Here is a 230686-nt window from a genome sequence, read left to right as displayed (position 1 = left end):
GTCCCGCGGTGGTCGAGCCATCCTGCCATTCGGTGACAGGCGGCTGGCTGCCTGCGAATTCCGGCTGCAGCCGGATCAGCACGCTCATCATGCCGCGATTGACGGCGGCGCGATTGAGCGAGCGCGCAACGGTGTTGCCGCCGGCGCTCTTGCCGACCGACAGCACAAGGGCGACCTTGCAGCCGCGCACCGGCGCACGATCGATCCGTTCAAGCAGCGGGTGCAGGTAAGCGCCGAGATCGAGCTCGGCCGGTCGCTGCCAGACTGTGCCCGCTCCAGATGCCAGATCGGGAATGCGGGCCCAGACAGGAAGATTCGGCATCGCTTCGGGCGGACGCGGGGCGGGCGCAGAAGGCGGAGCTTGCCGATGGGGAACGTTGATCGCTTCCGCGCGTGCGGGCGCTTGAACAGGCGCTTCCACAGGCTCCGACCCGTCAGGCATGCTTCCCATCGCCGCAACGGCGGCGGTCGAGGTCAACAGCGAGCCGATCGCGAGCGCGGCAAGCAGCAAAGCGAGCGGCGGACGGGTCGAACGCAGCGGCGGGATCGCGGGCGACGCGACCTTGGTCTGCGAGCTCTGCAACTGGCGCTGCTCATTGGTGGTCTTGAACCGCGACAGGAACTGCTCGTAGATATTCTTGTTGGCGTCGGCGTCGCGCTGCAGCTCCTGCAGCTTCACCAGCGCCTGGCCGTCCACCAGCATCTGCGTCTCGATGGCCTTGAGCTGCTTCTCCAGCGCCTTCTGCTGCTCCAGCTGCGACTCGTATTCGGACTTCGCGGTATCGATGTTCTTCTTCCGCTCGACCTCGATCTGCCTGTTGATATCAGCCAGCTGGCTGTAGGAGATCGCAAGATCGGGGTGACGGTCGCCATACACCGCCTTCTTCTGCGCGATCTGGTCATTCAGGGTCGAGCGCTGCGCGCGCAGCATGCTCAACAGGTCCTGCTTCACGGGCCCTTCGACATTGGCCTTGAGATCGCGCTGCACCTGCTCGTAGCGCGCCTTGGCCTCCTCGGTGCGCGCGCGCGCGGCGGAGACCTGCTGGTTGATATCCGTCACCCGCAATTGCTGGGTGGTGGAATCCTTGCCGGCATTGAGGATCTTGTGCTCGAGCCGGAAGGCCGCGACGGCATCTTCCGAAGCGCGCAGGCGCTCGTTCAGCGCCTTCAGCCGGTCCTTGAGCCAGTCGGCCGCCTCATCCGTGGCCTCGGTGCGGACACGGCCCTGGCTCGCGGCGAACGCGTCGGCAATGGCGTTGGCGTAATAGGCGGCCCGGTCCGCGCTGTTGGACGTGAACGAGATGGCGATGACGTAAGTAAGTCCGCGGCGGGAGATGTCGAGGCGGCTGCGGAATTTTTCGAGCAGGCGCGTCATGTCGGTATGACCGCCCGCGATATCCTCGTCGTCCGCGATCTTAAGCTTCTCGATCAGGGGCCGGAGAAAGCCGTCCGATTTGGCGATCTCGATCTGGCTCTGAAGCGCCGCGGCATCCTGGCCGATGCCCGGCAATACGTCCTGATCGGACGTCACGCGCAGCTCGCGGGGATCGACGACGACCAGCGCTGTTGCGGCGTAGCGGACCGGAAGAACCATGAGAACAATGACGCCGAGGGCGAACAGCGCCAGCGCCAGCGTCAGGATACGGCGGCCATTGTCGCGCAGGAAAGCGAGCGCGCCGGAGACGGTCATCGATCCCTTGATCAGCGCAGAGCCATTGCCGTCGGGCTTCGCCGTCGCAGCCCGCGGCGCTTCCCACGAAGCCGCAGGCTCCGTCGGGGCGATGCTTCGCGGAGATGCGCTTCGACCGAACGCCATGGGTTTGAACTCAAAATCAACTGACGGCCCCCGTTCAGAGGCTTGCTACACCGTAAATATCCATGGTTAACCGGCGGTTACGGCTGGCGTGCCGTAGTTAGTGAACAGTTTGTTAACGTCACAGCCACTGAGCGATGCGTAATCGGGACGCCGCCCTCAATAGCCCTATTGCACCTCGATGTTCGCGTCCTTGACCAGCTTGCGCCAACGCTCCTCTTCCTGCCCGACATAGCGATCGAGCTGTTCCGGCGAGCCCCCACCATGATGAGGCCTTCGTTGGCCTCGAGCTTCTTGAAACCACCCGACTGAACGGCTTTCGCGACGGCCTGGTTCAGGCGCGCAATCACGGGAGCGGGTGTCCTGGCCGGCGCGTACAAGCCGTACCACGACTCGGCGGCGTAGCCGAGCACCCCGGCCTCCGCGACGGTCGGCAATTGCGGAAACGCGGTCGAACGCTCGGCGGATGTGACCGCCAGCGCCCGGAGCTGGCCCGCGGCCACCAGCGAGGCCGCGCTCGCCACGGTGGTGAACATCACGTCGATCTGCCCGCCCAAGAGATCGCTGATCGCAGGCGCCGCGCCCTTGTAGGGCACGGCCGTCATCTTGACCTTGGCCATCGCATTGAACAGCTCGCCCGCGAGATGGGCCGAGGTGCCGGTGCCGAACGTCCCGAAATTGAGCTTGCCCGGATTGGCCTTGGCCTCAGCGATCAGATCGGAGATCGAGTTGATCTTCGATAAGGGATTCACGACGACGATGTTGAAGGACCGCGCGATCAGCGAGACCGCCGCGAAATCCTTGTGCGGATCGAACGGCAGCTTGTTGTACAGGCTCGGGTTGACCGCGTGCGCGAAGGTCGCCATCAGCAGCGAATAGCCATCGGGCTCGCTGGTGGCGACGGTCTGGGTTCCGATGATGGTCCCGGCGCCCGGCTTGTTCTCGATGATGACGGCTTTGCCGAGGTCCGTCTGGATTTCCTGCGCTGTCGTTCGCGCAATGATGTCGGTGCCGCCACCGGCCGCGAAGGGCACCACAATCTTGACGATCCTGTCGGGATATTCGGCGCGCGCCGGCTCAACTCCCACGCCCGCGACCACCGGCACGACGGCACAGGCGAGTACGGCGAGATTCAGCCAGCGCCGCACGGCGGAACCCCTGTTGCGAGCGCCGTCGTGATCGATGATTCCGCCAATGGCCATCTGGAGCTCCATCCGATTTTGTTCAGTCATTGAGAACAACCAATCCGTCCGCGGCCTTCACGCCCTGGCCCGCCGGCAGCACGAAAACCGGGTTGATCTCGGCTTCAGCGAGGCGGTCACCGAGTTGCGCAACCATGCGCGAGAAAGCGACGATCGCTTCCGCGAGGGCTTCGACATCGCATTTCGGCCGGCCACGAAAGCCGTCCAGCAACGGCCACGTGACGAGATCGCGCGCCATCGCGCGAGCCTCGGACAAGCCGAGGCCGCCTTCCGGTGGAAGCAGACGCATCGTAGTGTCCTTGAACAGTTCGGCGGAGACGCCGCCCATTCCGAGAAGGATCGCTGTCCCCAAGGGATCGCGATGCATCCCGAGAATGATTTCTACGCCGCCTGAGATCATCTCCTGAACCAGGAAACGCTCGGCTCGCTTGCCGGCCCTGGCCTCGACCTCGTCCGCCATCAAGGTCAGGCGGCCGCCAATCGTATCAGGGCTCAGGTTGACCGCGACGCCGCCGACATCGCTCTTGTGCGCGATCTCGCGCGAGAGAATCTTGAGCACGACCCGGCCACCGAGGTCGCGCGCCGCCTGCTCCGCTTCGCTTGACGTTGCGACCACCTTCTCGAGCACGACGGGAACGCCGAAACGGGCGAACAGCGCCTTGGCCTGTGCCTCATCCAGCGATCCCGCCGGGAAGTCGCTGATATCCGCCACCGGCTCGGTCACGCCGGATGTCCGGACCTGTTCCGGCAATCCGGCCTGCAGGAGCCCGTCGAGCGCAGCAGCGCAGCTCTCGGCGGACGTATAGGCCGGAACGCCTCGCCGGGTGAGGACGGAGACCACATCGGGCGCGTAGGGACTGACATAGGCAATGACGGGCTTGTCGCTCATCGGCAGGCAGTCGTGGATGGCATCGGCCATCAAGGTCGGCGATCCCACGGCCGACGAGCCGACAATAATGGTCAGCGCATCGTAGGAGGGACTTGCAAGCAGGATGCGGATTGCGGCGCGGAGCAGATCCGGCTGCAAACCGGCCAGGGTCACGTCGATCGGATTGCGATCGAGCGTGGCGTGCGATCCCGACTGAAGGCTGCGCAATTGCGCGGACGTCTCGGTGTCAGGGGCGGGTGTTGCAAAGCCGGCCACGCCGAGACTGTCGGACACGATCGTGCCGGCGCCGCCGGTCGAGGTGAGAATCGCCACACGCCTGCCGGACAGCTTGCGCCTCGCCGCAAGGGCCGCGGGAATGTCGAGCAGGTCATCGAACGTCTTGGCGCGGATCACGCCGAGTTGCCGGAACAGGGCGTCGTACATGCGGTCGGAACCCGCAAGCGCCCCGGTGTGCGAGACAGCCGCCTTTGCACCCGCCTCCGATCGCCCGATCTTGAAGGCGACAACGGGTTTGCCGGCGCGGCGCGCCCTGAGGACCGCCTGGCGAAAGCGAGCCGGATTGCGGATCGCCTCGATATAGAGCGCAATAACTCCGGTCGCACTGTCGTCGGCGAGAAAGTCGATGAAATCCGCGAGCTCGAGATCGGCTTCGTTGCTGGTCGACACCAGCTTGGACAGCCCGACCCCGCGCGCCGCGGCGCGCGACAACAGGGCGCCGAGAATGCCGCCGCTTTGCGAGACCAGCCCGATCGCGCCTAGCGGGAAGTGATCCATCGCCAGCGCGCCGGATGCCGACAGCACGATATTGTCGGTGAGATTGACGAGGCCGATCGTGTTCGGCCCGAGAAGGCGCATGGATCCGGCGGCTTCCATCAGTTGCTTCTGGCGCTCGGCGCCGTCCGCGCCGGTCTCGGTGTAGCCGCTAGCAAGAACGATCGCCGCCGCGGCGCCCTTCTCGGACAATTGGCGCACCGCGATATGGGCGCGCTCCGCGCCGAGCAGGACAATGCCGACATCAGGCACTTCAGGCAGCGAAGCGATGTCGGGATAGCAGGTGAGACCGCCGATGTCCGCGACCTTCGGATTGACGGGATAGATCTTGCCCGCAAAGCCGTGCTTCCTGAGATAGGAGACCGGCCGCCCCGCCGTCTTGCCCGGGTCTGCCGACGCACCGATGATGGCGACACTGCGCGGCCGGATCAGGCGTTCTATGGGATCCATCGTTCAAGCCTTCGACGCGGATTGCGCGAGGAATGCCGTCACGGCGTCGCGATGCTCCGCGCTGGTGTAGCAGATGGCTTGCGCCTGGCTGCCGAGACTGAAGATGTCATGTGCGGAATGCTCGAAGGTCTCGTTCAGGATCTTCTTGCCCAGCGCCAGCGCGGTGGGAGATCCCTGAGCCAGCTCGGCTGCCCAGACCTGCGCGGCCGGGAGCAGTTCGGCCGAAGCCACCTTGCGATCGACGATGCCGAGCGACAGCGCTTCGTCGGCCTCGACCATGCGCCCGGTGAAGATCAACTCCTTGGCCCTGGGAAGCCCGACACGGCGCGGCAAGAAATACAGGCCGCCGCCATCGGGTATCAGGCCTCGCTTGATATACGACCAGGTGAATTTCGATCGTTCCGTTCCCATGACGAAGTCGCAGGCCAGCGCGGTGTCCGCACCGAGGCCCGCCGCGGCACCGTTGACGGCGGCAATCGTCGGTTTCGGCAGGCCGAGCAGCAACGACTGCACGTGGTGCACGCCCTGCTGACGGCTCCACCCGTTGAATGCGACTTCGCCCTGCGGCGACTCGAGCCGCCGCTTCATCCCGCTGATGTCGCCGCCGGCACAGAAGGCATTGCCGCGCCCGGTCAGGACCAGGGCCTTGATCGCCTTGTCACGGGCGACGGTTTCGAGCGCATCGACGAACTCGGCGCGCATCGCGTCGCTCATGGCGTTGCGCCGTTCCGGCCGGTTGAAGGCAATGATCGCGACACCGGCTTCGGCGGAAAATTCGATGAGCTGATAGGCCATGGCAAGCTCCGTGGTTGGAATCGGCTCCCGAATGCCGTTCAGGCCGTGCCATTTCCTCAATGAGCCGTGCGCGGCCGGGCATTCTTCTTGCCGGTGCCTATATCGGCTTGCGCCATCAGGCACATCCCCCTAATTCCACTTAGTGGAAATTGCTCAGCGGGAATTCCTGGGGAGGCTGGAGATGGCGCAGGCACGCAGATATGCGGGCGGGGTTGATGGCAACCGGTCGCTCGAAAGGGGCGTCGAAATCCTCAGGGCGTTCCGGCCCGGCGTCGACACGCTGGGCAATGGCGAGATTGCGGAGCGAACCGGTTTGCCGCGTTCGACGGTCAGCCGGCTGACGCGAACGCTGGTCAATTCCGGGATGCTCGACGAAGTCCGCGCTGAGCGAACCTACCGCCTTGCCGCATCCGTCATCAGTATCGGCCACGCGATGCGGACGGGATCACCCGTGCTCAACGCGATCGGGGCGATGATGCGTGCGGAATCTGCCAAGCGCCGGCTGAATGTCGGGCTAGCTACCGCTGATCGAACCATGATGGTGTATCTCGAATCGATCCGCTACAGCCCCCGCGCGGCGCTGCGCAACGTGGTTGCCGGGCAGCAGGTGCCGATGGAGTTGACATCGCTCGGTCGCGCCTATCTGGCCGGCATTGCGGAAACCGAGCGCGATCGATTGCTGAAGCTGTTCAAACGACGCAGCGCTGCGGCCACGAAGGCGCTGCTCGCCGACGTCAGGACATCGATCAGCGCCGTCGAACGCGACGGCTATTGCGCGGTGTCGTGGCAGCCGGCCGTTCTTGCCGTCGCAACGCCCATCGTGCTCGACGGGCTTCCGATCTACGCACTCAACATGAGCCTGCAAAATGTCGATCGATCCGATGCGCTGGCGAGCGAGATCGGCTCGTACCTCAACGCCTTCGCGGCCAAGTGCAAGGAGGTGCTGGCGGGCCGTTGATGAAGTGTACGTTATCGGCCGCCGAGCGCCCGCAGCGCATTCACGATCACCGCAACGTCGATCGCCTCCTGGATCAGGGCGCCCTGGACCGGCGTCAGATATCCGAGCGCAGCGGCCACCATTCCGATGACCGAGAGCCCCATTCCGGCAAAGACACCTTCCAGGGCGATGAAGCGGGAGCGCCTGGCGATCTCGATCGCCGGCACGATGCGGTCGAGATGATCCACCAGAATGACGACGTCGGCGGCCTCGGCGGATGCAGCGGCGCCTCTGGCGCCCATGGCGACGCCGACGTCGGCCGCAGCCAACGCGGGCGCGTCGTTGACGCCGTCGCCGATCATCATGACGGGGCCGTTCTTCCGCTCGGAGAGCACGACCAGAACCTTCTGATCCGGCGTCAGCCCCGCACGAACCGAATCGATGCCCAGACCGGCCGTGATCGCCTCGGCCACCTCGCGGCGATCTCCCGTTGCCAGAACGATCCGCTGGACGCCAAGGGTTCTCAAACGCTGAAGAAGAGATCGCGTGCCGGTCCGCAACTCGTCGGCCAGCCTGATCTCGCCCGCCATCCGGCCGTCGATTGCAATGGCAACAGTGGCGGCGCCGGCATCCCTTGATGGCTGGACGAAATTCTCCGCAGCTTGCGTCAATTTCGACATCACGAACCTGACACCACCGACCGTGACGGATCGCCCGTCCACGACGCCCTGAACTCCTTCGCCCGGCGTTTCGGCGACGCTGGTCGGGATGGTGAGCTTGAGCCGACGGCTCTGCGCCTCGGCAACGATGGTCTGGGCGATGATGTGCTTGGATGCCTGATCGAGCGAGGCTGCGAGGCGCAACACATCGTCGGGATCGGCATTGGCCGATACGTTGACGGCCACGACCTTCGCCCTGCCGTCAGTGAGGGTGCCGGTCTTGTCGAGGACCAGCGAATTGACGCGCGCGAGCGCTTCGATCGCCTTGCCTCCCTTGATCAGGATGCCATGTCCCGCCGCCCGGGACAGGCCGGACACGATGGCAACCGGCACCGCGAGAATGAGGGGACACGGCGTCGCAATGACGAGAACGGCGACCGCGCGGACCGGATCGCCGGTGAAGAACCAGGCGGCGGCTGCGATCAACACGGTGACCGCGAGGAACACCATCGCAAAGCGATCGGCGAGCCGCGACATCGGCGCCTTGGAACGCTGCGCACCTTCGACCAGGCGGACGATGCCGGCATAGGTGCTTTCGGCGGCACGGCGCGACACGACGAGATCGAATGCGTCGCCGGCGTTGGTCGATCCGCTCATCGCCTCGTCGCCGGCGTGCTGCTGAACCGGGATCGGTTCTCCCGTGAGCGCGGATTGATCCAGCACCGCAAGCCCGCTTGCCACGACGCCGTCGACCGGGACGACGTCGCCCTGCCGGATCAACAGACGGTCGCCCGGCGCAATCAGGTTCAGCGCAACCTCTTCCAGTCCGCCATCGCGGTGCCGAAGGGTCGTTCGAGGCACCCGCGCCAGCAGCGCCGTCATCTCGCCGCGCGCGTGGCGTTCGGCAAAGGCCTCGAGAAACTGCCCGCCGGCATACATCAAGGCGACAACGACCGCAGCCAACTCTTCGCCTACGACGAGAGCGGCAACCATCGACAAGGCAGCAACGATATCGAGGCCGACTTCACCGCGTCGCAGGCTTGTGACGATGTCGTACACGAGCACGATCAGAACCGGGATCGTGAACGTCGCCCAGACACGATCCTGCCACGCGGCCTGTCCGAGCAGCGGAACGGCAAAGCCAAAAGCGAGACCGAACGCCGGCAACACGACCAGCAGCGCTCGAACCAGGAATCCGGCAAGCATTCAATCGACCTCGCCAGAATTGCGCGACCGAAACCGGGGCAAGCCCCGCGCTATCTGTCGGCGTGAGGCAGCATTCGCACAAGCGTGCGATCGCGAAATACCCAGTGATGGATCAGCGCGGCGCCAGCGTGGAAGGCTGCGAGAATCACCAGTGCATGGGCGAGAATTTCGTGCACCTCTTTTACATTGTGGGCGAAGGCACGATCATTGAGCCACGGCGAGGGAATCTCGGCCAGACCAAACAGCGGCAGGGCGTCGCCGCGCGCAAACTGAAGCACGATGCCGACGACGGGAACCGCGACCAGCAATACATAGAGGCTGTAGTGCGCGATCCGGGCGGCAGGATCCAGCCACTGTCCCATCCAGTCGCCAAATTCGGTCGCTTCCGGCTGTGGAGACGGATCAATTGACCGCCAGGTCAGGCGCGCGACCAGAAGGGCGAGCACGGCCAGTCCCGCAGAAACGTGAACGAACAGTCCGGATTCGCGCGGCCCTCCTTTGGGCAGCACGTCGCCAAAAATCCCGAGCATCCAAGCGAGAGCAACAAGGAACACTGTCAGCCAATGCAGCGCCTGCGCAACCGCACCGTAGTCCTTCGTTGAATTGAATAGCTGCATCTCTAAAGGATATTCGCGCACGGCTGAAATGCATTGAGGTGAATCAAGCTGATCGCTCCGCGGCAGCAAGGCGCGCTTGTTCAGGCAGAGCGGCTCACGCGCGCTGCAAACGGCTTGATGCGCCGCTTGCCCGCGGCAGGGCATGAGATCTCAGCGGGGTTGTCGGTCATCGAGAAATGGCGCGCCCGGAACGATTCGAACGTCCGACCCTCAGATTCGTAGTCTGATGCTCTATCCAGCTGAGCTACGGGCGCGTTTTTCGCGAACAGTGCGAGCCTGGGCCCGCAGGCAGCCTCCGGACAGCGCCGGAGGGGTGCGAAAGAGCGCTCTGACTAACCGCTCTTGCCCCGATTGGCAAGGTCCGGTTTGGGGAGATTTTCGCGTATTTGCCCCCTGGCTCTCATTCCGGACCCGGCTTTCGGCCGTCCCGGAATGACAGAAGTCGTGGAGATCGTCCGGCCCACGCCTCGACTCGGCCCTTGGCCGACTTACGCCCTCTGCCGCTCGTTGCGGATGGAGAGGAGTTCAACGGGGCGGTCGGGGATGACGATCCGGAAGGTGGCGCCAATGGTGCCTTCGACCAAATGGATGTCGCCGCCATGGGCGCGGACGAGCTCGGCGGCGATGGCGAGGCCGAGACCGCTGCCGCCGGGGCGGCCGGAGGTCTGGAACGCCTCGAACAGGTGGTTGCGGGTCCTTTGGGGCACGCCGGGGCCGGTGTCGGAGACTTCCAGAATGGCAACCGCGCCTTCGCGCTTGCCGGTGATGCGGATCTGCTGCGCGCCGCCCTCGCCCGACGAATGGCTCTCGAGCGCCTGCGCGGCGTTGCGGACGAGGTTGAGCAGCACGCGGAACAACTGGTCGGGATCGGCGTCGACCGCGAGCCCGCGCTCGATCGCGGCGACCCAGACGATTCCAGCATCATTGGCGAGGCCCGCCGTCTCGCGCACCTCATGGACCACCGGCTCGATCATGATCAGGCGGCGGTCGGGCGCGGCCTCCTGGGCGCGGCCGTAGGACAGCGTCGACTGGCAGAAGGCGATGGCGCGCTCGAGCGAACGCACGAGCTTCGGTGCAAAGCGTTGCACCCGCGGATCCGGCACGCTGGCGAGCTGATCGGACAGAAGCTGGGCCGAGGCGAGCAGATTGCGCAGATCGTGGTTGATCTTGGATACCGCGAGGCCGAGCGCGGCGAGCCGGCTCTTCTGATGCAGCATCGACATCAGATCGCGCTGCATGTCCGACAATTCGCGCTCGGCGACCCCGATCTCGTCGCTGCGCTGGCTCGGCACGATGATGCCCGCCGAACTCTCCGGATTTTCGTGGAAGCCGACCAGGCTCGCGGTCAGCCGCCGCATCGGCCGCACGAACAGGTAATGCAGCACGAGATAGACGAGGCCCGCGGTCAGCACCGCGATGATCAGCGCGACCACCACGACGTTGCGGGAGAAGCGGTACATCTGTTGCCGCAGCGGCAATTCGTCGGTGACGATCTCGACGAACTGGGCATTGCCGACGCCGGGCCCGACGATACGGATGGCCTGGTTGCCGGTCTCCAGCATCATCTGGAACGAGCCGGTGATCGCCTCCCAGGCGGTCATGTCGCGAAGGTCGACGTCATGCTGGACCGCGACCGGCAGATTGTCGCTGGCGAGCAGCCGGCGCTGCTGACCCATCTTGATCGCGACCGCGCGGGCATTGATGCTCTTGAGGATTTCGCGGGACAGCGAATCGGGAACCATGCCGAGCGGGGCGGCGTCGAGCACGAGGGCGGCCGTGTTGGCCGCCGCGACCCGGTCGTTGAGCCGGTTCACCCAGAAGTTGGCGATCGCCGGCACATAGAGCAGGCTGGCCGCGATCATCACCAGGGGAACGGTGAGCAGCAGCAGCTTGCCGGACAGGCCGAGTCCGGCCGTCCCACGCGGCCGCGTCGCCGGCTGGTCCGGCTGATCCAAATCCTGGACCGGCTGGCGATCTGTCGCTGCCACGAAATTCGCCCCTGTTGGCCTTGGGTGATGGAGGATGCGACCCGCCCGGTGTCCGGTCAAATTACGGATCGCTAATCTGCCGAGGTGGGATGTAAGCGTTGATACGGCGAGTCGCCACCTCATGGGTTAAAAACCCCGAGCGAGCAGCGATATTCACCGGAATAGCGCGCTCTTGCGGCGTTGACGAAAACAAGGCGCTCGCATATAAGCCGCGCAATTGTCCGCGATGACCCGGTGTGATGCCGGGAGCGGCTCTCTTGGGGCCGAAAAAGGCCCGTTTTGGGCAGCATCTTCCGGGCTTTACCATCAATTCTACAGGCAAATTGCCCGGTCAGCGGAGAAAAACCCGTGAAGCGGACTTATCAACCCAGCAAACTGGTGCGCAAGCGCCGTCACGGTTTCCGTGCCCGTCTCGCCACGGCCGGCGGCCGCAAGGTTCTCGCCGCTCGCCGCGCCCGCGGCCGCAAGCGTCTGAGCGCCTGAGCCGGACCCCCTTTTGGGATTTCATCATGGATCGGCTGAGGCAGCGGGCGGACTTCCTCGCCGTTGCCAATGGCGCGCGGGTGAATAGTCCCGCGTTCGTCCTGCAGAGCCTTGACCGAAAAACCTTGGCCGCGACGACAGCGGCCCGATCCGGATCGGCTTCACCGTTACCAAAAAGAACGGCAACGCCCCCCAGCGCAATCGCATCCGGCGCCGGCTTCGCGAACTGGTGAAGCGGCTCGATCCGGTGTCGATGCAGCCCCATCATGATTATGTCCTGGTCGGCCGGAGGGACGCGCTCTCGCGCGACTTCGCCACCATGCTCGACGATCTGCGCATAGCATTTACGAAGCCCGCGCGGCATATGCCCAAAGGATCGGCGAAGGGACGCGGCCAGAGGCCCAGCCCCGCTGCCGCCGCCGGCCGCAAACCCGATTGATGACGAGACACCAGTGATGACCGACAATCGCAATACCATCCTCGCCGTCATTCTATCGGGCCTGGTGCTGATCGCCTGGCAGTATTTCTACAACGTGCCGGCGATGGAGAAGCAGCGCGCCCAGCAGCAGGCGGCCGAACTCCAGAAGGGCACGCCGCAGCCGACGGCGTCGGCGACGCCGGGTGCAGCGCCGCAGCCCGGCAGTCCGGCTCAGCCGTCAGCCACGACGAACCAGCAGGCCCAGCCGGTCGTTGCCCGCGAGACCGCGATTGCCGCCAGCCCGCGCGTGAAGATCGACACCCCGCGGCTGACCGGCAGCGTCTCGCTGAAGGGCGGCCGCATCGACGACCTCGCGCTGGTGCAGTACCGCGAAACGGTCGACCCGAAATCGCCGGCGATCATCCTCTATTCGCCCTCGGGCACCGCAGAGCCTTATTACGCCGAGTTCGGCTGGGTGGCCGCGACCGGCGTGACGGCGAAGATGCCCGATGCCCAGACCGTCTGGCAGCAGGACGGCAGCGGCAGCCTGACGCCGACGACGCCGGCGGTGCTGAAGTGGGACAATGGCGAGGGCCTCAGCTTCCGCCGCACCATCGCGGTCGACGACCACTATCTCTTCACCATCAAGGACGAGGTGAGCAATGTCGGCAACGCGCCGGTCACGCTCTATCCGTTCGCGCTGATCTCCCGCCACGGCACGCCGCAGGTCTCCGGCTACTACATCCTGCATGAAGGCCTGATCGGCTATCTCGATGGCTTGCAGGAATACGCCTACAAGAAGATCGACGAAGCCAAGGCGGTGAACTTCAAGGCCACCAACGGCTGGCTCGGCATGACCGACAAGTACTGGGCCTCGGCGCTGCTGCCGGACACCAGTGCCCCGCTGCAGGCGCGTTTCTCGTCGAACCCCGTCGGCAACGTCCATACCTACCAGACCGACTATCTGCTCGACCCCGTCACCGTCGCAATCGGCGGCAGTGCGACCGCGAATGCGCGGCTGTTCGCGGGCGCCAAGGAAGCCGGCGTCGTCGGCGTGTTCCCGTTCGCCGGCCTCGGCGGCTACAACAAGGAGCTCGGCCTCAACCATTTCGATCTCCTGATCGACTGGGGCTGGTTCTACTTCATCACCAAGCCGATGTTCCTCGGGCTCGACTTCTTCTACCGCTTCTTCGGCAATTTCGGCATCTCGATCCTGCTCGTGACCGTGATCGTGAAGCTGCTGTTCTTCCCGCTGGCAAACAAGTCCTACGCCTCGATGGCGAAGATGAAGTCGGTGCAGCCGCAGCTTGCGGCCCTGAAGGAGCGCTATCCCGACGACAAGGTGAAGCAGCAGCAGGAGATGATGGAGATCTACCGCAAGGAGAAGATCAATCCGGTCGCCGGCTGTCTTCCCGTGGTGATCCAGATCCCGGTGTTCTTCTCGCTCTACAAGGTGCTGTTCGTCACCATCGAGATGCGGCACGCGCCGTTCTTCGGCTGGATCAAGGACCTCTCCGCGCCAGACCCGACCAATCTGTTCACCCTGTTCGGCCTGATCCCGTTCGACCCGACCACGCTGCCGCTGTTCGGCCACTACCTGGCGCTCGGCATCTGGCCGATCATCATGGGCATCACGATGTGGTTCCAGATGAAGCTGAACCCGACGCCGCCGGATCCGACCCAGCAGATGATCTTCAACTGGATGCCGCTGATCTTCACCTTCATGCTGGCGGGCTTCCCGGCGGGTCTGGTGATCTACTGGGCCTGGAACAACACGCTCTCGGTCCTGCAGCAGAGCTTCATCATGCGCCGCAACGGGGTGAAGGTGGAGCTGTTCGACAATCTCAAGGCAACGTTCGCGAAGAAGGCGACGTAGCCGTTCGGCATTATCGGGCCCAATGCCTCCACATCGTCATGCCCGGGCTTGTCCCGGGCATCCACGTTTTGGACGCGCGCTCTGAGGATAGACGTGGATGGCCGGGACAAGCCCGGCCATGACGAAAGGTGAGACCTTCGCATGACCGACGACAAAGATGCGAAGCTGATCGAGGCCGGGCGAAAGCTGTTCACCCGCGACTGGCAGTTCATCTGGGCCTCGCCCTCGGTCCAGACGCTGCCGCCGATGGACGGGCTGGAGATCGCCTTTGCCGGCCGCTCCAATGTCGGCAAGTCCAGCCTGATCAACGCGCTCACGGGGCGCAACGCGCTTGCGCGCACCTCGCATACGCCGGGCCGCACCCAGGAGCTGATCTTCTTCGAGGTTCCCGGAAAAAAGACCTGCGCCTGGTCGACATGCCCGGCTATGGCTACGCCAAGGCGCCCAAGAGCCAGGTCGCATCCTGGACCGAGCTGATCCACAAATTCCTGCTGGGACGCTCCAGCCTCGCGCGCGTCTACGTGCTGATCGACGCGCGGCACGGGCTCAAGGAGGTCGATCTCGAAATCCTCGGGACGCTCGACCGCTCCGCCGTCAGCTACCAGATCGTGCTGACCAAGGCCGACCAGGTGAAGGCGTCCGAGCTTCAGACCTGCATCGCCGAGACGGAGGCCGCACTGGCCAAGCATCCGGCCGCGTTCCCGAACGTGCTTGCGACCTCGTCACGCAGCTCGACCGGCATGGCCGAACTGCGCACCGCGATCGCCAGGCTGCTGGAGGAGCGGAGCTCGTGATGGCGCGCCTGCTGATTGGGCTTGCCGGTTTGATGGGCGCCGCCGGCGTCGCGCTGGCCGCCGCCTCCGCCCACGGCGCCGATGCCAGCCGTCTCGCCTCGGCCAGCGCCATGTTGCTGTTTCATGCAACCGCCATACTCGCCGCGGTCGCGCTGCTCGCGCGCGGACTTCTGCACGGCGGAATTGGCCTCATTGCCGCGTTCGGCTTCGTGATTGGCGCCGTGCTGTTCGCGGGCGACCTCACCTTGCGGCAATATGCCGGCCATTCGCTGTTTCCTTACGCGGCCCCGACCGGCGGAACGGTGATGATTGCGAGCTGGCTGGCGGTGACGCTGGCGGCGGTGGTGGCGAAGCGCTGAAACTGTAGCCCGGATGGAGCGAAGCGCAATCCGGGGCCGGTGGGCGTGGCACGAATCCCGGATTACGCTTCGCTTCATCCGGGCTACGCCGCACCAACGCTTTGCGCAGCGTCCGCCAATCGGATAGAACGCGGCCCGATAGTCCCGCCAGCGAGACCGCGACATGACCGACATCTCCCCGCTCGACCAGGCCCGTATCCTGTCCGAAGCGCTGCCGCACATGCAGCAGTATGACGAGGAAACCATCGTCATCAAATATGGCGGCCATGCCATGGGCGACGAGGAGACCGCGAAGAACTTCGCCCGCGACATCGTGCTGCTGGAGCAGACCGCGATCAATCCGGTGGTGGTGCACGGCGGCGGGCCGCAGATCGCGACCATGCTCAAGCGCCTCGGCATCGTCTCGGAATTCGCAGCCGGCCTGCGCATCACCGACGCCGCGACCATCGAGATCGTCGAGATGGTGCTGGCCGGCTCGGTCAACAAGCAGATCGTCGGCTACATCAACGAAGCCGGCGGCAAGGCCGTGGGCCTGTCGGGCAAGGACGCCAACATGGTGAAGGCGTCGAAGACGACGCGCACCATCATCGATCCGGACTCGCACATCGAGAAGGCGGTCGACCTCGGCTTCGTCGGCGACCCCGAGAAGGTCGACCTCACGCTGCTCAACCAGCTGATCGGCTATGAGCTGATCCCGGTGCTGGCGCCGCTCGCGACCTCGAAGGAAGGCCAGACGCTGAACGTCAACGCCGACACCTTTGCCGGTGCGGTCGCCGGCGCGCTGAAGGCCAAGCGCCTGCTGCTGCTCACCGACGTGCCGGGCGTGCTCGACAAGTCGAAGAAGCTGATCCCGCAACTCTCGGTGAAGGACGCGCGCAAACTGATCGCCGACGGCACCATTTCCGGCGGCATGATCCCGAAGGTCGAGACCTGCATCTACGCGCTCGAACAGGGCGTGGAGGGCGTGGTCATCATCGACGGCAAGATGCAGCACGCGGTGCTGCTCGAGCTCTTCACCAACACGGGCACGGGAACGCTGATCCACAAGTGAGAGACGAGTGGCCAAGGAAACGGGGCGTCATGCCCGGGCTTGTCCCGGGCATCCACGTTCGTTCTTTGCCGAGGCAAGGCGTGGATGGCCGGGACAAGCCCGGCCATGACGAGTTGAGACAGCGTCGCCCCAGCCACTCTCTCCTCACGCGTTTCCTCATGGCCCTCCCGGCCGCGGCCGTCTCGTTCGTCTTTTCTTCCGCGCCCGCCTTCGCCGACCTCAAGATCTGCAACCGCATGTCCTATGTCGTCGAGGCCGCGATCGGTATCGACGACAAGGCGGCGACCGCGACGCGGGGCTGGTTCAGGATCGACCCCGCCACCTGCCGCGTGGTGGTGCAGGGCACGCTCTCCGCCGACCGCATCCTGCTCAACGCCCGTGCGCTCGGCGTCTATGGCGCATCACCGATCCCGCAGAACGGCAGCGACACGCTGTGCGTGGCGCAGGACAATTTCGTCATCGCGGCCGCGCGGCAGTGCCGCAGCGGCCAGACCCAGGCGGCCTTCACGCAGGTGACGCCGACGCAGGGCGACGACGGCAATCTGGTGACGTATCTCGCCGAGGATTCCGAATACGACGACGAGCAGGCGCGGCTCGCCGGCATCCAGCGGCTGCTGGTGATCATCGGCTACGACGTCGGCGCGATCGACGGCGTCGACGGACCGAAGACGCAGGCCGCGCTGGCCGCGTTCCTGAAGAGCCGCGGGCTGCCGTCCGACGCGGTATCGTCGCCGAGTTTCTTCAAGACCATGGTCGATGCGACGCAGACCCCGTCCGCGAGCGGCTTGACCTGGTGCAACGACACGCCGCACAAGGTGATGGCGGCGATCGCCACCGACGACGGTAAGTCCGTGACTAGCCGCGGCTGGTATCGCCTCGATCCCAAGGCCTGCCTGCACCCCGACGTGACGGGCCAGCCGAAACAGATCTTCAGCTTCGCGGAAGCCGTGGACGCCGACAACCGCGTCATCAAGCTGAAGGACAAGCCGCTGAACTGGGGCGGCGACAGGCAGCTCTGCACCCGCGAGACCAAATTCGAGACCGTTGAGCAGACCGATTGCGGCGCGCGCGGTTTCGCGGCGACGGGGTTTGGTGTGGTGGACATGTCGAGCGGCGGCAAGACGCTGCGGTTTGCGATGCCGTGATTGAGAGAGCTTTGATGAAATCCCCGCGCGCCTTCAACCATGTCGACACCTGGGTGTTCGACCTCGACAACACGCTCTACCCGCATCACGTCAATCTGTGGCAGCAGGTCGATGCGCGGATCGGGGAGTTCGTGTGCAACTGGCTGAACGTCACGCCGGCGGAAGCGCGCAATATCCAGAAGGACTATTACCGGCGCTTCGGCACCACCATGCGCGGCATGATGACCCTGCACGGCGTGCGCGCCGACGACTACCTCGCCTATGTCCACAAGATCGACCACTCGCCGCTGGAGCCGAACCCGGCGCTCGGCGAAGCCATCGCGAAATTATCGGGCCGCAAGCTGATCCTGACCAACGGCTCGGTCGACCATGTCGACGCGGTGCTGGCGCGGCTCGGGTTGGCTGCGCATTTCGACGGTGTATTCGACATCATCGCCGCCGGCTTCGAGCCGAAGCCGGCGCCGCAGACCTACCGGAAATTCCTCGAGGACCATGCGGTCGATCCGGCGCGCGCCGCGATGTTCGAGGACCTTGCCCGCAACCTCACCGTCCCGCACGACCTCGGCATGACCACGGTGCTGGTGGTGCCCGACGGCACCAAGGAAGTGGTGCGCGAGGACTGGGAACTGGAGGGCCGCGATGCGGCCCATGTCGACCACGTCACGGACGATCTGACGGGGTTTTTGGCGGGGTTATCCTACCCCAGATAGCGGTCATACCCCGCGAAGGCGGGGTATCCAGTAATCGCCGGCATCTCGATTCATCGCAGCCGCCGCGGCGTACTGGATCACCCGCTTTCGCGGGTGATGACACCGAACCAAGCTTGACTCCGTCGCCTCAAATCCCGAAAAAGCGGCCCAATCCGTCAAAATTCCCATTTCCACGAGGAAATCCCGATGTCCCTGTCCGCCCTCGAATCGACCCTCAACAGCGCCTTCGACGCGCGTGACGGCATCTCGACCACGACCAAGGGCGAGGTGCGCGAGGCCGTGGACCAGGCGCTGGACATTCTGGACAAGGGCGAGGCGCGCGTCGCCGAGCGCGGCGCCGACGGCAAGTGGAAGGTCAATCAATGGCTGAAGAAGGCCGTGCTGCTGTCCTTCCGCCTCAACGACATGGGCGTCATTCCCGGCGGCTCCGGCAAGGCCACCTGGTGGGACAAGGTGCCTTCGAAGTTCGAAGGCTGGGGCGAGAACCGGTTTCGCGATGCCGGCTTCCGCGCGGTGCCGGGTTCGATCGTGCGACGCTCGGCCTTCATCGCCAAGAACGTCGTGCTGATGCCGTCCTTCGTCAATCTCGGCGCCTATGTCGATGAGAGCACCATGGTCGACACCTGGGCGACCGTCGGCTCCTGCGCGCAGATCGGCAAGCGCGTGCACATTTCAGGCGGCGTCGGCATCGGCGGCGTGCTCGAGCCGTTGCAGGCCGAGCCCGTCATCATCGAGGACGATTGCTTCATCGGCGCGCGCTCCGAAGTCGCCGAAGGCGTGATCGTGCGCAAGGGCGCGGTGCTGTCCATGGGCGTGTTCCTGGGCGCCTCGACCAAGATCGTCGACCGCGAGACCGGCGAGATCTTCATGGGCGAAGTCCCTGAGTATTCGGTGGTGGTGCCCGGCGCGCTGCCCGGCAAGCCCATGAAGAACGGCGAGCCCGGCCCGAGCCTGGCTTGCGCCGTCATCGTCAAGCGCGTCGACGAGCGCACGCGCGCGAAGACCAGCATCAACGAGCTGCTGCGGGATTGATCTGCGCCACCGGCGCAAGCTTATCACCGTCACCCTGAGGTGGCCGCCCCTTCGGCGGCCCTCGAAGGGTGACGGCCCGGCTGCATCGCGGCGACATCTCGGCCGCCCATCCTTCGAGGCTGCCCCTGCGATGCTTTGCATCGCAGGCCTCGCACCTCAGGATGACGGGTTCGGTAGAATATCGAACCCTCTCTTCCTCCATCGCGACAAATCCCCGGGCGCCCCCTTCCGCCCGGAGCCGTTCGCATGGACTGGACCTGGTATCTCTTCCGCTTCGACGGGCGCATCAACCGTGCACTGCTGTGGCAGGCGCTGCTGATCGTCGCATTGCTGGCGGGCTTGCTCGGACTGATCGGTCAGGCGATCCACGTCGCGAGCGGCGAGAAAGCGTTTTCCTCCAGATTCACGCTCGAGTTCGACTTCGCCCTCGACAGCCTTTTCAGGCTGGTCGATCCCCGGGCCTATCGCGCGCTGGAATCCTTTGACCGCACGGATCTGATGCTGAAGTCGTCCGGCCTGGCGGTGTTCGCATGGATTTTCCTGGCAACGGCCATCAAGCGGCTGCACGATCGCAACAGGAGCGGCTGGTGGATCGTTCCGTTCATCTTCATGCCCGGCCTGTTCAGCCAGTTCTCGGACCTTTTGCCTGATACCAACTGGACGCTTCAATTCGCCCTCACAGCCTCGACCCTGTGGTTGTGGGGCCTCGCCGAAATGTTCTGCGTGCCCGGCACCTCCGGCCATAACCGGTTCGGTCCCGATCCACTGGCCGAGACCGACGACCGCCCGGCATCCGCTTCGTCCCCTGCAAAAAGCTGGGACCAGCAAAGCGAGCTCGAATTCGTGCCTCCCAGCGCTAGCCCGCCCGGCGGCATGCATGTTAAGCGGGGCGCATGACCGATGCTCTCTCGATTGCCCGCGATCTCATCCGCTGCCCCTCGGTAACGCCGGCCGATGCCGGCGCACTCGGGGTGCTCGAACAAGCGCTCACCGCCGCCGGCTTCACGTGCCACCGTGTGACGTTCTCCGAGCCCAGCACCGCCGACGTCGACAATCTCTATGCGCGCATCGGCACTGAAGCCCCGCACATCACCTTCGCCGGCCACACCGACGTCGTGCCGCCCGGCGACGAGAGCGCCTGGAGCGTCGGCGCATTCTCCGGCGAGGTGAAGGACGGCGTCCTGCACGGCCGCGGCGCAGTCGACATGAAGGGCGGCATCGCCTGTTCGGTCGCCGCTGTGCTAGAGCATCTCGCCGCCCATGACGGCAACCCGCGCGCGGACGGTAAGGGCTCGATCTCCTTCCTGATCACCGGCGATGAGGAAGACGTCTCCATCAACGGCACCATCAAGCTGTTGAAATGGGCCGCCGAGCGCGGCGAGACATTCGACCATTGCGTGCTTGGCGAGCCGTCCAACGTCGAGACGCTCGGCGATACCATCAAGGTCGGCCGCCGCGGCTCGCAATCCGGCACGCTTTATGTCGACGGCGTGCAGGGCCATGTCGCCTATCCGCACCGCGCCGCCAATCCGGTGCCTGATATCTCGCGATTGATCGTTGCGATCAGCGACGAGCCGCTCGACCATGGCAGCGCGCAGTTCCAGCCGTCCAATCTCGAATTCGTCTCGGTCGACGTCGGCAACAAGGCCTTCAACGTCATCCCGGGTGAAGCCCGGGCCCGGTTCAACATCCGCTACAACGACAACCACACCCAAGCGAGCCTGCGCGAACTGGTCGAGACGCGGCTGACGAAAGCCTGCGGCAATCGCATCAAGGCCCGCATCGTCTGGGAGCCGTCGAACTCCAACGTGTTCGTCACCAAGCCCGGCCCGTTCACTGATCTCGCGGTCTCCGCGATCGAGGAGGTGACAGGCCGCAAGCCGGAGCTGTCGACCTCGGGTGGCACCTCGGACGCGCGCTTCATCTCCAGCTATTGCCCGGTGATCGAGTTCGGCCTGGTCGGCCAGACCATGCATCAGGTCGACGAGCGCGTGCCGGTGAAGGATCTGGAGACGCTGACGAAGGTGTATCGGGGGATACTGACGCGGTATTTTGGGTAGGCGCAACTGCCGCCACAAACACGGCTGTCATCGCCCGACTTGATCGGGCGATCCCGCCCTGGATGCCCCGGTCAAGCCGGGGCATGACAGCGGTGGGTGCGGCCAGAGCACGCGCTCTCAGCCCCTCGGCCCCTCAATAATCCACCTTCACCAGGTACAGCCCGTCCGGCGGCGCGACGATGCCGCAGGCGGCGCGGTTGCGGGCGGCGAGCGCTGCCGAGAGATCGTCCGCGGTCCAGCGTCCCTCGCCGACCCACACCAGCGATCCCACCATCGAGCGCACCTGGCTGTGCAGGAACGAACGCGCCGAGGTGACGATGGTGATCTCGCGGCCATCGCGCAGCACGTCGAGCTGGTCGAGCGTCTTCTCCGGCGATTTGGCCTGACACTCGGTATCGCGAAAGGTCGTGAAATCGTGCTTGCCGAGCAGGCGTTGTGCCGCCGCATGCATCGCATCGGCATCGAGACGGCGCGGCACGCGCCAGGCGTGGCCGATGTCGAGGGCGAGATTGGCGCGGGTGTTGACGATGCGGTAGCGATAGTGGCGCTTCACGGCCGAGAAGCGCGCCTCGAAGCTGTCAGGCACGATCTCGGCCTCCAGCACCGCAATCGGATGCGGACGCAGCTGAGCGTTGAGACCGTCGCGAAAACGACCGGGCGGAAACTGCTTCTCGATATCGACATGCGCGACCTGGCCGCGCGCATGCACGCCCGCATCGGTGCGGCCGGCACCGTGCACGCGCAGATCCGCACCGGTCATCGCCTTCACCGCCGCTTCCAGCGCGCCCTGCACCGACGGCAGCGTGTCCTGCACCTGCCAGCCGAAGAACGGCGCGCCGTCATATTCGATGGTGAGCTTGTAGCGGGGCATCAGGCCAGCCGCATCGGCGGCTTCAGCGGCACCCCGCGCAGGAAGTCTGTGGCCTGCATCCGCGCCTTGCCTTCGCGCTGCAGCTCGAGGATGCGGATTGCGCCCTCGCCGCAGGCGATGGTGAGCTGATCATCGAGCACATCGCCCGGCGCGCCCGTGCCCTTCGCCAGCTCGCAGCGCAGGATCTTGATACGCGCATTTTCGCTCACGCCGGTCAGCTCGGCCCAGGCGCCGGGAAACGGCGACAGGCCGTGGATGTGCGCAGCACGGCGTGCGCCGGCCTGGTCCAGTCGATGCGCGCTTCGGCCTTGTCGATCTTGGCGGCATAGGTGATGCCGACTTCGCTCTGCTTGCTGAGCTGAAGGCCGCCGCGTGCGAGCGCGGCCATCGCCCGTATCATCAGATCGGCGCCGAGGCGCGAGAGGCGATCGTGCAGATCGGCCGCCGTCATGGTGTCGGTGATGGCAAGGCGTTCGGCCATGGCGACGTCGCCGGTGTCGAGCCCGACATCCATCTTCATCACCATCACGCCGCTCTCGGCGTCGCCGGCCATGATGGCGCGATTGATGGGCGCGGCCCCGCGCCAGCGCGGCAGCAGCGAGGCGTGCAGATTATAGCAACCGAGTTTTGGCGCATCGAGGATCGCCTGAGGCAGGATCATGCCATAGGCGACGACGACCGCTGCATCGGCATCGAAGGCACGAAATTCGTCGAGCGCTTCCGGCGTCTTCAGCGTCTTCGGCGTCAGCACGGGAATGCCGAGCTTTCGCGCAGCTTCCTCGACCGGGGTCGGCTGCAATTGCAGGCCGCGCCGTCCGCCCGGCTTCGGCGCGCGGGTGTAGACGGCGGCGATCTCGTGGCCATGCGCGACCAGCTCGAGCAGCGTCGGCACGGAAAAATCGGGCGTGCCCATGAAGATCAGGCGGAGGGGCATTGAGCTACACAATCCTCGGAATGAGCAAGGTACTCGTCATGGCCGGGCTTGTCCCGGCCATCCACGTTCTTCGTGCTCACTGCGGCAAAGAACGTGGATGCCCGGCACAAGGCCGGGCATGACGCCGGAGGGTGTGGCTCACTCCGCGCGCTTGGCGGCTTTCTCGAACTTCTTGATGACGCGGTCGCGCTTGAGCTTCGACAGATAGTCGACGAACAGGACGCCGTTGAGATGGTCGATCTCGTGCTGGATGCAGGTGGCGAAGAGGCCTTCGGCGTCCTCCTCCTGGACCTTGCCGTCGAGATCGGTGAAGCGCACGCGCACCTTCGCGGGGCGTTCGACCTCCTCGTAATATTCGGGGATCGACAGGCAGCCTTCCTCGTAAACCGAGAGCTCCTCGGACGAGGCGATGACCTCCGGATTGATGAAGACGCGCGGAAGCGGCTTGGTCTCGCCGTTCTCGTCGCGCTTGGCGAGGTCCATGGTGATCAGCCGCAAAGGCTGCGCGATCTGGATCGCCGCGAGCCCGATACCGGGCGCGTCGTACATGGTCTCGAACATGTCGTCGGCAAGCTTGCGGATCTCGGCCGTGACCTTCTCGATCGGCTTGGAGACCAGACGCAGCTGCTTGTCGGGCAGGATGATGATTTCTCTGAGGGCCATGGCCGCGATTTAAGCCGCGCGCCGGATGCGGTCAATGCGGCTGGGGAACCCCGTTAACCCTTCGCTAACCATAAAACTTCAGGTTTCGTTAACCATGAAAATTAACGGGGCATTTACCCCCAGATGTTCGCTATTCGTTCGTGCACCGCGCCGAATCGGCTAGAAGGACAGGCATGAACGAGATCATTTTCGTGGCTGGCGACTGGCCGGTGCGTGTCGTCGATGCGCTGATCGGCTTCGGCGCCCTTGTCGTCGTCCTGCTGGTGGTGATTGCGGTGGTGATCGCGCGTTCGGGGCGGCGCGGCGCGGAACTCGCCATGGCGCATGCCATCCGCGCCGACGAGCTTGAGGAGCGCATCAGCCAGATGCTGCATGCCCAGAGCGAGGCCTCGGGCCGGGTCGACGCCATGACCCAGGCGCTGGCCGGCCGCCAGGCCGACATGGCGCGGGCGGTCAACGAGCGGCTGGATTCGGTGACCCACCGCGTCGGCCAGTCCATGGAGAACACCACCCGCAACACCATGGAGAGCCTGCGCGCCCTGCACGAGCGGCTCGGCATCATCGATAACGCGCACAAGAATCTCACCGACCTCACCACGCAGGTGACGACCTTGCGCGACGTGCTCGCCAACAAGCAGTCGCGCGGCGCCTTCGGCCAGGCGCGGATGGAGGCGATCGTCCAGGACGGCCTTCCAAAAGGCGCTTACGAATTCCAGTTCACGCTCTCGACGGGAAAGCGTCCGGATTGCGTGGTGTTCCTGCCTGACCAGCGCCCGCTCTGCATCGACGCCAAATTCCCGCTGGAAGCGATGACCGCACTGCACGACGCCCGCACCGACGAAGAGAAGCGGATCGCCACGCAGCGGCTGCGCAGCGACGTGATGAAGCATGTCGGCGACATCGCCGAAAAATATCTCGTCGCCGGCGAGACCCAGGAGATGGCGCTGATGTTCGTGCCGTCGGAATCGGTCTACGCCGAGATCCATGACGGCTTCGACGACATCATCCAGAAAGCCTACCGCGCCCGCGTCGTGCTGGTGTCGCCCTCGCTGCTGATGCTGGCGATCCAGGTGATGCAGCAGATCATGAAGGACGCGCGCATGCGCGACGCCGCCGACCAGATCCGCACCGAGGTGATCAAGCTCGGCGACGATCTCGGACGCCTGCGCGACCGCGTGACGAAGCTGCAGAAGCACTTTGCCGAGGCCAACGAGGACGTCCGCCAGATCCTGATCTCCGCCGACAAGATCGAGAAGCGCGCCGGGCGCATCGAGGAACTCGATTTCAGCAAGACCGACGTGTCCGAAGGCCCGCATCTGGTGGCGACCGGTGCGCCGGAGCTGTTTCCAAGGAAGCTGCAAGCGGGGGAGTGATTTTGTAGTACACTGTCATGCCCCGCGAAGGCGGGGCATCCAGTATGCCGCGGCGGTCGTGATTGAACCGAGACGCTGGTGGGTACTGGATCGTCCGCCTTCGCGGACGATAACAGCGAGAGGGATAGGTAGCAGTTGGGCACACGCTCCTATTACGTTTACATCCTCGCCAGCAAAATCGGCGGAACGCTGTACATCGGCGAGACAAATGACCTCATTCGTCGCGTGGCCGAACATAAGTCGAAGGTCATCGAGAGCTTTACAGAGAAGTACGATGTCGCAAGGCTGGTCTACTTCGAACAGTTCGACGATCCCGAGAACGCGATCAAGCGGGAGAAGCGCCTCAAGAAGTGGAACAGGGCCTGGAAGGTCCGTTTGATTGAGAAAGACAATCCGAACTGGGACGACCTTTATCCTGGGATAGCCGGACCTCCGGGACACTGTCATGCCCCGCGAAGGCGGGGCATCCAGTATGCCGCGGCGGTCGTGATTGAACCGAGACGCTGGTGGGTACTGGATCGTCCGCCTTCGCGGACGATGACAGCGGAGAAGGCCGCGACATCTCCCTTGCGCCCCCAGAATCTGCTAACACCTCCTCATGCCCGCCCCCGACACCACATCGCCCGCCATCACCGACACGCCCGCCACATCCTGGCGCGACAGTCTGGCCGTTTACCTGCAGCCGCGCGGTGCTGATCGTGCTGTTCCTCGGCTTCTCCTCGGGGCTGCCGCTGGCGTTGTCGGGTTCGACGCTGCTGGTGTGGATGCGGGAGGCCGGGGTCGATCTCGGGACCATCGGGCTGTTCGCGCTGGTCGGCACACCCTACACGCTGAAATTCCTCTGGGCGCCGCTGGTGGATGCGCTGCATGTGCCGCTGTTCACGCGTGCGTTCGGACGGCGACGCGGCTGGCTGCTGTTCTCGCAACTGCTGCTGATCATCGCGATCCTGCTGCTGGCGCTGACCGATCCCGCGCGCTCGCCGTTCTACGTCGCGCTCGGCGCGCTGCTGGTGGCGACGACCTCGTCGACGCAGGACATCGTGGTCGACGCCTTCCGCGTCGAAAGCCTCCCCGAGAGCGAGCAGGCCGCCGGCATGGCGTCCTATGTCGCAGCCTACCGCATCGGCATGCTGGTCTCGACCGCGGGCGCGCTGTTCATCGTCTCGGGCTTCGAGGACACCGGCATTCCGCGCAATTCGGCCTGGATGTGGGGTTATGTGGTGATGGCGGGGATGGTGCTGATCGGCACGGTCACTGCGCTGGCCGCGACCGAGCCCGAGCAATCGGCGCGGGCCGAGGCGGCGACCCAAACCGAGACCGCGTTCGCGCGCGTGCTGCACGCCGCGATCGGCGCCTTCTCGGAGTTCCTGGCGCGCAAGGACGCGCTTGCCGCGCTCGCCTTCGTCGTGCTGTTCAAGTTCACCGACGCGTTCTCCGGCACCATGACCGCGCCGTTCGTGATCGACCTCGGCTTCTCCCGCAACGACTATGCGGCGATCGTGAAGGGCGTGGGCCTCGCCGCAACGCTGATCGGCGGTTTTGCCGGCGGCTTCCTGGCCCGGCGCTATCCGCTGGCGACGTGCCTGTGGATCGGCGGCGTGGTGCAGGCCCTCGCGAACCTGTCGTTCTCGTGGCTTGCGTTCGTCGGCACCAGCCAATGGGCGCTCGCCTTCGCCATTACTTGCGAGAACTTCACCAGCGCCATCGGCACCGTGATCTTCGTCGCCTACCTCTCCGCGCTGTGCCAGAACCCGCTGCACACGGCGACGCAATACGCGCTGCTCACCGCGCTTGCGGCTGTGGGGCGCACTTATCTCTCATCCGTGGCCGGCTATGTCGCCAAGGCGACCGGCTGGCCGCTGTTCTTCGTGATCTGCGTACTGGTGGCGATCCCGAGCCTGATCCTGCTGACATGGCTGCAGAAGCGCAGGCATTTTGAAGAGCTGGGGCCGGTGAGGGTTTAGTCGCCGCCGTCTCTCCTCGTCATTGCGAGCGAAGCGAAGCAATCCAGAGTTCTTTCCGCGGCGACAGCCTGGATTGCTACGTCGCAAGTGCTCCTCGCAATGACGGCGGAGAGAGCGCCCCCCTACTGCTTCTTGATGATGCTCCACTTCGTGACCACGGCTTCGCTCATCTGGCCGGGATCGCTGGCGCAGGCAACTTCGTCCACCTTGACCGAGATCGCCTTGCCGACGAAGGATTTCAGCTGCGCGGCCTGCGCGTCGCTGGAGGTGACGAGTTGGAACGTCTCCGGCCCCGTCTCGAGATTGCAGAGCCCGCTCGGCGCGGGCAGGCGCCGCGGCTCGGAGGTGATCTGGTAGGTCGCGATTCGCTTGCCGGCGTTCTTGACGTCGCGCACCTTCATTGCATTCAGCTCGCCCGAGAGCACGTCGCCGGTGTTGATCGGCTTGCCGGGCTTCGACGGCGGCGGGGCATCGTCGCCCTGCGCAGCGAGCGCCGGGGTCGCCAGCATCGTCATCGTCGCGACCAAAGCCAATCGTGTGGCGAATCGTTTCGTCATGTCGTCCGTTCCATAGGTCTGGATGGCTAGAACAAGGTTCGCTGCCGCATCGCGGCCGATAGCGTACCTTCGTCGAGATAATCAAGCTCGCCACCGACCGGCACACCGTGCGCCAGCCGGGTTACTTTTACGTTGGCGTCCTGAAGCAGGTCGGTGATGTAATGCGCCGTGGTCTGGCCGTCGACCGTGGCATTCAGCGCCAGGATGATTTCGTGCACCTCGGCCGCATGTGCACGCGCGACCAGCGCGTCGATGGTGAGGTCCTGCGGACCGACGCCGTCGAGCGGCGACAAGGTCGCGCCCAGCACGTGGTAGCGCCCCTGGGTCGCGTTGGCCCGCTCCAGCGCCCAGAGATCGGCGACGTCGGCGACGACGACGATGATGGCGGGATCGCGCTTGGGATCAGTGCAGACCGTGCAGGGATTCTGCGTGTCGATGTTGCCGCAGGTCTTGCAGACCTGGACCTTGTCGAGCGCGACCTGCAGGGCGGACGTCAGCGGCATCATCAGCGCCTCGCGCTTCTTGATCAGATGCAGCGCCGCACGGCGCGCGGAGCGCGGGCCGAGGCCCGGCAACCGTGCGAGAAGCTGGACCAGCCGCTCGATTTCGGGACCCGCAACAGCGCCCATATTACTGGCCGAACAGCCCCGACAGTCCCGGCGGCAGGCCGAGCCCGCCGGTGAGCGACTGCATCTTCTCCTGCACCGCCGTCTCCGCCTTGCGGCGGGCATCGCCGAGCGCGGTGACAAGCAGATCCTCGAGCACCTCGCGCTCTTCAGCCTTCATCAGCGAGGGATCGATCTTGATGCCCTTCACGTCCATCTTCGCGGTCATGCGCACGGAAACGAGACCGCCGCCGGAGACGCCCTCGACCTCTACGTTGGCGAGCGCATCCTGCATCTCCTGCATCTTGGATTGCAGCTGCTGCGCCTGCTTCATCATGCCGAAAATATCGACCATCGGTGCTGTCCTTAATCGGCTCAGAGATCGTCGCCGTCGGAACCGTCGGGCGGATCGTCACTGCCATAGTCGGCGTTAATATTGGATTCCGGCGTCTCCGGGGCAAGCCTGCGGACCTCGACGACCTTCGCACCGGGGAAGCGCGACAGCACCTCCTGCACGCGCGGATCGGCCTCGGCGGAACGCGCATGTTCCTGCTTGGCCGCCTGGTTCACCGAACGCAGCGTCGGCTGTCCCTGTTCATTCGATACGATCACGGTCCAGCGGCGGCCGGTCCACTGCTCGAACTTGCGCGCAAGCTCGGAGATCATGGTTTTCGAGGCGTTCGAGCTCGAGCGCGACTTCCAGCCGGCCCTCCTCGAAACGGACGAGGCGCATGTCGCCCTCGAGCGCGCCCTTGGTCATGACGTCGCGCTTCTGGCCGGCGAGCGCAACGAGCTGGGTGAAGCTCGTGATGCGCAACTGGGGCGGAAGATTTTGCGGGCTGGCCGCGGGAGCAGGCGCCGCCATCTGCGGCCGGGCGCCGCCGCCGCCGAACGAAGACGACGACGTCGGCATGCGGACCGGCGCTGTGGAAGCCATCGGCGCGGCCGGCGCGTTGCTGCGCGCGGCACTGCCGCCGCTCACGACCGGCGATCCGCCGCCGTTCTGCTCCAGCATTTTGATAGCTTCGTCCGGCGTCGGCAGGTCGGCGACATAGGCGATGCGCACCAGGACCATCTCGGCGGCAGCAGCAGGGCGCGTCGCGGCCTGCACCTCGGTGATGCCCTTGAGCAGCATCTGCCACATCCGCGACAGCACGCGCATCGAGATCTTCGAGGCGAAATCCCGCGCGCGCACGCGCTCGGTCTCGCCATAGGCGACGTTATCCGCGGTCGCCGGCACGATTTTCACGCGGGTGACGAAATTGACGAACTCGGCGAGGTCGGAGAGCACGACGATCGGATCGGCGCCGACATCGTACTGGTCGCGGAACTCCTTGAACGCGGAGGCGATGTCGCCGCGCGCCAGCAGAATCGAACAGGTCGATGACCCGCGTCCGATCGGCGAGCCCCAGCATCTGCCTGACGGCATCGGCCTTCACGGCGCCCGCCGCATGCGCGATCGCCTGGTCGAGCAGCGACAGCGAGTCGCGCACGGAGCCTTCGGCGGCGCGCGCAATGATGCCGAGTGCCTCAGCCTCGATCTCGACGTTTTCCTTGGCTGCGATGTTGGCGAGGTGCTTCATCAGCACGTCGGCCTCGACGCGGCGCAGGTCAAAACGCTGGCAGCGCGACAGCACCGTGACTGGAACCTTGCGGATCTCGGTCGTCGCGAACACGAATTTGGCGTGCTCCGGCGGCTCCTCCAGCGTCTTCAGGAAGGCGTTGAACGCCGCCGTCGACAGCATGTGGACTTCGTCGATGATGTAGACCTTGTAGCGGGCGCTGGCCGGCGCATAGCGCACGCTGTCATTGATCTGGCGGACGTCGTCGACGCCGGTGTGCGAGGCCGCGTCCATCTCCAGCACGTCCATGTGCCGGCTTTCCATGATCGCCTGGCAATGCACGCCGAGCGTCGGCATGTGGATGGTGGGGCCCTTCACAGAGCCGTCCGGCATCTCGTAGTTGAGTGCACGGGCGAGGATGCGCGCGGTGGTGGTCTTGCCGACGCCGCGGACGCCGGTGAGAATCCAGGCCTGCGGAATCCGCCCGGTCTCGAACGCATTGGAGACGGTGCGGACCACGGCCTCCTGGCCGATCAAATCGTCGAAGGAGGATGGGCGGTATTTGCGCGCCAGCACCCGGTACGGCGTGCCAGCCTGGCTGGCGCTGTCAGGATTGGAAGGGGCGCCAGCGTCGGTCATCGGTCGATCCGCAATGGAAGTGTCTCTCGCCGGCTCTTGCGGAAAGGAGCGCGCTGGCGGCTTGAGCCGCCGGCGCAATTCGCTCGGAAAAACAAGTAGGAGACTGACGAGCGACCCGATCCGGACCTCGTTAGGGCTGCTTCCTTCCGGACCTGACCCGGTTGGCGAGTGGCTCGTCCACCGCCAATCTCCCGGTCCCTATTTGGGGCCAAAGGGAGCGGAAAGCAAGCGGGGATCGGCTCTGACGGCTCGGGTTTGCCCAGCATCCGGGCAATTCCCGGCCTGCCCAGCCGATAGGCTGTGCTTTCGCTGGTGAGACCACCTTGCTAAGAACGCGGCCGGAACTCATCCAACCAGAAAAGCGATTGATCCCAATGGTTACACGTCGTGATGTTGCATCGATTGTCGGACTTGGCGCCATTGGCGCGGTGACCGCGAGCGCGCTGGCCTCGCCGGCCGTGGCCCAGGCGGCCGATCCCAACGAATCGACCTTCGCCCGCATCCGTCGCACCAAGAAGATGCGGATCGGCGCGGTCGGCGGCGGCGCGCCCTACTACATGAAGGACCTCTCCAGCGGCCAGTGGAAGGGCTTTTACGTCGACATCGCCAAGGCGCTCGCCGACGACATGGAGGCCGAGCTCGACATCACCGAGACCACCTGGGGCAATTCGGTGCTGGATCTGCAGTCCAACAAGATCGACATCTTCTTCGGCCTCAATCCGACCCCGAAGCGGGCGCTGGTGGTCGACTTCTCGGTGCCGGTCTTCAACAACGCCTTCGGTATTCTCTGCAAGAAGGACTTCAAGCCGAAGAGCTGGGCCGAGCTGAACTCGCCGGACGTCAAGATCGCGGTCGACCAGGGCTCGTCCCACGACCAGGTCGTCAGCCGCCTGACGCCGAAGGCGCAGATCTCGCGTCTCAAGACCGCGGACGACGCCACCGCGGCGCTGCAGACCGGCCGCGTCGATGCGCAGTGCCTGATCACCATGCTGTCGCTGACCGTGCTGAAGAAGAATCCCTCGCTCGGCCAGTTCGTGCTGCCGACGCCGATCTTCGCGACCACGTCGAATGCCGGCTTCCGCCGCGAGACCGACAAGACCTGGCGCGACTACGTCAACACCTGGATCGATTTCAACAAGGGCCTCGGATTCATCCGCAATGCCATCATCACCAACATGGAGCTGGTCGGCGTGACCGAAGCGGACATTCCGCCCGGCGTTTCGCTGTAAGGTCTCGCAAACTTGGGGCAGTCTCGATCCGCGCACGCCGCTGCGCCCCTCCCCGCTTGCGGGGGAGGGTCGAGGAGAGGGTGTTTCCGCCAGGGAGACTCCCCCAGAGGATAGAACCCTCACCCGGCGCTACGCGCCGACCTCTCCCGCAAGCGGGAGAGGTGCACCGAGACCGCGGCTCGAGTTGTCCGTGCCATTTCGCGACTGAGGTCCAGAAAAATATGTATCAGTGGGACTTCGGCATCCTCTGGAGCTATCGCTGGCTCTTTCTCAACGGGCTCGGCGTCACCGTCGGTTTCACCGTGGTCATCGTCGTGCTCGGGCTCGTGTTCGGCCTGTTCGGCGCGTTCGGAACGCTGTCGCGCTTCAAGGCGATCCGCCTCACCGCCCTCACCTTCATCGAGGCGTTCCGCTGCACGCCGATCCTGGTGCAGCTGATCTGGTTCTACTACGCACTGCCGATCCTGGCCGGCGTCGAGATGACGCCGATCACGGCCTCGGCGCTGGCGCTGTCGCTCTATGGCGGCTCGTTCTATTCGGAGATCATCCGCGGCGGCATCATCTCGATCGACAAGGGGCAGTCGGAAGCCGGCGCCGCGCTCGGCATGACGCCGGGACAGAGCATGCGGCGCATCGTGCTGCCTCAGGCAATCAAGCGCATGATCCCGGCGCTGATGAACCAGTCGATCATCCAGTTCAAGAACACCTCGCTGGTCTCGGTGCTGGCGGTGCCCGATCTGGTCTATCAGAGCCAGGTCGCCGCCCATGACAGCTACCGGCCGCTGGAGACCTACACCGCGGTCGCGGTCGCCTATGCGGCGATCCTGATTCCGCTCACCATCCTCGTCCGCCGCGGCGAGAAGCGATTGGCGGTCAGCGAATGAGCGACACGTCCAAGAACACTTCGAAGATCGAGATCCGGGCCCTGCGCAAGAGCTTTGGCAGCAACGAGGTCCTGAAGAACATCAGCCTCGACGTACCCAAGGGCGGCGTCGTGGCGTTGATCGGACCGTCAGGCTCGGGCAAATCGACGCTGCTCCGCTGCATCAATCTGCTGGTCGTGCCGGATGGCGGCAGCGTTCGCGTGGGCGACACGCGCTTTGCGTTCGGCGACGGCTCGAAGCTGCCCGACGTGAGGACGCTGGCGAAATTCCGTGCCACCACCGGCATGGTGTTCCAGCACTTCAACCTGTTCCCGCACATGACGACGCTGCAGAACGTAATGGAAGGGCCCATCACGGTACGGCGCATGGCCAAGGCGGATGCCGAGAAGCTCGCGCGGGCGCAGCTCGCCAAGGTCGGCCTTGCCGAGAAGGCCGACCAATATCCGGCGACGCTCTCCGGCGGCCAGAAGCAGCGCGTCGCGATCGCACGCGCGCTGGCGATGGAGCCTGACGTCATGCTGTTCGACGAGGCGACCTCGGCGCTCGATCCCGAGCTCGTCGGCGAGGTGCTCGCCGTGATCCAGCAACTGGCGGCCGAGGGCATGACCATGGTGATCGTGACCCACGAGATCGCCTTTGCCCGCGAGGTTGCGGACCGCCTGATCTTCATGCGCGACGGTGTCGTGGTCGAGGAAGGCCTGGCGCGGCAGGTGATCGACAATCCGCAGGAAGCCGCGACACGTGCCTTCCTCAGCCATTTCCACCGCACCGGCGCCTTGCCACCGGCCAACGCAGCGACCTGATGCCTGATATCAACCGTGCCTATCTCGTCACCGGTGCCGCCAGCGGCATCGGCCGCGCCACTGCAAAGCTGCTCGCGGCACCCGGCACCGCGCTGCTGCTGCACACCCGCTCGAACGCGGCCGGCCTCGACGCGACTGCGGCAGACGCCGAGGCGAAGGGCGCCGTCATCGCAAAATGCCTCGGCGATCTCGCCGAGGAGGCCGCGGTCACCGATGCCATCGCGGCAACGCAACGCGCCTTCGGCCGGCTCGACGGATTGATCCTGGTCGGCGGCCATGCCCGCCGCGGCAGCGCAATCGGCACGCCGGCGGATCAGTTCCGCCAGGCGATGGACGAATCCGCGCTGGCTTTCACGCGGCTGGTCGATGCCGCGCTGCCGCTGCTGCGCGCCGGGCGTGATGCGCGGATCGTTGCCGTGTCCTCGTTCGTCGCGCACGCGATCCGGCCCGAATTCGCCCCCTTTGCAGCGACGGCTGCCAGCCGTGCCGCACTGGAAGCGCTGGTGCGCCTCACCGCGGTCGAACTCGCGCAAGACGGCATCACCGTCAACGCGGTTGCGCCGGGCCTCATCATCAAGGACAAGCCGAGCGAGAGCCGGCTGTCGCCCGAACAGATCGCCGCGACCGAGGCGCTGATCCCGATGCGCCGCCGCGGGCGGCCGGACGAGGTGGCCGAGATCATCGCCTTCCTCGCCTCACCAAAAGCATCCTACGTCACCGGCCAAGTCTGGCACGTCAATGGAGGCCTGACATGACCGAAGCCACCGTCGAACGTTTCAGGCTGTTCCTGATCGAAAGCCCGATCAAGATGGCCCGCCTCCAGGGCGTCGGCAACGTCAAGGGCACGGTGAAACGCGTTCTGCTCGAGCTCACGTCCAGCGACGGCGTCGTCGGCTGGGGTGAAGCCGCGCCGTGGGAGGTATTCACGGGAACGCCGGAAGCGGCGTTCTCCGCGCTCGACATTTACTTGAGGCCAATCGTGCTCGGCAAGCCGGTGCGCCGCATCCGCGCGCTGATGGCGGAGCTCGACCGTGCAATGGTTGGTCATGCCGAGGCGAAGGTCGCGATCGAGATGGCGCTGCTCGACATCGTCGGCAAATCGTCCGGGCTTTCGGTTGCCGACCTGCTCGGCGGCCGTGTGCGGGACACCATTCCCCTCTCCTTCTCGATCGCCGATCCGGACTTTGCCGCCGATATCGAACGCATGCGGAAAATGATTCCCGACGGGAACGTGATCTACAAGGTCAAGACCGGCGTGAAGCCGCATCGCGAGGACCTCGCGCATCTCGAGGCGATCCGCAACGAGTTCGGCGACAAGGTCGATCTGCGCGTCGACTACAACCAGGCACTGGCTCCGTTCGGCGCCATCAAGATTTTGCGCGACGTCGAGCAGTTCGCGCCGACCTTCATCGAGCAGCCGGTGCCGCGCAAGTTTCTCGACGTGATGGCGCAGCTCACCGCGGCGCTGGAAACGCCCGTGCTGGCCGACGAGAGCTGCTTCGATCGCCGCGACATGATGGAGGTGGTGCGCCGCGAGGCGGCCGATGCCGTCTCGATCAAGCTGATGAAGGCTGGCGGCCTGTTCGAGGCCCAGGCGATCATGGCGATCGCCGACATCGCCGGCCTGCCGGGCTATGGCGGCACGCTGTGGGAGGGCGGCGTTGGGCTGGCCGCCGGGACGCAGCTGATCGCGGCGACGCCGGGCATCTCGCTCGGCTGCGAGTTCTACATGCCGCATCATGTGCTGACCGAGGACGTGCTGGAAAAGCGCATCGCCAACCGGGCCGGTCATGTCGTGGTGCCGGATGGGCCCGGCCTCGGCATCCGCGTCAGCGAAGCTTCGGTCCGCGCCAACGCGCGGGTGCTGGCAGAGGCGTAGGGTAGCCGCCACGACGGCCACAGACTCGCTCGTCGTCCCGGATCGGCGCTCCGCTTCGCTGCGCTTGTCCGGGACGACGAGCGAGTATGCAGAAGCAGCGTGGCCCGATCCTTCCCCTATCCAGCTCCGTATCGTATGGTCCGGCCAAACAGGCCCGAACCCATCGGGCCATCCGGAAACGCATATGTCCGAACCCGCCTGGTCGCTGCACTCCCGCCTGAAAGAGGACACCATCGACATCGGCGATTTGCCGTTGTCGAAGGTACTGGTCATCAAGGACGCAAATTATCCCTGGCTGCTGCTGGTGCCGCGGTGCGCCGATGCCGTCGAGATCATCGATCTCGACGAGGTTCAGCAGGCGCAGCTGATGACTGAGATCTCCCGCGTCTCGCGCGCGCTGAAGGAGATCACGGGTTGCGACAAGCTGAACATCGCGGCGCTCGGCAACCTCGTGCCGCAGCTTCACGTGCACATCATCGCGCGCCGCACCGGTGACGCCGCCTGGCCACGACCGGTCTGGGGCGTGATGCAGCCTCTGGCGCATGATGCCACCGAGGTGCAGAATTTCATCAGCGCGCTTCGCAAGAAAATCTGGTTGGGTTGAAAGAACAACAATGTCAGCATTCGACTCGTTTCCGCTGGGACAGCCGGCCTTCGTCACCAACATCCTCGATCGCGCCGCGCATCTGCGCCGCGACGACGAGAAACTGTTCGCGATGGAGCAGAAGCCGTCGTCGCGCGCCTATGTCGTCTACCGCGATTCGCTGCTGGTGAAGCGCGAGGGCGAAAAGGTGCGCGCGCTGCTGGGAATCGACGAGGCGCTGAAATGCGGCGCCAATCCCGGCACGATCTTCCTGGGGCTGCGCGACGGCGCGGCGATGTTCGGCATGGGCCTGTCGCAGGCCGCTGCCGAGAAGCTGGTCGGGCGGGAGGACTACACCGTCACCGAGCTTCGCGGCATGGCGATGCAGGGCTCGATCCCGCCCGCGGAGCTTTCGGCGATCGCGATGGCAAAGTCGATGGTCGGCTGGCATCAGCGCCACGGCTATTGCGCCAATTGCGGCACCCGCAGCGCGATGAAGGAAGGTGGCTGGAAGCGCGAATGCCCGACCTGCAAGGCCGAGCATTTTCCCCGCACCGATCCGGTGGTGATCATGCATGTCGCATCCGGCGAGAAGTGCCTGCTCGGCCGCCAGAAGCAGTTTCCGCCGGGCATGTATTCCTGTCTCGCCGGCTTCGTCGAGGCGGCCGAGACCATCGAGGACGCGGTGCGCCGCGAGATCCTGGAGGAATCCGGCATCCGCTGCACCGACGTGCAGTACTACATGACCCAGCCTTGGCCCTACCCGTCGTCGCTGATGATCGGCTGCAGCGCGCGGGCGCTGAACGAAGACATCGTCGTCGATCATTCCGAGCTGGAGGATGCGCGCTGGTTCACGCGCGAGGAGGCGGCCCTGATGCTGACGCGGACTCACCCGGACGGGCTCGCCGGCCCGCATCCCTTCGCGATCGCCCATCATCTGCTCGGCCGCTGGGTGCACGACAAGAGCGGCGCCTGAGCTGAGACCGCCGATGGCCGGGATCGCGCCGCGCATCCTCTGCATCGGCATTCCCGTGCGCGACCTCACCTTCCGGGTCGAGGCCGTGCCCGAACGTGGCAGCAAGGCCAACGCCGGCCATTTCGCGGAGATCTGCGGCGGCAATGCGCTCAATGCCGCGATCGCGATCGCCCGGCTCGGCGGCCGCGTCTCGTTTGCTGGACCGATGGGCGACACACGGGAAACATCGAGCGCCTTCATTCTCGATCGGATGGCGCAGGAGGGCATCGAGACCACGCACATCGTGCGCATGCCGGGTCTCGCCACGCCGATCTCTGCCATCATGATCGAGCCTTCCGGCGAGCGGACACTCACGATCTATCGCGATCCCGGCCTGTGGAGCGTGCAGCTGCCCGATGCCGGCGAGTTGCTGGCCGATTGCCAGGCGGTTCTGGTCGAGAGCCGCTGCGCCGCGTTCTGCACCGACCTCTGTGTCGAAGCACGCCGCCGCGGCATTGCCGTCGTCGTCGGCGTCGACCGCGCGATGGCGCTGACCGATGGCCTGCTTACGGTCGCCTCGCACCTGCTGTTCGCCAGCGCGCAGTTGCAGGAGACGACCGGCGTGACCGATGACGGAGAAGCCCTGCGGCATCTGTCGAGGCTGACGCCGGCCTTTCTGGCCGCCACGCGCGGCCCGCACGGCACCATCTGGTTGAACGAAGCGGCCGAGCTGGACGAGACACCGGCGTTTCCGGTCGAAGCCATCGACACACTCGGCGCAGGAGACGTCTTCCACGGCGCTTTCACGCTGCGCCTCTCCGAAGGCGGCGATGTGCGGGAGGCGCTGCGATTCGCCGCGGCGGCCGCAGCGCTGAAATGCACCCGCCATGGCGGCGGTCTCGCCGCCCCGCATCGCTTTGAAATTCAGGAGTTTTTACGTGTGGCTGTGGGTTAACCCCAAACACGCGGCCAACATTATGGACTTGCTATGGAAAATTATTCTATATATGAGGGCTCATCGCCCGAATAATGAAACAAAGTTCTTCAAATGACCGATGCCGCCCTCCCGATTCCTGAGACCAGCCGTCGCCTCGATGCCATCGACCGCAAGATTCTGATGGTCCTCCAGGACGATGCCTCCCTGTCCGTCGCCGAGATCGGCGACCGCGTCGGGCTGTCGTCGACCCCCTGCTGGAAGCGCATCCAGCGGCTCGAGGCGGACGGCGTGATCATCAAACGGGTGGCCCTGGTCGATCAGAACAAGATCGGGCTCGGCATCTCCGTGTTCGTGTCGGTGGAGAGCGCCGACCATTCGGACGCCTGGCTGAAGAAGTTCGCCGAGGCCGTCAGCGCGATGCCGGAAGTGATGGAATTCTACCGCATGGCCGGCGACGTCGACTACATGCTGCGCGTCGTGGTCGCGGACATGCAGGCGTATGACATCTTCTACAAGAAGCTGATCAGCGCGGTGCCGCTGAAGAATGTCACCTCGCGCTTTGCGATGGAGAAGATCAAGTCCGTGACCACGCTGCCGATCCCGGCAGTGGTTACGGCCTGATCCTGGTCTCCTGTTTCGACGCGTTTTCTTCACGCGAACCGGTATCCACTTCGCTCGAAAACGCTCTAAGCCGGCTGAAACACCGGCAGCGCGACGTTGACCCGCGTACCTCCGCCGGGGGCCGCGGCAATGCCGATCGTTCCACCATGCGCCTCGACCAGGCTGCGCACTACGGCGAGGCCGAGGCCGGCGCCGCCGGTCGCACGGTTGCGGGACTTCTCCAGCCGAAGGAACGGTTCCAGCACGGCCTGGCGCTGATCATCGGGAATGCCGGCCCCCTCGTCGTCGATCGACACGACGACGGCACCGTCCTTCAACGCGGTCGTGACATGGGCGGCATGGCCATAGGCGAGCGCGTTGTCGATGATGTTGGCGAGGATGCGCCGCAGTGCCAGCCGGTCGCCGAGCACGACCGCATTCCGCACGCGCTCATCAACGACCAGATCGACCGGTGCCCCCTGAGCGCGCCGGTCGTGCACCTCGACGGCGACCAGCGCGGCCAGCTCCACCATTTCCTGCGACAGGCCGCCGGCGCCGGCACGCGTCGACAACAGCGCGTCGTCGAGCAGCCGGATCATGTCGTCGATATCGGCAACCGCCCGCTGCCGCTCGGGATCATCGGGGATGTGCTCGACCCGCAGCCGCAGCCGTGTCGCATACGTCCTGACGTCATGGGCGATACCGCCGACCAGCGTCATGCGAGCCCGCAGCATCTCCGCGAGCCGCCCCTGCAAGCGGTTGAACGCGGCGATCACGGCGCGGATTTCCGGCGCACTGCGACGCGCATCCGGCAGCGGCGGCGGATCGGCCGTCAGGTCGACGCGATCGACCGCCGCGGCGAGTTGCGCCAGCGGCCGGGTCTCGCGCTGCATGACAAGGAGCGCCAGCAGCGCCACGATCGATCCGAACAGGCCCGCGCCGAAGCCGACCGGCAAGCCGAGCGGCGTGACCGGCAGGCGGGTATAGGCATCGACGATCAGCATCTCGCCGCTGCGCAGGCCGATGCGGAACTCGATCGCGTTAGCCATCAGCCGCGCGATGCGGGGAAACCAGCGGCTGGCGCGATGGTCGGGCGGTGACACGATTTCGACCGGGCGCCCCGCGAGACCCGCGGCATAGGTCTCGCGCAATTGTTGCTGCTGCGGCGGCGTCTCGCCGCGGACCGGCGCGCCATCCGGTGCGATTCGAACCTTGAATTGCGGCGACGACACGGCATCGAGCACGGACCGCCGCTCGCCGGCGGCCGTGCGCTCGACCAGCGTCGCGAGCGCATCGAGGCGCGCCGGCGAAGGCCGCGTCAGCTCGTTCTCCTGCACTGTGGTCCGGTAGAAGATCGCCATGATCACAGTCATCACCACCGTAAACCCGATCAGCCCGATCAGGGCCAGCCGCGCGGCAAGCGTCACCCGCAGCATCACGACACCTGCCTGACGGTCGCGGTGAACAGATAGCCGCCATTGCGCACCGTCGTGATCAGGTTGGAGCCGGGGCTTGCAGCGTCGAGCTTGCGGCGCAGCCGCGAGATCAGCATGTCCACCGTGCGGTCGAACGGCTCCGCCGAACGGCCGCGGGTCCAGTCGAGGATCTGGTCGCGTGTGAGCACCCGGCGCGGGCGCTGCACGAAGCAGCCGAGCAGGTCGAACTCGGCGCTCGTCAGTTGCAGCGCAGCCGTGTCGGCCTCCGGCGTCTCCACACTGCGGGAATCGAGATCGATCACGAACCGATCGAATGCGAAGCGTCTGACCAGCGGCTTTGCGCTGGCGCCGTTGGCGCGACGCAAAATAGCCCGAACCCGCGCCAGCAGCTCGCGAGGTCCGAACGGCTTTGCGAGATAGTCGTCGGCTCCCATCTCGAGGCCGACGACGCGATCGATCTCGTCGCTCTTGGCGGTGAGCATCAGGATCGGGATGGAATCGTCGGCACGCAAGCGGCGGCAGATCGAAAGCCCGTCCTCGCCCGGCAGCATCAAATCGAGGATCACGAGATCGGGCCGCAGGCGCTGGAGCATCGCATCCATCGCCTTGCCGTCGCCGACGCAAGCGACATCGAAGCCCTCGCGTCGCATGAAATCGGCGACGAGGCGACTGATCTCGGGATCGTCCTCCACCATGAGAATCGTGGCCGAAAGCGTGTTCATCGCCGCATTCTGGATGACATCGCGGCGCGCGCAAGGGCGCGGGCATCGTTGTTACACACTGTTACACCCGCCCGACAAAGCCATAACAATCGTTGCCTCCCGGCAAAGCGGCATCGAAGCAGCCGGGCCAGTCTCCTCACATGGCTTCCACACACGGAACGCCCTCACCGTCAAGGAGACGACCATGAACAAGCTCTTCCTCTCCACCCTCGTCATCGGCGCGCTGTCGGTCGCAGCCGCCGCGGACGCCAATGCCTGGACGCGGTCGGCGACCACGAACGGCCCCCGAGGCACCTCAAGCGTTTATGCAACGGGCGGCTGCGCCAACGGAAGCTGCTCGCGCAACGTCACCCGCACCGGTCCGCAAGGCAACACCTACACCCGTACCGGCACGGTCTCGCGCTGACTTCACCACGGCCGTCGTTGCGCCAGCCCCGCGCGACGACGGTCGATCGCACCGTCCTAGAAAGGCCAAATCCCATGCCATCCATCTTCGGCTCAACATCGCTCGCACGAGCCGCAATCGTCATCGCTCTCGGTGTCGCCACCTCGGCACCTTCGCTCGCCCAGTCACAACTGCAAACCCAGATGACCCCACAGATGCGCAGTGAAGCGCGCGCGGTCATGCAGGCTTGTCGCACCGACCATGACCGGCTGTGCAGCGACGTCACGCCAGGTGGCGGGCGCATTCTTGCCTGCCTGCAATCCCATGCCGGCCAGCTCACATCTTCCTGCGCGCAAGCACTGCCCCGCGCGCAGGCGCTCAGGGACAGCGCCGGCGGCGCACCGAAATAGGAGGCCGCCATGGGTTACGCGTCAATCCTGCTCGACCCGACGCTCCGCCGCGTGATCCTGGCCACCGCGATCGGCCTGATGCTGCTCGAATACGGCGTCGGCCGGCTCGCACATCGCGAGACCCACGACTGGCGCGAGAGTGTTGCATCGTTCGGCGTCGCGCTGGGACAAAACGTGCTGCGCGCGATCGAGGCCGGAATTCTCGCGGTGCCGTTCGCGTTCCTCTACGAGCACCGTCTGTTCGACTTCGCGCAGACCGGCCCACTTGCGCTTGCGGGATTATTCCTCGGCAGCGAATTTCTCTATTACTGGCAGCATCGCGCGTCGCACCGCATTCGCTGGATGTGGGCGACGCATGCGGTGCATCACTCGACCACGCGGTTGAACCTCACGGCAGCGATCCGGCTCGGCTGGACCGGCAACATCTCAGGGAATTTCCTGTTCTTCCTGCCGCTTGCACTGATCGGCTTTCATCCCTTCGCGATCGTGACCATGCTCGGGATCAACCTGCTCTACCAGTTCTTCATCCATAGCGACTTCGGGCCGAACCTCGGCGCGCTCGAATGGGTGCTCAACACGCCCGGCCATCATCGCGTACACCATGCATGCAATGCGCCGTGCCTCGACCGGAACTATGGCGGCATCCTGATCGTGTTCGATCGCCTGTTCGGGACCTTTGCGGAGCGTCCTGGAGACCAGCCGCTTCGTTTCGGCCTCGCCGGCGGCACGCCGTCCTTCAATCCGATCCGGATTGCCCTCGGCGAATGGATCGCCATGCTCGGCGATGCCTGGAGAGCGCGCGGCGCCCGCGCAAAGCTGCGCGTGCTGTTCGGGCCGCCGGGCGGCTAGATCTCCCGCGAACCTCCACACGGCGGCACGCAGGCAGTACTTCTACGACCCGGCCGCTAACCGGATATTTACCGGGAATTAGCTCTGATCGCCTAGATTTCGATCATGGAGGGGAAAACGGCGATTCCGTCCCGGCGGTGGCCTGCCTGGGCGAATGCGGCGGCATTGCTGCTCGCAGGCTGGATCGCAGTTGCAATCCTCACCTTACAGGTTCGTCCGGGCGCGACAATTGTCGCAGTTGCGTTTCCGCCATGGTGGAGCACGCAACAGGTTTTTCAGGCTGCGGGATCGGCACAAGCCGCGATCGTTGGGGCAACCGCCCTTCCCACTCTCCTCGTCGTCCGCCCGGATGACCATGACGGACTGGCTCGCCTGCACGAGGCGGGCGCCTGGTTCGTGATCGACGCGCAAGCGGTTTTGGCATGCTTTGGCAGATAGCTCTGGGGATGGCGGCATGATTGTCGAGAACGACGGACTGGAATCGCTGCGGCAGACCACCAGCAAGATCCTCGTTGCGGCGCTTTGGCTTCACGTTCCGATCAGCGTGACGATCGGGCTGGCGCTCGGCAAGCCCTGGCTTGTCCCCGCGATATTCATGGCGATCTTCGCGCTCGCCGCGACCCTGTCCTGGCGCCTGTCCGGCAACGGCCTCTCCACGCGCCTCGTGTTCTCCGTCGCATTGATGAGTGGCGTGTCGATGTTCACCTACCAGTTTGAGGGAAACCCCTGGCAGATCGACATGCATATGTACTTCTTCGCGGCGCTGGCCTGCATCGTTGCTTACTGCGATTATCGTGCAATCGCCGCCGCGACGGTTGCGGTGGCGCTGCATCACATCGCGCTGAACTTCCTGCTGCCCGCAGCGATCTATCCCGGCGGCTCAGATTTCGGCCGCGTCGTGCTGCATGCGGTCATCCTGCTGATCGAGGCGGGCGTGCTGATCGCGCTGTCCCGCAAGCTCCAGGAGTTGTTCGAGACCACAGCCATGAAGACGGCCGAGGCACAGGCCGCGATGGCGGCTGAAGCGCGCGCAAACAACGAGCGTAGCAAGGTCGAGCAGCGCGCCAAGGACGAGCGCGAGGCGGCCAAGCAGCGTCTGGCCAGCAATTTCGAACGCAGCATCGGCAGCATCGTGCAGGCGGTGGCGGTTGCCGCCAGCGAAGTCCAGAAGCTGTCATCCGCGATGAGCAACAACAGCGCCGACACCGCGCGCCAGACCGCCGCCGCGGCCTCAGCGTCGAACCACGCCTCGAGCAACGTCGAGACGGTCGCGGCTGCAACCGAGGAGCTCACCGCATCGGTCGGCAGCATTACCCAGCAGGTCGCCCGTTCCGCGGAAATCGCGGCCAAGGCCGCCGACGAGGCCCGTCGCACCAATGAAGTGGTCGAAGGCCTTGCCAGCGGCACGCAGAAGATCGGCGAGGTAGTCACCCTGATCCAGAACATCGCGAGCCAGACAAATCTGCTTGCGCTGAACGCCACCATCGAGGCCGCCCGCGCTGGCGAACACGGCAGAGGATTTGCGGTGGTCGCGAGCGAAGTCAAGGCGCTGGCGAACCAGACAGCAAAAGCCACTGAAGAGATCTCGACACAGATCCAGAGCATTCAGGGCGCGACCAGCAATGCCGTCAACGCCATCCAGTCGATCGGCGCGACGATCGCCGAGATCGACGAGATTTCCGGCCAGATATCGACCGCGGTCGATCAGCAAGGCCAGGCGACGCGCGAGATTGCCGGCAGCCTGCAACAGGCCGCCACCGGCACGCGGGAAGTGAACGACAACATCGTGGGCGTCAGCAAGGCGTCCGAACAGGCGGGCGCCGCCGCGTCGAAGATGCACCAGGCTGCCGCCGGACTGTCGTCGCAGTCCGAGCGTCTCAAGGCCGAGGTCGACGGATTCCTGGGGTCGCTGCGGACGGCGTAAACTTCCGTTCGGCGCGGTCATCCCAGCCTTCGCGGGTGATGACCGCCTTGGATGCGGCAAGCGCAGGCTCTCCGGCCTGGCTCAGATCTTCTGATTGTACTCGCCTACCTCGGGATGGGTGCGCAGCACGCTGTTCACCATCTCGAACATGTCGTGCATGCGCTGCTCGGAGACCGGGCTCTCGACCACGACCACGAGCTCGGGCTTGTTGGAGGAGGCTCGCACCAGGCCCCAGCTGCCGTCCTCGACCGTGACGCGCACGCCGTTGACGGTAACGAGATCGCGGATCGCCTGGCCGCCGATCTTCGCACCCTTCGCCTGCAAGCCTTCGAAATGCTTCACGACCTGATCGATGACGCCGTATTTGACCTCGTCGGCGCAATGCGGCGACATCGTCGGCGATGACCAGGTTTTTGGCAGCGCGTTCTTCAGATCCGCCATCGACTTGCCGGGCGCACGGTCGAGCATGTCGCAGATCGCGAGCGCCGAGACGAGGCCGTCGTCATAGCCGCGTCCATATGGCTTGTTGAAGAAGAAGTGGCCGGATTTCTCGAAGCCGGCGAGCGCGCCGGTCTCGTGGGTGCGGCGCTTCATGTAGGAATGACCGGTCTTCCAATAGGTGGTTTTCGCACCCTGCTTCTGCAACACCGGATCGGTGATGAACAGGCCGGTCGACTTCACGTCGACGATGAACTGCGCGTCCTTGTGGATCGCCGACATGTCGCGCGCCAGCATCACCCCGACCTTGTCGGCAAAGATTTCCTCGCCGGTGTTGTCGACGACGCCGCAGCGGTCGCCGTCACCGTCGAAGCCGAGACCGACATCGGCCTTGTGCTGCAGCACCGCATCACGGATCGCGTGCAGCATCTCCATGTCTTCAGGGTTCGGATTGTATTTCGGGAAGGTGTAGTCGAGCTCGGTGTCGAGCGGGATCACCTCACAGCCGATCGCTTCCAAAACCTGCGGCGCGAATGCGCCGGCGGTGCCGTTGCCGCAGGCCGCGACGACCTTGAGCTTGCGCGTCAGCTTCGGACGGCTCGTGAGATCGGTGATGTAGCGCGCGGGATAGTTTTCGTGGAACTGATAGGAGCCGCCGGCCTTGTTCTTGAAATCGGCGTTGAGCACGATCTCCTTCAGCCGCGTCATCTCGTCGGGGCCGAAGGTCAGCGGGCGGTTGGCACCCATCTTCACGCCGGTCCAACCATTGTCGTTGTGCGAAGCGGTCACCATGGCGCAGCAGGGCACGTCGAGATCGAACTGCGCGAAATAGGCCATCGGCGTCACCGCAAGCCCGATGTCGTGCACCTTGCAGCCCGCCGCCATCAGGCCGGAGATCAGCGCGTATTTGATCGAGGCCGAATAGCCGCGGAAATCATGCCCGGTGACGATCTCCTGCCTGACGCCGAGTTCGGCGATCAGCGCGCCCAGCCCCATGCCGAGCGCCTGGATTCCCATCAGGTTGATCTCCTTCTGGAACAACCAGCGCGCGTCGTATTCACGGAAACCCGTGGCCTTCACCATCGGCTCGGATTCGAAGGCGTAAGTGTTGGGCAACAAGACGGATTTCGGCTTGGGAAACATTGAGACGGTCTCGTGAAAATGGCAGGAATTGATGCAGCCTTAGCGAATGCCGGGCCACAGCGGAAGGCGGGATTGGCGCCTTATGGATGATAATTGCGGCAGTTTGGTAACGGAAAGAATCCGACCGCGGGAGCCGTCAAACAGAGACATTCTTGAAATATACAGTCGCCGGAGCCTCTGACAGACCCCTACTGCTCCAGCACCATCTGGCCGTTGGCGTATTCGAAGCGCTTGAGGCGGGACAGGAAGGACAGGCCGAGCAGGTTCTCGGACAGCGCCTCGTCGGGCAGCACCATGGCGTCGACGTCCCGCACGATCAGGCCGCCGACGTCAAGCATGGCAATCCGGGTGCGCGCGGCCTTGATGGTGCCGTTGGCGGTGGAGACGGTGGCGTTGTACTCGCTACGCGAGGGCCGCAGGCCGAAGCGGGCGGCGGAGGTCTCGTTCAGCGCCACCACGGACGCGCCGGTGTCGATCATGAAGCCGATGCGCTGGCCGTCGATGCGGCCGTCGGTCTGGAAATGACCGCGACCATCGCGGGGGATATTGAGGCTGCGGCCACCTGCCGGCACCGTAGCCGCGACGGCGACCGTCGTCCGCGGTGCTGACGTCGCGGAGGCGGAACTCATCCTGTCCGCCATCTGCGCCATGTACGTGCCGAGACCGATCAGGACGGCCGCGATGATCATAATGTTACGCATCACACCACTTCCGAGCCGAAAGCCCGACTTCACCACGCGCCGCGCCGGTCCGCGAGCATTGCGGCGGCTTGGCCGGTGTCATTTTGACGAAAAGGATGAGCGAACGGTTAATGCGCGTTCGTGGCTTCTCATGTCCCGCGCGGCTTCACCCGCCGGGTCGGCAGCGCACTTGCCGGATCCTCCGGCCAGGGATGGCGCGGATAGCGGCCACGCAGGTCGGAGCGAACCCCGGCGTAACTGCCGCGCCAGAAACCGGGGAGATCGCGCGTCACCTGCACCGGGCGCTGCGCCGGCGACAGCAATTCCAGCACCAGCGGCACCTTGCCGGCGGCGATCGACGGATGGGTGTTGAGTCCGAACAATTCCTGCAGCCGCACCGCGATCGTCGGCCCCTGCTCGGCCTCGTAGTCGACCGCAAGCACGGTGCCGGTCGGCGCCTCGAAATGTGTCGGCGCCTCGCGGTCGAGCCGCGCGCGCATTTCCCAAGATAGCAGCGACATCAGCGCATCCGAGAGATCGCCGGCAGAGATGTCCTTGAGCGCGATCTTGTCATAGAGCGCCGGCACCAGCCAATCGTCACGCCGCGCGATCAATCCGTCGTCCGACAAGTCAGGCCAGCCGTCACCCTCGGCCTTGCGCAGGAACATGACGCGGTCGCGCCATTGCTTGGCGGCCTTCGACCAGGGCAACCGGTCGAGCCCTGCTGCGATCAGACCGTCGGCAAAGATTCGCGCGGTGTCCTCCGAGGGCGAGACCGCAAGCGTCGCCTCGGAGAGCGTGATCGCGTGCAGCATCCGCTTACGCCGCGCCCGCAGCGCCATCGCGCCGCGATCGAAGAAAATGTCGTCGACGGCTTCGATATGCTCGGCGAAGTGCCGCTCGATCTCGTCCTGCGTGATTTGCGCGGCCAGCAATATGCGGCCGCTCGCCGCCGTTCCCGTCATTTCACCGATCGCGATATAGGGCGCGCGGGCGAGCGATGAGGTCTGTTCGACGGCGGCGCCGCGGCCGTTGGCGAGCACGAAACTGCCGTTGCCGCGGTTGCGCGCGACGCGATCCGGGAAGGCGTAGGCGAGCATCAGGCCGGTGGAGAGATCCTCCTGCGTCCCCGCTTTTTCCGACACCGCGACTTGTGAGGCCCAGCGCCGCACCAGATCGCGCGCACTGGCGGCCCGCGGCGAACGGTCACGGCGGAACTGGTCTCGCCGGTGCTCGAGATCGGCGCTGTCGCCGCCGAGCCCGCGCTCGGTGAGAATGGCGGCGATCTCGGCGGCGGCTTCGCCCTCGCCTGCGCGATGTGAATCCACGATCATGCGCGCCAGCCGCGGCGGCAACGCCAGCGCGCGCAGGCTCTTGCCTTCCGCGGTGATGCGGCCATCGCCGTCGAGCGCGTTGAGTTCGGAAAGCAGGCTTTTCGCCTCCTTCCAGGCCGGCTGCGGCGGCGGATCAAGAAACGACAGCGCGGCAGGATCGGAGACGCCCCATTGGGCGAGATCGAGCACCAGAGAGGACAGGTCGGCGCTGAGGATTTCCGGTTGGGTGTAGGGCGCGAGCGAGGCGGTCTGCGGCTCGTCCCAGAGCCTGTAGCAGATGCCCGGCTCGGTACGGCCGGCACGCCCGCGGCGCTGATCCGCCGCCGCGCGCGAGACGCGTACGGTCTCGAGCCGGGTCAGGCCGATGTCCGGCTCGTAGCGCGGCACACGGGCGAGACCGGAATCGACCACGATGCGGACGCCTTCGATGGTAAGCGAGGTTTCCGCGATCGAGGTCGCCAGCACCACCTTGCGCGTGCCCTTGGGCGGGGGTGAGATGGCACGGTCCTGCACGGCGGCATCGAGCGCGCCGAACAGCGGCACGATCTCGATGCTGGCATCCTGAACGCGCTCGGCCAGAAAATTCTGGGTGCGGCGGATTTCGGCGGCGCCCGGCAGGAACGCCAGCACGGAGCCGCCATCGGCGCGCAGGGCCGAGGTGATCGCATCCGCCATCTGCCGCTCGATCGGCGCGTCGGCCTTGCGGCCGAGATAGCGCGTCTCGACCGGAAACGCGCGGCCTTCGCTCTCGACGACAGGCGCGTCGCCCAGCAGCTTTGCGACGCGCGCACCGTCGAGCGTCGCCGACATCACCAGGATTCGCAGATCCTCGCGCAGGCCGGTTTGCGCATCGCGTGCCAGAGCAAGGCCCATATCCGCATCGAGCGAGCGCTCGTGGAATTCGTCGAACAGGATTGCGGCAATGCCCGAGAGTTCGGGATCGTCGAGAATCTGGCGGGTGAAGATGCCCTCGGTCACCACCTCGATGCGGGTCGCGCGCGAGATTTTCGAGCCGAAGCGGACGCGGTAACCGACTGTTTCGCCGGTGCGTTCTTGAAGCGACTTGGCCATGCGATCGGCGCTGGCGCGCGCGGCGATACGGCGCGGCTCCAGGACGATGATCTTCTTGCCCTTGGCCCAGGGCGCATCGAGCAGCGCCAGCGGCACACGGGTGGTTTTGCCGGCGCCAGGAGGAGCCACCAGCACGGCAGCGTTATGCGCCTCCAGCGTGCGCGAGAGGTCGTCGAGCACGGCATCGATCGGGAGGGGCGTGTCGAAGCTGCGAGGCAAGTAATTGGGTCCCGTCATTCCCGCCTGTGCGCAATTGCGCACTGGGGCGGGGGATCCAGTAAGCAGGGTCCCAATCATCACGAAGATCGGGATTACTGGATACCCCGCCTTCGCGGGGTATGACAATCGTATGTCGCGATCAGCCCTGCGCCGACGGGCGGCCGACGCTTTCGTAGGTGAAGCCGGCCGCACGCATGTCTTCGGGGCTATAGATGTTGCGGAGGTCGACGACGACGGGTTGAGCCATGGTCGCCTTCAGCCGGTCCAGATCGAGGCCGCGGAACTGGACCCATTCGGTGACGACGACGAGCGCGTCGGCGCCTTGCGCGCAGGAATAGGCATCCTCGCAATAGGTGATGCTGGGGAGTTCACCCTTGGCCTGCTCCATGCCGACGGGGTCGAACGCCCTGACCTTCGCGCCCATGTCGATCAGGCCGGTGACCAGCGGGATCGACGGCGCGTCGCGCATGTCGTCGGTGTCGGGCTTGAAGGTGAGGCCGAGCACGGCGACGGTCTTGCCGCGCAAGCTACCGCCGAGCGCCTGGCTCACTTTCCGCGCCATCGCACGCTTGCGGTTCTCGTTGACCGCCAACACGGATTCGACGATGCGCAGGGAGACGTCGTAATCCTGCGCGATCTTGATCAGCGCCTTGGTGTCCTTCGGGAAGCAGGAGCCGCCGAAGCCGGGACCCGCGTGCAGGAACTTGGTGCCGATGCGGTTGTCCAGGCCAATGCCGCGCGCGACCTCCTGCACGTTGGCGCCGACCTTTTCCGACAAGTCCGCGATCTCGTTGATGAAGGTAATCTTGGTCGCGAGGAACGCGTTCGCGGCGTATTTGATCATCTCGGCGGTGCGGCGTTCCGTGAACATCAGCGGCGCCTGGTTCAGCGACAGCGGGCGGTAGATGTCGCCCATGACCTTGCGGCCTCGCTCGTCCGAGGTCCCGACCACGACGCGGTCGGGGAATTTGAAGTCGCGGATCGCGGCGCCTTCGCGCAGGAATTCGGGATTGGAGGCGACGACGACGTCAGCCTTGGGATTGGTTTCGCGGATGATGCGCTCGACCTCGTCGCCGGTGCCCACAGGCACGGTCGACTTCGTCACCACCACGGTGAATCCGGACAGCGACTGCGCGATCTCTTTCGCGGCGGCGTAGACATAAGACAGATCGGCGTGACCATCGCCGCGGCGCGAGGGCGTACCAACCGCGATGAAGACCGCATCGGCATCCGCGACCGGCTTCGACAGATCGGTGGTGAAGTCCAGACGCCTGGCCTTGACGTTGGTCGCGACCAGCTCGTCGAGGCCGGGCTCATAGATCGGGATCTCGCCGCGATGAAGCGCAGCGATCTTCTTCTCGTCCTTGTCGACGCAGGTGACGTCGTGACCGAAATCCGCAAAGCAGGCTCCGGACACCAGTCCCACATAGCCCGTTCCGATCATCGCGATGCGCATGAAAAACCCTGTTCTGGCTTGGTTAACGAAACCCCAATGCGGGGCGGTTTAGCACTTTCCCGGCCTGAGGGAACAGTCGGCACGCAAAAACCGGCATGCGAATTGTGCCGGTAAAGAAATCGTAAACCGCAAGGGCCCACACTGCTTCACGCCCGCACAGAACCGGGCGGAGCACGCCTCGAAAAGGGACACCATGGCATCATCAGGCACAATCGCCGCGAGCGGAGGCGTCAACGCCCCGGCTACCGCGCGTATTGACTGGATCGACTACGCCAAGGGCATCTGCATCGTGATGGTCGTGATGATGCATTCGGTGCTGGGGGTCGAGCTCGCCGCCGGCGAGACCGGCTTCATGCATGTGCTGGTGGCCTTCGCAAAGCCGTTCCGGATGCCGGATTTCTTCCTGATTTCGGGCCTGTTCCTGCCGTTGGTGATCGATCGCGACTGGCGAACCTATCTCGACCGCAAGGTCGTGCATTTCGCCTATTTCTATGTCGTCTGGGTGACAATCCAGTTCGGCTTCAAGGCGCCGGCCTTCGCAGCGGAGACAAGCTGGCGCGACGTCGGCCTGCTGTATCTGCAATCCTTCATCGAGCCGTTCGGCACGCTCTGGTTCATCTATCTGCTGCCGATCTTCTTCGTCGTCACAAAACTGACACGGCGATTCCCGCCGCTGGCGATCTGGCTCATCGCCGCTGCGCTGGAGACGGCGCGCATCTCGACAGGCTGGACCGCAATCGACGAGTTCTGCGCGCGCTTCGTCTACTTCTACTCGGGCTATCTGTTCGCGCCTTACGTGTTCGCCTTGTCGGATCGCGCCCGCAGCCATCCTCCGTCGGCACTGGCCGCGCTCGCGACATGGGCCCTGATCAACGCCGGCCTCGTCGAGGCGGGGGCCAGCGAATGGAAGATCGTCTCGCTCGTGCTCGGCTTCGCCGGCGCCGGCGCCATCATCACCATGGGTACGCTGCTCGCTCGCGCCCAGTGGTTGAACTTTTCCGCTTCTGCGGCGAGCATTCGATCGTGATCTATCTCGCCTTCTTCCTGCCGATGGCAGCGACGCGGACGCTGCTGCTGCGCACGGGCATCATCCCCGATATCGGCACAGTATCGCTGATCGTCACCATTGTCGGCGTGATCGGAGCGCTGACAATCTGGCAGGTCGCGTTGCGGTTCGGTGCCCGTTTCCTGTTCGAGCGCCCGGCTGCATTCTGGATCGCGCCGAAGAAGGCGGGGCCGATGTTGCAGGCGGCCGAGTAGAGCCATTCTCGGTGTCGTCGCCCGGCTTGACCGGCGACCCAGTACGCCGAGACATCGCTGATTGAGCCGAGAAGCCGCAGCGTACTGGATTCCCCGCCTTTCGCGGGGAATGACAGCGGGGGATGCGGGGAACGACAGTGGGGATAGCGGCATCCGCAAGCCAAAAATCACCCTCCCAAGGCTGTCAAAGTCCGCAAAAATTCATACATTGCGGCCATGCCCAAAACCGCACCGAAGACCGCCGCCAAAGCCGACACCAAACCCGCTGCTGACAAGCCTGCTGCCAAACCGGTTGCAGCGAGAGCTGCCGGCAAGGGCGATCACGTCTTCCTGGTGGACGGTTCCGGCTACATCTTCCGCGCCTATCACGCGCTGCCGCCGCTCAACCGCAAGTCCGACGGCTTGCAGGTCAACGCCGTGCTCGGCTTCTGCAACATGCTGTGGAAGCTGCTGCGCGACATGCCTGCCGACAATCGGCCGACGCATCTGGCCATCGTGTTCGACAAGTCCGAGGTCACCTTCCGCAACAAGATCTATCCCGAATACAAGGCGCACCGGCCGCCGGCGCCTGACGATCTGATCCCGCAATTCGCGCTGATCCGCGAGGCCGTGCGCGCCTTCGACCTGCCCTGCCTGGAGCAGAGCGGCTTCGAGGCCGACGATCTGATCGCGACCTATGCGCGGCAGGCCAGCGACCGCGGCGCCTCCACGACCATCGTGTCCTCCGACAAGGATCTGATGCAGCTCGTCAACGACAAGATCACGATGTACGACACCATGAAGGATCGGCGCATCGGCATCCCCGAGGTGATCGAGAAGTTCGGGGTGCCGCCGGAGAAGGTGGTCGAGGTGCAGGCGCTCGCCGGCGATTCCACCGACAACGTGCCGGGCGTGCCCGGCATCGGCATCAAGACCGCGGCGCAGCTGATCGTCGAATATGGCGACCTCGAACAGCTGCTGTTCCGGGCTACGGAGATCAAGCAGCCGAAGCGGCGCGAGGCTCTGATCGAGCATGCCGAGAAGGCGCGGATCTCGCGCCAGCTGGTGCTGCTCGACGACAAGGTCGCGTTGGAGGTACCGCTCGACGATCTCGCCGTTCACGAGCCCGACGCACGGAAGCTGATCGCCTTCCTCAAGGCGATGGAATTCTCGACGCTGACCCGCCGCGTCGCCGACTATTCGCAGATCGATCCGGCCAATGTCGACGCCGACGTGGCGAACAGCAGCGAGGCCCGCGGCGGCGACAGTGCGGCCAAGACGCCATTGTCCGGAACATCAGGCGACCTCTTCGCAACCCCTGCCGCAACGGCCAAAGGCTACGATAAGGGCGGCGACAAGGGCGACAAGGCCGCGAGCCTCAAGGGCGCGCCGATCTCGCTGGCTACAGCGCGCGAGGAAGCGCTGCGCAAGCTTCCGGTCGATCGCGACAAATATCAAACGATCAAGACGCTCGCCGAACTGAACGCCTTCATCGCGCGCATCCACGATGCCGGCCATGTCGCAATCGAGATCCGCGCGAACTCCATCGACCCGATGCAGGCCGATTTCTGCGGCATCGCGCTGGCGCTGGCGCCGAACGAGGCCTGCTACCTGCCGCTGGCGCACAAGCAGTCCGGCGGCGGCGCCGGCCTGTTCGACGCCGGTCTCGCGCCCGATCAGGTCAGGCATGACGACGCCATTGAAGCGTTGCGGCCGGTGCTGGAAGCATCAGGCATCCTCAAGATCGGCTTCGACGTCAAGTTCACTGCCGTGATGCTGGCCCAGCACGGCATAACGCTGCGCAACACCGACGACGCCAAGCTGATCTCCTATGTGCTCGATGCCGGCCGAGGTTCGAACGAACTTGCCTCGCTCGCCGAGCACTGGTTCGGCCACGCCATGCTGAAGGAGAGTGAACTGCTCGGCAGTGGCAAGGGCAAGATCACCTTCGACCAGGTCCCGATCGACAAGGCCGCGCCGCTGTCGGCCGAAGGCGCCGACATGGCCCTGCGCGTCTGGCGCGTGCTGAAGCCGCGTCTCGTCGCCGAGCACATGACAACGGTCTACGAGACGCTGGAGCGGCCGCTGGTGTCGGTGCTCGCACGCATGGAGCGGCGCGGCATCTCGATCGACCGTCAGGTGCTGTCACGGCTGTCCGGCGATTTCGCCCAGACCGCGGCGCGCGTCGAAGCCGAGATCCAGGAGATCGCCGGCGAGCCGGTCAATGTCGGCAGCCCCAAGCAGATCGGCGACATCCTGTTCGGCAAGATGGGATTGTCCGGCGGCACCAAGACCAAGACCGGCGCGTGGTCGACCACCGCGCAGGTGCTGGACGAACTCGCCGAGCAGGGCCACGACCTGCCGCGGAAGATTCTGGAGTGGCGCCAGGTCTCGAAGCTGAAATCGACCTATACCGACGCGCTGCCGACCTACGTCCATCCGCAGACCCATCGCGTGCACACCACCTACGCGCTGGCCGCGACCACGACGGGCCGGCTGTCGTCGAACGAGCCGAACCTGCAGAATATTCCGGTGCGCACCGAGGACGGCCGCAAGATCCGCCGCGCCTTCATCGCGACGCCCGGGCACAAGCTGGTCTCCGCGGACTATTCGCAGATCGAGTTGCGGCTGCTGGCGGAGATCGCCGACATCCCCGTGCTGAAGCAGGCGTTCCAGGACGGCCTCGACATTCACGCCATGACGGCCTCGGAAATGTTCGGCGTGCCGGTCGAGGGCATGCCGAGCGAGATCCGCCGCCGTGCCAAGGCGATCAATTTCGGCATCATCTACGGCATCTCGGCGTTCGGCCTCGCCAACCAGCTCGGCATCGCGCGCGAGGAGGCCTCCGCCTACATCAAGAAGTATTTCGAGCGCTTCCCCGGCATCCGCGCCTATATGGACGAGACGCGCGACTTCTGCCGGAGCCACGGCTACGTCACCACGCTGTTCGGCCGGAAGATGCACTACCCCGACATCAAGGCGTCGAACGCCTCGGTGCGCGCCTTCAACGAGCGCGCCGCGATCAACGCGCGGCTTCAGGGCACCGCCGCCGACATCATCCGCCGCGCCATGACCCGGGTGGAGGACGCGCTCGCCGAGAAGAAGCTCTCGGCGCAGATGCTGCTCCAGGTGCACGACGAACTGATCTTCGAGGTGCCTGACGACGAAGTGGCTGCGACGCTGCCGGTCGTGCAGCACGTGATGCAGGACGCACCGTTCCCGGCAGTGCTGTTGTCCGTGCCGCTGCACGTCGATGCACGCGCGGCGAAGAACTGGGACGAGGCGCATTGATCTCTTCTTGACCTCGCCCCGCTTGCGGGGAGAGGTCGGATTGCCCCCGGCGATGCGAAGCATCGTCCAGCGCGATCCGGGTGAGGGGGTACAAGTGCCACGACCATCTCACGTGTGGAGAGAACCCCTCACCCCAACCCTCCCAGCGCGAGCGAGGCTCGTCGCGCCCCCGTAAGAACGGGGCGAGGGAGCGCACCGCGTTCGCCGGACCATACCGAATTGTCCTCCGAGCAATTGCACGATGGCGACGCGAACCCTGGCATATTAGAATCGAACCATCTCCCGCACCGGTTCGCCCATGCCCCACACCTCCGCTTTGCTCGGCTTCGCCCTCGTCTCTCTCGGTCTCGTGCTCACGCCCGGGCCGAACATGATCTATCTGATCTCGCGCTCGATCACGCAGGGGCCGGCGGCCGGCATCGTCTCACTTGGCGGAGTGGCACTGGGCTTCGTGTTCTACATGCTGTGCGCGGCGTTCGGCATCACGGCGCTGTTGCTCGCCATTCCCTTTGCTTATGACGCGCTGCGCTTTGCCGGCGCGGGCTACATGCTGTGGCTGGCGTGGCAGGCGGTGAAGCCCGGCGGACGCTCGCCGTTCCAGGTGAAGCAGCTCGCGATCGACAGCCCGCACAAATTGTTCACGATGGGCTTCGTCACTAACCTGCTCAATCCTAAGATCGCGATGCTGTATCTGGCGCTGCTGCCGCAGTTCATCGACCCAACAGCCGGCAGCGTGCTGGCGCAGTCGGTGATGCTGGGAGCGATCCAGATCGCGATCAGCGTCAGCGTCAACGCCATGATCGCGCTCGCGGCCGGATCGATCGCGCTGTTCCTGGCGAGCCGGCCGAGCTGGATGCTGGTGCAGCGCTGGCTGATGGGGACGGTGCTGGCCGGGCTTGCGGTCCGGATGGCGGTCGAGGCGCGGAAGGTGTGAGGCACGACGCTGTCATGCCCCGCGCAGGCGGGGCATCCAGTACCCCGCAGGTTTTCGGCTCAATCACTGGCGTCACGGAGTACTGGGTCACCCGCCTCCGCGGGTGACGACAGCGTCCAACCTCAATCCAGCTTCGCGTCCATGCCCCGCTTCACCGCCGGACGCGCCATCAGGGCGTCGTACCAACGCTTGACGTTGGGGAAATCGGCCAGATCAACCTTGTGGCGAGGGTGGCGCCAGGCCCAACCAAGGATCGCGAAATCAGCGACCGAAAGGTCGCCGGCGACGAAGTCGTGGTCCGCGAGCCGGCGGTCCAGCACGCCATAGAGCCGGCGCGTCTCGGCCATGTAGCGCTTGAGGCCATAGGCGCGGTCCTGCTCATTCTCGAGTGCGATGAAATGATGCACCTGGCCGGGCATCGGCCCAAAGCCGCCCATCTGCCACATCAGCCATTCGTAGACGGGAATGCGGCCCGAGAGCGATTTCGGCAGGAATTTGCCGGTCTTTTCGCCGAGATAGAGCAGGATGGCGCCGGATTCGAAGATGCTGACGGGCTTGCCGTCCGGGCCCTCGGGGTCGACGATCGCAGGAATCTTGTTGTTCGGGGACAGCGTCAGGAAGTCCGGCGCCATCTGCTCGCCCTTGGTGATGTTCACCGGGACCACCTTGTAGGGCAGTCCCATTTCCTCCAGCGCGACCGAGATCTTGCGGCCGTTCGGCGTGTTCCAGGTGTGGAGTTCGATGGTCATGCCCTGTTTCCTTGCCCAATAGGATTGGGCCCTCCACTACTCCGGATGGCTGTACCCCACAACCGGCGGACCGGGATGGCCGACCGTCGGCCGATCCCTGTTGACTGGACCTGTCCCCTCTGGAATGTCGCGACCGTCGCGGATAAATTCCGCCACCTTCAGAAAATGCTCCCGAGGGACCGCCGTGTCGAAATCAGCCTCCCGCGCCCGCCTGTTCGAAATCATCCGCCGGCGCTCCTTCGGCCGCGGTGACGTCACACTGGCGTCAGGCCGCAAGAGCGATTTCTACTTCAACCTCAAGCCGACCATGCTCGACCCGGAGGGCGCAACCCTGCTCGCCGAGCTGACCTATGAGACGCTGAAGGACGACAAGCTCGACTTCATCGGCGGCCTCGAGATGGGCGCGGTGCCGCTCGCCGGCGCGCTGGCGCAGATCTCCTGGATCAAGGGCCATCCGATCGCGGCGTTCTTCGTGCGCAAGAAGCCGAAGGAGCATGGCGCCAAGCTCGCGATTGAGGGGCTGCCGAGGGGCGAGACGCTTGCCGGCAAGCGCGTGGTGATCGTCGAGGACGTCACCACCACCGGCGGCTCGGCGATGAAGGCGGTGGAATCCGTGCGCGAGACCGGGGCCGAAGTGGTGCTGGTGCTGACCATGGTCGACCGCGAGGAAGGCGCCACCGACACGTTCGATGCAGCCGGCCTGCCGTTCCGCTCGCTGTACAAGGCGTCTGAATTCTTGAAGGCGTAAACGCAGCAGAGCGTTCTCCTCCGCCGTCGTGCCCGGGCTTGACCCGGGCATCCACGTCTCTGCAGCACCAGAGATCGTGGGTGGCCGGGACAAGCCCGGCCATGACGAGCTTAGTGGTGCAGGCTCCCTCAACCCCTCATTTACCATCCCGCTTTATGGTGAATCATGTGCCAAGGCCGCGCGGGTCGCGGCCTGTTCGGTAGCGTCGGGTGGAGTCAGCGTTGCGTACAATCATGTCCCATGCGCGCCGGCGGCGTCGCGCGATGCTTGTGGCTGCCACCCTGGCAGCCCCGCTGCTTGCGGCTCCCGCCCCGGTGTCGGCCGAAGGCCTGTTCGACTTCTTCTTCGGCGGCGTGCAGCAGAAGCGGCCGCAGCGTGAGGTGCCGCAGCAGGCGAGCTCCTACGCCGATCCCTTCACCGGCCAGCAGAATGCGACCCCGCAATATGTGCCGCCGACCCGTTCGGCTGCCGCCGGCGGCTCCGGCCCGGCCTTCTGCGTGCGCAGCTGCGACGGCAAGTATTTTCCGCTGATGCGCGGCCTCGCCTCGCCCGCGCAGATGTGCCAGGCGTTCTGTCCTGCCAGCACGACCAAGGTCTATTTCGGCTCGTCGATCGACGGCGCCGCCTCACAGACCGGCGAGCGCTACACCGACAGCGAGAACGCGTTCGCCTATCGCAAGGCGCTGCGTTCGGACTGCACCTGCAACGGCCGCGAGCCGGTCGGCCTCGCCCCGGTCGATCTCGCGCTGGATCCCTCGTTGAAGGCCGGCGACGTGATCGCCACCACCGACGGTCTCGTCGCCTATACCGGCATCCGCGTCGGCAACGACCAGGCGCCGGACTTCACCCCGGTCGCCTCCTATCCCGGCCTCACCGCGCAGGTTCGCGCGCGCCTTGGCGAGATGAAGGTGGCGCCGGTGCGGGCAGAGACGGTGTCTGCCGATACACCGGCACAGGCCGAGATCGTCCGCGAGGCGTTGCCTGATGTGACGGTGCCGAAGACGACGGCGCAGAAATCGGCGAAGCGGGCGGGATTGGAGTAAGCCCCGCCTGCAATCGCTCCTCGCAATGACGGAGGCACTATCTCCCGATGATCACCCCGATCACATTCGGTGCCGCCAGATATTTCTCCTCGATCGCCGCGCGCGCGGCGGCGCGGTTGTCCGCCGTCAGCAGGCCACGCTTCTCGGCCAGGATCATCCAGCAGAAGCCCCACCAGTCGGTCAGCATGCCTTGGTCGTCGACGAGGTCATAACCCTGCTCGGCCGCGAAAATGCGCGCCTGCGCTTCGTCCAGCGTGTCCAGGAACAGATGGTCGTCGGGCGAGAACAGATCGTCGCTGACATCGTCGATGGTGTAGCCCCAGATCGACTGGCACACCGCGTTGAACTCGCGGTCGAACTGGTCGTCATCGACCGCGTAGCGCCGCGCCGCCTGGTGCAGCCGCGACAGCGAACGCGCGAAATCGGCGATCCGGGTGAGCGCGAATTGATCGAAGGCAATGGTGGACATGTAGTCCTCGCAGAGTCTGACAGACGCTAGATATTGTGTCGGCAACGCGCCGAATCACAACGATATATCAAAGACTTGCTAAAGTGTTCTTAATTTGTTCCGAGGCGACCAAAGCCTCAGTGGCAGCGCGAGGCCGCGATGGCGTGGACGCGGCGGTCGCCGAGCAGATGAGCCACGAAGCCGTTCTTCGGGAAGATTCTTGCGAAAGCCGCATCGCGGATGCTGAGGCCACCGGCATAAGCGCCGAAAGCAGGCATCACGGCGCGCATCCCGTCGCTGGCGAAGCACCGGCGCTCCATCGACCGCCCGCGCGCGGAGACACGGGCTTTGGGGTGCAGATGGCCGGCGATCTCGCCATGCGCGCCAGTCGGCTCATGGCGGAAGGTGATCGGGCCGATCGCGACTTCGTCGGCGACGGTGCCGCCGAGATCGCGCGGCAGCTCGGGATCGTGATTGCCCGAGATCCATATCCAGTCGCGGCCGGCCTGAAGCGCTGCCACTGCGTCGCGGTCGCCCACCGACAAGCGTCCATGCGCGGTGCGATCGTGAAAGCTGTCACCGAGTGCGATGACCACGCGCGGATCATGGCGGGAAATGACTGCAGCGAGACGGCTGAGCGTCGCGATCGTATCGTATGGCGGCAGCAGCACGCCGCGCTTGGCGAAGCTGGAGCCCTTCTCCAGATGCAGGTCGGAGACGACGAGCAGGCGCTGCTCTTCCCAATAGAGCGCGCCGGAGAGGTCGGCGTGGAGAGATACGCCGGCAATATCCAGCGCAAGTGTTGAGGTGATCGATAGCGCCACTTGCTCCGTCATGGCCGGGCTTGTCCCGGCCATCCACGTTCTTGGCACTGCAAGAAGGACGTGGATGCCCGGGTCAAGCCCGGGCATGACGACGTGGAGAGAGTTGCACTCCGAAAAATCATTGTAACAGCAGCTTATCCCATCGCCTCTTTGACCAGCTCGTCGGCGGCTTCCGCCAGGAGCTCGTCTGCAGCTTCGCCATAGACTGACTCGCGGCCGATTTCCAGCATCACGGGGACGGCGAGCGGGGAGACACGATCGAGTTCCCGGTGGGTGATGCGGCCCTGGATGCGGGTGAGCATGTCGCTGAGACGACGCAGATCGAGCAGGCCTGTGGCCGCATCGGCGCGCGCGGCACGGAGCAGCACGTGATCAGCCTGGTGCTTGCGCAGGACGTCGTAGACGAGATCGGTCGAGAACAGCACCTGGCGGCGGCTCTTCTCTTCGCCAGTGTGACGGCGGGCAATCAGGCCGGAGATGATCGCGCAATTGCGGAACGTCCGCTTCATCAGCGCGGACTCGGCGAGCCATGCCTCGAGGTCGTCGCCGAGCATGTCAGGGTCGAACAGCGCGTTGAGGTCGAGCTTGCCGTTTCGGATCATGAATGACATGTCGCCGAGCGCCCAGATCGCCACCGCATATTCGTTGGCGACGAAGCCGAGCGGCCGCGCGCGGGCCCGCTCCAGCCGGCGCGTCAGGAGCATGCCGAGTGTCTGGTGCGCGAGGCGTCCCTCGAAAGGGTAGAAGACGATGTAATGCTTGTTGGCACGCGGAAAGCTTTCGACCAGCAGCTCGCGCACCGCGGGCACACGCGACACATCCTTTTGCAGCGACAACCAGTCGCGCACCTGCTCCGGCAAGCCGTTCCACGCGCGGCTGTCATCCAGCAGCCGGCGCACCCGCTCGGCGAGATAGGTCGAGAGCGGGAACTTGCCGCCCATATAGGACGGCACCTTCGGGTCCTTGTCATGCGCGCGCGAAACGTAGACCTGATCCTCGACCAGGGTTTCGTAGCGCACCACCTCGCCTGAGAACACGAAGGTGTCGCCGGGCGAGAGGCCCTCGATGAAGGCCTCTTCGATCTCGCCGAGCAACCTGCCGCCGCGCGCGATCACCCCTGTCGAGCCGCCTGTTTTTCCCTGACCGCCACCGCGCGAACGCACCAGCCGCACCTTCAGCATGTCGTCCTCGACGATGGTGCCGACATTCATGCGGTAGCTCTGCCGCACCTTCGGATTGGCGACGCGCCAGCGGCCCCGCTTGTCCTGCTTGATGCGAGCGAAGCGCTCATAGGTTTTCAGCGCGTAGCCGCCGGACGCGACGAAATCGACGACATCGTCGAAATCCTGGCGCGTCAGATCCGCGTAGGGCGCTGCGGTGCGCACCTCGTCGTAGAGCTCATCAGAGAGAAACGGCTCGCCGCAGGCACAGCCGAGCACGTGCTGGGCCAGCACGTCGAGAGCGCCGGTGCGCAGGGGCGGCGTATCCTGCGCATTCTCGGCGATGGCGTCGATGGCAACGCGGCACTCCAGCACCTCGAAACGGTTCGCCGGCACCAGCACCGCGCGAGAGGCTTCGTCGAGACGGTGGTTGGCACGGCCGATCCGCTGCATCAAGCGCGAGGAGCCCTTGGGGGCACCGATATTGACGACGAGATCGACGTCACCCCAGTCGACGCCGAGATCGAGCGAAGAGGTACAGACCACGCCGCGCAGTCGGCCGGCCGACATCGCGTCTTCGACCTTGCGGCGCTGGGCGACGTCGAGCGAACCGTGATGCAGCGCGATGGCCAGATTGTCGTCATTCATGCTCCAGAGATTTTGGAACAGCATTTCGGCCTGGCTGCGGGTGTTGACGAAGACGAGCGTGGTCTTGTTCTGCTTGATCAGCTGGTAGATTTCGGGAAGCGCGTGACGCGCGCTGTGGCCGGCCCAGGGCAGCCGCTCGCGCGTGTCGAGCATCTCGACCAGTGGCGGCGCGGCGCCGCCGGCGATGACGATATCGGCCGATTCCGCCTTATCTTTCGGTTGCGGCACCAGAAAGCGCGCCAGCGATTCCGGCTCGGCCACTGTCGCCGACAGGCCGATCGCGCGCATCTGCGGGGCCAGCCGCCACAGCCGCGCCAGCCCGAGCGACAGCAGATCGCCCCGCTTGGAGGTCACCAGCGCGTGCAGCTCGTCGAGCACGATGCGCTTGAGCGAGGAAAACAGGAACGGCGCATCGTCGGAGGAGAGCAGCAGCGCGAGCTGCTCGGGCGTCGTCAGCAGGACATCCGGCGGATAGCGCCGTTGGCGCTGACGTCGCGACGTCGGTGTGTCACCGGTGCGGGTCTCGATCTTGATCGGCAGCCCCATCTCGGCGACCGGCCGCTCCAGATTGCGGGCGATGTCGACGGCGAGCGCCTTCAGCGGCGAGATGTAGAGCGTGTGGAGGCCGCCGCTGCGTTGGACGTTGCGGCCGGTGGAGATCACGGACTTCACCGCGGCAGGGGGACGGAACTCAGCTCCACCAGCGTCGGCAGAAATCCCGCCAGCGTCTTGCCCGCGCCGGTCGGCGCGATCAGCAGCGCGCTGGCGTCGTCGCGCGCCTTCTCCAGCAGCGCTAGCTGATGCGCTCGCGGCGACCAACCGCGGGCCGCGAACCACGCTCTGAAGCGGTCGGGCAGCAAGGCGGCGGATTCGGCCGGAATTTTGCGGATGCGGGGCGGCACGCATCACAGGTAAGCCGTGGGGCCGGGTTCGTCGAGGGGGAGTGTAAGCTCTGCGAATAGCGGGACGCCGCTCAACCTCTCCCCTTGTGGGAGAGGGTGGATTGCCGCGCTAGGGGCGAGACGGGTGAGGGATTCTCTCCACGCGTTATTCTCTTTCGAGTGCGCGGATGGAACCCCTCATCCGGCGCTTCGCGCCACCTTCTCCCACAAGGGGAGAAGGGAAGAAAGTCGCCTCACTCCGACATCGGCTTGTCGGAGATGTCCCAGTCCTTGCCGGTGAAGGTGGAAATGAAGAGGGTCTTCATCGGCGTGTAGTCGTCGGGCGTGTAGCTGTAATTGACGCCGTCGAGGAAGTAGGGCGAGTGGAAGCCGTTGAGGTTCGACGCCTGCTTTAGCACGTTGGCGCGGGTGAGATCGTCGCCGCAGCGGCGCAGGATCTCGCCCATGGTCACGGCCTGGCCGTAGCCGGCGAACGCGATCGTGTTGTCCTGATCGATCGCCGGCGTATACTTCTTGCGCAGCTCCTCGAACGCCATCACGTCGGGGTCCTTCTCCCATTTGGGCAGGCCGACTTCCTTGTTGTACCGGATGGCGACGATGCCGGTGGCATTTTCGAGACCAGCGGCGTTGAGGATCGAGCGGCCGGTGGAGCCTGCCGACAAGAGTTGCAGCGGCTTCCAGCCGAGCTCGGCGACCTTGCGGATCGACTGCGACGACGCCTTGCCGGTGGAGATGTTGTAGAACACGTCGGCGCCCGACTTCGAGAGGTTGATGAGCTGGGAATCGACCGTCGGATCGGTGAGATCGTAGGTCTGCTCCATGATCACCTTCGCGGTGCCGCCGGCCTCTTCCAGCACTTTCTTGAACGGACCGAGGAAGTCCCGGCCGAAATCGTCGTTCTGGTAGAGGATGCCGACCTTGGCGTTCGGCTTCACGCTCACGACGTGCCGCGCGAGGATGCGCGCCTCGGTCGGATAGAGCGGCAGGCCCGCCATGGTCCATTTGAACTCTTTCGGATTGTTCCACTTCGACGCGCCGGTGTTGAGTAAGAGCTGTGGAACGCCCTTGGAGTTCAGGTATTTGTGCACGGAGGTCTGCGGCGCGGTGCCGAGCGAACCGTAGAGCGCGAGCACCTCTTCCTGCTCGACCAGACGCCGTGTCGCCTCGACGCATTTTGGCGCGCTGTAGGCGTCGTCCATGGTGAGGAATTTGACCTTGCGTCCGTTGATGCCGCCCTTCTCGTTCAGCATCTGGAAATAGGCCTCACCGATGCGGCCGAGCACGCCGTAGAGCGAGCCGGGACCGGAATGCGGCACGGTCTGCCCGATCTTGATCTCGGTGTCGCTGGCACCGGCATCGTATTTCTTCTCGGCGGCCCAGAGGTAAGGCGCGGGCAATGTGGATGCAGCGATGGTTGCGAGCGCGCCGGCGCTGAAATCGCGCCGCGATGGATTCTTCGTCATTGTTTTGCTTCTCCCTAGTGCGCGCATTGTGCTGGCATCGCAGCTCCGCTCGCAAGTGGGAAGTCGTCGCTTTGCGACGCAATGACGCTCAAATTGCAGAGTGTTTAGCGCCTAGACTCAAGTTTTCTCGACGACGACAACGAGACCGCTGACCGGCTCGTTGTTCTCGACGCGCGGCGAGGCCTGCTCCAGTGTCAACAGCTTGAGGCCGGCCATCGCAATCGCAGCGCGTGCATATTCCGCCGAATGGGCATAGCGCAGGCCTCCGCCAAGAACGATCCCGTTGCCACCATGAGTCTCCAGCGTGAAGGCGAGCACGCCACCGGATGCGAGGACTCGCTGTGCTTCGCTCAGCACCGGCGCGAGATCGGAGAGATAGACGAAGGCATCAGCGGCGACGACGAGGTTCACGCTCGCATCGTCCTTGCCGCGCAGGCCTTCGATCATGTCGGCGACTTCGAGCCCGGCATAAAGACCGCTGGCGCGTGCCTGCTTGATCATGCCGGGCGACAGATCGATGCCGACGAAATGATCGACCTGCTTTGCGAATGCGGCGGCCGCGAGCCCGGTGCCGCAGCCGAGATCGATGGCGCGCTTGAACAAGGCGGGCTTCTTCGCAGCGACGCGGGCGGCCACCACCGCCTTGAAAATCAGCGACGGCGCGCGGTAGCCGAGGTCGTTGATGAGCGTGTGCTCGAAGCGCGGTGCGTACTGATCGAACAGCGCCTGCACATAGGCCTTGGGCATCTCGGACAATTGCTCGTCGCCAAGCCGTATCAGATGCAAATGGGCACCGTGCTTGTCGTCGGGATCGCACTCCCGCGATTTTCGAAACGCCGCGATCGCCTTGTCACGCTCGCCAAGCTGGGCGCGGATTTCGCCGAGCGTGAACCAGGCCGAGGTAAAATTCGGCGCGAGCTCGATGGCCTGCTCGATCAGGTCGGCAGCGGCGGGCAGATCGCCCTTGAGCTGGAGATCGCGCGCGAACTCGAAACGACGGTCGGCCATGAGATCGCCGGAGGAGTGGAACAAGCGCAGGGGCATTGGGAACCAGACGAGAAACGGGCGGATGACTCGAAGACGCGGGGTCGCAACCTATATAGCAGGCATGCGTCCGCAAGACATCCTGATGCCAGTGGCAAGCGGCCTGTGCTGCAAGCCCGGCGGCTTCCATATCGACCCTGTCCGCCCGGTGGAGCGGGCCGTGATCACCCACGGCCATTCCGACCATGCCCGCGCCGGCCACGGCGCGGTGCTGGCGACGCAGGAAACGCTGGACATGATGCGGCTGCGCTATGGCGAGAACTTTGCCGGCGCGACGCAGGCGATCGGTTACGGCGAGGAGATCCGGCTCGGCGATACCAGGGTGAAGTTTCACCCGGCCGGCCACGTGCTGGGCTCGGCGCAGGTCGCTGTGACAGCCAAGGACATTTGCATCGTCGCCTCCGGCGACTACAAGGACGCGCCCGACCCGACCTGCACGCCGTTCGAGCTGGTGCCCTGCGACGTCTTCATCACCGAGGCCACGTTTGGACTGCCGGTGTTCCGGCACGGCGATGCCGCGGGCGAGGTCGAGAAGCTGCTCGCCTCCGTCGCGCTGTTTCCCGAGCGCGCGCATCTCGTTGGCGCCTATTCGCTCGGCAAGGCGCAGCGGGTGATCGCGCTGCTGCGGCAGGCCGGCTACGACGCGCCGATCTACCTGCATGGCGCGATGGAGAAGATCACGCACTACTATCAGAGCCGGGGGATTCCGCTCGGCGAGCTCAGGCCGGTGATGGGCGTGAAGAAGGCGGCGCTTGCCGGCACCATCACGCTGGCGCCGCCTTCGGCGACGTCGGACGTCTGGACGCGGCGCTTTCCCGATCCCGTCACGGCCTTCGCATCCGGCTGGATGCGCGTGCGCGCTCGCGCCCGGCAGCGCGGCATTGAGCTGCCGCTGGTGATCTCCGACCATGCCGACTGGGACGGCCTCACCGCTACCATCGCCGCGACCGGCGCCGGCGAGATCTGGGTCACCCACGGCCAGGAAGACGCGCTGGTGCATTGGTGCAAGTCGCAAGGCCTGCGGGCGCAGCCGCTCGACCTGGTCGGTTATGGCGACGAGGAGGAAAGCGGGACGCCGCTTGCCGACGAGGCCGACGCATGAACCGCTTCGCCGAACTTCTGGACCGCCTCGCCTACGAGCCCGGCCGCAACAACAAGCTGCGGCTGATCACCGGCTATTTTCGCGAGGTCGGCGATCCCGACCGCGGCTACGCGCTGGCGGCGCTCACAGGCGCGCTCAGCTTCAAGCACGCCAAGCCTGCGCTGATTCGCGACCTGATCGCATCGCGCACCGATCCGGTGCTGTTCGGATTGAGTTATGACTATGTCGGCGATCTCTCGGAGACGGTGGCGCTGATGTGGCCGAAGAGGAACGTCAAGAATGACGAATCTTTTCCGAGCCACCCTCTCCCTCGCCCTCCCCCGCAAGGGGGAGGGAGCGCAGCGGAGCGCGGCGCTGCCAGCAAGAAAAACGACAGGCGGCGATTCCGAAAGTGATGGACGCACGAACCCCGCCGTTCCCTCCCCCTTGCGGGGGAGGGTCAGGGAGGGGGGTACCGCGGGCGGGAGGCCAGTGAGTCCCCTCACCCCAGCAACCATAACAACCCACCGCCCCCCACCCTCACCGAGGTCGTCACCACGCTGCGCACCCTCGGCAAGACCGAGCTGCCAAAGCAGATCGAACGCTGGCTCGACGAACTCGACGAAACCGGTCGCTGGGCATTGCTGAAACTCGTCACCGGGGCATTGCGCATCGGCATTTCCGCTCGGCTGGCGAAGACCGCGGCCGCAGCACTCGGCGACAAGGATCCCCACGAGGTCGAGCTGATCTGGCCAGGTCTCAGCGCCCCCTATCTCGACCTGTTCGCCTGGCTGGAGGGCCGCGCCGAAAAGCCGATCAACCGCGATCCTGCGCCGTTCCGGCCGGTGATGCTGGCGCATGCGATCGAGGACAGTGATTTCGCGGGTCTCGATCCCGCCGACTACGTCGCCGAATGGAAATGGGATGGCATCCGCGTGCAGGCGGTGGCCGGCCGCGACGAGCGCGGGCAAATCACCGCGCGGCTCTATTCGCGCACCGGCGAGGACATCACGGGAAGCTTTCCGGACCTCGTACCGTCGCTGCGGCTGCCAGGCGCGATCGACGGCGAACTGCTGATCCTGCGCGAAGGCCGCGTGCAGAGCTTCAACGTCCTGCAGCAGCGGCTCAACCGCAAGCTCGTCTCGCCGAAGCTGATCAAGGAGTTTCCGATTCACCTGCGCGCCTACGATCTGCTTGGTGACGACGAGACCGATCTGCGCGAGCTCTCTTTCGCGGGGCGGCGCGAACGGCTGGAGACGTTCGTGGCGAAGCTTGGGGATCCCCGCATTGATCTGTCGCCAACCGTCCCCTTCGCAAGCTGGGACGCATTGACTGCCGCGCGTGCCGATCCTGCGAGTGCAGGCGCGGGCGAGGATGCCGACGCCGTCGAGGGCGTGATGCTGAAACGGCGCGATGCGCCGTACCTGCCCGGGCGGCCGAAGGGGCAATGGTGGAAGTGGAAGCGCGATCCGCACATCATCGATGCCGTCCTGATGTATGCGCAGCGCGGCCACGGCAAGCGCTCGTCCTACTACTCCGACTACACGTTTGGCGTCTGGACCGGCGGCGATGACGTCCAGGAACTGGTGCCGGTCGGAAAAGCCTATTTCGGCTTCACCGACGAGGAACTGCTCCAGATCGACCGCTTCGTCCGCCGCAACACCACGGAGAAGTTCGGCCCCGTGCGCCATGTCGTGCACGAGCCCGACAAGGGGCTGGTGCTGGAGGTCGCCTTCGAGGGCCTGCAGCGCTCGCCACGGCACAAATCCGGCGTCGCCATGCGCTTTCCCCGCATCAGCCGCTTGCGCTGGGACAAGCCGCCGCGCGAGGCGGACCGGCTGGAAACGCTGGAAAAGATGCTGAAGACGGAGGTGGAGGTTGATGCGTGAAAACGTTCGATCTCGCCACGACGGCAGTGCGCCCCCTCGCCCGCACGCGGGGGAGGGTTGGGGAGAGGGTATCGCCGCATTGGGATTCCCCCGGAGGATAGAACCCTCACCCGGCGCTACGCGCCGACCTCTCCCGCACGCGGGTGAGGCTGCAGCCGGCCTGCCGCATGTTCTTGCCTGAATTAAAACGCGGTAAGCCGATTGACGCCCCGTTGCGGGTTCCCCATGTGCCTCGCCGTGCCCTATAATGGGTCGAATCCGCCAAGGAGTTTGAGATGGTCCAAGACGTCAGAGATTTGCCGGCCGGCCGCAGCGATGGGCTGAACCGCTTTCTCGGCGGCTCGCCGCTGGCGGTCGCGTTTCGCCTGGTCCTGCTCTCGATCCTGGTCGGCGTCGTGCTCGCCGCGATCGGATTCGATCCCTGGAACATCCTCACCAGCATCCGCCTGCTGTTCCAGCGCCTGTGGGATCTCGGCTTCGACACGGTGAACTGGCTGTGGCGCTACTTCCTGCTCGGCGCCGTCATCGTGATCCCGGTCTGGCTGCTGATGCGCGTGTTCGGCGCACCGCGCGGCCGGTAAGCCCGACCAGGGGCGATGGGCCGGTAGACACAACTGATGCACGCGCCCGTTCATCCCAGGGTCGGCTCACGCCAGGTCTTCGCCATCGCCGGTCCCGCGATGGTCGCGAACTTGACCACGCCGCTGATCGGCGTGGTCTCGACCACCGCGATCGGAAGGCTGGACGATGCCGCGCTGCTCGGCGGCGTCGCGATGGCGTCGGTGATCTTCGACTGCCTGTTCTGGCTGTTCGGCTTCCTGCGCATGAGCACGCTCGCCTTCACCGCGCAGGCGCTGGGTGCCGGCGAGACCTTTGAGCTGACCGCGATCCTGATGCGCGGCTTCATCGTCGCCGGCCTGATCGGCGCTACGTTGATCGCATTGCAATTGCCGCTGGCCACGGCGCTGTTCGACCTGATGGGCGGCAGCGAAGGCGTCACGCACGCCGCCAAGTCCTATTTCATGATCCGGATCTGGTCGGCGCCACTCGCACTCGCCAACTACGTCATACTCGGCTGGCTGATCGGCCAGGCCCGTGCCAATCCGGCGCTGTTGCTCCAGGTCGCCATCAACCTCGTCAACATGGTGGCGACGATTCTGCTGGTGCTGGTCTACGACACCGGCATCGCAGGCGCGGCGGTCGCCGCGCTGCTGTCGGAGACGATCGGTTTCGTGCTCGGTGTGATCGTGTGCCGGCACTTTGCGGATGGCGGGCTTGCCAGTCCTCGCGCGACGCTGTTCGACCGGGACAAGCTGATGCGGCTGCTGTCGGTGAACTCCGACATCTTGATCCGCACTGCGGCGCTGATCGCCGTCTTCCTGTTCTTCACCGCCAAGGGGGCCCGCGCCGGCGACGTCACGCTGGCCGCAAACTCCGTGCTCAACAATTTCCTGCTGGTCAGCGCCTTCTTCCTCGACGGCCTTGCCAACGCAGCCCAGCAGCTTTGCGGCCGAACTTTTGGCGCGCGCGATGCCAGGGGCTTTGCGGATTCGACCCGGCTGGTGCTGCTGTGGGGACTCGGCTTCGCGCTGGTGGTCGCGGCGCTGTTCGCCCTGTTCGGGCCGGCCCTGATCGATTTCATGACGGCAAGCGAAGCCGTCCGGCGAGCTGCGCGCGAGTTCCTGCCGTTCGTCGTATTCGCGCCCCTGCCCGGCGTTTTCGCCTTCGGCTTCGATGGCATCTATATCGGCGCGACCTGGGCGCGCGAGATGCGCAATCTGATGCTGGCCGCGCTTGCAATCTTCCTGGCCACCTGGTGGGCGCTGCAATCATTCGGCAATGCCGGGCTGTGGTGGGCGTTGATCGCGTCCTACGTCGCGCGCGGCGGCTTGCAGGCGGCCCGCTATCCGGCGCAGTTCAGGGCGACGTTTCCGAAATCGTAGCTCCCGTGTCCCGGACTCGCCGCGACATGAGCGCCGGCTCTGCAGCGCACCGCTGACGGAGCGCTGCGCTGCGTCCGGGGCACGAGAGTCACATCCCCGGCCAGTCTTCCGCCGTCAGCGTCGCCGCATCCGCGCCGACGATCTCCGACAGCGAATCCCGCCCTGTCCGCAGCAGCGTCGAGGTCAGGTCGCGCTTGATCTCGTCGACGAGACCGAGGCCCTTGTAGACCAGCGACGAATAGAGCTGGATCAGGCTCGCGCCCGCACGAATCTTCGTCAACGCAGCGCCGCCGGAATCCACGCCGCCGACGCCGATCAGGGGAATGCGCCTTCGACGCGCACATAGGTTTCGGCAACCATGCGCGTCGACAGGCGGAACAGCGGCCGGCCGGACAGGCCGCCTTGCTCCCTGGCGCGCGTGTCCTCGCGCAGCGTGCTCGGCCGCGCGATGGTCGTGTTGGAGACGATCATGCCGTCGACCCGGCGCGAGCGCGCCACCTGCACGACGTCGTCGAGCTGGGCGAGGCTCAGATCCGGCGCGATCTTGAGCAGCACCGGCGTGTCGCCGGCCTTCTGGCGCACCCGCTCGCGTGCTTCGATCACGCGCCCGAGGAGATCGTCGAGCAGCGCGCCTTCCTGCAGATTGCGCAGGCCCGGCGTGTTCGGCGAGGAGACGTTGACGGTGAAGTAGCTCGCCACCGGCGCAAAGGTCTCGATCAGCTTGACGTAGTCGGCGACACGATCGGCTGAATCCTTGTTGGCGCCGACATTGACGCCGACGATGCCGCCGTGCTGCGCGCGCGCGGCAAGCCGGCGCAGCACCACTTCGGCACCGTCATTGTTGAAGCCCATGCGGTTGATGACGGCCTCGTCGCGCTCGAGGCGAAACAGCCGAGGCCGCGGATTGCCGGCCTGCGGCTTCGGCGTCACCGAGCCGATCTCGACGAAGCCGAAGCCGAGCCGCAGCAGCGCGTCCGGCACCTCCGCGCTCTTGTCGAAACCCGCGGCCATGCCGATTGGATTGGGGAAGTTGAGCCCGAAGGCGCGCACCGCGAGCTTGGGATCGTCGGCGCGCGGCTTGCCCGGCGGCAGGAAGCGCAGGCCCTGGATCGCCAGGCGATGCGCATCCTCCGGATCAAGCCAGCGCAGCACTGGCAGCGAAAAAGCGTCGAAGGCGCGGATCACGGCAGAAGCTCCGGAACGTCGTGGCCGCCATCGGAGCGCATGTTGAGGTTGATCACCGAGAGCACCGCGCCGAGATCGAGCTCGCCATAGAGATGTGGAAACAGCTCCTCGTTGCGCGAGCGCTCCCAACGCAATTCGCCGCCAAGCGCATCGCCGTCGACCTCGACCAGGAACAGCGCCCGCTGGCCGAAATAATGCTTGCGCAAGGTCTCGGGAACCTGAGCGGCGGTCGAGAAGTGGATGAAACCGTCGCGCGAATCGTCCTCGCTGCCGAGGTAAACACCCTGCCGTTCCGCCTCGCGCCAGGCCGAGGCCGGACAGATTTTGTAGATCTTGACCACCGCTTGCGGAGCCCTTTGAATTTCCCGGGTTTTTTCGTCTCTTGCGGGTCTTGAAACCCGGGCGCGACCGTAAAGGCGGCTCCCCCTGAACTCAAGAGTTAGAGCCGCCCCTTGCACGGGAAACGGAAAACCGGTTGATTTGAGGATAGTTTTCCTGAGTTGCGACGGGCTGGACCTTCCATGGTCAGGCAGGCCAAAGCGCAGAGGATACTCTCTCACGACCAGATCTGGGTCGCGCTGGATCGGCTGGCGGAGCGTGCCGGCCTGTCGCCGTCCGGTCTTGCCAAGCGCGCCGGGCTCGATCCCACCACCTTCAACAGGTCCAAGCGCGTCACCGCCGACGGCCGCGAGCGCTGGCCATCCACCGAATCGATCGCCAAGGCGCTGGCGGCGACCGGCGACTCGCTCGACACCTTTGCCAGACTGGTCGGCGACAATTCAGGCGACGGCCGTTCGCTTCCGTTGCTCGACTTCGCGCTGGCCGGCGCGAGCGGCGCCTTTAACGAGCAAGGCCGTCCCTCCGGCAAGGGCTGGACAGAGACTGCGCTTCCCACCAACGAGGACAGCCACATCTTTGCGCTGGAGATCTCCGGCGACGCGCTCGCGCCGGTGTATCGGAGCGGCGACATCATCCTGGTCTCGCCCCGCGCGCCGATCCGCAAAGGCGACCGCGTGGTGGTGAAGACCAAAGCGGGCGAAGTCACGATCGCGACGTTGAAGCGACGCACCGCCAAGGCGCTGGACTTGCAGCCGCTCGAAGCGGCGCAGTCCGAGCGCACAATCGCGGCGAACGACGTCGACTGGATCGCGCGCATCGTGTGGGCAAGCCAGTGATTGCGTTGCGACCGGATCATGACACCGGCGCGCCGCATCTCGCCCCGGCGACCTTGCGACTCAGCGCAGCTCTCGCCTAGGTTCCCCACGCATTGCCGATCCAATTTTTCGCAGGGGGAATATGATGAATCGCCGTCACGCATTGAAGGCTTTGGCTGGTCTCGCGCTCTGTCCGGTATGCAAGCCGGGCTTTGCCGCCGAAGGCGCGCATTGGAGCTACGAGGGCGCTGGCGCCCCGGCCAAATGGGGCGATCTCGACGCCGCCAACAAGGTCTGCGCGGTCGGCTCTCAGCAATCGCCGATCGACATCGAAGCGACGGTCAAATCGCAGTTGCCTGCGCTGAAGGTAAACTGGGGCAAGAGCGCCGACACCATCGTCAACAACGGACATACCATCCAGCTCAACTTCGCCGAAGGCAGCACGCTCACGCTCGGCGACGTCAAGTACAAGCTGCTGCAGGTGCACTTCCACCGGCCGAGCGAGCACATGATCGGCGGCAAGAATTTTCCGATGGAGGCGCATTTCGTCCATCGCAACGATGCCGGCGGTCTCGCCGTGGTCGGCGTACTGATGGCCGAGGGCCGGCCGAATGCTGCCTTCGGCAAGATCGTCAAGACCATGCCGGCGGCCGAAGGGCCCGCGGTGAAAGCCGACACGAGCATCGATCTCCACGGCATGCTGCCCACGAGGCTCAGCTACTTCCGCTATCCCGGCTCGCTGACCACGCCGCCCTGCTCCGAAGTGGTCGAATGGCTGCTGCTGACCACCCCGGTCCAGGTGTCGGCGGCCGACGTTGCGGCGTTCGCAAAACTCTATCCGATGAACGCACGCCCGGTGCAGAAGGACAACCGGCGCTACGTGCTGCGCTCGATCTGAGCGGGGGCGCACACTCCGCGACTTCGCCGTATTACTCGATGTCATTCCCCGCGAAGGCGGGGAATCCAGTACTCCGCAACGTCTCGGCCTAATCAGCTATCTCGGCGTACTGGATCGCCCGGTCAAGCCGGGCGATGACGCCGAGGTTATCCCTCACGCGCTCCGCGCCAGCGCGCCGTCGATCATGTTCACCGCGTTCTGGACGCCGTACACCGCGACGAAGGAGCCAAAGCGCGGCCCCTTCTCCTGGCCGAGCAGCACCTGGTAGAGCATGTTGAACCAATCGAGCGTGACGCCGGGGCGGCCGTCCTTGCCCTTCTTGACCTGGTCGAGGAACGGCTCGCGGCGGCCGATCTCGTAGACCACGTTCTGGATGTCCTCCGGCGTTGCGTCCTGCGGCAACTGCGACAGCGCATCGCGCAGATCCTGCAACGCAGCGCGCTCGACCTCGGTCGGTTCGCGGAACTGCTTCGTCGGCGCGACGAAGTCGCGGTAATAGTTGATGGCGTAGCCGACCATCGCATCGAGCTTGGGATGCGTCTGCGGGCTCACGCCCGGGCGGTAGCGACCGATGAAGCCCCACAGCGTCTCGGCATTCTCCGCGTTCGACGACGACACCAGCGTCAGCAGGAGCTGGAAGGTAACGGGCATATCGCCCTTCGGCGGATGGCCGCTGTGGACGTGCCAGACCGGATTGCCGAGCTGCTGCTTGCCGTCCTGCTTGGCGAAGCCGTCGATGAACTGCTGGTAGTCGTCGACGTTGCGCGGGATGACATCGAAATACAGCCGCTTGGCCGCCTTCGGCTCGCGATACATGAACAGCGACAGCGATTCCGGCGAGGCGTAGCGAAGCCATTCGTCGATGGTGAGGCCATTGCCCTTCGACTTCGAGATCTTCTGGCCCTTCTCGTCGAGGAAGAGCTCGTAGTTGAAGCCCTCGGGCGGCGTGCCACCGAGCGCCCTGGCGATCGCACCGGACAGCTTCACCGAGTCGATCAGATCCTTGCCGGCCATCTCGTAGTCGACGCCGAGCGCGACCCAGCGCATCGCCCAGTCCGCCTTCCACTGGCATTTTACGTTTCCGCCGGTGACGGGAGTTTCGATTTCCTGGTTGGTGTCAGGATCGACATAGGTCACCGTGCCGGCTGCGACGTCGCGGCGGATCATCGGCACCTGGAGCACGACACCCGTCGTCTTGCTGATCGGCAAGAACGGCGAATAGGTCGCGCGGCGATCGGGACCGAGCGTCGGCAGGATGATCGCCATCACCTTGTCGTAGGCAGCCAGCATCTTCAGCAGTGTCGCGTCGAAGCGGCCTGAAGTGTAGTAGTCGGTCGAGCTGGCGAACTCGTAGTCGAAGCCGAAATGATCGAGGAAGGCGCGCAGGCGCGCATTGTTATGCGCGCCGAACGACGGGTACTCGTTGGAGAACGGATCCGGCACGCGCGTCAGCGGTTTGCCGAGATGCGCGGTCAGCATCTCCTTGTTAGGGACGTTGTCGGGCACTTTCCGGAACCCGTCCATGTCGTCGGAAAAGGCGAGCAGGCGCGTCCTGATCTTGTCCTCGGTCAGTACGCGGAAGGCGTGGCGCACCATCGAGGTGCGCGCAACCTCGCCGAACGTGCCGATATGCGGCAGGCCGGACGGACCGTAGCCGGTCTCGAACAGCACCTCGTCCTTCGGGCTTTTCTTAAGCCGCGCGACAATGGCCTTCGCCTGCTCGAACGGCCAGGCGTTGGATTGTTCGGCGAGCGCACGCAGGTCGCTCGGGTTCGCGGCGAGATCGATAACGGACATTGAAGAGCCTCCGGGCTGCGGAAAATAGCGATTTCCGGGCCAAATGCAAAAGTTGGTGGGGCGAAGCAGCCGCCTCAGCCGTCATTGCGAGCGAAGCGAAGCAATCCAAAATCTTTCCGCGGAAACAGTCTGGATTGCTTCGTCGCTGCGCTCCTCGCAATGACGGTGAGGAAGCAGCGAAACTAAAACGGGCTCACCGAGAAATAGCGCAGCCACAGATCGGTGTAGCGGCCTTTTTCCCAGACGCGGAACAGGGCCCAGTTCAGGGCCTGGCGCAGCACGTCGTTGCCCTTGCGGACGGCGATGCCGATGCCTTCGCCGAAGAAGCGGCTCTCGACGAACGGGCCGCCGGAGAAGGCGCAGCAATCGCCGGAATCGGTGCCGTTGATCCAGAACGCCAGCGAGATGGCGTCGCCGAAAATGAAATCGACCTCGCTCTTGCGCAAGGCGCTGCGGAGCGCGTCGTCGTTGGGATAGCCGTGCAGCTCGGCGTCGGTGAACATCGCCTTCAGATAGGCCTCATGCGCGGAGCCGGCGATCACCCCGACTTTCTTGCCTTCCAGATATTCGGGCCGGATCTCGGGCATCACGGCGTCCTTGCGCGAGGCGAAGCGCGCCGGCACGCGGTAATAGGGATCGGTGAAATCGACGCGGGCGCGGAGCTGCGGGCTCACCGCCATCGAGGCGATGATGGCATCGCCCCGGTTGGAGCTGAGCGCATCGACCAGCGTCTCGAAGCGGCGCATCTGCACCGTGCAGGTGACCTTGACCTCCTCACACAGCGCGCGGGCCAGATCGACGTTGAATCCGGCCGGATTGCCGTCGGCGCCGGTGTAGTTGAACGGCGGATAGTCGGTCTCGGTCAGGAAGCGGATCACGGTCAGGCGCGACAGGTCCGGCCGCTCCGGCCGCCGACGTGGATCCCAGAAGCCGGGAACGGCCTGGGGGGCGACCTGAGGCGCTGCCTGAGAGGTCCCTTGGGGTGCTGCCGGAGGCTGCTTGGCCGGAGCCTGGGCCTGGACGGCCGGCAGGCTCGGAAGCAGGCAAATGCCAGCCGCCAGGCCGAGCAGGACGAGGCGCATGGTTCTGGACGATCTTGCCTGTCGCGACGGGGCCATCGGCGGGAAATGAACTGATATCGTTGGGATCGGAGGGCGTTATAGACCATCCGCCCGGGAACGCGAGCGCCGATTGCGGCTAAGGGCGGGGGCCTAGAGATACCGCTTCAGGTCTGCCGCCGCCTCTTCCGGCGTCCGCTTCAGGTTGAACGGCGAGACGAAGCGGCCGTCGCGGTCCATCAGATAGATCAGCGCGGTGTGGTCCATGGTGTAGTCGCCATCCTTGGTCGGGACCTTCTTGGCGTAGACCCGGTAGGACTTGATGACGCCCGCGATCGCATCGGGATCGCCGCTGAGGCCTTCGAGATGCGGGTCGAAGCTGGCGAGATAGTCTTTCATGATCGCCGGTGTATCGCGCTCGGGGTCGACCGAGATGAAGACGGCATTGACCTTGTCCGCGTCCTTGCCCATCGCGCGCAGCACCTCCGAGATCTCGAACAGCGAGGTCGGGCAGACGTCGGGGCAATGGGTGTAGCCGAAGAAGATCAGGGTCGGCTTGCCCTTCAGGTTCTTGTCGGTGACGGCCTTGCCGTGCTGGTCGGTGAGCTGGAACGGCCCCCCGATCGCGGCCGGCTGCGCCACTTTGCTGACCCCGCCCATGGCCCAGAACACGAGCAGCAGCCCGACGATGAGGCTTGCGGCGAAGGCGGTCGCGATCACCAGCGGACGGGCGGCTGAACTCATGAGCGGAAAACTTCCTGTCGCGGGTCAGAAGCAGGCGGCAAAGCCGGTCCTGATCATTTCGAAGAACATCTGGCTGCCATAGTGGAACCACAGCGCCAGTGCGCCGAGCACGACCAGCCCACCGACTCCAGCGCCAGCCGACAGCAGCACGAGCGGCAGCCGGCCGGCAGTGGGCGAATTGTCCTGTACTGGATGGGCGGGGTGCAGTGGTTGAGCCATGACAATCATCGGGGCGAAGGCCGCGGTTCCTGCCCTTCAAATAGGCTTCAGCCCGCCCGCGGGCAAGCGCCACGGACGGACTAGGGATCACGTCGTGCTGACTGTCTCAGCGAAGCAGCTGGCCCCGAGCGGACTCCAGCTCCTCCACTTTCGGAGATGGCCGGGGCGAGGCGGGCTTGCTGGTCGAGGCCTGCGCGTCCAGGTAGCAGGGCTTGTACATGGCCTGGAGCTGCTTGCCCTTCAGGAACAGCATGTGCGGGGTGAGGCCGCCGCGCTGGTTGATCCACCGTTTCACCTGCGATGGATACATCGCATAGAGCATCTGCGTCGCCTCGGTGTTGGTGACGGCGCGGCCGTTGGTGCCGAAGTCCCAGGCGGCGTGGAAGCCCAGCGTCGCGTGCGAGGTCACACAGATGCGGTCGTGCGGGATGGCGCCGAGGACGATGGTACAGGCCGAGGCGCAGAGTCCGTCGATGATGACGGTGTCACCGGACTGGCGCAGGTCCTGGTATTTGTCGACGTAGGTTCCGATCCGGCCGCCGCGGTCATCCGCGATCCGAACCACCGCGTGAGAAGTCCCCATGCCCACGATCAGGAGAACCGCCGCGAGCAACCCCGTCAGAACCTTCATTGTCCCCCGCCCCAGTCGAATTCGAATCTGCGTGTCAGGTGGTGATGCCCAGCTAGGGTCGGTCGTAACCGCGGTTTTGTCTAGGCACGCCGGCTCGCTCAAAACAAATTCAAATCCAGTGTTGCGCCCGCGCTGCACTTCAGGCCCGTCTCGGTCTCAAAGTGGAACAAGTTAACGATGTCTTACCGGACAAGCCCTTGATCTCGGTTGCAACCACTGGCTTCAATCCGGGCAACGACGGGGGAACCTATGGCGGGGAAACAGGTGGCTGAAGAGACAGACGTCATCGTCGTCGGTGCAGGCCTATCGGGACTGGTGGCCGCAACCGAGATTGCGGATGCGGGCAAGCGCGTGATCGTGGTGGACCAGGAAGGTGAGCAGTCGCTGGGCGGCCAGGCCTTCTGGTCGTTCGGCGGATTGTTCCTGGTCAATTCGCCGGAGCAGCGCCGGCTCGGCATCAAGGACTCCTTCGAGCTTGCGATGCAGGACTGGCTCGGCACCGCCGGCTTCGACCGCGACGACGACTTCTGGCCGCGCCAATGGGCCGAGGCCTATGTGGCATTCGCGGCCGGCGAGAAGCGCGACTGGCTGCGCGCAATGGGCCATCGCATCTTCCCCGTGGTCGGCTGGGCCGAGCGCGGCGGCTATGACGCGATGGGCCACGGCAATTCGGTGCCGCGTTTCCACGTCACCTGGGGAACCGGGCCCGGCATCGTCGAGCCGTTCGAGCGCCGTGCGCGCGAGGCTGTGAAGAGCGGTCGGCTGACCTTCAAGTTCCGCCATCGCGTCGATGCCCTCTCCATCACCAATGGCACGGTGGATGGCGTCAGCGGCGCCGTCCTCGCGCCCGACACGATCGAGCGCGGCAAGAGTTCGTCGCGCAACGTCGTCGGCGAATTTGCGCTGAAGGCGCAGGCGGTGATCGTGGCGTCCGGCGGCATCGGCGGCAATCACGAGCTGGTGCGGCAAAACTGGCCGAAGCGGCTCGGTGATCCCCCGAAGTTCATGATCTCCGGTGTGCCCGAGCATGTCGACGGCCGCATGATCGGCATCACCGAAAAATCAGGCGCCCGGCTGATCAACCGCGACCGCATGTGGCATTATGTTGAGGGCATCCAGAACTGGAATCCGATCTGGCCGCGCCACGGCATCCGCATCCTGCCAGGTCCATCCTCGATGTGGTTCGACGCCACGGGCACGCGATTGCCGGCGCCGCTGTTCCCGGGGTCCGACACGCTCGGCCAGCTCCAATACATCATGTCGACCGGCTACGAATACTCCTGGTTCATCCTGACCCAGAGCATCATCAAGAAGGAATTTGCACTGTCGGGATCGGAGCAGAACCCTGATCTGACCGGGAAGAGCTGGCGCATGACATTGCGCCGCGCCACCAACAAGGGCGCGCCGGCGCCGGTGGAGGCGTTCAAGAGCCATGGTGTCGACTTCATCGTGCGCGACAGGCTGGAGGATCTCGTCGCGGAGATGAACAAGCTCGCCGGCAGCGACCTCCTCAAGCTCGAGCACATCAGGATCCAGATCGAGGCGCGCGACCGCGAGATCGCAAACCCCTACGTCAAGGATGCGCAGGTGATGAACATCCACAATGCGCGGCGCTATATCGGCGACAGGCTGATCCGCACCGCCGCGCCGCACCGCATCCTCGATCCCGCGCAGGGACCGTTGATCGCGGTCAAGCTCAACATCCTCACCCGCAAGACGCTGGGCGGCTTCGAGACCGATCTCGACTCGCGCGTGTTCGGCGCCGAGGGCAGCGTCATTCCCGGCCTCTATGCGGTCGGCGAAGCCGCGGGCTTCGGCGGCGGCGGCGTGCACGGCTATCGCTCGCTGGAAGGCACCTTCCTCGGCGGCTGCCTGTTCTCGGGCCGCAATGCGGGCCGCGCGGCGGCGAAAGCTGTGGGGTGAGGCGTGCGGCAATGTGGCCCCTCCAGCCGGTTTCATTAGGCGACGCATGCTTGCCCGGGCACGCATGCGTACCCGGCAACGCATGCGTGCCCGGGGTGGCAGAGCGCGGGGCACTGGGCTAGACAGGGCCGCCATTCCACCAGGAGATCCCAAATGAGCATTCAGCGTTTCGAAACCGGCCCGCGCATGAGCCAGGCCGTCGTGCACGGCAACACCGTCTATCTCGCCGGCGTCGTCGCCAACAAGGCGGCCGGCGAAAGCGTGACGAAGCAGACCCAGGACATCCTGGCGACCATCGACAGCCACCTCGCCAAGGCCGGCACCGACAAGTCGAAGCTGCTCTCGGCCACGATCTACATCACCGACATGAAGACCTTCGGCGAGATGAACGCGGTGTGGGACGCCTGGGTCTCGCCCGGCAACACCCCGGCCCGTGCCACCGTCGAAGCCAAGCTGGCTGCGGCGCAGTACACCGTCGAGATCATGGTCACCGCGGCGAAGTAATTTCTCGCGAAGATAAATTCACGCGCATCTGAAGCGCAATGAAATATCATTGCGCTTCAGATTTCTTGTTGGCGCATGATCTTGTCGGGAAACCGCTGCACACTTTCCCGGATCATGCGCATAACCTCCGAGGTAATCGATCAGCACGCGTGAACCTTCGATAGTGACGGTCAGCCGAACATCACGGCGCCATCGAAGGAGCATCTCATGACCGACCCCATCACCATCGCCCACCGCTACATCGACCTCTGGAACGAGCGTGCAGCCGGCCGCCGACGCCAACTGCTGAGTGAAACCTGGACCGCTGATGCGAGCTACGTCGATCCCCTGATGAAGGGCGACGGCCCTGATGGCATCGACGCGCTGATCGCCGGCGTCCAGCAGCGTTTTCCCGACTTCAGGTTCAAGCTGATCGGCGAGCCCAATGGCTACGGCGACCATGTGCGCTTCAGCTGGGGGCTCGGTCCCGATGGTGTCGACAGCCCGATCAAGGGGACGGATTTCGCCGTGCTGAAGGACGGACGGATCAGGAGCGTCACGGGATTTCTGGATCAGGTACCCGCGGGCGCGTGACGTACTCTCAAGCTCGTCATGCCCGGGCTTGTCTCCAGGCTTGTCCCGGCCATGACGATGCGGAAACGCATGTCGCCTTAATCGGCCGCCAACCGATACGCAGCCTGCGCATTCGTGCCAAACGCCTTCTCGCGCACCCGCGCACCCAGTTTGACCAGACACGCCTCCAGCGCGTCCTTGATCTTGCCGTAGCTTCCCGCCAGCAGGCAAACCGGCCAGTCCGAGCCGAAGATCAGGCGGTCCTCACCGAAACATTCTGCGGCATGCGCGACGAACGGAAACAGCCGCTCGGCATCCCAGTCATTCCATCTCGCTTCCGTCGCGAGCCCCGAGATCTTACACCAGACGTTGCCGCAAGCAGCTAACGCCGTGATGCGATCGGACCATTCGGCGCTGCCGCCATCGGCGATCGGTGGCTTGGCGGCGTGGTCGAGGACGAAACGCGCTTGCGGAAAGGCTTGTGCCGTTGCGATCGCGGCGGGCAGCTCCCGAGAGCGCACGAGGAAATCGCAGGTGAGATCGCGGTCGAACACCGTCGTGAGGCCGCGCTGCACATCCGGACGCAACAGCCAATCGGGATCGGCTTCGTCGTGGACCTGATGACGGATACCGACGAGCTTGTCGCCGCCGGGCGAGGCCCTCAACTGGTCAAGCGTGTCGCCGAGCGCGCCATCGGTCAGGTCGACCCAGCCGACCACGCCGATGACGGTGGGCGTCGCATGCGCGATGCGCAAGAATTGCTCGGTCTCCTCCAGCGCGGAGCGGCACTGCACCACGATGCTGGCGTCGATGCCGTTCGCTTTCAGCAGCGGGGCAAGATCGGCGGGACCGAAGGCACGTCGGATCGGCGCCAGTTCCGGCGCATCCATCCAGGGATAGTCGGCCCGCGTCGGATCCCAGAAATGCTGGTGGCCGTCGATGATCATGGCTTATGCGCCGCCCGGCAGCGGCGCGCGTGCGTCGACGAGGTTTCGCGCGCGCAGTTCCTGCCAGAATGCTTGCGGCACCGTCGTCTGCGACATCGCGATATTGTCGGCGATTTCGGCGGCGTTGCGCGCGCCCATCACGGCGACCGTGACTGCCGGATGGGCCATGCCAAACTGGAGCGCGGCGGCCTTCAGCTCGGTGCCGTGCTTGCGGCAGAGTTCATCGAGCTCCAGCGCCCTCGTGACGAGCGCCGCATCGGCGTCCTGATAGTTGAACTTCGCGTTCGTGCGCGGATTGGCCAGGATGCCGCTGTTGTAGATGCCGCCGAGCAGGATGCCGATGTGCTTCGCCATGCAGACCGGAAACAGCGCATCCAGCGCACCCTGGTCGAGCAGCGTGTAGCGGCCGGCGAGCAGGAAGCAGTCGACCGGCACCGCCTCGGCAAATTGGACCGGCATCTCCGATTGGTTCATGCCGGCGCCGATCGCCTTGACCGTGCCGTCATCGCGCAGGCGCTGCAGCGCGCGGAAGGCGCCGGCAATTGCGTCGTCATAGTGATCGTCGGGATCGTGCACGAGCAGGACGTCGACGCGGTCGAGCCCGAGCCGGCCCAGGCTTTCGTCCACCGAACGCATCACGCCGTCATAGCTGAAGTCGAATACGGGCCGCTCGCGCTGCCCGCTCTTGTAATAATCGTCCTCGGCCACCGCACCATCGGGCGCGCGCAGCAGGCGGCCGACCTTGGTCGAGATGGCATAGGAATCGCGCGGCTGCTGCCGCAGGAAAGTCCCAAGCCGCCGTTCGGCCAGGCCGAAGCCGTAAAGCGGCGCGGTGTCGTAGAAGCGAATGCCCGCCGTCCACGCCCGTTCGATGGTCGCTTCCGCGTCAGCATCGCTGACAGGGGTGAACAATCCGCCGAGCGGGGCGGAGCCGAGGCCGAGCGCTGTGACGTCGAGCCCATTCGCGAGCCGCGCGCGTTTCATTCCCAGGTTCCTTTTTCACGCCATTTCGAGCGAACATAGCACCGTCTCTACGACGAGCGCGAGTTCAGCTGCTCAGGTCGAGCGTCAGGAACAGGCTGTTGGGATCCTCGACATAGCCCTGGAACGGCCCGCAGAGGACGAAGCCATGGGCCTGGTAGAGCGCATGCGCGGGCTTGAAATAGTCCCACGAGCCGGTCTCCAGGCTGAGCCGCGACATGCCGCGCGCGCGAGCGTCAGCGATGATATGATGGAGCATCTGGCCACCGAATCCGCGCCGCCGCGTGGTCTGCAGCGTGTGCATCGACTTCACCTCGCCATGATCGGCCGAAAGCGTCTTCAACGCGCCGGTGGCGACCAGCGTCTCGCCGTCCCATCCGGTCCAGAACGCGATGTCGGGCGCGCGCAGGCCGGCGAGATCAAGCGCATGGGCACTACCCGGCGCCGTCTGCGCCCGCGCCGCCGTGACGTGATGATCGAGCAGCGCAATGACGCGCGGATCGAAGGTATCGCCGGTGCGGATCTGCATCGTCAGGAGCTCGCCTCTCTCACATTTTTCCGTAGGATGCGCCGCGCCGCGTGATGATGACGTAGCGCGCGTCCTGCCGGGCCTCGTTTTCGAAGGTCACGGCGCGCATGACGTCGAAGTCCAGGCAATCGCCCTCGCGCAGGCGCACCGTCTTGGCGTCGATATGCACGCAGACCGCGCCCTCCAGCATCAGCAACTGCTGGGTGAAGGCATTGCGCCCCCAGGGGCTGTAGGAGACGCGCGCGCCGGCCGGCAGATCGACGACGATGATCTCGATGCCGCTGGCCGCGTCCGGCGGCGACGCATGACGCCGCAGATAACCGCTGTCGGGATCGCGCCATTGCGGCTGGTCGGCGACCCGCACAAGTCGCTCCGGGGTTTCTCCGCGAGCGCGACGACGTCGCTGAGGGTGACATCGAGCGCCGCGCAGAGCTTGTTGAGCAGTGCCGCCGTCGCACTGCTCTGCGCCCGCTCCACCCGCCCGATCATGGCCCGGCTGACGCCGGAGCGCGCCGCAAGTTCATTCAGCGTCATGCCGGCCTGCATCCTCAACGTCTTCAAGCGGCGACCAATCGCGCGGTCGAGTTTTTGCTGGTCCATGGGATTCATCCAAGCTTGCCCGGCGCTCGGACCGCGGCCGCCAAGACGAGATGAGCTTAGCGCGGGCAGCGGCGGATGCCGGGAGCGAGAGGCTAATATATGAGAAATTTGGCGCCGGAGCGGTCGGCGCGCTTGCGCCTGTCAGATCAATCAGGTGGACGTCACAATCGGGGAAGCCTTGGAGCGGGCGAAGGGAATCGAACCCTCGTATGCAGCTTGGGAAGCTGCCGTTCTACCATTGAACTACGCCCGCAGATGCGCGGCTCACGCCCGTCCTGATTAGCCGAGACGGCGCCGCGCGCCAAGCGGTTTGGCGCACCCGGCAGGACGGTTGTTAACGTCTCAGTAAGATTCCAGGTGCGCCGGATTGTGGCGGTGTTATGATGGGGTGTCTGGGGAGAAACGTGCACTGAGTGGGGCGTGTGCATGGTGGGGCGGGCTTACGCAATCTTCGACACGGCTATCGGACGCTGCTGCATCATCTGGAGCAGCGGCGGTGTCGTCGCCGTGCAATTGCCGGAGGCGCGGGAGATCGACACCCGCCGGCGGATCTTCGCGGTTCATCCCGAGGCGCGCGAGCAGCGCCCTTCCGAAAATGCCGAGCTTGCGATCGAGGGCATCGCAGGCTTGCTGCAAGGCGGCGATCCCGATTTTTCCGGGGTCAGCCTGGATGCCGGCGCCGTGCCCGGCTTCCACCGGCGCGTCTACGAGGCGGCCTGCGCCATTCCGCGCGGGGAGACGCGCACCTATCACGAGATCGCCAGGACGCTGGGCGCCTCCGGCGCCGCGCATTCGGTGGCGCAGGCAATCTCGAGGAATCCCTACATGCTGATCGTGCCCTGCCACCGGGTGCTGGAGGCCGGCAATTACACCGACCGGCTTTCGCCCTATGGCGGGGTGATCTCGAAGCGGCGGCTGCTCGCGCTCGAAGGCGCCCATCCGATCGCCAGCAAGACGCTGTTCGAAGTGCTGCTGCCCGTTGCCCCGCCGCGGCCATCCACCTAGATAGGTGGCATGGATGCAACCACGCTGCTGACGACGCGATCGATGACCGTCTCCGAGTTTCGCTGCGACGCGGGCCCGGACGACACGCCGTTCGCGGAGTGCCGCACCGGTCATTCCATTGCCTATGTCCGCTCGGGCAGCTTCGGCTGCCGGTGCCGCGCCGGCTTCTTCGAGCTGGTGGCGGGTTCAATGCTGGTCGGCGCGCCCGGTGAGGAATACACCTGCACGCATGAGCATGTCAGCGGCGACGTCTGCCTGTCGTTCTTCCTCGGCGAGGATCTCGTCGATAGCCTCGGCGGACGCCGCGAGGCCTGGCAGGTCGGCGCGACGCCGCCGCTATCCGAGCTGATGGTGCTGGGCGAGCTCGCGCAGACGGCGGCAGATGGCAACAGCGACCTCGGGCTCGACGAGATCGGTCAGATCCTGGCCGGCCGCTTTGTCGAGATCGTCTCGGACAAAGCGCGCAAGCAGACCACGCCGACCGCGCGCGATCGCCGTCGCGCCGTCGAAGCGGCATTGTGGATCGACGAAAACTCACATGCCGAGGTCGATCTCGAACAGGCCGCACGGCAGGCGGGCCTCAGTCCCTTCCATTTCCTGCGACTGTTCTCCGGCGTGCTCGGGGTCACGCCGCATCAATATCTGGTCCGCTCGCGGCTGCGGCGCGCGGCGCGGCTGCTGACAGAGGATGATATCGCGGTCACCGACATCGCCTATGACGTCGGCTTTGGCGACCTCTCCAACTTCGTCCGCACCTTCCACCGCGCCGCCGGCGTATCGCCGACGAAATTCCGGCAGGCGTCTCGCGGACAGCGCAAGATTCTCCAAGAGCCGTTCGCCCTCAACTGACTAGGCTCGTCTCCGCCGCGCGCCACTCGCGGCACGCTTTGCAATGGAGACGACCATGTACGACCATATCGGATTGCGCGTTGCCGACCTCGACGTCGCCACGCGCTTCTACACCGCGGTGCTGGCGCCGCTCGGCCATGTGCTGTGCTCCAGCGGCGACGGCTATGCCGGCTTCGGCCCGAAGGGCGAGCCGGCGCTGTGGCTGCATCTGAACAAGGGGCGCAAGGCCGACGGCGCGCATATCGCGTTTCGCGCCGCGGATCATGACGCGGTCAAGGCGTTTCACAGCGAAGGCCTCAAGAGCGGCGGCCGCGACAATGGCGGCGCCGGCCCGCGCAAGGATTACAGCCCGACCTACTATGCAGCGTTCCTGATCGATCCTGATGGAAACAATGTCGAGGCGGTTTGCGTGTGAGATTTCGTAGGGTGGGCAAAGCGAAGCGTGCCCACCAACTGCTCGCGACAATGCCGTTGAATGGTGGGCACGGCGCTGCGCGCCTTTGCCCACCCTACCCATACTGCATTTCAGGACACCTTTCATGGCCTCCATCCATAACGATGTTTCCCTCAACGTCCCTGCCGATCAAGTCTGGGACGCCGTCCGCGATTTCGGCGCGCTGCCTCAGCGGCTGGCGCCGGGCTTCGTCACGGAATGCACGCTCGACGGCGGCGCACGCATCGTCACCTTCGCCAACGGTTCGGTCGCGCGCGAGGTGCTGGTGGATTGCGACGATGCGCGGCAGCGGCTGGTCTATGCGATCGACAACGAACGGCTGAAGCATTACAGCGCCTCGGTGCAAGTGATCGCCGAGGGCGACAAGGCGTGCCGCCTGGTCTGGATCATCGATATGCTGCCCAACGAGCTTGCGCCCTATGTTCAGGGGCAAACCCGGGACGCAGTTGCTGCGATCCACCGGGCGTTTCCGCCGGCGTGATCTTTCTCACAGAGCTTCTCGCTGCTCGGCCGTAACCATGGCCGCGTGCGTCCGGTAGGCCCCGCTCTCCCGGCGGAGCCACGCACGCGAGGAGCAGGCCATGAGAGGTGCGGACAAGGTGATCTGCCAGGCAGCCGCGGTGCTGTTGCTGTTTTCGATCTCGAGCGTGCCGGCAAGGGCGCAGTTCCTCGGCGGCGGAGGCGCCGGCGGCGAGGACATGATGACCCAGATGGCGCCGATGCTGGAAATGATGAAGGCGAAGATGGGCAAGCGCCGCTTCGCCATGCTGATGCAGACCATGGGCCCGATGATGAGCCGCATGATGGAGAACGGCGGCGGCGGGATCGGCGGCATGATGGGCGGCGGCTTCGGCGGCGGCATGGGTGCCGGCAATTTCGGCGGCGGCTTCGGTGCGCCGAACTACGGCGGCTACACGCCGATGAGCGGAGGCGGCTACATACCGGCCGGGCTCGGCGGCATCGGTGGCGGCGATATCATGGGCATGATGGGCGGTGCCGGCGGCGGCGACATGATGGCGATGATCCCGCAACTGATGCGGCTCGCCAATGTTGGCGGCGGTGGCCATCGCCGGCATAAGCACCGCTGAGGCACACCCTCGCTGCATGGCAGCTTCGGCAAGCAACCACCCTTCGGAGGGCACGAAGGATGGTTGCGCCGCGACTGGCCTGCGATACGTCGCTGTATCAGATCCGGTCGTTGATCAGGACGCCCGACATCGACGGATCGCTTGCCTTGATCTCGTCGCTCGCTTGCTTGGCGCTGTAGGTTGAATCCGCGAGCGAGTTCTTCAGCGACTGCAGAAATTGTTCAAGCAGGTCCGTCGCCGAACTGCTGCTCGACGAACTGTCTGTGGCCGCGGTCGAGGACGACGCGCTTGCATCCGTCGTGTCGCTTGCCCCTGTCGTGCTGGCCGAGGCCTGCTCCGTTAGCAAGCTCTTCAGCGAGATCCAGGAATTGCTGAAGCAGGTCCACCACCGAATTGCCGCTCGACGAACTGTCCGTGCCGCCTGAGGGGGAGGCCCGCCGGGCGGCGGTCCGCCTGCTCCACCGGGGCCGCCCGGTCCCTGGGCGAACGCCGCCTTGAAAATGCCCTGCAACTCGGTGGCTTGCTCGTCGGTCAGCTTGCCGGCCGAAACTTCCTGCTTGATGAGATCGTCGATCTTCGACGTGAAAGCGTCGGACGACGATCCGCTGCTGCCCGACTGATCGCTCGCACTGCTCGACTGCAAGGCGGTGTCGATGTCGCTGAGCGCGGCTGACAGCGCCGATTGATCGGACGCGTTGATCGTGCCGGAACTGACTTCCGCCTGCAGTTCATCCTGGAGTCGCTTCAACGGCGATGTGTGGTGATTGGTGGAGAGCGCCGAAATCGAGGTCATGATGGCTTTCCGTGCTTCTGGTGAACACGCAGCGAAATTGTCCCCAGGAGCTGGCGCGAAGCCTTCGGCAAGGCACCGGAGCGGTTGCTCGATATTGCCAAGTAACTGTTGGACATACTCAGAAACAAAAATCGGCCGCGCGCGCTAATCCACCGCAGCCGACAGAGCCGGCCTGATCGCGCCCCTGCTCTCGCGCGGCCCCCAGCGGGTCAGCACGACGCTGGAGCAGGAGAGCACGCCGAGCACGACCATCGAGCTCGCCGCCAGCCAGAAGAAGCTCTGTGCGGTGGCGTCGTGGGTCGACAGCCACCAGCCGACGCCTGCGATGTAGATCAGCCGCGCGGTCTGCGCCAGCACCGGCCCGATCACCTTGGCCGCGCCCTGCGAGGAGAAGTACATCGTCGAGGCAAGCCCGATGAACGCGTAGAACGGCGCCACCGTCGACAGATATTGGTGGCTGGCGGCGCGCACGGTCGCGCTGTCGGTGAAGATGTTGACCCAGAGATCGGGGAAGGTCGCGACCAGGCAGGCCGGCGCGCCGACGGCGACGAATGCGCTCGCACCTGCGATCCAGGCGATCCGCCGGGCGCGCGCGATGCGCCCCGCCCCGACGGCCATGCCGATCATCGGCACCGAGGCGATGCCGAACGAGAACGCGATCGAGGTCAGCAGGAATTCCAGACGCGCGCCGATGCCGTAGCCGGCGAGGATCGCGGTGCCGAACTTCGCCAGCATGTGGGTGAAGATCGAGATCGTCAGCACCGATTGCAACGGCGAAAAGCAGGCGATGGCGCCGACCTTCAGGATGTCGAAGAACATCGCCCATTGAATGCGAAGGCCGCGCAGTTTTGGAACGACTCGGGCGCGGCCGGAAAACAGGTACCAGCCCATCACGCCGATGTTCATCGAATAGGCGATCAGCGCGCCGGCGGCGACGCCGCGCATGCCGAGTTGCGGCATCGGCCCGAGCCCGAGGCCCAGCGTGCCGCCGAGCACGATCTGCCAGACCGCCGAGTTCAGGATCAGCAGCGACGGCAGCTTCATGTTGCCGGTGCCGCGCAGCACGCCGGCCATGGTATTGAGCAGCCAGGGCAGCACGGCGCCGCCGAAAAACACCTGCGTGTAGGCGATCGCATGCGTCAGCACATCGCCGCGGCCGCCGAGCATCTCGAGCACCCTGGGTCCGAAGATCAGCATGCCCAGCATGAAGACGAGGCCGAAGCTGATGCCGATCAGCAGCGCATGCGCGGCCAGCGTGCCGGCGCGTTCACGATCGCCCGCGCCGAGCGCGCGCGCGATCGCGGAAGCCACCGCGCCGCCCATGGCGCCGCCGGACATCGTCATGGTCAGGATCACGGTCGGAAACACCAGCGCCATCGCGGCCAGCGCTTCCACGCCAAGCCGCCCGATATAGGAGGTCTCCGCGATCACCACGCAGGTGCCGGCCGACAGCGCCACCACGTTGGGCCAGGCCAGGGAGAGCAGCGTGCGCAGGATCGGGCCGTCCGTCAGCGCGCTCTTCACAGGACGCGGAGGCGGCGGCAACGGGCGTTCTTGCTCATCGACCGGGATTTCGGCGATGTCGGACATGTCCTCTCCCGGGCACGAGCGCCTTTTGCGGCGCGGCAATCACTTGGTGTGCCAATGACTTTTCTCGCGCGTAAGGCGCGGCGAGGCTTGTTAGCACGGCGGCCGCCGATTCCTCCTGCGCCTGATGCAGGCGTGCCCTGCGGCAGCGCATTTCAACGGGTGGAATTACCCGATCGTCCAGACCAGCGGCGGGCGACCGCTCGCCGTCGGGCGCAGTTGCACGCCGATATGCCGGCCGCATCCCGCGGCCATTCCTTCGAACAATCCTTCCAGCACCCTGGCGCCTGCGCGGTGATGGTCCGTGACATCATCCATCAGCTTCCAGCTCTGCTGGCGGATCTCGAAGGTGGCTTCGGATTGCGAGGTCTCGGCGACGTCATCCTGCGCGGCGAACAGCGCGTTGAGGAATGACGCAAACTCCTTGGCGCCGCCGCGCTCCATCGCGAGCGCCGCGGCGACCTCGTCGAAATATTGCATGCCGATCAGCTTGCCCGTGAGGTGCAGGAGATAGCCAGCGTCTTCCGGCCCGAACAATTGCACCATCACGGGCGCGGCGGTGCGGACATATTCCATGGCGTAGTTCCGATAGGCCTTTTCGAGCCGCGGCCTTGGCCAGCTTTCGACCGGCAGCGCCGGCGCAGTCTTCGCGTCGAACAGCGGCGCTTCGAGGTGGCGCGCAAACACCAGCCGCTGATCCAGCTCGAGCGGGTGGTCGTACTGGTGATAATAGCCTTCGAGCCCGTCCTGGCCCTCGACGCTCTGCTTGGTGCAGACGAAGCCGAGCCTGAGATCGCCGAGCGCGACGCCGTTGTTGGCGTGCCAGCCGCGCAGCATCGCGCGGCTCACCTCACCCGGCACGCCGCAGATCGCGGTGCCCTTCCAGATCCAGCGCGGCGGCGGATAGCGGATCCAGGCTTTGGTATCGCTCTCATACATGTATTCGACGTGCACGCCGCCGATCCAGTTGGAGAGATAGTGATATTGCGCGGCGGCGACGGCCGGCGGCAGATGGCTGAGGCCGAGCTTCTTGAGGCCAGGCAGGAAGCGCTCCTGCTGCTGGCGGCGGAACACGCGAAATACAAACTCCGCTGCGTCGGAGGTGCCGCGGCGCGTGACGACGGTGAGGATAAGGCCGGTGAAGTAAGCGTGATACAGATCGGCCACCGCGCGCCAGCGTTTCCATTGGGCTTCTTGCGCGGTGTCTGCTTCGGCGGTCATGTTCGCTCCCGGCTTGTTGTTTTGCGGGAGTGTGTCATCGCGGATGGGGCGATGCAACACGCCACAATCTCGATGTCATCGCCCGGCGTAGACCGGGCGATCCAGTATTCCGAGACGATCGTGATTCAATCGAGAGGCCGCGGCGTACTGGATTCCCCGCCTGCGCAGGGAATGACAGCCGAGGGCGGGGCTATAGCTACACCCGAAAATGCTTGCTCAGCTTCAGGCCCTGGGCCTGGTAGTTGGAGCCGATGCGCTGGCCGTACATCGCATCGGGGCGCGCCAGCATCTTCTCGTAGACGAGGCGGCCGACGATCTGGCCGTGCTCAAGGATGAACGGCACTTCGCGCGAGCGCACTTCGAGCACCGCGCGCGATCCCTGCCCGCCGGCGCCGGCATAGCCGAAGCCGGGATCGAAAAATCCGGCATAGTGCACGCGGAATTCGCCGACCAGGGGATCGAACGGCACCATCTCCGCAGCAAAGTCGGGCGGCACCTGCACCGCTTCCTTGGAGGCGAGGATATAGAACTCGCCGGGATCGAGGATCAGGCTGCCGTCGGGCCGCGCCGACATCGGCTCCCAGAAATCCTCGACCGCATAGCCGGAGCGACGATCGACATCGACTACGCCGGTGTGGCGCTTGGCACGGTAGCCGACGAAGCCGCTTCCCTTCTCGCCGGCGAGATCGACGGAGACGGCGACACCGCCGGACAGATCCGCATCGTCGATGTCGACGAGACGCTCCGCGGCATGCAAGCTTTCGAGCGCGTCGGCATTGAGGATGGCGTCACCGGTGCGGAAACGAACCTGCGACAGGCGCGAACCCTCGCGCACCAGCACCGGAAACGTCTTCGGGCTGATCTCGGCATAGAGCGGACCGTGATAGCCGGCGCCGATCATGTCGAAGCGGCGGGTGCCGTCGGCGATCACGCGGGTGAAGACGTCGAGCCGGCCGGTCGAGCTCTTCGGGTTCGCGGCCGCAACGATCTCCGGCGGCAGCGCAAGGCTTTCGAGCAGCGGCACGATGTAGACGCAGTTGGTCTCCAGCACCGCGCCATCGGCGAGGCTGAACTCGTGCAGCTTCAACTCGTCGATGCGTTCGGCGACGGTGGCGCCGGGGCCGGGCAGGAAGCTGGCGCGCACGCGATAGGCGATATCGCCGAGGCGAAGGTCGAGGCTCGCCGGCTGGATCTGGCTTTCGACGAAGTCGTAAGCAGGCCGAATGAGGCCCGCTTCCGCCATCGCCGCGATCATGCGGTCGGGCAGGATACCATTGGCGTCGGCGGCGACCGTGAACGTCAAACCGGGATCCTCGTCAGGGGGCAAATGTATCCGGACATGCGGAAAATACAGCTTTTTACGGCTATCCGATGGACGCCTTGACGAAAAGGGCATTGCGGAATATGAGCATGACTTATCCCGTGGTGATTTGAGCCGGCCGGCTTGCAGCCACGTTAAATAAGTCGCTAAACAGGCCGGGGACCTCTGTGATCCCGGCCCGTGGAGATATCCAGGCCGGTTTTTTTGTGACCGTTTTCGACGAGACGGTCATGTCGGAGGTACCTATGTCGAAGTCGACCGCCAACTACCGTCCCGAAACCCGCCTGGTCCATTCCGGCACGCTGCGCTCGCAATATGGCGAGACGTCGGAGGCGCTGTTTTTGACCCAGGGCTACGTCTACGACAGTGCCGAACAATGCGAGGCGCGGTTCAAGGGCGAAGACCCCGGCTTCATCTATTCGCGCTATTCCAACCCGACCATCGCGATGTTCGAGCGCCGCATGATCGAGCTCGAAGGCGCTGAAGCGGCCCGCTCGGCGGCGACCGGCATGGCCGCTGTGACGACCGCGATCCTGGCGCCGCTGAAGGCCGGCGATCACGTCGTCGCCTCGCGCGCGCTGTTCGGCTCGTGTCTCTACGTCATCCAGGATCTGCTGCCGCGCTACGGCATCGAGACCACGCTGGTCGACGGCTCCGACCTCGACCAGTGGCAGCGCGCCTTGAGGCCGAACACCAAGACGTTCTTCCTGGAGAGCCCGACCAATCCGACACTCGACGTACTCGACATCCCCGGCATCGCCGAGATCGCGCACAGCGGCGGCGCGCGGCTCGTCGTCGACAACGTGTTCGCGACGCCGATCTGGCAGAGCCCGCTCGCATTAGGGGCCGACGTCGTCGTCTACTCCGCGACCAAGCACATCGACGGCCAGGGCCGCTGCCTCGGCGGCATCATCCTGTCGTCGGAAGCGTTCGTCGCCGAGCACCTCCACAATTACATGCGCCAGACCGGCCCCTCGATCTCGCCGTTCAACGCGTGGGTCCTGCTGAAGGGCCTGGAGACCCTCGCCGTGCGCGTGCGCGCGCAGACCGAGTCGGCGGCGCGCGTCGCGGACGTCCTGGCGAGCCATCCCAAGATTTCGCGGCTGGTCTATCCCGGCCGCGCCGATCATCCGCAGGCAGCGCTCGTGAAGAAGCAGATGCGCGGCGGCTCGACGCTGGTCGGCTTCGAGGTGAAGGGTGGCAAGGCCGCTGCGTTCCGCGTGCTCAACGCGCTCAAGCTTGCGAGGATCTCGAACAATCTCGGCGACGCCAAGAGTCTCGTCACGCATCCGGCGACCACGACGCATCAGCGCCTGAAGCCGGAAGACCGCGCCGCGCTCGGCATCAGCGAGGGATTCATCCGCTTCTCCGCAGGGCTCGAGCATGCCGACGATCTGATCGAGGATCTGACCGCGGCGCTGGAGAAGGCGTGAGGCGATCGAGCTCTCGTAGGGTGGGCAAAGCGAAGCGTGCCCACGTCTTCTTCCCTGGTATCAAAGAGCGATGGTGGGCACGGCGCTTTGCGCCTTTGCCCACCCTACGGCATCGAACTACATCGGCCGATACGCGCGCACGTCTCCGGGCACGTTCACGCCAAGCTTGATCTGACCGACCGAGCGGATGATGTCGTCGCCGAGGAGCTGGGCGAAGCAGGCGTAGCCCCAATCGTTCATGTGCAGGCCGTCGGCGATGACGAAGCTCTCGACCGGGATCGATTGGTTCTCGTGCCAGTCGCGCATCACCTCGAAGCGCGGGAAGATGCCGACGTGACGGAGCTCGGCGACCTTGCCGAGCAGCTTGATCATCTTGCCGGCGCTCTCCTTGCGCTGGTTGACGGCCGGCGAATATTGCGGATCGACCAGCACGATGTCGGCATCGCCGGCGGCCTGGATGCGCGAGACACCGTCCTCGACCAGCTTCGCGGTATCGCCGGGATCGAGATTGCGCAGCACGGCGTTGGTGCCGACCTGCCAGATCACGAGATCCGGATGTACGTCGATCACCTGTGTCTGGAGGCGCTTCATCATCTCGGGCGCGTCCTCCCCGCCGACGCCGGCATTGATGACGGTGATGTCGGCGGTCGGATATTGCCGGCGCAGTTGCGCGGCGAGACGGTTCGGATAATTGAAATCGGGCGAACTCGCGCCGTAGCCGGCGGTCGACGACGATCCGAACGCGACGATCACGACAGGCTGCCCGGCGACGAGCTTGTTCGCGACATGCGGCAGCGAGCCCATCGCCTTCGAGCCGACCTTGTTGGTGTCCTTGGGCGCGAGACACGGCACGCGGTTGAAGATGTCGCCGGCGGATTTGGCGACCTGCTTGACCTTGTCGATCGCGCGCCCGGTGATGCTGCGCTGCTCGTTGGGCGACCTGGCAGCGACCGTGGTCTGGGAGGACGAAGGATCAGCTGCCGGCGCGGGCGTCGCCTGCGCGGCCTGAGCCCGAACCGGCGTCTGCGCCACCGGCGTCAGCAACAGCAGAGCCGCGGCGGACACGGCCAGCCATGCCTTCAGGTGAAAAGGGCGGAGAGAACTCATTAACGCTAGACCTCAATTTTGCTGCTGGGTCGGCCCCAGATGGGCTGCGTCGATCACAAACTGTGCCAACGCCCGACCAAGGCAATCGTGGACCTGCTTTGCCAGCTCGGGCCCGCGAGACGGGCTGAACAGATCGAACTGACCCTGATCATTCCACTGCCGCATGATCGCGAAGCGATCGAACAGCGGGATGTCATGCTCCTGCGCCACGACCCGCATATTATCGAGATAGGGCGGCACCGAGATCATGGTCTCGGTACGCGGACTGTACTGCAAGTTCATCAACACGACGTCAGCCCCTGCATTCTGCAGCGCGGCAACCCCTTCGGTCACGGCACTGCGAAAATCCTCGGGATCGATGGCTCGGATAGCATCCACGGTCCCGGTCTGCCAGATGACCAAAGTAGGCTTTTTTGCTTCCATCAGCTTAACGAAGGTGGCAGCCGCCTCCTCCGCCGTTTTCTTGCTCTGTATTTCTACGGAGACGTTCACGGCCTCCGACGGCGGTAGCTTGTCCTTCAAAATGGCCTGCATGCGCGCAGGATATGAGGCGTCCTCGGAGGCCGGAATCGTGGTCGAGCGGCTGCCGATGACGAGGATTTCGAGCGGCTTGCCGGCCTTGAGGGCATCGGCGACCTTGGGAAGCTGGCTCTCGCTCGTGAGCAGATAGGACGGGACTTCGCAGGTCGGCGGCACGGCCGGGGCGGCAGACACAGCATCGCCCGCGCGCGCCAAAGGCGCGGCGAGGTACCCGCACAGCAGGACCAGGCTCAGGAGAACCTTCGCCTTCATCAGCCCCCTCCCGCCATATCGGCGCTGCCGACGGCGTTTTTGGTCTTCGCACCACTCTTGTCAGCCACGCGCTTGTACCACGAAATCACCCACGCCACGCCCCACATGATCAGGATTCCCGAGAGACTAATTAGCGCATGCATGAACGGCCCGCCGGAGACTTCGGCCAGAATGAAATGGCCGGCAAAGGCGAGGAAGACGCCGAGGCAGAAGATCTCCAGGGAATGCGACCCGCACAGGATCAGCGGCCGCAGCCAGGGCGATTTCAGACCCGACCAGTCACGCGGCAGGAAACGCACGGTGAGTGCGGCCAGCGCCAGGAAATGCGTGAAACGCAGCACGTCGAGGTTGGTCTTGTCGATCGGATACATCCATTGCTCGAGCCGCTTCGGCATCAAATGGGGCACCTGCGGCACGTACCAGGTCAGCGTCACGTAGAACGCCGCCACGAGATAGGCGATCGAGATCCACATCGTGACCCGTGACGCCAGAATACGCGACATGCGCCGCGCGCCTCCGAGCGCGCACCAGGCACCGAACACGAACAGCAATTGCCAGGCAAAGGGATTGAACGCCCAGAACCCATTCGGATAGGCCGACAGATAGAGGTCGTACTCCCAGGTCACCGCGTAGAGCACGACCGAAAGGCCGAGCGTGACGTCCGGCTTCCACTTCATCGACCACAGGATCACAGGCAGTGCCAGCATCAGCACGATGTAGAGCGGCAGCACGTCCATGTTGACGGGACGGAAGCGGAGCAGCAGAGCCTGCACGATGGTGACATCGGGCTGCTTGAGGAAATCCATGATGCCCATCTCTTCGGTGTAGAGCGGGTTCTCGAAGCTGGTCGCGACGTAGGAGATCTCGGCGAGGAAGATCGTGAACAGGAAGACGTGGGCGACGTAGATCTGCCAGACGCGCCGCAGGATGCGCGCGGTGGCGATGACGACACCCGACTCCAGCATCGCCCGGCCGTAGACGAAGGCCGCCGTGTAGCCGGAGATGAAGATGAAAATCTCGGTAGCGTCGCTGAAGCCGTAATTGCGGATCGTGAACCAGGTCAGCAGGCTCGGCGGCAGATGGTCGATGAAGATCAGCCACAGCGCGAGACCACGGAACAGGTCGAGCCTGAGCTCGCGCTCGCCGATCGCGGGCAATGTGATGGCCGACGCGGCGGCGCGCGGCCTGCCCCCCGCAGGCTTGGCTTCCACGGCCGTGGCGGTCCCCGCGATCGTCGATCCCGTCACTTGGTCGGCAATGGTCATCGGGGCCCGAAACCCTCACGCAAATCGCGACGTTGGAATGGAGTGTACCGGTCCGGCCGTCGTCTCGCAAAGCGGCCGGATCACATCGGGGTGTACTTCGTCGCAAATTCGGGCGGGACGATGTCGCCAAAGCCGCCTGCGGCGTTTGGTTCCCGAGCGGATTTCGGTATGATGGCAGCTATGTACCGCGCCGTGACCCGCCAGATCGAAGTGACCGTCGAGCCGAACTTTGTTCCGGAGCAGTCGTCGGCCGACCGATCCCGCTTTTTCTGGTCCTACACCATCGTCATCACCAATTCGGGCGAGGAGACCGTGCAGCTCAAGACGCGGCACTGGATCATCACCGACGCCACCGGCCGGCAACAGGAGGTGAAGGGCGAAGGGGTGGTGGGCGAGCAGCCGACGCTGGCCCCCGGCGAGCGCTTCGAATACACCTCCGGCGTCCCGCTCACGACCGCCTCCGGCTTCATGACCGGCCGCTACCAGATGGTCAGCGAAAGCGGCGAACGCTTCGAGATCGACGTGCCGACATTCTCGCTGGACAGCCCGGACAACAAGCGGGTGTTGAACTAGGGCCGCGCCGCAGGGTGGGCGAAGGCGCAAAGCGCCAGCCCACCGACGAGACCTGAGTGTTTGGCACGCTCTCTCCCCACCGTCGTTGCGAGCGCAGCGAAGCAATCCAGAGCCTTTCCGCAGGGGGATTCTGGATTGCTTCGCTCCGCTCGCAATGACGGAGTATGAGGCAGTCGCTGCGTTTGCAAATGCCAGTGTCATTCCCCGCCACCGGGTCTCGCCTTTGGCGAGCCCGATGACAGGCTCCGGCGGGGAATCCAGTACGCCGCAGCTTCTCGATGTGACCATGATCGTCTCCGGGATACGGATCGTCCGGCCAAGCCGGACGATGACAGCGCGTATGGGGTTGCAGACACGCCTTTTCATTCTCGCGGCTGATTTCGCCCGAGCTTTGCCTGGTCTCTCCACCCTCCAATCCAGGAGGGCGCAGGGAAGACCGGGTGCCGACTGGCACCCGCGGTCCGCTGCGCGAAGACGTAGCGCAAGAGAACCGCACAGCAGCATACAGGTGTCGCCGATCACTCGGCCTTCCCTGCGCGATGGTTGGACGGCTTATGCCGCGCTCTCCCGGGAGCCGAACTTTCCTTCTGGCCTCCCTCGCTCTCGCGAATTGACGGTGCTGTCCGCCCGGTTGGGCTCGCACACACCTCCGCGACAGCTTGACCGTAGCAACGACGGCCAGGACCACACGGTTTTGCCGTACGCATCAGCGCCGCTCGTCCGCACGTGGCCTCGGGCTCACAGGGACTACCCGCCCTGCCCGCACCTTTCGCGCACGACGCTGCCGCGTCCACCGCAGGCCCGGCTCGCATATCGTGACGACGTACGATCGCCCCTCAAGGATGAGCCAGGATGGGCGATGCATACGCCATTTCCGAAATTCGGTAAAGTGGGATATTTTTGCGCGAACGGATTGACCGAGAATTTGGGTGTTTTGCCCGTCGGGCAGCGCAATATCTTGTAGCCCGGATGGAGCGCAGCGTAATCCGGGGCTCTCGCCTCGCGGTTAGACCTTCCCGGATTGCGCTGCGCTCCATCCGGGCTACATCACCCCAAGGCTTACGCGTCTTCCACGCCCGCTTCGTCCGGCGTGAACTCGTACACCGACGAGCAGAATTCGCAGGTCACGACGACCTTGTCGTCCTTGACCATGTCGGCGCGGTCTTCGGCCGAGAAGCTCTTCAGCATCGCGCCGACCGCATCGCGCGAGCAGGAGCATTGCGCCCTCAGGACCAGCGGATTGAAAACGCGTACGCCGCGTTCGTGGAACAGGCGGTACAGCAGCCGCTCGCCGGAGAGATCCGGATCAATCAGCTCGACGTCCTCCACCGTCTCGATCAGCGAGCGCGCCTCGACCCAGGCGTCGTCCTCGGCGACAGCGTGCACTTCGACACCTTCGGGCGCATCGCCAGGATGCAGGTCAGCCTGCCGCGCGCGCTCCGGCGCCTTGGGCAGGAACTGCATCAGCATGCCACCAGCGCGCCAGCGATGCTTGCCGCCGTCGTTGGAGCGCCACTCCTCGCCGACCGCAAGACGCACGCGCGTCGGGATCTGCTCGGAGCGCAGGAAATATTCGTGGGCGGCATCTTCCAGGCTGCCGCCGTCGAGCGCGACGAGGCCCTGGTAGCGGCTCATGTCGGGGCCCTGGTCGATGGTCATGGCGAGATGGCCGTGGCCAAGCAGCGCGCCGGAATCCCTGGTATCGCCGAGCCGCTGGGCATCGAAACGCGCATAGGCGCGCAGCCGATCCGGCGCCTGGTAGTCGACGACCAGGAACGACACCGGGCCGTCGGTCTGGGCCTGGAGGATGAAGCGGCCCTCGAATTTCAGCGCCGAGCCGAGCAGCGTCGTCAGCACGATGGCCTCGCCGAGCAGCTTGCCGACGGCAGGGGGATAATCGTGCTTGGTGAGGATCTCGTCGAGCGCCGGGCCGAGCCGGACCAGCCGCCCGCGCACGTCGAGCGCGTCGACCTCATAGGGCAGCACCGCATCGTCGATCGGAACCGCCGATGGTGCGCGAACCGGGCCCTCTGGCCCGGTTTTCATGTCAGGGGATTGGGAAACCATGGCGGATATCTGGGGTCGGAGGGCGGAAATGGAAGGGGCGCAGCCACATTCCGCCGCCCTCGGAACGACGGACTGCGTAGCCCGGATGGAGCGCAGCGCAATCCGAAAGTCTTTCCACGCGTCGAGAACCCCCGGATTTCGCTGCGCTCCATCCGGGCTACAGTAAGGCTACTTCACCGCGTCAAAACACCAGGCCAGAATGCCCTTCTGGGCGTGCAGGCGGTTTTCGGCCTCGTCGAACACGACCGATTGCGGGCCGTCGATCACGTCGTCCGTGACTTCCTCGCCGCGATGGGCGGGCAGGCAGTGCATGAACAGCGCGTCGGGCTTGGCCAGCGACATCAGCTTCGCATTGACCTGGTAGGGCTTGAGCACGTTGTGGCGATGCTCGCCTTCCTTGTCGCCCATCGACACCCAGGTGTCGGTGACGACGCAGTCGGCGCCCTTCACGGCGGCTTCCGGATCGGTGCCGAGCACGATCGGCGCGCCGGTCGCCTTGATGAAGTCGCGCATGACTTTCTTCGGCGCGAGTTCGGGCGGGGTCGCGACGTTGAGCTGGAACTTGAAGCGCTCGGCGGCGTGGGCCCACGAGGCCAGCACGTTGTTGTCGTCCCCGGTCCAGGCCACCGTCCGGCCCTCGATCGGGCCGCGATGTTCCTCAAACGTCATGAGGTCGGCCATCACCTGGCAAGGGTGCGACCGGCGCGTCAGGCCGTTGATGACGGGCACCGTCGCATATTCGGCAAGCTCGAGCAGCGCATCGTGGTTGAGGATGCGGATCATGATGGCATCGACATAGCGCGACAGCACGCGCGCGGTGTCGGCGATGGTCTCGCCGCGGCCGAGCTGCATCTCTGCACCGGTGAGCATGATGGGCTCGCCGCCGAGCTGGCGCATGGCGACATCGAACGACACCCGGGTGCGGGTCGAGGGGCGCTCGAAGATCATCGCCAGGGTCTTGCCTTCGAGCGGCCTGACCGGCTGATGCGCCTTCTGCTTCGCCTTCATGGCGGAAGACGCGGCGAGCATGCTCTTGAGTTCCGCCAGCGGCAACTCGTTGATATCCAGGAAGTGCTTCGGCGTTTTATTGGGCGAGGTGCTCATCAGCTTGCCGCCCGCTTGGTCTGGCTCGACGAGATCGCGGCGCAGGCGCGCTCTAACCGCCCGACGCTGTCCTCGATCTCGGCTTCGGTGACGATCAAAGGCGGCAGGAAGCGCACGACATTGTCGCCGGCGCCGACCGTAAGCAGTTTTTCGCTCCGCAACGCCGCAACAAGGTCGCCGGATGGCACCACGGCCTTGATACCGATCAGCAGGCCTTCGCCGCGCACTTCGCTGACCACGTCGGGATGGCGATCGATCACGGAGGCGAGCTTCTGCTTGAGCAGCAGCGACATCCGCTGCACGTGGTCGAAGAAGCCGGGCTTGAGCATGACGTCGAGCACGGCGTTCGCTGCCGCGATCGCCAGCGGATTGCCGCCGAAGGTCGAGCCGTGCGAGCCAGGGCCCATGCCGGACGCTGCGTCCGCGGTCGCCAGTATCGCGCCGATCGGGAAGCCGCCGCCGAGCGCTTTCGCCAGCGACATCACGTCAGGCGTGACGCCGGTGCGGCGATACGCGAACAGATCGCCGGTGCGACCCATGCCGGTCTGCACCTCATCGAACGCGAGCAGCAGGCCCTTTTCGTCGCAGAGCTGGCGCAAGGCCCGGAGGAAGGCCGGCGTTGCCGAACGCACGCCGCCCTCGCCCTGGATCGGCTCGATCAGGATGCCGGCGGTGTGCGGACCAATCGCTTTCTTGACGGCATCGATATCGCCATGCGGGACCTGGTCGAAACCGTCCATCGGCGGACCGAAGCCTTCGAGATATTTGGCCGATCCCGTCGCAGCCAGCGTTGCCAGCGTGCGGCCGTGGAAGGCGCCCTCGAAGGTGATGATGCGGTAGCGCTCCGGATGCCCCTTGGAGAAGTGATGGTGGCGGACCAGCTTGATCACCCCCTCCAGCGCCTCGGCGCCGGAATTGCAGAAGAACACGAAGTCCGCAAAACTCTCGTTGCACAGGCGCGCGGCGAGCTTCTCGCCGTCCGGGCTCTGGAACAGGTTCGACATGTGCCAGAGCTTGGTCGCCTGCTCCTGCAACGCCTTGACCAGCGCGGGATGGGCATGGCCGAGCGCATTCACCGCCACGCCGGAGGTAAAATCGAGATAGCGCTCGCCATTGGTCGCGATCAGCCAGCAGCCTTCGCCGCGCTCGAAACCGAGGTCGGACCTGGCGAAAACGGGGAGCAAATGCGGCGCTGCGCTGTTAGTCATGACGATCACTTGATGTTGAGGACGATGAGCGTGCATTACGCAACGCACCATTCACCGGCCCGGAAAACGAAACGTGCCGCCTTTTAAGGGCGGCACGCGAGACCATCTTATGCCTGGTGAAACGGGTGTCAATGCCGCCCGGAAAGCCTCGCGAAACGCTGAATCCGTAGTCTTGCGGTGGCGATTTTGCGTGTTTTCGCGACGGAACATGTGGAAGCGAGTCGGCGGACTCTTGCGCGTGAGTCCCGCCATATTGTAGCGTTTGGCTTGTCAGATACGACATCTCGTGCGGCAGTTCTGATCTCTAAGTCCTCATGTACCGGCGTAAACGTTCGGGCGGCTCTCGGTGCCCGGCGAGCCTTAAGGGATTCTGACAGCACGGGTTTTTCGAGGCTTAGGCATTCGCTGTGCAGCCCCAGGATGGCAGGCGCGCGGCGAAGGAAAGGGTGCAATGACGGTTTTGACCTGGTCGGATGATCGCGTCGAGCAACTGAAGAAGCTCTGGGAGGCCGGGTTGTCGGCCAGCCAGATCGCGGCAGAGCTCGGTAATGTCACCCGCAACGCCGTGATCGGCAAGGTGCACAGGCTCGGCCTGTCCGGCCGTGCCAAGAGCCCCTCGTCCGCTGCGCCCCGGCCGCGCAAGGCGCGCCCCGCCCAGCACATGATGCGGGTCACCCGCCCCGTTGCGCGCGGCAACACCGCGCTGGCGCAGGCCTTCGAGGTCGAGGTGGAGGCCGAACCGCTCACCTATGACAACGTGGTGCCGATGAGCCAGCGGCTGTCGCTGCTGGAGCTCAACGAGGCGACCTGCCACTGGCCGGTCGGCGATCCCTCGAGCCCGGATTTCTTCTTCTGCGGCGGCAAGGCGCTCTCCGGCCTGCCCTATTGCGCCCAGCACTCGCGAGTTGCGTATCAGCCGGCAGCGGATCGCCGGCGCGCGCCGGCCAAGCCGGGTCCGCGCTGAGTTCGTCGGAATTCTCTGATCGCCAAGACGGTAGCCGTCACACGGTGACGGCTCCAGATACTCGGTGTCATCCCCGCGGACGCGGGGATCCATACCCACAGGGCGCAATCGTTGCGCGCGATGGTCGCTCCGGGTGTTCGCCAAACCACATCCTGTGGTTATGGATCCCGGGCTCGCGCTGCGCGCGCCCCGGGATGACGATGGAAATTGTTGCCGCAGCTGCCAAGCCAACAGCCTTTAAATCACCTTACGTCTGCTCGGCTTTCGCAAACCGATCGTCGAGCGCGTAGCCGGCGCCGCGGACCGTGCGGATCGGGTCCTGCTCGCGGCCGAGATTGAGCAGCTTGCGCAGGCGGCCGATATGCACATCGACCGTGCGCTCGTCGATATAGATGTCGCGGCCCCAGACGCTGTCGAGCAGCTGCTCGCGCGAGAACACGCGGCCGGGATGCTCCAGGAAGAACTCCAGCAGGCGATATTCGGTCGGGCCGAGGTCGATCGGCCGGCCCGAGCGCGCCACGCGGCGCTTGTCGCGGTCGAGCTCGATGTCGCCGAAAGCGAGCACGGTGGCGAGCCGCTCCGGGCTTGCGCGCCGCAGCAGGCCTTTTACGCGCGCCAGCAGTTCAGGGACCGAGAACGGCTTGACGATGTAGTCGTCGGCACCGGTTGCCAATCCCCGCACTCGCTCGCTCTCCTCGCCGCGCGCGGTGAGCATGATGATCGGAAGCTGCTTGGTGTCCGGACGCGTTCGCAAGCGCCGGCACAATTCGATGCCGGACAGTCCCGGCAGCATCCAGTCGAGCACGATCAGATCGGGAAGGTGCTCCTTGAGACGGGTGTCGGCGTCGTCGCCACGCATCACCGTCTCGACGTCATAGCCGTCGCCTTCGAGGTTGTAGCGAAGCAGCTCGGTGAGAGCTTCCTCGTCTTCAACCACCATAATGCGTGCGCCCATCGGGTCGTGGCTCCTCAGGTATCAGGTATTCGGGACCGTCGTGGCGAAGGTCGTCATATCGCCCTTCGGCCGCTTGTCGGTCATTGCCTGCCCCTCGATCATGTAGAACACGGTCTCGGCGATGTTGGTGGCGTGATCGCCGATGCGCTCGATGTTCTTGGCGCAGAACATCAGGTGGATGCAGAACGAGATGTTGCGCGGATCCTCCATCATGTAGGTGAGGAGCTCGCGGAACAGCGAGGTGCAGATGGCGTCGACTTCCTCGTCGCCCTTCCACACCGCCATCGCCGCCGGCAGATCGTGCGCGGCATAGGCGTCCAGCACCGACTTGACCTGCTGCTGCACGAGGTCCGTCATGTGCTCGAGGCCGCGGAACAGCTTGAGCGGATGGAAATCCGTCTCCAGCGCCGCGACGCGCTTGCCCATGTTCTTGGCGAGATCGCCGATGCGCTCGAGATCGGTCGCAACCCGCATGGCGCCGACGATCTCGCGCAAATCGACCGCCATCGGCTGGCGGCGCGCGATGGTAAGCACGGCGCGCTCCTCGATCTTCTTCTGCAGCGCGTCCAGTTCGGCGTCGATGGTGACGACGCGCTGACCGAGCGCGACGTCGCGGCGGATCAGCGCGTCGACGGAATCGACGATCATGCGCTCGGCGATGCCGCCCATTTCCGCGACCAGCCGGGTGAGTTCCTGCAGGTCGGTGTCGAAGGCCTTTGCGGTATGTTCAGTACCCATGTCCCGTCTCCTCAACCGAACCGGCCGGTGATGTAATCCTGCGTGCGCCGATCAGTCGGCGACGTGAAGATCTTGCTGGTGTCGTCGAACTCGATCAACTCACCGAGATACATGAAGGCGGTCTTGTCGGAGACGCGCGCGGCCTGCTGCATGTTGTGGGTGACGATCGCGATCGTGTAGTTCTCGGACAGCTCCTGGATCAGCTCCTCGACCTTGGCGGTCGAGATTGGATCGAGCGCCGAGCACGGCTCGTCGAACAGGATCACTTCGGGCCGCACCGCGACGGTGCGGGCGATGCAGAGACGCTGCTGCTGGCCGCCCGAGAGCGACAGGCCCGACGCGTTGAGCTTGTCCTTGACCTCGTTCCACAGCGCGCCGCCACGCAGCGCCTTCTCGACGCGGTCGTCCATCTCCGACTTCGAGATCTTCTCGTAGAGACGGATGCCGAAGGCGATGTTCTCGTAGATCGTCATCGGGAACGGCGTCGGCTTCTGGAACACCATGCCGACGCGGGCGCGCAGCAGGTTGAGGTCGAGCCTGGGGTCGAGGATGTTGGTCTGGTCGAGCATCAGCTGACCGGTGGCGCGCTGGCCCGGATAGAGGTCGTACATCCGGTTGAAGATGCGCAGCAGGGTCGACTTGCCGCAGCCCGACGGACCGATGAACGCCGTGACGCGGTTGGCGCCGAGCGTCAGGTTGATGTTCTTCAGCGCGTGGCTCTCGCCATAGTAGAAGTTCAGGTTGCGCACCGTCACCTTGGCCGGGGCCTCGGGCAGCACCGGCGCCTGGGGCAACCCACCGGCCGCGCTCATCGATACGGAAAGCTCACTCATTTTGCGGTCCTCTCGGCGCCAAGGATGCGCGCACCAATATTCAGGGCAAGAACAGTCAGGGTGATGAGCAGGGCCCCGCTCCACGCCAGCTGCTTCCAGTAGGCGTAAGGGCTCTGCACGAAGTTGTTGATGGTGACCGGCAAGTTCGCCATCGTCTTGGACAGGTCCAGGCTGAAGAACTGGTTCGACAGCGCGGTGAACAGCAGCGGCGCGGTCTCGCCGGCGACGCGCGCGGTGGCGAGCAGCACGCCGGTGATGAGACCGGCGCGGGCCGAGCGGTAGGCGATCCGCTTGATCACCAGCGAGCGCGGCAGGCCGAGCGCCGAGGCCGCCTCGCGAAGCGCGTTCGGCACCAGCAGCAGCATGTCCTCGGTCGTGCGCAGCACCACCGGGATGACGATGACCGCGAGCGCGAGGCAGCCGGCGATCGCCGAGAAGCCGCGCATCGGAACCACCACGGCGCCATAGATGAACAGGCCGATGATGATCGAGGGCGCCGAGAGCAGGATGTCGTTGATGAAGCGGATCACCGAGGTCAGCTTGTCGTTGCGGCCGTATTCGGCGAGGTAGGTGCCGGCAAACATGCCGAGCGGCGCGCCGATCCCGACGCCGATCACGGTCATCATCAGCGAGCCGACGATGGCGTTGAGCAGGCCGCCTTCGTTCGAGCCGGGCGGCGGCGTGTTCTCGGTGAACAGCTGAACGTTCAGGCCCGCAAGGCCGTTGTACAGCAGCGTGATCAGGATCAGCGCAAGCCAGGTGACGCCGAAGGCGGCGGCCGCGAAGCAGAGACCGCGGATGACGAAGTCCTTGCGGCGACGGCGTGAATAGATCGGGTTCATGGCGCTAGTTCCCCGCCTTCTTTTCCAGGCGCATCAGCATCAGCCGCGCTGCCGCGAGCACGAAGAACGTCAGCACGAACAGCAGCAGGCCGAGCAGGATCAGGCCGGACTGGTGCAGGCCGTCGCTTTCGGCGAACTCGGAGGCGATCGCCGCCGAGATCGTTGTGCCGGGCGCGAAGATCGAGCCCGAGATGCGGAACGAGTTGCCGATGATGAAGGTCACCGCCATGGTCTCGCCCAGCGCGCGGCCCAGCGCCAGCATGACGCCGCCGATGACGCCGACGCGGGTGTAGGGGATGACCACGCTGCTGACGACTTCCCAGGTGGTGCAGCCGACGCCGTAGGCCGCCTCCTTGAGGACCGGGGGCACCGTCTTGAACACGTCGACCGAGATCGAGGTGATGAACGGCAGCACCATGATCGCCAGGATCAGCGCGGCGTTGAACAGGCTGAGGTAGGACGGCGGTCCCGCGAAGATCGAACCCAGCACGGGAACGCCGTCGAAGATCTTGATCATGAAAGGCTGGAAGCTGTTGGCCAAGAACGGGCCCAGCACGAAGAAGCCCCACATGCCGTAGATGATCGAGGGAATGCCGGCGAGCAGCTCGATGGCCATGCCGATCGGACGGCGCAGCCATTGCGGGCAGAGCTCGGTCAGGAAGATCGCAATGCCGATGCCGACGGGGATCGCGATCAGCATCGCGATGAAGGAGGTGACGAGCGTGCCGTAGATCGGCCCGAGCGCACCGAGCACGGGCGGATCGGCCGAGGGCGCCCAGCGCTGCGTCCACAGGAAGGAGAGGCCGAACTCCTTCATCGCTGGGAAGGCCCCGATGATGAGCGACAGGATGATGCCGCCGAGGATCAGCAGCACGGAAATCGCGCTCAGGCGCGTGATCCAGTAAAAAGTGATGTCCCCGAGCTTGAACGCGCCCAACGCCTTGGCGCGGTCATACGGTCCGGCGGCATCAACTACATTGCTCTCGACAGCCATCTCAGCCACGCCGATCCCCTGTACCCGTTTTATATACGCTTATTGCCGATGTTGCGCTCCGGATGCGGCGCGAAGCCGATCCGGAGCGGACGTCTTGCAGATCCCGGCAACCTGTCCGGGACGAGAGCACTCAGCTCTTGATGTCGGCGGACCAGGTCTTCTCGATCAGCTTCACGACGCTGTCGGGCATCGGGATGTAGTCGAGCTCCTCGGCCATCTTGTCGCCGCTCTTGAACGCCCAGGTGAAGAACTTGAGGGCTTCCTTCGAGGCCGCCTTGTCGGTGGCATCCTTGTGCATGAGGATGAAGGTTGCCGCCGTGATCGGCCAGGACTTCTCGCCGGGCTGGTCGGTCAGGATGACGTAGTAGCCGGGAGCCTTGGCCCAGTCGGCATTGGACGCGGCCGCCTGGAAGGCTTCGACCGTCGGCTGCACCGTCTTGCCGGCCTTGTTGACGAGGCCGGTGTAGGTCAGCTTGTTCTGCTTGGCATAGGCATACTCGACATAACCGATCGAGTTCTTGGTCTGGCCGATGTTGCCCGACACGCCTTCATTGCCCTTGGCGCCGACGCCGACCGGCCACTCGACCGCGGTGCCCTCACCGACCTTGCTCTTCCAGTCCGCGCTCGCCTTGGAGAGATAGTTGGTGAAGTTGAACGTGGTGCCCGAACCGTCCGAACGGCGGACGACGGTGATCGCATCCGACGGCAGCTTCACGTTGGGATTGAGCTTCTTGATGGCAGCGTCGTCCCATTTGGTGATCTTGCCGAGATAGACGTTGGCAAGCGTCTCGCCGTCGAACACCAGCTCGCCCGGCTTCACGCCCTCGAGGTTGACGACGGGAACGATGGCACCCATCACCATCGGCCACTGGACGAGGCCGTCCTTCTCGAGCTGCTCGGCCTTGAGCGGGGCATCGGTCGCGCCGAAGGTCACGGTCTTGGCCTGGATCTGCTTGATGCCGCCGCCGGAGCCGATCGACTGGTAGTTCAGACCGTTGCCGGTCTCTTTCTTGTAGGCGTCAGCCCACTTCGAATAGATCGGGAACGGGAACGTCGCGCCGGCACCCGTGATGTCGGCGGCAAAGGCCGCCGTCGTCGTTGCGGCGACCAAGCCAGCAGCGACGATAGTTTTGATGAAATTCATGCTGGTCTCCATACAGGGGAGCGAAGCGCATTGGCGCCCGATCGCGCTCCCCGTGCCGTCCCTTTAGGAGCGGTCGGCTGTGCTTTTACGAAGGTTTCGTGACAGTCGGATGACAGCATCAACCCATTGAAACCGCTTCGATTTCAGGCCGCCGCCGAAGTCCTCGCTTGGGGAAAACAAGCCGTGAAAGTGGCGCCCTGTTTCGGCACGCTTTCGATCAGAAGCCGGCCGCGATGGCGGTTAAGAATATGTTTCACCAGCGATAATCCGAGCCCGGTGCCGCCCTGCGAGCGGCTGTCGCCGACGTCCACCCGGTAGAACCGCTCGGTCAGCCGCGGCAGGTGCTCGGGCGCGATGCCGGGGCCGAAATCGCGAACCAGGACCCGGATTTCCGGAGTTCCATCAGGGGCCGCGGCGGAATTCATCGACACGATGACGCGTCCGCCCGAGGCGCCGTATTTGAGCGCGTTCTCGATCAAATTCTCGAACAGGCGGAGCAGCTCCTCGCGGTCGCCCGCGATCATCACCGGCGCTTCCGGCAGGTTGGTCTCGATCTCGACCTGGCGTTCCCGGGCCAGCGGCTCGAGCCCGTCGGCGACCTGGCGGATGATCGGCAGCAGGTCGACCTGGGTGTCGGGCCGTACATGGGCCGAAAGCTCGACCCGCGACAGCGACAGCAGATCGTCGATCAGGCGCGCCATCCGCGTCGCCTGATTGTGCATGATGCCGAGGAAGCGCTCGCGCGCCTTGGGATCGTCCCTGGCCTGGCCCTGGAGCGTGTCGATGAAGCCCGACAGCGCGGCAAGCGGCGTGCGCAGCTCGTGGCTGGCGTTGGCGACGAAGTCGGCGCGCATCTCCTCGACCCGGCGCAGCGGCGTCTGGTCGTGAAAGGTCATCAGCATGCATTTGTCGGCGCCGCCAAAACTGGTCGGCACCGGCACCGGCGTGATGATCAGCTCCATCCAGCGGTCGACCGGGACATGGTCGAGATAGGTGGCGCGCCGTGGTTCGGTGGTCGCGATCGACTCGCGCAGCGCCGTGATGATCTCCGGCGAGCGCAGCGCGAACTGGGCGAGCTCGTTCCTGCGCAGCGCGGGCGCGAGCTGGGCGGCCGCGGCATTGAGATGGATGACGCGGCCGGCGCGGTCGAGCAGCACCGCCGGATCCGGCATGCCGGCGACGACCGCCGCCACCGCCGCGGTTTCGACCGGGTTGACGCGCCTGGTGTCGTCGCGCGAGGCAGCGGTATCATGCAGCCGCCAGGGGATCAGCGCCGCCGCGGCGATGCAGAGGAACACGGCAACGGCGTGCAGCACAGATAATTCGCCGAGCGAAACCACCACCGACAGCGCCAGCGCCGCCGCGATCAGAATGACGGTCGAGTGCCGCAGCCGGTCGGACCAGGGCTGGGCTGAGGGAGAAGATGGGGCGTCGATCGCCATCGGGGCGGGCTTCTCCTGGGGGCTTGCGCCGGTCAGACGCCGCCGTCGCGACGCTCTCTCACATAGGCCGCTTCAGGCGCCGGGCCGGGGTCGAGCTTGAGCGCCGCCTGCTGCAGCCGCTTCGATCGAGCGCCGATGATAACCTCGCGAAACGTCAGCAAGATTACAGAGATGACGAAAGGTGACAGATAATAGAGGACGCGGAACAGGAGCATGCCGCCGAGCAGCTCCTCGCGGTCCATCTGCCAGAGGCCGACCAGCATGGCGGCGTCGAATACGCCGAGGCCCCCGGGCGAATGGCTGGCAAAGCCGAGCAGCGTCGCCGAGACGAAGATCACGGCGACCACGACGAAGCCGAGATTGGGCTCGTCCGGGACCAGCACGTACATTGCGAGCGCGCAGAAGCCGAGATCGATGATGCCGATCGCGATCTGGAGCAGCGTCAGCGGACCGCCCGGCAGGACCACGGTCCAGGGGCCGCGGCCGACGACGCGCGGATGGGTCCAGACCCAGACCACATAGGCAACCAGCCCCGCGAGGATCATCATCGCCAAGGTCCGGTTCAGCCAGGGCGGCAACTGGTCGATCGAGGCGGCGGCTTCGGGATGGTAGGTGATGCCGAGGCCGAGCACGGCGGCATTGCCGAGCCAGAAGGTCAGGCCGGCGAGAAAGCAGATCTTGGCGACGTCGATCGCGTTCAGGCCATAGGCCGAATAGATGCGGTAGCGCACCGCGCCGCCGGTGAAGACGCTGGCGCCGACATTGTGGCCAATCGAGTAGCTGGTGAAGGCGGCGAGCGCGTTGATGCGGTAAGGCACATGGCTGTGGCCGATCGCACGCACCGCGAACAGATCGTAGAAGGTCAGGGTGAAATAGCCCGCGGCCACGAACAACGCCGCCATCGCAATCTGGCGCGGCTCGGTGCTCTTGATCGCTTCCATCACCTCGTTCATGTCGATGCCGCGCAGCATGTGGTAGAGCACATAGCAAGCGATGCCGATGACCGCGACGCTGACCACAACTCCAAGCTTATGCAGGACTTGCTTCTGGCGCAGAAACGTCATCGCCCTGCGTATGGCTTCCAGCATCTAGACCTCGAAAAACGCTTCAGCGGCCAGGGTGGCCGGCGAACAGGCGGACGACGCACTGGCACTCAACGAACCCTCGCCACCGGCTCCGGCATCGCGCATGCCCCCGGCCCTTCCACTAGCGCGTTTTCGGGCGCAGTGGAATTCGCCAATTCGAACAAAAACTCGTGCCTTCAATATTTTAGGCAGGATTGCGGGCTCCTGATGCACGCTTTGGCGCTTTCGGCGGCAAGACTGACGCGAATCTCCGTGGCAATCCTGCGCAGGTGCCATGAAGTTTTGATGATTCCGGCCGTACAATGTTCCGTCATGGCTTAAGCCGACGTCAATCTATGGGCCGCGCCCGCCTGTTGAAAGAGGGCGCAACATGAGCGATTGGTCACGGTTTTGCGCAGCCAGGGTGCACGGCAACATCACTGAGCGGCCGCAGGCTGGCTCCGCGAGACCACCCGGTCGCGCAGCCAGGCGCCGATGGTACAGCCGACGAGGTAGCAGGCGAACATGACCAGGGCGAGGTCGAGCCAGTAGCCGAAGCGGCCGGGGACCACATGCGCGAAGGCGGCCGCGACCAGGGCGACGGCGAGCGCCGCGAGCCAGTATGCGGTCACCTTTGAAGTGCCGTTGCCACGCTGGACCACCGAGATCCAGCCCATGCAGAAGCCGAGCAGCAGCGAGCCGATCAGCCAGCCCATATGGAACGAGACGAGATAGGGCATCGTCACCTCACCAGAAATTCGATGCGGCGGTTCTGCGCCTTGCCGTCGTCAGTGTCGTTGCTGGCGACGGGTCGCGTGCTGCCATAGCCGACCGCGGTGAAGCGGCTGGCGGGCAGACCGGCCTTGACCAGATAGTCGATCACCGCCTGGGCACGCTTCTCCGAGAGAGCTTGATTGACGGAGTCCTCGCCATCGGCATCGGTATGCCCGGCGACCTCGATATTGGTGGTGGGACAGCGCAATGCCGTCTCGATGAGATGATCGAGAATGCCGGCGGAATCCGGATCGATGTCGGCGCGCCCCGTTGCGAAGCGGATCTTGCCCTTGTTCAACAGCTCCGAGAACAATTGCTGGCAGACGGTGCCGTCGACAGGGCCCGCCGCGGGTTTCACCGTGATCTCCGGCTTGTACTGCCAGTTCCTGGGAAAATCCTTGCCGAGGCCTGCGCGGATGTCGTTCGCGGCGCTCTCGTAGAGCGCATCGCCCGACAGCTTCACTTCGCGATCGGAGACGACGAGCGTACCGGTCGACAGCCGCGACAGTGCGCCAAGGGCTGCGACCACCGCGGTGTTGAAGGAGCCGGGGGCTCCGATGCTGGCCTTGAGATTGTCGACGACTTTCTCGGTGAAGAACTTTCGCGAAGCACTCGTCGCGATGGCTGCGTGCAGATTGTTGTCGGGCACGTAGCCGGTCAGCGTCACGGTCGCGGCGACCGGGTCCTTGTAGGCCTGGAAGATATAGGGCGGCGCCTTGATCTCGTTGGCGGCGATCGAAAAGCCCTCGGGCAGGTTCTTGAGCGCAGCCGCAATCGCCTCGCGACCGCCGAGATCACGCGCCATGCCGGAGAGATTGACCTTGGTGTCGGTGATCGTGATCTTGCCGTCCTTCAGCCTGCCGATCTGGTCGAGCAGCAGCGTCGCAGCCGCCTCGAATCGCGGCGGCGCACCGCGCGCCAGACCCATCCGATCGGCAACTTCGACGCCGCCCACTTCCTTGCGAGCCGCCTCGGTCAGCCGGCCCTTCATCGACGGCAGCGGCGCGGAGCCCGACAACGTCACCCGTACCACGTCACGTTCGGCGTTCCAGACGAAGGGTTTTGCTTCGGGAACAAGGCGGGTCCGGTCGTCGACCACGCGCACGCCGGGCACGGTCTCGACCGCCATCACGGCGTCGCGGCGCCCTTCCTCGGAAAAGGCGTCCGCGGCCAGGCTGACGTCGCGGCCGTCCACCGTGATCCGGGTCTTGTCCAGGACGGTATCCTTGAGGGCGGCCGAACTGCGGGCGGCGAGGTCCGCCTCGACCGGCAAAGTGTTATTCCAGGCCGCAAATCCCCACATGACGGCCAGGGGGATCAGCCCTGGCCACCATTTGCTGGCCCACCTGAAAAGCTTCTGCATTCGACGACCTGAAATCTGGAACCGGAGACAAAACAAACCCTTGGCAGGCTGTCAAACCTGAAATGGCGGCCCTCACAAGGCTCTGCATGGACAATTGGAATAACTTTTTCTTCAAGGGTCACACCCTAAGTTGAGGGCGGAATGCCCAGGGGTCCACCAGCCTGCAATGAAACAACTCCGCAACAACGTCATCCGCGCCGGGCTGGGGGCGCTCTATTTCAGTGGGGCGCACCACTTGCTGCGCCCGCTGCTATCGGGCGTGGGCGCCATTTTCATGCTGCACCACGTGCGGCCGGCCCGCGAGGCTGCGTTTCAGCCGAACCGGCATCTCGAGGTCACCCCGGAATTCCTGCGCGCCACCCTGAGCCATTTGCGCTCGCGCGAGATCGACATCGTCAGCATGGACGAGCTGCATGAGCGGCTGGTGCAGGGCCGGTTCGCCCGCCGCTTCGCCGCCTTCGCCCTGGACGACGGCTATCGCGACAATCTCGACCATGCTCTGCCGGTGCTGCGCGAATTTGACGCGCCTTTGACCGTCTACGTCGCGAGCGATTTCGCCGAGGGCACCGGACGTCTGTGGTGGATCGCGCTGGAGGCCGTGATCGCCAAGGCCGAGCAGGTCGATGTGCAGATCGGCAATTCCGCGCTGCGGCTCGATGCGACGACGCCTGCCGCAAAGCAGGCGGCATTCGATCGCCTGCACGACTGGCTCCGCGCGCTACCGGGCGACTATGATCTCAAGCGCGAGATCGAGGCGCTCTGCGCCAGATACGACGTCGACATGGCCGCGTTGTGCCGCAGCCTCTGCCTGAGCTGGGACGAGGTAAGGACATTTGCCGCCGATCCGCTGGTCACGATCGGCGCCCACAGCGTCAGCCATTGCAATCTCGCCAAGCAGAGCGAGGAGATCGCCGCACAGGAGATGGGGGTGAGCCGCGCGCGGATCGAGCAGGCGCTGGAGCGTCCCGTGCTGCATTTCGCCTATCCCTATGGCGACCGCGAGGCGGCGGGCGAGCGTGAATTCGCGCTTGCTGCGGCCGCCGGCTTCAAGACCGCGGTGACGACGCGGCCCGGCATGCTGTTCGCCGAGAACGCCGACCACATGACCGCGCTGCCGCGCGTCTCGCTCAACGGCAACTACCAGGACGCGCGCATTCTACCGGTGCTGACCTCGGGCGCCGCGACCGCGATGTGGAACGGCTTTCGCAGGATCGCGGCGGCGTAGGCCTCACTCTCGGCTGTCGTCCCGGACAAGCGTAAGCGCAGATCCAGGACGACGAGCCGATTGACTCCCCACGCCTCCCCGCTCAAAACGTCGCCAACCAAGGGAGGCACCATGTTCAACGATCTGTTCTCGCTCAAGGGCCGCGTCGCGCTGGTGACCGGCGGCTCGCGCGGCATCGGCAAGATGATTGCCGCGGGTTTTCTCAGCGCCGGCGCGGCCAAGGTCTACATCACCGCCCGCAAGGCGGGACCGTGCGAAGCGACGGCCAAGGAGCTCACCGCGCAATATGAAGGCGAATGCATCGCGTTGCCGATCGACATCTCGACCGTCGAAGGCTGTGACAAGCTCGCCGGAGAGATCACCAAGCTGGAGCCGAAGCTCGACATCCTCGTCAACAATGCGGGCGCGGCCTGGGGCGCGGAGTTCGACGAATTCCCCGAAAGCGGCTGGGACAAGGTGATGGACCTCAACGTCAAGTCGCTGTTCTTCCTGACCAAGGCGCTGGCGAAACCGCTGCGCGCGGCGGCCTCGCACGAGCGGCCCGCCAAGGTCATCAACATCGCCTCGGTCGACGGCATCTTCGTCAATCCGGGCGAGACCTATTCCTACGCCGCCAGCAAGGCCGCCGTGATCCATCTGACGCGGCGCATGGCAACGAAACTGATCAAGGACAACATCAATGTCACCGCGATCGCGCCGGGCGCGTTCAAGTCCGACATGAACCGGGCTGCACGCGACCACTCCGACGAAGTCGCAAAGCGCATTCCGTCGCGGCGCATCGGCTCCGACGAGGATATGGCCGGAATTGCGATCTATCTCGCCTCGCGTGCGGGTGATTACGTGGTCGGAAACACCATCGCGGTGGATGGCGGCGTGGTCTATGCCAATGCCGGGCTCGAGATCGCGGGGTAGGCAAACTCAGGAAGAAGCCGTGCCGTACACTCCGCTGTCATGCCCCGCGAAAGCGGGGCGTCCAGTACGCCGCGGCTTCTCGACTCCAGCACAACTGCGTGTGGAATACTGGATCACCCGCTTTCGCGGGTGATGACACCATTTGTATGGCGTGAGCGTTCGCTCCCGACGCCTACGTCTCGATCTTCACATACTCGAAATCGCCCGGCTTGTTGTCGATGCCCACCTTCGGCGGCGAGATCCAGGAGGCGTACTTGCCGGTCTCGGTGACGGGCTGCATCAGCGAGGTGATGAAGTCGCCGTCGGCGGTCGAGGGCAGCCACTCGTCCTTGCGCCTGGCCCAGGTGGCATCGTCGATCAAGAGACCATCCGGAGTCGCGTGGATGTCCTTGAACTCGCCGATATGGCGGTGGAAGGCGACGTTGGGCAGCTTGAGCTGGAAGTCGTAGCCCGCGGTCGAGATCACCTTGTTCCAGCGCAGCATGCCCTTGACGCAATCCTGGCTGTAATCGTCGCGCAGGCGCATGTTGAGCGCGGTGAGCGCCGGCTCGTCGACCAGCTTGATCAGGCCGTCGATGAACTTGAGCACCGGGTAGGTCGCGTTCTTGAGCTGGTGATCGTCGTCGATCTGGGTCTCGTGATAGCGGCCCTTGATGCCGGTGTTGAAGGCATTGGCCGCGTTGGTCGAGACCTCCGAGCCGAACAGGTCGAGCGACAGCGTGTAGTGCAGGTTGAGCTTCTTCTGGATGGTCGGAAGATCGATCACCCCGAGCGCGCGGACCTTTGCGATGTCGCTGGGATCGGTGATGCCGGCTTCGCGCATCGCATCGCAGGTGCGCTGCACGACGCGGGTGATGCCGGTCTCGCCGACGAACATGTGGTGCGCTTCCTCGGTCAGCATGAAGCGGCAGGTGCGCGACAGGGGATCGAAGCCCGACTGCGCGAGGCTGTGCAGCTGCATCTTGCCATCGCGGTCGGTGAAGTAAGTGAACATGAAGAAGGACAGCCAGTCCGGCGTCGCCTCGTTGAAGGCGCCCAGCATGCGCGGCGCGTCGGCATCGCCGGAGCGGCGGCGCAGCAGATCGTCGGCCTCTTCACGGCCGTCGCGGCCAAAGTACTTCTGCAGCAGGTAGACCATCGCCCAGAGATGACGGCCCTCCTCGACATTGACCTGGAACAGATTACGCATGTCGTAGAGCGAAGGCGCGGTCTTGCCGAGATGGCGCTGCTGCTCGACCGAGGCCGGCTCGGTGTCGCCCTGGATCACGATCAGGCGGCGCAGAAGTGCGCGATATTCGCCGGGGACTTCCTGCCAGGCCGGCTCGCCATAATGCTCGCCGAACGGCACGACGCGGTTTTCTTCCTGGGGCGCCAGCAGGATGCCCCAGCGATAGTCGGGCATGCGGACGTAATCGAACTTGGCCCATCCGCGCGGATCGACCGAATAGGCCGTGCGCAAATACACCAGCGACTCCTGAAAGCCTTCCGGCCCCATGTCGCTCCACCAGTCCATGTAGCCGGGATGCCAGCCTTCCAGCGCTTTGAGCACCTGGCGGTCTTCGGCGAGATTGACGTTGTTCGGAATCTTGGTCGAGTAGTCGACGTTCATGATGTTCATGTTCATGGCCGTGCTTCTCCCTAAACTCTTGTCATATCGAATTTCGGCTTCTGGCCGCTGCCGTAGCGACGCAGCGCGCCTTCCTCGCCGACGGCGTTCGGGCGCTGGAAGATCCAGTTCTGCCACGCGGTCAGGCGCGAGAAGATTTTCGATTCCATCGTCTCGGGGCCGACGAAGCGCAGGCTCGCTTCCATGCCGGTGAGACTGTCGGGCGAGAAGCTGGCGCGCTCCTCGAGGAACACGCGGACCTCGTCGTCCCAGTCGATGTCGTCGAGCGCGAAGGTCACGAGGCCGAGCTCTTCGGCCTGCTCGGCATCGAGTGTCGTGCCGAGCGTGGCCTCCGCCCGCTCCACGTCGGAAGGATCGGCCTGGAAGCGCGACTGCAGCCGCGTCAGGCCATGGCTCATCGGATACGGGCCGAAATTCATCGCCGAGAGCTCGATCGACGGCGGCGGCCGATTGTCGCCCTGGCGGGTGCCGATCAGCATGTAGGAGCGGTCGGCGGCGAAGACGAGCTCGGCGAGGGTGCCGGCAAAGCACGAACCCGGCTCGACCAGCGTCACCAGCGTGCGCGAGGTGACGTCGATGCGCTTGAGCACGCGCTTCCAGTAATGCCTGATCTCGTTGACCAGCCAGTGCGCCTTGTTGGCTTCGAGGAAGGCGTCGGACGCGAGCACATGGGCGCGGTCGCCATGGCTCTTGAACACCAGCATCGCGATCCCGGTCTCGTTGATGCGCAGATGCAGGATGGCGTCGTCGAGCTCCCGCGCCACTTGCAGCGGCCAGAACGACGCCCCCTGCGCCATCATGCCGTCGATGTCGGCGGGCGGCGCGGATTCAGGCGCCTTGATCGAGATGGTGGCGATGCGGGCCGTGCGGTCGATATCGACGGTGACGAAGCCGTAGCGGATGCTGGTCTGGTCGATCACGCGATGGAGCGGGGTGAGCGCGATGCCCTTGCCGCTGCCCTTGCGCTTCGAGGTGGCGGCGAACTCCGCGGCGCGCTCAGCGATTTTGGCTTCCAGCTTCGAATTCGGTGCGATCTCGTCGACGAGACGCCACTGCACGGCGCGCTTGCCCTTCACGCCCTCCTCGATGGTGCAGAAGAAATCGGCGTGGTCGCGGCGCACCTTGCGCTTGTCGACGACGCGGGTGAGGCCGCCGGTGCCCGGCAGCACCGCGAGCAGCGGCACTTCGGGCAGCGCGACGGCAGACGCGCCGTCGTCGGCGAGGATGATGTGGTCGGTCGCAAGCGCCAGCTCATAGCCGCCGCCGGCGGCCGAGCCGTTCACCACCGTGATGAAGCGCTGGCCCGAATTCTCCGAGGAGTCCTCCATGCCGTTGCGGGTCTCGTTGGTGAACTTGCAGAAATTGACCTTGTGGGCGTGGGTGGAGCCCGCGAGCATGCGGATGTTGGCGCCGGCGCAGAACACGCGGTTCTTGGCCGAACGCATCACCACGACCTTCACCTCGGGGTGCTCGAAGCGCAGGCGCTGGACCACGTCCGCGAGCTCGATGTCGACGCCGAGATCGTAGGAATTCAGCTTGAGCAGATAGCCTTCGAACAGGCCCCCGTTCTCGTCGACATCCATGGTCAGCGTCGCGACGTCACCGTCGACCGAGAGCTTCCAGTGCCGGTAACGGGACGGCTCGGTCTGGAAATCGATGAATGTCGCGCCGCCTGCGAGGCGCCGATCTTCCCCGGCCATGGGCCATCCCTATGCTGTCTTGGCTTTATCTTAGATGCACAATAATGCATCTTATCAGACGCGTCTAGTCCATTTCTGTCGCTACATGCACTTTGCTTCATGCTCAGGAGCGCACGATGGCGCTGATCGCGATCCAGTCGGCCTTGGAGAGCTGGGGACGGCCGAGCTTGGCCTGAAGCAGGGCCGTCAATGCCGGAATCGGGAAGCTCTCGACGAAGCCATCGCCCGCCGGCGCCGCCTTGCGCGAGGTGAGCGCCCGCAGCTCTGCCAGGGCATCGCCGAACAGGCGTGCGGCCGAGTGCGCCTTCTGCATCCGCAGCCGCAAATTCGCATTGGCGATCTGGATGCAGGCGCGGAGCAGGATGCGCTCGCGGCCGCCCTGCGGCGCCGCGGCCCACACCGCCTCCAGCACCTCCTGCGATTCCCAGAAATAGCCGCGGTCGTTCAGCGCGAGCCCGTAGCGCAGCGCCGGATGGCGCGCCGGCACGTAGCCGCGAAACGCCGGCGGCACCAGCGACTTGGCGAGGTCGAGTGTGACGTAATCGGCGTCGAGCCCGGCGGCATCGCCCGGCACATAGGCCCATTGCGGCCACGGCAAATGGCCGCTCGCCTGCGGCGGCACATTCATGGATGTGCCCCCGCAAGATCATGCGGCGCGTCCCTGGAGTCCCTGATCGTCGCGCAGGGCCGCTTTCGCAAATTGCTCAATAGCGTCAAGCGTCGCCCCCGGCGCTTCACGATGCGGGGAATGGCCCGCGTCTGAAATAATTTTCAAATCTACCGGACAGTAACACTCTTCCTGCGCAATTTCGACCTGCCGCAGTGTCCCATATTGGTCATCACCACCTTGCAGGATCAAAATGGGAACGCGGATGTAGGCCAGATATTCCGAGATGTCCCAGTCGCGGAATTTCGGATCGCGCCAGGCGCCGTTCCAGCCGTAGAAGGCGTTGTCGACGTCCTTGTGCCAGCGCCCGAGCCTGGCCTTGAGATCCGTGGTCTCGAAGCTGGTCTTGATCGCAGCGATGGACTGCACCGAAATGTCCTCGACGATGAAATGCGGTGCCATCAGCACGAGGCCCTGCAGCCGGTGATCCTGATGGGCTCCGGCATAGATCGTCGCGATCGAAGCGCCGTCGGAATGACCGAGCAACAGGCCGCGCTTGAAGCCGATGGCATCGAGAACCTTGGGCAGCACGTCCAGTGCCTCGCGCTGCATGTAGTCGAGCGGCCGCGGCAGGGTGACCGGGCTCGACTGGCCGTAGCCCGCGCGCGAATAGATGAAGATGCCGGCACCGGTGGCCTGTTGAAGCTTCTCGGGGAAGTCGCCCCATAGCCCGACGGAGCCGAGGCCTTCGTGCAGCATGACGATGGTGGGTGCGTCGGCTGATTGCGGCGCGAGCCATTTGTATTCGAGGCTGGCGTCGCCGATGCCGAGAAAACCGGTGGGGGTGAGGTTGGTCATGGTCTTGTTCCAGTTCGCTCCGTCCGCCGTACAGTCACGCTCAATTCGCGTCCTCGCGCAGCTTGAAGCGCTGGATCTTTCCCGTCGCCGTCTTCGGCAAGGACTCGACCACGTCGATCCAGCGCGGATATTTCCACGGCCCGATCTTCTGCTTGACGTGCTCCTTCAGCATCTCCTGCAGGCCCGCCGTCGTCGCGCCCGGGCGCAGGACGACGAAGGCCTTCGGTTTCAGCAATCCTTCCGGATCGGCTTCGGGCACGACGGCGGCTTCCAGCACGGCAGGATGGGTGATCAGCGCGCTCTCGACCTCGAACGGCGAGACCCAGATGCCGGAGACCTTGAACATGTCGTCGGCGCGGCCGCAGAAAGTGTACCGGCCATCAGTGTCGCGGACATATTTGTCGCCGGTGCGGGTCCACGGGCCTTCAAACGTGCGGCGACTCTTGTGGCGCTGGTTCCAGTAGCCCTCGCCGGCCGAGGGCGCATCGACCAGGAGCTCGCCGACCTCGCCGTCGGCGACGTCCTGGCCGGCCTCGTTGACGAGCCGCACCGCATAGCCCGGCACCGGCTTGCCTGATGACCCGTACCTGATGTCGCCGGGCGCGTTCGACAGGAAGATGTGCAGGAGCTCGGTCGAGCCGACGCCGTCGAGGATGTCGACGCCGAAGCGCGCCTTCCAGCTGTTGCCGACCGATTCCGGCAGCGCCTCGCCGGCCGAGGTGCAGATGCGCAAGGCGCCGCCGCCCCGCTCGGCCTTCATCGTCTCGTCGTTGAGCATCGCCGCAAACAACGTCGGCACGCCGTAGAAGATCGACGGGTTGTATCGGTTCATCAGGTCGAACATCCGCGCCGGCGTCGGACGCTCGCTGTTGAGGATCACGGTGGCGCCGACCGACATCGGAAAGGTCAGCGCATTGCCGAGGCCGTAGGCGAAGAACAGTTTTGCCGCGGAGAGACAGACGTCGGTCTCGCGGATGCCGAGCACCTGCCTGGCGTAGGTGTCAGCGGTCGCCTGCAGGTTCGAATGTATGTGGCGCACGCCCTTGGGCATGCCGGTCGAGCCCGACGAATACAGCCAGAACGCCGGCTCGTCCGGATGCGTCGCCGCGGTGGTGAAGTGGTCGCTCTCGCCGGCGAGCTCTTCAGCCAGCTGCTTGTGTCCGTTCTGCTTGGCGCCGGAGACCACGACATGCTCGAGATCGGGCATGCGGCCGACGACATCCTTGATGACGGGGTAGAGTGCTTCGGAGACGAACAGCACGCGGGCGCGGCAATCGGCGAGGATGTAGGCATATTGGTCCGCGGTCAGGAGCGTGTTGAGCGGCACCGGCACGATGCCGGCGCGGATCGCGCCCAGGAACAGCAGCGGGAAATCAACCGTATCCAGCATGATCATCGCCACGCGCTCTTCACGGCGGACGCCGAGACGGCGCAGCATGTTGGCAACGCGGCGCGTCTGTTGCTGCAGCTCTCCATAGGTGAGACGGGAGACGGTATCGTCGAAGACGAGCTTGCCTCCCCTGCCCTCCTCGACGTTGCGGTCGAGCAGCCAGGTCACCGCGTTGTAGGATCCCTCGCTCACGGACTTCTCCCCGATTTTTAGAATTATAATTCATAGAAAGACACTGCAGCGGCTTGCTGTCAATGTTAGCAGGCATTATGTTTCATTAAAATGCGCCGCAGGAGCTTTTTCAAAGACGGCATCCGTTAAAGAAGGCTCATGACCGACAGTCCCGACGCCGAATCCCGATTTCTCGAACAGCTCGGCCAGCGCGTGCGCACCATGCGCGCCCTGCGCGGCATGTCGCGAAAAGTACTCGCCAAGGTCTCCGGAATTTCGGAGCGCTACATCGCGCAGCTCGAGAGCGGCAAGGGCAACGTTTCCATCGTGCTGCTCCGCCGCGTCTCCGACGCGATGGGCGCGCATCTGGAAGATTTGCTTCCCTCGGCCGATCCGACGCCGGACTGGCAGATGTTTCGCGACCTCTTGCGCAAGGCGACGCCGGCGCAGATCGCGCAGGCCAAGGACCTGCTCGCCGGCGGCAGCGCGTCTGCGCCGCGCCGCGCGCCGTTCTGCGGCATCGCGCTGATCGGCCTGCGCGGCGCCGGCAAATCAACGCTCGGGAAGATTCTTGCGAAGAAGATCGGCTGGAGCTTCGTCGAGCTCAACAAGGAGGTCGAGCAGCAGAACGGCCTCTCCGTCGCGGAGATCATCGCGCTGTACGGCCAGGAAGGCTTTCGCCGCATGGAGCAGGCGGCGTTGCAGCAACTGCTCGCGCGCAACGAGCTGATGGTGCTGGCGACCGGCGGCGGCATCGTCTCCGAGCCTCTGACCTTCGACCAGATCCTGTCGTCGTTCTATACGATCTGGCTGAAGGCCGAGCCCGAGGAGCACATGGCCCGCGTGCGCCGCCAGGGCGACCTCCGCCCGATGGCGGACGACCGCTCGGCCATGGCGGAGTTGCGCAACATTTTGCTGAGCCGCGAGCCGCTGTACGCGCGCGCGACCGCGGTGGTGGACACGGCAGGGCTGAGCGTCGATGCGGCGGCCGCGCGGTTGATCGATGCGGTGCGGCCCGTATTGCAGAACGAGGCCCGCAGCTTCGGGCTGCGAAGCGTGGCGCTTTAGACGATGACTGACAGCGGCGTCACCATCTCCATGTTCGAGCGGATCGGCGGCAGCGCCGCGATCGACCTTCTGGTCGATCGCTTCTACGACCGGATGGAGACGCTGCCGGAGGCGAAGACCATCCGCGCCATGCATGCGGACGACCTCGGGCTGATCAGGGACGTGCTCAAGCGCTATCTCACCGAATGGACCGGCGGCCCGAAACTCTACACCCCCGAGAAAGGCCATCCGCGATTGCGGCAGCGGCACCTCGGCTTTGCCATTGGCGATGCCGAGCGTGATGCATGGTTGCTCTGCATGCGCGGTGCAATGGAGGAGACGGTAACAGACGGGGCTGCGCGACAAGACCTCGATCACGCGATATCGGGCCTCGCTGACTGGATGCGGAATCGCCAGTGACAGGGCCGCAGTGCCTCGACGCAAAATGAGGACGCTCCATCATGCGCAATGCGCCGTTGCGGCGCGCGATTTGAGTTCCGCCCAAATCACCTGTTAAGCTCGCGGACATGACCGACATTCTCCCCGACACCATCCGCCGCCTCTACACCGATCCCGGCGAATACATCGACAGCGATCATCCCGCCGTGCAGCAATTCGCCGAGACAGCGGTACGCGCGGATGCGGGCGCACGCGAGAAGGCGAGCGTGCTCTACACGGCGGTGCGCGACGGCATCCGCTACAATCCCTATGTCAGCATGCGCATCGCCGAGACCTTTCGCGCCTCGAGCGTGGTCGCCGCGGGCCAGGGCTATTGCGTCGGCAAGGCCGCCCTTTATGCCGCAGTCTGCCGCGTCCACGGTATTCCGGCTCGCGTCGGCTTCGCCGACGTGAAGAACCATCTCACCACCGAGAAGCTGCGGCAGAGCATGGGCACGGATATCTTCACCTGGCACGGCTTTACCGAGGTGCATGTCGACGGCGCGTGGCGCAAGGCGACGCCGACCTTCAACGACACGCTCTGCACCAAGGTCGGCGTGGCGCCGCTCGATTTCGACGGCCACACCGACGCGCTGCTGCATCCTTTCGACGGCGAAGGCCGCGCCTACATGCAATATGTCAATGACCGCGGCACCTATCACGACGTGCCGGCGAAGTTCTTGATGCGCGAGATGGCGCGGGACTACGCCAACATGCAGGGCGAGGATTTGTCGGGACGCGACATGGAGCACGAGGCGGAGGAGCAGTAGGACCTGCGCGGGCGCTTCCGGACGGGTCGTAAGCTTAGAGCAATTGCGAGCGCACGGATTCCGCGCCATCGCGCAGCAGGGGCAGGAAACGGTCGATCAATTCCTGCGCCGGCACGCGGTCGACATGGGCGCCCATGTTGATGGCTGCGACGATCACATTGTCGTAACGACGCACCGGAACCGAGATCGAGCGGAAATGCGGCTCGGCCTCGCGATCGACCAGCGAATAGTCCTGCGCGCGATCGGCGAGGATGCGCGCGAGCAACGCCTTGGGATCGGTGACCGTCTGCGGCGTCAATACTTCCCGCTTCATTGCCTTCAGCCGCGCGGCGAGATCGGCGTCGTCGAGCTGGCCGAGCATGGCGCGACCGACCGAGGTGCAGAAGGCTGGCAGCCGGTAGCCGATTTCGAGACCGCCGGAAAACATCCGCGCCGGACTGCTGCGGGCGACGAACACGACGTCATCGCCGTCGAGTACCGCCAGCGAGGAGATTTCGTTGGCCGCGATTGCGACACGATCGAGCAATGGTTGCAGGACAGTGACGAGCAGATTGGAGCGCAGATAGGACGCCGCGAGCGTCAGCACGTGCGGCGTCAGCGAGAACAGTTTTCCGTCACCGGAGACGAAGCCGCCGCGCTGGAGCGTGAACAGCATGCGCCGCGTGGTGGCGCGCGGCAGATCGGCGGCGCGGGCGAGATCGCTCAGCGTCATCGGACCCGTCGTCGCTCCAAAGCATTGAAGCAGACGCAGGCCACGATCGAGGCTCTCGACGAAATCCGTCGCGCGCTCGTCGGTCTCGGTTCGTTTCAGCTTGGGCATGGTCCTCCGAAGTCCTGCAAAATAATGCTTGCCGCCGATCCAAGGCATGTCATAATTCGCCCATTCGTTCAATAGGCGAACATTTGCCACTCCGCAGAGGGATGCACTTGCCATGATGAGTCAGGAGCAGAACGACCTGATCACCCGCACCGGGCCTAAGGATCCCTGCGGCAAGCTGATGCGAAGCTACTGGCAGCCGGCGGCGCTGGTTGACGAGCTGGAAGGCGACCGTCCGATCCGTCCCGTCAAATTGCTCGGCGAGAACCTGGTGCTGTTCCGCGACGAGCTAGGGCGCTACGGCCTGATCGACCGCCTCTGCGCCCATCGCGGCGCCGACCTCGCCTTCGGGCGAGCTCGAGCATGGCGGACTGCGCTGCGCCTTCCACGGATGGCTGTTCGACGCCACCGGCCAGTGCATCGAGACCCCGGCCGAGCCGAAAGATTCCAAGCTCTGCCAGAACATCCGCCAGCGGTCCTATCCCGTCGTGGAGAAGAGCGGCATCCTCTGGGCCTATCTCGGCGAGGGCGAACCGCCCGCATTCCCGGAGATCGACTGCTTCGTCGCGCCCGGCACCCACACTTTCGCGTTCAAGGGGCACATGGCCTGCAACTGGTTGCAGGCGCTGGAGGTCGGCATCGACCCAGCGCATGCGTCCTATCTGCACCGCTTCTTCGAGGACGAGGACACCTCCACGGCCTACGGCAAGCAGTTTCGCGGCGCCTCGGCGGGTTCCGACCTGCCGATGACGAAAATCCTGCGCGAATACGATCGCCCGATCATCAATGTCGAGCACACCGAATACGGCCTGCGGCTGATTGCGCTGCGCGAGATCGACGAGGAGCGCACTCATGTGCGCGTCACCAACCAGCTATTCCCGCACGCTTTCGTCATCCCCATGAGCACGGAGATGACGATCACGCAGTGGCACGTGCCGGTCGATGACGAGAACTGCTACTGGTACGCGATCTTCACCAGCTACGCGGCGCCGGTCGACAAGAAGAAGATGCGCGAGCAGCGGCTCGAACTGTACGAACTGCCCGACTACAAATCGCGCAAGAACAGCGGCAACGATTACGGCTTCGATCCGCACGAGCAGCAGACCGCGACCTATACCGGCATGGGCAACGACATCAACGTCCACGACCAGTGGGCGGTGGAATCGATGGGCGCGATCCAGGATCGCACCAAGGAGCATCTCGGCTCGAGCGACAAGGCGATCGTGCAATATCGCCGCCTGCTGCGGCAGGAAATCGAGAAGGTCGGCGGCGGCGAGAGGCCGATACTGTTTCTCGACGAGAACAGAGCACGCAGCATCCAGGGCCCGGCGACCATGGACGGCATCGGACCGACCCAGGGTTGGGAGCTCTACTGGATGGAGGTCGACGTCAAGCGCCGCCGCGGCGCCCCTTGGGCCGCACCGGTGCCGAAGGAAATCGCCGACAACGTGCACCGGCTGACGGCGGCGGAGTGACGTTCGTGCACCGACCCCGTAGGGTGGGCAAAGGCGCGAAGCGCCGTGCCCACCATGCTTCCATACGTAGGACAGACGTGGTGGGCACGCTTTGCTTTGCCCACCCTACGGCAGTTGAAGGAGTGGTGAAGTGAGTTTCGTCGCGCGTCATGCGCTGTGGTCGGATGAGCAGAAGGACGCCGCGGCGCGCATGCGGCGCGTCGTCGAGGAGAGGAATCTCGAGGTCATCCGCCTCGCCTTCCCCGACCAGCACGGCATTCTGCGCGGCAAGACCATCATCGCCGCCGAAGCCATGGCCTCGCTGGAGAGTGGCTGCTCCATCACCACCACCATGCTCGCCAAGGACACCTCGCACCGCACGGTATTCCCGGTGTTCACCGCTGGCGGCGGCTTCGGCATGAAGGAGATGGAGGGTGCGGCCGACGTGCTGATGGTCCCCGATCCCACCACCTTCCGCGTGCTGCCGTGGGCACCCACGACGGGTTGGGTGCTGTGCGACCTCTACTTCCAGGACGGCCGTCCTGTGCCGTTCGCGGCGCGCGGGCTCTATCGCAAGGTGCTCGACGAGCTCGGCAGCCGCGGCCACGACTTCATCGCCGGGCTCGAAGTCGAATTCCACATCTTCAAGCTCGACGATCCGCACATGCGGCCCGAGGACGCCGGCCAGCCCGGCACGCCGCCCTCGGTGAGCCTGCTCAGCCACGGCTACCAATATCTCACCGAGCAGCGCTTCGATCAGATGGAGCCGGTGCTGGAGATCCTGCGTCGCGACATCGTCGCGCTCGGGCTGCCCTTGCGCTCGGTCGAGGTCGAATTCGGGCCGAGCCAGTGCGAATTCACCTTCGCGCCGAAGAAGGGCCTGGAGCCCGCCGACAACATGGTGCTGTTTCGGAGCGCCGTGAAGCAGATCGCGCGCCGCCACGGCTATCACGCCACGTTCATGTGCCGGCCGAAGCTGCCGAATGTGTTCGCGAGCGGCTGGCATCTGCATCAGTCCATCGTCTCGCGCGCCACCGGTGAGAACCAATTCATGGCGAAGGACGGCGGCGAGCCGCTCAGCGCGTTTGGCCGCGCCTGGCTCGCCGGCCTGCTCGACCACGCCCGCGCATCCACATTGTTCACCACGCCGACCATCAACGGCTACAAGCGCTACCGCTCCTATTCGCTGGCGCCGGACCGCGCGATCTGGGGACGCGACAATCGCGGCGTGATGATCCGCGTGCTCGGCGGCGCTGGCGATGCCGCCACGCGCCTCGAGAACCGCATCGGCGAGCCCGCCGCCAATCCCTATTTGTACATGGCCTCGCAGATTCTCTCGGGCCTCGACGGCGTTGACCGCAAGCTCGACCCCGGCCCGTCGGCCGATACGCCCTACGAGACCAAGGCGCCGCTATTGCCAAAGTCGCTGCGCGATGCGGTCTCCGCGCTGAAGGACGATCCGTTCTTCCGCGAGAAGCTCGGCGCGGAGTTCGTCGATTACTACACTCACATCAAGAACGCCGAGATCGACCGCTTTCTGTCCGAGGTGACGGACTGGGAGCACCGGGAGTATTTCGAGGTGTTTTGAAGGCCTCCCTTCATCCGCCGTCATTGCGAGGAGCGAAGCGACGAAGCAATCCAGAATCCCTCCGCGGAAAGACTCTGGATTGCTTCGCTGCGCTCGCAATGACGCGGAAAGAGCGAGGGCTCAAATCCCCAGATACTTATGCTGCAGATCCGGCTCTGCCATCAGCTGGTCGGACGTGCCGCTCCACACCGTCTTGCCGCGCTCGATGATGTAGTGACGGTCGCAGATGCGGGCGAGGTGGTCGACGTTCTTGTCGACGACGAGGATCGACTGCCCGCGGCTCTTGAGCAGCGACAGGCAGCTCCAGATTTCCTCGCGGATCAGCGGTGCCAGACCTTCGGTCGCTTCGTCCAGGATCAGCAGCTTCGGATTGGTCATCAGCGCGCGGCCGATCGCGAGCATCTGCTGCTCGCCGCCGGAAAGCTGGTTGCCCATGTTGGAGGCGCGCTCGGCGAGCCGCGGGAACATGACGTAGATGGCGGCGAGCGTCCAGGGATTGGCGCTATCGAAGCGATCGGCGGCGGCTGCGACCAGGTTTTCGCGCACGGTGAGATTCGGGAAAATCTGGCGCCCCTCGGGGACGAGGCCGACGCCGAGTTTTGCGATCTTGTACGACGGCTGCGTCCGCACCTCGGTGCCCGCAAAACGGATGCTGCCCGCGCGCGCCGGCGTCAGGCCCATGATGGAGCGGATGGTGGTGGTCTTGCCCATGCCGTTGCGGCCCATCAGCGAGACCATCTCGCCCGATTTGATCGACAGCGACAGGCCGAACAGGACCTGGCTGAGGCCGTAACAGGTCTCGATGCCGTCGACGTCGAGCAGTATTTCGGCCATTTCAGACATGGTGCGTCACCACGTGCTGATCGCCGAGATAGGCGCGCTTGACCTCGTCGTTGGCGCGGATCGCTGCTGGATCGCCCGAAGCGATGACACGGCCATAAACCAGCACCGTGATGCGGTCGGCCAGCGCGAACACCGCGGGCATGTCGTGCTCGACGAGGACGATCGAGACCTCCTTGCGCAGCTCCTGCAGCAGCTTGACCATGCTCTGGGATTCGGTGACGCCGAGACCCGCCATCGGCTCGTCGAGCAGCAGCAATTTCGGCTTGCTCGCGAGCGCGACCGCGAGCTCGATCTGGCGGCGCTCGCCATGGCTGAGCCTGGACACCAGGATATCGGCACGATGCAGCAGCCCGACGCGGTCGAGCGCGGCATGGGCGGCATTGCGCAGGCCCTTTTCCTTGCGGGCATTGGCGAAGAAACGGAACGAGTGGCCTGCATGCGCCTGGGCCGCCAGCGCGACATTATCGGCGGCAGTGAAATCCAGCAGCAGCGAGGTGATCTGGAACGAGCGGGCGAGGCCCAGCGCGCAGCGGCGATAGGCCGGCAGATAGGTGATATCGCGCCCCGCCAGCGAGACGCTGCCGGAATGCGGTTCGAGATGTCCGGTGAGCTGGCTGATCAGCGTGGTCTTGCCGGCGCCGTTCGGGCCGATGATGGCGTGCAGCTCGCCGGCCGCGACGTCGAGCGAGACGTGATCTGTCGCGACGATGCCGCCGAAGCGGCGCACCAGCTTGTCGACGCGGAGCAGAGGTTCAGCCACGATTGAACCTCCCGAGCAGGCCCATGATGCCGCCACGGCCGAACAGCACGATCAGCAGCAGCATCGGCCCCATGATCAGCGCCCAATATTCGGTGAGCTGCGACAGGAATTCCTCCAGCAGCAGATACACCACGGCGCCCATGACGGGACCGAACAGCGTGCCCATGCCGCCGAGGATCACCATCACCATGAGATCGCCGGACCGGGTCCAGTACATCACGGCCGGGCTGATGAAATCGGTGTTGTTGGCGAGCAGCGCGCCGGCGAGGCCGCACATCATGCCGGAGATGACGAAGCAGACGAGCTGGTAGCGTTTGGCCGGGAAGCCGATCGCCTGCATGCGCTGCTCATTGGAGCGCAGTCCCTGCACGACCAGGCCGAAGCGCGAATTGGCGATGCGCCAGATCAGGAAGATAACACCGAGGAGGCAGGCGAGGCAGAGATAGTAGAACTGCGTGCGATTGCCGAGATTGATCAGCCCGGAGAAGTCGCTGCGCTTGTAGACGGTGAGGCCGTCGTCGCCGCCGTAGCGCGCCAAGCCCGAGGCGACGTAATAGGCCATCTGCGCGAAGGCGAGCGTGATCATGATGAAATAGACGCCGCGGGTGCGCAAGCTCAGCGCGCCGATCACCAGTGCATAGAGCGCGGAGGCCGCAAGCGCGACCGGAAACTGGATGAAGCCGGAGCCGACGCCTTCCTGCGCGAGCATGCCGACGGCATAGCCGCCGATGCCGAGATAGGCGGCGTGGCCGAAGCTCATCATGCCGCCATAGCCCATGATGAGGTTGAGGCTCGCGGCCGCCAGCGCGAGGATGACGATGCGGGTGAACAGCGTCAGGATGAAGATATTGCCCGAGAGCTGCGAATAGAGCGGCAGCAGCACCAGGCCAGCCAGCATCAGGGCCGTGACGGCCTTGCTCACGGTGAACGCCTTCATCGACGGTTGGCCGGAAACAGCCCCTCCGGCCGCACCACCAGCACGATCGCCATCAACAGGTAGATCAGCATGGATGACAATGCAGGCGCGGCGGTCGAGGCGGCAGCGCCGCTCAGCACCTGGCGCAACAGTTGAGGCAGGAAGGCGCGGCCGAGCGTGTCGATCATGCCGACGAAGATCGCGGCGAGGAACGCGCCTCGGATCGAGCCGATGCCGCCGATCACGATGATGACGAAGGCGAGGATCAGGATATTCTCGCCCATGCCGATCTGCACGGTGAGGATCGGCGCCTGCATCAGGCCGGCGAGGCCGGCAAGCGCGGCTCCAAGACCGAACACCAGCGTATAGAGCAGCTTGATGTTGATGCCGAGCGCGCCGATCATCTCGCGGTTGGAGGCGCCGGCGCGGATCAGCATGCCGATGCGGGTGCGCATCACGCCGAGATAGAGCAGCAGCGCGACCAGCAACGCCACCACGATGATGGCGAGGCGATAGGCCGGATAGTGAATGCCGGGCAGGATCGGCACCGGCACGGTGAGCCAGGCGGGCAGCGGCAGCGCGAGGCCGGCCGGGCCCCAGATCAGCCGCACCGCTTCATTGAAGAACAGGATCAGGCCGAACGTGGCGAGCACGTGGTCGAGATGGTCGCGGCCATAGAGATGCCGCAGCGCGCTCATTTCCAGCACGATGCCGAGCAGCAGCGTGGCGCCGAGCGCCAGCAGCGCACCGAGCAGGAAGCTGCCGGTCCAGGCCGCGAAGGTCGCCGCGAAATAGGCGCCCATCATGTAGAGCGAGCCGTGCGCGAGGTTGACGAGATCCATGATCCCGAACACCAGCGTCAGGCCCGCGGCGAGCAGGAAGAGCAGCAGGCCAAACTGCAATCCATTCAGGAACTGTTCGACGACAAGCAGCATCAGAACTCTTTCAGGCGCACGCGGTGTCGCGCCGACGTTCGAACACGGTCGCCATCAGTGAAAGAGCTCCCCCTGCCTCTACAAGGCGGAAAAATGGGTAATGGCAGTATCGTTCCGAAGCAAGAGCGATTCCGCGCCAGACATGCACTTTGTTGCATCCGGCCGCGCGCAGTCGAACACGCCTTGCCCAAGTCTTCAACAAAGTCTTCAACCAAATCCTTGCAAGAAAGCTGCCGAGCGGCGTGGGGCAACCTGCCGCACCCAAACGATCACCCTCCCCGCGGCAGGCCGTGGGGAGGGTGCGAATTCGCCGGAGTGACGAAGAGGACGTCTAGTGCGATGTGATCTCCCGGGAATGGTCGTCTCGTTCGGGATGCATGCTGTCTGCCGTCGAGGCCTCGAGGGCCGCCATCCGGAACAGATAGGCGAGCGTCACCAATCCGGAGTCCTCCGCCATTTGCGCGAGCTCGAGCGCCATGTCGGACATGTAGCCGAGATTCTCGTCCCTGGTCTGCGCCATGGTCTGGGTGTCCCGCATCATGTTCCTCATCTCAGGCGCTCTTCCGTTGGGCGGCAGCGAGGCCGCAGAGATTGGCACGTGCAACGGCGTCCAGACGCGGGCCGTCCTGTCGCACGATCGACGCGACGCCGATGCGATCATGCAGGACGTCTACCGTCTCGCGGCGAATGTCGATGGTCGCCGCCATGGTCCAGGCGTTCTCCACCAGAGCCGGCAGTCCAAGCGGGGTCACGACGAAGCCGGCCTCGTGGAAGCGCGGCAGCCACCAGGTCTCCATGATCGCGCTGACCTGTGCGATGCCCTGATTGAGGCAGAACTCCTGCACCGCCGCCATCAGTTGCAGGTTGAGTGGCCCGTCGCGGCGGTCACGGACGACGAAATAGCGCGACCACTCCCAGACCAGCGGGTCAGCCGGGCAGCCGCGCACCGCGGCCAGATGCGGAAAGACCTCGCTCATCATCGAGGGCTTGGTCGTCGGGTAGAGCCGGTGACCGCCAATGACGCGGCGCCCCTCCAGCGCGAGCAGGTAAACCGTATCCTCGTTGTCGTAGGAATCGATCTCGCGGCCATCCGGCTTACGCAGCGTGTCCCAGTGCCGCTCCTCGACAAAGATGTCGTGGCGCAGCCGGAAATGCTGCTCGAGTACGTCTTCGTAAAGGTGGCGATTAACCGCAGAAATTGCATGAATCATGAAAACCCCCATTCAGTCTCAATGGGGGCCAGCCTCCGTGAAAAGAGGCAGGCTCGATACTGGGAAATTTCCCAGTATGTCGCTCAGGGATTGATGATCTTGTTGCGGATCGCCAGCGCAACCGCATGCGTGCGGTTGACGGCGCCCAGCTTGCGCGCAGCGGTTGCGAGATGTTCTTCGGCGGTGCGCTGCGTGATGTGCAGGATCTCGCCGATTTCCCAGGCCGACTTGCCCTGCGAGGCCCACGCGATCACCTCGCGCTCGCGCGGGGTGAGACGCGCCGGGGGATACGGCACCGGCTGGAGCAGGCGGCGGATATGGTCGAAGCCATACATCGCCATCAAATGCAGCGCCGGCTTGCTGCGGGGATTGAGATCGAGGTGGACGCCGCCGAGCGACACCGCGGCCTCGTGGCCGGTCAGCCCGTGGATCGGCACGATGAAACCGCGCGACATGCGAAAATCGCCGGCGCGGTTCATCACCTCGGCCGCATCCGGTTCCAGGTCGGCGTCATATGGCGCTTCCGCCCATTCGAACGGGTTGACCGATTGCCGGCACAACCGCACCACCGGATCGACGCGGTCGTAGTTGTTCCGGGTGTAGAGACTGAACCATTCCGCCGGCCAGCGCTTGGCCAGCACCATCTGCGCAAACCGTTGATCGGGATTCGGCAATCCCGTCACGATGATGGTTTCGAAGCCGAAGCGGCCGAACGCCGTTTCGAGCGCATTCATGGCGTCCGGGACCTTGCGATAGCTCCCGAGGCCCTCGATGAAGTCGAGCGCTTCCCGGCCATAGTCTACGGCGGACATCGGTGCGTTTCCTGACCCACGCCTTCCCGTATAGCACGTATTCGCGGGCTGCCTCAATTTGCTGCTGCCGTAGTTTTGCGGCCTGCGCTCGATCCGAGAATTTAATCTACTTGTGGAAGAAGTGATGCCAAGTTACACCTGTGGCGTCTAAAGCGGGAAAACCACGATGGAAGACGAGGACATCGCCCTCAACAGCGTGCTCGGCCTTGAACTGAACCGCGTGTTTTTCGCCGTCCACGAAACGGCGAACAAGCAGAAGATCATCGAGTTCGCGCGCGAGGTGCTGCAAGGCGAGCACATGGAGCGGCCCGGCAGCGTGTCGCCGGAAGGACCGGCGAGCTAGAGCGCAGTCGCAGCAAATGCGACGCCGATCAAACAGGTCGCGCGCCGATGCCCCGTCATTCGAACGGGACGATTCCAGTCGAAACAATCCGATCTCGAAGCTGGCTCCTCCTTCTCCGCTCGTGGAAGAAGGCTGATGAAAGTCCCTTGGAATTGCGCGGATTTCCCCGCTAATAGCCGGGACCGAAGGCTCCCAGCGAGACGATAGAAAGCCATATGTCCAAGCGCGGATACGCCGCCAGCAAGAAGCTCCTCACCGGCCTGATCGGCGCGCCAATCGCGCATTCCGCATCTCCCGCCATGCACGAGCGCGCCGCCGAGGCGTTCGGCCTGCGCTGTCACTACCAGCTCATCGAAGTCGCCGGCGCCGACGCGGCCGGGCTTGCCATGATGCTCGAAGGCGTGCGCCGCCTTGGCTTCGCCGGCGTCAATGTCACTTTCCCTTATAAGGAGGCGGTGGTGCCGCGGCTCGACGCGCTGGCGCCGGGCGCCGCCGCCATGGGCGCCGTCAACACCGTCGTCGTCAAGGACGGACGGCTGACCGGCCACAACACCGATACGACCGGCTTTGCGCGCGCGGTGGCGCCGCTGCTGGCGCCGTCCGGCAACGCCATCGCCGTGATCGGCGCGGGAGGCGTCGGCAAGGCGATCGCCTTTGCGCTGGCGAGCCTTGACGTGACCGACATCCGCATTTTCGACAGCGAGCCTGCGCGCGCCGAGACGCTGGTCTCCTTGCTTGCCCCGCGGGGCGGCGCGAGGGTGGCCGCAAGCGTCGAGGATGCACTGCATGGCACGACCGGTGTCGTCAACGGCACGCCGGTCGGCATGTTGCCGAACCAGGACATCCCCGTTGCGGCCACGCTGCTGCACGACAGATTGTGGGTCGCGGATGCGGTGTATTCGCCGCTGATCACGCCGCTGCTCGCCGCGGCGCAGGAGCGCGGCGCGCGGATCATGACCGGACGGGAGCTCGCAATTTACCAGGCCGCCGACGCCTTCGAGCTTTTCACCGGCCTTGCCCCATCGACCGAGATCATGGGCGAGGCTTTCGACGAGGTGATGGCGGCGCGAAGTTCGACCTATCACCCGGCGTAAGCGCGGCGCTCAATCATGCCGGGGGAGTGCGGCGCATTCTTCGCCTCTCCCCGTAAAAACGGGGAGAGGGAGAGGAGAGAGCGAGTTCACTTCATCGCACACTTGTCGTGGAAGCGATCCTGGTCGTTCTCGACGATCGTCGCCACCGTCTTCAGCGAGAGCTGGCCTTCGCCGTCCTTGACCACGTCCTGGAGATAGAAGTTCTGCACCGGGATGTGATTCTTGCCGTACTTGAAGGGGCCGCGCAGCGACTTGAAGTTGGCCTTTTCCATCTCGGCCTTCATCGCGTCCTTCTTGCTGGTGTCGCCCTTCACCGCGACGACGGCGCTGTTGATCAGCTGGGCCGCGTCATAGGCTTGCGCGCCATAATAGGTCGGACGGAGGCCGGTGTACTTCTTGCGATAGTCGGCGACGAAGCGCTTGTTCTGCTCGTTGGGCAGGTCGTTGACCCATTCCTGCGCACCGGGAACGCCGAGCGCATTGTCCTTCTGCAGCGGCAGCGACAGCTCGTCGACGGTGAACGCCGTGTAGAGCGGCATCGTGCTCTTCAGTCCGGCCTGCGCATATTGATTAAGGAACTGCACGCCGGCCGCACCGGGATAGAACACGAAGATGGATTCCGCGCCTGACGCACGCGCCTTGGAGAGTTCGGCGGAGAAGTCGAGCTGGCTCGGCCAGACCGTATATTCCTCGCCCTTGACCTCGCCCTTGAAGGTGCTCTTCACGCCCGCGAGCATGTCCTTGCCCGCCGCGTAGTTCGGGCCGATCAGGAACACGCTCTTGACGCCCTTCTGGTTCATGTAGAGGCCCATGGCCGCCGGCGTCTGGTCGTTCTGCCAGGAGGTCGAGAACACGTAAGGGCTGCACAGCTCGCCCGCGAGCTGCGACGGGCCGGCATTGGCCGAAATCAGGAAGGTCTGCGAGTCCACCGCGGTCTTGAGCGAGGCCAACAGCACGTTCGACCAGATGTAGCCGACGATGAAATCGACCTTGTCGGACTGCACCAGCTTCTCGGTCTTCTGCTTGCCGACGTCGGGTTTCTGCCCGTCGTCCTCGTAGATCACCTCGACCGGCTTGCCGTCCATCTTGCGGCCGATGTGGTCGAGCGCGAGTTCGAAGGAATTGCGCATGTCGTTGCCGATCACGGCGGTCGGGCCGCTGAAGGTCGAAACAAAACCAATCTTGATCGTGTCGCCGGCGAACGCCTGATTTGCCAGCCCAAGCGCAGCTGCGCCCGCCAGCCAGAATGCCGTCCTCATAACCACTCCCTCTCTATTATTGACCCCGGAACGGAGTAATCGCCGTTCGGGTCTGTCTCTATTGAACGCAAAAACCGTCGCGCCGCCAATGGCTCAGTGCCGACCCCTGCACCATATTTCGCTGTATTCGAGGATGGCAAGAAATATAATTCTACTCACTTCGGCCAAGGCTGCGGCGCTTGTTCGCGGCCTCGATACACCCGGCCTATGCCACGATTGATGACGGCTATTGGACCGCAGCACCTGATCCGCACATAAATGAAGATGAGTAGCAGCGAGATTCGAGGGCATCATGGCCACGACACCGCATCGCGTCGTCATCGTCGGAGCCGGCTTCGGCGGGCTGGAGGCCACCTACCGGCTTGCGGGGGCGCCGGTCGAGATCACGCTGATCGACCGCCGCAACCATCATCTGTTCCAGCCGCTGCTCTACCAGGTCGCGACCGCCTCGCTCGCGACCAGCGAGATCGCCTGGCCGGTCCGGCACCTGATGCGCGACCGGCGCGAGGTGACGACGCTGTTTGCGACCGTCAGCGGCGTCGATGCCGCAAGACGTTGCGTGCTGATCGACGACGGCAGCGAGGTGCCCTACGACACGCTGGTGCTCGCCACCGGCGCGCGCCATGCCTATTTCGGCCATGACGAATGGGAGCAGTTTGCGCCGGGCCTGAAGACGCTGGAGGATGCGACCACGCTGCGCCGTCACATCCTGCTGGCCTTCGAGCGCGCCGAGCGCGAGACCGATCCAGCCAGGCGCGCGGCACGCCTGACCTTCGTCATCGTCGGCGCCGGTCCCACCGGCGTCGAGCTCGCCGGCACCATCGCCGAAATGGCGCATCACACCCTGCCCGGCGATTTCCGCAACATCGACACGACCAAGGCGCGTGTGGTGCTGATCGAGGCGGGGCCACGCGTGCTGGCTGGATTTCCCGACGATCTCTCGGCGTATGCGCAGGCATCGCTCGAAAGAATCGGCGTCGAGGTCGTGCTGGGACAGGCGGTCACCGAGATCAATCGCGAGGGCGTGGTGTTCGGCGGCAAGCTGCTCCCGGCAAAGACACGAATTTGGGCCGCCGGCGTGCGCGCCTCGCCCGCCGCCGAATGGCTGGGCGCACCAAGCGATCGCGCCGGGCGCGTGCAGGTCGAGGCCGATCTGACCGTTCCCGGCCATCCCGATATTTTCGCGGTCGGCGACACCGTCCTGATCAACGCCTGGGGCGGCAAGCCGGTGCCCGGCATCGCGCCGGCGGCGAAGCAGCAGGGACGGCATGTCGCCGAGACCATCAAGGCGCGGCTGCGCGGCGCTGCGACGGGACCGTTCCGCTACAAGCACTCCGGCAGCCTCGCGCAGATCGGCAAGCGGCTCGCGGTGATCGACTTCGGCCGCATCAAGCTGCGCGGCACCATCGCATGGTGGATCTGGGGTATCGCCCACATCTACTTCCTGATCGGGCTCCGCCACCGCCTCAGCGTCGCGCTGAGCTGGCTGTGGATCTACGCACGCGACCAGCGCGCGGCGCGGTTGATCACACAGGGCAGCAGCAAGGTGGTGTAGGTTGGCTCTTCTCCCTCGCCCCGCTTGCGGGGAGAGGGTCGGGGTGAGGGGAGTCTCCGCGAGGACGGCGGGAGTTGGACCCGCGGAGAGTCCCCTCACCCGCCGCGCGCGGGACGATGCATCGCATCGCCCGGGGCGCGTCGGTCTCTCCCGCAAGCGGGGAGAGGCAAGATTCTTTACTTCACCAGTTCGCAGCCGCCATCCGCCAGCGGGCGGAACGCCTGCTCCGCCGGAATGGTCGAAACCAGCTTGTAATAGTCGTACGGGTATTTCGACTCCTCGGGCTTCTTCACCTCGAACAGATACATGGGATGCACGACGCGGCCGTCCTGGCGGATCGCGGTATCGCCGAACAGCTTGTCCTTGCCCTTGAACTTCTTCATCTGCGGCACCGCATCCCTGGCGTTGTCGCTGCCGGTCGCGGCGACCGCGTTGAGATAAGCGAGCGTGGAGGCGTAGACGCCGGCCTGGTTGCCGCTCGGCATCTTGCCGTTCATGCCGGGTCGCGCGGCGAAACGTTTTGCGAAAGCACGGGTGTCGTCGTTCATGTCCCAATAAAAGGCTTCCATGAGCTGGAGGCCTTGCGCGACCTCGATGCCCATGCCGTGGACGTCGTTGATGAAGAGCAGGAACGCGACGAGCTTCTGACCGCTCTGCTGTACCCCGAACTCGGCGGCCTGCTTCACCGCGTTGATGGTGTCGCCGCCGGCATTGGCAAGGCCGACCACTTGCGCCTTCGAGTTCTGGGCCTGCAACAGGAACGAGGCGAAATCGGACGTGCCGAGCGGATGCTTTGACGAGCCGAGCACCTTGCCACCGTGCCCCTCGATGTATTTCTGCGCCTCGGCCTCGATGCCCTTGCCGAGAGCATAGTCGACCGTGAGAAAATACCAGTCCTTGCCGCCGCGCGACATCATCGCGGCCGCCGTGGTATTGCCGGTCGCCCAGGTGTCGTTGACCCATTGGACGGTGTTGGGAGAGCAGGCCTTGCCGGTCAGATCGGAGCTTGCCGTCGACGACGCCAGGAACGTCATGCGGCTGTCGCGCAGCAGCGTGTTGATGGAGAGGCCGACGGCCGAATTCGGCACGTCGACGATGGCATCGACGCCGTCGACATCGAGCCATTTGCGCGCGATGGCGTTGCCGACATCGGCCTTGTTCTGGTGGTCGGCATAGACGATCTCGACCTTGATGCCCTTACCGCCGCCGTTGAAATCCTCGGCCGCCATGCGCGCAGCTTCCACCGAGCCCAGGCCGTTGGTATCCTGGAAGATGCCGGAGATGTCGTTGAGCACGCCGACGCGCACGACGTTGTCGGAGATCTCGGCGCTCGCCACGCCGCTGATCAGGCTCGCGGCCAGCGCGAGCGTCCATTTCAGATTCTTCATCATTCCCTCCCCTGTTGATTGTTTTCGTCGCCGGTCGCGTCAGGCCGGCGTGATCGTCACCGGCAGGCTGTCCAGCCCGCGCAGCGTATTGTTGAAGCGGCGCTTCGGCTCGCCGGTGATCTCGATGCTGGCGACACGGCGAGCCAAGGCCGTCAGCATGGTCTCGCCTTCGAGACGCGCCACCAGCTGGCCGACGCACATGTGAATGCCGGAGCCGTAGCCGACATGGCCGGAGGTGCGGCGGGTGATGTCGTAGCTGTCGGGCTTGTCCCAGCGGCGGGGATCGCGGTTGGCCGCGGCGAGGAACATCAGCACCTTCTCCCCTCGCCGATCGTTGCGCCGGAGAGTTCGACATCACGCGTGGTGGTGCGGAAGAACGTCTGCACCGGGCTTTCGAACCGCACCGCTTCCTCGAAGGCGTTGCGCGCGAGCGTGAGGTCGCCACGCAGGCGCTGCCACTGCTCCGGGAAGCGCGCGAGACAATAGACCGCGGCGCCGATGCCGTTGACGGTGGTGTCGAGGCCGGCCGACAAGAGCGAGCGCACCAGCAGCGGCGCCTCGGTCGCCGTGATAGCGCCCTCGTCGACATGGGCATGGATGCAGGCACCAATGCCGCCGGGCGTGAGGTTGTTACGCTGGCATTGATCGGTGACGTAAGCCTGATGTGGCGCCGAACGCGCGATGGCTTCCTGGCGCAGTTCATTCGGCGGGCCGAACGCGTTGAACACGACGCTCGCATAGGGAATGAGGTGCTCGCGCCCCTCCGGCCTCAGGCCGAGCGCATCCGGGAAGATCGAAAGCGGATAGGCTTCGGCGAGATCCGTGATGGCGTCAAAGCTACCCTTGTCGAGCAGCGCGTCGACCCGCTGTTCTGCGACGGCGGCAAAGCGGTCACGCAACCCCTTCATCACGGTCGGCGACAGCACCTTCGACAACACCGCACGGGTGCGCGTGTGCTCGGGCGGGTCGGCCTCCAGGATCAGGCTCGGCGGCCGCCACGGCGTCTCCTTCTTGAAGTCGGACAGGCCGACGCCGCGGCTGGAGCAGAAGGTCGCGGGATCGTTCAGGACGGCATGGACTTCGGCATAGCGCGCCACGCCATAGAGCTTCCACTTGTCGAGATAGACGACCGGGCCGGCCTCGCGCAGCAGCTCGTGCGCGGGGTAGGGATCGGCAAAAAACTCATGTCGAAGGGATCGACGTCGACATGCGGGACGCCTGATGTCGCGGAGCCGGGTGCGCTCATGAAACTCCTCCCTCATTTTGATCTTGTGAAAGGACCGCGCTTGCCCTTAGGTCTGCGGGCACGCCGCGAGTCAGGTACCCATGCCGCCGTCTTCGACCAGAGCCCGCCAGAAGCCAGCGCCCATGGAGGCGGGACCAACGCTCGATCTCGACCGCTACGTTCCGGCGTTCATCACCTTCATCGCCAACAAGCTCTCGAACAGCGCGACCGCGTTCTATCAGAAGCAGTTCGGCGTCAACGTCACGGAGTGGCGCATCATGTCGCTGCTGGCGATCGAGCCCGGTATCCCGGCGTCCCGCATCTGCCACGTGATCGGGTTCGACAAGGGCCCGGTGAGCCGCACGCTCGCGAGCCTGGAGAAGCGCGGGCTGGTCTCGATCCGCACCGATCCGAACGACGGCCGCACCCATTCGATTTCGCTGACGGCACGGGGCCGCGCCACCCATGACAAGGTGATCGTCGCCGCGTTCGAGCGCGAACGACGGTTGCTGTCCTGCCTGAGCAAGGACGAGCGCGAGGTGCTGATCGATCTGCTGCGCCGGTTGCACGAGAATCTCGGCGCGGTGACCGGCGGCAGCGACGCCTGACGGATCGCGCGCCGGGCGCACTCCCACGCCACGTCCAGGCATACGCCGGCATTTGCCCGCGGCACCCCTAAGGCCGAGCATCGTTTCCTCCGTGACAGGCGCAGCGGTTCCCCCGCCGTCATCCTTGTCGGAAACGGTTCGCACAAATTAGTTGCTTCGGCAACAAAAGAATCACGCAGGATATTGCGGCAGAATGGCTGGCGTGTTTGAGCATGTCCCGGACGCGCTGCAGCGTGAAACGCTGCTGCGCTGCGCAACCACTCCGGTCATTTTGAACTACAACCCGATCCACTCGCCCGATGCATCGTCATTCAATCGCGCGACCGCATCCGCCCGCCGCGTCAGCACCGCGCGCTGGTTGATGTAGCCCTTGTCGGTGATCTCGCCGCCGTCGACGGATGGCGGCTCGACGAGCAACAGCGCCCGCGTCGCATGGCCGGAGGAGTTGGCGCCCTGCTGTTTCAGTTGGGCGAGGCCTTGCGCGATCGCGGTCCTGACCTTGGCATGCGCAAGCAAATCGTTGACATCCGCCGTCTCGGGCAGACCGGCATGGGCGCGACAGGCAGCGAGGTTCGGGAACACCAGGAAGCGCACCTCGTCGCCGCCATGGCCCGCGACGACGATGTCCTGCGCGAACGGCGCCAGCGCGGCGATGCCGGCGACGCGGAGCGTGCCGACATTGACCCAGGTGCCGGAATTCAGCTTGAAGTCTTCCGCGACCCGGCCATCGAAGAACAGGCCGCGCTCGGGCCGCTCTTCATCGGCCAGCTTCACCGCATCGCCGATGAGATAGAAGCCTTCATCGTCGAAGGCCTGCTTCGTCAGTTCGGGCGCCTTCCAATAGCCCGGCGTGACGTTGGGGCCGCGCACGCGCACCTCCAGCTTGTCGCCGGACGCAACGAGCTTCAACTCGGTGCCGGGAATCGGCACGCCGATATTGCCGGAGCGGTCGGCGAGGAAATGACAATCGGTCGCCAGCGGCGAGGTCTCGGTCGAGCCCCAGGCCGAGACCACCGGCAGCGGGTGGCCGACGGTTTCGATGGAGAGCTGTTCGAGCGTATCCCAGAGATTCTGCGGCAGCGCCGCTCCGGCATAGAAGGCGAATTTCACCTCGCTGAAGAAGCGGCGGCGCAGCCTCCCGTCGCCTCGCAGCGCCGCGATCAGCATGTCGAAACCGCGCGGCACGTTGAAATAGACCGTCGGCATCACACTGCTGAGATTGGCGAGCGACGTCGCGAAAAGACCGGGCGCGGGCTTGCCGCCGTCGATGTAGAGCGAGCCGCCATTGCGCAGCACCAGGTTGAAATTGTGATTGGCGCCGAAGGTGTGGCTCCAGGGCAGCCAGTCGAGGATGACGAGATCGCCGCCGCCCTGCTCGAGAAAGATCCAGGTCTGCGCCTTGGCTTGCTGGCTCGAGGTCAGCATGCGCTGGGTGTTGATCACGGCCTTGGGCGTGCCGGTCGAGCCCGAGGTGAACAGGAATTTTGCAATCGTGTCAGGTCCGACATTTGCGAAGGCATTTGCGACGTCGGGCGTTTCGGGCGTTGCCGCGACGTCACGGAAGGCGAGCGCATCATCATCACCAGCCTTGCCGCTGATGATCTGCGCATCGTGCAGCGGCTTGATCGCGGCCAGCGCCGCGGCAAACGGCTTGGTCGCGGCGACATAGATCGCACCCGGCTGAAGCAGCGAGATCATGCTCTTGAGCTTGTCGAAATCCCTGGACATCAGCGAATAGGCCGGCGAGATCGCGGCCGAGGGCACGCCGACGTGCTGGGCGGCGAGCGCGAGCAACGCATGGTCTATGCTGTTGTCGGAGAGAATGACGACGGGGCGCTCGGCGCTGAGACGCTGCGCCAGGATCCAGGACGCCGCCGCGCGGACCCGCCGCAGCGCACCCGCGTAGGTCATGGTGGCCCAAGGGGTATCGGCGCTGTCACGCTCGGCGAGGAAGATCGTGTCGGGCGTCTGCCGCGCAAAATGCTCCAGCCAGTCGCCGATGCAGCGCGCGCTCTCGCGAAGAGGCTCAGGCGAACGCAACACGATGCTGCCGTCGGTGCGACGCTCGGCGACGGTCTGTGGCGTTGCGAACAGGCTCGCCGCGTCACCGCGTAGGGCGGTCGTCATCTGTTTCCTCCTCGCCGATACCGGACCGGCTGCAACCTCGTTCCGGGCTGCTGGCGAGAATGTTGAGCACCGCAATTGTTGTCGTCAACAACAATCTTTCGCCCGGCGGAGCGCCGCGCTAGGGTGACAAGGCAGGAGACATGATGTGACAGTCAGCGCAGCCCGAGCCGAGCGCCACCCCTCCCCGCGCAAGCGCGCCGGCAACGGTACGGCGCGGCAACTCGACGCGGACGAGATCGGCCTCGACGCGCTGGCCGGGCACGCCGGCTACGCGGTGCGGCGCTTCCAGATCTGGATTTTCCAGGACTTCATCAAGACGCTCGGCGAGGTCGACATCCGGCCGACGCAATATTCGGTGCTGACGGTGATCGGCGCCAATCCGGGGCTCTCGCAGATGGCGGTGGCCAAGCGCCTCGGCATCGAGCGCGCCCGGCTGGTGCACTTGCTCAACAACCTCGAACAACGCAAGCTGGTGAAGCGGATCAAATCGAAGACCGACCGGCGCTCCCACGCGCTGCATCTCACCGCGCCGGGCGAGACGGCGCTGGCGAAGTTCAAGCGGCTGGCCGCCGAGCACGAGCGGCATGTCGAGGCGAAGATCGGCAAGGAGAACCGGGAGCGGTTGCTCCAGATCCTTGCTGGCTTCACATGACTTGATTGCCTACGATTTATGCAGATGCCTACAACGGGGCGCTGGCATGACCGCCTTATCGCGGGGCAGAATGTCGCCCAAACTGCTGATTTTACGATAATATCCGCAACAGCCATCCTGCCCGGATTGTGTACACAATGGCACATCGCTTGCTTCAATCCGGGTGAAGCAGTTGCCGGAGTTTGTCACCATGGGGGCTGAGCAGCCTGAAACGATTGCCGCGATTGTGGCCGCGCATCGCGCGGGCATCGTCACGCCGGCGCAGACGATCGCGCGGACCTACCAGCGCATCCGCGACCACAATGATCCCGCGTTGTTCATCAGCCTGCGCGACGAGAAGGACGCCGTTGCGGAAGCCGAAAGGCTGGCCGCGAAGGATGCCGCCGGCCTGCCGCTCTACGGCGTCCCGGTTGCGGTGAAGGACAATATCGACGCGCTGGGATTTCCGACCACGGCCGCCTGCCCGGCCTTCTCCTACACACCGACGCACGACTCGACCGCGGTGGAGCGCCTGCGCAGGGCCGGGGCCATCATCATCGGCAAGACCAATCTCGACCAGTTCGCGACCGGGCTCGTCGGCGTGCGCTCGCCCTACGGCATTCCCAGAAATTCGATCCGCGAGGATCTCATTCCCGGCGGCTCGAGTTCGGGATCCGCCACCGCCGTCGGCGCCGGCCTGGTGCCGTTGTCGCTCGGCACCGACACCGCCGGCAGCGGCCGCGTGCCGGCGATGCTCAACAACATCGTCGGGCTGAAACCGAGCCTCGGCATGATCTCGACCGCGGGTCTCGTGCCGGCGTGCCGCACGCTCGACTGCATCTCGGTGTTCGCGCTGACGGTGGACGATGCCGCGCTCGCGCTGTCGGTGATGGCCGGACCCGACCAGGCCGATCCGTTCTCGCGCGACCGGCCGCTTGGCGCACTCACGCCGTTTCCGGCCGGGTTGCGCCTCGGCGTGCCCCGCGCCGGGCAGTTGATCTTCTTTGGCGACAAGAAGGCGGAGGCGGCTTACGCCGATGCATTGAAACGCTGGACGTCACTCGGCGCAACGCTGGTCGAGTTCGACCTCGAGCCGTTCTACGAGACAGCGCGGCTGCTCTATGAAGGTCCCTGGGTCGCCGAGCGCTATCTCGTGATCAAGAATCTGCTGGCGTCCGCGCCCGACACGATCCATCCCGTCACGCGCGAGATCACCGCGGCCGGGGCACGGCTCACGGCGGCGGACACCTTCTCCGCGCTCTATCGCCTGCAGGGCCTGCGCAAGATCGCCGAGCGGACGTTTGCCAATATCGACGCGCTGGTGCTGCCGACGGCGCCGACGGCGTATACGACCGCGCAGGTGCTGGCCAACCCGATCGAACTCAACAGCCGGCTCGGTACCTACACCAATTTCGTCAATCTGCTCGACCTCTGCGGTCTCGCGGTGCCCGCCGCGATGCGCGCCGACGGCATTCCGTTCGGCATCACGCTGCTGGCGCCCGCGGGACGTGACGCACTGCTCGCGAGCATCGGGCGTGTCTTCCATGCGGATACGAAATTGACCGTGGGGGCGAAGGGCGTGCCGCTCGCGCCGCTTGCGGCACATGGCGACGACGCGATTCCGATCGCCGTGGTCGGCGCGCATCTATCCGGCATGGCGCTGAACGGTGAACTGACGGCGTTGAACGGAAAGCTGATCGAGGCGACTAGGACCACGCCGGACTACAAACTCTATGCGCTCCAGACCACGCCGCCGAAGCCCGGCCTGCTGCGCGTCGAGGCCGGCAAGGGCGCGTCGATCGAGCTGGAGATCTGGTCGCTGTCGTCGTCCGCCTTCGGCAAGTTCGTCAATGCGATTCCGGCGCCGATGGCAATCGGGACGGTGCGGCTTGCTGATGGTCGCTGCGTGAAGGGATTTCTGGTCGAGCCGGAGGTGCTGGGCGAAGCGCGCGACATCACCAGCCATGGCGGCTGGCGCAAGTTCATGGCGGAATCCGCGACGGGGTAGTTCGTCATTCCGGGGCGCGCGTAGCGCCGTAGGGTGGGCAAAGCGAAGCGTGCTCACCAAATTCCAACATCATCGCGAGAGTTGGTGGGCACGGCGCTTTGCGCCTTTGCCCACCCTACAGCACCGAGTACGCGGCGCTACACCGACACCGCGTAGATCTCGTACTCCCCGCGCACCAGCTCGATATGCGCGCGCATGGCGGCTGCGGCGCCCTGCTTGTCGCCGCGCATGATGGCGACGACGACGCGGTCGTGCTCGGCCTGCGACTTGGCGAGGCGGCCGAGGTTGCGGAACTGGGCGCGGCGGAACGGCTGCACGCGGACGCGGGTGGCCAGCGTGATCTCGGCGATGTAGCCGTTCTGCGATCCCGCATAGATCGCGTTGTGGAAGCGTTCGTTGACCTCGTGGAAGCGATCGGGATTGCCGGCGTAGCTCAGCACCCGCAGCTCTTCGTGGATGGCCTCCAGGCCGTGGCGTTCCGTGGCGGACATGCGCTCCGCGGCAAGGCCCGCGCACATCGCTTCAAGCTCCGCCATCGCCTCGAACATGCTGGTCAGCCGTTCGAACGAAGGCTGCGCCACCACCGCGCCGCGGTGCGCGCGCGATTCGACCAGGCCGCTCGCGACGAGCTGGCGCAACGCTTCGCGCACCGGCGTCCGCGACACGCTGAAGCGCCGCGCGATGTCGGTCTCGTCCAGCGGCGAACCGGGGGCCAGGGCTCCACGCACGATCTCGTCGGCAAGCTGCAGACGCAGTTCCTCGGCGCGCGTGACTTTCTGTAGCGACGGCAGCGCCCGGTCGACGCGCGGCACCACCGGCTCGGCCGGCAGTGTTCCCTGCGGAAGATCGTCAAGCGTCATAAGGTCAGGTCTCTTTCGACTCGTCGATGATGCTGACATGGGCGGCGACGACACGCCAGCCCTCCGGGAAGCGAATCCAGGTCTGCATCTGCCGGCCGACCTTGCCGGGAGCCGTATCGCGATAGAACAGGGTTGAAGCGACCGCCGTGTCGCGGCCGTAGCTGGTGATCACGGTCCTGGCGGTACGGCGGTTGAGGCCGATCGGCGAGCGGCCGGCGCGGAAGCCGGAGATCGCCGCGTAGCCGTAGAGGTTCTCGCCGATGCCGTAGCGCAGCGTGCGAGGATCGTTGCGGAACAGCTCGCCAAGCACGGCGACGTCGTTGGTGATCAGCGCCTGCTCATAACGATCGAACGCGGCTTTGACTTCCGCGATCACGTCGGGGAGATCGATCTCCATTCCAGATTCCTCTCAAAATCCCCTTGGCGCGGGCGCGGCGACGACGCCCATCTTCTCCAATGCGTATGCGACGCGCAACGCGATGTCCTCGCGCCAGGGCGCGGCGATGATCTGCACGCCGATCGGCAGCGGCTCGAGCGGCACGGGAACCGCGACCACCGGCAGGCCGATGAACGAGATCGGCTGGGTGTGAATGCCGATATTGGCGCGCACCGGCAGCTCGACGCCGTCGAGATTGAAAGTCACCTGACCGAGCTTCGGCGCGGTACAAGGCGTCGCAGGCGCGATCAGCACGTCGGTCGATTTAAACAGCTCGGCAAGCTGCGAGCGATACCAGCGGCGGAATTTCTGCGCGCGGTCCACCAATGGCGCGGGCACCATGGCGCCCGCGATAAGCCGGTCGCGCACGGCGGGGTCGAAATCGTTGGGACGCTTGCGGAGGCGATCGAGATGCAGCGAGGCGCCTTCGGTGGTGGAGATGACATAAGCCGCCGCACGGGCCCGTGCGGCTTCAGGGACCTCCACCACGCGCGTGGCGCCGAGCGCCTTGGCGACTCGGCTGACGGCTTCGACCGCCTCGGGGAAGACGTTCTTCTGGAAGTAGCCGCCGGCGATCGCGATGCGCAGGTCCGACACCGGGTTGGCGAGCAGCGGCATCGTCGGCTCCAGACCGCGCGTGGTGCAGGCGGCATCGTCGGCATCCGGTCCCTGCATCGCGTCATAGGCGAGCGCGAGATCGGTGACGGAGCGCGCGAACGGACCGAGATGATCGAAGCTCGCAACGAACGGAAACGAGCGCGCGCGCGACAGCCGGCCATAGGTCGGCTTCAGGCCGAAGATGCCGCAGAACGACGAGGGCACGCGGATCGAACCGTTGGTGTCGGAGCCCAGCGCGATCGGCACCAGCGCGCCGCCGACGGCGCTGCCAGAACCGCCGGACGAGCCGCCGCTCATCCGCGTGGTGTCGTGCGGATTGCGCGAGGGACCGTCGTGGATGTTCTCGCCGGTGAAGTCGTAGGCGTATTCGCCCATGTTGAGCGCGCCGACGAGCACGGCGCCGGCCGCTTCCATCCGCTCGATCAGCGTGGCGTCACGCTTGGCCGGTGGCAGATCGCGATTGATCTTCGAGCCGGCGCGGGTGGGAAGCCCCGTGACGTCGAACAGGTTCTTCACCGCGAAGGGCACGCCGGCGAGCGGACCGACCTCCTTGCCTGCGGCAATGTCGGCATCGATCGCACGCGCCTTGGCGCGGGCGCGATCGGCTGTGACATCGGTGAATGCGTTGAGAACGGGGTTGTGCTGGTTGATACGCGCGAGCGCCGCTTCGGTGGCATCGAGCGCGGACATTTTGCCGCCGGCCACCGCCTTGGCGATGTCGGCAGCACTTGGATCTGGCTTGGCTGTCATGGCGGCGTCAGACGGCGAAGATCGGCGCCGGCTCGGTCTCGTCCGGCAGCGCGAATTCATCGACCAGGCGGGCGAGCCGCAACGAGACCTCGAGATTGGCGCGCACCGCAGGCCTCCAGGCCTCCTCGACCGGCAGCGCCAGCGCTTTGGAAACGGCGTCGATATAATCGTCCAGCGGCTCGGCCATCACTCTCTCAAACTCTCTAACGTTCGTCAGTGAGCCGGCAACGGCGGATGCGGGATCGCCGTCAGCAGCTCCTTGGTGTAGTCGTCCTGCGGGTCGCTCAAAACCCTCTCGGAAGAGCCTTCCTCGACGATTCGACCCGACCGCATGACAATGACACGATCGCACAACAGGCGCACCACATTCAAATCATGCGAGACGAACAGATAACTCATACCTAGCCTGGCCTTGAGATCCTGGAGCAGGTTCAGCACCACGGCCTGGACCGACACGTCCAGCGCCGCGGTCGGCTCGTCGAGGATGACCAGCTTCGGATGCAGGGCGATGGCGCGGGCGATGCCGACGCGGGCCTTCTGGCCGCCGGACAGTTGGTGCGGGAAGCGATCCAGCAGATTGTGCGGCAGGCCGACCATGGTGGCCAGCTCCTCGCAGCGCGTGCGGAGCGCATCGCGGCCCCTGACGTCGCCGAGCTGCATGATCGGATCGGCGATCGCGCGCACGGCGGTGAAGCGCGGGTTGAGGCTATCGGTCGGGTCCTGGAACACCATCTGGATGCGGCTGCGCTGCGGCAGCCGGGCAAAGTTGGCAGGCGCGATGGCGCCGATGTCCTCGCCGTCGAACTGGATCAGGCCGGAGGTCTGGTCGAGCAACCGCATCACCATCATCGAGGTGGTCGATTTGCCGCAGCCGGACTCGCCGACGAGGCCGACGCTCTCGCCATGGCCGATCGAGAAGCTGATGCCGTCGACGGCGCGGAACACGTCCGGTTCGACGGGAGGCTTGCGGCCGAACAGCTTTCCGAGCGTCACGGTGGCGCCCTGGCGGGGGTATTCCTTGACCAGCTTTTCGATGAGCAGGAGGGGCACTTTCTCCCCGCTTGCGCCGCTGTGCCCCTTCTCCCCGCTCGCGGGGAGAAGGTTGGGATGAGGGGGACTCTCCGCGAGCACAGTGCTGGGAGAGTCCCCTCACCCGCCGCACTCCGGGGCGCAATTCCGCTCCCGAGTGCGTCGGCCTCTCCCCGCATGCGGGGAGAGGCGAAGGAAGCGCCCTCCTCCTCCGGCAACAGATCCCGCAGGCTCACGCCGAGCCGCGGCGTCGCGCGCATCAGCTTCTTGGTGTAGGGGTGCTGCGGGTTGGCGAAGATGTCGGCGGCTTTCGCGGTCTCGACCACCCGGCCCTTCTCCATCACCACGACGCGGTCGCAATAGGCGGCGGCGAGGCCAAGGTCATGCGTGATCAGGATGGTCGACATCGCCTTGCGCCTGGTCAGTTCGACGATCAAATCCATCACCGCCTTCTGCGTCGTAACGTCGAGGCCGGTGGTCGGCTCGTCCGCGATCAGCAACTGCGGATTGCAGGCGAGCGCGAGCGCGATGACGACGCGCTGGCACATGCCGCCGGACAGCTCGAAAGGATAAGCATGATAGCGCTCGCGCGGGCGGGCGATCTTGACCTGCTCCAGCGCCTCGATAGCCCTCTCGCCTCGATCAGCGACCGGAGCCTGCTGCACATGGGTGCGCAGCACATCCTCGATCTGGTCGCCGACCTTGCGGATCGGGTTCAGTGCCGCGCGCGGGTTCTGGAAGATCATCGAGACTTCGCGGCCGCGCAGGTCGCGCATCTGGTCTTCGGTCGCGGCCTTGACGTCGATGCCGGAGAACATCACCGAGCCCTCGGCGATCTTGCCGGCGCGGTCGAGGATGCGCATCACCGCATAGGACGTCACCGACTTGCCCGACCCGGACTCGCCGACGATGGCGAGCGTCTCGCCCTTGGCGACGGAGATGTTGACGTGCTGCACGGCTTTGACGATGCCGCGGCGGGTGTTGAATTCGACCGTGAGGTCCTGGACGTCGAGCAGGGGCTGGGCGGTCATGCAGGCCTCCCGTCGCTCAAAAGGTCGAAAACAACCCCATGCACAGTAGAACTGGGATTGGAATCATAGAGGAATTCCAAACGGGAAGGAGAGAGTGAGGGAGGTACGGACCTATCGCTCCCTCCCCCTTGTGGGGGAGGGTTGGGGAGACGGGTAGCCCCAAGCGAGGTCGGAGTTCGTGGCTACCCCCTCCCTGCCCCTCCCCCACAAGGGGGAGGGAATGAGAGAGACGCGGCCACCTCACTGCCAAGCGTCGCGGCTTCATCTCTGCCCTCAATCATCACGTCCTCCGCTGCGGATCGACGATGTCGCGCAGGCCATCGCCGAGAAGGTTGAAGCAGAACACGGCGATCATCAGAGCGAGGCCGGGGAACAGCGCGATCCACCATTCCCCTGAGACCATGAAGCCCGCGCCTTCGGCGACCATGATGCCCCACTCCGCGGTCGGCGGGCGGACGCCAAGGCCGATGAAGGACAGGCCGGCGGCATTGAGGATGGCGTAACCCATGGTCAGCGACATCTGCACGATCATGATCGGCATGATGTTCGGCAGGATGTGCACCAGCAGGATGCGGAATTCGCCGTTGCCCGACAGGCGCGCGGCCTGCACGAAGCCGGCGTTGCGGCGGACATTGGCCTCGGCGCGCGCAACACGGGCGTAGAGCGGGAAGTTCACGATGGCCGTGGCCAGGATGATGTTCTGCACGGTGTTACCGAGGGCCGCGACAATGCCCATCGCCAGCACGAACAGCGGAAACGCCATGATGGTGTCGGCGATGCGGCCGACGATCCGATCGGTCCAGCCGCCGAAATAGCCCGCCGCGATGCCGGCGAGCCCGCCCATCAGGAACACCAGCACCACGGAGGCGACCGCGATGAACGTATCGAGCCGGGTCGCGACGACGACACGGCTGAAGATGTCGCGGCCGAGCTGATCCGTGCCGAACCAGTGCGCGGCCGACGGCGGCTTCAGCGCCGCCGCGGTGTCGGACGCCAGCGGATCGTACGGCACCACATAGGGACCGAAGACCGCGGCAAGAAGAATGACGATGAGCAGGGCGAAAGAAAAGGCCGTGACCTTGTTCTCGCCGAGCACATAGCGGGTCTGTTCGAGGATCGCGGTGAAGCCCGAGGTTCGCGCGGGACCGACGGGCTCAACAGCAGGTGCAACGGAGCTCATGTGCTTCTCCTTTTGCGCATGATCTGATCGGAAAACCGGCCTCCACTTTTCCGGATCATGCGCTAGCCCTCCAGCCTGACGCGCGGATCGATCACGCCGTACAAAATGTCGATCACGAGATTGAGCAGCACGTACATGACCGCCATGGTCAGCACGAAGCCTTGCACCGGCGCGAAGTCCGACGAGATCAGCGCCTCGACCGCATAGGAGCCGATGCCGGGCCAGGCGAACACTTTTTCGACCAGCACGTTGGCGCCCAGCAGGAACGAGAACACCATGCTGAGCGTGGTGATGACGGGCAGCATCGCGTTGCGGAACGCATAGGTGATGATGACGGTCGCCGGCGACAGTCCGCTGGCGCGGGCCGTGCGGACGAACTCGGACGAGAGCACAGCCAGCATCGAGGCGCGCGTCATGCGCGCGATCGGCGCCAGCGAGAAGATCGCGAGCGTCGTCGCCGGCAGGATGAGCTGGCTCAGCGCCGAGCGGAACGCTTCCAGATCGCGCGCGATCAGCGTGTCGATCAGATAGAAGCCGGTGATCGTCGGCGGCGCGCTGTAAAACACATCGAGACGGCCGAGCGGCGCGGGCGACCAGCCGAGCCGGAAATAGAAGACATAGACCAGCACCAGGCCGGTGAAGAACACCGGCAGCGACACGCCGGCTGTCGTCGTCACCCGACAGAGATGATCGACCCATGATCCCGGCCGCGTTGCCGCCAGCACGCCGAGCGGAATCGCGATCACGATCGAGACGACGAGACCGAGCAGCGTCAGCTCGGCGGAGGCCGGCAGCCGGTTGCGGATTTCGGCTGCGACCGGCTGTCCGGTGGTGAGCGAGTTGCCGAAATCGCCATGGGCGAGATCGTTGGTGTAGCGGAAGAACTGCTCGACCAGCGGCCGGTCGAGACCGAGCTTCTTGCGGATCTGCTCGACGGCTTCCTTGGTCGCGGCGGGACCTGCGAAGTACGCGGCGGGATCACCGGGCAATGCGCGCGTCAGCAGGAAGGTGACGATGACGACGCCGATCAGCGACGGGATCGCAAACATCAGGCGCTTGCCGATCATGGTCAGCATGGGGCGGCACTCCCGCTTGGCAATTGAGGGCTGACTCGCGCCGCGCGCGCCGCTGCGTCCCCTCCCCCTTGTGGGGGAGGGCTAGGGAGAGGGGTGGCCCCGGGAGAGGTCGGAGTTCGTGGCTACCCCTCTCCCCAACCCTCCCCCACAAGGGGGAGGGAGCCTGAAGACCGTGCTCACCTCACCCATCACCCCTCACCCCTTCGCCAGCGAGCGATAATCCAGGCGACGGTGGAACCAGTATTGGTAGCCGCTGATGTTCTTCTGCATCGCGACGTTGACGAAGGGCTGGTACAGCGGGATGCGCGGGATGTCGCTGAAGGCGAGATCGACGAAACCCTTCACGTCCTTTTCGTAAGTCGCGGTGTCGCCGGTGGCGGCGGCCGTGCGCGCCCCGTCGATCAGCTTATCCATCTCCGGCGACTTGTAGCTCATGGTGTTGAAGACGGAATTGTTGCCGTGATAGCACCAGTAGAAGAAGTATTCGGGGTAATCGAGCCAGCCCGAGAACACGTTGGTGAAGAGCGGCATCTCCTTCTTGTTCAACTCGGTGCGCCAGTTGGCGCCGGGCACCTTGTTGATGGTGGTCTTGATGCCGATCTGCGCGAGAGACTCCTGCACCAGCACGCAGAGCGGCTCGTTGACACCGGCAAAGTTCAGGTCGAACGAGATCGTGGTCTCAAACCCGCCCGCGAGGCCCGCTTCCGCCATCAGCGCCTTCGCCTTCTCGATGTCGGTGTTGTATTTGTGCGGCTGCGGCCAGGCGACTTCGGTCGGCTTGTCCTTTGCCGCGCCGAACATCGGGTTGGCGAGGCCGAACATCACCGCGTCCATGATCTTCTGATAGGGCAGCGCGTAGGCGACCGCCTGACGCACCTTGGGATTATCGAACGGCGGCTTGGTGACGTTCATGCCGATATACTGGATGCCGTTGGAGAACGGCAGCGACACGACGTTGAGCTTGCCGTTCGCCTTCATCTCCTGAAAGTCCTTGTTCGGCAGCTCGTAGGAGATGTCGGCATCGCCGCGCTCCAGCAGCGCGCGGCGGTTGCCGGCCTGCGGCACCATGCGCCAGATCACGCGCTTGATCTTCGGCAGCGGACCGCAGACCCAGTCGTCATTGCGCTCCATGATCACTTCGGTGCCGGCGGTCCATTTCGTCACCTTGTAGGCGCCGGAGCCGGCGGTCTGCTGCTTGGTGAATTCGAGCCCCCAGGGATCCTTCTCGCTGGCGTTCTTCTTCACCAGCTCGGAGTTGACGATGCAGGGCACGATCACCGCGAGATCGGGGATCGTCAGCCTGTCCTTCTTCAGGAAGTCGACACGCACGGTGTGGTCGTCGATGACGACGAACTGCTCCGGCTTGGTCAGCGAGCCCGCGCTCATCTGGAAGGTCGGGAAGCCGCCGACGCTCACCGCGCGATCGAGCGACCATTTCACGTCCTTGGCGGTGACGGGCGTGCCGTCGTGGAATTTGGCGTTCTTGCGCAGCTTGAAGGTGACCGACTTGTCGTCGATCTTGAACTCCTCGGCGAGTTCGCCCTTGAACTTGTCGCGGTCGTAATAGGGCACGCCGCCGGGGCCGGACTTCATCTCGTGGCTGATCAGGCGGTCGTAGCAATTCCACGAGACCTCATAGCCGGGCACGTTGGTGCCGACGCCGTGGATGTCGAGATTGTTGGGACCGCCTTCGGAGACGATCAGCAGCGTCTCCGAACGCGCGTCCGCATAGGCGGTGGAGATGACCTGGGGCACGGCCGGAAGCGCCGCGCCTGCGGCCAATCCGGAAACAGACTTGAGGAAATCGCGGCGCTTCATGGCAATTGCTCCAACTCAGAAGTTTCTGGTTGGAACTGGATTCGCAAGGTTCGTGCCAGAGCTTAACGAGGCATTAATTTGCATCCAACCCACTGATTTGGCGAGCAAATAGCGGATTTCGATCCAATGATTATTCTCTGGGCAATGCGCTTAATTGCATACAAAGATGCAATTTTGCTGTTAAATTAGGCTAAATCGGTAGGCGCCGCCGAATTGAGCAAGGCGGACTTCAACCCGCCCAGATCAACTCCTGCAGCCCGACCAAATCGTTCGCCTTGTCCTGCCAGCCCTCGATGCAGATGTGGCTGTTGAGGTCGCTGGCGCGGTGCAGCAGCATCAAGGCCATCAGGCGGCGCTTGAGCGCGACATCCGGCTGCGCATAGCCAAAACCTTCGAGCAGGTTGCGGACCCGGCCCGGCCGGCCCGCCGCCATGAAGGCGCTGGGGCCAAGCAAATCGTAGTCGCGCCATCCCGCCAACACGTCGCCGAAATCGAACAGGCCTTTGAGCGACCATTGGTCGTCATAGCAGGCGAGCAGGAAGTTCTGGGGGATATATTCGCCGACCAAAATCACCGGCGGCGCGTCCATCGGGATCAGCTTTGCCGCATCTTGCAGGAGATCGTCGAGGCCGGCGAGGAATTTCGGCGCAAGGCCGAGGCGTGCGTGCCGCGCTCTGCATCCCTGCATCTGCGTGCGCATGAAGTCGTCCCAGCGTGGCTCGATCTTTGCGAGCGGCCCAAGCGGCGCGCGCTGCACGGCGGCGATGGTCTCGCCGATCTGGCGCAGCAGGCGCTCCTTCTGGTCTTCGGGCAATTGCGGCCAGACCTCGGAGCCGAGCGTGCCGGCAAGGCGGGTGATGACGAGGTAAGGCCAGCCGTCCCGTTCGCCTTCCGCGGCGATCTCCGGGATCGGCAGATGGAGGCGGCCGGCAAGCTGCGTCAGCGAACCGCGCTCGGAGACGAATTGCGCGCGCAGCATGGGCGGGAAGATCTTCAGGATCAGTTTGTCGCTGAGCCCGACGACGAGATTGGTGCCGGTCGCGAACACATGCGGCGCGCTGATATCGAGACCGTGGCTGCGCGCGATGTCGAGCGCGATGGGGAGCCACAGCAGTGGATCGGAGCGGAAGGCGCGAAAGCTCGCCGCGTCGGTGAGGTGAGGAAGCGTGAGCGTGGGAGCGACGGTCATTCGCGCACTGTTGGTTGACCCAGTGCGAGCCAGGAAGACGGAGCACCTCTCCCGCTTGCGGGAGAGGTCGGCGCGCTCCGGGCGATGCGAAGCATCGTCTCGCGCCGGGTGAGGACCTTCTCCTCTTGGGGACTGTCCCGTTGCGGAGACACCCTCTCCCCAGCCCTCCCCGCAGGCGGGGGAGGGAGCGCACCACATTCGCGGCGATAGCGAAATCCAATCTCGACATGCGCTACCGGTCCGGACTTGCGCGTTCGAACTGGCGCAGGATCTTGTTGCCGCGCTCGACCGCGGCATCGAGCGCCGCTTGCGCGCTCTTGTGGCCGGCAAAGGCCTGCTCCAGCTCGTCCTCGATCGCGCCGCGGATCAGCACGAAGGAGCCGAGCCGGATGCCTTTCGAATTCTCCGTCGGCGGATGCAGCGTGATCTCCTCGAACGAGATCGCCGTGCCCGGATTGCGCCCGTAGAAGCCCTGCGCGCGCGTGAGCTCGAAGGCGGCGCGGGTCACCGGCAGATACCCGGTGTTCTGGTGCCAGGCGGCCTGCACGCCAGGCTGCGACAGATAGGCGAAGAACCGTGCCACGCCCTTGTATTCCTCGCGCGGCCGGTCGCGCAGCACCCACAGCGTGGCGCCGCCGATGATCGAGTTCTGCGGCGCGTCCTTCACGTCCGGCCAATACGGCATCATGCCGTAGCCGGTCTCGAACTTCGAGTTCGCCTTGATGTCGGCGCGCGTCGCCGAGGAGCCGATGAAGATGCCGCATTCGCCGTTCTGGAAACGCGGCTCGGCCGACTGCCCGCGGCCGCTGTAGTCGAACAGCTTCGTCTTCTGCCATTCGGCGAGCTGGGCGACGTGCTTGACGATGACAGGATTGTTGATGGTCAGCTCCGCATCGAGCCCGGCAAAACCATTGGCGCGGGTCGCCAGCGGCAAATTGTGGAAGGCGGAGAAATTCTCGACGTGGATCCAGGACGGCCAGGACGTGGTGAAGCCGCACACCGCGCCGCGATCGCGCAGGCGTTTTGCGGCGAGCCCCAGCTCCGGCCAGGTCTTCGGCGGCGTCTCCGGATCGAGGCCCGCGTCACGGAACATGGCCTTGTTGTAGTACAGGATCGGCGTCGACGAATTGAACGGGAACGACAGGAGATTACCGGCCGCATCGGTGTAGTAGCCGGAGACCGTGGGGAGATAATCGGCCAACGAGAACGGCTCGTTCATGTCGCGCATCAACGAGAACACCGGATAGATCGCGCCCTTGGCCGCGGTCATGGTGGCGGTGGCGACCTCGTTGACCTGGACGATCGCCGGCCGGCTGCGCGAGCGGAAGGCGAAGATCGCGGCCGTCACGGTCTCGGTGTAATTGCCCTTGTAGGTGGGCACGATGCGGTAATCGGATTGCGAGGCGTTGAAGTCGGAGGCGAGCTTTTCCAGTTGCCGGCCGAGCTCGCCGGACATGGCGTGCCACCACGCGATGTCGGTTGCGGCATGAACCTGCGAGGTGAGCGCGAGGGCCGCGGAAGCGGCAACGACCTGCAAAAGGCGCCATGCTGACATCACGACCGATGATCCTGTCTCGCGAACAAAAGGCGACCTTTGCCCGGCACCTGCATAGAGCGCCGCCTCTGCGGATTCAATCAGGAATGAAACCCGGTTGCGTCGCTCGATCAGACGACGCCTCGCGGGGACGCTGCAGGATAGCCTTCCCTTAACCTTCTGCTAGATTGCGTTGAACCTTTTGGTCCTGCCATGGACTCCACCACTGAGGGGTTGAGTGTGCCAGTGTTGAACCGTGCCGAACTCACGCGGAGCGGGGTGGTTTTCGTCGCGCTGCTGATCGCCATATTCCCGATGGGTATGGGCGAAACGGGTGCCGTCGCGGGTGACCTCCGCTCTGCCGGCAGCAAGGTGGAGTGAGGCCGCTTGGCAGCCCCCGGACACAGCGAGCACGCAGACCGGCCGCCCGGCGCGGTCGGGCGGCTGCGCGCGCGTCTGGTCGGCGTGCTGCGCGCGGTGCCGATCCGCTGGCGCATCCTGTCGATCGCGGCGCTGAATTCCGCCGTCGTGGTGGTGCTGGTGGGGCTGATCTGGAACGGCTCGCAGGTGCTGGGCTCGGCCTGGGACGACGTGCGCCAGGTGCGCGAGTCCGACCGGATCCTGGCGCTGCTCGAAAGCGAGACCGGGCGGCTGCAGAACCTGATCCACCGCTACATCAATCAGCCGAGCCCGGACCTGTTCGCCGAAATCCTCCTGCTGCGCGAGGCCGTGCTGAGTACGCTGACCAACCGCGCCGCCAAGGACCCGATGCTCTCAGGCTCGGTCGAGGAGCTGGAGCGCACCACCGACCGCTTCCTCAACGGTTTTGGCGAGCTGCGCGCCGTGCAGGCGACCATCGCCAAGACCTATGAGGACCAGGTGCAGGGCCCGGCCAGGGACATGGCCGGGCTCTATTCCATCATCGAAGGCGCCACCGGCCATCGCGACGCGCTGATCTGGCCCTCGCTCGGCAAGTCCCGCGAGGCCTTCACCGCGATGCTGGTCGCGGCCAATTCCTATTATCTGTCGCTGTCGCCGGGCGCCGCCGACGACGCCCGCCGCAACACCGAGACGATCGAGAAGACGATCCCGGTCATGATCGACCTCGCCGACAACGATCTGCAGCGCATGGCGCTGCAAAAGCTCGGGGCCCGTACCATGGCTTTGCGCGAAGGCTTCGCCAAACTCTCCGAGCAACTGACGAACCGCACCGAGCTCCTGCGCAACACCATCGACGCCAGCCAGGCCGAGGCGATCGGCGCCATCGACGACCTCTCGATCAAGATGCGCCGGCGCGAGCAGAAGGCGCAGGAGACCTTCGACCGCACGCTGGCGGATATTTCGCGGCGGGTGCTCTCGATCGCGGTGATCTTCCTCGGCATCATCCTCACCGCCGGCGTGCTGATCGCGCTGTCGATCCGGCTGCCGCTGCAGCAGATCATGACGGCGATGCGCGCGATCGCGCTGGGCGACCTCGACCGCCAGGTGCAGGGCACCAAGGCCCGCGACGAGGTCGGCGCCATGGCGCGCGCGGTGGAGGTGTTCCGCGAGAACGCGATCGCCAAGCGCCAGACCGAGGACGAGTTGCGCGCCTCCAAGGAGAAGGCAGAGAGCGCGCTGCTCGAGCTCAATACCGCGCAGCAGAATTTGATCGACGCCGAACGTCTCGCAGCGCTCGGCGGCCTCGTCGCCGGCGTCGCCCACGAGGTCAACAACCCGATCGGCATCAGCCTCACGGTGGCCTCCAGCCTTGCCCGGCGCAGCGAGATCTTCGAGGCGCAGCTGAAGGGCGACGGGGCCTTGCGCCGCTCGCAACTGGAAGAATTCGTGCAGTCCTCGCGCGATGCCTCGCAGCAGCTCGTCGCCAACCTCACCCGCGCCGGCGAGCTGATCCAGTCGTTCAAGCAGGTCGCGGTCGATCGATCGCATGCCGAGCGGCGGCAGTTCTCACTCAGCGAAGCCACCGACCAGATCATCGCCAGCCTGAAGCCGGTGCTGAAGCGCTCGCCGATCACGCTCCAGGTCGACGTGCCCGAGGGGCTGCTGCTCGACGGCTATCCCGGCGCCTACGGCCAGATCCTGACCAATTTGTTCCTCAACGCCGCCAACCACGCCTTCGCCGACGGGCGCGCCGGCACCATCACCATCTCGGCGCGGCCGCGCGGGAGCGACGACATCGAGATCATCTTCGCCGACGACGGGGCCGGCATGACCCCCGACGTGCAGCGCCAGGCCTTTGACCCCTTCTTTACCACGCGGCGCAACGAAGGTGGCACGGGACTCGGGCTCCATATCGTCTATAACCTCGTCACCCAGCAGCTCGGCGGGCGCATGATGCTGGAATCCAAGCTGGGACAAGGCACTACTTTTCGCATTATCATGCCCCGGGTCGCCAAGGGCGGCGCGCAAAGCACAGAGACTGACGGGACTGCTCAATGGCCGAACAGGACGATGTCCTCCACCTGATCGACGACACCGGTACCGCGCCGGAGGACCAGAACGTCCGGAAATGGAAGATCGCCGTCATCGACGACGATCCGGCCGTGCATGACGGCACCCGTTTTGCGCTCTCGGACTATTCCCTCAACGGCCAGGGCCTCGAGATCCTCTCGGCGCATTCCGCGGCCGAAGGCCGCAAGCTGATGGCCGCGCATCCCGATATCGCCGCCGTGCTGCTCGACGTCATCATGGAGACCGACGTCGCCGGGCTGGAGCTGGTCGAATTCATCCGCAACGAGCTTCAGAACGAGACCGTGCGCATCATCCTGCGCACCGGACAGCCGGGCCAGGCGCCCGAGCGGCGCGTGATCGTGCAGTACGATATCAACGACTACAAGGCCAAGACCGAGCTCACCGCCGACAAGCTGTTCACCTCGCTGACCGCGGCGCTGCGCTCCTATCAGCAGCTCGAGCGCATGTTGCAGACGCGGCGCGGGCTCGAGATCATCATCGACGCCGCCTCGACGCTGTACGACTTCAAGTCGATGCAGCGGCTCGCCGAGGGCGTGCTGACCCAGCTCGCCTCGCTGCTCAACGTCGATTGCGCCGGCATACTGGTTTTGCGCGACAATGGCGGCATCGATCCCGAGCTCTCGGTGCTCGCCGGCAGCGGCTGCTACAGCCGCTTCATCGGCACGACGTCATCGCGCGCGCTTGATCCCGATCTGCGCGACATGGTCGAAGCCGCTTTCTCGCGCCGCAAGAACGAATTCGCCGACCACCGCAGCGTGATCTATCTGCGCACCGGATCAGGCCGCGAGGTCGTGGTGCTGCTCCAGGCCGAGCGCGAGCTGTCGGAGACCGACCGCTCGCTGGTCGAGATCTTCTCCTCAAGGCTCTCGATCGCGTTCGACAATGTCATCCTCTACCAGCAGCTCCAGGACGCCAACACCCAGCTGGAAGACCGCGTCGCCCAGCGCACCCGCGCCCTGATGCAGGCCAACCGCCGGCTCTCGGCGCAATGGCTGCGGCTGCAGCGCGCCAACGGCTTCAAGAACGAGATCCTCGGCACCGTCGCGCATGACCTGAAGAATCCGCTCGGCGTCATTCTCGGCCGCACCGAGATGCTGAAGGAGCTGATCTCGACCGGCGCCTCGGCGAGCGGCGTGGTCGCCCAGGTCGACCACATCCGAGACGCCACCAAGCGCCTGACCACGATGGTCGACCATTTGATCTCGGACGCGATGGCCGACGCCTTCGACATCACCATCCGCCGCGAGCCGGTCGACGTCGCGGCCCTGGTCAAGGAGGTCGCGGAGGCCAACCAGCCGCTGGCGGTCAACAAGCAGCAGGCGATCAACGTCACCGCACCGCCGAACATCGTCACCATGTGCGACACCGACCGCATCCGCGAGGCGATCGACAACCTCATCAGCAACGCCATCAAATACTCACCGATCGGCGGCAAGATCACCGTCGCGGTCACCCATGAGGGCAGCGAGACCATCGTCCGCGTCAACGACGAGGGTGCCGGCCTGTCGCCGGAGGATCTCGGCCGCCTGTTCGGCCGGTTCCAGCGGCTGTCGGCCAAACCGACCGCCGGCGAGAGCTCGACGGGGCTTGGGTTGTCCATCGTCAAGCGTATTATCGACATGCATGGCGGCGAGGTGACGGCCGAGAGCGAGGGCCCCGGCAAGGGCGCGACCTTCACCATCACCCTGCCCGCGACCGAAATGCCGTGATCCAGAGACCATGACCCAAAGCCAGCACATCATGATCGTCGACGACGAGGCCCCGGCCCGGGAGATGGTCGGCGATTACCTCAAGATGCACGGCTTCACCGTGACGCTGTGCGACGGCGGCAAGTCCTTGCGCGCCGCGATCGACGGCAGCATGCCCGATCTCGTCGTGCTCGACCTCAACATGCCCGAGGAAGACGGCCTTTCGATCATCCGCGACCTCAAGAGCCGCATCAACGTGCCTGTCATCATGCTCACGGCGACCGCGAGCCCGATCGACCGCGTGGTCGGCCTCGAGCTTGGCGCCGACGACTACGTCGCCAAGCCCTGCGAGCTGCGCGAGCTGATGGCGCGTATCCGCTCGGTGCTGCGGCGGAGCACGCCGGCAAAGGCGGCCGAGGCCGCGCCCGCCAAATCCGACAAGGATCAGCTGGTGCGCTTCGGCACCAAATGGCTCGATCTCGAAGCCCAGGCCTTGCGCGACGACGAGGGCAACGAGCATCCGCTGACCGCCTCCGAGTTCGGGCTGTTGAAAGTGTTCGCGGCCAATCCGAAGCGCGTGCTGTCGCGCGAGCGCCTGCTCGAGCTGGCCAATGCGCGCGATGCCGAAGCCTTCGACCGCGCCGTGGACCTGCGCATCATGCGCATCCGCCGCAAGATCGAGCCCGATCCGACCAAGCCCGCCGTGATCCGTACCATTCGCGGCGGCGGCTACCTGTTCTCGCCGGCGGGCGAGAAGGCGTAGGCAGCGGGCCACACCCACCCGCGCTACGCGCGCCCCGGGACGACGGCGATAATTACCGCACGCCGGAACGCAATCCCCTCGAATACGTTCCCCGCTGCTTCGGGCGCCGCCAGACCCCCACCCCCGTATTGTCCACACATTGAAATTCCACGACTTTTCCCCCCGAATGTTTCGTCGCCCCCTCTCCGACGAAACAATTTTGCGGCGCACGAAACCATTTTCCCCTTTTCGTGCAGACGTCCCGAAACGTTGGCTCATTAACACTTCGGCCCAAGGAAACGCCGCTCGGTTGCGGCGCTACGGGGAGCCAGATCTATGCCGAACGTCATCGCCATCAACGCCCAGGCCAGTCAGAGCATCGTTGCCGCTCAGGCGACTTCGGACGACATGCTTCTCGAGAGCATTGCCGGCGGCAATCGGACATCGATGCACATCCTTTATTGCCGTCACAACGTGCGCGTTTATCGCTTCATCCTGCGCATCGTGCGTGATGCCACCACCGCCGAAGACCTCGTGAGCCAGGTGTTTCTCGACGTTTGGCGGACCGCCGGCCAGTTCCAGGGTCGCTCGCAGGTCTCGACGTGGCTGCTCTCGATCGCCCGTTTCAAGGCGCTGACCGCGATGCGTCAGCGTCGCTTCGAGGACATCGACCAGGAAGACGTGCGCGAGATTCCGGACGGAGCCGATACGCCGGAGACCTCACTCGACCGCAGCGACACCAGCGCCATCCTGCGCGCCTGTGTTCAGAAACTGTCGCCCGCGCATCGCGAGATCATCACGCTGGTCTACTACCATGAGAAGTCGGTGGAGGAGGTCGGGCAGATCATCGGCATCCCCCAGAGCACGGTGAAGACCCGGATGTTCTATGCCCGCAAGCAGCTGGCCGATTTGCTTAAGGGTGCCGGCGTCGATCGCTTCGCCGCCTAAGTCCAATGATTTCAACAGGATAGGCCCGCTCACGCGGCCCTGTCCCGGGACACGGAAGTGTTACCGCCGACGAAACAATTGAAACAAAGCACAACATCAGGCGGAAAAACTTCCCTCCTATAAAGCTCACATACGGTTTTCGTTAAACCTCCCAAGACCTCCAGCGACCCGGACGATGCCCCCGTCCGGGTCGTTTTGTATTTGGGTTTGCCGTGGCCGCCGCGGCTCCCGTCACGAAGGCGTGACGCGGCGTAACGACTGCCCCATCGATCCCGAACCATCCTCGTGACCCGCATCACGAGTGTCCCATGCTTGAACTTCTCTTCGCTCTGCTCGCCGGCATTCTCACCATCGCCGCGCCCTGCACGCTGCCGATGCTGCCGATCCTGCTCGGCGCTTCGATCGGGCGCGCCGGGCATCTGCGGCCGGCGATGATCGCGCTCGGCTTCGTCGTCTCGTTCTCCGCGACCGCGCTGCTGCTCGGTGCCATCACGCGCGCATTCGATTTCGATCCGAACGTGCTGCGCGAGGCGGCGTCGATCCTGCTGCTCGGCTTCGGCCTGCTGATGCTGTGGCCGGCGCCGTTCGAGTGGCTGTCGATCCGGCTCAATGGCTGGCTCGATCTCGGCAATGCCGGCGCCACGCAGCGCGAGGGCGCACTCGGCGGGCTGGTGCTCGGCACCACGCTCGGCCTGGTCTGGACGCCGTGCGCCGGTCCCGTGCTCGGCTCGATCCTGACGCTGGTTGCGACGACTGAGAAAGCGAGCTGGGCCGGCACGTTGCTGGTCGCCTACGCCATCGGCGCCGCCATCCCGATGCTGGCGATCGCCTATGGCGGACAGGCCGCGACCACGCGCGTGCGCAGCCTCGCGCGAATCTCGCCGCGGCTGCAGCAGGGCTTTGGCGTCGTCGTGATCGGCTTCGCGGTCGCCGCCTATTTCCAATACGACACGCTGATCGTGGCGTGGCTCACCGGGTTCTATCCCACCGGCCAGATCGGCCTGTGATCGCTTCGCATCTCAACCGGAGGAAACTTCCATGTCTCTCAAACTGCTCGCCGTGTCTGCCTCGCTGATCGGCTTCGCCCTGACCGGCGCCACCATCCCCGGCATCTGTGACGAGGCCACGCCCGCAAAGGCGATCACCGTCGCGGCCGCCAGCCAGGGGACCGCGCCCGATTTCACCGGCATCAACAACTGGTTCAACTCGAAACCGCTCAGGATCGCCGACCTGCGCGGCAAGGTCGTGCTGGTCGACTTCTGGACCTACGGCTGCGTCAACTGCGTCAACACGCTGCCGCACGTCACCGACCTCTATGCCAAGTACAAGGACAAGGGCCTCGTCGTGATCGGCGTGCACACGCCGGAATTCCCGTTCGAGCGCTCGGCCTCCAACGTGCAGGCCGCGCTGAAACGCCACGGCATCACTTATCCCGTCGCGCAGGACAATGATTCCAGGACCTGGAACGCCTACAGCAACCAGTATTGGCCGGCGCAATACATCATCGACCAGAACGGCAAGATCGTATTCCAGCACGCGGGCGAAGGCCGCTACGACGAGATCGACCGCACGGTGGCGCGGCTGCTGAATGCGAACAGCTGACGTCGTGCGGTTAGACAAAGAGTCCTATAGGACAACAGCCCGGCGTGGGTCATCATGCCCAGGCCGGGCGCGATGGCATAGCTGAGCAGCCAGATCGGCGCCCCCGCAGCCCACAACGTGTCGCGTTGTGACGGGAGCGCCAATGCTATCGAACCTTGACCCCATCGTGCTCGCACGAGCGCAATTTGCCTTCACGATGTCGTTCCACATCGTGTTTCCGGCATTCTCGATCGGGCTTGCGAGCTATCTTGCGGTGCTGGAAGCCATGTGGCTGTGGACCGGCCGCGAGGTCTTCCTCAACCTGTTTCACTATTGGCTGAAGATCTTCGCGATCGCGTTCGGCATGGGCGTGGTCTCGGGCATCGTGATGTCCTACCAGTTCGGGACCAACTGGTCGGTGTTCGCCGACAAGACCGGACCGGTCATCGGTCCGCTAATGGCCTACGAGGTGCTGACCGCGTTCTTCCTCGAGGCGGGCTTTCTCGGCGTCATGCTGTTTGGTCTCGAACGCGTCGGCCCGCGGCTGCACTTTTTCGCAACGCTGATGGTTGCGATCGGCACGTTGATTTCGGCGTTCTGGATCCTCTCCGCCAATTCGTGGATGCAGACCCCGGCCGGCTACGCAATCAATCCCGATGGCCAGTTCGTGGTCGCCGACTGGTTCAAGGTGATCTTCAATCCATCCTTCCCCTACCGGCTCGTGCATATGGTGCTCGCCGCTTATCTGACGACATCGCTCGTGGTCGGCGCGGTGGGCGCCTATCACCTGCTGCGCGACCCGCATCTGTCCGGTCCCCGGGTGATGTTCTCGATGGCGATGTGGATGGCGGCGCTGGTCGCGCCGATCCAGATCCTGGCCGGCGACCAGCACGGGCTCAACACGCTCGAGCATCAACCGGTGAAGGTCATGGCGATGGAGGGGCACTACCAGAGCCACAAGGACGGTGCGCCGCTGATTCTGTTTGGCCTGCCCGATCAGGCCACCGGCCGGGTCGACTACGCGATCCAGATTCCGAAACTGTCCTCTCTGATCCTGAAGCATTCGCTCGATGCGCCGCTCGCGGGCCTCGACACCGTGCCGCGCGAAAACTGGCCGCCGGTCCCGATCACCTTCTGGTCGTTCCGCATCATGATCGCGCTGGGCTTCCTGATCTTCGGGCTCGGACTGTTCAGCCTGTGGACGCGCTGGCGCGGCACCCTGTTCGATTCCCGGCCGCTGCACATCTTCGCGCTGACGATGGGGCCGGCGGGTTTCATCGCCGTGCTTGCGGGCTGGATCACGACAGAGACCGGCCGGCAGCCTTTCACGGTCTACGGCCTGTTGCGAACCGCGGACGCCGTCTCGCCACTGGCCGCGCCCGCGGTGGGCTCGTCACTGCTGGCCTTCGTCGTCGTCTATTTCATCGTGTTCGCGGCGGGCGCCATCTACATTCTGCGCCTGATGGCGGCCTCGCCCCATCACGGCGAGCAGGGGCCACGCGGCGACATGCCGGCGCGCGCCGCCGGCATCACACCGGCCTCGGGCGCGGCGGGACAGGGGGCGCTGTCATGATCGCCGCCGTCGACCTTGCCACCGTCTGGGCCTTCATCATCGCCTTCGCGGTATTCGTCTATGTCGTGATGGACGGATTCGATCTCGGCCTCGGCATGCTGTTTCCCCTGTTTCCCGCCAAGGCCGACCGGGACGTCATGATGAACAGCGTGGCGCCGGTCTGGGATGGCAACGAGACATGGCTGGTGCTGGGCGGCGGCGGCCTGATGGCGGCCTTTCCGCTCGCCTATGCGGTGCTGATGCCGGCGCTCTATACACCTATGATCGCGATGCTGATCGGGCTGGTGTTCCGCGGTGTCGCCTTCGAATTCCGCTGGCGCACCACCGCGGCACGCAACCGCTGGGACGTTGCCTTTGCCCTGGGATCGTTGCTGGCGGCGCTGGCGCAGGGCGTCGCGCTCGGCGCCATCCTGCAGGGCGTGCAGGTCGAGGGGCGGCATTATGCCGGCGGCTGGTGGGACTGGCTGACGCCGTTCAGCCTGCTGACGGGAGTTGCCCTGGTGGTCGGCTATTCCTTGCTGGGCGCCACCTGGCTCATTCTGAAGACCGAGGGCGCGCTGCGCGAGAAGGCCTACCGGCTGAGCTGGGGTCTGCTGTTCGCGATGCTTGCGGCGATCGCACTGGTCAGCATCGCCACGCCGTTTCTCAGCATTCAATACGCGCAGCGCTGGTTCGCCTGGCCGAACGTCGCCCTGGCCGCGCCGGTGCCGATCGCGGTCGCCGCCGTCACCGCACTCCTGATGCGCAGCCTTGGGCAAAAGCAGGACTCCCGGCCGTTCTTTCTCGCACTGGCCTTGTTCGCGCTGTCCTATGCCGGGCTGGGTATCAGCATGTATCCCTTCATCGTGCCGCAGAGCATCACGATCTGGCAGGCCGCCGCTCCGCAGAACAGCCAGATCTTCATGCTCGTCGGCGTGGCCGGGTTGGTGCCGCTCATTCTCGGCTACACCGGCTGGGCCTATTGGGTGTTCCGCGGCAAGGTTCGGGCCGGGAGCGGCTATCACTGATGCCGCGCAAGGCAGAGGCAAGGCCGCTGGGGCGACGGCTGATATGGTTCGCCGTTCTCTGGCTCGGGGGCGTGGGCGCCGTCACCGTGATTTCATTCGGTCTCAGGCTTTGGCTTGCGCCGAAATGATCGGCACTGCCGCCGGCCGGATCGTTTCCGGCACGACGACGAGGGCGCAGCGACGAGAGCGACGAGGTCGTGATGCCGCCGTTGTTGCTTGACTTCGCGGACCCGTCCGTGGAGTTTCGCGGCCTCGAAATCAGCCGCCCGCAATGGACGACACGACCACCAGCACCGACATCCGCCTTCGTGAAGGCGCCTCGATCGCGCAGCGGCTGGTCATGTCCGGCTTTGCGGCCGCCGTCGCGCTGTGCTTCACGCCGGGCCTGTTCACGCACGACACCCTGGAAATCGTCATCTCCGTGGTCGCGCTGCTGGTGGGAGCGGGGTTCGTCGTCGGCATCATGATGGCGCCGGCGGTGGTGTGGATCATCACACCAAACGAGATCCTGATCGGGCAACAAAGTCCGTTCGGGAAGCTCCGCACGCGGATCGTCGCGAAGGACGACATCAGCGGGTTGCAGGTTCCTGGCAGCAGGCGGGTGAAGGCCCGCTTTCAGCTCGTGTTCACGCTCGTCTCGGGGGAGCGCCTGACGTCGCCGCCGATCTCCGACGTCACCCATGTTCGTGACACCGTGGCCCGGATCGCCGCGCAGTTCGACGTCCCCAATGTCGAGGAGCCGGTCAATCCGCTCGATGCCAGCAATGCCGAGATGCATCTCGGCGAGCCGCTCGAGGCGTTTTCCGCACGCGACATCAGGATCGTGTCGCTGATCGCCGTTGCGTTGTCCGCCGTGCCCTACGCCTACAAGCTCTGGCGTGGTTTATCGCCCACCGATGTCGATATCCTGCTGCTGCCGATCGGCGCGCTCGCCACGTTCGCCGTGCACCGATACGCCAACCTCGTTACCGGCGCGTTCTGGATCATCCGCGAGGGCGATATCCGCGTCGAACGCCTGTGGGGCGACGGCACGCCGCGCGCCGACCATATCGAGGGGAACCAGGTGAAGACGATCTCAGTCGACCGCCGCGGCCGGTCCGAGGACGAGCACTGCATCGTCACGATCCGCACGCGCTCGGGGCGGCGGTTTCGCAGCCCCCGAATCGGGTCGAGGATCGAGGCGCGCGCGGTCGGGACGGAGATCGTGCGGCGGCTAGGGATTGCGGCGGAGAGCAATAAGATTTAGCCGGCGTCCGATACCAATTGTCGAAGTTGATATCACCCCGGGTTCGGTCTGAACCTCTCCCGCTTGCGGGAGAGGTCGGCGCGAAGCGCCGGGTGAGGGTTCTCTCCTCATCGGGGGTATCCCATTGCGGAGACACCCTCTCCCCAGCCCTCCCCGCGCGCGGGGGAGGGAGCGCACCACCAACCCGGCAGCAATCTCGGCTTTTCGCGCCATCCCCTGTTTGTGGCATTGCCCGGCCCCGTCAAAAAACCAAAGCATTCTCGTGACATATCGGCTAACAGTGCCATCAACTTGCCATGAAGATGGCCCTGAGGTTTGATGGTTCCAGATGATTTTGGCCTTGGCCGCGGGGAGAGCTTGAAATGACGGATTTTCGTCGCCTGACCGGGGCGTTTGTGACTGCGATCGGCCTGATCCTCGCCGCGCCCCATGCTTACGCCCAGCAGCCCGACCGTGGCGACGAGCCCGGCCTGGTCGCTGACGACGCCTACGAGCTCGATCCGGAATGGCAGAAGCAGGTCGTCTACTTCCGCACCACCGAAGCGCCCGGCACGCTCATCATCTCGACCGCCGAGCGGCATCTGTATCTGGTCCAGCCCGGCGGCCGCGCGATCCGCTACGGCATCGGCGTCGGCCGCGATGGCTTTCAATGGCAGGGGCTGGTGAACATCACCAACAAGAAGGAATGGCCGGACTGGACGCCGCCGCCGGAGATGATCCAGCGCCAGCCCTATCTGCCGCGCTTCATGGCCGGCGGCCCCGGCAATCCGCTCGGCGCCCGCGCCATGTATCTGGGCACCACGGTCTACCGCATCCACGGCACCAATCGGCCCGACACGATTGGCACCAAGGTGTCCTCGGGCTGCTTCCGCCTGGTCAACCGGGACGTCGCCGATCTCTACGATCGCGTCCCTGTCGGCACCAAGGTGGTGATCCGGCAGAAGCCCGAGCTCTGAGGCTTTTGATCCGAGCATGATCCTTTCGGATCATGCTCGTCGCCTTCTTCCCAATTCCTTTTCCCGATTTTTCGAGAGAGCAAAATGATGCGCACTTTTCGAGGCGGCCTGCTGATCGGGCTCGCTGTCGCCGTGCTGGTTGCCGTTCTGGCCATCATCTATGAATTCTACGACACCCGCACCCTGAAGCGCACCGTCCGCCGCGGCGAAGTGCTGTGCGGCGTCAACAAGGGCCTGCCGGGCTTCTCGATCCCCGACGACAAGGGCAACTGGACGGGCTTCGACGTCGATTTCTGCCGCGCCGTGGCCTCCGCGATCTTCAACGATCCCGGCAAGGCGAAGTTCGTCCCGCTCGACGCCGGCGAACGCTTCAAGGAATTGCAGAGCCGGAAGGTGGACATCCTTTCGCGCAACTCGACCTGGAGCATGGCGCGGGAGCTCGACTACGACCTCTATTTTCCCGCCGTCGCCTACTATGACGGTGCAGGCTTCATGCTGCCGCGCGCACGCAACAAGGAGACCTCGCTGGACCTGAACGGCAGCAAGGTCTGCGTGCAGGCCGGGACCACGACGGCGCTCAACGTCGCCGACTACTTCAAAGCCAACAACATGAAGTACGACGAGATGAAGTTCGACAAGCTGGACGACGTGGTGAAAGCCTACGACACCGGCAAGTGCGACACGCTCTCCGCCGACGTCTCCCAGCTCTATGCGCTGCGGCTGAACCTGAGCAAGCCCGGCGACCAGATGATCCTGCCGGACATGATCTCCAAGGAGCCGCTGGCCCCGGTCGTGCGCCAGCGCGACGACGACTGGATGATGATCGTGAAGTGGACGCTCTACGCGATGATCAACGCCGAGGAGCTCGGCGTCACCTCGGAGAACATCGACGAGGCCCTGAAATCGAAGAAGCCGGAGGTGATGCGACTGGTCGGCACCGAGGGCAATTACGGCGAGCAGCTCGGCCTCACCAAGGACTGGGTCGTCCGCATCATCCGCCATGTCGGAAACTACGGCGAGATGTACGAGCGCAACATCGGCGAGAAGTCCAAGCTGAAGATCCCGCGCGGGATGAACCAGCTGTGGAACGCGGGTGGCGTGCAATACGCGCCGCCGATGAGGTAGGCGGTTTAGCTGCCATCGTTGTGCCGGCGGTGCTGACAACGCTCTCGCTGCGTTCCCTCCCCCTTGCGGGGGAGGGTTAGGGAGAGGGGTGCCACACGGCACACTCTATCGTTCGCACTCAACCTGAGGCGCGCGTCCCTCGCGCGACGGACAGACCTTTTCCTGGGCTACCCCTCTCCCCCGCCCTCCCCCGCAAGGGGAGGGAGCGCAGGGTGCCTCGGCGCACGAGTAGCGCCTCAATACCCCCGCGCCCGCGCCAGCTGCTCGGTGTGGTAGTTCGCATCGCCGAACAATTCCTCGCACACCCTCGCGCGCTTCATGAAGAAGCCGATGTCGAACTGGTCGGTCATGCCCATGCCGCCATGCATCTGCACGCCTTCCTGCACCGCGCGGGTGGCGGTGGTGCCGGCGCGGGCCTTGGCGACCGCGACGGCTGAGGCGGCCTTGGCGACATCGACATCCAGCGCCTGCAGCGCCTTCATGGTGGCGGCACGGGTGATCTCGATGTCGACATAGAGCTCGGCGGCGCGGTGCTGCAGCGCCTGGAATTCGCCGATCAGCTTGCCGAACTGTTTTCTGTTCTTGAGGTACTCGACGGTGCGGTTGAACACCTCCTCACTCAGGCCAACCATTTCGGCGGCGACTGCGCCGCGGCCGATATCGAGCACGCCGTCGAGCAGGGCAGCGCCCTGGTCGACCTCGCCGAGCATGCTGTCGGCGGTCACCTCGACATTGGCAAGCTCGATCCGCGCCGCATTGTGCGCGTCGACCATGATGGTGCGCTCGATCGAAACACCCTTGGCCCTGGGATCGACCAGGAACAGCGTCAGACCGTCGCGCTCGCCGGCGGAGCCCGCGGTGCGCGCGGCGACGATGACGAGATCGGCGACATGGCCGTCAACGACCAGCGCCTTGGCGCCGGAAAGCTTGAAGCCGTTGCCAGCGCGCACAGCCTGAAGGCTGGTCTGGAGCGGGCGATGCTTTGCGCCCTCGTCGATCGCGAGCGTCGCGAGCAGAGAGCCGCTGGAGATCTTCGGCAGATATTCCGACTTCTGCGCGGCATTGCCGCCGCGGTTCAGCGCCGAGGCCGCGACCACGCTGGTCGCGAGAAACGGCGACGGCATCAAGGTGCGGCCGATTTCCTCCATGACGATTCCGGCTTCCATGAAGCCGAGACCGCTGCCGCCGAATTCCTCCGGCACGAGCAGGCCGGCAAAGCCCATCTCGGCGAAGGCGTGCCAGAGTTCCTTCGAGAAGCCGACGGGATCCTTGGTGTCGCGCAAGCCACGCAGGTGCGACACCGGCGCCTTGTCGCTGATCAGCCCGCGCGCGGAGTCGCGGAGCATCGATTGTTCTTCGGTGAGGACGAGGGCCATGTGCGTGTTTCCGATTCGAAGTCTATTTATCGTCGTCATTCCGGGATGGCCCGAAGGGCCAGGCCCGGAATCCATCAGGCGGCGGAGTCGGTGGACGAATGGATTCCGGGCTCGCGCTGTGCGCGCCCCGGAATGACGGAAAGCGCTACGCCCCCGGCAAGTCCAAAATGCGCTTGGCGACGATGCCGAGCATCACCTCCGTGGTGCCGCCCTCGATCGAGTTGGCCTTGGTGCGCAGCCAGGCGCGCGGGCGGGCGCCCTGCCTGGAGCGCTCGCTCTCCCATTCCAGAGCATCGACGCCGCCGGCCGACATCAGGATCTCGTAGCGGCGCTTGTTGAGCTCGGTGCCGTAATATTTCATCGCCGACGAGAACGCCGGATGCGCCTGCCCGGCCTTGGCGAGATCGACCGCGCGTTCGGCGCAAGCCGCGAGCGCGGCTTCATCGACGTCGAAGCTGGCGATCTTGCCGCGCAGCATCGCATCGTCGAGCCGCCCCAGCGCATCGGAGCCGACGGAGTCGGCCGCGATCTGGCCGAGCGGGCGACCGACGCCGCGCTCGCCCATGCCCGAGATCATCGCGCGCTCGTGCTGCAGCAGATATTTCGCGACGTCCCAACCGCGGTTGACGGTGCCGACCACATGCGATTTCGGCACGCGGACGCCGTCGAAGAAGGTTTCGCAGAACGGCGAATAGCCTGAGATCAGCAGGATCGGCTTGGTGGTCACGCCCTTCGAGGTCATGTCGAACAGGATGAAGCTGATGCCGTCGTGCTTCTTCGCACTCGCGTCGGTGCGGACGAGGCAGAAGATCCAGTCGGCGTAGTTGGCGTAGGAGGTCCAGATCTTCGAGCCCGTGATGACGAAATCGTCGCCGTCGCTTTCGGCGCGGGTCTGCAGCGAGGCGAGATCGGAGCCGGCGTTCGGCTCGGAATAGCCCTGGCACCAGCGGATCAGGCCCGCGGCGATCTTCGGCAGGTGCTCCTTCTTCTGCGCCTCGTTGCCGTATTTCAGCAGCGCCGGCCCGAGCATCCAGATGCCGAAACTCGACAGCGGCGGACGCGCGCCGATTCGTCCCATCTCGGCGCGCAGCACCTTGTGCTCGGCGGCGCTGAGGCCGCCACCGCCATATTCCCTGGGCCAGTCCGGCACGGTCCAGCCCTTGTCGCGCATGCGCTCGAACCAGATGCGCTGCGGCTCGGAGGCGAATTTGGTATTGCGTCCGCCCCAGAACACGTCGTCGTCGGATGTTGCGGGCTTGCGCATCTCCGGCGGGCAATTGGCTTCCAGCCAGGCCCGCGTTTCGTTGCGGAATTTTTCGAGATCGGCGGTCTCGGTGTCGCTGGTTTTGGAGTCGGTCATTGGTCGTTTCCATCACTCAAAATCGACTTGTTGGCCGCGACTCTGGGCCAGAGCATCGTGGAATTCAACCACTTCCGTGCCGTGCAATCGGCTATAGTCGGAGCGACGACGGTGCTTGAAAACAAAGAGGAAACGACAATGCGCCTGAAACTTCTTTCGCCTGGCGAAATGAACGAGAGCCAGCGGCAGACCTATGACGAATCGATTGCCGGCAAGCGCGGCAAGCCGCCGGCGCCGATGATGGCCTGGCTCAACAGCCCCGACATGGCCCGTCACGCCACGCGGCTCGGCGAGGTGCTGCGCTACGACACGATCTTCCCGGCGAGGCTTTCGGAGATCGCCATCCTGGTGACAGCGCGGCACTGGACCGCGCATTACGAATGGTGGGCGCACAAGCGCCTGGCGCTCGCGGGCGGCATGAGGCCGGAGATCATCGACGCGATCCGCGACCGCCGCACGCCGGAGTTCGACGACCTAGAGGGTAAGATGATCTACGATCTCGCAAAATCGCTGCATGAGGGCCACGGCGTCGAGAAGGGGCTCTACGACGCGGCGGTAAAACTGCTCGGCGAGCGCGGCGTGGTCGAAGTGATCGGGCTTTGCGGCTACTACACGATGGTGTCGATGACGCTGAACACGTTCGCGTTCGAGCTGCCGGAGGGCGAGCTGCCGGAGCTGTCGTAGGCACGCATCCGGAAACGATAGGTTTCGGGATGGGCCGGTGGCGCTGTCCCGGCGCCCGGCCTATGTGGAGTTCATCAACGGAGCACCACCATGTCGCAGACCCCCGCCGTCGCCGCCGGCACCAGGATCGGCCACGTCCACCTCAAGGTCGCCGATCTCGATCGCGCGCTCGGATTTTATTGCGGCGTGCTCGGCTTCGAGCTGATGCAGCGGATGGGCTCGGGCGCGGCCTTCATCTCGGCCGGAGGCTATCATCACCACATCGGGCTCAACACCTGGGAGAGCAAGGGCGGCTCGCCGCCACCGCCCGGCACGACGGGCCTGTTCCACACCGCGATCCTCTATCCGACGCGGCCCGCGCTGGCGGATGCGCTGCATCGGGTGCTGTCGGCCGGCATCGCACTCGACGGCGCCAGCGATCACGGCGTGTCCGAGGCGTTGTATCTGCGCGATCCCGACGAGAATGGCGTGGAGCTGTATTGGGACAAGCCCAAGGAGCAGTGGCCGTTCGGGGCGGATGGCAAGCTGGCCATGTTTACCAAGCGGCTGGATGTCGAGGCGTTGCTGAAGCAGCGGGAATGGTAAACTCCGCTCTCACCCCGTCATTGCGAGGAGCGAAGCGACGAAGCAATCCAGACTGTCGCCGCAGAGAGTTCTGGATTGCTTCGCTGCGCTCGCAATGACGGAGTATTTTGAGGCGCCGCAGCGCCATCAAGCAGTCATCGCTCGCGGTCGCCCTCGCACCATGATCAACGCTGCCGCCACCACCTCAAGCGCAATACACACATAGAACGGCAGCGCATGGCCGCCGGACCAGTCGCGGAGGATGCCGACCACGCCGGGGCCGAATGCATAGGTCACCTGGTTGATCGCGGTATTCAGGCTGATCAGCACGCCGAACGAGGCTGACTCGAACTCCCGCTGCACGATCAGCGAGGGCAGCGTGATGAGGTTACCGACCGAGAAGCCGAACACGGCGCAGGCCGCGATCAGCACATAGTCGTTGTGCAGGTTGATGACGACGAGAAGCGCCGCCGCCTGGCTCAAAAACGACAGCGCCGACGCCAGCCGCTGGTTGAGGCGGTCGATCACCATCGAGAACAGCACGCGGCCGACCACCGCCATCGCGGTCAGCACGGCGACTGCGACCGCGGCGCGCTCGCGGCCGATCACCGGATCGAGGAACGAGATCAGGTGCACGATGAAGCCGACCTGCGCGAACAACACCAGGGCAAAGGCAATGGTCACCGTGAGGAAGCCGACGTCGCGCAGCGCCCATGCGCGGATCTCGGCTCGAGGATTGCGGCTTTGGTCGCGCCGTCGCATGCCAGCCGTGAAGATCGGGCGGGCGGCCGACGAAAAAGAGGATCACCGGCAACAGCAGCACCAGCATGGCGCCGGCAGCAGCGTACATCGCGCCGGCAAAACCGATATGGCCGATCAGCATAACGAGCAGCGGCACACCGACGATGCCGCCAAAGCTGGCACCATTCAGCGCCAGACTGATCGCCATGCCGCGCTTCTGGTCGAACCACAGGCTGATGGTGTTGGTGATCATGGCGAGACTGGTGCCGGCCCAGCCGAAGGCGAGCACGGCGTTGGCGAGATAAAGCTGCCAGGGCTCGCGCACGGCGCCGATCGCGACCGCAGCGGCCGCCATCGCCAGCGTGCCCGATATCAGGCAGATGCGCGGACCGTACTTTCGGACGGCTTCGCCGACGAAGACGACGAGCAACGCGCCGAACAGATAGAAGAACGTGGTGCCGGAGGAGATCAGCGAGGTCGGCCAGCCTCGCGCGCGCTGCAATTCGGCGACATAGACACTCTGGCCGTAGAAGCCGAGCCCCCAGCCGAAGGTCGCGAGCAGGAAGCAGACCGCGACGATGCGCCAGCCTTCGTAGCGGCGGGAGGATTCGTCGATGATGGGCTGAGGATTGTCGAGCATTGCCGCCTACTCCGTCATGCCCGGGCATAGCCGTCTGAAGGACGGCGTCGCTTCCGCTCGCCTATGCCCGGGCATCCACGTTCTTCGATCCGCGCCCAAGACGTGGATGGCCGGGACAAGCCCGGCCATGACGACATCTAATTAACTCTCCTCAGAAAATCACTTCGACCATGATCGAAGTGTCAACGCTGCTGACAGCCTCCTGACAATCAGATTGCGTCCGGGAACTCACCCATCGCGGCCTCGAGCCGTGCCCGGCGACGGCGCGCATACGAGACGAGCGAGAGCACGACAAGGCCGAGCGCCACGGGCGGGAACACCACCATGTTCACCGCCGACCAGCCGTAATTCGCGAGCAGTTGCCCGGAAGAAAACGAGCCGATCGCCATCATGCCGAACACGAGGAAATCGTTGAAGGCCTGCACCTTGTTGCGCTCCTGCGGGCGGTGCGTCTCCAGCACCAGCGCGGAGGCACCGATGAAGGAGAAATTCCAGCCCACGCCGAGCACGATCAGCGTGGCCCAGAAATGCATCGCGGTGATGCCGGAGAGGCCGATCGTGGCGGCGCCGGCTTCCAGCAGCAGCCCGATCGCGACCGTCTTCGGCGCGCCGAGCCGGCTGATCAAGGTGCCCGTGAAGAAGCTCGGACCGTACATGGCGACGATGTGCCATTGAATGCCGAAATTGGAATCGGACAGGCTGAGGCCGCACAGCTTCATGGCGAGCGGTGCCGAGGTCATCACCAGATTCATCATGGGATATGAGACGATGCCGCACAGCGCCGCAGCGATGAAGCGCGGCTGGGTCACGATGGTGAGCAGCGGCCGTCCGCCATGCAGGTCGGCCGGCGCCGGCTTGGGCATGTCGACGCCGGCGACGATGCCCATCGCGATCAGCGCCACCGCGGCCTGCACCAGGAAGCTGAAGGCAAACAGATAGGGCTGCCAGACGTCCATGGTCCATTGTACGAGCTGCGGACCGAGCACGCCGGCGAACACGCCGCCGGCCATCACCCACGACACCGCCTTCGGCCGGTAGGCCGCGCTGGCGCCATCCGCCGCGGCGAAGCGATAGGATTGCGCCACCGCGCCGTAGAGGCCGCCGAGGAAGGTCGCCAAACAAAACAGCGCGAAGGAGCCGTGCAGGATCGCGAACGAGCCGAGCAGGCCGGTCAGCGTCCCCAGAGCGGTGCCGACGACAAAAGCCGCGCGGCGTCCGAAACGGCGCGAGATCGCGCCGGTCGGCAGCGTGCCGGCGGCGAGGCCCACCACATACATCGAGATCGGCACCGTCGCGAACGACATATCGGGCGCGAGCGTGGCGCCGACGATCGCGCCCGTGGCGAAGATCACCGCCGAGTTGGCGCCGGTCAGCGCCTGTGCCGCGGCGAGGCGCACCACATTGGCACGCACGCGCGCGTCGGCATCGATCTCATTGGCTGAAGTCACGTCCAACATCGGCATTTCCGCCCGAAGGTCTTTACAGGGGTTTTGTTGATTCCCGGCACTATGGAGCGGTGCGGAAGGGCGGGCAACCAGCGCAAACGGGCGCGGGCCATGCCCCTGACGCAATCGGAGGGATGATAGCGGGCCGCGCTCTTGACGGCTTGCGCTCGATCAAATCCTATCCGCCGCATTGTTTCGGAGTTTCGTTCATGTCCGTCGACGACAGGCCCACGCTCAGCGCTCCCGACGACGATCCCTGGTTGTGGCTGGAGGAGATCGAAGGCGAGCGCGCACTCGCCTTCGTCGAACGGCAGAACCGGCTGACGCTCGACGCGTTTGGTGGAGAGGCTTTCGCGCGCGACCGCGACGTCCTCGCGGCGATCTACGATCGTCCCGACAACATTCCCTATGTCAGCCGGCGCGGCGCTGACCTGCACAATCTCTGGAAGGACGCCGTCAACCCGCGCGGCCTGTGGCGGCGCACCACGCTGGCGGAGTTTCGCAAAGCCGAGCCGGCGTGGGAGACCATGCTGGATATCGACCAGCTCGCCGCGCGCGAAGGCGAGGACTGGCTGCTGAGCGGCATCGCTACGCAGACGGGCAGCTCGCGGGCGATCCTAAGCCTGTCGCGCGGCGGCAGCGACGCCGTGACGTTGCGCGAGTTCGACCTCGACACCAAGAGCTTCGTTGCGGATGGTTTTGTGCTGCCGGAAGCCAAGGGCGGCGCCGACTGGCTCGATGCCGACACGCTGCTGCTGTCCAGCGCCCATGGCGAGGGCATGGCGACGAGCTCCGGCTATTCGCGAACCGTTCGGCTGTGGCGGCGCGGCCAGCCGGTCGATCAGGCGCAGGTGATCCTCGAGACCACCGCGGATCACATGGCGCTCTCCGGCATGGCCGACGACACCGGCTCGGCGCCGCGGGTGTGGATCATCGACCAGATCGACTTCTTCAACCACACCATCTGGCTGCGCGATGCGCTTGGTGCGGCGACGAAGCTCGACCTGCCGACCGGCGTCTGGATGCAGGCCCATGGCGACTGGTTCGCGATGAAGCTGCGCGCGGACTGGGCGGTCGAAGGCCGAAGCTATGCCACCGACACCGTGCTCGGCATGTCACTCTCGGCGTTCCTCGCCGGCAGTCGCGATTTTGTGGTCCTGTTCGAGCCTGAACCGCGGCGCGCCTTGCAAGGCCTGTTCTGGGCGGGCGGCAGACTGGTGCTGTCGATCCTCGACGAGCTCAAGCCGCAATTCGAGATCTGCACGCCATCCTCTCACGGCTGGAGCCGCGAGTCGCTGCCCGGCCTCCCGCAGATCGGCGTCGTCGACATCTGGCCGCTCGATCGCCATCCCTCCGAAAGCAACGGCGACCTGCTCGCCAACGTGCAGGACCCGCTGACGCCGCCGTCGCTGCTGTTGCTCGCGCGCGGCGTCGCAAGCCCGACCGTGCTGAAGCAGGCGCCGAAGACGTTCACCGCGGATGGTCTCGTGGTGACGCAGCACGAGGCGATCTCGATCGACGGCGAGCGCATTCCCTATGTGCAGACGGGTCCAGCAGCCGAGACCGGCGATGCGCCGGTCTACATGAGTGCCTATGGCGGCTTCGCCCATTCGGTGAAGCCGTACTACAATCCGTCGCTCGGCAAGCTGTGGCTGGAGCGCGGCGGCACCACGGTGCAGGCGAACTTGCGCGGCGGCGGCGAGTTCGGCACGCGCTGGCACGATGCCGGCCGCCTCGCCGGCAAGAGATTGTCGCACGACGATTTCGCCGCCGTGGCCGCCGATCTCGTCCGCCGCGGCGTGACCAGGCCAAAGCGCATCGCAGCGCAAGGCGGATCGAACGGCGGCATCCTCATCACCAACATGCTGGTGCGATACCCCGAGCGCTTCGGCGCGCTATTCTGCACCATCCCGCTGATCGACATGCGCCGCTACACCAAGCTGCTCGCGGGCGCGAGCTGGATTGCGGAATATGGCGATCCCGACAAGCCGGATGAATGGGAGTGGCTGAAGACCTACTCGGCCTATCATAACGTCAAAGCCGGCCAACCCTATCCGCCGATCCTGATCGCCACCACGCGCCGCGACGACCGCGTCCATCCCGGCCACGCGCGCAAGATGGCGGCAAAGCTCCAGGCGATGGGCTACGAGGCCTGGTTCTACGAGCCGGAAGCCGGCGGCCACGGCTACGGCAAGGACAACAAGGAGCGCGCGGGCTTCGAGGTGATCGGTTTCCGGTTTCTGAAGGACAAGATCGGGTGGCGGGACCAGGACTAGCGCTGTCGTGGCCGGGCTTGACCCGGCCATCCACGCCTTGCTTTGCCGCACGAAGAACGTGGATGCCCGGACAAGCCCGGGCATGACGACCTTAACTACCGCGCAAACACCAGCGTCAGATTGTTCGCGGGCATCTCGATCGTATCGACCAGACCCAGGCGCGCACGGCGCGCGAGCATCTCGACGTCGCTGATATCGCGCACGCCCCAGTCGGGGTTGCCCTCACGCAAGGAGGTGTCGAACACGGCGTTGCTGAGCGCGGTGTGCTTGCCGTCGCGCTTGAACGGACCGTAGAGCAGCAGCTTGCCGTCGGCGCGCAAATAGCGGCCGGCGCCGGCGAACAGGCCTTCGGCCACGCTCCACGGCGCGATGTGGATGACGTTGGCGCAGAACAATGCGGCGAGGCTGGTCGGCACCTGGCCGTTTTTCAGCTCCGGACACCAGTCGGGATCGGCGAGGTCGATCCGCAAGGGACTACGGATGTTCTTCAGGCCCGAATGAACGCGCCAGGCTTCGATGCTCTTGAGGTGGCGCTGGTTGAGGTCGCTCGGCCACCAGATCAGGCCGGGGGTGTGCTGCGCGAATTGGACCACGTGCTGTCCGGTTCCGCTGCCGAGCTCGATCACGTTGCCAGTCAGGCCGGCGAGATGTTTTTCCAGCGCCGCCCAGAGCGATTCGTGATTGCGATGAAATGCCGGCGCATCGAGTCGCCCATCCGACTCGACCCGTCCGCCGTCCCTGCCAAATTCGACGACATATTCAGCCAATTGAGGTCCCCAAAAATGTGAAGCAGAAAAGAGTGCCTTAAGGAACAAACGCCCCGGAATAATTTGCTAGTCCCAGCCCATCCGATGAACGAGCTATCTCTTCAAGTTGCAATGCGGAAGATATTAACTCCATTTTGCCGCGTGCATAGTCTTGATTGTCAGACGATGCCCTTTGTGCTTTGGAACGCGCTATATTGCCGCGAACGAGATCATCGACATAACGCCTCGGAATGACGCCTTGACCGCCTTTCCCCGGACGCCCGTCCTCTACGTCCTGCTGACCATCGCCACCGGCCTTGCCGGAAGCTCCGCGCGGGCGCAATCCGCCATGGCGGACGGGCAGAAACTCGCCTTCGACCGCGGCAAGGGCAACTGCCTGACCTGCCATGTCATCAAGGGCGGCGACCTGCCCGGCACGATTGGCCCGGAGCTGAAGGACATCAAATCAAAATACCCCGATCGCAACGAGCTGGCGGCGATCATCTTCGACGAGACCAAGCGCAATCCGCAAACCATGATGCCGCCGTTCGGCCGAAACCGGATTTTGACCGAACAGGAAATCAGCGCGATCGTTGATTTCCTGCAGACGCTGTGACCTCAGGCCGCCAGGAGATTTCGAGATGACCCAACACCCTCGTCCGACACGGCGCCTGATTCTTCAGGGCGCAGCGTCGGTCGCCCTGCTCGGCCTTGGCAACCTGCCGTTCGCGCCCGCGCACGCCGCAGCCAACGACAAATATCCGGAGGAGGCGTTCAAGCAGAAGAGCGAGGCGGACGCGATCAAGGCGCTCTACGGCAAGACCGCCGAGGCGTCCGACAAGGTCAAGCTGGATGCGCCCGAGATCGCCGAGAATGGCGGCGTCGTCCCGATCTCGGTGACGACGACGCTCGACAAGGTGACCTCGATCTCGTTCTTCGTCGCCGAGAATCCGAATGCGCTGGCCGCAAGCTACAGGATTCCGGATGGCACGATTCCCAGCGTCGCCAATCGCCTGAAGATGGCCAAGACCACCAAATTGACCGCAATCGTGGAAGCCGACGGCAAACTCTACAGCGCGACCAAGGAAGTGAAAGTCACAGTCGGCGGCTGCGGCGGCTAGGAGGATCGATCCGATGGCATCAAGCATTCGCGTGCGCGCAACATCCAACGGCGACATCACCGAGGTGCAGACGCTGATCCAGCATCCCATGGACACCGGCTTCGTGAAGGACGCCAAGGGCGAGCTGATCCCCGCGCATTTCATCCAGCAGCTGAAGTTCGAATGCAACGGCAAAGACGTCTTCGTCGCCGATTGGGGCACCGCGATCTCCAAGGATCCCTACGTCAAGTTCAGCTTCAAGGGTGCGAAGAAGGGCGATGACCTCAAGATCTCCTGGACCGACAACAAGGGCGGGTCGGATACGATCACCGCGAAGATCGCGTGATGAAGCCCCGCTCTGCTCTCCTGCTTGGCTCGCTCAGTGCCGCGCTCGTCGCGTTGGTGCTGACCTCTCCGCGCGTGGTCGCCGCCGACAAGGTCGACCCCGTCGCCGATGCCAAGGCGTTCCGGAATTTCTTCTTCCAGAAATTCCCTGACGTGAAGCACGAGGATTTCGTCAACGGCCCTTATTCGATGAACGCGGACATGAAGCGGCAGTGGCAGGAGAAGGAAGAATTTCCGCCCTACGAGTTCGCGCTCGACGCCGGCAAAGAGATGTTTTCGACGCCGTTCAAGAACGGCAAGACCTATGCCGACTGCTTCCCGAACGGCGGCATCGGCATTCGCCAGAACTATCCCTATTTCGACGAGAAGGAAGGCAAGGTCGTCACGCTGGAGCTCGCGCTCAATCGCTGCCGCGAGGCCAATGGCGAGGCGCCCTATTCCTACGTCAAGGACGAGATGGCCTCACTGACCGCGTACATGGCCTTCACCTCGCGCGGCAAGCCGATGGACATCAGGATTCCCGACGACCCCCGCGCGCTCGCGGCGTTCGAGAACGGCAAGCGCTATTTCTATACCCGCCGCGGTCAGCTCAATTTCTCCTGCGCGAGCTGCCACGTGCAGAGCCCGGGGAGCGCATCCGCGCCGAGATTTTGGCGCCGGCGCTCGGTATCCTGAGCGCGATGCCGATATACCGCTCCGAATGGAGCGGCATGGGCACGACCAGCCGGCGCTTCCTGACCTGCAACAGCCAGACCCGTGCGGTTCCGCTGGAGCCGCAGGCGGACGAATATCGCGACGTCGAATACTTCCTCTCCTATGTCGCCAACGGCTTGCCGATCTCGGGGCCGGGAGCACGGCCATGAAGCGGTCATTTCCCCTCGCCATGTTGCTCGCCTTGGGCCTCGCGCCTGCCGCGAGCGCGGCAAACGAGGCGGATTACAAAGCGGCCTATGCCGCTGCCGAAGCCGCCTCCAGGGAGGCGGCCGGCATGCGCAACCAGTGGACCGTGACTGTATCGGCGCTGGCGGCGGCGAAGCGCGCCGCGGACGGCGGCGATTTCGAACGCGCGACGACCGCAGCGAAGGAGGCCGAGGCGCTGGCGAAGGCGTCGATCTTCCAGGCCATGTCCGAAAAAGAAGCATGGAAGGCGATGGAAATCCGCTAAGCTCAGATCTTGTGGAACCGTCGAACGGCCGAGAACAGGCGCGGAGAATCTGGGATGGCGATCCGCCGCCGTGATTTCCTTTGGAATGCAGGCATTCTCGCAGCATCGCTGAGCCTGCCGAGACCGGCGCGTAGCGCCGAGACCGCGAGCATTTACGACCTCGAACGGTTCGGCAATGCGCGCATCCTGCACACCACCGACACCCATGCGCAGCTCAACCCGGTCTATGTCCGCGAGCCCAGCGTCAATATCGGCGTCGGCGAGATGGCGGGGCGGCCGCCGCATCTGGTCGGCCGCGCCTTCCTGGAGCGCTTCGGGGTCCGGGCCGACAGCGCCGATGCCTATGCCTTCAGCTGCCTGGAGTTCGAGAAGTCAGCGGCGCGCTTCGGCAAGCTCGGCGGCTTCGCCCACCTGAAGACGCTGATCGATCGGCTGCGGAGCGACGTCGGCGATGGTCGTTCGCTGCTGGTCGACGGCGGCGACCTCTGGCAGGGCACCGCGCTTGCCAACGTCATGCAGGGCCGCGACATGGTCGAGGTCGCCAATCTGCTCGGCATCGAGGCGATGACCGGACACTGGGAATTCACCTATGGCGAGCAGGTGCTGCGCGACAATCTCGAGCGCTTCAAGGGCGAGTTTCTGGCACAGAACGTCTTCCTGACCGAGGAAGCGGCGTTCAACGACGCCCCGGCCTTCGACAAGGCGAGCGGCCGCGTGTTCAAGCCCTCCGTGATCAAGGAGCTCGGCGGCTATCGCGTCGCGATCGTCGGCCAGGCCTTTCCTTACGTGCCGATCGCGCATCCCAAGCGGTTCACGCCGGACTGGACCTTCGGCATCCGCGAGGAGGAATTGCAGAAGCACGTCGATGCCTTGCGCGGCACCGACAAGGTCGATGCCGTTATCCTGCTGTCGCACAATGGCATGGACGTCGACCTCAAGCTCGCAAGCCGCGTCACCGGCATCGACGTCATCCTCGGCGGCCATACCCATGACGCAATCCCGCAGCCGGTCGCGGTGAAGAACGCGGGCGGTACGACGCTCGTGACCAATGCCGGCTCCAACGGGAAGTTCTTGGGCGTGCTCGATCTCGCACTCGACAAGGGCAAGGTCGGCGACGTCAGATATCGTCTGCTGCCGGTCTATTCCGAGTTGCTCAAGCCCGACCCTGCCATGGCCGAACTGATCGGCCGGGTCCGCGCGCCGCACGTGGCCGACTGGTCGGACAGGATCGCAACGCCTGACCGTTTGCTCTATCGCCGCGACAATTTCGCCGGCCCCATCGACGAGGTGATCTGCTCTGCGCTGCGCACCGAGCTCGATGCCGAGATCGCGCTGTCGCCGGGCTTCCGCTGGGGCGTCACCGCGCTGCCCGGCCAGCCGCTGACGATGGAGGATTTGCTCGCGGAGACCGCGATCACCTATCCCGAGACCTATGTGCAGGAGATGACCGGCGCCGAGATCAAGAACGTCCTGGAAGACATCTGCGACAACCTCTTCAATGCCGATCCCTATTATCAGCAAGGCGGCGACATGGTGCGCGCCGGCGGGCTCGGCTACGCCTGCACGCCGAATGCCGCGATCGGCAGCCGCATTTCCGATGTCAGGCTCAACGGCGGCAAGGCACTGAGCGCAAGCCATCGCTACAAGGTCGCGGGTTGGGCCTCGGTAAACGGCCAGCAGGGCGCGCCGGTGTGGGACGTGGTGGCCAAATATCTGCGCTCGGGCCGGATGTTTCAGGAGCGGCTCGGCTCAGGCGTCACGCTGAAGGGCGTCGACGGCAATCCCGGGATTGCGGGATAGGCGGGGCCGGAGGCTCTTGTGGCAAAGCGCTGCGACACCCTCGGCGTCATTCCCCGCGAAGGCGGGGAATCCAGTACGCCGCGGCCCATCGGCTCTATCACTGCCGTCACGGAGTACTGGATCGCCCGGTCAAGCCGGGCGATGACAGCGTTGCATGGGGGAGGCACCAAGACCCATCACGCGCAATAAAAATCTTCTAGTTTTTATTGTCTACACAGTGAATTGCTTCTCTTTATAATGGCTGGCGTAGTAAAATCCTCGAATTCAGTTCCACACCGGGCCTTGCCATGATCTTCCGCCAGCTCTTCGACAGCGTTTCGGGCACCTACAGTTACGTCCTCGCCAGCCGCCCCGGCGGCGAGGCGCTGATCCTCGATCCCGTGCTGGAGAAGGTCGACCGCTATTGCCAGCTGCTGCGCGAGCTCGACCTCAAGCTGGTGAAGGCGGTCGATACCCATCTGCACGCCGATCACGTCACCGGCCTCGGCGAGCTGCGCGACCGCACCCATTGCATGACCGTGATGGGCGACCAGACCAAGGCCGACGTGGTGGCGATGCGGGTCGCCGACGGCGACAAGGTGACCATCGAGGGCCTGTCGCTCGACGTGATGTACACGCCGGGCCACACCGACGATTCCTATTCCTACCTGATGGGCGACCGCGTCTTCACCGGCGACACGCTGCTGATCCGCGGCACCGGCCGCACCGATTTCCAGAACGGCTCGTCGCGCGCGCAATACGATTCGATCTTCAACCGCCTCCTGAAGCTGCCGGAGGAGACGATGGTGTTCCCGGCACATGACTACAAGGGCGACACCGTCTCCACCATTGGTGAGGAGAAGCGCTACAATCCGCGGCTGCAGGTGCGCTCGGTCGACGAATATATCGAGCTGATGGCCAATTTGAAGCTGCCCAATCCGAAGATGATGGACGTGGCGGTGCCTGCCAACATGCATGTCGGCCTGCATCAGGAGGAGCTGGAGAAGGAGGGTCGCGCGCTGAGCGCGGTCGAGGCAATCCGCGTTCTCGGCCGGCCCGATATCCTGCTGGTCGATCTGCGCGAGAGCAACGAGCGGATCAAGCACGGCATGCTCGAGGGCGCGCTGCACACGCCCTATCCGAGCGTCGAGGAAAGTCTGAAGCCCGGCGGCATGCTGCGCGAGGTCGCGGCCGCCACGGGGCGCCGCGTCGTGTTCTTCTGCGCCTTTGGCGAACGCTCGGCGATGGCGGTGGCCGCAGCGAAGGAAGCCGGATTGTCCAACACGGCGCACATCGCCGGCGGCATCGACGCCTGGAAGAAGGCGGGCGGACCGATCGTGCACGGCTGACCTCACTATCGCGCCCCTTGAGATAAGTCAGGCTCCCTACATATTTTCAGGATAGAGTCGGATGACACATCGCCATCCGGGAACAGCCATGGCCAAGACAGCCAAGCCAAGCGAGCCGCCCAAAGTTGCGGAAAACAAGCAGGCGGACGAGAAGGCGAAGAAGCCGCCGTCTCCGCTCGGCACCGACGACGACGATTACGAGGACGGCGATATGGCGACGCCGAAGCGCGACCGATACGGTCTGGATGACGAGCCGTTGTAGTGGACGTTACGTCCCGCAGCCGCGCCCGCACTACCTGCCATGCGCCTGCGTTCATGGACAAATAACAGCTCTGCCCGATAGTTTGCGCTCCCATCGGGAGTGAAACGGAACTGCAATGGTCGATGTTCTCGCTGCACCGCAGCAAGGCAAGACGGACAGCGCGCTGCGCACGTTGACCGGGATTTCGATCGCGCATTGGGTCAGCCATTTCCATCTGCTGGTCCTGCCGATGCTGTTCCCGTTCCTGAAGGGTCAACTCGGCGTCGGCTATGTCGAGCTCGGCTTCGCGCTCACGGTCTCCGCGGTCGTGTCCGGGCTGACGCAGGCTCCGACCGGCTATCTTGTCGACCATTTCGGCGCGCGCAGGATCCTGCTGGGCGGACTGACGCTGGGAGGGCTCGCGCTGATCCTGCTCGGGCTGCATCTGAGTTACGCTTCGCTGATCGCCTGCGCCGTGCTGCTTGGCCTTGCCAACAGCGTCTACCACCCCGCCGATTACGCCATCCTGGCAGAGCACATGGATGAGGCGCGGATGGGCCGGGCGTTCTCGATCCACACGTTCGCCGGCTATCTCGGCGGCGCGGTTGCGCCGGCGATCGTTGCCGCACTCGTCACCGTGTCCGGCGGCACAGGCGCGCTGATCGCGGCGGGTGCCATCGGCGTGCTGGTGGCGCTGCTGCTCGTGACGATGAGCATCCCCGATGCCGGCGCGCACAAGACAAAGCCCGGCAGCGAGCGCACGCCGAAGCAGGCGGTGATCACGCCGGCGCTGATCACGCTCACCGTGCTGTTCACGCTGCTCAGCCTGTCGGTTGCCGGCATCAACAATTTCGGCGTGGTGGCGCTGATGAGCGGTTATGGCGCGTCCTACTCCGCCGCCAACGTCGCGCTGACCGCGTTCCTCGCCTCGAGCGCCGTCGGCGTGCTCGCGGGCGGCTTCCTTGCCGACCACACCGAGCGCCACGGCTATGTCGCCGCCGCCTGCTTTGCCGCGAACGCGATGATCGTGCTGCTGATCGCACTGGTCACGCTGCCGGGCTGGGCGCTGACCCTGACGATGGCGACCGCAGGATTTCTCTCCGGCGTGATCGCGCCCTCGCGCGACATGCTGGTGCGCAACGCCGCGCCTCCCGGCGCCGCCGGCCGCGCCTTCGGCATCGTCTCGACCGGCTTCAATCTCGGCGGCATCGTCTCACCGCTGCTGTTCGGCTGGATCATGGACCAGAGCGCGCCGCACTGGGTGTTCGGGGCTTCTGTGATCTTCATGCTCGCCACAGTGGTTTTGTCACCGTTAACCGAGCGGAAGCCGCAAGCCAAGGCTGCGACGCAACCCTGAGCGCACTTCCCCGCGGTTGACACTGCGCAGGCGCACCCGAAAATGCGTCCAAGCAGAACAACAAAACGGGAAGAAACACCATGAGCACCCCTGATCTCGTGATCCGCGGCGGCACCGTTGCGGATGGAAGCGGCGGCGAGCTGTTCGAGGCCGACGTCGCCATCACCAGCGGCAGGATCAGCGAGGTCGGCAAGATCTCCACGAAGGGCAAAGAAGAAATCGACGCGCGCGGCAAGCTGGTGACGCCGGGCTTCGTCGACGTGCACACCCATTACGACGGCCAGGTCACCTGGAGCCAGGACATCACGCCGTCGTCGCAGAACGGCGTCACCACGGCGATCATGGGCAATTGCGGCGTCGGCTTTGCGCCCTGCAAGCCCGCCGACCACACCCGCCTGATCCAGCTCATGGAAGGCGTCGAGGACATTCCCGAGCCGGTGCTGAGCGCCGGCATTCCCTGGGCGTGGGAAAGCTTTCCCGACTACATGGACTGGCTCGCCAAGCGCGATTTCGACATCGACGTCGGCGCGCAGCTGCCGCACGCGGCGCTGCGGGTCTATGTGATGGGCGAGCGCGGCGCGCGCCGCGATCCCTCGACGGCCGAGGACAATTCGGCGATGGCAAAGCTCGCGGGCGAGGCGGTGCGCTCCGGCGCGCTCGGCTTCTCGACCTCGCGCACGCTCAATCACCGCACCTCGACCGGCGATTTCACGCCGACGCTGAAGGCCGGCGAGGACGAGCTCACGGCGATTGCGGGCGCGATGCACAGCCAGGGCCGCAGCGTGCTGCAATTCGTGCTCGATCTCTCCACCATCCACGAAGATTTGCCGATGATGCTGCGGGTGGCCGACGCCACGAAATGCCCGATCTCGTTCTCGATCACGCAGAACGACAAGGCGCCAAACCGCTGGCGCCAGACACTGGACGAGATCAATGCCGCGGCGAAGCGCGGCCTCTCGATCACCGCACAGATCGCAGCGCGCCCGGTGGGGCTGCTGCTCGGGCTCGAGCTGTCGCGCAACCCGTTCCAGACTCACCCCAGCTACAAGGCGATCGCGCATCTGCCGCTGCAGGAGCGGCTGGCGCGTCTGCATCAGCCCGATGTGCGCAAAGCGATCCTCAGCGAGACAGCGACCGCAACGGACGATCCGCTGTTCTTCCGGCCCAACTACGACAAGATGTTCCTGCTCGGCGATCCCCCCGATTACGAGCAGCCGCCGGAGAACGCGCTGGGCCCGCAGGCGCGCAAGCAGGGCCGGCAGCCGGAGGAACTCGCCTACGACGCGATGCTGTCGGACGACGGCAAGGGCATGCTCTACGTGCCGTTCCTCAACTACGCCGACGGCAATCTCGATGCGACGCGCGAGATGCTGATCGATCCGCAATCGGTGCCGGGCCTGTCCGATGGCGGCGCCCATTGCGGCATCATCTGCGATGCCAGCTTCCCGACCTATCTGCTGACGCACTGGACCCGTGACCGCAAGCGCGGCGAGAAGCTGACGATCCCGTTCGTGGTCGCGGCGCAGTCGCGCAAGACCGCGCTCTCCGTCGGCCTGACCGATCGCGGGCTGATCGCGCCCGGCTACAAGGCCGACGTCAATGTGATCGACTACGACCGGCTGCATCTGCATCCGCCGAAGGTGCACTACGATCTGCCCGTGGGCGGGCGGCGGCTGTTGCAGGATGTCGACGGCTACGAGGCGACGATCATGTCGGGCGTGGTGACGCGGCGGCAGGGTGAGGCGACGGGACGCCGGCCGGGGAAGCTGATCCGGGGCGCGCAGGGAATGCAGTAGAAGAGCTTTTGAAGCTGAAACCTCTGCCTCAACCTCGGTGTCGTCCTCGCGAAAGCGGGGACCCATAACCACAGGGGTGGTTCTGGAGCTAAGCTGGCAACTCCGAATTTTCGCCAAACTACTGCCTGTGGTTATGGATCCCGGATCTGCGCTTCGCTTGTCCGGGATGACAGTTGTGGTTGGCGCGGGTAGCGCGAAACAGCCGCCTTACGTCGGTGACACCGCGCCCTTCAGCGCCGCGGGCTGCGCAGCCGCGCCGCGTGTCAGCCTGGCCTTTTCCGTGTTCGGCCACAGCAGCAGCAGGCCGATGACGCCGGAGCCGACCATCACCACCGCGTTGATGGTGAAGCCGGTCATGTAGCCGTCGATCATGTTTCCAGCGCGCTGAATCACGGCGCCCATCACGTTCGGCGCGATGATGCCCGAGAGCGTGTAGAGCGCGCCGTAGATCGCGATGACCGCGCCGCGCTGCGAGGACGGCGTGAACTCGCCGAGCATCGGCGGGCAGACCACATAGATCGCGCCGCAGAGGCCCGAGCCGACCACGAGCAGCGCGATCTGCAAGCCTGCTCCCGCGACATGCGGCATCATCGCCAGGATCAGGCCGCCGAGGATCAGCGGCACCGAGCCGAGCACGCCGCGCGAGATGCGCGTGGTGTAGCCGCGCGCCGTCATCACCTGCGAGACCCAGCCGGTGAGGATGACGACGGTCGCGCCGAACACCCAGGGCAGGATCGAGACGAAGCCGGCCTGGCTCTGCGAGAAGCCGAGGCCCTTGACGATGAACGGCGTGAACCAGGTCAGGCCGAGCGACAGCGCCCAATAAGCGCCGAAGGTCGCGATCACACAGCCGAGGAAGGTGCGCGAGGTCAGAAGCTGCACATAGGGGATTTTCGGCTCATTGACAGCAATGGCCTGTGTATCCTCCAACGGGCCTTCCTTGCCGAACGTCAGCCAGGCACAGACCCAGATCAGGCCGACCACGCCGAGTGCGCCGAAGGCATAATGCCAGGAGTGATTGACGATGACCCAGTTCAGCGCCGGCACGGCCAGGATGACGCCGAAGGCCGAGCCCTGGGACAGGATCGCGGTCGGCAGCGTGCGCTTCTCGTCTGGGAACCACTTGTAGATCGCGTGCGCGGCCACCGAGAAGGCCGGACCTTCGCCCGCGCCCAGCACGATGCGGCAGATCAGAAGCGTGGTGAAGGAGACGGTGCCGACCATCGGGAACTGCGCCAGCGCCCAGATCACCGCCAGCGTCAGCAGCACCCAGCGCGTCGGGACCTTGTTGACGATGAAGCCGACCACGATGGCCGAGATCGAGAACAGGAAGAAGAACGAGGAGCCGAGCAGGCCGAATTGCTCGGCGTTCAGCTTCATGTCGGTCATGATCGGCACGCCGGCGAGACCGACGACGATCTTGTCGGCGAAGTTCACGACCATGAAGAGAAAGAGGAGAAACGTGACAGTCCAGGCGCCCTTCGGCGTAGCCTTTGCCAAGCCCCTGGATACCCCTGCCGTCTTAGCCGCCGTGGACGGCGTTCCCTGAGCGCTCATCATTCTCCCCGTATGTCTTTTTGGCACTTTTATGATTTGGCCGTTGCCTGAGCTAACAACGGCTTGAACGGCAACGCAACCCCGGCATTTCCACGGCAGGTGTGCTACGCAGCATTTCCGTTAATTCCGCCCGGCGCCATTGATCGTGCTGACCATCCGAAATCTCGCGAAGACCTTCTCCGCGGCCGGCGAACCGGTTCATGTGCTGCGCGGGGTCGACCTCCATCTCAGGGCGGGCGAACGCGTCGCGCTGACAGGCGAATCCGGCAGCGGCAAGAGCACGCTGCTGCACCTGATCGCCGGGCTGGACGCCGCCGATGGCGGCACGATCCGGCTCGAGGGCATCGAGGTCACCGAGCTTTCCGATGCAGAACGCGCGAAGCTCCGGCGCGACCGGATCGGCCTGGTTTTTCAGCAGTTCAATCTCATCCCCAGCCTGTCGGTCGCGGACAATCTCGCCTTCCAGGCCCGGATCGCCGGCCGGCATGATGCGGCCTGGTCCAGCGAGTTGACCGAGCGACTCGGGCTCGGACATCTGCTCAAGCGTTTTCCAGAGCAATTATCAGGCGGCCAGCAGCAACGGGTCGCGATCGGCCGGGCGCTGGCGATAAAGCCTTCACTGCTGCTGGCGGACGAGCCGACCGGCAATCTCGACGAGGACACCGCCGAGGACGTGCTGGCGCTGACGCGCGACCTCGTCGCCCGCACCGGCTGCGGCTTCCTGATGGTGACGCACAGCCTGCATCTGGCCGGCACGCTCGACCGCCATCTCACCCTGCACGCAGGACGGATCGCATGAGGCGCGCGCTGTGGGTGCTCGCGGTGCTCCTGAGCCATTGGCGGCGGCACAAGATGCAGTTCGCGACGCTCCTGATCGGGCTGATCGCCGCGACCGCTTTGTGGAGCGGCGTCCAGGCGATCAACCAGCAGGCTCGCAATGCCTATGACCGTGCCGCCGCAACCTTCGGCGGCGTGCGCACGGCGATGCTGGTCGCGCCTGACGCGGCGACCTTTTCACAGGATCTTTTCGTCAAGCTCCGCCGCGCGGGCTGGCCGGTGTCGCCGGTGCTGGAAGGACGAGTCCAGGTCAACGGACGATCGGTGCGATTGCTCGGCATCGAGCCGGTGACACTGCCGGCCGATGTCGGCAATGCACCACGGCTGGGTGCTTCGGATCTGAGCGGCTTCGTCGCCCCGCCCGGCCAGACGCTGGTCGCGAAGGAGACGCTGACCGATCTGCAGGAGCAGGAAGGCGCGGCGCCGCCGATCAGCAACGGCGCAAAGCTGCCGCCGCTGCGCGTGCTGCCGCAACTCGTGCCCGACGTGCTCGTGGTCGACATCGGCGTGGCGCAGCTTCTGCTGAACAAGCCGGACCAGGTGTCGCGGCTTCTGATCGGCAAGCCGAAGGGCAAGCCCGCGCCGCTGCGAAGCGTCGTCGGCGAGGCGTTGCAGCGGGTCGAGCCGAATGCGGAGACGGAGCTGGAGCGTCTCACCGACAGCTTTCACCTGAACCTCACCGCCTTCGGTCTGCTGTCGTTCTTCGTCGGACTGTTCATCGTCAACTCCGCCGTCGGCCTTGCCTTCGAGCAGCGGCTGCCGATGCTGCGCACGTTGCGGGCCTGCGGCGCCTCGGCGCGACTGGTCAACACGGTGCTGGTGGTCGAGCTGGTCGCGCTGGCGCTGGTCGCCGGGCTGATCGGACTGGTCTGCGGCTATTTCATCGCAGCAGCGCTGCTGCCGGATGTGGCGGCGTCACTACGCGGGCTCTATGGCGCGCAGATCCCGGGGCAACTCACGCTGCAGCCCGAATGGTGGTTTGCCGGCATTGGCATCAGCATCGCCGGTGCGCTCGTCGCGGCGGCGACCAGCCTGATCAAGGCCATCAGGATGCCGGTGCTGGCGACCGCGCAACCCTACGCCTGGCAGCAGCGGCAGCGGCGCTGGCTGATCCTGCAGAGCCTTGCGGCCTGCGGCGTATTCGCGGTCGCGCTGCTGCTGCTTCAGTACGGCCAATCGCTGATCGCAGGCTTCGGCGTGCTGGCGGCGCTGATGCTCGGCGCGGCGCTGATCCTGCCGGCCTTCCTCGAGATCATCCTGCTCACCGGCCAGCGCACCGCGCGCGGGCCGCTTTCGTTGTGGTTCTGGGCGGACAGCCGTCAGCAGCTCTCGGGATTGTCCCTCGCGCTGATGGCGCTGCTGCTCGCGCTCGCCGTCAATGTCGGAGTATCCACCATGGTGGAAACCTTCAGCCGCACGTTTGTCGGCTGGCTCAACGGGCGGCTCGCGGCCGACGTCTACATCAGCGCCTCCGACAATGCGCAAGGCGTTGCAATCCGCAACTGGCTGAAAGAACGCGGCGACGTTCAGGCCATCCTGTCCGGCGGACGCGCCGAGACGCAGGTTCGGGGCCAGCCCGTGGAATTGCTCGGCCTGCCCGATCATGCGCTCTATCGCGAACGCTGGCCGCTGCTGGAGGCCGCGCCGCGCGCCTGGACCCAACTGGTGCCGGGCAATGCCGCCTTCATCAGCGAGCAGTTGAGCCGGCGGCTGAATGTGCGCGTCGGCGATGTTATCGAGGTGCCGACGCCCGGCGGAAGCTGGGAGCTCGACATCGCCGGCATCTATGCCGATTACGGCAATCCCAGGGGACAGCTGACCGTGAATGTCGCGGCCCTGATCCGGCATTTCCCGCAGACGCCGCAGACGCGGATCGGGCTGATTGTCGCCAGGGAGAATATCTCCGGCCTGATCGCAGCGTTGCAAAAGCAGTTCGCGCTCGACGATCGCAGCGTCGCCGACCAGGCGACGGTGAAGGCGGAATCGATCCGGATCTTCAACCGCACCTTTGCGGTGACATCGGCGCTGAACGCGTTCACGCTCGGCGTCGCCGGCATTGCGCTGCTGACCAGCCTGCTGACGCTGGCGAATTCGCGGCTGCCGCAGCTCGCGCCGCTGTGGGCGATCGGCATCACCCGGCCGCGCCTCGCCGCGGTCGAGCTGATCAAGACGCTGTCGGTTGCGCTGTTCACGTCGCTGCTGGCCGTGCCGCTCGGGCTGTTGGTGGCGTGGTGTCTGATCGCGATCGTCAACGTGAAGGCGTTCGGCTGGCGACTGCCGTTCCATGTATTTCCGTTTCAGCTGGTCGAACTGGTCGCTGTCGCGCTGTTCGCTTCGTTGTTTGCGGCGCTCCTGCCGATGATCCGGCTGGCGCGGATGCAGCCGGCGAGCCTCGTCAAGGTGTTCGCCAATGAGCGCTGACAGGATATCGCGGCGCGCCTTCGCCGGCGGCATCGCCGCGCTCGCCCTCGCACGACGCGCGGACGCGCAAGGCTATGCCGGGCTGGGCGAAGCCGCAGATGGCTTTGCCAAGGTGACACCGGGAAGGGAGTTTTCCTTTCCCGCCGATCACGGGCCTCATCCGGAGTTTCGCATCGAATGGTGGTACCTCACGGCGAACCTGGTCGACAGCAGCGGCGCGGCGTGCGGCCTGCAATGGACGCTGTTCCGCCAGGCGGCACTACCGGGGCCGCAGGGCGAAGGCTGGGCCAATCAGCAGATCTGGATGGCGCATGCCGCGGTGACGCGCGCGGATACCCACCGCTTCAACGAAACCTTTTCGCGCGGCGGGGTCGGGCAGGCCGGCGTCACAGCAAAGCCGTTCGCGGCGTGGATCGACGATTGGGAGATGAAGGGCTTTGAGCGCACCGACGATCGCACCCTGTCGCCACTCACACTGAAAGCCGCCGGCACCGACTTCAGCTACGCGCTCACGCTGGAGGCCGATCGTCCGGTCGTCTTGCAGGGCGACCACGGCTACAGCCGCAAGTCCGAGCGCGGGCAAGCCTCCTACTATTACAGCCAGCCGTTCTACCGCGCACGCGGCACGCTCACCATCGACGACAAGCCAGTCGATGTGTCCGGCCAGGCCTGGATGGACCGCGAATGGAGCAGCCAGCCGCTCGATGCCGACCAGACCGGCTGGGACTGGCTGTCGCTGCATCTTTCGTCCGGCGACAAGCTGATGCTGTACCGGCTGCGCCAGAAGGACGGCAAGGATTATCCGTTCGGCAACTGGATCAGTGCATCGGGCAACACGCAGATGATCGCCGGCGGCGATATCCAGATGACGCCGACGGCGACCGCGGACGTTGCGGGACGCAAGCTGCCGGTGGAATGGCAGATCGCGATTCCCTCACGCGCCTTCTCGATTTCCTGCAAGCCGCTCAATCCAAAAGCCTGGATGGGGACCGGATTCTCCTATTGGGAGGGGCCGATCAGCTTCGCCGGCACGCATGACGGCGTTGGCTATCTCGAGCTGACCGGCTATTGAGGCGCAACTCGTTTGAAGGGATTGGCAATGTATCATCTCACCGCCCTCGTCACGCTGCTGGCGATTGCATTTTATCTCTTCGTCTGCATCAACGTCTCGCGCGTGCGGGAAAAGACCGGCGTCAAGGTCCCCGCGACGTCGGGCCATCCCGATTTCGAGCGCGCCTTCCGCATTCAAATGAACACGCTGGAATGGATGCCGGTCTTTCTGCCGGCGCTCTGGCTGTTCGCGATCTATATCGGCGACGCCATGGCGGCCGGGATCGGCGCGGTCTGGATCATCGGCCGCATCGTCTATTTCATCGGCTATTCGAAGGCGGCAGCCAAGCGCGGCCCGGGCTTTGCGATCCAGGGAATCGCCGCCCTTGCGCTGTGGGCGGGAGCGCTGGGCGCGGTGGTGCTGCGGCTGGTGTGAGGGCAGGCTGCGGCCACTCGATCCGCCGTCATCCCGGACAAGCGGAGCGCCGATCCGGGATCCATAACCACAGGGAGAAGTTTTGCGAGAACTCGTGGTGGGATTCTCGCATCCCACTTCTCCCGGGGTTATGGGTCCCCGCCCCCCGTGCGCAATTGCGCACTAGGCGGGGACGACAGCGAATTTGTGGCGCTGACCTCAACTCTTCCTGCTACTTCGTCAGCGGACAGCCGCTCTCCTTGGCGGTGAAGAAGGCCTTGTCGCCGGGGACCACCGCGAGCTGCTTGTAATAGTCCCAGGGCTTCTTCGACTCGGACGGCTTCTTGACCTCGAACAGATACATGTCGTGAACCATGCGACCGTTCTCGAGCACCTTGCCGCCTTGCGCGAAGTCGTCGTCGACCGGCAGCTCCTTCAGCTTCTTGGCGACCGCGTCTGGATCCTTGGTGCCGGCGGCCTTGACCGCCTTGAGATAGCTCAGCGTCGCCGAATAGGTGCCGGCCTGGATCATGTTCGGCATCCGCCCGGTGCGCTTGAGGAAGCGTTCGCCGAGATTGCGGGTGCGGTCGTTGACGTCCCAGTAATAGCCTTCGGTCAGCACGAGGCCCTGCGCGGCCTGCAAGCCGAGACCGTTCACCTCGGCGAGCGTCATCAGGAGCCCGGCGAGTTTCTGGCCGCCGGCGACGATGCCGAACTCCGAGGCCTGCTTGATCGAGTTGGTGGTGTCGAGGCCGGCATTGGCGAGACCCACGATCTTCGCCTTCGAGCTCTGCGCCTGCAGCAGGAAGGAGGAGAAGTCCGAGGAGTTGAGCGGAACGCGCACCGAACCGACCACCTTGCCGCCATTGGCGGTGACAATCTCGCTGGTGTCCTTCTCCAGCGCGTAGCCGAAGGCATAGTCGGCGGTGAGGAAGAACCAGGTATCGCCGCCCGCCTTGGTCAGCGCACCGCCGGTGCCGACACCGAGCGCGCGGGTGTCATAGGCCCAGTGGAAGCCGTAGGGCTGGCAGGCATCGCCGGTGAGGCGCGAGGTCGCGGCGCCGACGACGATGTCGATCTTCTTCTTTTCCTTGGAGAGCTCGTGGATTGCGAGCGCGACCGAGGAGGTCGTGAGTTCCGTGATCATGTCGACGTTCTCGACGTCGTACCAGCGCCGCGCAATGGAGGTCGCAAGATCAGGCTTGTTCTGGTGGTCGGCGGTGACCAGCTCGACCTTCTGGCCGAGCACCTCGCCGCCGAAATCCTCGATCGCCATCTTGGCGGCTTCCACCGACCATTTGCCGCCGTAATCGGCGTAGACGCCGGACTGGTCGTTGAGGATGCCGATCTTGACGCCTTGCGCCATGGCCGGCGCCGCCAGCATCAGGGCGGACGTCGCGACAGCGGCCAAAAGGGCTGATTTCATGTGTGTTAGCTCCCAGCAGTTTTCTGTTTTGAAATCGCGCGAATACTATTGAAGAACCCCGGCGCTGCCCATCCATTTCATGTTGATCGTTAGTATGGGATTCTGCGCACCAAACAATCGGTGTCGTCCCGGGCGCGCGCAGCGCGAGCCCGGGATCCATAGCCACAGGATCGAGTTGGACGAAGACTCGAAGTTACCAGCTTTGCCCCAGACTTCTCCCTGGGGTTATGGGTCCCCGCCAACGCGGGGGATAAACCAGCGGGCATCACCAACAACTTACGAGCCCACCACCCCCGGCTTCTTCCCCTCGTTCCGCCCCTCGGCCAGGTTCCGCACCACCACATAGAAGATCGGAGTGAACAGAAGTCCGAACAGCGTCACGCCGATCATGCCGAAGAACACGGCGACGCCGACGGCCTGGCGCATCTCCGAGCCGGAACCCGACGAGATCACCAGCGGCAAGACGCCGAGGATGAAGGCGAACGACGTCATCAGGATCGGCCGCAGGCGCAGGCGGCAGGCGTCGATCACGGCCTCCAGCCGAGGCTTGCCTTCATTCTCGATGTCGCGCGCGAACTCGACGATGAGGATCGCGTTCTTCGCCGCAAGTCCCACCAGAACGACGAATCCGATCTGGGTGAGGATGTTGACGTCCTGCCCCATGATGCGCACGCCGATGGTGGCGGCGAGCAGGCACATCGGCACGATCAGGATCACCGCGAACGGCAGCGTCCAGCTGCCATATTGCGCGGCAAGCACGAGATAGACGAACAGCACGCAGATCGGGAACACGTAGAGGCCCGCATTGCCGCCGGTGATCTGCTGATAGGACAGGTCGGTCCATTCGAAGGTGAAGCCGCTCGGCAAGGTGTCGTCCGCGAGCTTCTTGATGGCATCGAGCGCGGTGGTCGAGCTGACGCCCGGCGCCGGCTCGCCCTGCAATTCGGATGCTGCATAGAGATTGTAGCGCGCGACACGGTCGGGGCCCGACACATCCTTGAACTCGACCACACTGCCGAGCATCACCATGTCGCCGGAGGCGTTGCGCGTGCGCAGCCGAGCGAGGTCGCTTGGCTCCTTTCGGAACGGGAAGTCCGCCTGCGCCGTGACGTGATAGGTACGGCCGAACAAATTGAAGTCGTTGACATAGGTCGATCCGAAATAGGTCTGGATCGTGTCGTTGATGTTGGCGATGGGCACGCCGAGCTTCTGCGCCTTGGTGCGGTCGATATCGACGAAGAGCTGCGGCGTATTGGCAGAGAACGGCGAGAACACGGTGGGCGCCAGCAGCATGGGGGATTTGCGCGCCGCCGCGACGAGCTCGTCGGTGGCCGCGGCGAGCAGCTCGGGCCCGCGACCCTGGCGGTCCTGGATGCGGATGGTGAAGCCGCCGCCGGTGCCGATGCCGGGCACGGCGGGTGGCGGAATCACGATGATGAAGGCGCCCTGGATCGCGGCCAGGCGCTTGCGCAGCTCCACAGTGATCGCGTTCGCAGATAATCCCTTCTTCATTCGCGCCTCGGGCTCGTCGAACACCGGAAACAGCGCCGCTGCGTTTCCGGCCTGCGTGCGCGTCGCGCCGGAGAAGCCCGCGAAGGCGGCAACGCGGATGATGCCGGGCGTATCCAGCGAGATCCGCTCGACCTCGCGCACGATCTCGGTGGTGCGTGCAAGCGACGCCGCGCCCGGCAATTGCACGGATATGATGACATAGCCGCGATCCTGCGCCGGGATAAATCCTTGCGGCGTGGTCACGATCAGCCAGCCGGCGCTGCCGATCAGCACGACGTAAGCCAGGATCATCACCACCGAATGCCGGATCACGAAACTGGCGACGCCGGCATAGCCATGTGCGAGCCGGTCGAACACGCGGTTGAAGGCGCCGGTGAAGGCGTTCCAGCCGCGCGCGACGAGATTCCAGGCGGCCGGCGGCTTCTTCTCCTCGTGCGGCGTAAGAATCAACGAGGCTAGCGCCGGTGACAGCGTCAGCGAGCAAAAGCAGGAGATCGCGGTCGCGACCGCAATGGTGACGGCGAATTGCTGGAAGAACTGACCGGAAATGCCCCCTATGAATGCGGTGGGCACGAACACCGCGCACAGCACCAGCGCGATCGAGACCAGCGCACCGCCGACCTCCTCCATGGTCTTGAGCGCGGCATCACGCCGGCTCAGGCCGTGTTCAAGATGCCGTTCGACATTCTCGACCACCACGATGGCGTCGTCGACCACGATGCCGACGGCGAGAACGAGGCCGAACAAAGTGAGATTGTTGATGGAGAAGCCGAGTGCAGCCATCACCGCAAACGTGCCGACCAGCGAGACGGGTATCGCGATGATCGGGATGATCGCGGGCCGCCATCCCTGCAGGAACACCAGCACCACGATGACCACGAGCAGCATGGCCTCGTAGATGGTCTTGATCAGTTCGTGGACGGACTGAGCGATGAACTCGGTCGGGTTGTAGCCAATGTTGTAGTCGAGGCCTTTGGGAAAGCTCTGCTTCAGCTTCGCCATGGTGTCGGAGATGTTCTTCGCGGTCGCGAGCGCATTCGAGCCCGGCCGCTGCGTCACCAGCATGGCGACCGCCGACTTGCGCAGCAGAAAACTGTTGGTCGTGTAGGCGAGAGCACCGAGCTCGATGCGGGCGACGTCGCGCAGGCGCACGGTGCGCCCGTCGGAGCCGGCCTTGATCAGGATATCCTCGAACTGCTTCTGGTCCTTCAGGCGTCCTGTGAATGTGAGGTTCGGCTGGAAGGCGCGATCCGCAATCGGCGGCTCTGCGATCTGGCCGCCGGCGATCTGCACGTTCTGGGCGCGGATCGCGGCCAGCACCTCGGCCGAAGTCAGGCCGAGATTGGCGATGCGGTCAGGGTCGAGCCAGAGCCGCATCGAATAGTCGCGCGCGCCGAAGATCTGGATGTCGCCGACACCGTCGATGCGCAGCAGTTGGTCGCGGACCTGGAGCAGCGCGTAGTTTGAGATGTAGAGCTGGTCGAAAGTGTCGTCGGGCGACAGCATGAACGCGACCATCAGGATGTCGGGCGAGTTCTTGCGGGTGACGACGCCGTTGCGTTGCACTTCGTCGGGCAGTTGCGGTTGCGCGATCGCGACGCGGTTCTGCACCAGCACCTGCGCCTTGTCGAGATCGGTGCCGAGCTTGAAGGTGACGGTGATGGTGAGCTGGCCGTTCGAAGTCGCCTGGCTGTAGAGATACAGCATGTCCTCGACGCCGTTGATCTGCTGCTCGATAGGAGCTGCGACCGTGTCGGACACGGTTTGGGCTGAAGCGCCGGGATATTGCGTGGTGACCACGACGGTCGGCGGCACCACCTGGGGATATTCGGAGACCGGCAGCGTTGTGTAGGCGAGCGCGCCGACGATCAGCAGCACGATCGACAGCACCATCGCAAGGATGGGCTGGTTGATGGAGAGACGGCCCAGATTCATGACTTGTCACCCGGCTTGCCACCGGCCGGCGCTGTCTGCGGAGCAACCTTGGCGCCGACACGGGCGCGCTGGATTCCGTTGACGATGACGCGATCGTCCGGCTTCAGGCCTTCGCGGATCACCCGCAGGCCTTCGTCCAGCGGGCCGAGCACCACGGGCCGGGCCTCGACGGTATCGTCCGGCTTGACCACGAACACGATCTTGCGGGACTGGTCGGTTGCGACAGCGACGTCCGGAATCAGCAACGCCTCGTAGGGCGCGCTGCCGATCAGGCGCACACGGCCGAACTGGCCGGGCAGGATCGACATATCCGTGTTCTTGACCACGGCGCGGCTGCGCAGCGTGCCGGTGGAGACATCGAGGCGGTTGTCGAGGAAGTTGATGGTGCCCTCATGCGACGGCTTGGTTTCGCCGGCGAGCGTGATCTGCACCGGGTTCGCCGTATCGCGCGAGCTCGGTCGCTTCCCTTCGAACCACAGCTTGCTGTATTTGATGAACGTCGTCTCATCCATGTCGAAATAGACGTAGATCGGGTCGAGCGCGACGATCGAGGTCAGCAGCGTCGAGGTGCCGGTGTCGCTGCCCTGCACGAGATTACCGGGGCTGACGAGATGGCGGCTGACGCGGCCGGTGAGCGGTGCGGTGACATGGGTGAACTCGATGTTGAGCCGGGCGGCCTTCAGCGCGCCCTCGGCCTGGGTCTCGGCGGCGTGCGCGGCCTGCAAGGCCTGGCGGCGCTGGTCGACGACCTGCTCCGAGACCGCGCTGGTCTGGACCAGACTCAGGCCGCGGTCGAGCTCGCGCTTGGCAAGCTCCACCTTGGCGCGCGCGTCGGCGAGCTGGCCGTCGGCCTGCTCCGCAACGGCTTCGAACGGACGCGGGTCGATGACGTAGAGCAGATCGCCCTGATGCACGATCGCGCCGTCCTGGAATTCGACGGAGTTGACGAAGCCGCCGACGCGCGGGCGCACCTGCACCTCCTCGACCGCTTCGAAGCGACCGGTGAACTCATCCCAATCGGTGACGGTGCGCTTGACCGGCTGGGCGACGGTCACCGGCGCGGGCGGCGGCGCAGCCGCCTGCGAGGTCGGCTGCCCGCATCCGGCGAGCGCGAACGCCGCGGCGAGAAGGCCGGCGATGGCGCAGTGCCGCGGCTGAACGAAATCGTGCTTTTTGACAAATCGCTCGCTTCCGTTCGGTCCAGTCATCCCAGGTCCTCGCATAAAAGCCGCGGAAAATGCAGGCCATTCGTCAATCCGCGGGGGAGGTAGGATGGGTGCTCTCGATGAACTCTTCAAGACCAATGCGCGTGCAATGCTTCGAAGCAGGGCCTGACCGGATGGCGGGTTGACAGGGGAGAGGCGGGCACGCGGCGGCCTTCCCTCGCCTCGCCCGCTTGCCGGAGAAGGAGACAAAACCAGCGTCTTCACACATGACGAACAACGGCTGCCCGGCTAGACTGCCCCTCACAAAACTAAAGACAAATTGTCCGGGGAGGACAGGCGTGCACCAGGGACGTGTCGTTTACGGCGCGATCGAGGAGGTCGTGTTCGGCCACCCGGCGGCCGAGGCCATCGTCGCGCAGATGGACCGGCTGGGGACGCGCCGGGCCTTCCTGATGGTCTCCGGCACGCTGAACCGCCAGACCGACGAAATCGAGAAAATCAAGCAGGCGCTGGGCGCGCGCTGCGCCGGCCTGTTCGACGCCATGCCGGCGCACACGCCGCGCGAGGCCGTGATCGCGGCCACCCATGCGGCGCGCGAGGCAGGCGCCGATTTGATCGTCACTGTCGGCGGTGGCTCGATCACCGACGGCGCCAAGGCGGTGCAGCTTTGTCTTGCCAACGGCATCGACGATGTTGACGGCATCGACCGCATCCGCGTGCACAAGGGCGTCGCACCCGAGATGACCACGCCGACGGTGCGCCAGATCAGCGTGCCGACCACGATCGCCGGCGGCGAATTCAGCTCCATTGCAGGCGTGACCGACCGCGCCACCCACGTGAAGCAGATGCTGCGGCACCCACTCGCGGTGCCGCGCGCGACCATCCTCGATCCCGCCGTCACCGTGCACACGCCGGAATGGCTATTCCTCTCCACCGGCATCCGCGCCATCGACCATTGCGTCGAGGCGATCTGCTCGCGCGAGACGCACCCTTATGCCGACGCGCAATCGGTCAAGGGGCTCGCCATGCTCGCCGACGCTCTGCCGCGGGTGAAAGCCGACCCTGCCGATCTCGACGCGCGGATGGACGCGCAGATCGGCACCTGGTTGTCGATGGGCGCGCTCGCCGCCGGCGTGCCGATGGGCGCGAGCCACGGCATCGGCTACGTGCTGGGGGCGGCCTTCGACGTGCCGCACGGCTACACCTCCTGCATCATGCTGCCGGCGGTGATGCGCTGGAATGCACGCGACAATGCCGAGCGCCAGATGATCGTCGCCGCCGCGATGGGCTTTCCCGGCCATCATGCCGCCGACGTGCTCGACGCCTTCATCCGCTCGCTCGGCATGCCGCGCAGCCTCGCTGACGTGCGCGTCTCGCCCGAGCATTTCGACGCCATCGCCGAACAGGCGATGCGCACGAACTGGATCCCGCGCAACCCGCGCAAGATCGATACGCCTGCGCAGGTGCGAGAAATCCTGCTTCTCGCCGCATAATTTTGAGCCGGAGGACTGATGTATCCAGGTCAGCATGCCCGTCTACGCCCGCTCCAGCCCGCCTTCATCATGGCGGCAACGGGCGAGGCCGTCACCTATCGCGAGCTCGATGCACGCAGCAACAAGCTGGCGCATCTGTTCCGCAGGCACGGCCTGAAGCGGCTCGATCACTATTCGATCTTCATGGAGAACAATTCCCGCTATCTCGAAGCCTGCGGCGCGGGCGAGCGGTCAGGGCTCTATTACACCTGCATCAACTCGTTTCTCACCGCGGGCGAACTCGCCTATCTCCTCACCAACAGCCAGTCGCAGATTTTGATCACGTCTGTTGCAAAACTCGACATCGCTCGCGAGGCCATCGCGGCCTGCCCCGACGTCAAGCTCTGCATCGTCGCCGACGGCCCCGGCGAGAGCGACCGCATTGTCGGTCTTGCGGACGTCACCTCCGGCCTGCCGAAGACGCCGATTGCGGACGAATGGCTCGGCACTCCCATGCTGTATTCGTCGGGCACGACGGGACGGCCGAAGGGCATCCTGCGGCCGCTGCCGGAGGAGCCACCAAAGCACAACCTGCCGCTGTTCGATTTCCTGACCAAGCTGTGGCACTACCGCGAGGGCATGATCTATCTGTCGCCGGCGCCGCTCTATCACTCGGCGCCGCAGGCCGCGGTCAATCTCACGATCCGCATGGGCGGCACCGTGATCATCATGGAGAACTTCGACCCCGAGCGTTACCTTCAACTCGTCCAGCAATGGGGCATCACCCACACCCAGCTGGTGCCGACGATGTTCTCGCGTATGCTGAAGCTGCCCGAGGAGGTGCGAGCCCGATACGACCTCTCCTCGCTGGAGATCGCAATCCACGCCGCCGCGCCCTGCCCGGCGCTGGTCAAGGATGAAATGATCAAATGGTGGGGCCCGATCATCCACGAATATTACGGCGCGACCGAAGGCCTCGGCTTCACCGCCTGCAACAGCGAGGAATGGCTCGCCCATCGCGGCAGCGTCGGCAAGGTACTGCTGGGCGACTTGCACATTCTCGACGAAGACATGAAGCCGTGCCCGACCGGCACGCCCGGCCAAGTGTGGTTCAAGACGGGATCGCCGTTCGAATATTTCAACGATCCGGAGAAGACCCGGGAGGCGCGCTCGACCGACGGCAGCATGAGCACGGTCGGCGATGTCGGCTATGTCGACGAGGACCGGTTTCTCTACCTCACCGACCGCGCGACGTTCATGATCATCTCGGGCGGCGTGAACATCTATCCGCAGGAATGCGAGAATTTGCTGATCACCCATCCGAAGGTCGCGGATGCCGCGGTGTTCGGCGTACCTAATCCCGATCTCGGCGAAGAGGTGAAGGCGGTGGTGCAGCCGATGCCCGGCGTGGTGCCGGGGCCGGCGCTCGCCGAAGAGCTGATCGCCTTCTGCGGCGCATCGCTGTCGCGGCAGAAGGTGCCGCGCTCGGTCGATTTCGAGAAGGAGCTGCCAAGGCTGCCGACGGGGAAGCTGTACAAGCGGCTGCTGCGCGACCGCTATTGGGGGAACAAGGCGTCGCGGATCGTGTGAAGGTATTTTCCGCCGCGCGCTACATCTGCGCTGGAATCACTCCTTCGCACCCGCACTCTCACATTGCGAGGAAACGCTCTGCGGCCTTCCGTCATCCGAATTGTCGAGGCCACCGCCAGCCTTGCCGGTTGCTTCGCTGCGCGCGCGTCGCTATCGTCTGACAAACAGGTCGCAAAGGCCGTTGTCCAGGGAGGATGAGAATGCGGAGCGTGTGGGCGCTCGCCGCAATGGCGGCGTTATCTGTGCTGACGACCTCAACCACCACGCTCGCCGGCGAGCCCAAACAGGGCGGAATCCTGCGGATGTATCACCGCGACAGCCCCGGCAACGCCTCGATCCACGAGGGCGCGACCTACTCGCTCAATGTTCCCTTCATGCCCGTGTTCAACAACCTCGTCATCTACAAGCAGGACGTGGCGCAGAACAGCATGGACACCATCGTGCCCGAACTCGCCGAGAGCTGGGCCTGGATCAACGACAGCAAGACGCTGACCTTCAAGCTGCGCCAGGGCGTGAAATGGCATGACGGCAAACCGTTCACCGCGGCTGACGTCAAATGCACCTTCGACATGCTGATGGGCAAGTCGCAGCAGAAATTCCGGCAGAACCCGCGCAAGTCCTGGTACAATGAGGTCAACGACATCTCGACCAACGGCGATTTCGAGGTCTCGTTCAACCTGAAGCGGCCGCAGCCGTCGCTGCTGGCGCTGCTCGCCTCGGGTTACACACCCGTGTATCCGTGCCACGTCTCGCCCGGCGACATGCGCACCCATCCGATCGGCACGGGGCCGTTCAAGTTCGTCGAGTTCAAGGCCAATGAATCGATCAAGCTGACGCGCAATCCCGACTATTGGCGCAAGGGCCGGCCCTATCTCGACGGCATCGAGTTCACCATCATCCCGAACCGCTCGACCGCGATCCTGGCCTTCGTCGCCGGCAAGTTCGACATGGCGTTCCCGACCGAGGTGAGCATTCCGTTGCTGAAAGACGTGAAGTCGCAAGCCCCGAACGCGGTCTGCGTGGTCGAGCCCAACAACGTATCAACCAACATCATCGTCAATTCGTCAGCGCCGCCGTTCGACAATCTCGACATCCGCAAGGCCATGGCGCTGTCGCTCGACCGCAAGGCGTTCGTCTCGATCCTGTTCGAAGGCCAGGCCGACGTCGGCGGCACCATGCTGCCGCCGCCAAACGGGCTGTGGGGTATGCCGAAGGAGATGCTCGAGACGATTCCAGGCTATGGTCCCGACATCAACGCCAACCGCGATGAAGCCAAAAAGCTGATGCAGAAGGCCGGCTACGGCCCGGACAAGCATCTCGCCGTCAAGGTCTCGACCCGTAACATTCCGGTCTATCGCGATCCCGCGGTGATCCTGATTGACCAGCTCAAGAGCATCTATATCGACGGCGAGCTCGACGTGGTCGAGACCGCGAACTGGTTCCCGAAGATCGCGCGCAAGGACTACATGCTCGGGCTCAATCTGACCGGCAACGCCGTCGACGATCCCGACCAGTCCTTCTACGAGAATTATTCATGCGGCTCCGAACGCAACTACACCAATTACTGCAACAAGGAGATCGAAAAGCTGTTCGACGTGCAGTCGCAGGAGACCGATGTCGCCAAGCGCAAGAAGCTGGTGTGGGACATCGACAAGAAGTTGCAGGAGGACGTCGCCCGCCCGATCATCTTTCACGCCCGTACCGGCAGCTGCTGGCAGCCCTATGTCAAGGGCGTGACCGTCATGTCGAACAGCTCCTACAATGGCTACCGGTACGAAGACGTCTGGATGGACAAGTAGCGCGCTGACGGCCGGGCGGGAGGGCGCGGAATGTTTGCCTATCTGGTGCGGCGCCTGTTCCTGATGCTCGTGACCCTGTTCGGGATCTCGGTCGTCATCTTCTTCCTGCTGCGCATCGTGCCCGGCAACATCGTCGATATCCTGTTCGCCGCGGCCGGATATGTCGATCCCGCCGACAAGGCCAGTCTCGAGAAAGAGCTCGGCATCGACCAGCCGCTGGTCGTGCAATACTGGCACTGGATCAGCGGTTTTCTGCGCGGCGACTTTGGCTACTCCTATGTCTCGGAGAAGCCGGCGCTTCAGGAGATCTTGCCGCGGATCCCGATCACCGCCCGGCTCGCCGGCCTCGCGCTGCTGTTCTCGGCCTCGATCGGCATTCCGCTCGGCGTCATCAGCGCGGTGAAGCAGGGCACGCGGCTTGACTATGCGCTGCGCGTCGTCAGTCTCAGCGGATTGTCCCTGCCCTCGTTCTGGCTCGGCCTGCTGATCCTCACTGCTTCTGTGGCGATGTTCAACCAGATGCCGATTTTCAATCCGAACCCCGCTACCTGGCTGGAAGCGTTCGCAACCTACGCCGTGCCAGCCGCAGCCGTCGGCTTCCGTAGCGCGGCGCTCACGATGCGGATCACCCGTTCATCGATGCTCGAGGTACTTCGGCAGGACTACATCCGCACCGCGCGCGCCAAAGGCGCCTCCGATGCCGCGGTCAACTACAAGCATGCGCTGAAGAACGCGATCCTGCCCGTCATCACCGTGATTGGCATCGAGGCGGCATTCCTGATCGGCGGCCTCATCGTGACGGAGACCGTGTTCAACATCCCCGGCGTCGCACGCTTCCTGGTCGAAGCGATCCGTTGGCGCGATTATCCGATCGTGCAGAACCTCGTGATGCTGATTGCGGTGGTGGTGGTGAGCGCGAATTTCATCGTCGACATGTTGTACGCGGTGTTTGACCCGCGGATCAGGTACACGGACTAGGAGAGATGTTTGGCCGCGATCGACTATCACGTTGAACTGAGGCGCGCTGGTGCACATGCGACCGGGGGCTGGCGGCGCGTGCTGTTTCTGGCGCAACGGCACGTGCTGGGCGCAGCCGGTCTCGTCATCATGACGCTGTTCGTGCTCACCGCGATCTTCGCGGACTTCATCGCGCGCTACGACCCGCTGACGATCGATTCGACCCGCGCGCTGATGCGCCCGAGCCTCGCACACTGGATGGGCACGGATTCGTTCGGCCGCGACGTCTTCAGCCGCATCATCCACGGTGCGCGTATCTCGCTCGCCGTCGGCATCGGCTCGACCGCACTCGGCGGCACGATCGGCGTCATCGTCGGGCTGACATCCGGCTATCTCTCCGGCTGGGTCGACCTGGTATTCCAGCGCGTCTCCGACGTCCTCCAGGCGCTGCCGCTGCTGGTGCTGGCCCTGATCATGACGGCGGCACTCGGTCCGTCGCTGCCGAACGTCATCATCGCCATCGCCATTCCGCTGATCCCGACCGTGTCGCGTGTCGTCCGCGCCAACACGCTGGCGCTGCGCGAACTGCCCTTTGTCGAAGCCGCCAAGTCGATCGGCATGAGCGAGGTGCGTATCGCGCTGCGCCACGTTCTGCCGAATACGCTGGCGCCGCTGATCGTGCTCGCCACCGCGCAGCTCGGCTCCACGATTCTCACCGAAGCCTCGCTTTCCTTCCTGGGCCTCGGCATTCCCGAGCCTTATCCATCCTGGGGCCGCATGCTGTCGGAATCCGCCGCCGAATATGTCCGCACCGCACCCTGGCTGGTGATCTTCCCGGGCATCGCCATCAGCCTCGCCGTGTTCGGCGCCAACCTGTTCGGCGACGCCCTGCGCGACATCCTCGATCCCCGGCAGCGCGGCTGATGGCGAACAAATCCGATCTCGTGCTCGAGGTAAAGAACCTGAAGACGGTGTTCTTCACCAATTCGGGGCTGTTCAAGGCCGTTGACGACCTCTCCTTCACCGTCAGGCGAGGCCAGACGCTGGCGATCGTGGGCGAGTCCGGCTGCGGCAAGAGCGTCACCGCGCTGTCGCTGATGCGGCTGGTGCCCGATCCGCCCGGCCGCATCGTCGGCGGCTCCGTCACGCTTGAAGGTACCGATCTGCTGGCGCTCGATGAAGCGCAAATGCGGGCTATCAGAGGCAACCGCATCTCGATGATCTTCCAGGAGCCGATGACCTCGCTCAATCCGGTGATGCGGATCGGCGACCAGATCGCCGAGGCGGTACGGCTGCATCGCGCGATGCCGGCTGGAGAGGCCCGTGACATCGCAGTCGAGATGCTGCGGCTGGTGCGCATCCCCGAGCCGGCGCGGCGCGCGCGGGAATATCCGCATCAACTCTCCGGCGGCATGCGCCAGCGGGCGATGATCGCGATGGCATTGACGTGCCGGCCGGCGCTGCTGATCGCGGACGAGCCGACCACCGCGCTGGACGTCACCATCCAGGCGCAGATCCTGGCGCTGATCCTCGATCTTCAGAAGGAGCTCGGCACCGGGCTCGTGCTGATCACGCATGATCTCGGCGTTGTCGCGCAGACCGCACAGCGCGTCATCGTGATGTATGCGGGCCGGAAGGTGGAGGAAGCCAGCGTCGAGGCGCTGTTCGCCGCGCCAAAGCATCCCTACACGCGCGGGCTGATGGCCTCGATCCCGGCGGTGCCCGCGTCCGGCGTTCCGGCGCAGGCGCGGCTGAACGAGATTCCCGGCACCGTGCCGTCGCTGGTGCGATTGCCGCCGGGCTGCGCCTTCGCGCCGCGCTGCAAGCTCGCGATCAAGCGCTGCGAGACCGAATATCCACCGCTCGCGGATTGGGGCGGCGGCCATCTTGCCGCCTGCTGGCGCGCGGCCGACGTGGCGGAGGTGGCATGACCGAGGCCCTGCTCGAAGTCACCGGCCTGACAAAGCACTATCCGGTGCGTGCCGGCGTTTTGCGCCGGCAGGTCGGCACCGTACACGCGGTCGACGGCGTCTCGTTCTCGGTAGGCGTTGGCGAAACGTTGGGGCTGGTTGGCGAATCCGGCTGCGGCAAATCGACGGTCGCGCGCAGCGTGCTGAGACTGGTCGAGCCGACCTCGGGTCAGATCCGCCTCGACGGCGAGGACATCACGCATCTGTCCAAGACCGCACTGCGGCCGCATCGCCGTTCGATGCAGATCGTGTTCCAGGACCCGTTCGCCTCGCTCAACCCGCGCATGACCGCGGGCGATATCGTCGGAGAGCCGCTGGCCGTGCATGGCCTCGCCAGCGGCAAGGCGCTGGAGGCGCGCACCGCAAAACTGTTCGAGCAGGTCGGCCTGCGGCCCGACCAGATGCGCAACTTCCCGCATCAATTTTCCGGCGGCCAGCGCCAGCGCATCTGCATCGCACGGGCGCTCGCGCTCGGGCCGCGCCTGATCGTCTGCGACGAGCCGGTCTCAGCGCTCGACGTCTCGATCCAGGCGCAGGTGATCAATCTGCTGATCGATTTGCAACGCGAGCACCATTTCTCCTACCTCTTCATCGCCCACGACCTCGCCGTGGTCGCCCATATCAGCCATCGCGTGGCCGTGATGTATCTCGGCCGCATCGTCGAGATATCAGACAAGGACGAGCTGTTCCGTAACCCGCGCCATCCCTACACGCAGGCTCTGCTCGCCTCGGTGCCGATTGCCAACCCGCTGGCGAAGAAGCTCGCGCCGCTGGTCGACGGCGACGTGCCAAGCCCGGTCAATCCGCCGCCGGGTTGCGCGTTTCACACGCGCTGCCGGTTTGCGATGGAGCGGTGCAGGACGGAGCGACCAACGCTGGTGGATGCTGGTGATGGACACCAGGTGGCGTGCTTGTTGAATGAGGGGACCGGGCGGAGCAACGCGATCCCGTAGGGTGGGCAAAGCGCAGCGTGCCCACCATTCAAACGACATCGCGGCACGATGGTGGGCACGGCGCTTTGCGCCTTTGCCCACCCTACGCGACCGCGTTCGCGGCACTACCCCGCGCCGACCTCCGCCACGATCCTGCCGGTCGTGACCTGCTCGCCCTCGGTGACGTTGATCGCTGCTACCACACCGTCGATGCCGGCCTTGTGGACATGCTCCATTTTCATCGCTTCCAGCGTCAGCACCGGCTGGCCCGCGGTGACGCGGTCACCCGGCTTGACCACGACGGCGACGACGCGGCCGTTCATGGCGGCGCGGACTTTGCCGTCACCGCCGTGGCTTGCGGCGGCCTTTGGGGCGGCGAGGGTGAGATCGGTGACCGCGAGCGGGATGCCACGGTGCTGGATGTAGAGACGGTCGCCATCGCGCAGGAACTTTGCGCTGTCCATCACACCGTCGTGGTGGAAGCGAATGGCGGCGGCATCGAGCTGGTCGATCTCGAATGTGTCCCGGCATCCGTCTTTGGCGACGGCGTAGCTGCCGTCGCGCTCGCGCGTAACCTCGAACTCGTGCGTATGGCCAGAGATTTCCACTTTCGCCGGCAACGGGAACGTTGCCGCAAGGCTCCGGCCGCTACGCCAAGGGGGCGCCTGCGGATTGGTCACGTACAGCAGAAGACCGGCGAGCGCTGCGCCGAATGCGCTGTTGGCCGGCGGCGCCAACAGCTCGTCGCGATGCGCGCCGATGAAGGCCGTGGTCGCCTCGCCCTTGGCGAAGCCGGGATGTCGCAGGCAGGACAGCAGGAACGCCTGATTGGTCGTCACGCCGAGAGCGACGAGCTGCTCCAGACCGACGATCAATCGCCCCCGTGCCTCCTCGCGCGTCGCGCCATGGCTGATCACCTTGGCGATCATGGAATCGTAGAATGGTGCGATCTCCGTGCCCGATTGCAGCGCGTGCTCGACGCGGATGCCATCCGGCACCTGCCAGCACGCCATCCGGCCGGACTGCGGCATGAAATCCTGCGCGGCATCTTCGGAGCAGAGCCGCACCTCGATGGCGTGGCCGGAGAAGCGGACGTCCTGCTGCTTCAGCGGCAATGGCTCGCCGCGTGCGATGCGCAGCTGCAGCTCGACGAGATCGAGCCCGGTGATCGCCTCGGTGACGGGATGCTCGACCTGGAGGCGCGTGTTCATCTCCATAAAATAGAATTCGCCGTTTGGGTCGAGCAGGAACTCCAGCGTACCGGCGCCCTCGTAGCGCAGTGCCTTCACCGCGGCGACCGCGACCTCGCCCATCTTCGCGCGCAGCTCCGGCGTGACCGCGGGCGATGGCGCCTCCTCGATCAGCTTCTGATGCCGACGTTGCACCGAACAATCGCGCTCGCCGAGATGGATGGCGTTGCCGTGGCTATCGCCGAACACTTGGATCTCGATGTGGCGGGGATTCCGGATGGCACGTTCGAGAATGACAGTGGGGTCGCCGAATGCCGCCTTCGCCTCCGACCGTGCGCTGCGCAGCGCATCCGGGAAGGAGGTCGCATCGGTGACGAGCCGCATGCCACGGCCGCCGCCACCGGCGACCGCCTTGATCATCACGGGGAAGCCGATCTTCCTGGCCTCCGCGAGCATGACCTCGTCGCCCTGGTCAGCGCCTTGATAGCCGGGCACGATAGGTACGCCGGCCTTCTTCATGATCTCCTTGGCGCCGGCCTTGTTGCCCATCGCCGAAATCGCCTGCGGCGACGGGCCGATGAAGACGAGGCCGGCATCCTTGCAGGCCTGTGCAAAATCCTCGTTCTCGGCGAGGAAGCCGTAGCCGGGATGCACGGCATCCGCACCGCTGGCTTTGGCGGCGGCAATGATGGCGGGGATGTTGAGATAGGATTGAGCGGGCAAGGCTTCGCCGATGCGCACGGCCTGGTCCGCCTGCCGCACATGGAGCGCATCGCGATCGGCATCCGAATAGACCGCGACGACGCCAAGGCCGAGCCGCCGCGCGCTGCGCATCACGCGGAGCGCGATCTCGCCGCGATTGGCAATCAGAATCTTTAAGAACGGCCGGTGCTGCACTGATCCGTTCCTCATGGGCGGGCCACCGAGAACTGCATGCGCTGAGGCGTGCGTGCGTCGCCTTCGCGGCAGATCGCGAGCACTTCGGACAGCACCGCGCGGGTGTCGCGCGGATCGATGACGCCGTCGTCGAGCACGCGCGCGCTGGTCGAGAACACGTCCATCTGGCCGTCGAACACGCCGATGATCTGCGCCTTCATGGCCTCCAACTTTTCCTTCTCGACCGGCTTGCCGCGGCGGGCTGCGGCGGCCTCGGTCACGATCGCCATGGTCTCGGCGGCCTGCTCGCCGCCCATCACCGCGGTCCTGGCGTTCGGCCATGAGAAGCAGAAGCGCGGATGGAAGCCGCGGCCGCACATGCCGTAATTGCCGGCGCCGAACGAGGCGCCGCAATAGATCGTGATCTGCGGCACCGTCGCCGACGTCACCGCCTGGATCATCTTCGAGCCGTGCTTGATCATGCCGGCTTCTTCATAAGCCTTGCCGACCATGTAGCCGGTGGTGTTGTTGAGATAGAGGATCGGCGTGCGGGTCTGGCAGCAGGCCTGAATGAAATGCGTCGCCTTGTTGGCGCCGGCGGGATCGAGCGGGCCGTTATTGGTGATGATGCCGATCGCCTGCCCCTCGATGCGAGCATGGCCGCAGACGGTGGCAGGACCGTAGTTCGGTGCCATCTCGGTGAAATCGGAGTCATCGATGATACGCGCTATCACCTGCTTCATGTCGACGGGTCGCTTATGGTCCATCGGCATAATGCCGAGCAATTCGTCCTGGTCGTAGCGCGGCGGATTGAACTGCGGATTCGCCCTGCCCGGCCGCTCCCATTCCAGCGCCGCCATGATCTCGCGCGCGATCCGAAGTGCGTCGCGATCGTCCTCGGCGAGGTAATCACCGAGGCCGGACACTTGCGTGTGCATCTCGGCGCCGCCGAGCTCTTCCTCGGTCGCGACTTCACCGGTGGCGGCCTTCAGCAGCGGCGGTCCGGCAAGAAAGGCGCGGGTGCGACCGCGGACCATGACGATATAGTCCGACAGGCCCGTCTGGTAGGCGCCGCCTGCGGTGGACGAACCGTGCGTAACGGTGACGACCGGAAGCCCCGCTGCGGAAAGGCGCGCGAGATTGCGAAAGATGTTGCCGCCGCGGACGAAATCCTCGACGCGGTAGCGCAACAGATTGGCGCCGGCGCTTTCGACGAGCTGGACGTAAGGCAGCCTGTTCTCCAGCGCGAGCTCCTGCACGCGAATCGTCTTGTCGAGGCCGTAGGGCTGCAGCGCGCCGGCGTCGATGCCGGCGTCGTTGGCGCTGACCATGCAGCGGATACCCGAGACGAAGCCGATGCCGGCGATGACGCCGCCACCGGGCACGCTCTTGTTCGCGTCCGGCACGTCGAACATGTAGCCGGCGAGCGTCGACAGCTCGATGAAGGGCGCGCCGGGATCGAGCACCAGCGCGACGCGCTCGCGCGGCAGCAATTGCCCCCGCTTGTGGAAGCGGTCCTTGGCCGCGGCGGATGCGTCGCGCGTACGCTCTTCCAACGCGCGCATGCGATCGATCAGGCCGAGCATGCCGTCGCGGTTGGCATGGTAGGCGGCACTGCCGGGAGAAATGGTGTTCTCGAGAATGGACATGACTTGATCCTGCTCGCCATTGCGAGGAGCGAAGCGACGAAGCAATCCAGACTGCCTCAGCGGAAAGACTCTGGATTGCTTCGCTGCGCTCGCAATGACGGGTGAGGCGATACCTTACCTGTTCGTCCCAAAGATCTTCCGCGCCTCGGCGGGGCTCGCGATGTCGCGGCCGGCACGGCGGGCGCAGGCGGCGATGGCCTCGATCAGCTGGCCGTTCGACGTCACCTTCTTGCCGTCGGCGAGATAGAAGGCGTCCTCGAGCCCGGTGCGCAGATGACCGCCAAGCTCGGCGCAACGCTGGTGCAGCGGCCAGATCTCTTCGCGACCGATCGCGGTGACCTGAAAATGCGCCTCGGGGCGCTTCAGCTTGATCAGGATCGGCAGCAGATCGGGATCTGACGGCATGCCGGACGCCACACCCATCACGAAGTTGTATTCGAGCGGGCCGCTGTACATGCCGACCTGATGGTACATGCCGACGCAGCGAACGATGCCGACATCGAAGCATTCGAACTCGGGAATGGTGCCGACCGCGTTCATGACGTCGAGATAGTCCTTTACCTTCTCGACCGCGTTGTCGAACATCATCGGCGGCCAGGCCCAGGTGTTGTCTGCCTTGACCTTCAGGTAGTTCAAAGAGCCGGCATTGCATGCAGCGATCTCAGGCTTGGTCTCGCGGATGCAATCGAGCGCGCCGCTGTAGTTCGGCCCGGAGACGCCCGATGTGTGGTTGATGATCACACCGGGGCAGGCTTCGCGGATCGCCTGCTGGATCTCTCTGCTGACACTGACCTCCCAGGACGGCAGATGCCCCTTGCCCGGCGCCTGCTGGCGCAGATGGATGTGCATGACGCTGGCGCCGGCGTCGAACGCAGCCCTGGCCTCGCGCGCCATCTGCTCGGGCGTCACGGGAACATTGTGCTGCTTCGGGTCGGTGAGCACGCCGTTCAGCGCGCAGGTGATGACGGCCTTGTCGCTCATGCCACTAATGTCTCGCACGTTGAGAATTCAACGCTTGCGATCATGTGACGCGCGGCATGCAGCTTCTTGCGCGGAGAAGCTGGAAAACGGCAAGCTTTGGTCGGGCGGGTTAGCCGAAGGCGTAACCCACCACTTCTGTCGCCGCGGGGACCAGGAGGTGGATTACGCCTTCGGCTAATCCACCCTACCAGAACGATGCTAGCTCGCTTCCGCCAGCCTCACCGTCTCGGTGCTGCGATAGATTGCAAGATCCCGCGAGCCGACGAAGATCGCGCGCGGCTTGAGACCGTAGAAGCGGCGGATCGAATGGCTGAAGTGGGTCGAGTCGGGGTAGCCGATGTCCTGCGCGAGATGGGCGAGGTTGAGGTCCTGGTTGGCGAAGTGCAGCAGATGCCGCGCACGCTTCCAGGCGCGGAAGGAACGGAAGGAGATGCCGGTCTCCTCCTTGAACAGATGCAGGAAGCGCGAGGCGGAGAGACCTGCATCCGCGGCACATGTATCCGCCGTCACGGGCTCGCCCGTGAAGCGACCGATGCGAGCGACGGCACGCATCACGCGCGGGTCGAGCACACGGCGCTGCAGCGCCTCGCCAAAGCACATCTCGTCGAATTCGGCGGTGGTGATGTCGCCATAGCGGCGCTGGCGCAGCAGCGCGTAGGCGGCGAGGATCTTGCGGGCGTAGAGCGCGCTGTCGGGCCCTGTCAGCCGTTGGGCCAAGGTCTCGATCACGCCGTCCGGCATGCTTTCCGGCTCGAGCTGTCACGCTGATCGCCGTGCGATAGTCGCTGGCAATGGAATGCCGCTGGTTCGGCATGGTGACGAACAGCTCACTGGTAGCGAGGGCGTCGTCGATCGTCAGATGCAAATTGCCCTTCACGGCCACATAGACGTGGCAGCAGCCGGGGGTCCGCTTGCGAGGGCGGCCGAGCAGACCGGCATAGAAAACCCGCTCGGGTGTGATCAGCATCAGGTGGTCGGATTCGCGACCGATAGCTTCCATTGGGATCCTCCTCGCGCGGCTCTGTGGCCGCTGCGGACGGAGATCACCTTAGCGGAAATTCGGGCGCTGTCACGGCAGGATAGCGCTATCATGGAGCGCAAAACATCATCATTCCGGGACGTCCAGAGGACGAAACCGGAACTGGCAAGCAGCAGCTTCATCAGCCGATGAAGCTACGCCTTCGCACGCGGCGCAACATTCTGTTCGGCGCCGGCCTTTTGCTCTGCAGCAACCGCGCGCTTGAAGCCATCGCGCTGCTGCAATCGTGCCCAATAGGCTGCGACATTTGGCCCAAAGTCCTTGGCCAAGCCAATGTTATCGGCGAGGCGGAGTGCGTAGCCGATCACGATGTCGGCGGCGGTGAAGCGGCCGCACAAGGTTTCAGCATTCGCGGTCGCTGCCTCGACGGCGCGCAGCCTCCCCAAAAACCATTTTGCATAGTCGCCGGCGACCTGCGGATTGCGGCGCTCCTCCGGCTCGAGCTGGGTGTACCGGAGCACCAGCGTCTGCGGGAAGGTTAACGTGGCGTCGCTGAAATACATCCAGTTCAGGAAGGCGCCATAGGCGGGATCCCCGGGTCCGACCATCAGCGGCGTCGGCCCATGCTTGATTCCGAGATAGTGGCAGATGCCGGAGGATTCGGTCATCCTGGTCTCGCCATCGATCATGAAGGGAATGGTGCCCAGCGGATTGACCGCAAGGTACTCCTTGGCGAAGACGCGCGGCGGGAACGGCAGCATCTTCAATTCGTAGGGAAGGCCCATCTCTTCCAGCATCCAGAGCGGACGGAACGAGCGCGCGGCGTCGCAGTGATAGAGCGTGATCATCAGGCGTTCCCCTTACTTCCCGGCAGCGTGCCCATCATCTTGCACAGAACCATCAGCATGACCTCGTCGGCGCCGCCGCCGATCGAAGTCAGGCGGCTGTCGCGATAGGCACGGCTGACCGGCGTCTCGTTCGTAAAGCCCATTCCGCCCCAATATTGCAAGCAGGCATCGGTCAGCTCGCGCCCGAGCCGCCCTGCTTTCAGCTTGGCCATGGTCGCAAGCCGCGTCACATCCTCTCCGGCCACCAGCGCTTCGGCGGCGCGATAGATCAGCGCGCGCAGCAGCTCGACCTCGGTCTGCATCTCCGCAAGCTTGAAGTGTACGACCTGGTTGTCGAGGATGCTCTGGCCGAATGCCTTGCGGTTGCGGGTGTATTCGATGGTCTGGTCGATGATGTATTCATGCGACTTCAGGCAGGCGGCCGCGCCCCAGAGCCGTTCCTCCTGGAACTGGATCATCTGGTAGGTGAAGCCCTTACCCTCCTCGCCGATCCGGTTGCGCTTGGGCACACGGACATCGTCGAAGAAGATCTGCGCAGTGTCGGAGGAGCGCATCCCCATCTTGTCAAGCTTTCGCGCGACGTTGACGCCCCTGCTCTTCATGGGAACGCAGATCAGCGACTTGTTGCGGTGAACAGGGCCATCGCCGGTGTTGGCGAGCAGGCAGATCCAGTCGGCCTGGGTGCCGTTGGTGATCCACATCTTGCCGCCGTTGATGACGTAGTCGTCGCCGTCCGAGCGCGCATTTGTCTTGATCGAAGCGACGTCGGAGCCGGCACCTGGCTCGGAGACACCGATGCAGGCGACGAAGTCGCCCGAGATCGACGGGCTGAGAAACTCGCGCCGCACCTCGTCCGAGCCGAACCGCGCCAGCGCCGGCGTCGCCATGTCGGTCTGCACCCCGATCGCCATCGGCACGCCGCCGCAGGTGATGGCGCCGAGCTCTTCCGCCATCATCAGCGCGTAGGAATAGTCGAGGCCGGAGCCGCCGAACTCGACCGGCTTGTTCAATCCAAGAAAGCCGAGGCTGCCCATCTTCTTGAACAGCTCGTGCGCCGGGAAGATGTCGGCCTTCTCCCATTCATCGACATGAGGATTGATCTCGGCGGCGATGAACTTTTGCAGGCTTCGGCGGATGTCGTCGTGGTCGGTGGTGAACAGCATTTGTGTCAGCTCAGCTCTCGGTATCTCTGATGTGCTCGTCATGGCCGGGCTTGTCCCGGCCATCCACGCCTTTGTCAGACCGTGGCAAGAACGTGGATGCCCGGGACAAGCCCGCGCATGACGGAGAAGACGTTCACAACCCCATCTGCCGCGACGCGAGATCCTTCATGATCTCCTCGGTGCCGCCGCCGATGGCGTTGACCTTGACCTCGCGGTAGATGCGCTCGGCCTTGATGCCGCGCATGAAGCCGGCGCCGCCAAAAATCTGCACCGCCTCCGAGGCGCAGAACGCCATGGTCTGCGTCGCCTGGTTCTTCATCATGCAGATTTCCGCAACCGGGCTCTCACCCTGCTCCAGCCGCCAGGCCAGCATCTCCAGCATGGCCTGCGACGCGGCAACCTTCTGCGCCATGTCGACGATCTTGTGGCGAATGACCTGGTGCTGGGCGAGCGGCTTGCCGAAGGTCTTGCGCTCCCTTGCATACGCGACCGCTTCATCGAGACAGACCCGCGCGAAGGCCGTGCAGCCTGCAGCCATGCCCATGCGCTCGCTGTTGAAGTTCTGCATGATGATCTTGAAGCCCTGCCCCTCCTCGCCGATCAGATTGTCCGCCGGGACGCGACATTCGTCAAAATGCAGCGTCGCGGTGTCGGAGGCCCACCAGCCCATCTTCTTCAGCTTGGTGCGCGACAGGCCGGGGGTGTCGCCCTCGATCAGGAGCAGGCTGACGCCGCCGGCGCCCTCGCCGCCAGTGCGCACCGCAACGGTCAGATAGTCCGCCCGCATCCCGGAGGTGATGAACGTCTTCTCACCGCTCACGACGTAGTGATCACCATCGCGCCGCGCTTTGGTCCGGAGTCCCGCGACATCGGAGCCGCCTCCCGGCTCGGTGATCGCCAGCGCGGAAATCTTCTCACCGGACAGCACCTGCGGCAGCACCCGCGCTTTCACATCAGGGCGCGCCGCCCGCGCGATCGGCGGCGAGCCGATCGTGTGGCTCATCAGGCTGGCGCTGATGCCGCCGGCCCCGGCGCGTGCCAATTCCTGGCTCGCGACGATCTTCATGAACTGGTCGGCGGCGCTCCCGCCATATTCCTCGGGGAATCCGAGCCCCAACAGCCCGATCTCGGCCGCCTTGCGATAGAGCACGCGAGGAAATTCACCGGCCTCGTCCCATTCATGGGCGAACGGCGTGATCTCCTTGTCGACGAAGCGCCGCATCACGTCGCGGAAGGCGTCGTGCTCGGCGGTATAGAACGGGCTCTTCATTGCGCTCGCCTCGCTGGCGGATTCGTCCCCGTCCACCATGGCCGGAACGATAGCGGTTCACTTGCGCCGAGTGGCTGGCCCACAGAGCCGTTTGGAGCCTGAGTATCGCACTAGCAACTCAACGCAAGACGATTTTCGTCCCCCGCAGGCCAACTCCAAGTCAAAGACCAACTCAAAAAGAAGTGCTGCACAAAACTCCGGCTGGCCCCCCAAGGGCCATGCCGGGCATGGTGCATGACCATAAAAATGCAGGCGGCACCAGGCCGCCGAGGGAGGAATTTGTGGCCGTTCGTTACTACGACTGGATCGCTCATCATGGCCGCCGCACGCCTGACAAGGTCGCGGTCATCGACCTCGCCAGCGAGCGCCGCTTCACCTATTCGCAGCTCGATGCGCGTGTCGCGCGCTTGGCTGGCTTCCTCCGTGACAGTCTCAAGGTCGCGCGCGGCGACCGGGTCGCGGTGCTGGCGCTGAACACGACCGATACGCTCGAGGTGCAATTCGCCTGCGGGCGTCTCGGTGCGATCTTCGTGCCGCTCAACACCCGCCTCACCGTTCCCGAGCTTCAGTTCATCACCGGCGACTGTGCGCCAAAAGTGATGATCCACGACACCGATCTCGCCGACACCGCGCTGAGCGTTGCAAGGCTCTGCAACGTCGCAACCAGCCTGCTGCTCGGTCCCGGCGGCACCTATGAAGCCGGCATCGCCGCCGCCAAGCCTCTCGACCGTGCCGAAGAGGTCACGCTCGATGACGTCTCGACCATCATGTACACGTCGGGCACCACGGGGCATCCGAAGGGCGCAACCATTACCCATGGCATGACGTTCTGGAATTGCGTCAATCTCGGCGGCCCCGCCTGCATCGGGCCGGCCTCGGTGCTGCTCACCGTGCTGCCGCTGTTCCACACCGGCGGGCTGAACTGCTACACCAATCCGGTGCTGCATGCCGGCGGCACCGTGCAGATCATGCGTGCCTTCGATCCCGGTGTCGCGCTCGGTCTGATCAACGATCCCGCGCAGGGCATCAACGTATTCTTCGGCGTGCCCGCGATCTACCAGTTCATGGCGCAGCATCCGGCTTTCGCGACCACCGATCTCGGCCGGCTGATCGTCGGCGGTGTCGGCGGCGCGCCGATGCCGGTGCCGCTGCTGAAAGTCTGGGAGGCGCGCGGCGTCGCGCTTCAACAAGGCTACGGCATGACCGAGACCTCGCCCGCAGTGCTGGTGCTCGACCGCGAGGACGCGGCGCGGAAAGCCGGCTCCGCCGGCAAGCCGGTGCTGCACACGGAGGTGCGCATCGTCCGTCCCGACGGCAGCGACGCCGATGTCGGCGAACTCGGCGAGCTCTGGGTTCGGGGGCCGAACATCACACCCGGCTACTGGAACAGGCCGGAAGCGAACAAGACGTCCTTCACCGACGGCTGGCTGCACACCGGCGACGCGACACGCATCGACGACGAAGGCTTCTACTACATCGTCGACCGCTGGAAGGACATGTACATCTCCGGTGGCGAGAACGTCTATCCGGCGGAGGTCGAGAACGTCCTGCACCAGCTCAATGCCATCGCGGAAGCGGCCGTGATCGGCATTCCCGACGCGCAATGGGGCGAGGTGGGTCTCGCCATCGTCGCGGTCAAACCCGGCCAGCAGCTGACCGAGGCCGATGTCTTCGCGCACTGCGCGGCGAATCTGGCGCGGTTCAAATGTCCGCGACAGGTCCGCTTCGTCGATGCCCTGCCGCGCAACGCGACCGGCAAGATCCACAAGCCGACCTTGCGCAAGGACTTTTCCGTCGCCTCGGAAGTCGACAGGAAAGTCGCCAACGCCTGATTAAAGCGCCCCTTTCGGGCGCTTTTCTTTTCGACGTGCCTGCCCAACCAGAAGAAGCCTCAAAGAGAAACCCCAAGGAATTTCCATGAACAAGAAACTTTCCCTGCTCGCCGCGGCAACCGCGCTAACGTTGCTCACGACCCAGGGCGCTTACGCGCAGAAGAAATACGACACGGGCGCCACCGACACCGAAATCAAGATCGGCAATGTCGAGGCCTATTCCGGCCCCGCTTCCGCCTACGGCATCATCGGCAAGACTGAAGACGCCTATTTCAAGATGATCAACGACCAGGGCGGCATCAACGGCCGCAAGATCAATTTCATCTCCTACGACGACGGCTACTCGCCGCCGAAGACGGTGGAGCAGGTGCGCAAGCTGATCGAGAGCGACGAAGTCTTTCTCGTCTTCAACGCGCTGGGCACACCGACCCAGACCGCCGTGCAAAAATATCACAACGCCAAGAAGGTGCCGCAGCTCTTCCTCGCCACCGGCGCCAGCAAGTGGAACGATCCGAAAGCCTTCCCGTGGACCATGGGCTTCCAGCCCAGCTACCGGGTCGAGGCGCGGATCTTCGCGAAATACATCATGAAGGCAAAGCCCGACGCCAAGGTCGCGATCTTCTATGCCAATGATGATTTCGGCAAGGATTACGTCGCCGGCATCAAGGAGATCTTCGGCGAGAAGGCGTCCTCGCTCATCGTCGCGGAAGAGAGCTATGAGACCACCGAGCCGTCGATCGATTCCCACATCGTCAAGCTGAAGGGCACCGGCGCCAACGTCTTCGTCAATATCGCGACGCCGAAATTCGCGGCACAGGCGATCAAGAAGATCGCCGAGCTCGAATGGAAGCCGATGCAAGTGATGACCGACGTGTCGATCTCGATCGGCGCCGTCATGCAGCCGGCGGGGCTGGATGCTTCGGAAGGCGTGTTGTCGGCGACCTATCTGAAGGACGCGTCGGATCCACAGTGGAAGGATGACGAAGGCATGAAGAAGTTCATGGCCTTCATCGAAAAATACATGCCCGGCGCCAATGTGTCCGATACCAATCTGGTCTACGGATACGCCGCCGCGCAGACTATGGTGCAGACGCTCAAGCAATGCGGCGACGATCTGACCCGGGCGAACGTGATGAAGCAGGCTGCGAGCCTGAAGGATTTCGCACCCGACGTGCTGATCCCCGGCATCAAGATCAACACCAATCCGAACGACTTCGCTCCGATCGAGCAGCTCAAGATGATGCAGTTCAAGGGCGGCAAGTGGGACCTGTTCGGCGATATCATCAGCGCCGAAACGGGCGGCTAGTTCGATCGAACCTGCCCGTCTGAAAGACCCGGATAGCGGCCGAGAGGCCGCTATCCCTTTGGCATGCGGTGCCGGACGACCGCTGTCGGCCTCCGGCATGTCCCGACCGACGTCGACGTGCGCGATGGACAAGCCGAGACGGCGCGAATCGCCGATGCCCCTGAGCGCCGGGCAGACCCATGCGAGCGTGGCGATGCCCGATGGCGGCAGATCGAGGCTCAGCATGTAACTGTCGCAACCGATCACGATCCTGCCAGGAGCGACGGGCGCACCATCGAGGTAGAAATGCGTGCCGATCCTGCCCAGCGGCGCGCGAAGTGCCGGACTTTGAATGCGGACGATATTGCGGCCCGGCGCCGCTTTGATCCGCACGGCAGCCTGCGGCTCGCTCCACCGGAATGTGTGACCAGCAGAAGATTCCGCGGCATAGAACCCGACCTGCGCGAGAACATGATTGCCGAGGGACCTCGCAACGGGCCCTCCGCTCCGACGGTTGCGACGGATGCAGTCGAGCCTCTGAAACCGGATCAATGCCGCGATGTAGCACCTCATCCAACGTGCAATGGCTTCGCTCGACCCGATGACCGTCAGCGAACCGAGGACCGCGCGCGCATGCGCGACCCTCAGTTGCGCTACCGCAAGCGCGGGAAGGTCCCCGAACACCGCGAGCACGACCCAGCGCAGGACGGCATGCAGCTTTTCGCCAGGTTGCTTCCAGCCCCGGCCAGCGAGACTGTAGCGCACGAGCACCGTCAGCACATCGCGCGCGAGCCGGCTGTCAAAGCCGGCCCACTCGCTCCATTCGACCGGCAGTTCCAGCAGCTCGCTACCGGGATCGCGCCGACCTTCGCTGAGATAGCGGATCTCACCCTCAACGAAATCGAGCGTGAATTTCTTCAGTTCGCCGATCTCGCCGATGTAGTAGTGATGGAAGCGCGCTTCTTCGAGATAACCGATCGCATGACCTCTGGCGTGGTATGCGGCGGCGAGCACCCATTCGGCAAAATGGCCGAGCTCCTCCCGCAGGCCGCCGCATTCCCAGTAGACGTCGCGCCGCGTCACGAAGCATTGGTCCAGAACCTTGCGCCAGGGATGCACCTTCATGCCGAACTCGATGTCGGCCTGGTACATCGCGGCCTCTGCCTCCGACAGGCGATTGTGGCAGATCGGCACCGACCTGCAGGAGAACCCGGCCCAATCGGGATGATCGTCGATCGCGCGGATGCAGAGCTCGATCACATCCGGCTCCGGCCGACAGTGCGATTCCGTGAAGAACAGATAGCTGCCGCGAGCCTTGGTTGCGCCGAATGCGCAGAGCCCGATGTCGTGCTCCGATTCCGTGAATTCCAGGCGCGCCCTGTCACCGGCGAGCGCCCTCAGCTCGTCGTGCGCCGTGAAGTCGGGCGGCACGACCAGGATGATTTCGTAGAGAGATTTCTCAGCGGTCTGCGACGCCCAGCCGAGCCAGGACTGCTCCCATTGCCCGCGATGATATTCGAGCGGGATAATGACGGAGAACAAGGGCCGCTCTGGACTCATGTCGGATATCGCTCCTCTACATGGTAGCGCAGGTCGGCGACTTAAGGTCTAGGCGGGCAGAAACAGAGCAAACGATTCGTCGACCGTGCGGCGAAGGTGATCCCGGTATAATTTGTAGTTTGCGTGGTCGGATGTGACCCGTCCCACGGACGGATCGGAAATATTCCGTGCGGGCACGTAGGCGATCGGTGCTGCGACCGGCGTCAGTTGCGAACCGGGGCCGGCACGGAGAGTCGAGATGATGCCGTACATTTCGCCGGCCACCGTCGGCCGCGACACCGTGATCACGCGATGCTGGCCGTGCTTGATGATGACAAGATAGATGAAGCCGGACTGATGCGGCACGGCGACCTCGCCGGTGTGCTCATAGGCCGCATCGGTCCGCTCGCCCTCGCGGAACACCAGTGCAGAGACCTTCGGTTCCCAGACGATTTCGGTGCGGTAGGCAAAGATCGCGTCCTTGTCGCCGAACGACGGCCGCAACGTGATGTAGACGTCCTCGAGCCAGGTCACGGCGCGATGCGCATAGGAACCGAGACTGTCGGGCGCGACATCGTTTGCGGCCGGAGGCGTCACGACGATGGAGCTTTTTCGCAACGACACGCCGAGTGCCTGCTCCAGCCGCACAGTCGTCGCCAGCGTGAAAGGCCGGCGGCCGCCAAGCACCTTCTCCAGCGTCGACAGGCTGAGCTTGGCTTGCTCGGCCAGCGCCTGCCGGGAAATCCGGCGCCGGGCGAGCTCCTCGCGAATGGTCTCCGCGACCTCGCGGCTCTGCTCGTCCGACAGTTGCTTGTCGGTGAATTTATCCTGCGTCTGCATCTTGGCCCTGCCTTGGAAGCGCCAGTCTAGCAGGGCGGACAGACCGGCACAAAACCGCACATGACCGCCTCGGGGCGCGCCCACCCGAGCCGCCCGCGGCGGAACATTGCCGATCGTTCTGCTCGCGAAGTCCCTCCTCCCGGCGGAAGCTGCCCCCACCAGACATCCCTTGGGAGCAGGTCAAATGGACACCTACGACGCAGCCGACAGCGACGAACATCCCCTGCTGGGCCGGCTTATCAGGCTCGGATTGTTTCTTCTCGTGCAAGGCATCGCCGTGATCTTGGTTGCCTTCGTCGCACTGCTGGTGAGCTTCGAACCGGGTTGGTCGGCAGCGACGGAGCAGGCCAGCCTGCTCCAACCCGGCGATGCACGATCCGGATCCCTGCTGCTGAAGGAAGACGGCGCCACCATCGAAGCGATCCGCCTCGGTGTCGACGTCGACATCACGGTTTCAGGCCCGACCCTGCGTGCCCGGGTCACCCAGATCTTCCGCAACCCGACCAAGGATTGGGTCGAGGCGACCTACGTCTATCCGCTCCCCACGGGCGGCGCCGTCGACACGCTGAAGATGGTCGTCGGCGACCGCGTCATCGTCGGCGACATCAAGGAGCGGCAGCAGGCCCGCGTGATCTACGAGCAGGCGCGCCGTGCCGGCCAGAAGGCCGCGCTCACCGAGCAGGAGCGTCCGAACATCTTCACCAATTCGGTCGCCAATATCGGCCCCGGCGAGACCGTGCTCGTGCAGATCGAATACCAGGAGCCTGTGCATCAGAGCGGCAACGAATATTCGCTGCGCCTGCCGCTGGTGGTCGGACCGCGCTACAATCCCGCCCCGATCGTGCAGAGCGTCGACTTCCGCCAGGATCGCTCCGGCTGGGGCTCAACCAATTCGGATCCCGTGCCGGACCGCGACCGCATCTCGCCGCCGGTGCTGGATCCCGCGAAGAATGCACCAGTCAATCCAACCAGCATCACGGTCCATCTGAAGGCCGGCTTTGCCCTGGGCGAGATCAAGAGCCACCACCACAACGTCAAGGTCGAGAGCCCGGACGACACGACGCGCATCGTCACGCTCGCCGATGGCGCCGTTCCCGCCGACCGCGATTTCGAGCTGACCTGGAAGCCGGCCGCCGCGAAGGCGCCGTCGGTCGGCCTGTTCCGCGAGCGTGTCGGCGATGCCGACTATCTGCTCGCCTTCGTTACCCCGCCCAGCGCCGAGCAGGCGACGCAGAAGCCGCTACCGCGCGAGGTCGTGTTCGTGATCGACAATTCCGGTTCGATGGGCGGCACGTCGATCGTGCAGGCCAAGGCCAGCCTGACCTACGCTCTCTCCCGGCTCCAGCCCAATGACCGCTTCAACGTCATCCGCTTCGACGACACAATGGACATGCTGTTCCCGACCTCCGTGCGGGCCGACGCCGCGCATGTCGACGAAGCCACCGCGTTCGTCAGCGCCCTGCAGGCGCGCGGCGGCACCGAGATGGTGCCGGCGATGCGCGCCGCACTGACCGACAAGCTCGGCGACACCAACACCGTTCGCCAGGTCGTGTTCCTGACCGACGGCGCGATCGGCAACGAGCAGCAATTGTTCGAAGCGATCACGGCGATGCGCGGCCGCTCGCGCGTGTTCATGGTCGGCATCGGGTCTGCGCCCAACACCTATCTGATGACGCGCGCTTCCGAGCTCGGCCGTGGCGCCTTCACTCATATCGGTTCCGTCGAGCAGGTCGAGGAACGCATGCGCGGCCTGTTCGCCAAGCTGGAGAACCCGGCAGTGACCGGTCTCAGCGCGAAGTTTTCCGAAGCCAAGGCCGACGTAACGCCGGGGATCATTCCCGACGTCTATCGCGACGAGCCGCTGGTGCTAGCGGCCAAGCTCGACAAGCTCGCCGGCTCGCTCGAGATCAGGGGCCGTGTCGGCGACCGTCCGTGGTCGGTGACGCTGCCTCTGCAAAACGCGGCCGAAGGCAAGGGCCTGTCGAAGCTCTGGGCCAAGCGCAAGATCGGCGATGCCGAAGTGGCTCGCTCAATGCGCGAGATGACGCCAGACGAATCCGACAAGGCGATCCTCGCGCTCGCGCTCGACCATCAGATCGTCACGCGGCTCACCAGCCTCGTCGCTGTCGACAAGACGCCGAGCCGCCCCGAAGGCGCGCCGCTCAAACTCAGCGAATTGCCGATCAACCTGCCGGCCGGCTGGGATTTCGAGAAGGTCTTTGGCGAACGGCCGCATTTGACACCGACACAATTGCGCGAGCGCCATGCCGACGCAGGCAACCAGCCGGCGGCTCGACGGCCGGCACCCGCCGCACCCGATGCGATCCGCCTGCCCAAGACCGCAACCTCGGCCGAGCTGAAGATGATCGCAGGCCTGATCCTGATCGTGCTCGCCCTGATCCTGTTCGTGTTCAACCGGCGTCAGCCCTTGCTCACTGACGCTGCTTGAGAGAGGAGCCCCCGAACTCCTCTGCTTGGCGCGCGCGGCTGCCCGTCCCGTACCAACGGCCGCGCGCGCCCTTTTCTTGATGCCATTGCGAGCAATGACGAATGTGGAAACAATGCCCCGCCTCATCTCTCCTCTGGCTCTGGCGCTCGTCGGCCTCATCCTGTTCGGCGACGGCGCCTACATTCATGCCAAGGCATGGATCGCTCAGGTGCTACTCGAGCGCGCATTCGACAGGAGCATTGCGACCGGCGAGGCGGTCAAGCCATGGTCGTGGGCCGACACCTGGCCGGTCGCGCGGATCGAGGTGAAGCGGATCGGCGCGAGCGCCATCGTGCTGGAAGGTACCAGCGGCCAGGCGCTCGCCTTCGGGCCCGGCCATATCCACCGAACGGTTGATGCCGGAGAGCGCGGCGTTGCTGTATACGCTGCGCATCGCGACACTCATTTCCGTTTCTTGCGGAATGTTGCCATTGGTGACGTGATCGATGTCACACGCAGTGACGGCAAGCACTTTCGTTACCGGGCGGACTCCTCCGCAGTGGTTCGCTTCGATGAGACTGTCATCGATCCCGCAACTGAGGACGTCGAACTCGTGCTCGCGACCTGCTGGCCGTTCGACGCCGTCACACCCGGCCCCGAGCGCTACATCCTGCACGCGACCTCGATCGGAATCGGTGAATAGAAGTTCACAATCGCCCCTTCCGGGATCGGCAGAAGCCGCGCAGAACCGCCTGGCGACACCCGCTGAACTGGCGTCATCGCCGGGAGACCTATATGGATGGACGATTGATATTTTGACGTTGCAATTTTCAGGGCCACCAGTAATGGACGATGAGTACAGGCAACGCCTGGAACAGCTCGAAAATCGCGTCGCGCTGCTGGAAAGAAATCTGGACCTCGTTTCCGCCGGGCAAAGACGCTCATCCCTTCGCAGCCTGTGGCGACGTCCGCCGCTATGGACCTTCGAGCAGTATCAGCCGCGTCTGCTCAACCTGAATGCCTTCAGGCCTGCGCCTGCGATTCCCGCCGATGCACCGCAAATCGCGATCGTCACGCCGAGCTACAATCACGCCCAATTTCTCGGCGCCACCATTGCGAGCGTCATAAGCCAGAACTACCCAAACCTGCACTATCACGTTCAGGACGGCGCCTCGATCGATGGTACGCTCGATCTCCTGAAGAGCCTCGGCGGAGGCTTCACCTGGAAGAGCGAGCCGGACGCGGGGCAGTCAAGCGCCATCAATCTCGGCTTTTTCGGCGTCGACTGCGAGATCATGGCTTACCTCAACAGCGACGACATGCTGCTGCCCGGAACGCTCGCCTATGTCGCCAACTACTTCACCTCGCACCCCGACGTCGACGTCGTCTACGGCCATCGCATCTTCATCGATCGCGATGGGCTCGAGGTCGGGCGTGCCGTGCTGCCGCCGCACGACGGCGACGCGCTGCAATATGCCGACTATATTCCGCAGGAGACGATGTTCTGGCGCAAGCGCGTGTGGGACAGGATCGGGCCGATCGACGAGAGCTTCCACTACGCGATGGATTGGGACTTCATCCTGAAGGCGCAAGCGGCGGGGTTCAAATTCGTGCGCCTGCCGCGATTTCTCGCCTGCTTCCGCATCCATGATGCACAGAAGACGGCGTCAACCTACGCAGTCGGCGTCAGGGAGATGGGCGTCCTGCGGCGACGTGTCCTCGGCTTCGATCCGTCGCAGATGCAGATCCGGCGCGCCATCGCCCCCTATCTCGCGAAGCAATTGGCGTATCATTACGCCCACAAGCTGAGCCTGCTGCGCTACTGATCAGGCCCAGATCAGCGACGTCGTGAGGCAGCGGCGCCGTCGTCGAGCCAGATCCGTTCGAGGCCGATGCCGAGCGGGCGCACGTCGGAGCTCAGTGCCAGATCCGCGGGCGAGCGAGGATCGGAGAGCGCCAGGCGAATGGTCAGCGTCCCGTCGGCGCCGATCGCAGCCGGATCGAGCCTCAACCTGCGCAAGCCGGCGAACGCGGCCGTCGAGAATGTCAGCGGCTGTGGTACGCCGCCGCCGATGCGGCAGTCGACCCGCAATTGCGGATTTTTCTCGGATACGAACGCCCGGCACGCCAGGACAATCTCGACCGGACCGGACGGGACGGGACGTATCTCGAAGCGAAGCACGCAATTCCTCGCGATTGACCAGGTGCCCCATTGCTCGGGCTCGCTCCATCCCTCGATCAGCGCGGCGACGCCGGAGCCGTCACGCGTGAATTCGAGCTCTCTCGCGCCCAGGATCGGCGTGGATACGGAAGCCTCGAGAGCGGCTGGATCGAACGGCTCCTGATCCGGAACGAATTGCGCGATCACGCGCACGGCATCCGCGATCGAGGCCAGCCCCAGCACAGACCCATCCAGCTCAAAGGCCACACGGTTCGGCCCGGTTGCGCGGACGCCGCGGCGAGGCAGCGGACGATCCGCGCCGCGCGCAGGGATGACGATATCGGCGACGTCGAAACCATGCGCACGAGCGAGCCCGCCGATCGTGTTCGTGGTCCGGTCATAGAGCTGCGGCCGATTGTTGATGTCGATCGCAAGCGCCTGGGCCAGCCCCCTGTAGTCGAGCCGCACCCCGTCGTCATCCGCCAACAACAGGCGTTTGAGGGTGAGCATGTCCCTGGCGATGAAGAGCTGGAGCGCGTTGAGATCGGGAAGCCGCGGATCGCCGTCGATGGCTCCGAAATCGCGCTCCCCGCGCGGCGTCTCGAGCAGATCCATCGTCTCGAAGAACAACGCATGGCCGGTGCTGTGCCTCGAAATGCCGGACATGCCGAGCGGGCGCGCCAGGCGGACGAAGCTCTCGGTCAACGCCGCGTTGGCGATGCCCGAGGCGACGTCCGGCGACAGACCGATGAAATAGCGGCCGCCGATCGCGCGCATCCGCTCGATGACGCTGCGGCGGACGAACGAATTGTAGATCATCGGCAGATACGCATAGTGCACCTGAAAGGCGAACACGCGCGCCAGCTCGCGGCGTGAGGGGACGCGTTTGACCGACGAGGTGAAGTCGATCTCCGCCAGCAGCCGGTTGCGGAAGGCCGGATGGTAATAGTTCGGCCAGTGATAGCTGTAGGCACGCCAGCTCAACAGGTCGATCGCGCCGCCCGCGAGAATGTCCATCGCTGTGGTGCAGGCGTAAGGCATCAGCCCGTCATCGTCGCCGATGAAGGTGACGTACTCGCCCGCGGCATGGCCGAGCGCGCTCTCCCAATTGTCTGTCATCGTAAGGACGGTGTCGCTGGCAAAGTGCTTGAAGCGCGCGTCCTTCAGGCCCTCGACCATCTCTTCGATCTCGGGGTTTCCACCGTTGTTCTGGACGATGAATTCACAATCCACGTCGAGGGGCTGGCACGCCATGGTCGCCAGCGCGTGACGAAGCGTGTCGGGACGATCGAGAGTCGGCACCACGACGGAGAGCAGCGGCATGATCACCATTGAGAGAGAGGAGCGTCACGACGTCGTAGCACTTCGTGTCGCCGTTCGCACTTTCGCCAAAAGTCTGGTGATGCTAGCCTTTGTGGCGAAGCTCGACCATTCCGCCGCGCGGCATGGAGTTCGTCACGATCAATCCCGCCAGATGCCGGCGCATGGCAGCGCGCTGCAACAAGAACAATAGGTGAGGAAGCGCCATGGAAGCCCAAACGCCTGCGTCCGTCTCTCCCCGTCCATGGTCTCCCTCGCCAAACGTCAGCGACGTCGTCAAGGGCATCCACGCCATGCTGCACCCGCACAACATCGTGCTGGTGGGTGCCACCGACAAGCCCGGCAACTACGCCGAGCGCATCTGGAACAATCTGGTCAAATACGGCTACGAGGGCGGGCTCTATCCGGTCAATGCCAAGCGGGAGACCATCTGGGGGTGCCCTGCTTCAAGGACTTTGCGAGCCTCCCGGAAAAGCCCGACCACGTGCTGGTGCTGGTGCCGGCGCGTTTTGCGGTGCAGGTGATCCGAGATGCGGCGGCGGCCGGCGCGCGCTCGGCGACCATCGTCACCTCGGGCTTCAGCGAACTGCAGGATGAGGAAAGCCAAAAACTTGCCGCCGAACTGCAAGCCGCGGTGCGTGAGACGGGCCTCGCGGTCACCGGCCCGAACTGCCTC

General features: G+C 65.0%; 192 protein-coding genes, 2 tRNA genes, 1 other RNA gene, 18 pseudogenes and 1 riboswitch (1 of these 214 running past the window's edge). Of the genes and pseudogenes, 107 read left to right on the top strand and 106 right to left on the bottom strand.

What is annotated here, in order from left to right:
- The 4 genes from ACQ86E_RS16325 to ACQ86E_RS16310 form a co-directional block, all read right to left on the bottom strand.
- Positions 1–1816, bottom strand: the 5' portion of a protein-coding gene (locus ACQ86E_RS16325; RefSeq protein WP_431206237.1) for a GumC family protein. It extends 320 nt beyond the left edge of the window; 1816 of the gene's 2136 nt are visible here — the first part of the coding sequence; the start codon lies at positions 1814–1816; its stop codon lies off the left edge, out of view.
- A gap of 77 nt (positions 1817–1893) precedes the next feature.
- A complete protein-coding gene (locus ACQ86E_RS16320; RefSeq protein WP_431206236.1) occupies positions 1894–3015 on the bottom strand; it encodes a tripartite tricarboxylate transporter substrate binding protein in 1122 nt (373 codons plus the stop codon).
- Positions 3016–3037: 22 nt separating this feature from the next.
- Entirely contained in the window at positions 3038–5125 is a 2088-nt protein-coding gene (locus tag ACQ86E_RS16315; protein ID WP_431206235.1) for an acetate--CoA ligase family protein, read from the bottom strand.
- 3 nt (positions 5126–5128) lie between these two features.
- The gene (locus tag ACQ86E_RS16310) at positions 5129–5920 is read right to left on the bottom strand and encodes an enoyl-CoA hydratase/isomerase family protein (RefSeq protein WP_431206234.1); all 792 of its coding nucleotides are present in this window, start codon (positions 5918–5920) and stop codon (positions 5129–5131) included.
- A gap of 181 nt (positions 5921–6101) precedes the next feature.
- On the opposite strand from ACQ86E_RS16310, the gene ACQ86E_RS16305 reads away from it, so the two are divergent.
- Complete coding sequence (locus ACQ86E_RS16305) at positions 6102–6878, top strand: IclR family transcriptional regulator (protein ID WP_431206233.1); 777 nt, start codon at positions 6102–6104, stop codon at positions 6876–6878.
- Positions 6879–6889: 11 nt separating this feature from the next.
- Here ACQ86E_RS16305 and ACQ86E_RS16300 read toward each other — a convergent pair whose 3' ends face one another.
- The 4 genes from ACQ86E_RS16300 to ACQ86E_RS16285 form a co-directional block, all read right to left on the bottom strand.
- On the bottom strand, positions 6890–8722 hold the full coding sequence (locus ACQ86E_RS16300) for a heavy metal translocating P-type ATPase (RefSeq protein ID WP_431206232.1): 1833 nt from the start codon (positions 8720–8722) through the stop codon (positions 6890–6892).
- 50 nt (positions 8723–8772) lie between these two features.
- On the bottom strand, positions 8773–9339 hold the full coding sequence (locus ACQ86E_RS16295) for a cytochrome b (RefSeq protein ID WP_431206490.1): 567 nt from the start codon (positions 9337–9339) through the stop codon (positions 8773–8775).
- Positions 9340–9516: 177 nt separating this feature from the next.
- Positions 9517–9593 (bottom strand) — tRNA-Arg (locus ACQ86E_RS16290).
- Between the two features lie 234 nt (positions 9594–9827).
- Positions 9828–11327, bottom strand: coding sequence for an ATP-binding protein (locus ACQ86E_RS16285; RefSeq protein ID WP_431206231.1), 1500 nt, complete (start codon positions 11325–11327; stop codon positions 9828–9830).
- A 348-nt stretch (positions 11328–11675) separates the two neighbouring features.
- On the opposite strand from ACQ86E_RS16285, the gene rpmH reads away from it, so the two are divergent.
- The 11 genes and pseudogenes from rpmH to dapE all read left to right on the top strand — a co-directional run bounded on the left by rpmH (position 11676) and on the right by dapE (position 21255).
- Positions 11676–11810 carry a 50S ribosomal protein L34 gene (gene rpmH, locus ACQ86E_RS16280; protein WP_008542748.1) on the top strand — a complete coding sequence of 45 codons (135 nt, stop codon included), beginning with the start codon at positions 11676–11678 and terminating at the stop codon, positions 11808–11810.
- A gap of 26 nt (positions 11811–11836) precedes the next feature.
- Positions 11837–12249: pseudogene (rnpA, locus tag ACQ86E_RS16275) on the top strand (ribonuclease P protein component).
- 16 nt (positions 12250–12265) lie between these two features.
- On the top strand, positions 12266–14104 hold the full coding sequence (yidC, locus tag ACQ86E_RS16270; protein ID WP_431206230.1) for a membrane protein insertase YidC: 1839 nt from the start codon (positions 12266–12268) through the stop codon (positions 14102–14104).
- A 141-nt stretch (positions 14105–14245) separates the two neighbouring features.
- Positions 14246–14898: pseudogene (yihA, locus tag ACQ86E_RS16265) on the top strand (ribosome biogenesis GTP-binding protein YihA/YsxC).
- Positions 14898–15257, top strand: a complete 360-nt coding sequence (locus ACQ86E_RS16260; protein WP_431206229.1) for a DUF423 domain-containing protein — start codon at positions 14898–14900, stop codon at positions 15255–15257. The pseudogene yihA and the gene ACQ86E_RS16260 overlap by 1 nt, the downstream one beginning before the upstream one ends.
- A gap of 163 nt (positions 15258–15420) precedes the next feature.
- Positions 15421–16308 carry an acetylglutamate kinase gene (gene argB, locus ACQ86E_RS16255; protein WP_015689065.1) on the top strand — a complete coding sequence of 296 codons (888 nt, stop codon included), beginning with the start codon at positions 15421–15423 and terminating at the stop codon, positions 16306–16308.
- Between the two features lie 158 nt (positions 16309–16466).
- Complete coding sequence (locus tag ACQ86E_RS16250) at positions 16467–17453, top strand: DUF1036 domain-containing protein (RefSeq protein WP_431206228.1); 987 nt, start codon at positions 16467–16469, stop codon at positions 17451–17453.
- Between the two features lie 14 nt (positions 17454–17467).
- Positions 17468–18163, top strand: coding sequence for a pyrimidine 5'-nucleotidase (locus tag ACQ86E_RS16245; RefSeq protein WP_431206227.1), 696 nt, complete (start codon positions 17468–17470; stop codon positions 18161–18163).
- Positions 18164–18349: 186 nt separating this feature from the next.
- Positions 18350–19195 carry a 2,3,4,5-tetrahydropyridine-2,6-dicarboxylate N-succinyltransferase gene (gene dapD, locus ACQ86E_RS16240; protein ID WP_431206226.1) on the top strand — a complete coding sequence of 282 codons (846 nt, stop codon included), beginning with the start codon at positions 18350–18352 and terminating at the stop codon, positions 19193–19195.
- A gap of 246 nt (positions 19196–19441) precedes the next feature.
- Positions 19442–20092, top strand: coding sequence for a DUF805 domain-containing protein (locus tag ACQ86E_RS16235; protein ID WP_431206225.1), 651 nt, complete (start codon positions 19442–19444; stop codon positions 20090–20092).
- Positions 20089–21255 (top strand): succinyl-diaminopimelate desuccinylase, encoded by a 1167-nt coding sequence (gene dapE / locus ACQ86E_RS16230; RefSeq protein WP_431206224.1) that lies wholly within the window; start codon positions 20089–20091, stop codon positions 21253–21255. The genes ACQ86E_RS16235 and dapE overlap by 4 nt, the downstream gene beginning before the upstream one ends.
- A gap of 133 nt (positions 21256–21388) precedes the next feature.
- On the opposite strand, the gene truA is transcribed toward dapE, so the two are convergent.
- The 3 genes and pseudogenes from truA to def all read right to left on the bottom strand — a co-directional run bounded on the left by truA (position 21389) and on the right by def (position 23723).
- Positions 21389–22126 carry a tRNA pseudouridine(38-40) synthase TruA gene (truA, locus tag ACQ86E_RS16225; protein WP_431206223.1) on the bottom strand — a complete coding sequence of 246 codons (738 nt, stop codon included), beginning with the start codon at positions 22124–22126 and terminating at the stop codon, positions 21389–21391.
- A pseudogene (fmt, locus tag ACQ86E_RS16220) lies at positions 22126–23060 on the bottom strand (methionyl-tRNA formyltransferase). Before fmt ends, truA begins: the two are co-directional and overlap by 1 nt.
- Before the next feature lie 138 nt (positions 23061–23198).
- Entirely contained in the window at positions 23199–23723 is a 525-nt protein-coding gene (def, locus tag ACQ86E_RS16215; RefSeq protein WP_431206222.1) for a peptide deformylase, read from the bottom strand.
- Positions 23724–23896: 173 nt separating this feature from the next.
- Between def and ACQ86E_RS16210 the strand changes: the two genes are divergently transcribed.
- The 3 genes and pseudogenes from ACQ86E_RS16210 (at position 23897) to ACQ86E_RS16200 (ending at position 27060) form a co-directional block, all read left to right on the top strand.
- Positions 23897–25096, top strand: coding sequence for a DNA recombination protein RmuC (locus ACQ86E_RS16210; protein ID WP_431206221.1), 1200 nt, complete (start codon positions 23897–23899; stop codon positions 25094–25096).
- A 135-nt stretch (positions 25097–25231) separates the two neighbouring features.
- Positions 25232–25531, top strand: a pseudogene (locus tag ACQ86E_RS16205) (GIY-YIG nuclease family protein); the annotation flags it as partial.
- A gap of 163 nt (positions 25532–25694) precedes the next feature.
- Positions 25695–27060: pseudogene (locus ACQ86E_RS16200) on the top strand (AmpG family muropeptide MFS transporter).
- A 122-nt stretch (positions 27061–27182) separates the two neighbouring features.
- Here ACQ86E_RS16200 and ACQ86E_RS16195 read toward each other — a convergent pair.
- The 5 genes and pseudogenes from ACQ86E_RS16195 to ffs form a co-directional block, all read right to left on the bottom strand.
- Positions 27183–27617 (bottom strand): hypothetical protein, encoded by a 435-nt coding sequence (locus ACQ86E_RS16195; RefSeq protein WP_431206220.1) that lies wholly within the window; start codon positions 27615–27617, stop codon positions 27183–27185.
- Positions 27618–27643: 26 nt separating this feature from the next.
- Entirely contained in the window at positions 27644–28246 is a 603-nt protein-coding gene (gene recR / locus ACQ86E_RS16190; protein ID WP_280712105.1) for a recombination mediator RecR, read from the bottom strand.
- Position 28247: 1 nt separating this feature from the next.
- A complete protein-coding gene (locus ACQ86E_RS16185) occupies positions 28248–28577 on the bottom strand; it encodes a YbaB/EbfC family nucleoid-associated protein (RefSeq protein WP_431206219.1) in 330 nt (109 codons plus the stop codon).
- A 20-nt stretch (positions 28578–28597) separates the two neighbouring features.
- Positions 28598–30423: pseudogene (locus tag ACQ86E_RS16180) on the bottom strand (DNA polymerase III subunit gamma/tau).
- Positions 30424–30518: 95 nt separating this feature from the next.
- Positions 30519–30615, bottom strand: an RNA gene (gene ffs / locus ACQ86E_RS16175) — signal recognition particle sRNA small type.
- A 182-nt stretch (positions 30616–30797) separates the two neighbouring features.
- Here ffs and ACQ86E_RS16170 point away from each other — a divergent pair.
- The 9 genes from ACQ86E_RS16170 (at position 30798) to ACQ86E_RS16130 (ending at position 38314) form a co-directional block, all read left to right on the top strand.
- Entirely contained in the window at positions 30798–31652 is an 855-nt protein-coding gene (locus tag ACQ86E_RS16170; protein ID WP_431206218.1) for a transporter substrate-binding domain-containing protein, read from the top strand.
- Positions 31653–31873: 221 nt separating this feature from the next.
- Positions 31874–32536, top strand: coding sequence for an amino acid ABC transporter permease (locus tag ACQ86E_RS16165; RefSeq protein ID WP_431206217.1), 663 nt, complete (start codon positions 31874–31876; stop codon positions 32534–32536).
- The gene (locus ACQ86E_RS16160; RefSeq protein WP_431206216.1) at positions 32533–33339 is read left to right on the top strand and encodes an amino acid ABC transporter ATP-binding protein; all 807 of its coding nucleotides are present in this window, start codon (positions 32533–32535) and stop codon (positions 33337–33339) included. The genes ACQ86E_RS16165 and ACQ86E_RS16160 overlap by 4 nt, the downstream gene beginning before the upstream one ends.
- Complete coding sequence (locus ACQ86E_RS16155) at positions 33339–34094, top strand: SDR family NAD(P)-dependent oxidoreductase (protein ID WP_431206215.1); 756 nt, start codon at positions 33339–33341, stop codon at positions 34092–34094. The genes ACQ86E_RS16160 and ACQ86E_RS16155 overlap by 1 nt, the downstream gene beginning before the upstream one ends.
- Positions 34091–35218, top strand: coding sequence for a muconate cycloisomerase family protein (locus ACQ86E_RS16150; RefSeq protein WP_431206214.1), 1128 nt, complete (start codon positions 34091–34093; stop codon positions 35216–35218). The genes ACQ86E_RS16155 and ACQ86E_RS16150 overlap by 4 nt, the downstream gene beginning before the upstream one ends.
- A 184-nt stretch (positions 35219–35402) precedes the next feature.
- The gene (locus ACQ86E_RS16145) at positions 35403–35822 is read left to right on the top strand and encodes an HIT domain-containing protein (protein WP_431206213.1); all 420 of its coding nucleotides are present in this window, start codon (positions 35403–35405) and stop codon (positions 35820–35822) included.
- 10 nt (positions 35823–35832) lie between these two features.
- The gene (nudC, locus tag ACQ86E_RS16140) at positions 35833–36777 is read left to right on the top strand and encodes an NAD(+) diphosphatase (RefSeq protein WP_431206212.1); all 945 of its coding nucleotides are present in this window, start codon (positions 35833–35835) and stop codon (positions 36775–36777) included.
- A 13-nt stretch (positions 36778–36790) separates the two neighbouring features.
- A complete protein-coding gene (locus ACQ86E_RS16135; RefSeq protein WP_431206211.1) occupies positions 36791–37711 on the top strand; it encodes a sugar kinase in 921 nt (306 codons plus the stop codon).
- 93 nt (positions 37712–37804) lie between these two features.
- Positions 37805–38314, top strand: a complete 510-nt coding sequence (locus tag ACQ86E_RS16130) for an Lrp/AsnC family transcriptional regulator (protein ID WP_431206210.1) — start codon at positions 37805–37807, stop codon at positions 38312–38314.
- A gap of 65 nt (positions 38315–38379) precedes the next feature.
- Here the strand turns inward: ACQ86E_RS16130 and ACQ86E_RS16125 are convergent, their stop codons facing one another.
- Positions 38380–39729, bottom strand: a complete 1350-nt coding sequence (locus ACQ86E_RS16125; RefSeq protein WP_431206209.1) for a sensor histidine kinase — start codon at positions 39727–39729, stop codon at positions 38380–38382.
- Positions 39729–40451: a response regulator gene (locus ACQ86E_RS16120; protein WP_431206208.1), complete on the bottom strand. Its 723-nt coding sequence runs from the start codon at positions 40449–40451 to the stop codon at positions 39729–39731. The genes ACQ86E_RS16125 and ACQ86E_RS16120 overlap by 1 nt, the downstream gene beginning before the upstream one ends.
- A 184-nt stretch (positions 40452–40635) precedes the next feature.
- Here ACQ86E_RS16120 and ACQ86E_RS16115 point away from each other — a divergent pair, with 184 nt between their 5' ends.
- The 5 genes from ACQ86E_RS16115 (at position 40636) to ACQ86E_RS16095 (ending at position 44019) form a co-directional block, all read left to right on the top strand.
- On the top strand, positions 40636–40857 hold the full coding sequence (locus ACQ86E_RS16115) for a hypothetical protein (protein WP_431206207.1): 222 nt from the start codon (positions 40636–40638) through the stop codon (positions 40855–40857).
- Between the two features lie 74 nt (positions 40858–40931).
- Positions 40932–41246: a cysteine rich repeat-containing protein gene (locus tag ACQ86E_RS16110; protein WP_431206206.1), complete on the top strand. Its 315-nt coding sequence runs from the start codon at positions 40932–40934 to the stop codon at positions 41244–41246.
- 9 nt (positions 41247–41255) lie between these two features.
- Complete coding sequence (locus ACQ86E_RS16105) at positions 41256–42095, top strand: sterol desaturase family protein (protein WP_431206205.1); 840 nt, start codon at positions 41256–41258, stop codon at positions 42093–42095.
- 105 nt (positions 42096–42200) lie between these two features.
- The gene (locus ACQ86E_RS16100; protein ID WP_431206204.1) at positions 42201–42533 is read left to right on the top strand and encodes a hypothetical protein; all 333 of its coding nucleotides are present in this window, start codon (positions 42201–42203) and stop codon (positions 42531–42533) included.
- 16 nt (positions 42534–42549) lie between these two features.
- Positions 42550–44019: a methyl-accepting chemotaxis protein gene (locus tag ACQ86E_RS16095; protein WP_431206203.1), complete on the top strand. Its 1470-nt coding sequence runs from the start codon at positions 42550–42552 to the stop codon at positions 44017–44019.
- Positions 44020–44100: 81 nt separating this feature from the next.
- On the opposite strand, the gene ACQ86E_RS16090 is transcribed toward ACQ86E_RS16095, so the two are convergent.
- The 4 genes from ACQ86E_RS16090 to ACQ86E_RS16075 form a co-directional block, all read right to left on the bottom strand.
- Entirely contained in the window at positions 44101–45600 is a 1500-nt protein-coding gene (locus tag ACQ86E_RS16090) for a phosphomannomutase/phosphoglucomutase (protein WP_431206202.1), read from the bottom strand.
- Positions 45601–45788: 188 nt separating this feature from the next.
- Positions 45789–46301, bottom strand: coding sequence for a TIGR02281 family clan AA aspartic protease (locus ACQ86E_RS16085; protein WP_431206201.1), 513 nt, complete (start codon positions 46299–46301; stop codon positions 45789–45791).
- A 128-nt stretch (positions 46302–46429) separates the two neighbouring features.
- Complete coding sequence (gene hrpB / locus ACQ86E_RS16080; RefSeq protein ID WP_431206489.1) at positions 46430–48904, bottom strand: ATP-dependent helicase HrpB; 2475 nt, start codon at positions 48902–48904, stop codon at positions 46430–46432.
- A 139-nt stretch (positions 48905–49043) separates the two neighbouring features.
- Entirely contained in the window at positions 49044–50360 is a 1317-nt protein-coding gene (locus ACQ86E_RS16075) for a UDP-glucose dehydrogenase family protein (protein WP_015689097.1), read from the bottom strand.
- Between the two features lie 193 nt (positions 50361–50553).
- Here ACQ86E_RS16075 and ACQ86E_RS16070 point away from each other — a divergent pair.
- The 3 genes and pseudogenes from ACQ86E_RS16070 (at position 50554) to ACQ86E_RS16060 (ending at position 55824) form a co-directional block, all read left to right on the top strand.
- A pseudogene (locus tag ACQ86E_RS16070) lies at positions 50554–51620 on the top strand (acyltransferase family protein).
- A gap of 216 nt (positions 51621–51836) precedes the next feature.
- The gene (gene polA / locus ACQ86E_RS16065; RefSeq protein ID WP_431206200.1) at positions 51837–54890 is read left to right on the top strand and encodes a DNA polymerase I; all 3054 of its coding nucleotides are present in this window, start codon (positions 51837–51839) and stop codon (positions 54888–54890) included.
- 298 nt (positions 54891–55188) lie between these two features.
- Complete coding sequence (locus ACQ86E_RS16060; RefSeq protein WP_431206199.1) at positions 55189–55824, top strand: LysE family translocator; 636 nt, start codon at positions 55189–55191, stop codon at positions 55822–55824.
- A gap of 122 nt (positions 55825–55946) precedes the next feature.
- On the opposite strand, the gene ACQ86E_RS16055 is transcribed toward ACQ86E_RS16060, so the two are convergent.
- The gene (locus ACQ86E_RS16055) at positions 55947–56573 is read right to left on the bottom strand and encodes a glutathione S-transferase family protein (RefSeq protein WP_431206198.1); all 627 of its coding nucleotides are present in this window, start codon (positions 56571–56573) and stop codon (positions 55947–55949) included.
- 184 nt (positions 56574–56757) lie between these two features.
- Here ACQ86E_RS16055 and pyrE point away from each other — a divergent pair, with 184 nt between their 5' ends.
- Together pyrE and ACQ86E_RS16045 are read left to right on the top strand one after the other, a co-directional pair.
- Entirely contained in the window at positions 56758–57321 is a 564-nt protein-coding gene (gene pyrE, locus ACQ86E_RS16050) for an orotate phosphoribosyltransferase (protein WP_431206197.1), read from the top strand.
- A gap of 263 nt (positions 57322–57584) precedes the next feature.
- Entirely contained in the window at positions 57585–58364 is a 780-nt protein-coding gene (locus tag ACQ86E_RS16045) for a DUF2865 domain-containing protein (protein WP_431206196.1), read from the top strand.
- A 37-nt stretch (positions 58365–58401) separates the two neighbouring features.
- On the opposite strand, the gene ACQ86E_RS16040 is transcribed toward ACQ86E_RS16045, so the two are convergent.
- The 5 genes and pseudogenes from ACQ86E_RS16040 to ACQ86E_RS16020 all read right to left on the bottom strand — a co-directional run bounded on the left by ACQ86E_RS16040 (position 58402) and on the right by ACQ86E_RS16020 (position 64853).
- The gene (locus tag ACQ86E_RS16040) at positions 58402–58833 is read right to left on the bottom strand and encodes a hypothetical protein (RefSeq protein ID WP_151645098.1); all 432 of its coding nucleotides are present in this window, start codon (positions 58831–58833) and stop codon (positions 58402–58404) included.
- Positions 58834–58949: 116 nt separating this feature from the next.
- Entirely contained in the window at positions 58950–59648 is a 699-nt protein-coding gene (gene pdeM, locus ACQ86E_RS16035; RefSeq protein ID WP_431206195.1) for a ligase-associated DNA damage response endonuclease PdeM, read from the bottom strand.
- A gap of 122 nt (positions 59649–59770) precedes the next feature.
- Positions 59771–62346: pseudogene (locus tag ACQ86E_RS16030) on the bottom strand (ligase-associated DNA damage response DEXH box helicase).
- 233 nt (positions 62347–62579) lie between these two features.
- On the bottom strand, positions 62580–63809 hold the full coding sequence (locus ACQ86E_RS16025; protein ID WP_431206194.1) for an ABC transporter substrate-binding protein: 1230 nt from the start codon (positions 63807–63809) through the stop codon (positions 62580–62582).
- 117 nt (positions 63810–63926) lie between these two features.
- Positions 63927–64853 carry a methyltransferase domain-containing protein gene (locus ACQ86E_RS16020; RefSeq protein WP_431206193.1) on the bottom strand — a complete coding sequence of 309 codons (927 nt, stop codon included), beginning with the start codon at positions 64851–64853 and terminating at the stop codon, positions 63927–63929.
- Positions 64854–64917: 64 nt separating this feature from the next.
- On the opposite strand from ACQ86E_RS16020, the gene ACQ86E_RS16015 reads away from it, so the two are divergent.
- The 4 genes and pseudogenes from ACQ86E_RS16015 (at position 64918) to ACQ86E_RS16000 (ending at position 69766) form a co-directional block, all read left to right on the top strand.
- The gene (locus ACQ86E_RS16015) at positions 64918–65955 is read left to right on the top strand and encodes a ligase-associated DNA damage response exonuclease (RefSeq protein ID WP_431206192.1); all 1038 of its coding nucleotides are present in this window, start codon (positions 64918–64920) and stop codon (positions 65953–65955) included.
- Positions 65952–67823, top strand: a pseudogene (locus ACQ86E_RS16010) (cisplatin damage response ATP-dependent DNA ligase). Before ACQ86E_RS16015 ends, ACQ86E_RS16010 begins: the two are co-directional and overlap by 4 nt.
- A 275-nt stretch (positions 67824–68098) precedes the next feature.
- Positions 68099–68404, top strand: a complete 306-nt coding sequence (locus ACQ86E_RS16005; protein WP_143842922.1) for a DUF6460 domain-containing protein — start codon at positions 68099–68101, stop codon at positions 68402–68404.
- A 36-nt stretch (positions 68405–68440) separates the two neighbouring features.
- Complete coding sequence (locus ACQ86E_RS16000; RefSeq protein ID WP_431206191.1) at positions 68441–69766, top strand: MATE family efflux transporter; 1326 nt, start codon at positions 68441–68443, stop codon at positions 69764–69766.
- Between the two features lie 88 nt (positions 69767–69854).
- Here the strand turns inward: ACQ86E_RS16000 and ACQ86E_RS15995 are convergent.
- Together ACQ86E_RS15995 and ACQ86E_RS15990 are read right to left on the bottom strand one after the other, a co-directional pair.
- Positions 69855–70951, bottom strand: a pseudogene (locus tag ACQ86E_RS15995) (quinone-dependent dihydroorotate dehydrogenase).
- On the bottom strand, positions 70948–71292 hold the full coding sequence (locus ACQ86E_RS15990) for a DUF952 domain-containing protein (protein ID WP_431206190.1): 345 nt from the start codon (positions 71290–71292) through the stop codon (positions 70948–70950). Before ACQ86E_RS15990 ends, ACQ86E_RS15995 begins: the two are co-directional and overlap by 4 nt.
- 180 nt (positions 71293–71472) lie before the next feature.
- Here ACQ86E_RS15990 and ACQ86E_RS15985 point away from each other — a divergent pair, with 180 nt between their 5' ends.
- Positions 71473–72126, top strand: a complete 654-nt coding sequence (locus ACQ86E_RS15985; protein ID WP_431206189.1) for a S24 family peptidase — start codon at positions 71473–71475, stop codon at positions 72124–72126.
- A gap of 124 nt (positions 72127–72250) precedes the next feature.
- The gene (locus ACQ86E_RS15980) at positions 72251–73003 is read left to right on the top strand and encodes a carbonic anhydrase (protein WP_431206488.1); all 753 of its coding nucleotides are present in this window, start codon (positions 72251–72253) and stop codon (positions 73001–73003) included.
- A gap of 153 nt (positions 73004–73156) precedes the next feature.
- Here the strand turns inward: ACQ86E_RS15980 and ACQ86E_RS15975 are convergent, their stop codons facing one another.
- From ACQ86E_RS15975 to ACQ86E_RS15955, 5 genes are all read right to left on the bottom strand, one after another.
- The gene (locus ACQ86E_RS15975; protein ID WP_431206188.1) at positions 73157–74800 is read right to left on the bottom strand and encodes a lysine--tRNA ligase; all 1644 of its coding nucleotides are present in this window, start codon (positions 74798–74800) and stop codon (positions 73157–73159) included.
- A gap of 182 nt (positions 74801–74982) precedes the next feature.
- Positions 74983–75918, bottom strand: coding sequence for a transporter substrate-binding domain-containing protein (locus ACQ86E_RS15970; RefSeq protein WP_431206187.1), 936 nt, complete (start codon positions 75916–75918; stop codon positions 74983–74985).
- A 93-nt stretch (positions 75919–76011) separates the two neighbouring features.
- Complete coding sequence (locus tag ACQ86E_RS15965) at positions 76012–76602, bottom strand: SCO family protein (protein WP_431206186.1); 591 nt, start codon at positions 76600–76602, stop codon at positions 76012–76014.
- 24 nt (positions 76603–76626) lie between these two features.
- A complete protein-coding gene (locus ACQ86E_RS15960; protein ID WP_431206185.1) occupies positions 76627–76821 on the bottom strand; it encodes a hypothetical protein in 195 nt (64 codons plus the stop codon).
- A 106-nt stretch (positions 76822–76927) separates the two neighbouring features.
- Positions 76928–77452: a hypothetical protein gene (locus ACQ86E_RS15955; RefSeq protein WP_431206184.1), complete on the bottom strand. Its 525-nt coding sequence runs from the start codon at positions 77450–77452 to the stop codon at positions 76928–76930.
- A gap of 264 nt (positions 77453–77716) precedes the next feature.
- Between ACQ86E_RS15955 and ACQ86E_RS15950 the strand changes: the two genes are divergently transcribed.
- The 3 genes from ACQ86E_RS15950 (at position 77717) to ACQ86E_RS15940 (ending at position 80452) form a co-directional block, all read left to right on the top strand.
- Positions 77717–79375, top strand: a complete 1659-nt coding sequence (locus tag ACQ86E_RS15950; RefSeq protein WP_431206183.1) for an FAD-binding dehydrogenase — start codon at positions 77717–77719, stop codon at positions 79373–79375.
- A gap of 153 nt (positions 79376–79528) precedes the next feature.
- A complete protein-coding gene (locus ACQ86E_RS15945; protein WP_015689125.1) occupies positions 79529–79879 on the top strand; it encodes a RidA family protein in 351 nt (116 codons plus the stop codon).
- A gap of 207 nt (positions 79880–80086) precedes the next feature.
- Complete coding sequence (locus ACQ86E_RS15940; protein WP_431206182.1) at positions 80087–80452, top strand: nuclear transport factor 2 family protein; 366 nt, start codon at positions 80087–80089, stop codon at positions 80450–80452.
- A 77-nt stretch (positions 80453–80529) separates the two neighbouring features.
- Here ACQ86E_RS15940 and ACQ86E_RS15935 read toward each other — a convergent pair whose 3' ends face one another.
- The 6 genes and pseudogenes from ACQ86E_RS15935 to ACQ86E_RS15910 form a co-directional block, all read right to left on the bottom strand.
- Positions 80530–81378, bottom strand: coding sequence for an amidohydrolase family protein (locus tag ACQ86E_RS15935; RefSeq protein WP_431206181.1), 849 nt, complete (start codon positions 81376–81378; stop codon positions 80530–80532).
- A gap of 3 nt (positions 81379–81381) precedes the next feature.
- Positions 81382–82362 carry an aldo/keto reductase gene (locus ACQ86E_RS15930; RefSeq protein ID WP_431206180.1) on the bottom strand — a complete coding sequence of 327 codons (981 nt, stop codon included), beginning with the start codon at positions 82360–82362 and terminating at the stop codon, positions 81382–81384.
- Positions 82363–82426: 64 nt separating this feature from the next.
- Positions 82427–82888, bottom strand: a complete 462-nt coding sequence (locus tag ACQ86E_RS15925) for a GNAT family N-acetyltransferase (protein WP_431206179.1) — start codon at positions 82886–82888, stop codon at positions 82427–82429.
- Between the two features lie 19 nt (positions 82889–82907).
- On the bottom strand, positions 82908–83252 hold the full coding sequence (locus tag ACQ86E_RS15920; RefSeq protein WP_431206665.1) for a cupin domain-containing protein: 345 nt from the start codon (positions 83250–83252) through the stop codon (positions 82908–82910).
- A gap of 86 nt (positions 83253–83338) precedes the next feature.
- Positions 83339–83422: pseudogene (locus ACQ86E_RS15915) on the bottom strand (helix-turn-helix domain-containing protein); the annotation flags it as partial.
- Between the two features lie 245 nt (positions 83423–83667).
- Positions 83668–83741: transfer RNA gene (locus ACQ86E_RS15910), tRNA-Gly, on the bottom strand.
- Positions 83742–83914: 173 nt separating this feature from the next.
- On the opposite strand from ACQ86E_RS15910, the gene ACQ86E_RS15905 reads away from it, so the two are divergent.
- From ACQ86E_RS15905 to ACQ86E_RS15885, 5 genes are all read left to right on the top strand, one after another.
- Positions 83915–84493: a methylated-DNA--[protein]-cysteine S-methyltransferase gene (locus ACQ86E_RS15905; protein ID WP_431206178.1), complete on the top strand. Its 579-nt coding sequence runs from the start codon at positions 83915–83917 to the stop codon at positions 84491–84493.
- Between the two features lie 9 nt (positions 84494–84502).
- On the top strand, positions 84503–85342 hold the full coding sequence (locus ACQ86E_RS15900) for a helix-turn-helix domain-containing protein (protein WP_431206177.1): 840 nt from the start codon (positions 84503–84505) through the stop codon (positions 85340–85342).
- Between the two features lie 55 nt (positions 85343–85397).
- Positions 85398–85757, top strand: coding sequence for a VOC family protein (locus ACQ86E_RS15895; RefSeq protein ID WP_431206176.1), 360 nt, complete (start codon positions 85398–85400; stop codon positions 85755–85757).
- Between the two features lie 124 nt (positions 85758–85881).
- Positions 85882–86277 carry an SRPBCC family protein gene (locus ACQ86E_RS15890; protein WP_431206175.1) on the top strand — a complete coding sequence of 132 codons (396 nt, stop codon included), beginning with the start codon at positions 85882–85884 and terminating at the stop codon, positions 86275–86277.
- 100 nt (positions 86278–86377) lie between these two features.
- Entirely contained in the window at positions 86378–86884 is a 507-nt protein-coding gene (locus ACQ86E_RS15885) for a hypothetical protein (protein ID WP_431206174.1), read from the top strand.
- 97 nt (positions 86885–86981) lie between these two features.
- Here the strand turns inward: ACQ86E_RS15885 and ACQ86E_RS15880 are convergent, their stop codons facing one another.
- The 4 genes from ACQ86E_RS15880 to ACQ86E_RS15865 form a co-directional block, all read right to left on the bottom strand.
- Complete coding sequence (locus ACQ86E_RS15880; RefSeq protein WP_431206173.1) at positions 86982–87677, bottom strand: hypothetical protein; 696 nt, start codon at positions 87675–87677, stop codon at positions 86982–86984.
- A gap of 144 nt (positions 87678–87821) precedes the next feature.
- Positions 87822–89267, bottom strand: coding sequence for an MATE family efflux transporter (locus tag ACQ86E_RS15875; RefSeq protein WP_431206172.1), 1446 nt, complete (start codon positions 89265–89267; stop codon positions 87822–87824).
- 165 nt (positions 89268–89432) lie between these two features.
- A complete protein-coding gene (locus tag ACQ86E_RS15870; RefSeq protein WP_431206171.1) occupies positions 89433–90485 on the bottom strand; it encodes a hypothetical protein in 1053 nt (350 codons plus the stop codon).
- 196 nt (positions 90486–90681) lie between these two features.
- Entirely contained in the window at positions 90682–91788 is a 1107-nt protein-coding gene (locus tag ACQ86E_RS15865; RefSeq protein ID WP_431206170.1) for a 2'-deoxycytidine 5'-triphosphate deaminase, read from the bottom strand.
- 109 nt (positions 91789–91897) lie between these two features.
- A riboswitch (SAM riboswitch) is annotated at positions 91898–91977 on the top strand.
- Positions 91978–92051: 74 nt separating this feature from the next.
- Between ACQ86E_RS15865 and ACQ86E_RS15860 the strand changes: the two genes are divergently transcribed.
- Positions 92052–93239 carry an O-succinylhomoserine sulfhydrylase gene (locus tag ACQ86E_RS15860; RefSeq protein ID WP_431206487.1) on the top strand — a complete coding sequence of 396 codons (1188 nt, stop codon included), beginning with the start codon at positions 92052–92054 and terminating at the stop codon, positions 93237–93239.
- Between the two features lie 117 nt (positions 93240–93356).
- Here ACQ86E_RS15860 and ACQ86E_RS15855 read toward each other — a convergent pair whose 3' ends face one another.
- From ACQ86E_RS15855 to ACQ86E_RS15845, 3 genes are read right to left on the bottom strand one after another with little or no spacing between them, the layout of a single operon-like run.
- Entirely contained in the window at positions 93357–94346 is a 990-nt protein-coding gene (locus tag ACQ86E_RS15855) for an SGNH/GDSL hydrolase family protein (protein ID WP_431206169.1), read from the bottom strand.
- 12 nt (positions 94347–94358) lie between these two features.
- Positions 94359–95138 carry an SGNH/GDSL hydrolase family protein gene (locus tag ACQ86E_RS15850; protein WP_431206168.1) on the bottom strand — a complete coding sequence of 260 codons (780 nt, stop codon included), beginning with the start codon at positions 95136–95138 and terminating at the stop codon, positions 94359–94361.
- Positions 95138–96403 carry an OpgC domain-containing protein gene (locus ACQ86E_RS15845; protein WP_431206167.1) on the bottom strand — a complete coding sequence of 422 codons (1266 nt, stop codon included), beginning with the start codon at positions 96401–96403 and terminating at the stop codon, positions 95138–95140. The genes ACQ86E_RS15850 and ACQ86E_RS15845 overlap by 1 nt, the downstream gene beginning before the upstream one ends.
- A 180-nt stretch (positions 96404–96583) precedes the next feature.
- On the opposite strand from ACQ86E_RS15845, the gene apaG reads away from it, so the two are divergent.
- Positions 96584–96976, top strand: a complete 393-nt coding sequence (gene apaG / locus ACQ86E_RS15840) for a Co2+/Mg2+ efflux protein ApaG (RefSeq protein WP_015689150.1) — start codon at positions 96584–96586, stop codon at positions 96974–96976.
- A gap of 1059 nt (positions 96977–98035) precedes the next feature.
- On the opposite strand, the gene ACQ86E_RS15835 is transcribed toward apaG, so the two are convergent.
- From ACQ86E_RS15835 to ACQ86E_RS15825, 3 genes are all read right to left on the bottom strand, one after another.
- Complete coding sequence (locus ACQ86E_RS15835; protein ID WP_431206166.1) at positions 98036–99043, bottom strand: Hsp33 family molecular chaperone; 1008 nt, start codon at positions 99041–99043, stop codon at positions 98036–98038.
- A 168-nt stretch (positions 99044–99211) separates the two neighbouring features.
- A complete protein-coding gene (gene argF, locus ACQ86E_RS15830; protein ID WP_431206165.1) occupies positions 99212–100147 on the bottom strand; it encodes an ornithine carbamoyltransferase in 936 nt (311 codons plus the stop codon).
- Positions 100147–101355 (bottom strand): aspartate aminotransferase family protein, encoded by a 1209-nt coding sequence (locus tag ACQ86E_RS15825; protein ID WP_431206164.1) that lies wholly within the window; start codon positions 101353–101355, stop codon positions 100147–100149. Before ACQ86E_RS15825 ends, argF begins: the two co-directional genes overlap by 1 nt.
- 451 nt (positions 101356–101806) lie before the next feature.
- Between ACQ86E_RS15825 and ACQ86E_RS15820 the strand changes: the two genes are divergently transcribed.
- Positions 101807–102319 carry a GcrA family cell cycle regulator gene (locus tag ACQ86E_RS15820; RefSeq protein ID WP_431206163.1) on the top strand — a complete coding sequence of 171 codons (513 nt, stop codon included), beginning with the start codon at positions 101807–101809 and terminating at the stop codon, positions 102317–102319.
- Between the two features lie 247 nt (positions 102320–102566).
- On the opposite strand, the gene phoB is transcribed toward ACQ86E_RS15820, so the two are convergent.
- The 10 genes from phoB to ACQ86E_RS15770 all read right to left on the bottom strand — a co-directional run bounded on the left by phoB (position 102567) and on the right by ACQ86E_RS15770 (position 112468).
- Positions 102567–103274, bottom strand: coding sequence for a phosphate regulon transcriptional regulator PhoB (gene phoB, locus ACQ86E_RS15815; protein WP_431206162.1), 708 nt, complete (start codon positions 103272–103274; stop codon positions 102567–102569).
- Positions 103275–103295: 21 nt separating this feature from the next.
- Complete coding sequence (gene phoU, locus ACQ86E_RS15810) at positions 103296–104012, bottom strand: phosphate signaling complex protein PhoU (RefSeq protein ID WP_431206161.1); 717 nt, start codon at positions 104010–104012, stop codon at positions 103296–103298.
- 11 nt (positions 104013–104023) lie between these two features.
- Positions 104024–104845, bottom strand: coding sequence for a phosphate ABC transporter ATP-binding protein PstB (pstB, locus tag ACQ86E_RS15805; protein WP_431206160.1), 822 nt, complete (start codon positions 104843–104845; stop codon positions 104024–104026).
- Positions 104842–105687 (bottom strand): phosphate ABC transporter permease PstA, encoded by an 846-nt coding sequence (gene pstA, locus ACQ86E_RS15800; RefSeq protein WP_431206159.1) that lies wholly within the window; start codon positions 105685–105687, stop codon positions 104842–104844. The genes pstB and pstA overlap by 4 nt, the downstream gene beginning before the upstream one ends.
- Positions 105688–105691: 4 nt before the next feature.
- Complete coding sequence (gene pstC, locus ACQ86E_RS15795) at positions 105692–106681, bottom strand: phosphate ABC transporter permease subunit PstC (protein WP_431206486.1); 990 nt, start codon at positions 106679–106681, stop codon at positions 105692–105694.
- A 130-nt stretch (positions 106682–106811) separates the two neighbouring features.
- Positions 106812–107825, bottom strand: a complete 1014-nt coding sequence (gene pstS / locus ACQ86E_RS15790; RefSeq protein WP_431206158.1) for a phosphate ABC transporter substrate-binding protein PstS — start codon at positions 107823–107825, stop codon at positions 106812–106814.
- A gap of 143 nt (positions 107826–107968) precedes the next feature.
- A complete protein-coding gene (locus ACQ86E_RS15785) occupies positions 107969–109267 on the bottom strand; it encodes an ATP-binding protein (protein ID WP_431206157.1) in 1299 nt (432 codons plus the stop codon).
- A 32-nt stretch (positions 109268–109299) separates the two neighbouring features.
- Positions 109300–110355, bottom strand: coding sequence for a lysylphosphatidylglycerol synthase domain-containing protein (locus ACQ86E_RS15780; RefSeq protein WP_431206156.1), 1056 nt, complete (start codon positions 110353–110355; stop codon positions 109300–109302).
- 413 nt (positions 110356–110768) lie between these two features.
- The gene (locus ACQ86E_RS15775) at positions 110769–111071 is read right to left on the bottom strand and encodes a hypothetical protein (RefSeq protein WP_431206155.1); all 303 of its coding nucleotides are present in this window, start codon (positions 111069–111071) and stop codon (positions 110769–110771) included.
- Positions 111072–111073: 2 nt separating this feature from the next.
- Positions 111074–112468, bottom strand: a complete 1395-nt coding sequence (locus ACQ86E_RS15770) for an OmpA family protein (protein ID WP_431206154.1) — start codon at positions 112466–112468, stop codon at positions 111074–111076.
- Positions 112469–112634: 166 nt separating this feature from the next.
- Between ACQ86E_RS15770 and ACQ86E_RS15765 the strand changes: the two genes are divergently transcribed.
- The gene (locus ACQ86E_RS15765; protein WP_431206153.1) at positions 112635–113693 is read left to right on the top strand and encodes a polysaccharide deacetylase family protein; all 1059 of its coding nucleotides are present in this window, start codon (positions 112635–112637) and stop codon (positions 113691–113693) included.
- Between the two features lie 111 nt (positions 113694–113804).
- Positions 113805–114605 (top strand): SDR family NAD(P)-dependent oxidoreductase, encoded by an 801-nt coding sequence (locus tag ACQ86E_RS15760; protein ID WP_431206152.1) that lies wholly within the window; start codon positions 113805–113807, stop codon positions 114603–114605.
- A 172-nt stretch (positions 114606–114777) separates the two neighbouring features.
- On the opposite strand, the gene boxB is transcribed toward ACQ86E_RS15760, so the two are convergent.
- The 5 genes from boxB to ACQ86E_RS15735 form a co-directional block, all read right to left on the bottom strand.
- A complete protein-coding gene (boxB, locus tag ACQ86E_RS15755; protein WP_431206151.1) occupies positions 114778–116229 on the bottom strand; it encodes a benzoyl-CoA 2,3-epoxidase subunit BoxB in 1452 nt (483 codons plus the stop codon).
- A gap of 14 nt (positions 116230–116243) precedes the next feature.
- Positions 116244–117932, bottom strand: coding sequence for a 2,3-epoxybenzoyl-CoA dihydrolase (gene boxC / locus ACQ86E_RS15750; protein ID WP_431206150.1), 1689 nt, complete (start codon positions 117930–117932; stop codon positions 116244–116246).
- Positions 117933–118035: 103 nt separating this feature from the next.
- Positions 118036–118560 (bottom strand): DUF309 domain-containing protein, encoded by a 525-nt coding sequence (locus tag ACQ86E_RS15745; RefSeq protein WP_431206149.1) that lies wholly within the window; start codon positions 118558–118560, stop codon positions 118036–118038.
- Positions 118561–118578: 18 nt separating this feature from the next.
- Positions 118579–119397, bottom strand: a complete 819-nt coding sequence (locus ACQ86E_RS15740; protein ID WP_431206148.1) for an alpha/beta fold hydrolase — start codon at positions 119395–119397, stop codon at positions 118579–118581.
- 40 nt (positions 119398–119437) lie between these two features.
- Positions 119438–120979, bottom strand: coding sequence for a benzoate-CoA ligase family protein (locus ACQ86E_RS15735; protein WP_431206147.1), 1542 nt, complete (start codon positions 120977–120979; stop codon positions 119438–119440).
- 138 nt (positions 120980–121117) lie between these two features.
- On the opposite strand from ACQ86E_RS15735, the gene ACQ86E_RS15730 reads away from it, so the two are divergent.
- The 3 genes from ACQ86E_RS15730 (at position 121118) to ACQ86E_RS15720 (ending at position 123213) form a co-directional block, all read left to right on the top strand.
- Entirely contained in the window at positions 121118–122026 is a 909-nt protein-coding gene (locus ACQ86E_RS15730; protein WP_431206146.1) for a helix-turn-helix transcriptional regulator, read from the top strand.
- Between the two features lie 3 nt (positions 122027–122029).
- The gene (locus tag ACQ86E_RS15725; RefSeq protein WP_431206145.1) at positions 122030–122425 is read left to right on the top strand and encodes a group II truncated hemoglobin; all 396 of its coding nucleotides are present in this window, start codon (positions 122030–122032) and stop codon (positions 122423–122425) included.
- A 107-nt stretch (positions 122426–122532) separates the two neighbouring features.
- Entirely contained in the window at positions 122533–123213 is a 681-nt protein-coding gene (locus ACQ86E_RS15720) for a transglutaminase-like domain-containing protein (protein WP_431206144.1), read from the top strand.
- A gap of 34 nt (positions 123214–123247) precedes the next feature.
- Here ACQ86E_RS15720 and ACQ86E_RS15715 read toward each other — a convergent pair whose 3' ends face one another.
- Positions 123248–124033: an IclR family transcriptional regulator domain-containing protein gene (locus ACQ86E_RS15715; RefSeq protein WP_431206143.1), complete on the bottom strand. Its 786-nt coding sequence runs from the start codon at positions 124031–124033 to the stop codon at positions 123248–123250.
- Between the two features lie 112 nt (positions 124034–124145).
- Here ACQ86E_RS15715 and ACQ86E_RS15710 point away from each other — a divergent pair.
- Both ACQ86E_RS15710 and ACQ86E_RS15705 read left to right on the top strand, forming a co-directional pair.
- Positions 124146–125505: pseudogene (locus tag ACQ86E_RS15710) on the top strand (Rieske 2Fe-2S domain-containing protein).
- 130 nt (positions 125506–125635) lie between these two features.
- Positions 125636–127072 (top strand): glutamine synthetase family protein, encoded by a 1437-nt coding sequence (locus ACQ86E_RS15705; RefSeq protein WP_431206142.1) that lies wholly within the window; start codon positions 125636–125638, stop codon positions 127070–127072.
- Between the two features lie 120 nt (positions 127073–127192).
- On the opposite strand, the gene ACQ86E_RS15700 is transcribed toward ACQ86E_RS15705, so the two are convergent.
- The 7 genes from ACQ86E_RS15700 to ACQ86E_RS15670 form a co-directional block, all read right to left on the bottom strand.
- Positions 127193–127906, bottom strand: a complete 714-nt coding sequence (locus ACQ86E_RS15700; protein ID WP_431206485.1) for an ABC transporter ATP-binding protein — start codon at positions 127904–127906, stop codon at positions 127193–127195.
- 1 nt (position 127907) lies between these two features.
- Positions 127908–128675 carry an ABC transporter ATP-binding protein gene (locus tag ACQ86E_RS15695; protein ID WP_431206141.1) on the bottom strand — a complete coding sequence of 256 codons (768 nt, stop codon included), beginning with the start codon at positions 128673–128675 and terminating at the stop codon, positions 127908–127910.
- Positions 128668–129612, bottom strand: coding sequence for a branched-chain amino acid ABC transporter permease (locus ACQ86E_RS15690; protein ID WP_431206140.1), 945 nt, complete (start codon positions 129610–129612; stop codon positions 128668–128670). The genes ACQ86E_RS15695 and ACQ86E_RS15690 overlap by 8 nt, the downstream gene beginning before the upstream one ends.
- Positions 129609–130526, bottom strand: coding sequence for a branched-chain amino acid ABC transporter permease (locus ACQ86E_RS15685; protein ID WP_431206139.1), 918 nt, complete (start codon positions 130524–130526; stop codon positions 129609–129611). Before ACQ86E_RS15685 ends, ACQ86E_RS15690 begins: the two co-directional genes overlap by 4 nt.
- Before the next feature lie 331 nt (positions 130527–130857).
- On the bottom strand, positions 130858–131067 hold the full coding sequence (locus tag ACQ86E_RS15680; RefSeq protein WP_431206138.1) for a hypothetical protein: 210 nt from the start codon (positions 131065–131067) through the stop codon (positions 130858–130860).
- A 10-nt stretch (positions 131068–131077) separates the two neighbouring features.
- Positions 131078–131737 (bottom strand): acyl-homoserine-lactone synthase, encoded by a 660-nt coding sequence (locus tag ACQ86E_RS15675; RefSeq protein WP_431206137.1) that lies wholly within the window; start codon positions 131735–131737, stop codon positions 131078–131080.
- Between the two features lie 83 nt (positions 131738–131820).
- Positions 131821–132549, bottom strand: a complete 729-nt coding sequence (locus ACQ86E_RS15670) for a LuxR family transcriptional regulator (RefSeq protein WP_431206136.1) — start codon at positions 132547–132549, stop codon at positions 131821–131823.
- Positions 132550–132715: 166 nt separating this feature from the next.
- On the opposite strand from ACQ86E_RS15670, the gene ACQ86E_RS15665 reads away from it, so the two are divergent.
- Both ACQ86E_RS15665 and ACQ86E_RS15660 read left to right on the top strand, forming a co-directional pair.
- Positions 132716–132892, top strand: a complete 177-nt coding sequence (locus tag ACQ86E_RS15665) for a hypothetical protein (RefSeq protein ID WP_431206135.1) — start codon at positions 132716–132718, stop codon at positions 132890–132892.
- Positions 132893–133107: 215 nt separating this feature from the next.
- Positions 133108–133986, top strand: a complete 879-nt coding sequence (locus ACQ86E_RS15660) for a shikimate dehydrogenase (RefSeq protein ID WP_431206134.1) — start codon at positions 133108–133110, stop codon at positions 133984–133986.
- Between the two features lie 86 nt (positions 133987–134072).
- On the opposite strand, the gene ACQ86E_RS15655 is transcribed toward ACQ86E_RS15660, so the two are convergent.
- Positions 134073–135245: an ABC transporter substrate-binding protein gene (locus ACQ86E_RS15655; RefSeq protein WP_431206133.1), complete on the bottom strand. Its 1173-nt coding sequence runs from the start codon at positions 135243–135245 to the stop codon at positions 134073–134075.
- A 292-nt stretch (positions 135246–135537) separates the two neighbouring features.
- Here ACQ86E_RS15655 and ACQ86E_RS15650 point away from each other — a divergent pair, with 292 nt between their 5' ends.
- On the top strand, positions 135538–136800 hold the full coding sequence (locus ACQ86E_RS15650; protein ID WP_431206132.1) for an NAD(P)/FAD-dependent oxidoreductase: 1263 nt from the start codon (positions 135538–135540) through the stop codon (positions 136798–136800).
- Between the two features lie 176 nt (positions 136801–136976).
- Here the strand turns inward: ACQ86E_RS15650 and ACQ86E_RS15645 are convergent, their stop codons facing one another.
- Together ACQ86E_RS15645 and ACQ86E_RS15640 are read right to left on the bottom strand one after the other, a co-directional pair.
- On the bottom strand, positions 136977–138188 hold the full coding sequence (locus ACQ86E_RS15645) for an ABC transporter substrate-binding protein (RefSeq protein WP_431206484.1): 1212 nt from the start codon (positions 138186–138188) through the stop codon (positions 136977–136979).
- Positions 138189–138227: 39 nt separating this feature from the next.
- Positions 138228–139434, bottom strand: a pseudogene (locus tag ACQ86E_RS15640) (cytochrome P450).
- 80 nt (positions 139435–139514) lie between these two features.
- Between ACQ86E_RS15640 and ACQ86E_RS15635 the strand changes: the two are divergent.
- Positions 139515–140021 (top strand): MarR family winged helix-turn-helix transcriptional regulator, encoded by a 507-nt coding sequence (locus ACQ86E_RS15635; RefSeq protein ID WP_431206131.1) that lies wholly within the window; start codon positions 139515–139517, stop codon positions 140019–140021.
- A gap of 276 nt (positions 140022–140297) precedes the next feature.
- Here the strand turns inward: ACQ86E_RS15635 and ACQ86E_RS15630 are convergent, their stop codons facing one another.
- Complete coding sequence (locus tag ACQ86E_RS15630) at positions 140298–142148, bottom strand: feruloyl-CoA synthase (RefSeq protein ID WP_431206130.1); 1851 nt, start codon at positions 142146–142148, stop codon at positions 140298–140300.
- A gap of 145 nt (positions 142149–142293) precedes the next feature.
- Between ACQ86E_RS15630 and ACQ86E_RS15625 the strand changes: the two genes are divergently transcribed.
- Together ACQ86E_RS15625 and atzF are read left to right on the top strand one after the other, a co-directional pair.
- Complete coding sequence (locus tag ACQ86E_RS15625) at positions 142294–142800, top strand: MarR family winged helix-turn-helix transcriptional regulator (protein WP_431206129.1); 507 nt, start codon at positions 142294–142296, stop codon at positions 142798–142800.
- 190 nt (positions 142801–142990) lie between these two features.
- Positions 142991–144787, top strand: coding sequence for an allophanate hydrolase (gene atzF, locus ACQ86E_RS15620; protein WP_431206128.1), 1797 nt, complete (start codon positions 142991–142993; stop codon positions 144785–144787).
- 137 nt (positions 144788–144924) lie between these two features.
- Here the strand turns inward: atzF and ACQ86E_RS15615 are convergent, their stop codons facing one another.
- The 10 genes and pseudogenes from ACQ86E_RS15615 to ugpB all read right to left on the bottom strand — a co-directional run bounded on the left by ACQ86E_RS15615 (position 144925) and on the right by ugpB (position 156329).
- Positions 144925–145647 carry a GntR family transcriptional regulator gene (locus ACQ86E_RS15615; protein ID WP_431206127.1) on the bottom strand — a complete coding sequence of 241 codons (723 nt, stop codon included), beginning with the start codon at positions 145645–145647 and terminating at the stop codon, positions 144925–144927.
- Between the two features lie 4 nt (positions 145648–145651).
- The gene (gene hpxZ / locus ACQ86E_RS15610; RefSeq protein ID WP_431206126.1) at positions 145652–146044 is read right to left on the bottom strand and encodes an oxalurate catabolism protein HpxZ; all 393 of its coding nucleotides are present in this window, start codon (positions 146042–146044) and stop codon (positions 145652–145654) included.
- Between the two features lie 12 nt (positions 146045–146056).
- On the bottom strand, positions 146057–147451 hold the full coding sequence (locus ACQ86E_RS15605; RefSeq protein ID WP_431206125.1) for an AtzE family amidohydrolase: 1395 nt from the start codon (positions 147449–147451) through the stop codon (positions 146057–146059).
- 7 nt (positions 147452–147458) lie between these two features.
- Positions 147459–147638, bottom strand: a complete 180-nt coding sequence (locus ACQ86E_RS15600) for a DUF4089 domain-containing protein (protein WP_431206124.1) — start codon at positions 147636–147638, stop codon at positions 147459–147461.
- A gap of 26 nt (positions 147639–147664) precedes the next feature.
- Positions 147665–149511: pseudogene (locus ACQ86E_RS15595) on the bottom strand (dipeptide ABC transporter ATP-binding protein).
- A 280-nt stretch (positions 149512–149791) separates the two neighbouring features.
- On the bottom strand, positions 149792–150691 hold the full coding sequence (locus tag ACQ86E_RS15590) for an ABC transporter permease (protein ID WP_431206123.1): 900 nt from the start codon (positions 150689–150691) through the stop codon (positions 149792–149794).
- A gap of 62 nt (positions 150692–150753) precedes the next feature.
- On the bottom strand, positions 150754–151767 hold the full coding sequence (locus tag ACQ86E_RS15585) for an ABC transporter permease (RefSeq protein WP_431206122.1): 1014 nt from the start codon (positions 151765–151767) through the stop codon (positions 150754–150756).
- A gap of 195 nt (positions 151768–151962) precedes the next feature.
- Positions 151963–153585, bottom strand: a complete 1623-nt coding sequence (locus tag ACQ86E_RS15580; RefSeq protein WP_431206121.1) for an ABC transporter substrate-binding protein — start codon at positions 153583–153585, stop codon at positions 151963–151965.
- 229 nt (positions 153586–153814) lie between these two features.
- Entirely contained in the window at positions 153815–154774 is a 960-nt protein-coding gene (locus ACQ86E_RS15575) for an aminoglycoside phosphotransferase family protein (protein ID WP_431206120.1), read from the bottom strand.
- Positions 154775–155006: 232 nt separating this feature from the next.
- A complete protein-coding gene (gene ugpB / locus ACQ86E_RS15570) occupies positions 155007–156329 on the bottom strand; it encodes a sn-glycerol-3-phosphate ABC transporter substrate-binding protein UgpB (RefSeq protein ID WP_431206119.1) in 1323 nt (440 codons plus the stop codon).
- A 366-nt stretch (positions 156330–156695) separates the two neighbouring features.
- Between ugpB and ACQ86E_RS15565 the strand changes: the two genes are divergently transcribed.
- The 11 genes from ACQ86E_RS15565 (at position 156696) to ACQ86E_RS15515 (ending at position 169646) form a co-directional block, all read left to right on the top strand.
- Positions 156696–158774: an ATP-binding protein gene (locus ACQ86E_RS15565; protein ID WP_431206118.1), complete on the top strand. Its 2079-nt coding sequence runs from the start codon at positions 156696–156698 to the stop codon at positions 158772–158774.
- Positions 158744–160489, top strand: coding sequence for an ATP-binding response regulator (locus ACQ86E_RS15560; protein ID WP_431206117.1), 1746 nt, complete (start codon positions 158744–158746; stop codon positions 160487–160489). Before ACQ86E_RS15565 ends, ACQ86E_RS15560 begins: the two co-directional genes overlap by 31 nt.
- Positions 160490–160499: 10 nt before the next feature.
- Positions 160500–161231, top strand: a complete 732-nt coding sequence (locus tag ACQ86E_RS15555; RefSeq protein WP_431206116.1) for a response regulator — start codon at positions 160500–160502, stop codon at positions 161229–161231.
- 315 nt (positions 161232–161546) lie between these two features.
- Positions 161547–162158, top strand: coding sequence for a sigma-70 family RNA polymerase sigma factor (locus tag ACQ86E_RS15550; protein WP_431206115.1), 612 nt, complete (start codon positions 161547–161549; stop codon positions 162156–162158).
- A gap of 308 nt (positions 162159–162466) precedes the next feature.
- Positions 162467–163165: a cytochrome c biogenesis CcdA family protein gene (locus ACQ86E_RS15545; RefSeq protein ID WP_431206114.1), complete on the top strand. Its 699-nt coding sequence runs from the start codon at positions 162467–162469 to the stop codon at positions 163163–163165.
- Between the two features lie 31 nt (positions 163166–163196).
- Entirely contained in the window at positions 163197–163760 is a 564-nt protein-coding gene (locus tag ACQ86E_RS15540; RefSeq protein ID WP_431206113.1) for a redoxin domain-containing protein, read from the top strand.
- A 142-nt stretch (positions 163761–163902) separates the two neighbouring features.
- Positions 163903–165312, top strand: coding sequence for a cytochrome ubiquinol oxidase subunit I (locus ACQ86E_RS15535; protein WP_431206112.1), 1410 nt, complete (start codon positions 163903–163905; stop codon positions 165310–165312).
- Positions 165309–166319, top strand: coding sequence for a cytochrome d ubiquinol oxidase subunit II (cydB, locus tag ACQ86E_RS15530; RefSeq protein WP_431206111.1), 1011 nt, complete (start codon positions 165309–165311; stop codon positions 166317–166319). Before ACQ86E_RS15535 ends, cydB begins: the two co-directional genes overlap by 4 nt.
- Before the next feature lie 271 nt (positions 166320–166590).
- Positions 166591–167565, top strand: coding sequence for a hypothetical protein (locus ACQ86E_RS15525; RefSeq protein WP_431206110.1), 975 nt, complete (start codon positions 166591–166593; stop codon positions 167563–167565).
- Positions 167566–167927: 362 nt separating this feature from the next.
- Positions 167928–168521 carry a L,D-transpeptidase gene (locus ACQ86E_RS15520; RefSeq protein ID WP_431206109.1) on the top strand — a complete coding sequence of 198 codons (594 nt, stop codon included), beginning with the start codon at positions 167928–167930 and terminating at the stop codon, positions 168519–168521.
- A gap of 87 nt (positions 168522–168608) precedes the next feature.
- Complete coding sequence (locus ACQ86E_RS15515) at positions 168609–169646, top strand: amino acid ABC transporter substrate-binding protein (RefSeq protein WP_431206483.1); 1038 nt, start codon at positions 168609–168611, stop codon at positions 169644–169646.
- A 236-nt stretch (positions 169647–169882) separates the two neighbouring features.
- Here the strand turns inward: ACQ86E_RS15515 and ACQ86E_RS15510 are convergent, their stop codons facing one another.
- Both ACQ86E_RS15510 and ACQ86E_RS15505 read right to left on the bottom strand, forming a co-directional pair.
- On the bottom strand, positions 169883–171022 hold the full coding sequence (locus tag ACQ86E_RS15510; protein ID WP_431206108.1) for an acyl-CoA dehydrogenase family protein: 1140 nt from the start codon (positions 171020–171022) through the stop codon (positions 169883–169885).
- A gap of 145 nt (positions 171023–171167) precedes the next feature.
- Positions 171168–172382: an acyl-CoA dehydrogenase family protein gene (locus tag ACQ86E_RS15505; RefSeq protein WP_431206107.1), complete on the bottom strand. Its 1215-nt coding sequence runs from the start codon at positions 172380–172382 to the stop codon at positions 171168–171170.
- A 138-nt stretch (positions 172383–172520) separates the two neighbouring features.
- On the opposite strand from ACQ86E_RS15505, the gene ACQ86E_RS15500 reads away from it, so the two are divergent.
- Both ACQ86E_RS15500 and ACQ86E_RS15495 read left to right on the top strand, forming a co-directional pair.
- Entirely contained in the window at positions 172521–173066 is a 546-nt protein-coding gene (locus ACQ86E_RS15500; protein WP_431206106.1) for a carboxymuconolactone decarboxylase family protein, read from the top strand.
- A 90-nt stretch (positions 173067–173156) separates the two neighbouring features.
- Positions 173157–173651, top strand: coding sequence for a VOC family protein (locus ACQ86E_RS15495; RefSeq protein ID WP_431206105.1), 495 nt, complete (start codon positions 173157–173159; stop codon positions 173649–173651).
- 126 nt (positions 173652–173777) lie between these two features.
- On the opposite strand, the pseudogene ACQ86E_RS15490 reads toward ACQ86E_RS15495, so the two are convergent.
- Positions 173778–175011, bottom strand: a pseudogene (locus ACQ86E_RS15490) (MFS transporter).
- Positions 175012–175220: 209 nt separating this feature from the next.
- Entirely contained in the window at positions 175221–176468 is a 1248-nt protein-coding gene (locus ACQ86E_RS15485; protein ID WP_431206104.1) for an MFS transporter, read from the bottom strand.
- Positions 176469–176665: 197 nt separating this feature from the next.
- On the opposite strand from ACQ86E_RS15485, the gene ACQ86E_RS15480 reads away from it, so the two are divergent.
- The gene (locus ACQ86E_RS15480) at positions 176666–178732 is read left to right on the top strand and encodes a prolyl oligopeptidase family serine peptidase (RefSeq protein WP_431206103.1); all 2067 of its coding nucleotides are present in this window, start codon (positions 176666–176668) and stop codon (positions 178730–178732) included.
- Between the two features lie 95 nt (positions 178733–178827).
- Here ACQ86E_RS15480 and ACQ86E_RS15475 read toward each other — a convergent pair whose 3' ends face one another.
- On the bottom strand, positions 178828–179499 hold the full coding sequence (locus tag ACQ86E_RS15475) for a DUF938 domain-containing protein (RefSeq protein WP_431206102.1): 672 nt from the start codon (positions 179497–179499) through the stop codon (positions 178828–178830).
- A 238-nt stretch (positions 179500–179737) separates the two neighbouring features.
- Between ACQ86E_RS15475 and soxX the strand changes: the two genes are divergently transcribed.
- The 10 genes and pseudogenes from soxX (at position 179738) to ACQ86E_RS15425 (ending at position 188610) form a co-directional block, all read left to right on the top strand.
- Positions 179738–180094 carry a sulfur oxidation c-type cytochrome SoxX gene (soxX, locus tag ACQ86E_RS15470; protein WP_431206101.1) on the top strand — a complete coding sequence of 119 codons (357 nt, stop codon included), beginning with the start codon at positions 179738–179740 and terminating at the stop codon, positions 180092–180094.
- A 25-nt stretch (positions 180095–180119) separates the two neighbouring features.
- A complete protein-coding gene (gene soxY / locus ACQ86E_RS15465; protein ID WP_431206100.1) occupies positions 180120–180599 on the top strand; it encodes a thiosulfate oxidation carrier protein SoxY in 480 nt (159 codons plus the stop codon).
- A 13-nt stretch (positions 180600–180612) separates the two neighbouring features.
- The gene (gene soxZ / locus ACQ86E_RS15460; protein ID WP_431206099.1) at positions 180613–180924 is read left to right on the top strand and encodes a thiosulfate oxidation carrier complex protein SoxZ; all 312 of its coding nucleotides are present in this window, start codon (positions 180613–180615) and stop codon (positions 180922–180924) included.
- Positions 180924–181786 (top strand): annotated as a pseudogene (gene soxA / locus ACQ86E_RS15455) (sulfur oxidation c-type cytochrome SoxA). Before soxZ ends, soxA begins: the two are co-directional and overlap by 1 nt.
- Positions 181783–182088 carry a hypothetical protein gene (locus tag ACQ86E_RS15450; RefSeq protein WP_431206098.1) on the top strand — a complete coding sequence of 102 codons (306 nt, stop codon included), beginning with the start codon at positions 181783–181785 and terminating at the stop codon, positions 182086–182088. The pseudogene soxA and the gene ACQ86E_RS15450 overlap by 4 nt, the downstream one beginning before the upstream one ends.
- Before the next feature lie 54 nt (positions 182089–182142).
- Entirely contained in the window at positions 182143–183888 is a 1746-nt protein-coding gene (soxB, locus tag ACQ86E_RS15445; protein ID WP_431206097.1) for a thiosulfohydrolase SoxB, read from the top strand.
- 287 nt (positions 183889–184175) lie between these two features.
- The gene (locus ACQ86E_RS15440; RefSeq protein ID WP_431206096.1) at positions 184176–185216 is read left to right on the top strand and encodes an MBL fold metallo-hydrolase; all 1041 of its coding nucleotides are present in this window, start codon (positions 184176–184178) and stop codon (positions 185214–185216) included.
- Positions 185217–185304: 88 nt separating this feature from the next.
- On the top strand, positions 185305–185478 hold the full coding sequence (locus tag ACQ86E_RS15435; RefSeq protein ID WP_431206095.1) for a hypothetical protein: 174 nt from the start codon (positions 185305–185307) through the stop codon (positions 185476–185478).
- A 115-nt stretch (positions 185479–185593) separates the two neighbouring features.
- Positions 185594–186814 carry an MFS transporter gene (locus ACQ86E_RS15430; protein ID WP_431206094.1) on the top strand — a complete coding sequence of 407 codons (1221 nt, stop codon included), beginning with the start codon at positions 185594–185596 and terminating at the stop codon, positions 186812–186814.
- An 80-nt stretch (positions 186815–186894) separates the two neighbouring features.
- The gene (locus ACQ86E_RS15425) at positions 186895–188610 is read left to right on the top strand and encodes an N-acyl-D-amino-acid deacylase family protein (RefSeq protein ID WP_431206093.1); all 1716 of its coding nucleotides are present in this window, start codon (positions 186895–186897) and stop codon (positions 188608–188610) included.
- 207 nt (positions 188611–188817) lie between these two features.
- Here ACQ86E_RS15425 and ACQ86E_RS15420 read toward each other — a convergent pair whose 3' ends face one another.
- The gene (locus ACQ86E_RS15420) at positions 188818–190167 is read right to left on the bottom strand and encodes an MFS transporter (protein ID WP_431206482.1); all 1350 of its coding nucleotides are present in this window, start codon (positions 190165–190167) and stop codon (positions 188818–188820) included.
- A gap of 145 nt (positions 190168–190312) precedes the next feature.
- Between ACQ86E_RS15420 and ACQ86E_RS15415 the strand changes: the two genes are divergently transcribed.
- From ACQ86E_RS15415 to ACQ86E_RS15400, 4 genes are read left to right on the top strand one after another with little or no spacing between them, the layout of a single operon-like run.
- Positions 190313–190966, top strand: coding sequence for an ABC transporter ATP-binding protein (locus tag ACQ86E_RS15415; RefSeq protein ID WP_431206092.1), 654 nt, complete (start codon positions 190313–190315; stop codon positions 190964–190966).
- Positions 190963–193425, top strand: a complete 2463-nt coding sequence (locus ACQ86E_RS15410) for an ABC transporter permease (RefSeq protein ID WP_431206091.1) — start codon at positions 190963–190965, stop codon at positions 193423–193425. Before ACQ86E_RS15415 ends, ACQ86E_RS15410 begins: the two co-directional genes overlap by 4 nt.
- Complete coding sequence (locus tag ACQ86E_RS15405; RefSeq protein ID WP_431206090.1) at positions 193415–194497, top strand: lipocalin-like domain-containing protein; 1083 nt, start codon at positions 193415–193417, stop codon at positions 194495–194497. The genes ACQ86E_RS15410 and ACQ86E_RS15405 overlap by 11 nt, the downstream gene beginning before the upstream one ends.
- A 27-nt stretch (positions 194498–194524) precedes the next feature.
- Positions 194525–194911, top strand: coding sequence for an MAPEG family protein (locus tag ACQ86E_RS15400; RefSeq protein WP_431206089.1), 387 nt, complete (start codon positions 194525–194527; stop codon positions 194909–194911).
- Between the two features lie 211 nt (positions 194912–195122).
- Here ACQ86E_RS15400 and ACQ86E_RS15395 read toward each other — a convergent pair whose 3' ends face one another.
- The 3 genes from ACQ86E_RS15395 to ACQ86E_RS15385 all read right to left on the bottom strand — a co-directional run bounded on the left by ACQ86E_RS15395 (position 195123) and on the right by ACQ86E_RS15385 (position 200971).
- Positions 195123–196316: an ABC transporter substrate-binding protein gene (locus ACQ86E_RS15395; protein ID WP_431206088.1), complete on the bottom strand. Its 1194-nt coding sequence runs from the start codon at positions 196314–196316 to the stop codon at positions 195123–195125.
- Positions 196317–196592: 276 nt separating this feature from the next.
- Positions 196593–199763, bottom strand: a complete 3171-nt coding sequence (locus ACQ86E_RS15390; RefSeq protein ID WP_431206087.1) for an efflux RND transporter permease subunit — start codon at positions 199761–199763, stop codon at positions 196593–196595.
- Positions 199760–200971, bottom strand: coding sequence for an efflux RND transporter periplasmic adaptor subunit (locus ACQ86E_RS15385; RefSeq protein WP_431206086.1), 1212 nt, complete (start codon positions 200969–200971; stop codon positions 199760–199762). Before ACQ86E_RS15385 ends, ACQ86E_RS15390 begins: the two co-directional genes overlap by 4 nt.
- 296 nt (positions 200972–201267) lie before the next feature.
- On the opposite strand from ACQ86E_RS15385, the gene ACQ86E_RS15380 reads away from it, so the two are divergent.
- From ACQ86E_RS15380 to ACQ86E_RS15350, 7 genes are all read left to right on the top strand, one after another.
- Positions 201268–202422: an iron-containing alcohol dehydrogenase gene (locus ACQ86E_RS15380; RefSeq protein ID WP_431206085.1), complete on the top strand. Its 1155-nt coding sequence runs from the start codon at positions 201268–201270 to the stop codon at positions 202420–202422.
- A gap of 18 nt (positions 202423–202440) precedes the next feature.
- On the top strand, positions 202441–203991 hold the full coding sequence (locus tag ACQ86E_RS15375; RefSeq protein ID WP_431206084.1) for an AMP-binding protein: 1551 nt from the start codon (positions 202441–202443) through the stop codon (positions 203989–203991).
- Between the two features lie 200 nt (positions 203992–204191).
- Positions 204192–205790, top strand: a complete 1599-nt coding sequence (locus ACQ86E_RS15370; RefSeq protein ID WP_431206083.1) for an ABC transporter substrate-binding protein — start codon at positions 204192–204194, stop codon at positions 205788–205790.
- Positions 205791–205820: 30 nt separating this feature from the next.
- A complete protein-coding gene (locus ACQ86E_RS15365) occupies positions 205821–206768 on the top strand; it encodes an ABC transporter permease (protein ID WP_431206082.1) in 948 nt (315 codons plus the stop codon).
- Positions 206769–206777: 9 nt separating this feature from the next.
- A complete protein-coding gene (locus tag ACQ86E_RS15360; RefSeq protein ID WP_431206081.1) occupies positions 206778–207671 on the top strand; it encodes an ABC transporter permease in 894 nt (297 codons plus the stop codon).
- Positions 207671–208678 carry an ABC transporter ATP-binding protein gene (locus ACQ86E_RS15355; RefSeq protein WP_431206080.1) on the top strand — a complete coding sequence of 336 codons (1008 nt, stop codon included), beginning with the start codon at positions 207671–207673 and terminating at the stop codon, positions 208676–208678. The genes ACQ86E_RS15360 and ACQ86E_RS15355 overlap by 1 nt, the downstream gene beginning before the upstream one ends.
- Positions 208675–209670: an ABC transporter ATP-binding protein gene (locus ACQ86E_RS15350; RefSeq protein ID WP_431206079.1), complete on the top strand. Its 996-nt coding sequence runs from the start codon at positions 208675–208677 to the stop codon at positions 209668–209670. Before ACQ86E_RS15355 ends, ACQ86E_RS15350 begins: the two co-directional genes overlap by 4 nt.
- A gap of 104 nt (positions 209671–209774) precedes the next feature.
- Here the strand turns inward: ACQ86E_RS15350 and ACQ86E_RS15345 are convergent, their stop codons facing one another.
- From ACQ86E_RS15345 to ACQ86E_RS15315, 7 genes and pseudogenes are all read right to left on the bottom strand, one after another.
- Positions 209775–211751: an acetyl-CoA carboxylase biotin carboxylase subunit gene (locus ACQ86E_RS15345; RefSeq protein ID WP_431206078.1), complete on the bottom strand. Its 1977-nt coding sequence runs from the start codon at positions 211749–211751 to the stop codon at positions 209775–209777.
- Positions 211748–213364, bottom strand: a complete 1617-nt coding sequence (locus ACQ86E_RS15340) for an acyl-CoA carboxylase subunit beta (RefSeq protein ID WP_431206077.1) — start codon at positions 213362–213364, stop codon at positions 211748–211750. The genes ACQ86E_RS15345 and ACQ86E_RS15340 overlap by 4 nt, the downstream gene beginning before the upstream one ends.
- Positions 213365–213478: 114 nt before the next feature.
- Entirely contained in the window at positions 213479–214345 is an 867-nt protein-coding gene (locus ACQ86E_RS15335) for a 3-keto-5-aminohexanoate cleavage protein (RefSeq protein ID WP_375312081.1), read from the bottom strand.
- 198 nt (positions 214346–214543) lie between these two features.
- Positions 214544–215345: pseudogene (locus tag ACQ86E_RS15330) on the bottom strand (helix-turn-helix domain-containing protein).
- A gap of 173 nt (positions 215346–215518) precedes the next feature.
- The gene (locus ACQ86E_RS15325) at positions 215519–216172 is read right to left on the bottom strand and encodes a glutathione S-transferase family protein (protein ID WP_431206076.1); all 654 of its coding nucleotides are present in this window, start codon (positions 216170–216172) and stop codon (positions 215519–215521) included.
- Positions 216172–217335: an acyl-CoA dehydrogenase family protein gene (locus ACQ86E_RS15320; protein ID WP_431206481.1), complete on the bottom strand. Its 1164-nt coding sequence runs from the start codon at positions 217333–217335 to the stop codon at positions 216172–216174. Before ACQ86E_RS15320 ends, ACQ86E_RS15325 begins: the two co-directional genes overlap by 1 nt.
- Before the next feature lie 133 nt (positions 217336–217468).
- Positions 217469–218605, bottom strand: coding sequence for an acyl-CoA dehydrogenase family protein (locus ACQ86E_RS15315; protein WP_431206075.1), 1137 nt, complete (start codon positions 218603–218605; stop codon positions 217469–217471).
- A 281-nt stretch (positions 218606–218886) separates the two neighbouring features.
- Here ACQ86E_RS15315 and ACQ86E_RS15310 point away from each other — a divergent pair, with 281 nt between their 5' ends.
- From ACQ86E_RS15310 to ACQ86E_RS15300, 3 genes are all read left to right on the top strand, one after another.
- On the top strand, positions 218887–220437 hold the full coding sequence (locus ACQ86E_RS15310) for an acyl-CoA synthetase (protein ID WP_431206074.1): 1551 nt from the start codon (positions 218887–218889) through the stop codon (positions 220435–220437).
- An 85-nt stretch (positions 220438–220522) separates the two neighbouring features.
- Positions 220523–221743 (top strand): ABC transporter substrate-binding protein, encoded by a 1221-nt coding sequence (locus ACQ86E_RS15305; RefSeq protein ID WP_431206073.1) that lies wholly within the window; start codon positions 220523–220525, stop codon positions 221741–221743.
- Positions 221744–222028: 285 nt separating this feature from the next.
- Positions 222029–223309, top strand: coding sequence for a hypothetical protein (locus ACQ86E_RS15300; protein ID WP_431206072.1), 1281 nt, complete (start codon positions 222029–222031; stop codon positions 223307–223309).
- Positions 223310–223330: 21 nt separating this feature from the next.
- On the opposite strand, the gene ACQ86E_RS15295 is transcribed toward ACQ86E_RS15300, so the two are convergent.
- Positions 223331–224101: a helix-turn-helix transcriptional regulator gene (locus tag ACQ86E_RS15295; protein WP_431206071.1), complete on the bottom strand. Its 771-nt coding sequence runs from the start codon at positions 224099–224101 to the stop codon at positions 223331–223333.
- 184 nt (positions 224102–224285) lie between these two features.
- Between ACQ86E_RS15295 and ACQ86E_RS15290 the strand changes: the two genes are divergently transcribed.
- From ACQ86E_RS15290 to ACQ86E_RS15280, 3 genes are all read left to right on the top strand, one after another.
- Positions 224286–226550, top strand: a complete 2265-nt coding sequence (locus ACQ86E_RS15290; RefSeq protein WP_431206070.1) for a marine proteobacterial sortase target protein — start codon at positions 224286–224288, stop codon at positions 226548–226550.
- Positions 226551–226662: 112 nt separating this feature from the next.
- The gene (locus tag ACQ86E_RS15285) at positions 226663–227232 is read left to right on the top strand and encodes a class GN sortase (protein WP_431206069.1); all 570 of its coding nucleotides are present in this window, start codon (positions 226663–226665) and stop codon (positions 227230–227232) included.
- Positions 227233–227374: 142 nt separating this feature from the next.
- Complete coding sequence (locus ACQ86E_RS15280) at positions 227375–228355, top strand: glycosyltransferase family 2 protein (RefSeq protein ID WP_431206068.1); 981 nt, start codon at positions 227375–227377, stop codon at positions 228353–228355.
- 11 nt (positions 228356–228366) lie between these two features.
- Here the strand turns inward: ACQ86E_RS15280 and ACQ86E_RS15275 are convergent, their stop codons facing one another.
- Positions 228367–230013, bottom strand: a complete 1647-nt coding sequence (locus ACQ86E_RS15275) for a glycosyltransferase family 2 protein (protein ID WP_431206067.1) — start codon at positions 230011–230013, stop codon at positions 228367–228369.
- On the opposite strand from ACQ86E_RS15275, the gene ACQ86E_RS15270 reads away from it, so the two are divergent.
- Positions 230012–230203: a hypothetical protein gene (locus tag ACQ86E_RS15270; RefSeq protein ID WP_431206066.1), complete on the top strand. Its 192-nt coding sequence runs from the start codon at positions 230012–230014 to the stop codon at positions 230201–230203. The genes ACQ86E_RS15275 and ACQ86E_RS15270 overlap by 2 nt on opposite strands.
- A 13-nt stretch (positions 230204–230216) precedes the next feature.
- Positions 230217–230629, top strand: a pseudogene (locus ACQ86E_RS15265) (CoA-binding protein); the annotation flags it as partial.
- Between the last annotated feature and the right edge of the window lie 57 nt (positions 230630–230686).

The organism is Bradyrhizobium betae (assembly GCF_050632175.1).
Classification (GTDB): Bacteria; Pseudomonadota; Alphaproteobacteria; order Rhizobiales; family Xanthobacteraceae; genus Bradyrhizobium; species Bradyrhizobium betae_B.
The sequence above is the reverse complement of the archived record's forward strand: the minus strand, read 5'-3'. Positions and strand labels throughout refer to the sequence as shown.

Excerpts from the sequence above, each read along its gene's own strand:
- ACQ86E_RS16320 (WP_431206236.1), bottom strand. The coding sequence starts at position 3,015 with ATGGCCATTGGCGGAATCATCGATCACGACGGCGCTCGCAACAGGGGT.
- ACQ86E_RS16315 (WP_431206235.1), bottom strand. The coding sequence starts at position 5,125 with ATGGATCCCATAGAACGCCTGATCCGGCCGCGCAGTGTCGCCATCATC.
- ACQ86E_RS16310 (WP_431206234.1), bottom strand. The coding sequence starts at position 5,920 with ATGGCCTATCAGCTCATCGAATTTTCCGCCGAAGCCGGTGTCGCGATC.
- ACQ86E_RS16305 (WP_431206233.1), top strand. The coding sequence starts at position 6,102 with ATGGCGCAGGCACGCAGATATGCGGGCGGGGTTGATGGCAACCGGTCG.
- ACQ86E_RS16300 (WP_431206232.1), bottom strand. The coding sequence starts at position 8,722 with ATGCTTGCCGGATTCCTGGTTCGAGCGCTGCTGGTCGTGTTGCCGGCG.
- ACQ86E_RS16295 (WP_431206490.1), bottom strand. The coding sequence starts at position 9,339 with ATGCAGCTATTCAATTCAACGAAGGACTACGGTGCGGTTGCGCAGGCG.
- yidC (WP_431206230.1), top strand. The coding sequence starts at position 12,266 with ATGACCGACAATCGCAATACCATCCTCGCCGTCATTCTATCGGGCCTG.
- ACQ86E_RS16260 (WP_431206229.1), top strand. The coding sequence starts at position 14,898 with ATGGCGCGCCTGCTGATTGGGCTTGCCGGTTTGATGGGCGCCGCCGGC.
- argB (WP_015689065.1), top strand. The coding sequence starts at position 15,421 with ATGACCGACATCTCCCCGCTCGACCAGGCCCGTATCCTGTCCGAAGCG.
- ACQ86E_RS16250 (WP_431206228.1), top strand. The coding sequence starts at position 16,467 with ATGGCCCTCCCGGCCGCGGCCGTCTCGTTCGTCTTTTCTTCCGCGCCC.
- ACQ86E_RS16245 (WP_431206227.1), top strand. The coding sequence starts at position 17,468 with ATGAAATCCCCGCGCGCCTTCAACCATGTCGACACCTGGGTGTTCGAC.
- dapD (WP_431206226.1), top strand. The coding sequence starts at position 18,350 with ATGTCCCTGTCCGCCCTCGAATCGACCCTCAACAGCGCCTTCGACGCG.
- ACQ86E_RS16235 (WP_431206225.1), top strand. The coding sequence starts at position 19,442 with ATGGACTGGACCTGGTATCTCTTCCGCTTCGACGGGCGCATCAACCGT.
- dapE (WP_431206224.1), top strand. The coding sequence starts at position 20,089 with ATGACCGATGCTCTCTCGATTGCCCGCGATCTCATCCGCTGCCCCTCG.
- truA (WP_431206223.1), bottom strand. The coding sequence starts at position 22,126 with ATGCCCCGCTACAAGCTCACCATCGAATATGACGGCGCGCCGTTCTTC.
- def (WP_431206222.1), bottom strand. The coding sequence starts at position 23,723 with ATGGCCCTCAGAGAAATCATCATCCTGCCCGACAAGCAGCTGCGTCTG.
- ACQ86E_RS16210 (WP_431206221.1), top strand. The coding sequence starts at position 23,897 with ATGAACGAGATCATTTTCGTGGCTGGCGACTGGCCGGTGCGTGTCGTC.
- ACQ86E_RS16195 (WP_431206220.1), bottom strand. The coding sequence starts at position 27,617 with ATGACGAAACGATTCGCCACACGATTGGCTTTGGTCGCGACGATGACG.
- recR (WP_280712105.1), bottom strand. The coding sequence starts at position 28,246 with ATGGGCGCTGTTGCGGGTCCCGAAATCGAGCGGCTGGTCCAGCTTCTC.
- ACQ86E_RS16185 (WP_431206219.1), bottom strand. The coding sequence starts at position 28,577 with ATGGTCGATATTTTCGGCATGATGAAGCAGGCGCAGCAGCTGCAATCC.
- ACQ86E_RS16170 (WP_431206218.1), top strand. The coding sequence starts at position 30,798 with ATGGTTACACGTCGTGATGTTGCATCGATTGTCGGACTTGGCGCCATT.
- ACQ86E_RS16165 (WP_431206217.1), top strand. The coding sequence starts at position 31,874 with ATGTATCAGTGGGACTTCGGCATCCTCTGGAGCTATCGCTGGCTCTTT.
- ACQ86E_RS16160 (WP_431206216.1), top strand. The coding sequence starts at position 32,533 with ATGAGCGACACGTCCAAGAACACTTCGAAGATCGAGATCCGGGCCCTG.
- ACQ86E_RS16155 (WP_431206215.1), top strand. The coding sequence starts at position 33,339 with ATGCCTGATATCAACCGTGCCTATCTCGTCACCGGTGCCGCCAGCGGC.
- ACQ86E_RS16150 (WP_431206214.1), top strand. The coding sequence starts at position 34,091 with ATGACCGAAGCCACCGTCGAACGTTTCAGGCTGTTCCTGATCGAAAGC.
- ACQ86E_RS16145 (WP_431206213.1), top strand. The coding sequence starts at position 35,403 with ATGTCCGAACCCGCCTGGTCGCTGCACTCCCGCCTGAAAGAGGACACC.
- nudC (WP_431206212.1), top strand. The coding sequence starts at position 35,833 with ATGTCAGCATTCGACTCGTTTCCGCTGGGACAGCCGGCCTTCGTCACC.
- ACQ86E_RS16135 (WP_431206211.1), top strand. The coding sequence starts at position 36,791 with ATGGCCGGGATCGCGCCGCGCATCCTCTGCATCGGCATTCCCGTGCGC.
- ACQ86E_RS16130 (WP_431206210.1), top strand. The coding sequence starts at position 37,805 with ATGACCGATGCCGCCCTCCCGATTCCTGAGACCAGCCGTCGCCTCGAT.
- ACQ86E_RS16125 (WP_431206209.1), bottom strand. The coding sequence starts at position 39,729 with ATGCTGCGGGTGACGCTTGCCGCGCGGCTGGCCCTGATCGGGCTGATC.
- ACQ86E_RS16120 (WP_431206208.1), bottom strand. The coding sequence starts at position 40,451 with ATGAACACGCTTTCGGCCACGATTCTCATGGTGGAGGACGATCCCGAG.
- ACQ86E_RS16115 (WP_431206207.1), top strand. The coding sequence starts at position 40,636 with ATGAACAAGCTCTTCCTCTCCACCCTCGTCATCGGCGCGCTGTCGGTC.
- ACQ86E_RS16110 (WP_431206206.1), top strand. The coding sequence starts at position 40,932 with ATGCCATCCATCTTCGGCTCAACATCGCTCGCACGAGCCGCAATCGTC.
- ACQ86E_RS16105 (WP_431206205.1), top strand. The coding sequence starts at position 41,256 with ATGGGTTACGCGTCAATCCTGCTCGACCCGACGCTCCGCCGCGTGATC.
- ACQ86E_RS16100 (WP_431206204.1), top strand. The coding sequence starts at position 42,201 with ATGGAGGGGAAAACGGCGATTCCGTCCCGGCGGTGGCCTGCCTGGGCG.
- ACQ86E_RS16095 (WP_431206203.1), top strand. The coding sequence starts at position 42,550 with ATGATTGTCGAGAACGACGGACTGGAATCGCTGCGGCAGACCACCAGC.
- ACQ86E_RS16090 (WP_431206202.1), bottom strand. The coding sequence starts at position 45,600 with ATGTTTCCCAAGCCGAAATCCGTCTTGTTGCCCAACACTTACGCCTTC.
- ACQ86E_RS16085 (WP_431206201.1), bottom strand. The coding sequence starts at position 46,301 with ATGCGTAACATTATGATCATCGCGGCCGTCCTGATCGGTCTCGGCACG.
- ACQ86E_RS16075 (WP_015689097.1), bottom strand. The coding sequence starts at position 50,360 with ATGCGCATCGCGATGATCGGAACGGGCTATGTGGGACTGGTGTCCGGA.
- polA (WP_431206200.1), top strand. The coding sequence starts at position 51,837 with ATGCCCAAAACCGCACCGAAGACCGCCGCCAAAGCCGACACCAAACCC.
- ACQ86E_RS16060 (WP_431206199.1), top strand. The coding sequence starts at position 55,189 with ATGCCCCACACCTCCGCTTTGCTCGGCTTCGCCCTCGTCTCTCTCGGT.
- ACQ86E_RS16055 (WP_431206198.1), bottom strand. The coding sequence starts at position 56,573 with ATGACCATCGAACTCCACACCTGGAACACGCCGAACGGCCGCAAGATC.
- ACQ86E_RS16045 (WP_431206196.1), top strand. The coding sequence starts at position 57,585 with ATGCTTGTGGCTGCCACCCTGGCAGCCCCGCTGCTTGCGGCTCCCGCC.
- ACQ86E_RS16040 (WP_151645098.1), bottom strand. The coding sequence starts at position 58,833 with ATGTCCACCATTGCCTTCGATCAATTCGCGCTCACCCGGATCGCCGAT.
- pdeM (WP_431206195.1), bottom strand. The coding sequence starts at position 59,648 with ATGACGGAGCAAGTGGCGCTATCGATCACCTCAACACTTGCGCTGGAT.
- ACQ86E_RS16025 (WP_431206194.1), bottom strand. The coding sequence starts at position 63,809 with ATGACGAAGAATCCATCGCGGCGCGATTTCAGCGCCGGCGCGCTCGCA.
- ACQ86E_RS16020 (WP_431206193.1), bottom strand. The coding sequence starts at position 64,853 with ATGCCCCTGCGCTTGTTCCACTCCTCCGGCGATCTCATGGCCGACCGT.
- ACQ86E_RS16015 (WP_431206192.1), top strand. The coding sequence starts at position 64,918 with ATGCGTCCGCAAGACATCCTGATGCCAGTGGCAAGCGGCCTGTGCTGC.
- ACQ86E_RS16005 (WP_143842922.1), top strand. The coding sequence starts at position 68,099 with ATGGTCCAAGACGTCAGAGATTTGCCGGCCGGCCGCAGCGATGGGCTG.
- ACQ86E_RS16000 (WP_431206191.1), top strand. The coding sequence starts at position 68,441 with ATGCACGCGCCCGTTCATCCCAGGGTCGGCTCACGCCAGGTCTTCGCC.
- ACQ86E_RS15985 (WP_431206189.1), top strand. The coding sequence starts at position 71,473 with ATGGTCAGGCAGGCCAAAGCGCAGAGGATACTCTCTCACGACCAGATC.
- ACQ86E_RS15980 (WP_431206488.1), top strand. The coding sequence starts at position 72,251 with ATGAATCGCCGTCACGCATTGAAGGCTTTGGCTGGTCTCGCGCTCTGT.
- ACQ86E_RS15975 (WP_431206188.1), bottom strand. The coding sequence starts at position 74,800 with ATGTCCGTTATCGATCTCGCCGCGAACCCGAGCGACCTGCGTGCGCTC.
- ACQ86E_RS15970 (WP_431206187.1), bottom strand. The coding sequence starts at position 75,918 with ATGGCCCCGTCGCGACAGGCAAGATCGTCCAGAACCATGCGCCTCGTC.
- ACQ86E_RS15965 (WP_431206186.1), bottom strand. The coding sequence starts at position 76,602 with ATGAGTTCAGCCGCCCGTCCGCTGGTGATCGCGACCGCCTTCGCCGCA.
- ACQ86E_RS15960 (WP_431206185.1), bottom strand. The coding sequence starts at position 76,821 with ATGGCTCAACCACTGCACCCCGCCCATCCAGTACAGGACAATTCGCCC.
- ACQ86E_RS15955 (WP_431206184.1), bottom strand. The coding sequence starts at position 77,452 with ATGAAGGTTCTGACGGGGTTGCTCGCGGCGGTTCTCCTGATCGTGGGC.
- ACQ86E_RS15945 (WP_015689125.1), top strand. The coding sequence starts at position 79,529 with ATGAGCATTCAGCGTTTCGAAACCGGCCCGCGCATGAGCCAGGCCGTC.
- ACQ86E_RS15940 (WP_431206182.1), top strand. The coding sequence starts at position 80,087 with ATGACCGACCCCATCACCATCGCCCACCGCTACATCGACCTCTGGAAC.
- ACQ86E_RS15935 (WP_431206181.1), bottom strand. The coding sequence starts at position 81,378 with ATGATCATCGACGGCCACCAGCATTTCTGGGATCCGACGCGGGCCGAC.
- ACQ86E_RS15930 (WP_431206180.1), bottom strand. The coding sequence starts at position 82,362 with ATGAAACGCGCGCGGCTCGCGAATGGGCTCGACGTCACAGCGCTCGGC.
- ACQ86E_RS15925 (WP_431206179.1), bottom strand. The coding sequence starts at position 82,888 with ATGCAGATCCGCACCGGCGATACCTTCGATCCGCGCGTCATTGCGCTG.
- ACQ86E_RS15905 (WP_431206178.1), top strand. The coding sequence starts at position 83,915 with ATGGTGGGGCGGGCTTACGCAATCTTCGACACGGCTATCGGACGCTGC.
- ACQ86E_RS15900 (WP_431206177.1), top strand. The coding sequence starts at position 84,503 with ATGGATGCAACCACGCTGCTGACGACGCGATCGATGACCGTCTCCGAG.
- ACQ86E_RS15895 (WP_431206176.1), top strand. The coding sequence starts at position 85,398 with ATGTACGACCATATCGGATTGCGCGTTGCCGACCTCGACGTCGCCACG.
- ACQ86E_RS15890 (WP_431206175.1), top strand. The coding sequence starts at position 85,882 with ATGGCCTCCATCCATAACGATGTTTCCCTCAACGTCCCTGCCGATCAA.
- ACQ86E_RS15885 (WP_431206174.1), top strand. The coding sequence starts at position 86,378 with ATGAGAGGTGCGGACAAGGTGATCTGCCAGGCAGCCGCGGTGCTGTTG.
- ACQ86E_RS15880 (WP_431206173.1), bottom strand. The coding sequence starts at position 87,677 with ATGACCTCGATTTCGGCGCTCTCCACCAATCACCACACATCGCCGTTG.
- ACQ86E_RS15875 (WP_431206172.1), bottom strand. The coding sequence starts at position 89,267 with ATGTCCGACATCGCCGAAATCCCGGTCGATGAGCAAGAACGCCCGTTG.
- ACQ86E_RS15870 (WP_431206171.1), bottom strand. The coding sequence starts at position 90,485 with ATGACCGCCGAAGCAGACACCGCGCAAGAAGCCCAATGGAAACGCTGG.
- ACQ86E_RS15860 (WP_431206487.1), top strand. The coding sequence starts at position 92,052 with ATGTCGAAGTCGACCGCCAACTACCGTCCCGAAACCCGCCTGGTCCAT.
- ACQ86E_RS15855 (WP_431206169.1), bottom strand. The coding sequence starts at position 94,346 with ATGAGTTCTCTCCGCCCTTTTCACCTGAAGGCATGGCTGGCCGTGTCC.
- ACQ86E_RS15850 (WP_431206168.1), bottom strand. The coding sequence starts at position 95,138 with ATGAAGGCGAAGGTTCTCCTGAGCCTGGTCCTGCTGTGCGGGTACCTC.
- ACQ86E_RS15845 (WP_431206167.1), bottom strand. The coding sequence starts at position 96,403 with ATGACCATTGCCGACCAAGTGACGGGATCGACGATCGCGGGGACCGCC.
- apaG (WP_015689150.1), top strand. The coding sequence starts at position 96,584 with ATGTACCGCGCCGTGACCCGCCAGATCGAAGTGACCGTCGAGCCGAAC.
- ACQ86E_RS15835 (WP_431206166.1), bottom strand. The coding sequence starts at position 99,043 with ATGGTTTCCCAATCCCCTGACATGAAAACCGGGCCAGAGGGCCCGGTT.
- argF (WP_431206165.1), bottom strand. The coding sequence starts at position 100,147 with ATGAGCACCTCGCCCAATAAAACGCCGAAGCACTTCCTGGATATCAAC.
- ACQ86E_RS15825 (WP_431206164.1), bottom strand. The coding sequence starts at position 101,355 with ATGACTAACAGCGCAGCGCCGCATTTGCTCCCCGTTTTCGCCAGGTCC.
- ACQ86E_RS15820 (WP_431206163.1), top strand. The coding sequence starts at position 101,807 with ATGACGGTTTTGACCTGGTCGGATGATCGCGTCGAGCAACTGAAGAAG.
- phoB (WP_431206162.1), bottom strand. The coding sequence starts at position 103,274 with ATGGGCGCACGCATTATGGTGGTTGAAGACGAGGAAGCTCTCACCGAG.
- phoU (WP_431206161.1), bottom strand. The coding sequence starts at position 104,012 with ATGGGTACTGAACATACCGCAAAGGCCTTCGACACCGACCTGCAGGAA.
- pstB (WP_431206160.1), bottom strand. The coding sequence starts at position 104,845 with ATGAGTGAGCTTTCCGTATCGATGAGCGCGGCCGGTGGGTTGCCCCAG.
- pstA (WP_431206159.1), bottom strand. The coding sequence starts at position 105,687 with ATGAACCCGATCTATTCACGCCGTCGCCGCAAGGACTTCGTCATCCGC.
- pstC (WP_431206486.1), bottom strand. The coding sequence starts at position 106,681 with ATGGCTGTCGAGAGCAATGTAGTTGATGCCGCCGGACCGTATGACCGC.
- pstS (WP_431206158.1), bottom strand. The coding sequence starts at position 107,825 with ATGAATTTCATCAAAACTATCGTCGCTGCTGGCTTGGTCGCCGCAACG.
- ACQ86E_RS15785 (WP_431206157.1), bottom strand. The coding sequence starts at position 109,267 with ATGGCGATCGACGCCCCATCTTCTCCCTCAGCCCAGCCCTGGTCCGAC.
- ACQ86E_RS15780 (WP_431206156.1), bottom strand. The coding sequence starts at position 110,355 with ATGCTGGAAGCCATACGCAGGGCGATGACGTTTCTGCGCCAGAAGCAA.
- ACQ86E_RS15775 (WP_431206155.1), bottom strand. The coding sequence starts at position 111,071 with ATGCCCTATCTCGTCTCGTTCCATATGGGCTGGCTGATCGGCTCGCTG.
- ACQ86E_RS15770 (WP_431206154.1), bottom strand. The coding sequence starts at position 112,468 with ATGCAGAAGCTTTTCAGGTGGGCCAGCAAATGGTGGCCAGGGCTGATC.
- ACQ86E_RS15765 (WP_431206153.1), top strand. The coding sequence starts at position 112,635 with ATGAAACAACTCCGCAACAACGTCATCCGCGCCGGGCTGGGGGCGCTC.
- ACQ86E_RS15760 (WP_431206152.1), top strand. The coding sequence starts at position 113,805 with ATGTTCAACGATCTGTTCTCGCTCAAGGGCCGCGTCGCGCTGGTGACC.
- boxB (WP_431206151.1), bottom strand. The coding sequence starts at position 116,229 with ATGAACATGAACATCATGAACGTCGACTACTCGACCAAGATTCCGAAC.
- boxC (WP_431206150.1), bottom strand. The coding sequence starts at position 117,932 with ATGGCCGGGGAAGATCGGCGCCTCGCAGGCGGCGCGACATTCATCGAT.
- ACQ86E_RS15745 (WP_431206149.1), bottom strand. The coding sequence starts at position 118,560 with ATGAATGTGCCGCCGCAGGCGAGCGGCCATTTGCCGTGGCCGCAATGG.
- ACQ86E_RS15740 (WP_431206148.1), bottom strand. The coding sequence starts at position 119,397 with ATGACCAACCTCACCCCCACCGGTTTTCTCGGCATCGGCGACGCCAGC.
- ACQ86E_RS15730 (WP_431206146.1), top strand. The coding sequence starts at position 121,118 with ATGACCGACAGTCCCGACGCCGAATCCCGATTTCTCGAACAGCTCGGC.
- ACQ86E_RS15725 (WP_431206145.1), top strand. The coding sequence starts at position 122,030 with ATGACTGACAGCGGCGTCACCATCTCCATGTTCGAGCGGATCGGCGGC.
- ACQ86E_RS15720 (WP_431206144.1), top strand. The coding sequence starts at position 122,533 with ATGACCGACATTCTCCCCGACACCATCCGCCGCCTCTACACCGATCCC.
- ACQ86E_RS15715 (WP_431206143.1), bottom strand. The coding sequence starts at position 124,033 with ATGCCCAAGCTGAAACGAACCGAGACCGACGAGCGCGCGACGGATTTC.
- ACQ86E_RS15700 (WP_431206485.1), bottom strand. The coding sequence starts at position 127,906 with ATGGCCGAAATACTGCTCGACGTCGACGGCATCGAGACCTGTTACGGC.
- ACQ86E_RS15690 (WP_431206140.1), bottom strand. The coding sequence starts at position 129,612 with ATGAAGGCGTTCACCGTGAGCAAGGCCGTCACGGCCCTGATGCTGGCT.
- ACQ86E_RS15685 (WP_431206139.1), bottom strand. The coding sequence starts at position 130,526 with ATGCTGCTTGTCGTCGAACAGTTCCTGAATGGATTGCAGTTTGGCCTG.
- ACQ86E_RS15680 (WP_431206138.1), bottom strand. The coding sequence starts at position 131,067 with ATGATGCGGGACACCCAGACCATGGCGCAGACCAGGGACGAGAATCTC.
- ACQ86E_RS15675 (WP_431206137.1), bottom strand. The coding sequence starts at position 131,737 with ATGATTCATGCAATTTCTGCGGTTAATCGCCACCTTTACGAAGACGTA.
- ACQ86E_RS15670 (WP_431206136.1), bottom strand. The coding sequence starts at position 132,549 with ATGTCCGCCGTAGACTATGGCCGGGAAGCGCTCGACTTCATCGAGGGC.
- ACQ86E_RS15665 (WP_431206135.1), top strand. The coding sequence starts at position 132,716 with ATGGAAGACGAGGACATCGCCCTCAACAGCGTGCTCGGCCTTGAACTG.
- ACQ86E_RS15660 (WP_431206134.1), top strand. The coding sequence starts at position 133,108 with ATGTCCAAGCGCGGATACGCCGCCAGCAAGAAGCTCCTCACCGGCCTG.
- ACQ86E_RS15655 (WP_431206133.1), bottom strand. The coding sequence starts at position 135,245 with ATGAGGACGGCATTCTGGCTGGCGGGCGCAGCTGCGCTTGGGCTGGCA.
- ACQ86E_RS15650 (WP_431206132.1), top strand. The coding sequence starts at position 135,538 with ATGGCCACGACACCGCATCGCGTCGTCATCGTCGGAGCCGGCTTCGGC.
- ACQ86E_RS15645 (WP_431206484.1), bottom strand. The coding sequence starts at position 138,188 with ATGAAGAATCTGAAATGGACGCTCGCGCTGGCCGCGAGCCTGATCAGC.
- ACQ86E_RS15635 (WP_431206131.1), top strand. The coding sequence starts at position 139,515 with ATGCCGCCGTCTTCGACCAGAGCCCGCCAGAAGCCAGCGCCCATGGAG.
- ACQ86E_RS15630 (WP_431206130.1), bottom strand. The coding sequence starts at position 142,148 with ATGACGACCGCCCTACGCGGTGACGCGGCGAGCCTGTTCGCAACGCCA.
- atzF (WP_431206128.1), top strand. The coding sequence starts at position 142,991 with ATGGGGGCTGAGCAGCCTGAAACGATTGCCGCGATTGTGGCCGCGCAT.
- ACQ86E_RS15615 (WP_431206127.1), bottom strand. The coding sequence starts at position 145,647 with ATGACGCTTGACGATCTTCCGCAGGGAACACTGCCGGCCGAGCCGGTG.
- hpxZ (WP_431206126.1), bottom strand. The coding sequence starts at position 146,044 with ATGGAGATCGATCTCCCCGACGTGATCGCGGAAGTCAAAGCCGCGTTC.
- ACQ86E_RS15605 (WP_431206125.1), bottom strand. The coding sequence starts at position 147,451 with ATGACAGCCAAGCCAGATCCAAGTGCTGCCGACATCGCCAAGGCGGTG.
- ACQ86E_RS15600 (WP_431206124.1), bottom strand. The coding sequence starts at position 147,638 with ATGGCCGAGCCGCTGGACGATTATATCGACGCCGTTTCCAAAGCGCTG.
- ACQ86E_RS15590 (WP_431206123.1), bottom strand. The coding sequence starts at position 150,691 with ATGAGCTCCGTTGCACCTGCTGTTGAGCCCGTCGGTCCCGCGCGAACC.
- ACQ86E_RS15585 (WP_431206122.1), bottom strand. The coding sequence starts at position 151,767 with ATGCTGACCATGATCGGCAAGCGCCTGATGTTTGCGATCCCGTCGCTG.
- ACQ86E_RS15580 (WP_431206121.1), bottom strand. The coding sequence starts at position 153,585 with ATGAAGCGCCGCGATTTCCTCAAGTCTGTTTCCGGATTGGCCGCAGGC.
- ACQ86E_RS15575 (WP_431206120.1), bottom strand. The coding sequence starts at position 154,774 with ATGACCGTCGCTCCCACGCTCACGCTTCCTCACCTCACCGACGCGGCG.
- ugpB (WP_431206119.1), bottom strand. The coding sequence starts at position 156,329 with ATGTCAGCATGGCGCCTTTTGCAGGTCGTTGCCGCTTCCGCGGCCCTC.
- ACQ86E_RS15560 (WP_431206117.1), top strand. The coding sequence starts at position 158,744 with ATGGCCGAACAGGACGATGTCCTCCACCTGATCGACGACACCGGTACC.
- ACQ86E_RS15555 (WP_431206116.1), top strand. The coding sequence starts at position 160,500 with ATGACCCAAAGCCAGCACATCATGATCGTCGACGACGAGGCCCCGGCC.
- ACQ86E_RS15550 (WP_431206115.1), top strand. The coding sequence starts at position 161,547 with ATGCCGAACGTCATCGCCATCAACGCCCAGGCCAGTCAGAGCATCGTT.
- ACQ86E_RS15545 (WP_431206114.1), top strand. The coding sequence starts at position 162,467 with ATGCTTGAACTTCTCTTCGCTCTGCTCGCCGGCATTCTCACCATCGCC.
- ACQ86E_RS15540 (WP_431206113.1), top strand. The coding sequence starts at position 163,197 with ATGTCTCTCAAACTGCTCGCCGTGTCTGCCTCGCTGATCGGCTTCGCC.
- ACQ86E_RS15535 (WP_431206112.1), top strand. The coding sequence starts at position 163,903 with ATGCTATCGAACCTTGACCCCATCGTGCTCGCACGAGCGCAATTTGCC.
- cydB (WP_431206111.1), top strand. The coding sequence starts at position 165,309 with ATGATCGCCGCCGTCGACCTTGCCACCGTCTGGGCCTTCATCATCGCC.
- ACQ86E_RS15525 (WP_431206110.1), top strand. The coding sequence starts at position 166,591 with ATGGACGACACGACCACCAGCACCGACATCCGCCTTCGTGAAGGCGCC.
- ACQ86E_RS15520 (WP_431206109.1), top strand. The coding sequence starts at position 167,928 with ATGACGGATTTTCGTCGCCTGACCGGGGCGTTTGTGACTGCGATCGGC.
- ACQ86E_RS15515 (WP_431206483.1), top strand. The coding sequence starts at position 168,609 with ATGCGCACTTTTCGAGGCGGCCTGCTGATCGGGCTCGCTGTCGCCGTG.
- ACQ86E_RS15510 (WP_431206108.1), bottom strand. The coding sequence starts at position 171,022 with ATGGCCCTCGTCCTCACCGAAGAACAATCGATGCTCCGCGACTCCGCG.
- ACQ86E_RS15505 (WP_431206107.1), bottom strand. The coding sequence starts at position 172,382 with ATGACCGACTCCAAAACCAGCGACACCGAGACCGCCGATCTCGAAAAA.
- ACQ86E_RS15500 (WP_431206106.1), top strand. The coding sequence starts at position 172,521 with ATGCGCCTGAAACTTCTTTCGCCTGGCGAAATGAACGAGAGCCAGCGG.
- ACQ86E_RS15495 (WP_431206105.1), top strand. The coding sequence starts at position 173,157 with ATGTCGCAGACCCCCGCCGTCGCCGCCGGCACCAGGATCGGCCACGTC.
- ACQ86E_RS15485 (WP_431206104.1), bottom strand. The coding sequence starts at position 176,468 with ATGTTGGACGTGACTTCAGCCAATGAGATCGATGCCGACGCGCGCGTG.
- ACQ86E_RS15480 (WP_431206103.1), top strand. The coding sequence starts at position 176,666 with ATGTCCGTCGACGACAGGCCCACGCTCAGCGCTCCCGACGACGATCCC.
- soxY (WP_431206100.1), top strand. The coding sequence starts at position 180,120 with ATGACCCAACACCCTCGTCCGACACGGCGCCTGATTCTTCAGGGCGCA.
- soxZ (WP_431206099.1), top strand. The coding sequence starts at position 180,613 with ATGGCATCAAGCATTCGCGTGCGCGCAACATCCAACGGCGACATCACC.
- ACQ86E_RS15450 (WP_431206098.1), top strand. The coding sequence starts at position 181,783 with ATGAAGCGGTCATTTCCCCTCGCCATGTTGCTCGCCTTGGGCCTCGCG.
- soxB (WP_431206097.1), top strand. The coding sequence starts at position 182,143 with ATGGCGATCCGCCGCCGTGATTTCCTTTGGAATGCAGGCATTCTCGCA.
- ACQ86E_RS15440 (WP_431206096.1), top strand. The coding sequence starts at position 184,176 with ATGATCTTCCGCCAGCTCTTCGACAGCGTTTCGGGCACCTACAGTTAC.
- ACQ86E_RS15435 (WP_431206095.1), top strand. The coding sequence starts at position 185,305 with ATGGCCAAGACAGCCAAGCCAAGCGAGCCGCCCAAAGTTGCGGAAAAC.
- ACQ86E_RS15430 (WP_431206094.1), top strand. The coding sequence starts at position 185,594 with ATGGTCGATGTTCTCGCTGCACCGCAGCAAGGCAAGACGGACAGCGCG.
- ACQ86E_RS15425 (WP_431206093.1), top strand. The coding sequence starts at position 186,895 with ATGAGCACCCCTGATCTCGTGATCCGCGGCGGCACCGTTGCGGATGGA.
- ACQ86E_RS15420 (WP_431206482.1), bottom strand. The coding sequence starts at position 190,167 with ATGAGCGCTCAGGGAACGCCGTCCACGGCGGCTAAGACGGCAGGGGTA.
- ACQ86E_RS15410 (WP_431206091.1), top strand. The coding sequence starts at position 190,963 with ATGAGGCGCGCGCTGTGGGTGCTCGCGGTGCTCCTGAGCCATTGGCGG.
- ACQ86E_RS15405 (WP_431206090.1), top strand. The coding sequence starts at position 193,415 with ATGAGCGCTGACAGGATATCGCGGCGCGCCTTCGCCGGCGGCATCGCC.
- ACQ86E_RS15400 (WP_431206089.1), top strand. The coding sequence starts at position 194,525 with ATGTATCATCTCACCGCCCTCGTCACGCTGCTGGCGATTGCATTTTAT.
- ACQ86E_RS15395 (WP_431206088.1), bottom strand. The coding sequence starts at position 196,316 with ATGAAATCAGCCCTTTTGGCCGCTGTCGCGACGTCCGCCCTGATGCTG.
- ACQ86E_RS15390 (WP_431206087.1), bottom strand. The coding sequence starts at position 199,763 with ATGAATCTGGGCCGTCTCTCCATCAACCAGCCCATCCTTGCGATGGTG.
- ACQ86E_RS15385 (WP_431206086.1), bottom strand. The coding sequence starts at position 200,971 with ATGACTGGACCGAACGGAAGCGAGCGATTTGTCAAAAAGCACGATTTC.
- ACQ86E_RS15375 (WP_431206084.1), top strand. The coding sequence starts at position 202,441 with ATGTATCCAGGTCAGCATGCCCGTCTACGCCCGCTCCAGCCCGCCTTC.
- ACQ86E_RS15370 (WP_431206083.1), top strand. The coding sequence starts at position 204,192 with ATGCGGAGCGTGTGGGCGCTCGCCGCAATGGCGGCGTTATCTGTGCTG.
- ACQ86E_RS15365 (WP_431206082.1), top strand. The coding sequence starts at position 205,821 with ATGTTTGCCTATCTGGTGCGGCGCCTGTTCCTGATGCTCGTGACCCTG.
- ACQ86E_RS15355 (WP_431206080.1), top strand. The coding sequence starts at position 207,671 with ATGGCGAACAAATCCGATCTCGTGCTCGAGGTAAAGAACCTGAAGACG.
- ACQ86E_RS15350 (WP_431206079.1), top strand. The coding sequence starts at position 208,675 with ATGACCGAGGCCCTGCTCGAAGTCACCGGCCTGACAAAGCACTATCCG.
- ACQ86E_RS15345 (WP_431206078.1), bottom strand. The coding sequence starts at position 211,751 with ATGAGGAACGGATCAGTGCAGCACCGGCCGTTCTTAAAGATTCTGATT.
- ACQ86E_RS15340 (WP_431206077.1), bottom strand. The coding sequence starts at position 213,364 with ATGTCCATTCTCGAGAACACCATTTCTCCCGGCAGTGCCGCCTACCAT.
- ACQ86E_RS15335 (WP_375312081.1), bottom strand. The coding sequence starts at position 214,345 with ATGAGCGACAAGGCCGTCATCACCTGCGCGCTGAACGGCGTGCTCACC.
- ACQ86E_RS15325 (WP_431206076.1), bottom strand. The coding sequence starts at position 216,172 with ATGATCACGCTCTATCACTGCGACGCCGCGCGCTCGTTCCGTCCGCTC.
- ACQ86E_RS15320 (WP_431206481.1), bottom strand. The coding sequence starts at position 217,335 with ATGCTGTTCACCACCGACCACGACGACATCCGCCGAAGCCTGCAAAAG.
- ACQ86E_RS15315 (WP_431206075.1), bottom strand. The coding sequence starts at position 218,605 with ATGAAGAGCCCGTTCTATACCGCCGAGCACGACGCCTTCCGCGACGTG.
- ACQ86E_RS15305 (WP_431206073.1), top strand. The coding sequence starts at position 220,523 with ATGAACAAGAAACTTTCCCTGCTCGCCGCGGCAACCGCGCTAACGTTG.
- ACQ86E_RS15300 (WP_431206072.1), top strand. The coding sequence starts at position 222,029 with ATGCGTGCCGATCCTGCCCAGCGGCGCGCGAAGTGCCGGACTTTGAAT.
- ACQ86E_RS15295 (WP_431206071.1), bottom strand. The coding sequence starts at position 224,101 with ATGCAGACGCAGGATAAATTCACCGACAAGCAACTGTCGGACGAGCAG.
- ACQ86E_RS15290 (WP_431206070.1), top strand. The coding sequence starts at position 224,286 with ATGGACACCTACGACGCAGCCGACAGCGACGAACATCCCCTGCTGGGC.
- ACQ86E_RS15285 (WP_431206069.1), top strand. The coding sequence starts at position 226,663 with ATGCCCCGCCTCATCTCTCCTCTGGCTCTGGCGCTCGTCGGCCTCATC.
- ACQ86E_RS15280 (WP_431206068.1), top strand. The coding sequence starts at position 227,375 with ATGGACGATGAGTACAGGCAACGCCTGGAACAGCTCGAAAATCGCGTC.
- ACQ86E_RS15270 (WP_431206066.1), top strand. The coding sequence starts at position 230,012 with ATGATCACCATTGAGAGAGAGGAGCGTCACGACGTCGTAGCACTTCGT.
- ACQ86E_RS15275 (WP_431206067.1), bottom strand. The coding sequence starts at position 230,013 with ATGCCGCTGCTCTCCGTCGTGGTGCCGACTCTCGATCGTCCCGACACG.